The 161,935-nt window shown below is 63.5% G+C and carries 145 protein-coding genes and 1 pseudogene (1 of these 146 only partly in view); 64 read left to right on the top strand and 82 right to left on the bottom strand.

Annotated elements, in window-relative coordinates:
- Both ABMC89_RS15865 and ABMC89_RS15860 read right to left on the bottom strand, forming a co-directional pair.
- A partial coding sequence (locus ABMC89_RS15865) for a calcium-binding protein (RefSeq protein WP_439655671.1) occupies positions 1-1,276 on the bottom strand: 1,276 nt, incomplete at its 3' end.
- A gap of 591 nt (positions 1,277-1,867) precedes the next feature.
- Complete coding sequence (locus ABMC89_RS15860) at positions 1,868-2,380, bottom strand: hypothetical protein (protein WP_349569697.1); 513 nt, start codon at positions 2,378-2,380, stop codon at positions 1,868-1,870.
- A 277-nt stretch (positions 2,381-2,657) separates the two neighbouring features.
- On the opposite strand from ABMC89_RS15860, the gene ABMC89_RS15855 reads away from it, so the two are divergent.
- The 7 genes from ABMC89_RS15855 (at position 2,658) to ABMC89_RS15825 (ending at position 9,833) form a co-directional block, all read left to right on the top strand.
- Positions 2,658-3,665 (top strand): LysR substrate-binding domain-containing protein, encoded by a 1,008-nt coding sequence (locus tag ABMC89_RS15855; RefSeq protein ID WP_349569694.1) that lies wholly within the window; start codon positions 2,658-2,660, stop codon positions 3,663-3,665.
- Positions 3,666-3,777: 112 nt separating this feature from the next.
- A complete protein-coding gene (locus tag ABMC89_RS15850) occupies positions 3,778-5,298 on the top strand; it encodes an amidase (RefSeq protein ID WP_349569692.1) in 1,521 nt (506 codons plus the stop codon).
- A gap of 15 nt (positions 5,299-5,313) precedes the next feature.
- On the top strand, positions 5,314-6,597 hold the full coding sequence (locus ABMC89_RS15845; protein WP_349569690.1) for a TRAP transporter large permease: 1,284 nt from the start codon (positions 5,314-5,316) through the stop codon (positions 6,595-6,597).
- A 22-nt stretch (positions 6,598-6,619) separates the two neighbouring features.
- A complete protein-coding gene (locus ABMC89_RS15840) occupies positions 6,620-7,594 on the top strand; it encodes a TRAP transporter substrate-binding protein (protein ID WP_349569688.1) in 975 nt (324 codons plus the stop codon).
- 60 nt (positions 7,595-7,654) lie between these two features.
- Positions 7,655-8,188, top strand: coding sequence for a TRAP transporter small permease (locus ABMC89_RS15835; protein ID WP_349569686.1), 534 nt, complete (start codon positions 7,655-7,657; stop codon positions 8,186-8,188).
- A 35-nt stretch (positions 8,189-8,223) separates the two neighbouring features.
- Positions 8,224-8,568, top strand: coding sequence for a RidA family protein (locus ABMC89_RS15830; protein WP_349569683.1), 345 nt, complete (start codon positions 8,224-8,226; stop codon positions 8,566-8,568).
- A gap of 32 nt (positions 8,569-8,600) precedes the next feature.
- The gene (locus ABMC89_RS15825; RefSeq protein ID WP_349569681.1) at positions 8,601-9,833 is read left to right on the top strand and encodes an NAD(P)/FAD-dependent oxidoreductase; all 1,233 of its coding nucleotides are present in this window, start codon (positions 8,601-8,603) and stop codon (positions 9,831-9,833) included.
- A gap of 278 nt (positions 9,834-10,111) precedes the next feature.
- Here ABMC89_RS15825 and ABMC89_RS15820 read toward each other — a convergent pair whose 3' ends face one another.
- The 5 genes from ABMC89_RS15820 to ABMC89_RS15800 form a co-directional block, all read right to left on the bottom strand.
- Complete coding sequence (locus ABMC89_RS15820; RefSeq protein ID WP_349569678.1) at positions 10,112-11,842, bottom strand: sensor histidine kinase; 1,731 nt, start codon at positions 11,840-11,842, stop codon at positions 10,112-10,114.
- A 440-nt stretch (positions 11,843-12,282) separates the two neighbouring features.
- On the bottom strand, positions 12,283-12,894 hold the full coding sequence (locus ABMC89_RS15815) for an ABC-type transport auxiliary lipoprotein family protein (RefSeq protein ID WP_349569676.1): 612 nt from the start codon (positions 12,892-12,894) through the stop codon (positions 12,283-12,285).
- Between the two features lie 4 nt (positions 12,895-12,898).
- Entirely contained in the window at positions 12,899-14,614 is a 1,716-nt protein-coding gene (locus tag ABMC89_RS15810) for an MlaD family protein (protein WP_349569674.1), read from the bottom strand.
- Positions 14,614-15,402 (bottom strand): ABC transporter ATP-binding protein, encoded by a 789-nt coding sequence (locus ABMC89_RS15805; RefSeq protein ID WP_349569672.1) that lies wholly within the window; start codon positions 15,400-15,402, stop codon positions 14,614-14,616. The genes ABMC89_RS15810 and ABMC89_RS15805 overlap by 1 nt, the downstream gene beginning before the upstream one ends.
- Complete coding sequence (locus tag ABMC89_RS15800; protein ID WP_349569670.1) at positions 15,402-16,538, bottom strand: MlaE family ABC transporter permease; 1,137 nt, start codon at positions 16,536-16,538, stop codon at positions 15,402-15,404. The genes ABMC89_RS15805 and ABMC89_RS15800 overlap by 1 nt, the downstream gene beginning before the upstream one ends.
- 540 nt (positions 16,539-17,078) lie before the next feature.
- On the opposite strand from ABMC89_RS15800, the gene ABMC89_RS15795 reads away from it, so the two are divergent.
- The 6 genes from ABMC89_RS15795 to ABMC89_RS15770 all read left to right on the top strand — a co-directional run bounded on the left by ABMC89_RS15795 (position 17,079) and on the right by ABMC89_RS15770 (position 23,223).
- Entirely contained in the window at positions 17,079-17,543 is a 465-nt protein-coding gene (locus ABMC89_RS15795) for a BLUF domain-containing protein (RefSeq protein ID WP_349569668.1), read from the top strand.
- A 606-nt stretch (positions 17,544-18,149) separates the two neighbouring features.
- Complete coding sequence (locus ABMC89_RS15790; RefSeq protein ID WP_349569665.1) at positions 18,150-18,503, top strand: hypothetical protein; 354 nt, start codon at positions 18,150-18,152, stop codon at positions 18,501-18,503.
- Positions 18,493-19,320 carry a hypothetical protein gene (locus tag ABMC89_RS15785; protein ID WP_349569663.1) on the top strand — a complete coding sequence of 276 codons (828 nt, stop codon included), beginning with the start codon at positions 18,493-18,495 and terminating at the stop codon, positions 19,318-19,320. The genes ABMC89_RS15790 and ABMC89_RS15785 overlap by 11 nt, the downstream gene beginning before the upstream one ends.
- 71 nt (positions 19,321-19,391) lie before the next feature.
- Positions 19,392-20,573, top strand: coding sequence for an N-acetyltransferase DgcN family protein (locus tag ABMC89_RS15780; RefSeq protein WP_349569661.1), 1,182 nt, complete (start codon positions 19,392-19,394; stop codon positions 20,571-20,573).
- Positions 20,570-21,847, top strand: a complete 1,278-nt coding sequence (locus tag ABMC89_RS15775; RefSeq protein ID WP_349569658.1) for an alanine racemase — start codon at positions 20,570-20,572, stop codon at positions 21,845-21,847. Before ABMC89_RS15780 ends, ABMC89_RS15775 begins: the two co-directional genes overlap by 4 nt.
- Positions 21,848-22,305: 458 nt before the next feature.
- On the top strand, positions 22,306-23,223 hold the full coding sequence (locus tag ABMC89_RS15770; protein ID WP_349569656.1) for a hypothetical protein: 918 nt from the start codon (positions 22,306-22,308) through the stop codon (positions 23,221-23,223).
- 326 nt (positions 23,224-23,549) lie between these two features.
- Here ABMC89_RS15770 and ABMC89_RS15765 read toward each other — a convergent pair whose 3' ends face one another.
- From ABMC89_RS15765 to ABMC89_RS15740, 6 genes are all read right to left on the bottom strand, one after another.
- Positions 23,550-24,404, bottom strand: a complete 855-nt coding sequence (locus tag ABMC89_RS15765; RefSeq protein ID WP_349569653.1) for a fumarylacetoacetate hydrolase family protein — start codon at positions 24,402-24,404, stop codon at positions 23,550-23,552.
- 34 nt (positions 24,405-24,438) lie between these two features.
- A complete protein-coding gene (locus tag ABMC89_RS15760) occupies positions 24,439-25,953 on the bottom strand; it encodes a sugar ABC transporter ATP-binding protein (RefSeq protein WP_349569651.1) in 1,515 nt (504 codons plus the stop codon).
- Positions 25,950-26,951: an ABC transporter permease gene (locus ABMC89_RS15755; protein ID WP_349569649.1), complete on the bottom strand. Its 1,002-nt coding sequence runs from the start codon at positions 26,949-26,951 to the stop codon at positions 25,950-25,952. Before ABMC89_RS15755 ends, ABMC89_RS15760 begins: the two co-directional genes overlap by 4 nt.
- A 12-nt stretch (positions 26,952-26,963) precedes the next feature.
- The gene (locus ABMC89_RS15750; protein ID WP_349569647.1) at positions 26,964-27,938 is read right to left on the bottom strand and encodes an ABC transporter permease; all 975 of its coding nucleotides are present in this window, start codon (positions 27,936-27,938) and stop codon (positions 26,964-26,966) included.
- A 51-nt stretch (positions 27,939-27,989) separates the two neighbouring features.
- Complete coding sequence (locus ABMC89_RS15745; RefSeq protein ID WP_349569645.1) at positions 27,990-28,787, bottom strand: SDR family oxidoreductase; 798 nt, start codon at positions 28,785-28,787, stop codon at positions 27,990-27,992.
- A 76-nt stretch (positions 28,788-28,863) separates the two neighbouring features.
- On the bottom strand, positions 28,864-29,832 hold the full coding sequence (locus ABMC89_RS15740) for a sugar ABC transporter substrate-binding protein (protein WP_349569643.1): 969 nt from the start codon (positions 29,830-29,832) through the stop codon (positions 28,864-28,866).
- Between the two features lie 361 nt (positions 29,833-30,193).
- Here ABMC89_RS15740 and ABMC89_RS15735 point away from each other — a divergent pair, with 361 nt between their 5' ends.
- The 10 genes from ABMC89_RS15735 (at position 30,194) to ABMC89_RS15690 (ending at position 38,662) form a co-directional block, all read left to right on the top strand.
- Entirely contained in the window at positions 30,194-31,870 is a 1,677-nt protein-coding gene (locus tag ABMC89_RS15735) for an ABC transporter substrate-binding protein (protein ID WP_349569641.1), read from the top strand.
- A 23-nt stretch (positions 31,871-31,893) separates the two neighbouring features.
- On the top strand, positions 31,894-32,703 hold the full coding sequence (locus ABMC89_RS15730; RefSeq protein WP_349569639.1) for an SDR family NAD(P)-dependent oxidoreductase: 810 nt from the start codon (positions 31,894-31,896) through the stop codon (positions 32,701-32,703).
- Between the two features lie 60 nt (positions 32,704-32,763).
- Positions 32,764-34,074, top strand: coding sequence for a M24 family metallopeptidase (locus ABMC89_RS15725; protein ID WP_349569636.1), 1,311 nt, complete (start codon positions 32,764-32,766; stop codon positions 34,072-34,074).
- Position 34,075: 1 nt separating this feature from the next.
- Positions 34,076-34,840: an SDR family oxidoreductase gene (locus ABMC89_RS15720; protein ID WP_349569634.1), complete on the top strand. Its 765-nt coding sequence runs from the start codon at positions 34,076-34,078 to the stop codon at positions 34,838-34,840.
- A 10-nt stretch (positions 34,841-34,850) separates the two neighbouring features.
- Complete coding sequence (locus ABMC89_RS15715) at positions 34,851-35,594, top strand: SDR family oxidoreductase (RefSeq protein ID WP_349569632.1); 744 nt, start codon at positions 34,851-34,853, stop codon at positions 35,592-35,594.
- Positions 35,582-36,745, top strand: a complete 1,164-nt coding sequence (locus tag ABMC89_RS15710) for an alpha-hydroxy acid oxidase (RefSeq protein WP_349569630.1) — start codon at positions 35,582-35,584, stop codon at positions 36,743-36,745. The genes ABMC89_RS15715 and ABMC89_RS15710 overlap by 13 nt, the downstream gene beginning before the upstream one ends.
- Positions 36,746-36,959: 214 nt before the next feature.
- Positions 36,960-37,274, top strand: a complete 315-nt coding sequence (locus ABMC89_RS15705; protein WP_349569628.1) for a hypothetical protein — start codon at positions 36,960-36,962, stop codon at positions 37,272-37,274.
- A gap of 91 nt (positions 37,275-37,365) precedes the next feature.
- Positions 37,366-37,860 (top strand): DUF411 domain-containing protein, encoded by a 495-nt coding sequence (locus ABMC89_RS15700; protein WP_349569626.1) that lies wholly within the window; start codon positions 37,366-37,368, stop codon positions 37,858-37,860.
- Positions 37,857-38,321 (top strand): c-type cytochrome, encoded by a 465-nt coding sequence (locus tag ABMC89_RS15695; protein WP_349569623.1) that lies wholly within the window; start codon positions 37,857-37,859, stop codon positions 38,319-38,321. Before ABMC89_RS15700 ends, ABMC89_RS15695 begins: the two co-directional genes overlap by 4 nt.
- Positions 38,318-38,662 carry a copper resistance CopC family protein gene (locus ABMC89_RS15690; protein WP_349569621.1) on the top strand — a complete coding sequence of 115 codons (345 nt, stop codon included), beginning with the start codon at positions 38,318-38,320 and terminating at the stop codon, positions 38,660-38,662. Before ABMC89_RS15695 ends, ABMC89_RS15690 begins: the two co-directional genes overlap by 4 nt.
- 118 nt (positions 38,663-38,780) lie before the next feature.
- Here the strand turns inward: ABMC89_RS15690 and ABMC89_RS15685 are convergent, their stop codons facing one another.
- Positions 38,781-39,053 (bottom strand): metal-sensitive transcriptional regulator, encoded by a 273-nt coding sequence (locus ABMC89_RS15685; RefSeq protein WP_349569619.1) that lies wholly within the window; start codon positions 39,051-39,053, stop codon positions 38,781-38,783.
- A gap of 104 nt (positions 39,054-39,157) precedes the next feature.
- Here ABMC89_RS15685 and ABMC89_RS15680 point away from each other — a divergent pair, with 104 nt between their 5' ends.
- Both ABMC89_RS15680 and ABMC89_RS15675 read left to right on the top strand, forming a co-directional pair.
- Complete coding sequence (locus ABMC89_RS15680) at positions 39,158-39,685, top strand: DUF305 domain-containing protein (RefSeq protein WP_349569617.1); 528 nt, start codon at positions 39,158-39,160, stop codon at positions 39,683-39,685.
- A gap of 17 nt (positions 39,686-39,702) precedes the next feature.
- Positions 39,703-40,491 (top strand): MauE/DoxX family redox-associated membrane protein, encoded by a 789-nt coding sequence (locus ABMC89_RS15675; RefSeq protein ID WP_349569615.1) that lies wholly within the window; start codon positions 39,703-39,705, stop codon positions 40,489-40,491.
- Positions 40,492-40,690: 199 nt separating this feature from the next.
- On the opposite strand, the gene ABMC89_RS15670 is transcribed toward ABMC89_RS15675, so the two are convergent.
- On the bottom strand, positions 40,691-41,398 hold the full coding sequence (locus tag ABMC89_RS15670; RefSeq protein WP_349569612.1) for a GntR family transcriptional regulator: 708 nt from the start codon (positions 41,396-41,398) through the stop codon (positions 40,691-40,693).
- A gap of 95 nt (positions 41,399-41,493) precedes the next feature.
- Positions 41,494-41,964: an Lrp/AsnC family transcriptional regulator gene (locus tag ABMC89_RS15665; protein WP_349569610.1), complete on the bottom strand. Its 471-nt coding sequence runs from the start codon at positions 41,962-41,964 to the stop codon at positions 41,494-41,496.
- 111 nt (positions 41,965-42,075) lie between these two features.
- Here ABMC89_RS15665 and ABMC89_RS15660 point away from each other — a divergent pair, with 111 nt between their 5' ends.
- The 6 genes from ABMC89_RS15660 to ABMC89_RS15635 are packed head-to-tail and all read left to right on the top strand — an operon-like array spanning position 42,076 to position 49,460.
- Complete coding sequence (locus tag ABMC89_RS15660; protein WP_349569608.1) at positions 42,076-44,397, top strand: thiamine pyrophosphate-binding protein; 2,322 nt, start codon at positions 42,076-42,078, stop codon at positions 44,395-44,397.
- The gene (locus ABMC89_RS15655) at positions 44,394-45,629 is read left to right on the top strand and encodes a CaiB/BaiF CoA transferase family protein (RefSeq protein WP_349569606.1); all 1,236 of its coding nucleotides are present in this window, start codon (positions 44,394-44,396) and stop codon (positions 45,627-45,629) included. The genes ABMC89_RS15660 and ABMC89_RS15655 overlap by 4 nt, the downstream gene beginning before the upstream one ends.
- A complete protein-coding gene (locus tag ABMC89_RS15650) occupies positions 45,626-46,921 on the top strand; it encodes a TRAP transporter large permease (RefSeq protein ID WP_349569604.1) in 1,296 nt (431 codons plus the stop codon). The genes ABMC89_RS15655 and ABMC89_RS15650 overlap by 4 nt, the downstream gene beginning before the upstream one ends.
- Positions 46,922-46,949: 28 nt before the next feature.
- On the top strand, positions 46,950-47,972 hold the full coding sequence (locus tag ABMC89_RS15645) for a TRAP transporter substrate-binding protein (protein ID WP_349569601.1): 1,023 nt from the start codon (positions 46,950-46,952) through the stop codon (positions 47,970-47,972).
- A 60-nt stretch (positions 47,973-48,032) separates the two neighbouring features.
- Complete coding sequence (locus tag ABMC89_RS15640) at positions 48,033-48,551, top strand: TRAP transporter small permease (RefSeq protein ID WP_349569599.1); 519 nt, start codon at positions 48,033-48,035, stop codon at positions 48,549-48,551.
- A 3-nt stretch (positions 48,552-48,554) separates the two neighbouring features.
- Complete coding sequence (locus ABMC89_RS15635) at positions 48,555-49,460, top strand: hydroxymethylglutaryl-CoA lyase (RefSeq protein ID WP_349569597.1); 906 nt, start codon at positions 48,555-48,557, stop codon at positions 49,458-49,460.
- A gap of 164 nt (positions 49,461-49,624) precedes the next feature.
- On the opposite strand, the gene ABMC89_RS15630 is transcribed toward ABMC89_RS15635, so the two are convergent.
- Together ABMC89_RS15630 and ABMC89_RS15625 are read right to left on the bottom strand one after the other, a co-directional pair.
- Entirely contained in the window at positions 49,625-51,409 is a 1,785-nt protein-coding gene (locus ABMC89_RS15630; protein ID WP_349569595.1) for a TRAP transporter permease, read from the bottom strand.
- Between the two features lie 64 nt (positions 51,410-51,473).
- Entirely contained in the window at positions 51,474-52,433 is a 960-nt protein-coding gene (locus ABMC89_RS15625; RefSeq protein WP_439655670.1) for a TAXI family TRAP transporter solute-binding subunit, read from the bottom strand.
- A 413-nt stretch (positions 52,434-52,846) separates the two neighbouring features.
- Here ABMC89_RS15625 and ABMC89_RS15620 point away from each other — a divergent pair, with 413 nt between their 5' ends.
- On the top strand, positions 52,847-55,141 hold the full coding sequence (locus tag ABMC89_RS15620) for a cadherin-like domain-containing protein (RefSeq protein WP_349569591.1): 2,295 nt from the start codon (positions 52,847-52,849) through the stop codon (positions 55,139-55,141).
- Between the two features lie 139 nt (positions 55,142-55,280).
- Here ABMC89_RS15620 and ABMC89_RS15615 read toward each other — a convergent pair whose 3' ends face one another.
- The 5 genes and pseudogenes from ABMC89_RS15615 to ABMC89_RS15595 all read right to left on the bottom strand — a co-directional run bounded on the left by ABMC89_RS15615 (position 55,281) and on the right by ABMC89_RS15595 (position 63,357).
- Complete coding sequence (locus ABMC89_RS15615; protein ID WP_349569590.1) at positions 55,281-56,213, bottom strand: carbohydrate kinase family protein; 933 nt, start codon at positions 56,211-56,213, stop codon at positions 55,281-55,283.
- 104 nt (positions 56,214-56,317) lie between these two features.
- Positions 56,318-56,596: pseudogene (locus ABMC89_RS15610) on the bottom strand (ABC transporter permease subunit); the annotation flags it as partial.
- Positions 56,597-56,668: 72 nt separating this feature from the next.
- Positions 56,669-57,448: a transglutaminase-like domain-containing protein gene (locus tag ABMC89_RS15605; RefSeq protein ID WP_349569587.1), complete on the bottom strand. Its 780-nt coding sequence runs from the start codon at positions 57,446-57,448 to the stop codon at positions 56,669-56,671.
- A gap of 266 nt (positions 57,449-57,714) precedes the next feature.
- On the bottom strand, positions 57,715-61,428 hold the full coding sequence (locus ABMC89_RS15600; RefSeq protein WP_349569585.1) for a hypothetical protein: 3,714 nt from the start codon (positions 61,426-61,428) through the stop codon (positions 57,715-57,717).
- 438 nt (positions 61,429-61,866) lie between these two features.
- A complete protein-coding gene (locus tag ABMC89_RS15595) occupies positions 61,867-63,357 on the bottom strand; it encodes a fused MFS/spermidine synthase (RefSeq protein WP_349569582.1) in 1,491 nt (496 codons plus the stop codon).
- A gap of 268 nt (positions 63,358-63,625) precedes the next feature.
- Here ABMC89_RS15595 and ABMC89_RS15590 point away from each other — a divergent pair, with 268 nt between their 5' ends.
- Together ABMC89_RS15590 and ABMC89_RS15585 are read left to right on the top strand one after the other, a co-directional pair.
- Positions 63,626-65,407 carry a gamma-glutamyltransferase family protein gene (locus ABMC89_RS15590; RefSeq protein WP_349569579.1) on the top strand — a complete coding sequence of 594 codons (1,782 nt, stop codon included), beginning with the start codon at positions 63,626-63,628 and terminating at the stop codon, positions 65,405-65,407.
- A gap of 40 nt (positions 65,408-65,447) precedes the next feature.
- A complete protein-coding gene (locus tag ABMC89_RS15585; protein WP_349569577.1) occupies positions 65,448-66,371 on the top strand; it encodes an acetamidase/formamidase family protein in 924 nt (307 codons plus the stop codon).
- A gap of 4 nt (positions 66,372-66,375) precedes the next feature.
- On the opposite strand, the gene ABMC89_RS15580 is transcribed toward ABMC89_RS15585, so the two are convergent.
- The 3 genes from ABMC89_RS15580 to ABMC89_RS15570 all read right to left on the bottom strand — a co-directional run bounded on the left by ABMC89_RS15580 (position 66,376) and on the right by ABMC89_RS15570 (position 69,947).
- Positions 66,376-67,338, bottom strand: a complete 963-nt coding sequence (locus tag ABMC89_RS15580) for a Gfo/Idh/MocA family oxidoreductase (RefSeq protein ID WP_349569575.1) — start codon at positions 67,336-67,338, stop codon at positions 66,376-66,378.
- 126 nt (positions 67,339-67,464) lie between these two features.
- A complete protein-coding gene (locus tag ABMC89_RS15575) occupies positions 67,465-69,336 on the bottom strand; it encodes a CHASE2 domain-containing protein (RefSeq protein WP_349569573.1) in 1,872 nt (623 codons plus the stop codon).
- Complete coding sequence (locus tag ABMC89_RS15570; protein ID WP_349569570.1) at positions 69,333-69,947, bottom strand: FecR domain-containing protein; 615 nt, start codon at positions 69,945-69,947, stop codon at positions 69,333-69,335. The genes ABMC89_RS15575 and ABMC89_RS15570 overlap by 4 nt, the downstream gene beginning before the upstream one ends.
- 314 nt (positions 69,948-70,261) lie before the next feature.
- Between ABMC89_RS15570 and ABMC89_RS15565 the strand changes: the two genes are divergently transcribed.
- From ABMC89_RS15565 to ABMC89_RS15550, 4 genes are all read left to right on the top strand, one after another.
- Positions 70,262-71,272: a hypothetical protein gene (locus ABMC89_RS15565; protein ID WP_349569567.1), complete on the top strand. Its 1,011-nt coding sequence runs from the start codon at positions 70,262-70,264 to the stop codon at positions 71,270-71,272.
- Between the two features lie 72 nt (positions 71,273-71,344).
- Complete coding sequence (locus tag ABMC89_RS15560; RefSeq protein WP_349569565.1) at positions 71,345-71,986, top strand: NAD(P)-dependent oxidoreductase; 642 nt, start codon at positions 71,345-71,347, stop codon at positions 71,984-71,986.
- 73 nt (positions 71,987-72,059) lie between these two features.
- Complete coding sequence (locus tag ABMC89_RS15555) at positions 72,060-72,533, top strand: DUF427 domain-containing protein (RefSeq protein ID WP_349569563.1); 474 nt, start codon at positions 72,060-72,062, stop codon at positions 72,531-72,533.
- The gene (locus ABMC89_RS15550; protein ID WP_349569561.1) at positions 72,527-73,477 is read left to right on the top strand and encodes an NAD(P)/FAD-dependent oxidoreductase; all 951 of its coding nucleotides are present in this window, start codon (positions 72,527-72,529) and stop codon (positions 73,475-73,477) included. The genes ABMC89_RS15555 and ABMC89_RS15550 overlap by 7 nt, the downstream gene beginning before the upstream one ends.
- On the opposite strand, the gene ABMC89_RS15545 is transcribed toward ABMC89_RS15550, so the two are convergent.
- Complete coding sequence (locus ABMC89_RS15545) at positions 73,472-74,920, bottom strand: alpha/beta hydrolase (protein ID WP_349569558.1); 1,449 nt, start codon at positions 74,918-74,920, stop codon at positions 73,472-73,474. The genes ABMC89_RS15550 and ABMC89_RS15545 overlap by 6 nt on opposite strands.
- Before the next feature lie 178 nt (positions 74,921-75,098).
- On the opposite strand from ABMC89_RS15545, the gene ABMC89_RS15540 reads away from it, so the two are divergent.
- The gene (locus tag ABMC89_RS15540; protein WP_349569556.1) at positions 75,099-75,419 is read left to right on the top strand and encodes a hypothetical protein; all 321 of its coding nucleotides are present in this window, start codon (positions 75,099-75,101) and stop codon (positions 75,417-75,419) included.
- A gap of 63 nt (positions 75,420-75,482) precedes the next feature.
- On the opposite strand, the gene urtE is transcribed toward ABMC89_RS15540, so the two are convergent.
- From urtE to ABMC89_RS15480, 12 genes are all read right to left on the bottom strand, one after another.
- Complete coding sequence (urtE, locus tag ABMC89_RS15535) at positions 75,483-76,178, bottom strand: urea ABC transporter ATP-binding subunit UrtE (protein WP_349569554.1); 696 nt, start codon at positions 76,176-76,178, stop codon at positions 75,483-75,485.
- Positions 76,165-76,920: an urea ABC transporter ATP-binding protein UrtD gene (urtD, locus tag ABMC89_RS15530; protein WP_349569552.1), complete on the bottom strand. Its 756-nt coding sequence runs from the start codon at positions 76,918-76,920 to the stop codon at positions 76,165-76,167. Before urtD ends, urtE begins: the two co-directional genes overlap by 14 nt.
- Positions 76,917-78,101: an urea ABC transporter permease subunit UrtC gene (urtC, locus tag ABMC89_RS15525; RefSeq protein WP_349569550.1), complete on the bottom strand. Its 1,185-nt coding sequence runs from the start codon at positions 78,099-78,101 to the stop codon at positions 76,917-76,919. Before urtC ends, urtD begins: the two co-directional genes overlap by 4 nt.
- Positions 78,102-78,104: 3 nt before the next feature.
- Complete coding sequence (gene urtB, locus ABMC89_RS15520; RefSeq protein ID WP_349569547.1) at positions 78,105-80,033, bottom strand: urea ABC transporter permease subunit UrtB; 1,929 nt, start codon at positions 80,031-80,033, stop codon at positions 78,105-78,107.
- A gap of 74 nt (positions 80,034-80,107) precedes the next feature.
- The gene (gene urtA / locus ABMC89_RS15515) at positions 80,108-81,394 is read right to left on the bottom strand and encodes an urea ABC transporter substrate-binding protein (protein WP_349569545.1); all 1,287 of its coding nucleotides are present in this window, start codon (positions 81,392-81,394) and stop codon (positions 80,108-80,110) included.
- 335 nt (positions 81,395-81,729) lie between these two features.
- Positions 81,730-82,446: a GntR family transcriptional regulator gene (locus ABMC89_RS15510; RefSeq protein WP_349569543.1), complete on the bottom strand. Its 717-nt coding sequence runs from the start codon at positions 82,444-82,446 to the stop codon at positions 81,730-81,732.
- Positions 82,443-83,732 (bottom strand): TRAP transporter large permease, encoded by a 1,290-nt coding sequence (locus ABMC89_RS15505; protein WP_349569541.1) that lies wholly within the window; start codon positions 83,730-83,732, stop codon positions 82,443-82,445. The genes ABMC89_RS15510 and ABMC89_RS15505 overlap by 4 nt, the downstream gene beginning before the upstream one ends.
- Complete coding sequence (locus tag ABMC89_RS15500) at positions 83,725-84,246, bottom strand: TRAP transporter small permease subunit (RefSeq protein ID WP_349569539.1); 522 nt, start codon at positions 84,244-84,246, stop codon at positions 83,725-83,727. The genes ABMC89_RS15505 and ABMC89_RS15500 overlap by 8 nt, the downstream gene beginning before the upstream one ends.
- A 51-nt stretch (positions 84,247-84,297) precedes the next feature.
- Positions 84,298-85,284, bottom strand: a complete 987-nt coding sequence (locus ABMC89_RS15495; RefSeq protein WP_349569537.1) for a TRAP transporter substrate-binding protein — start codon at positions 85,282-85,284, stop codon at positions 84,298-84,300.
- 34 nt (positions 85,285-85,318) lie between these two features.
- Entirely contained in the window at positions 85,319-86,953 is a 1,635-nt protein-coding gene (locus ABMC89_RS15490; RefSeq protein WP_349569535.1) for a hydantoinase B/oxoprolinase family protein, read from the bottom strand.
- Complete coding sequence (locus tag ABMC89_RS15485; RefSeq protein WP_349569533.1) at positions 86,950-89,013, bottom strand: hydantoinase/oxoprolinase family protein; 2,064 nt, start codon at positions 89,011-89,013, stop codon at positions 86,950-86,952. Before ABMC89_RS15485 ends, ABMC89_RS15490 begins: the two co-directional genes overlap by 4 nt.
- 163 nt (positions 89,014-89,176) lie before the next feature.
- Positions 89,177-90,121: a LysR family transcriptional regulator gene (locus ABMC89_RS15480; protein ID WP_349569531.1), complete on the bottom strand. Its 945-nt coding sequence runs from the start codon at positions 90,119-90,121 to the stop codon at positions 89,177-89,179.
- Positions 90,122-90,216: 95 nt separating this feature from the next.
- On the opposite strand from ABMC89_RS15480, the gene ABMC89_RS15475 reads away from it, so the two are divergent.
- From ABMC89_RS15475 to ABMC89_RS15465, 3 genes are all read left to right on the top strand, one after another.
- Positions 90,217-91,104, top strand: a complete 888-nt coding sequence (locus tag ABMC89_RS15475; protein ID WP_349569529.1) for an alpha/beta hydrolase — start codon at positions 90,217-90,219, stop codon at positions 91,102-91,104.
- A gap of 65 nt (positions 91,105-91,169) precedes the next feature.
- The gene (locus ABMC89_RS15470; protein WP_349569527.1) at positions 91,170-92,123 is read left to right on the top strand and encodes a TAXI family TRAP transporter solute-binding subunit; all 954 of its coding nucleotides are present in this window, start codon (positions 91,170-91,172) and stop codon (positions 92,121-92,123) included.
- A gap of 74 nt (positions 92,124-92,197) precedes the next feature.
- Entirely contained in the window at positions 92,198-94,051 is a 1,854-nt protein-coding gene (locus ABMC89_RS15465; protein ID WP_349569525.1) for a TRAP transporter permease, read from the top strand.
- A 24-nt stretch (positions 94,052-94,075) separates the two neighbouring features.
- Here ABMC89_RS15465 and ABMC89_RS15460 read toward each other — a convergent pair whose 3' ends face one another.
- Positions 94,076-95,074, bottom strand: a complete 999-nt coding sequence (locus tag ABMC89_RS15460; protein ID WP_349569523.1) for an aldo/keto reductase — start codon at positions 95,072-95,074, stop codon at positions 94,076-94,078.
- A 131-nt stretch (positions 95,075-95,205) separates the two neighbouring features.
- The gene (locus ABMC89_RS15455) at positions 95,206-96,231 is read right to left on the bottom strand and encodes a LacI family DNA-binding transcriptional regulator (RefSeq protein ID WP_349569521.1); all 1,026 of its coding nucleotides are present in this window, start codon (positions 96,229-96,231) and stop codon (positions 95,206-95,208) included.
- A 138-nt stretch (positions 96,232-96,369) separates the two neighbouring features.
- Between ABMC89_RS15455 and ABMC89_RS15450 the strand changes: the two genes are divergently transcribed.
- The 11 genes from ABMC89_RS15450 (at position 96,370) to ABMC89_RS15400 (ending at position 105,414) form a co-directional block, all read left to right on the top strand.
- Positions 96,370-96,558: a hypothetical protein gene (locus tag ABMC89_RS15450; RefSeq protein WP_349569519.1), complete on the top strand. Its 189-nt coding sequence runs from the start codon at positions 96,370-96,372 to the stop codon at positions 96,556-96,558.
- A gap of 21 nt (positions 96,559-96,579) precedes the next feature.
- Complete coding sequence (locus ABMC89_RS15445; RefSeq protein ID WP_349569517.1) at positions 96,580-97,728, top strand: TRAP transporter substrate-binding protein; 1,149 nt, start codon at positions 96,580-96,582, stop codon at positions 97,726-97,728.
- A gap of 110 nt (positions 97,729-97,838) precedes the next feature.
- Positions 97,839-98,351, top strand: a complete 513-nt coding sequence (locus ABMC89_RS15440; RefSeq protein WP_349569515.1) for a TRAP transporter small permease — start codon at positions 97,839-97,841, stop codon at positions 98,349-98,351.
- A gap of 11 nt (positions 98,352-98,362) precedes the next feature.
- A complete protein-coding gene (locus ABMC89_RS15435) occupies positions 98,363-99,691 on the top strand; it encodes a TRAP transporter large permease (RefSeq protein ID WP_349569513.1) in 1,329 nt (442 codons plus the stop codon).
- Positions 99,692-99,701: 10 nt separating this feature from the next.
- On the top strand, positions 99,702-101,009 hold the full coding sequence (hisD, locus tag ABMC89_RS15430) for a histidinol dehydrogenase (protein WP_349569511.1): 1,308 nt from the start codon (positions 99,702-99,704) through the stop codon (positions 101,007-101,009).
- Positions 101,002-101,763 carry an SDR family NAD(P)-dependent oxidoreductase gene (locus ABMC89_RS15425; protein ID WP_349569509.1) on the top strand — a complete coding sequence of 254 codons (762 nt, stop codon included), beginning with the start codon at positions 101,002-101,004 and terminating at the stop codon, positions 101,761-101,763. Before hisD ends, ABMC89_RS15425 begins: the two co-directional genes overlap by 8 nt.
- Positions 101,760-102,740: an alcohol dehydrogenase catalytic domain-containing protein gene (locus tag ABMC89_RS15420; RefSeq protein WP_349569506.1), complete on the top strand. Its 981-nt coding sequence runs from the start codon at positions 101,760-101,762 to the stop codon at positions 102,738-102,740. Before ABMC89_RS15425 ends, ABMC89_RS15420 begins: the two co-directional genes overlap by 4 nt.
- A gap of 26 nt (positions 102,741-102,766) precedes the next feature.
- Entirely contained in the window at positions 102,767-103,177 is a 411-nt protein-coding gene (locus ABMC89_RS15415) for a universal stress protein (RefSeq protein ID WP_349569504.1), read from the top strand.
- Positions 103,178-103,228: 51 nt separating this feature from the next.
- The gene (locus tag ABMC89_RS15410) at positions 103,229-103,735 is read left to right on the top strand and encodes a sulfopyruvate decarboxylase subunit alpha (protein ID WP_349569501.1); all 507 of its coding nucleotides are present in this window, start codon (positions 103,229-103,231) and stop codon (positions 103,733-103,735) included.
- On the top strand, positions 103,732-104,286 hold the full coding sequence (comE, locus tag ABMC89_RS15405) for a sulfopyruvate decarboxylase subunit beta (RefSeq protein WP_349569499.1): 555 nt from the start codon (positions 103,732-103,734) through the stop codon (positions 104,284-104,286). Before ABMC89_RS15410 ends, comE begins: the two co-directional genes overlap by 4 nt.
- 3 nt (positions 104,287-104,289) lie before the next feature.
- Positions 104,290-105,414 carry an alpha-hydroxy acid oxidase gene (locus ABMC89_RS15400; protein ID WP_349569497.1) on the top strand — a complete coding sequence of 375 codons (1,125 nt, stop codon included), beginning with the start codon at positions 104,290-104,292 and terminating at the stop codon, positions 105,412-105,414.
- Here ABMC89_RS15400 and ABMC89_RS15395 read toward each other — a convergent pair.
- From ABMC89_RS15395 to ABMC89_RS15360, 8 genes are all read right to left on the bottom strand, one after another.
- Positions 105,411-106,040, bottom strand: coding sequence for a glutathione S-transferase family protein (locus ABMC89_RS15395; RefSeq protein WP_349569495.1), 630 nt, complete (start codon positions 106,038-106,040; stop codon positions 105,411-105,413). The two genes, ABMC89_RS15400 and ABMC89_RS15395, sit on opposite strands and share 4 nt — an antisense overlap.
- A gap of 128 nt (positions 106,041-106,168) precedes the next feature.
- Positions 106,169-106,915: a maleate cis-trans isomerase family protein gene (locus ABMC89_RS15390; RefSeq protein ID WP_349569493.1), complete on the bottom strand. Its 747-nt coding sequence runs from the start codon at positions 106,913-106,915 to the stop codon at positions 106,169-106,171.
- Positions 106,912-108,057, bottom strand: a complete 1,146-nt coding sequence (locus ABMC89_RS15385) for a M24 family metallopeptidase (protein WP_349569717.1) — start codon at positions 108,055-108,057, stop codon at positions 106,912-106,914. The genes ABMC89_RS15390 and ABMC89_RS15385 overlap by 4 nt, the downstream gene beginning before the upstream one ends.
- Complete coding sequence (locus tag ABMC89_RS15380) at positions 108,057-109,094, bottom strand: pyridoxal-phosphate dependent enzyme (protein WP_349569491.1); 1,038 nt, start codon at positions 109,092-109,094, stop codon at positions 108,057-108,059. The genes ABMC89_RS15385 and ABMC89_RS15380 overlap by 1 nt, the downstream gene beginning before the upstream one ends.
- A 131-nt stretch (positions 109,095-109,225) precedes the next feature.
- On the bottom strand, positions 109,226-109,804 hold the full coding sequence (locus tag ABMC89_RS15375; protein ID WP_349569489.1) for a hypothetical protein: 579 nt from the start codon (positions 109,802-109,804) through the stop codon (positions 109,226-109,228).
- The gene (locus ABMC89_RS15370; RefSeq protein ID WP_349569486.1) at positions 109,801-112,041 is read right to left on the bottom strand and encodes a xanthine dehydrogenase family protein molybdopterin-binding subunit; all 2,241 of its coding nucleotides are present in this window, start codon (positions 112,039-112,041) and stop codon (positions 109,801-109,803) included. The genes ABMC89_RS15375 and ABMC89_RS15370 overlap by 4 nt, the downstream gene beginning before the upstream one ends.
- 3 nt (positions 112,042-112,044) lie before the next feature.
- Positions 112,045-112,503, bottom strand: a complete 459-nt coding sequence (locus tag ABMC89_RS15365) for a (2Fe-2S)-binding protein (RefSeq protein ID WP_349569484.1) — start codon at positions 112,501-112,503, stop codon at positions 112,045-112,047.
- Between the two features lie 22 nt (positions 112,504-112,525).
- Complete coding sequence (locus ABMC89_RS15360) at positions 112,526-113,302, bottom strand: SDR family NAD(P)-dependent oxidoreductase (protein WP_349569482.1); 777 nt, start codon at positions 113,300-113,302, stop codon at positions 112,526-112,528.
- Positions 113,303-113,414: 112 nt separating this feature from the next.
- On the opposite strand from ABMC89_RS15360, the gene ABMC89_RS15355 reads away from it, so the two are divergent.
- On the top strand, positions 113,415-113,963 hold the full coding sequence (locus ABMC89_RS15355) for a TetR/AcrR family transcriptional regulator (RefSeq protein ID WP_349569480.1): 549 nt from the start codon (positions 113,415-113,417) through the stop codon (positions 113,961-113,963).
- A 77-nt stretch (positions 113,964-114,040) separates the two neighbouring features.
- Here the strand turns inward: ABMC89_RS15355 and ABMC89_RS15350 are convergent, their stop codons facing one another.
- The 22 genes from ABMC89_RS15350 to ABMC89_RS15245 form a co-directional block, all read right to left on the bottom strand.
- Positions 114,041-115,153 (bottom strand): S-(hydroxymethyl)glutathione dehydrogenase/class III alcohol dehydrogenase, encoded by a 1,113-nt coding sequence (locus ABMC89_RS15350; RefSeq protein ID WP_349569715.1) that lies wholly within the window; start codon positions 115,151-115,153, stop codon positions 114,041-114,043.
- A 103-nt stretch (positions 115,154-115,256) separates the two neighbouring features.
- Positions 115,257-115,655, bottom strand: coding sequence for a monovalent cation/H(+) antiporter subunit G (mnhG, locus tag ABMC89_RS15345; RefSeq protein WP_349569478.1), 399 nt, complete (start codon positions 115,653-115,655; stop codon positions 115,257-115,259).
- A complete protein-coding gene (locus ABMC89_RS15340; protein ID WP_349569476.1) occupies positions 115,652-115,939 on the bottom strand; it encodes a K+/H+ antiporter subunit F in 288 nt (95 codons plus the stop codon). The genes mnhG and ABMC89_RS15340 overlap by 4 nt, the downstream gene beginning before the upstream one ends.
- Positions 115,936-116,436: a Na+/H+ antiporter subunit E gene (locus tag ABMC89_RS15335; RefSeq protein ID WP_349569473.1), complete on the bottom strand. Its 501-nt coding sequence runs from the start codon at positions 116,434-116,436 to the stop codon at positions 115,936-115,938. The genes ABMC89_RS15340 and ABMC89_RS15335 overlap by 4 nt, the downstream gene beginning before the upstream one ends.
- Before the next feature lies 1 nt (position 116,437).
- Positions 116,438-118,042: a monovalent cation/H+ antiporter subunit D gene (locus tag ABMC89_RS15330; protein WP_349569471.1), complete on the bottom strand. Its 1,605-nt coding sequence runs from the start codon at positions 118,040-118,042 to the stop codon at positions 116,438-116,440.
- The gene (locus ABMC89_RS15325) at positions 118,039-118,404 is read right to left on the bottom strand and encodes a Na+/H+ antiporter subunit C (protein ID WP_349569469.1); all 366 of its coding nucleotides are present in this window, start codon (positions 118,402-118,404) and stop codon (positions 118,039-118,041) included. Before ABMC89_RS15325 ends, ABMC89_RS15330 begins: the two co-directional genes overlap by 4 nt.
- A gap of 1 nt (position 118,405) precedes the next feature.
- Entirely contained in the window at positions 118,406-121,273 is a 2,868-nt protein-coding gene (locus ABMC89_RS15320) for a monovalent cation/H+ antiporter subunit A (protein ID WP_349569467.1), read from the bottom strand.
- Between the two features lie 154 nt (positions 121,274-121,427).
- Entirely contained in the window at positions 121,428-122,171 is a 744-nt protein-coding gene (locus ABMC89_RS15315) for an SDR family oxidoreductase (protein WP_349569465.1), read from the bottom strand.
- 24 nt (positions 122,172-122,195) lie between these two features.
- Entirely contained in the window at positions 122,196-123,650 is a 1,455-nt protein-coding gene (locus tag ABMC89_RS15310; protein ID WP_349569463.1) for an aldehyde dehydrogenase family protein, read from the bottom strand.
- 58 nt (positions 123,651-123,708) lie between these two features.
- Positions 123,709-124,107 carry a RidA family protein gene (locus tag ABMC89_RS15305; protein ID WP_349569461.1) on the bottom strand — a complete coding sequence of 133 codons (399 nt, stop codon included), beginning with the start codon at positions 124,105-124,107 and terminating at the stop codon, positions 123,709-123,711.
- Positions 124,104-124,511 carry an acyl-CoA thioesterase gene (locus ABMC89_RS15300; RefSeq protein ID WP_349569459.1) on the bottom strand — a complete coding sequence of 136 codons (408 nt, stop codon included), beginning with the start codon at positions 124,509-124,511 and terminating at the stop codon, positions 124,104-124,106. The genes ABMC89_RS15305 and ABMC89_RS15300 overlap by 4 nt, the downstream gene beginning before the upstream one ends.
- 1 nt (position 124,512) lies before the next feature.
- Positions 124,513-125,202 carry an ABC transporter ATP-binding protein gene (locus tag ABMC89_RS15295; RefSeq protein WP_349569457.1) on the bottom strand — a complete coding sequence of 230 codons (690 nt, stop codon included), beginning with the start codon at positions 125,200-125,202 and terminating at the stop codon, positions 124,513-124,515.
- Complete coding sequence (locus tag ABMC89_RS15290) at positions 125,199-125,948, bottom strand: ABC transporter ATP-binding protein (protein ID WP_349569455.1); 750 nt, start codon at positions 125,946-125,948, stop codon at positions 125,199-125,201. Before ABMC89_RS15290 ends, ABMC89_RS15295 begins: the two co-directional genes overlap by 4 nt.
- Positions 125,941-126,924 carry a branched-chain amino acid ABC transporter permease gene (locus ABMC89_RS15285; protein ID WP_349569453.1) on the bottom strand — a complete coding sequence of 328 codons (984 nt, stop codon included), beginning with the start codon at positions 126,922-126,924 and terminating at the stop codon, positions 125,941-125,943. Before ABMC89_RS15285 ends, ABMC89_RS15290 begins: the two co-directional genes overlap by 8 nt.
- Positions 126,921-127,841, bottom strand: a complete 921-nt coding sequence (locus ABMC89_RS15280) for a branched-chain amino acid ABC transporter permease (protein WP_349569451.1) — start codon at positions 127,839-127,841, stop codon at positions 126,921-126,923. The genes ABMC89_RS15285 and ABMC89_RS15280 overlap by 4 nt, the downstream gene beginning before the upstream one ends.
- A 54-nt stretch (positions 127,842-127,895) precedes the next feature.
- Positions 127,896-129,044, bottom strand: a complete 1,149-nt coding sequence (locus ABMC89_RS15275) for an ABC transporter substrate-binding protein (protein ID WP_349569449.1) — start codon at positions 129,042-129,044, stop codon at positions 127,896-127,898.
- A gap of 42 nt (positions 129,045-129,086) precedes the next feature.
- On the bottom strand, positions 129,087-130,700 hold the full coding sequence (locus ABMC89_RS15270; RefSeq protein WP_349569447.1) for an AMP-binding protein: 1,614 nt from the start codon (positions 130,698-130,700) through the stop codon (positions 129,087-129,089).
- A gap of 3 nt (positions 130,701-130,703) precedes the next feature.
- Complete coding sequence (locus ABMC89_RS15265; RefSeq protein ID WP_349569445.1) at positions 130,704-131,855, bottom strand: acyl-CoA dehydrogenase family protein; 1,152 nt, start codon at positions 131,853-131,855, stop codon at positions 130,704-130,706.
- Between the two features lie 60 nt (positions 131,856-131,915).
- Entirely contained in the window at positions 131,916-132,716 is an 801-nt protein-coding gene (locus ABMC89_RS15260) for an enoyl-CoA hydratase family protein (RefSeq protein WP_349569443.1), read from the bottom strand.
- On the bottom strand, positions 132,716-133,189 hold the full coding sequence (locus ABMC89_RS15255) for a MarR family winged helix-turn-helix transcriptional regulator (RefSeq protein WP_349569441.1): 474 nt from the start codon (positions 133,187-133,189) through the stop codon (positions 132,716-132,718). Before ABMC89_RS15255 ends, ABMC89_RS15260 begins: the two co-directional genes overlap by 1 nt.
- The gene (locus tag ABMC89_RS15250) at positions 133,189-133,920 is read right to left on the bottom strand and encodes an SDR family NAD(P)-dependent oxidoreductase (protein ID WP_349569438.1); all 732 of its coding nucleotides are present in this window, start codon (positions 133,918-133,920) and stop codon (positions 133,189-133,191) included. The genes ABMC89_RS15255 and ABMC89_RS15250 overlap by 1 nt, the downstream gene beginning before the upstream one ends.
- Positions 133,917-136,211, bottom strand: coding sequence for a bifunctional salicylyl-CoA 5-hydroxylase/oxidoreductase (locus ABMC89_RS15245; protein WP_349569436.1), 2,295 nt, complete (start codon positions 136,209-136,211; stop codon positions 133,917-133,919). Before ABMC89_RS15245 ends, ABMC89_RS15250 begins: the two co-directional genes overlap by 4 nt.
- Before the next feature lie 354 nt (positions 136,212-136,565).
- Between ABMC89_RS15245 and ABMC89_RS15240 the strand changes: the two genes are divergently transcribed.
- Complete coding sequence (locus ABMC89_RS15240) at positions 136,566-137,480, top strand: glucokinase (RefSeq protein WP_349569434.1); 915 nt, start codon at positions 136,566-136,568, stop codon at positions 137,478-137,480.
- A gap of 21 nt (positions 137,481-137,501) precedes the next feature.
- Here the strand turns inward: ABMC89_RS15240 and ABMC89_RS15235 are convergent, their stop codons facing one another.
- From ABMC89_RS15235 to ABMC89_RS15215, 5 genes are read right to left on the bottom strand one after another with little or no spacing between them, the layout of a single operon-like run.
- Positions 137,502-139,178: an amidohydrolase gene (locus tag ABMC89_RS15235; RefSeq protein WP_349569432.1), complete on the bottom strand. Its 1,677-nt coding sequence runs from the start codon at positions 139,176-139,178 to the stop codon at positions 137,502-137,504.
- 57 nt (positions 139,179-139,235) lie between these two features.
- Positions 139,236-140,255: an ABC transporter substrate-binding protein gene (locus ABMC89_RS15230; protein WP_349569430.1), complete on the bottom strand. Its 1,020-nt coding sequence runs from the start codon at positions 140,253-140,255 to the stop codon at positions 139,236-139,238.
- A 43-nt stretch (positions 140,256-140,298) separates the two neighbouring features.
- The gene (locus ABMC89_RS15225) at positions 140,299-141,099 is read right to left on the bottom strand and encodes an ABC transporter permease (protein WP_349569428.1); all 801 of its coding nucleotides are present in this window, start codon (positions 141,097-141,099) and stop codon (positions 140,299-140,301) included.
- The gene (locus ABMC89_RS15220; protein WP_349569426.1) at positions 141,092-142,006 is read right to left on the bottom strand and encodes an ABC transporter permease; all 915 of its coding nucleotides are present in this window, start codon (positions 142,004-142,006) and stop codon (positions 141,092-141,094) included. The genes ABMC89_RS15225 and ABMC89_RS15220 overlap by 8 nt, the downstream gene beginning before the upstream one ends.
- Positions 142,007-142,010: 4 nt before the next feature.
- Complete coding sequence (locus ABMC89_RS15215) at positions 142,011-143,090, bottom strand: ABC transporter ATP-binding protein (protein ID WP_349569424.1); 1,080 nt, start codon at positions 143,088-143,090, stop codon at positions 142,011-142,013.
- Positions 143,091-143,238: 148 nt separating this feature from the next.
- Here ABMC89_RS15215 and ABMC89_RS15210 point away from each other — a divergent pair, with 148 nt between their 5' ends.
- Positions 143,239-144,030, top strand: coding sequence for a helix-turn-helix transcriptional regulator (locus ABMC89_RS15210; RefSeq protein WP_349569422.1), 792 nt, complete (start codon positions 143,239-143,241; stop codon positions 144,028-144,030).
- 20 nt (positions 144,031-144,050) lie between these two features.
- Positions 144,051-144,908 (top strand): N-carbamoylputrescine amidase, encoded by an 858-nt coding sequence (gene aguB, locus ABMC89_RS15205; RefSeq protein ID WP_349569420.1) that lies wholly within the window; start codon positions 144,051-144,053, stop codon positions 144,906-144,908.
- Here the strand turns inward: aguB and ABMC89_RS15200 are convergent.
- From ABMC89_RS15200 to ABMC89_RS15180, 5 genes are read right to left on the bottom strand one after another with little or no spacing between them, the layout of a single operon-like run.
- Positions 144,905-146,437: an indolepyruvate oxidoreductase subunit beta family protein gene (locus tag ABMC89_RS15200; protein ID WP_349569417.1), complete on the bottom strand. Its 1,533-nt coding sequence runs from the start codon at positions 146,435-146,437 to the stop codon at positions 144,905-144,907. The genes aguB and ABMC89_RS15200 overlap by 4 nt on opposite strands.
- Complete coding sequence (locus ABMC89_RS15195) at positions 146,434-148,638, bottom strand: thiamine pyrophosphate-dependent enzyme (RefSeq protein ID WP_349569415.1); 2,205 nt, start codon at positions 148,636-148,638, stop codon at positions 146,434-146,436. Before ABMC89_RS15195 ends, ABMC89_RS15200 begins: the two co-directional genes overlap by 4 nt.
- 15 nt (positions 148,639-148,653) lie before the next feature.
- Positions 148,654-149,136: a MarR family winged helix-turn-helix transcriptional regulator gene (locus ABMC89_RS15190; protein ID WP_349569413.1), complete on the bottom strand. Its 483-nt coding sequence runs from the start codon at positions 149,134-149,136 to the stop codon at positions 148,654-148,656.
- Positions 149,133-150,695 carry a phytoene desaturase family protein gene (locus ABMC89_RS15185; RefSeq protein ID WP_349569411.1) on the bottom strand — a complete coding sequence of 521 codons (1,563 nt, stop codon included), beginning with the start codon at positions 150,693-150,695 and terminating at the stop codon, positions 149,133-149,135. Before ABMC89_RS15185 ends, ABMC89_RS15190 begins: the two co-directional genes overlap by 4 nt.
- Before the next feature lie 5 nt (positions 150,696-150,700).
- Entirely contained in the window at positions 150,701-151,492 is a 792-nt protein-coding gene (locus tag ABMC89_RS15180; protein ID WP_349569409.1) for a cyclase family protein, read from the bottom strand.
- 111 nt (positions 151,493-151,603) lie between these two features.
- Here ABMC89_RS15180 and ABMC89_RS15175 point away from each other — a divergent pair, with 111 nt between their 5' ends.
- The 6 genes from ABMC89_RS15175 (at position 151,604) to ABMC89_RS15150 (ending at position 158,352) form a co-directional block, all read left to right on the top strand.
- Positions 151,604-153,172 carry a phytoene desaturase family protein gene (locus ABMC89_RS15175; protein ID WP_349569407.1) on the top strand — a complete coding sequence of 523 codons (1,569 nt, stop codon included), beginning with the start codon at positions 151,604-151,606 and terminating at the stop codon, positions 153,170-153,172.
- A 38-nt stretch (positions 153,173-153,210) separates the two neighbouring features.
- Entirely contained in the window at positions 153,211-154,737 is a 1,527-nt protein-coding gene (locus ABMC89_RS15170; protein ID WP_349569404.1) for an ABC transporter substrate-binding protein, read from the top strand.
- Between the two features lie 103 nt (positions 154,738-154,840).
- The gene (locus ABMC89_RS15165) at positions 154,841-155,851 is read left to right on the top strand and encodes an ABC transporter permease (protein ID WP_349569402.1); all 1,011 of its coding nucleotides are present in this window, start codon (positions 154,841-154,843) and stop codon (positions 155,849-155,851) included.
- Positions 155,844-156,695, top strand: coding sequence for an ABC transporter permease (locus tag ABMC89_RS15160; protein WP_349569400.1), 852 nt, complete (start codon positions 155,844-155,846; stop codon positions 156,693-156,695). Before ABMC89_RS15165 ends, ABMC89_RS15160 begins: the two co-directional genes overlap by 8 nt.
- Positions 156,692-157,561 carry an ABC transporter ATP-binding protein gene (locus ABMC89_RS15155; RefSeq protein WP_349569398.1) on the top strand — a complete coding sequence of 290 codons (870 nt, stop codon included), beginning with the start codon at positions 156,692-156,694 and terminating at the stop codon, positions 157,559-157,561. The genes ABMC89_RS15160 and ABMC89_RS15155 overlap by 4 nt, the downstream gene beginning before the upstream one ends.
- On the top strand, positions 157,558-158,352 hold the full coding sequence (locus ABMC89_RS15150; protein ID WP_349569396.1) for an ATP-binding cassette domain-containing protein: 795 nt from the start codon (positions 157,558-157,560) through the stop codon (positions 158,350-158,352). Before ABMC89_RS15155 ends, ABMC89_RS15150 begins: the two co-directional genes overlap by 4 nt.
- Here the strand turns inward: ABMC89_RS15150 and ABMC89_RS15145 are convergent.
- Positions 158,349-158,807: an Lrp/AsnC family transcriptional regulator gene (locus tag ABMC89_RS15145; RefSeq protein WP_349569394.1), complete on the bottom strand. Its 459-nt coding sequence runs from the start codon at positions 158,805-158,807 to the stop codon at positions 158,349-158,351. The genes ABMC89_RS15150 and ABMC89_RS15145 overlap by 4 nt on opposite strands.
- A 114-nt stretch (positions 158,808-158,921) precedes the next feature.
- Here ABMC89_RS15145 and ABMC89_RS15140 point away from each other — a divergent pair, with 114 nt between their 5' ends.
- Positions 158,922-161,935, top strand: the 5' portion of a protein-coding gene (locus ABMC89_RS15140; RefSeq protein ID WP_349569392.1) for an indolepyruvate ferredoxin oxidoreductase family protein. The gene runs 424 nt beyond the window's last position; 3,014 of the gene's 3,438 nt are visible here — the first part of the coding sequence; it begins with the start codon at positions 158,922-158,924; its stop codon lies off the right edge, out of view.

Below are 161,935 nucleotides of genomic sequence, written 5' to 3'. Positions count from 1 at the left end.
CCCCCCCGTCGATCGTATCCGACCCGCCTCCCGGCGTGATCCAGTTGTTGACCGAGGTGCCGATTATGAATTCGGTCGCGTCCGACCCCGAAATATTCACATCGGAGCCAGCAATAACCGGTGGTCCGACATCGGCCAGCAGATCGGATGCGCTTACGGTTCGATCGTTGAATGCAATGAATTCGACATCGTCACTGATGAGGTCGTTTCCCGCCTGTGACCTGAGAAGAAAGGCGCCATCGGACAAGACAACGGAGACGTTGAAATCGCCATCTTCGCCCAGGTAATTTCCGTCGATCACAGCGGTATCACTCCCCGCTCCGCCGTGGATTGTATCGTCGCCTGCGCCGCCGGTCAGCCTGTCGTCGCCGTCTTCACCAAAAAGCGCGTCATCTCCATCATTGCCTTCAAGGGTGTCTGCCCCTTCGTCGCCCCGCAAAACGTCATTCCCGCTTGCGCCGAGAAGACGATCGTCGCCGGCAGTACCCGTCAGGGACAGCGGTGTCGTGATGCCGGCATTGATCATGGCGCTTATCACGGCGTCATTCGGAGCAATTGCCGCCGGCTCGAAGCCGATGATGCTGGGACGTGAAAGATCGTCTCTCTTGTCGAGGATCAATGCGTCGATTTCCGCCGGATCGATTGTTCCGAAGTAGTTGTCACTCCCGGAGATCTGACTGAGCGAATACTCGACTTCAAGTGCCGGTATATCGCTCAGAAAGGTGTTGCCGGAAACGTCTACCGGATCGCCGTACGTCGTCCAGGCCACAATCGTTGCCGTACCCATCACAGCGCGCTCGGCGTTGATGAAGGCATTGTCCCTGATAGACACACTTCCTTCCGAGGTAGAGCCGATACTCAGGCCGCCGGAATTGATGAAAACATTCCCTTCGAAAAGGCTGTCTGCCTTGGGATACCACACATAGGTGGTATCCGCCCCGGAAATCAGGCTGTTGGTCAGGCTGAACGAGCCGTAATTTCCGGTTCGGAACGGCAAAAACACCCCGCCGGAGATTGTCGCTTGATCGATATCGATCCGCCCCGGCGTTCTGTAGTCTGTCCCGAAGGCGATGATCACATCATCGAAGGTGATTTTCGCATCCTGAGAACCCAAGGCTGTCAGCGTGCCGAACGCCGAGATGGAGTAGCCATTTCCCTCTATGGTGACACCCGGCTCGATCGTGAGCGTCACCCCCGGTGCAATCTGATTATCGTCCGAAAGAACGATCGTTTGTCCTGTTTCCCAGACGGTGTCTTCAGTAAGTATTCGCGCCATTAGCTATCTCATCACGTTTCAAAAATTCGGTTCGCAGGAAGGGCATCAGCAATGCAGGCACCCAATATTCTCCTCCGGGCAGTTTAGCCCGTCGTCAGTCTCGCGTCTATTATTGCGCAACGGATCGTTCACGGCATCGCCGCAGGGGCCGTTGAATAAAATTTCCTTCGTAATTTCAGCGCGATGCGTTCAGGCATGGGCATTCCTGCAATTTGAACTGGCGCAAGAATTTTCCGACTTTCAATTATAGCTTGAATCAATCTGGACGCCTGTCGGAGGCACAATTTCCAGAAATGGGAGGGCTGCCGCGTGGGGCAAGCGCAGCCTTAGGCAAGGCTTGAACGGTGCCGCGTTGGCCGCTGCGCAATCGAAAGCAACGGGGCGCGATCCGACAGCTTCGGCAGTTGGTGGCGGCAAAGCAGATGCCCCCATAGGGGCCGTTCATGCCAATCGCGCAAGGTCCGATACATCGGTCCTTCATGGAGGGCACAGGCGTATGGGTAATCTGTGAAGCACTGGCTTGAGCCAGCGTGTCCATGCCCCTTTTGGGCCTGCCCAAACAACGCAAGACGTTGCGCGCAACCGCGTTGGTCAGTCCAACTCTTCAAGTGTTACTGTGAAGACGCCATCGACCGGGATGCCGTCCGACAGGTCGATGTCGCGCCCATAGTTGTCTGACGTACCGAGCGTCCCGGTCACGCTACCGGTTAGGCTCATCAGTGTACCCTCCAGCGCGTGACTGTCCAGTTTCACGGCCAGCCCGCCATCCTCCTCGTCTTCATTGGCGAACAGCTTGAGAACCGCGTCCCCCCCCTCGTAGCGGGACAGCCGCATTTCCGCTTGGCTCGGCGTCCAGCCCGGAGCGTCGAAGCCCAAGGTCACGACCAGCGGATCCTCGCCATCCTCGTTGAAAGAACGGGCGTAAATGTTGATGGAGGGCCAGTTTGCGCTGCCGCTCCAGTCGCTTTGTGTTCCCCAAAGCGGAATGACCTCTTCTTCGCCTGCTATGGTGAGGACCAATTCGCCCGTACTCTCGGCGATCGTGGGCGTGGCCAAACCAACGGCAAGAACGGTGGCGGAAAGGGTGATGATCTTTGCAGACATAGTTCACTCCAACGCTTGTTTTCAGGTCCAAGCTTAGGACAATCGCATCCTTTGCATCAAGGCCCCCGGGCTTACCCCATCCAGAAGCAGCCCTGCCGGCACCGCCCACCGTCTGGAAACTGGCGTGAATCGAGCGCGGAAAGGAGATGGATGAGAGGGACAAACGCCCCCCCGATCAACGCAATCGCCAGACCCGGCAAGCCGAGGCTAAGGGCATTTTGGTGTTGCCCGGCCACACCGGTCGCGCGACACTGCCGCTGGCTGCACAGGTGCCGTGGTGCACACCGAAATTGCACGCCCTGCGTTTTGCTTTTGCCTCACGGTCGCGGACCGGACGCGTGCGAGGAGATACGATATCCACAGCGACCACTTCATAAAGCGGCTCAGCCTGCGCCACCTGCGGGTGATTGCTGGTCTTGCCGAGCACAAGCTTGTCGCCCGCGTGGCGCAAGCGCTGAACGTGACGCAGCCGGCGGTTTCCAAGCAGATCAACGAACTCGAACACATCGCGGGCGCGCCGATCGTGACCCGCGAGCGCAATCGCCTGTTCCTGACGCCGATAGGTGAGCGCCTTGCGGAACATGCCCGTATCGTGCTGGGCCAGATCGACCGCGCGGCCTTTGACCTTGATGCCATGGCCAGCGGAGCGTCGGGGCCGGTGCAGGTCGGGGTGGTGGCGTCGGTCGCGCCGATACTGTTGCCGGGCGCCATCAGCCTGTTCAAGCGCAGCGCCCCCCGGTCGAACGTTGTCATCAGCGAGGGGCATTTCGTCTCGCTGTTTCCGCTGCTCGAAGCCGGGCAAATTGACCTGCTGATCGCACGCATATGGCAGCCGGACACGCTGGAAGGTGTGGATCAGACCATGCTGTTCAGCGACCCTGTCGTGGTGGTCGGCGGCCCCGCGCATCCGCTGGCCAATGTCGAGAAGATGACATGGGCACAGGCGACCGACTGCCCGTGGATCCTGCCGCAGGCCAATTCGGTCGCCCGCCGGGCGATGGAGGCGATGTTCGCCGGTCATGGCCTCGCGCCGCCCGTCAATATCATCGCGTCTTCGGCGCTGTCGCTGAATATCGAGCTGCTCAAGCATACCGAGGCACTCGGGTTCTTTCCCGCCAGCCTCGCGCGGACCTTCGCGGCACGGGGGGATCTGGTGATCCTGCCGCTCGATACCGAAGGGCTCCTGTCGGAAGTGCGCTGTTTCTGGCGTAGCGACGGGGCCGACCAGAACAGCCCGGCAAGCCTGTTCCGCAAATGCCTGATCCAGGCCGCTTCGCAGAGATAAACCATTCCATTTGGTTAATGTTTTCTTCTTTAAATTCATTATCCCGCCGAAAAATCGTGCTGTAGGCTTACCCAAAGTTAAAGAAGAGGCGAGCCGCCGAGGCTCGGGGGAAATGACGCACAGCGATCCGACACAGATGTCCGCACGGCAGATCATGGCCGCCTTCGCCAGTGGCTCCCTGACGCCCAGCGCGTTTCTCGAAGCCTGTCTGGACCGCATTTCCGCGTTGAACCCCGCGCTCAATGCGCTGACCGCCTTCAATACCGAGCGCGCGGTTGTCGAGGCCGCGCAGGCCACGCGCCGCTGGCAGAACGGGGCGCCCCGCGGGATGCTCGACGGGCTGCCGATCGGGGTCAAGGATCTGCAGGACACCGCTGGTTTGCTGACAACCCATGGCAGCCCGCGCGCGCGGGGCAACACCCCGAAGGCCGACCTTCCGATGGTCGCACGGCTGCGCGCCGAAGGTGCCATCGTTCTGGCCAAGACGAACGTGCCCGAACTGGGCGCGGGCGGCAACACGCGCAACCCTGTCTGGGGGGCGACGGGAAACCCGTTCAACCCTGCGCTGGTGGCGGGCGGATCTTCGGGCGGGTCGGCGGCGGCTCTGGCGGCGGACCTGCTGCCGCTCTGCACGGGCTCGGATACCGGAGGGTCGCTGCGCCTTCCCGCCGCCCTGTGCGGGATCGTCGGCTATCGCCCGTCGGTCGATGTGATCGCACACCCCACACGCCCAGTGGGCTGGTCGGCCATTTCGGTTCTGGGGCCGATGGCGCGGGACGTGGACGACCTGATCCTCATGCTGCGCGCCTGTCACGGCTTCGATGCGGGCGATCCGCTGTCGTGCCCGTCGTCCCCTGCCCGCTTCGATGCCATTCCCGACGCCCCCCTGTCGTCGCTGCGGCTGGGCATCAGCGAGGATTTCGGCGGCGCGCCCGTCGATCCGGATATCCGCGCCACCTTCCGCGCGCGGGTCGCAGCGCTTGCCCCGCATCTCGGCGAATGCCGCGAGGTCGATCTGAACCTCGGAGAGATGGACCGTGCTTTCGACATCCTTCGGGCCGAGAGCTTTCTGGCCGGGTTCGGCGAGGCCGTCCGGACCGCACCCGAAGATTTTGGCCCGCATATCCACAGCAACGTGGAACTGGGCCGCACGATGACTCTGGCGGACCGCGCCTGGGCGCATATGGAGCAGACACGCATCCTGCGCCGTTTCAATGGGCGTATGGAGGGGCTGGATGCGATCCTTGTGCCCACCTCGCCCGTCTCGCCCTTCCCCTGGACCGACGCCTATCCGGCCAGCATCGACGGCACGGAAATGGACATCTACTACCGCTGGCTTGCGCTGACCTACCGCGGCTCGATGAGCGGCGGGCCGGTGATCTCGCTGCCGACAGGGCGCGACGGGGCCGGTTTGCCCTTCGGTCTGCAGATGATCGGACCGGTGCGCGGCGATGTCGGGCTTCTGGCGGCGGCGCGCAGTGTCGAGGCGTTTCTTGCCGGGGATCCGCAGACCGCTAGGCCACGCCCCGACACCGATGCCCTGCACCGAAGCACTGTCGACCTGCGCTCGATCGTGACCCATCCGCCGTTGACCACCTCGGCGGACGGTCCCGAGATCAAAACAGCCGTTTAAGAGGAAGCAGCAACCATGTGGCCCATCCCTGCCGTCTTCGTGCTGCTGCTGATCAGCGGAACCGCATTTGCCTACCTCATGGGGGCGGTGTCCGTGCTGTCCTTTGTCATGGCTGGCAAGGCGCAGTTCCTGTCGATCCTGCCGCAGCGCATCTTTGCACAGCTGGATGTCTTTGCCTTCATGGCGATGCCCCTGTTCATCCTGACGGCCGAGATCATGACCCGCGCCGGTGTGACCCGCAGCCTCATCGACTTCGCGCTGTCCGTGGTCGGGCGGTTCCGGGGCGGCCTGGGCCATGTGAACATCCTGACCAGCGTCTTCTTCGCCGGGATATCTGGCTCGGCCATTGCCGACAGCGCGGCGCTGTCGCGCACCTTCGTCCCCGAGATGGTCGAACGCGGCTACAGCCCCTATTACGCGGGGGCGATCACCGCGGCCTCGTCGATGATCGGGCCGATCATTCCGCCCTCGATCATCATGATCATCTATGGCGGTCTGACCGGCGCTTCCGTCGCGGCGCTGTTCGCCGCCGGCATCGTGCCGGGCATCCTGCTGGCGGTCTCGCTGATGGTCCTCAACGCGGTGCTGGCGCGCATCGGCAACCATCCCGGCGGCGTTGCAGCGGATGTGCCCGCCTTCTGGCCAAGCCTGCGCCGCGCGGCGCCCGCGCTGCTCTTGCCGGTGGTGATCCTCGGCTCGCTGGTGCTGGGGCTGGCCACGCCGACCGAAGGTTCCGCCATCGCGGTGCTCTTCGCCCTGATCGCCGGGCAGTTCTACACGGGCCTGTCATGGCGGATGCTGTTCGACGCGCTCGACGCGACCGCGCGCCTGACCGGGACGATTTTCATCATTCTCGCGGCGATTTCGGTGCTCGGCTTTCTTGCGGGCCAGATGGGCTGGTCGCAGATGCTGGCCGAATGGGTCGAATCGATCGGTCTGACCGGTACGCGCTACCTGTTCTTCCTCGTGGGCATCTTCCTGATCGCGGGCATGTTCATGGACACCCCCGTCGCCATGACGCTGCTGATCCCGCTGTTCGCGCCGCAGGCGCTCGCGCAGGGGATCGACCCGGTGCATCTGGGCATCGTGCTGTGCTTCAACCTGTGCGTGGGCCTGATCACGCCGCCGCTGGGCAAATGCCTTGTCGTCGTCGCCGCCCTGACCGAGCTGAACTACTGGCGTCTGGCCTATGCCGCGCTGCCCTTCGTGGTGGTGCAGATCCTGCTGCTTCTGGCGCTGGCCTACTGGCCGGAGCTGAGCCTGACCGTGCCGAGACTGGCCGGATTTTCCGTAAATTGATGAAACCCTGGGAGGAAACACGATGAACATAAAAGCCCTGGCCCTGTCGGCCCTGATGGCGACGGCCACAGCCGCCACCGCCGAAGTCAAGATCGCGCTGGACAGCGCCCCCGATCTGGAAACCTCCGGGTCCTACAATTGGGCCGCGACCTTTGGCGCGGAGCTCACCAAGGCCGGCTTCGAGGTCCGCGAAATGCCACGCGGTGCCGTCGGCAACGAGGCCGAGAAGTTCGATCAGGTCACGACAGGCCTGCTCGAGGTATCGCTGTCCGACGTGCGCTCGGTCGCGCAGGTCGAACCATTCGTCTACGGGCTGCGCCTGCCGTATCTATTCGACGATGCAGCCCACATGCAGCGCGCGCTGAGGGAAGGCGGCGTCATCGCCCGCCAGAACGAGGCGCTGGCCGCGCAGGACGCGATGCTGCTGGCCATCGCGCCGCTTGGCCCCTCCTCCGGCATCATCACCACCGACAAGGCGGTGCGCAGCCCGGAGGACATGGCGGACCTGCGGATGCGCGCGCTCGACGATGCGCAGATCGCCATGTACGAGGCGTGGGGCAGCTCGGGCACCATCGTGCCCTGGGGCGAAGTGCCTGCGGGCCTTCAGACCGGTGTGATCGACGGCTACCTGAACTCGCCCTTCGTGCCGATCATGTTCGGCCAGACCGATTTCGTGAAGAACTACGCGGATGCGGGTGTCATCATCCCCGCGCGCGCCGTTCTGGTGTCGAAGATGTGGTATGACGGCCTCAGCGACGAGGAACGCGCAGCCGTGGACGCGGCGGTCGAAACGGCCGATGCCGCTACGCAAGCGTGGCTGGACGGCGTGTCGGTCTCCTCGCTCGAAGCGCTCGAAGCCGCCGGCGTCACGGTCCAAAGGCTCGATGCGGACGAACGCGCGGCGTTTCGGGAAAAGTCGCAGGCGGTCTACGACTCCGATCTGATGCCCTCCGACGATGTCGCCGCATGGAAGACCCTCGCCGCCGACGCACGCTGATACCATTTCGCGCGTCCCGCACCGGGCGGGGCGCGCCTTTGCCGACAAACAGTATCCGCCATGCGTGCTTTCATCACCGGCCTCAGTGACCTTCTGCACCGTATCGCGCGCGGCGTGGCCGTGGCAGCCGTTGCGGGCATGTTCATCACCGTGATGATACAGGTCATCGCGCGCTACGGCTTTTCGTCACCGCCCGTCTGGACCGAGGACGTGGCCCGCTACATGATGGTCTGGACCGGCCTTCTGGGGGCAACCCTGTCGTTCAAGACGCGGTCGGACGCGGTGCTGATGGCGAGCGTGTTTCCCGCACGCCCGAACTGGATGGGCCTGATGGCCGAAGCCCTGCAAAGCGCCGCCGTACTGACGTTCGTCCTGCCGACGGTCTACTTCTGCTTCGTCGGTCTGCGCGGCGGCTTTGCGCGCGGCTATCTCGCGCGGCAGGCGGCGCTCACGATGGACACGCTCGGCATCGCGATGGTGTGGATCGCCGTGATCGTACCGATCGCGATGATCATCATCCTCGTGCATCTTGCCGCCCGCTGGGCCGAGGGCCCCGTGGCTCCGCGCACCGATGCGCAGACAAGCCTCGACTGAACTTACACGACACACTAGCCAAACCAAGGATACCCATGACCGCTGTTCCAATTCTCCCGTTTTCGAAGACGCGCCGCGTCGATGATCTGCTGTTTCTGTCCGGCGAACTGGGCTTCGCGCCCGACGGCACGATCCCCGACGGGATCGAGGCGCAGACCCGCAACTGTCTCGACCGGATCAAGACGACCCTCGCCGGCGAGGGCCTTGGCCTGTCCGATGTGGTGTCCTGCACCTGCTTCCTGACGGACAAAGCCGATTTCGCGGCATTCAACGCAGTCTATGCCGAGCATTTTGCCGATCCGCTTCCGGTGCGGACAACCGTGCTCAGCGGGTTGATGATCGAGGCGAGGGTCGAGATAACCGTCATCGCAAAGATCTGACAGGCGTTCTGCCAGAGCGAAGGAGACGTGGCATGGCCGAAATCTTGGTGATCGGGGCCGGAATGGTCGGTGTTTCGACGGCGCTTGCCTTGCAGGAACGTGGCCACGCGGTGACGCTGGCGGACCGCCGTGCGCCGGGACAAGAGACAAGCCATGGCAACGCCGGGGTGATCCAGGCCGAGGCCGCCGAGCCCTACCCCATGCCGCGGGCGCCGCTGGACCTGCTTCGCCATGCGCTGGGGCAGAGAAATGACGTCACATGGTCCCTGTCGGGGATTGCCTCCATGGCGCCCGCGCTCTGGCGTTACTGGCGCGCGTCGGCACCCGACCGCCACGCGCGGGTGGGCGCGGTCTATGCCCGCCTGACATCGCGCGCGACAGACGATCATGCCCCCCTCATCGCGGCCTCCGGATCGGAAAATCTCGTTGCACGGCAGGGGATTGCCCTTGTCTTCCGGAACGCCGCGAAATTCGATCAGGAGTGTCGCAACGCCGCCCATCTGGCCGGGGCATACGGCGTCCGGTCCCGCGTCTATAGCGGGTCGGAGTGGCGCCGCGAGGAACCGGCACTCCAGAGTGATCCTGCGGGCGCCATCCATTTTCCCGACAGCTGGAGCGTCTCTGATCCCGGTGCCCTGACACTGGCCTATGCCGCGCTTTTCGAGCAGCGCGGCGGGCGCATCGTGATTGCCGATGCCGAGACCCTGAAAAGAACGGCCAGCGGCTGGAGCATCGAAGGGCCGGAGGGTGTGATCAGCGGGGCCGCCGCCGTGCTTTGCCTTGGCCCCTGGACGGGGGTCGCCTTGCGGCGCTTCGGTCTGCGGATTCCGATGGTGCTCAAACGGGGGTATCACGCCCATTACGATGCCCCGCTTACCTTTCGGCGGCCCTTTCTGGACACTGACAATGGCGTGGTTCTGGCATCGATGCGCGCCGGCCTTCGGATGACCACCGGCGCGGCGCTCGTGCCACCGGACACACCCGCGAACCCGGCGCAGCTGGCCCGCGGCGAGAGGGGCGTCAGCGATCTTGTCACGCTTGGCCCGCGGATCACCGGATCGGAGTGGTTCGGCACCCGGCCCTGCCTGCCGGGGATGCTGCCCATGGTCGGGGCGGTTCCCGGCCAGTCCGGGCTCTGGGTGAATTTCGGCCACGGGCACCAAGGGTTCACGCTCGGCCCGACAACCGCAGCACTTCTGGCCGAGGCCATGGACGGAGCCGGCGACGCCCTGCACGCGGCGCTCGCACCTGCGGCGCAGGTTTGAAGGCGTCGTAACGACAAACCATCGTCCTTGCGCGGCGCGTGTGAAACCCTGCACAGGGCCGTTTATCGTGGAGTTCCGATCAGCCGAACGATCTGCCTGCGATGCACCGGACGGGCTACAGACATCCGCCGCGGGCGCGGGGCACAGTCAAAAATTATTAGAAATCACACTTCGCGCTTCGGCCCTGCGCCTCCTTGGCAGGAAATCCGAAACACGGGGTTCCATCACCCCCCTGCATCGCGCGCCAAGCGTCACGATGCAGGGATCTGCCCCCTCTATCAAGCGGCCTTATCCAGGACCGGCTCCGTCTCTCTCGGCAGCGAAAGGGTGAATGTACTGCCAATACCGACCTCACTGGTCACGCGGATGGTGCCACCTTCGAGGCGCGCCAGCTCTTTCGCCACGGACAGGCCCAGCCCGGTTCCCACGGCACTGCGGGAAAGCGTGAGATCGGCCTGATGGAACGCTTCGAATATCTTGTCGAGTTCTTCGGGCTCGATCCCCGGTCCGGTATCGCTCACGGCGATGTGAATCTTGTCTTCCGTTTCGGTGACGACGACAGAAACCTTCCCTTCATCCGTGAATTTGATCGCGTTGCCCATCAGGTTGATCAGGATCTGCCGTGTGCGCGTGACGTCGGCCAGCATGCGACAGCGCGGAATATGCATCTCGAGGCTCAAGTCCTTTTCATCCGTGAGCACTCTCATTTGCTCCACAACAGGTTCAAGAACCTCTTGGACCTCGCAAATTTCCGGATCGACCTCCAGGCGGCCGGTCTCCATCTTGGCGTAGTCCAGCAGCTGGTTGACGAGGAACAGCAGGTGTTCGCCTGACCGCTCGATCTTTTCCAATGTTGTGTCCGCGAGCTGCATTACCTCTTCGACACTTTTGCGGATAAGCCCTGCCTCGACATGCTCGTGCTGGAGGATATCGTCCAATCGTCGCGCCGCGGGCATCAGGCGAACGTTTTTCCCAAGTCGGGCGTAGCCAAGGATCACCGTCAACGGTGTCCTGAGTTCGTGACTGACAATGCTGATGAAGTTCATCTTGGCGCGATCTGCCGCGTCTGCTGCTTCTCGTGCTTGCTTCAGTGCTGCGACATCCAGACGGGCCTGCGCTTCGCTGGCTTGCAGTTGGCCCGAAACCCGCAGCAAACGCCGTATCATCCACAAAAGCATGCCCCCGGCTACAAGCCCCGCCGTCAGCAGCACCGGCAGCATGCTCATGAAAAGGTCCGTTCCGGGGCGCATGGGTTTCCAGACAAGCCAGGAGAGCACCTCGCCCTCCGGTCCGATCACCGGGGTGCTTGCAAGGTCTTCGGCCGGCCTTGATGTCTCGAATGCCGCATCCACGAGCTCGATCGGCAGCCCTATTTCCTGGGCGAGTTTCGCATCAACGTAACGCACGGCGACATGCACCGCTTCGGTGCCCGGCACCTGTGCAATTTCGCCGGAATCGGAAATGATCGGCACGGCACTGACGATGGCCACCTCTTCGCCGAACTGCAGGGGAAAGACGACCGCAACCTCGGCCAGTGCCTCGAAGGGGTTGTCTTCCCCGACGCTGACCTCGGCCATGATCTCGCGCAGTTGGGTGACCACGGGTGCGATGACCTCTGCGCGCTCCTGATAGGTCTCCGGGGGCCGAACCTCCCCCAGAACAGAGGCAAAGATAGGCGCGTTTGTCTGATCGAGAACGTAGTTTTCGTTGTGCCCGAAGTATTCCTGCATCCAGACACCGAGGTTTTCGTCCATCCATTTCTGGTTGCGCGCGACGGTATTCACGATTGCTTCATCCCAGACGGTAGCACTTCGCTGCTGTTGCGGAATGACAGCGATCGCCGCTGCCAAATGGCGTTCGGCAAAACGCTCCTCGCGGGCAAGAGACGTGTCGTCCGTCAAACTGATCGCGTTCTGGCCCACTATGAACAGGCTGATCAGACCCACGCCGAAAAGGATGATCAGAGAAGCAACAATCTGAAGCGAAAGGGTATTTCGACCGGTCGGCATATTTTCTATCGCCTCTACGTAACGTTTCTTGAGTTGTTTCGTTCGGGGACAAACCGCTACTGGATACCACTACGATCCGTGATCGGACACGGTGCCCCAGAGCTGAAAAATCAGGGAATTCTGGCGATTAAATGGCACTGATGACCGGATGTCGAGATTTGCAGCTTCGTCAGCATTGCCGCCACTTGTCTACATTTTGTAGCTCTATGGCCACGACTGGCCTGATATAGTCGCACGGAAGCATCGTTTGTTGCGGCCTTTGCAATCTGTGGTTGGTCTTTTTCCCCAAGGAATGCCTCAAAAAGAAGGCCGGAAAGTAGCCCTTCACGCGCTTCGCTGGACCCGCGATGCGGTCAGGCAACCAGATGAAGGAGGGCAATCGGGAAAGGCGCAGATCGCGCGCGTTGGGGGAAGTGGCCCGCACCGCAAAGATCGGCCTTTCAGCCCCCGGCGGACCATGTCGCCATCTGCGGCAAAAGCGTGTCGAGCATCGCCTGAAACGCCGCCACGATGGCGGCAGGTGAATCGTCGGTCGCGACGGCCTCGTCTTGAAAGGCCGCCGTCTTGATCACGCTTTGATCCCTGTCGCGCAGCAAGCTCAGACTGATATCGATCTTGGCCGTCACCGTCTCGCCGGTGATCTCGACCTGAAAGGCATCGATGCGCGACAGGAGCGCCAGATCGGGCACAGGCCCCGCCTGCGCCGGACCGACATATCCCATCCGGCCGGTTCCGGCGATCGAGCGGACCAGCAGCGACTGCACCAGCGCGGGCAATTCATCGGACCAGCGCGCCTCGGGCAGATAGGTCACCGCGGCTGCGCTTGGTTTTACCATGATCCTATCGGTTGCGACCGAAGCGGGGGCGTTGGGCAGCGCCACCACCAAGGTCTGGCCCGACCTGCGCCCCGCGCTCGAGCCTGCGGCAGGCGACAGATCGTAGGTGTCGAGGGGCCTCGCCGCCTCGTTGAGGGAGGAGAGCGCGCTGCACCCGCCTAGGCTGGCCGCGGCGCCCAGGATCACGGCGCGGCGGGAAAGGGTCGTGATGTTCATCGTGTCATCTCCGGTATTCGGGCACGCGGTCATCCAGAAGGAAACGTGCAGGATCTCTTTCAATGCGGCGCACCAGCGTTTCGAGCGAATTGACCAATGCGCGCGCTTCGGCGCTGAGCCGGCCAAGGTCGTTCAGGCCGTTTGAGGTAAAATCGCGGATGCCGGGTGCGGCGGCGGAAACCGTCGTCTGAACCTGCGCGACGACATCATCCGCGCGGCGGATCAATGCACGCAGATCGGTGGAAATCTGCGGCAGATCCTCCGATATCCGGCTGGCCGCACCGCCGATCTGGTCTGTGGCCACGCGAATATCGGCCAGCACCGGCCCCAGATCGGTCGAGATCACCTCATCGGCACTGTCGAAGGCCACTTCCGCCGACCGCAGGGCGCGGTCTGCCGCAACCACGGATCGGTCGATGCTGGTGAGCGTGCTGTTGGCGCGCTCGAACCACTCCGTCGCCGCGTTGACGGCGGTTCGTGTATCGTCGGTCAAGGGTGTCAGCCCCGCAGTGAAATCAGTGAGATCGCGCGCGGCATTATCCACGGCGACCGAGGCAGAAGAGACCGCGCTGCGGATATCCTCGACGACGGCAGGCACGTCCTGATTTACGACCGCCTCGATGGTGGAGATCGCGCTTTGCGCGCTGGCCAGAACCTCGCGCGCCTCCGCCACCAGAACCGTGCCATCGCCCGCGAACAGCGAACTGACGGTCTCGGACGCATCCGTTACGGAAGTGAAGGAGGTGCTGGCATCCGACAAGGTCTGCTCCAGCTCCTGCAAGCGGGCGTTCAGAAGCGCCGCCGTCCGGTCGAACCCGTCAAGCGTGGTCACAGAGCGCTCGGAGACATCGGCAACCGCCCGGTTCAGCGCATCCACCGTCTGGGATATCTGCGCGACGATCTGCGGCACCTGATCGCGCATGATCGCCTCGGCCTGAGCAAAAGCGGCGCCCGCGCTGCCGATGGCGGTATCCGTGGTGTCGATCGCCGCCTTGGCAGAATCCAACGCCCCCGTTGCCGAAGCCAGCGTATTGTCAACGTTGCTCAACGTCGTTCCCGCCGCCTCACCCAGCGTGTCGAGCCGTTCGCCGAAGCCGGCGATCTGTTCGGTCGCATCCGCCACGGTCTTGGTGATCTCGGAGAAATCGGCAAGCGCCCGGTCCAGCCCGCCGGAGGCATCGCTCAGGTTGGAAAGGATGTTCTTCACATAGGCCTGATTTTCCGGCCCCGCTATCTGCTGAAACTGTCTCATGAGGTCCGTTGCCTCGCTGAGAAGGTCGGGCGCATCCTCGACCAGCTGCCGCACGGTCGAGCGGCGTGACGGGATGATGGGCGGCATACCGTCTTCCGAGGTCAGTGGCGGCGCATCGGCGCTCTTGTTGCTCAGCGAGATATAGGCCACCCCCGTCACACCCGACGAGCTGAGCTGTGCGACGGTATTCTCGCGCACCGGCGTGGTCGCATAGACCTCGATCCCGACATAGACCTTGGTGGTGTCCGGATCGTAGATCCGCACCTCGATCACGCGGCCGACATTGATCCCGTTGAAAACCACGTCTCCCGATGAATCGAGCCCCGACACATCCTCGAAAAGGATCCCGTAATAGGCATATTGGCGATCCAGCTGCACGCTGGACAGCCACACGGCAAATACGAGGCTGCCGATGATGCCAAGCAGCGTGAAGGCGCCGATCAGGATGTAGTTTGCGCGGGTTTCCATTACGGCACCTTGTCATCTTGTTCTGTTTTCAGCGCCGCACGGGCACGGGGGCCATGGAAATACTCGTGGACCCAAGGGTGATCCACCTCCATCAGTTCGGCCATTGTCCCGACCGCGAGCACCTTTTTCTCGGCCAGCACGGCGATACGGTCGCAGATTGCGTGCAGAGAGTCCAAGTCATGCGTCACCAGAAACACGGTTAGCCCCAGCGTCGTCTGCAATTTCCGGATCAGCGTGTCGAAGGCGGCGGCGCCGATCGGGTCGAGCCCCGCCGTCGGCTCGTCCAGAAACACGATCTCGGGATCGAGGGCGATAGCGCGCGCGAACCCCGCCCGCTTGCGCATACCCCCCGACAGCTCGGACGGAAACTTGCTGTGCGCGACTTCTTCCAGCCCGACCATGCGTACCTTGATCCCCGCCAGCGTCTCGCGCAGCGCGTCGGGCAGGTCCAGCTGCTCGCGCATCGGGGCCTCGACATTCTGGCGCACGGTCAGGGACGAGAACAGCGCGCCGTCCTGAAACATCACACCCCAGCGGCGGCGCAACTGCTTGTATTGCTCGGGCGGCGTGCCCTGAACGCTCTGGCCGAATACCTCGATGCTGCCGCTGTCGGGCGTCAGCAGACCGACAATCTGCTGGAGCAGCACCGATTTCCCCGTCCCCGAGCCGCCGACGATTCCGATGATCTCGCCCCGGCGCACATCGAGGTCCAGACCTTCGTGGACCAGATGGCTGCCAAAGCCCTTGGTCAGGCCGCGTACTTTGATGATCGGGTCCGCGTCGGTCATCAGATTCCTATCAGCGCAAAAACAACCGAGAAAATGGCATCCGCCACGATCACCATGAAGATCGACAGCACAACCGATGTCGATGTCAGCCGACCCAGTGACTCGGCGTTGCCCCCCACCTTCAGCCCTTCATAGCAGCCTATGATGCCGATGATCATCGCAAAGAAGGGCGCCTTGATCATGCCCGCCAGAAAGTGCCAGACATCCGTGTTGCTGACCAGCCGTGCCTGAAAGACGGCAGGTGACACGCCCAGTTCGATCCACGACATAATGGCGCCACCCACCAGCCCCGACAGATCCGAGATCAAGCCGAGGACCGGCAACATCAGGATCAGCGCCAGCACCCGCGGCACCACGAGGATATCGATGGGATCGAGGCCGATGGTGCGCATCGCATCGACCTCCTCGCGCATCTTCATCGACCCGATCGCGGCCGTATAGGCCGACCCCGAGCGCCCCGCGACGATGATGGCGGTCAGCAGGATGCCCAGTTCACGCAGGACAGAAATAGCGATGAGATCGACAACAAAGACCTCGGCCCCGAACTGGCGAAGCTGCACCGAGCCCTGAAAGGCCAGCACCACGCCGATCAGGAAAGACATCAGCGCGACGATCGGAATGGCGTTCCATCCAACCTCCTGCATGTGATGCACGAGCGAGGTCAGGCGCAGGCGACGGGGATGGATCACCATGCTGCCCAGCGCCGCGATGACCTGCCCCAGAAAGCTGGTCAATTCGACGGCAATCTGCGCGCTGGCTGCCGTCTTGCGACCCAGCGCCTCGACCCGGTCCGCGAGCGACTTGCGTTTTGCCGGCCCGGTGTCGTCGGGCGGCATGTTCCGGCGGACCACCTCGATCAGCTGTTGCTGCATGTCGTCGGCACCGAGGATCGCAACATCGTCGGTATCGTCGGTCATGCGCCTTTGCGCATCGACAACATACCACGCGCCGGCGGTGTCCATTTGGCTGACCTCGGCGATATCGATCGCGTCGACCCGCTGGCCGTCGTGGTTCAGGGTCGCGACCGTGTCGATCAACAGACGCCCGGACAGGATCAGCCGCCCGTCTTCCAGCGTGGCGGTGGCGGCAACATCTGAGGACTGGTCGCGGGATCTATCCTCGCCTGTCTGAACCATTGCTTGCCTCCAACCCTCGTGGAAATCGCCGTCGCTTTGACCGGCTGCCGCCCTGCGCCTGACAGGGCCATCAGACGCCAGCCACCCGCCGGGACCAAGTTCGCAAAGAATGAACGAAGCCGCCAACCCAAGGTAATAGTCTTAATTCCACTCAAGCTTCGAGATGGTGACAGAAGCACGAATGACGGGAATGCGAAACCCCCGGTGCGGCATCCGTACCGGCCGCTTGGCTTGCCGCGCTCGCTCAGCGCGGATCCGGAAGGCTGCCGCGCTTTCGGTTTCTTTTCCTTGCGCGGCTATTTTGGGGCCTTCACGATTTAGATTGGGACATTCCTGCGAAAACCTGCTAGCTGTGGATAAAAGAGCGCCTTCAAGGTAGGGCCGAAAGTCTCCTGGATTGCCCGAGAGACACCGCACGATGATCTTGCGTGCGAAATACCCCCCCCCCTTCTTCCGAACCGTATCTGAGCCTCCGATGTCTGCAAGCAATGCCGCGCTGCCATCCGGTGCGCCCAAGACCCAACGAAAAGGAAATGACCTTTGGCCTATCAAATTGCATACGTCAGCGCGTCGGAAACGGCGCTGGTGGATGCGCTGCTCTCCGATATTCTGACCGTCTCGAAGCGAAACAATACCCGTGACGATATTACCGGGGTGCTGATGTATCATGACAGATTGTTCTTCCAGGTACTGGAAGGCGAGCGCACCCTCGTCCGGAATTGCTATGGGCGCATCCTGCGCGATCCGCGGCATTCAGGCATTTCGCTGATGTGGGAAGTCGAGGCTGAAACCCGCGCTTTTCCATCCTGGGCCATGGGCTACGCCGGACCGGACGAGGTTGGCCTGCACAGCGGCAATCAGCTCAACTCCCTTGCTGACCTGACAACCGGTGAGAGCAATACAGCCGAAGGTGGAAATCTGGCTTTGCTGCTCGCACGGGAAGTATTTCAAAGTTTCTCGCAGGGCAGCAGGAAGGGTCAGTCGGTTTCCACCGCAGCGACCTAGATCGACAAAGGCGCCCACGCGGGCAGCCTTTACGCCCGTGACCTTCGGGTGATCGGATATCGGCTGTCTTTACAGCTATTGGCCCGACCTCCGCTCCCAAACCGTACTCCCGACAGTGACCATGCCAAGATGCCGCTTGGCCCCGCACCGCCCCTATCGCTGGCCTAAGTCCAATCCGACCGACCCTGCGCTGCGCGTCGGGCTCGGCCCCGCTGCCTTTGCGATGCGGCACCGTCTTCAGAGCGCACTTCGATCCGCTGACGTTGTATTCCCGGCCCAAAGAGGTTAGGTAGGACTTAGACGAGTTGTCCTCTCCTTCCGCACAGGCGCACTGCCAGCCGAAGTGAACCACAACCTAATATCATGAAAATCAGGCGTCAGATTCCCTAGCACGGATCTGATTTTTGGGAAGGCTGCCGATGCCACCGCGCACGGCCCGAGTGTCCGCGCGGTGATCCAAGCCGTGATCGCGGCCCCAGACCTTCATGCAGTACGACCGAGATCGAACAGCCCCCGTCGCGCAACGCGACAGGGGTACGACCCTGACACAATACCTTGTCAGCGGAAAAACAGCGAGGCGGCGCTTTCTCCGTCAAAGGATCACAGATGACTTTTCCAGAATGGACGAAACCCTTCCTCTTCGGTGCAGCGGTTGGCGCGATTGCGATTTCTATCGTCGGCTTTTCGTGGGGCGGCTGGATCACCAGCGGGACCGCGCAAACCAGAGCCGCGGACATGGCGACCGAAGAGGTCACACTTGCGATGGTGCCGGTCTGCGTCGACGCTTCCGCGACCGATCCAAGACGCATGGGCAAGCTCGCTGTTCTTCAGGATCTTTCGGGCTATGAGCGCCGCAATGCGATGATGGATACAGGTTGGGCGACCCATCCGGGTACAGACAAGCCAGACCGCTTCCTCGCAGAGGCCTGCCTGGCGGAGCTTGATCTGGATGGATCATAATCCGGACGCAGCGCCGCACCTGCCCCGGAAACCCTGCGCGACATCCGTACTGGCAGCCCCCCGTAGATTTTGGGCCTTCGTCTTCGGGCCTGTCTTCGCGCTGCTTCTGCTCGGACTGCCTGCGGTCGGACAAACCATTCCGGAAAACGCCAGCGCCAACAGCTATGGCGAGGGATGGGACTGCGACGTCGGGTATCGGCTGGTCGGAGAAGACTGCGCGGCCGTCGTGATACCGGAAAATGCCTATCCGACAAAACGCTCCTATGGGTCTGGATGGGAATGTCTTCACGGGTTTCACAACGAAGGTGACACGGCCTGCGTCGCCGTGGTCGTCCCCGAAGGGGCATATCTGGAGCCCTCCGGCGAACGTTGGCAATGCAAGCGCGGATACTTCGAGACCGACGACAAATGCCGCGAACTGGTCGTTCCCGAAAACGCCTATCTGGTGGAGACGTCAAATGGCTCCGCCTGGGAGTGTGACCGCGGGTTCGAGGCGATCGGTGACATTTGCGAGGCCATTGCGGTTCCGGCCAACGGATACCTGAACGGATCCCGCTATGGCCGACCGTGGTCCTGCGAGCGTGGCTATGTCGAAAAAGGCAACCGGTGCGCGGCTGTAGACATCCCCGAGTTCGCATATTTCGACGATGCGACCTACGGCAAGGGATGGAAATGCCAGCGGGGCTACAGGTCCACCGAAACAGGCTGCGAAGAGATAGAGATCCCCGAGAATGCCCATCTCAACAGGTCCGGAAACCGTTGGGAGTGCAACAGGAACTTCCAGAAATCCAAAGGTCTGTGCGTTTTTCAGAAGTAAGCGATCGGCAGCGGCGCCTCGGCCGTGCCCCACGGCTGCGGCGACAGTCTCGCCAGCAAAAGGAAAAAACCATGACAACCGAATTTCAATCTCCAGATACCATCCGGCTTCCGCTCAAGGGGGCACAGGCCTCTCCCTCTGACAGTGCCTCTGTCACCCGGATCCCTGTGCAGCCTACAGCGGTCGTTTACTGCGAGGGCAACTTCGCCAAGATCGACGGGAAGACGGCCAACGGTCTCGTCCGTCATTCGGAGGCGTACCGGATCCTCTGTGTCATCGACAGCGATCATGCGGGGTGCGACAGCGGTCTGGTTCTGGATGCCGCGATGAACCACATACCCATCGTCAAGGACCTGGCTGAGGCCGTGGCGCATCAGAGCGCGTCACCGGAGACCCTGATCTACGGCATGGCCCCCTCGACCGGGCGGCTATCGCCCTCAGATCGCGGTGTCGTGCTGGATGCAATCGCACGCGGTATGAACATCGTCAGCGGCCTGCACGAATTCCTCAGCGACGACGCGGAAATTGCGGGCGCGGCCTCGGACAAAGGGGTCACGATCCGCGATATCCGGCGGCCCAAATCCAGCAAGGACATGCGCCTGTTCGATGGCCGCGTCGCAAAGGTCGCGGCGCTGCGTATCGCCATTCTCGGGACCGATTGCGCCATCGGGAAGCGGACGACCGCGACTGTCCTGGCCCGGGCGCTGAATGCACAGGGCATCAAGACCGTTCTGGTCGGCACCGGCCAGACGGGCCTGATGCAGGGCGCGAAATACGGTGTGGCGCTGGACGCCGTACCGCCGCAATTCTGCTGCGGCGAACTGGAAGGCGCGATTGTCGCCGCCGCCGAGGCAGAGCAGCCCGATGTGATCCTGATCGAGGGCCAAGGCGCGCTGAGCCATCCGGCTTTCTGCACATCGGCCTTTATCCTGCGCGGCAGCCAGCCGGACGCGGTCATCCTCCAGCACGCACCGAAACGCGCCCATCGCTGCGATTTCCCCGACATGCCAATGCCCACACCAGCCAGTGAGATCGCCTTGATCGAGGCGTTCGCCGACACCAAGGTCATCGGCGTCACGCTCAACCACGAGGGCATGTCCGACGCCGAGATCACAGACACGATTGCCGTCCAAACCCAAGAGCTGGGGCTGCCCGTGACCGACGCGCTCAGCCGCCCCGTGGCGCAGATGGGGGCGATGATCGTCGATGCCTATCCCGACCTTCAGCGGGGGACACCCCTGGCGGCGATATGACCAATCCGCGCATCGAAGTAGACTTGGGCAAAATCCGCCACAACAGCAGGACCGCCGTGGGGTTGCTGAAGGCGCGCGGCGTCCGGGTGAGTGCGGTGACAAAAGCCGTTCGCGGGCATCCCGCGATCGCGCGCGCCATGCTTGACGGCGGTGCCGCGGGCCTTGCCGACGCGCGTTTGAGCAACGTGAAGCGGCTGCGCCGGGCTGGGCTCGTCTGTCCGATCACCCTGATCCGCACCCCCATGCTAAGCCAGGTGGATGATGTCGTGCGCGTCTGCGAGGCCAGCTACAACACACAGGCCGCTCTGGTCGTGGCGCTCGCCGCTGCCGCAATCCGGCAAGACACGGTTCACGGCATCATCCTGATGGTCGAGATGGGTGACCACCGCGAAGGGATCATGCCCCAGGACCTCGCCGACATGGCGCAGCTGGTGGTCGACACACCCGGTGTGACGCTCAGGGGCATTGGTGCCAATTTCGCCTGCCTCGGCGGTATTGCCCCGACGCCTGCCAAAATGCAGGCCCTGTCAATTCTCGCGCAGGGTGTTGAAAAGCAGACCGGCCGCGCCCTGCAGACGGTCTCGGGCGGTAACTCCGCCAACCTGCCGCTGGCGGTCGGGAACCGCTCTTTCGGCAGGATCAACGATCTGCGGCTCGGCGAAGCGATCCTTCTGGGTGTCGACCCACTTTCCGGCGATCAGATCGCCGGCATGTTTACGGATGCCTTTACGCTGGTCGCCGAGGTTATCGAGACGGACGCCGAACCCGCCTGCCCGCCCGTCTCTTTCGCCGACCCGGTCCTGGCGGGAATACGGCTTCTTCCGAATACCTCCCCGATCACGCGGCTGGTTCTCGCGCTGGGGCATCAGGACACGGACGCGACCGGCCTTACGATGCCGGCCAGGAGTTCCTTTGTCGGCGCAACGAGTGACCATCTTGTGGTCGGCACGAAAGACAAGACCTATCGCGCAGGGTCGGAATTGCGCTTCCAGATGACCTATGCCGCCTTGATGCGCGCAATGGCCGCCCCGGATATCCAGATAGATTTACGCAATGACCGTCCCACGCCGGGTGTGCGTGAAACCCACGGTCAAGGCAAACGCCCGGCACTGGAACAGATCTGTTCCAGTGCCACCCCAGAAATTCCAATAAGGAGACTACCAATTGGCAAAGCTCACGAAAACAAGCCTGTTCAAAGCGCAGGGTGCCAAACCGGAAACGCCGCTCGACAAGACATCCCGCATCGTCAGGGGCATGGTCGAGGAAGAAGTTGAAAAACGGCAGATCAAGACCGACCGCCTGCGCACCGCGCGCCTGGAGAGAGAAGCGAATACGCCCAAGAAATCATCGAAGAAGTGATGGGGCGCGTTCAGCCACTGTGGATATTCGATGAAGCGGCAACAGCCAGCGAAACCGCCCCACCCGGTTTGAGAACGTCGATCGGAAAGGTCGCGCGCCTTCGCGCCCCTTGTGTCATCGCACCGGCCCGGCCCTGACCGAGAGGGCCCTCCCGCGCTAACTCCAGCATCCACCTTGCCATGATTTTGTCGATTTTTTGTCAAGAATTAGACTGTTTCCACTTCGGCTACAGACAAGTTCGGCCTAAAGTGATAGAGCTGTTAACGGTTTGGCGCGCTTGGGGACACACGGGGGCACGCCTCTCGCCGCGTTTTTACAGATTTTTCGCGCCTAAATTTTGCCGTAATCCAGAATTTCTACAAGGAGATATCTCATGGAGAATGAGACCAAGGTTTTCAACTATGTCGTCGAAGGATTGTCCTACACGGTAACGGTCTACGAACAAGACGGTGCATTCTTCGCCGACATTCACGTGAACGAAGGGCAAATGGACGTCAACGCCGTCTACTATGCCGATGACGACATGACCGGCACCAGTGAATCGCTTTCGGGCCCGCTTAACATGAACGGGGGCGGCACCACCTTTGAGGGCGAAAAAATCCAGTGGGACACGGCAGACCAGATCAGCGAACCGGGTCTGGGGCCCGAAGGCGAAGACAAGGAAAGCTTCCTGACCGAGGGCGATACACTCACCCTGGAGCTGTCCATCGACAGCCTTGACGACATCGACTACTTCGGCATCCGCGCGACATCCACGTCCACCGAAGAAGGCTCGATCAAGGCGGTATCGGGCGACCCGGAGGAGCCTGAAGACCCGGAGGATCCCGAAGATCCGATCTATGACAAGGTTTTCTTTGTCTATGATTTCAACGAGTCCGGCGCGCCCATCGCAGGGTTCAACATTCTCGCCGAAGAGCCCGAGGACAACGTACACAACATCCCCAGTCTTCCCGAAGGCACCGAGCCGACCTTCGCGAATTTTCTCGCCTACTTCGAGGAAATTGGCGGTGACGTGGCCGAGACGGAAAGCGTGATCTTCTACGAACTCGACGAAAATGATGTGCCGCAAGAGGAGTTCCGCATCGAGGCGCCCGCGGACGGCTTCCTGGACAGTGAGGAACTGATGGAAGCCTATGACCTCGCACTGGAAGAATACGAGGCAGGTGCGACTGATCCCGAGGCCGACGCCGCCGATCTGATTGCCGCTCTCAGCCTTGAGACCGACGTCGACGCCAGCACCTACGAGGACGATCCGGCAGACGACACTGTCGATACCTTCGAGGCCGCCTGAGGCGTCCAATCGAAGCTTGCAGCGCTGCGTAATTGCGTCCGCTGGGCCGTAAGCGCGGCCCGGCAGACGTGACGGTGTGCACGACAAAGCCGAAGCAAGGCGGGATGCACCGATCCGAGACTGCCAACCGGCGCGCGCGGGCAGCGCTTGACGCCCGCGCGCCGCTGCCGGACACCCTCAAATTAAGGTCGCGGTGCCAACGGGGCGCCAGCCTCATTGCTCGCGCCCCGCGGCCTGCCCGGCCGATCATCGTCCTGAAAATCGACCCCCACGATCGCATCTGCCCGGTCTCAAGGCAGCGGCGGGGCGTTGGGTGTGCTGCCCGATCAGCTTGGCAGGACCTTCGATCTTTGCTCACCCAAGCCCGAAATGCCCAGCGTCACAACTTCGCCGCCACGCAGGAATTGCGGAGGTTTCTGGCCCATACCCACACCCGGCGGTGTCCCGGTCGAGATCACGTCGCCGGACTGAAGGGACATGAACTGGCTGCAATAGGACACGAGATGGGGAATCTTGAAAATCAGCGTTGCGGTTGACCCGCTCTGCATGCGCTTGCCATCGACGTCGAGCCAGAGGTCCAGATTGTCCATGTCCTCGATCTCGTCCAGGGTCACCAGCCACGGACCTGTCGGACCGAAGGTATCGCACCCTTTTCCCTTGTCCCATGTGCCGGCGCGATTGAGTTGAAAATCACGCTCGGACACATCGTTGATGAGGCAGAGCCCCGCCACATGGTTCATCGCGTTCGCTTCGTCGATGTAGGCACCCGGTTCGCCGATCACCACGCCAAGTTCGACCTCCCAATCGGTCTTCACCGATCCGCGCGGGACTTGAATGTCGTCATTCGGCCCGACCACGGCAGAGGTCCACTTGTTGAAGATGATCGGCTCTTCTGGGATCGGCATGCCCGCCTCTTCGGCGTGGTCTGCATAGTTCAGGCCGATGCAGACATATTTCCCGATCTCGCCGACACAGGCGCCAAGCCGCAGGTCGTTCTGGGGCGTGCCCTCGACCAAGGGCAATGTGTCTGGGTCAAGAGCCCGCAGCGCGTCCAGACCTGCGGGGCGCAGTGCGTCCCCCGCAATATCCGGCACAACGGCGGAGAGATCACGCACGCGGCCCTGTGCATCCAGAAGTCCGGGTTTTTCGGCACCGGGCGCGCCATAGCGAAGTAGTTTCATGTCTTTTGCTCTTTTTGCCGTAAGGATGGTTTGGTTAAGCGACCTTGTCGGTCGCGGTGATACCCGAAATGGCCTGGACCAGGCTTTCCTCGGTGACCTCTTCGGAGGTGAACGTCCGCATGACACGGCCCGAGAACATCGCGACGATCCGGTCACTGACGTGCAGGACTTCAGGCATTTCCGAACTGACCACGATGACGGCGTAGCCCTGCGCGGCCAGTTCGCGGATCAGGTTGTGGATCTCGGATTTCGATCCGACGTCGATGCCGCGGGTCGGCTCGTCCACGATCAGCACCTTGGGGTGCATCGACAGCCATTTGCCAATGACGATCTTCTGCTGGTTGCCGCCCGACAGGTTGCCGACCGTCTGTTTCCAGCCCGGTGTGCGGATATCGAGCTTGTCCTTGTACTTGTCGAAGATCTCGGTCTCGGCGCCGGGGGCGACAAACGGACCGGAGGACAGGTTACCCACCTGCGGAAGGGTCATGTTGTCCCGGCAATTCATTCCCAGAACCAGCCCCTGCCCCTTGCGGTCCTCCGGCACCAGCGAAATACCTTTGCTGATCGCATCCGCCGGGGATGTGATGCGGACCTCCTGCCCGTCGAGCAGGATCGTCCCCGCGTCAGGGTCGCGCAGCCCGAAGAGTGTCTCAACGATCTCGGTGCGCCCTGCGCCGACCAGACCGTAAAAGCCCAGAACCTCGCCGCGGCGCACGTCGAAACTGACGTCCTTGAAGAGATGACCGCAGGACAGGCCACGCACCTCGAGCGCGACATCGCCCATTTCGTGATGGATTTCGTTGCGCGACAGATCCAGTGCACGGCCGATCATCAATTGCGTGACTTCCTCCTCGGTGGTGTCGCGGGTCTCAAGTGTCCCGCGATAGGAGCCGTCCCGCAAAACGCTGATCCGGTCGGTGATCTTGAATATCTCCTCCATCCGGTGAGAGATGTAGATGATCCCGACGCCCTGGCTTTGCAGATCGGAAATGACGTCGAACAGCACGACCTTTTCCGCATCGGTCAGCGACGCTGTCGGCTCGTCAAAAATCACGGCCTTCGCATCCACGGTCAGGGCGCGGGCGATCTCGACCATCTGCTGGTTGGCGATCGACAGGTCGCCGACGATGGTTCTGGCGTTGAACCCCACCTTCAGCTTTGCAAGGATCGCATCGGTACGCTCATAGAGCGTGGACCAGTCGACGCGGCCGAAGGAGCGGCGCGGCAGTTCCCCCAGATAGATGTTTTCGGCGACTGTCAGTTCCTCGGCAAGGCTGAGTTCCTGATGGATGAAAACGATCCCCTTGGATTTCGCCTGCAAAGGCGATGTCATCACCGTGGGCACTTCGCCGATGATGATCTGCCCTTCGTCGGGTTGATGGATGCCCCCCAGCACTTTCATCAGCGTTGATTTTCCGGCGCCGTTCTCGCCCATCAGGGCGTGGACCTCACCCGGCATCACCGACAATGAAACGCCGTCAAGCGCGCGGACACCGGGAAATGTCTTGACGATACCTTCAAGACGCAAGGCGGGTGTTTTGTCGGTCATATCTTCAACTCCTCTTTCCCCTTGGTGTTCAACTGACGGTCAAGAAACAGCACCGCGATCAGGATCAAACCAATCACCAGATTGACGGTGGATGTGTCCGCGCCGATGTGGCCCAAACCCTTGCGCAGCAACTGAATGGCAAGGACACCACCCAAGGTCGAGATGATGGACCCGGAACCCCCGGTCAGCTTGGTGCCCCCGAGAACAACGGCGGTGATGACCCACAACTCATAGAGTTGGCCATCGTTGGGGTTGACCGAACCGGATTCGGAGTAGAACACAACTGCCGACAGGGCCGCCAGAAAGCCGATGATCATGAAATTGATCAGCATATGTGGCCCGACCTTGATGCCCGCGTTCACCGCCGCCTCGCGGTTGTCGCCAATGGCATAGGCGTTGCGCCCGTGTACCGTGCGCGTCATCACGTACCAGATGATCAGGGTGACGACGGCGAGGAACCAGGTCGCCGTATGGAACCCCAGGAACTGCGCCTCGGCAAAATCCACCAGCGTCCAGTTCAGGCTCGATGTCGGATTTTCGCCGTTGTACATGAACACCAGACCGCGAAAGCCCAGCATCGAGCCCAGCGTGACGATGAAAGCATCGACACCGGTCTTCCAGACGATCAGCCCGTTGATCGCGCCCAGCAGAACCCCCGTCAGCAGCGCGAGCGCCCATGCCACAGGGATCACCCAGTCGCCCAGTCCCGCGAAGACGCTCCACGACAGGCTGTCCAGCAGGACCACCGCGGACAAGGCGAAGATCGCCCCGACACTCAGGTCGATGTTGCCGTTCACCATGATGATCGTCATGCCCATGGCGATGATTCCGATGGGGGCCGACTGTTTGAGCAGCAACAGCATGTTGTCGACATCCATGAAGGCCTTGTCGGACAGCGACAGGAATTCGCCCGCCACGCTGAAGAAAATCAGCTCCAGCACGATGAAACCCCAGATCGCGCCGTTCTTTAGAAAATAGGAGACTTTTCCAGCTTCCATTAATCCGCTCCCTTACGCGATCCTAGACCACAGCTTGCCACGCTTGGCCGCGATATCGAGCCAGACAGCAAGGATGATGATGACCCATGTCACAACGAACTGGACATAGAATTGCAGGCCGACCAGCAGCAGACCGTTCTGGATAAACCCGAGGATCAACACGCCGATGACGGTTTTGAAAATCGTACCGGAGCCGCCGAGCAGGGACGCACCCCCCAGGATCACCGCGGCAAGAACATCAAGCTCGAGCCCCTGCCCGACGGTATTCTGGGATCCCATTGACCGGCTGGCCTGGATCAACCCGGCGACCGCGACGCAAAAGGCAGACATGACGTAGCACAGGAAAACGACGCGGGCGCGTTTGATGCCCGAGAACGTGGCCGCAGTCCCGTTGCCCCCGACGGCGTATACCTTCCGTCCGAAGGGGGTCTTTGCAAGAACGATACCCAAAAGGGCCGCGAGACCCACGAAGATGAGGATCGGCACCGGAATGCCCAGCGCGGACCCCTGTCCGAAAACGCCGAACCAGGTGCCTTCCTTGTCGATGATATCCATGTTCTGGCCGCCCGAATAGGTCAGCGTCAGGCCGTGAATGGCCGAGAGCATCCCCAAGGTGACGATCAGCGAATTCAGTTTGAGATACCCGACGAGGAACCCGATGAAGGCCCCAAGACACAACGTCATGGCGAACATCGCCGGGATCGCCAGCAGCGGGCCAATCTTGTCGTGCAGATCCAGCACGACAATCGTCGAGAACGACATCATTGATCCGACCGACAGATCCAGATTGCCGCTTATCACAACGAAGGTCACGCCAAGCGCCATGACCCCCAAGATTGCCGAGGACCGGATCACACCCATCACGTTGTCGGGGCTCAGAAACCGTTCGTTCGCAATCGTGAAACCGATGATGAATACCGCAAAGGCGATCAGGATGCCCTGCCGCGCCAACATCGGGCCGATATCCGCTTTTGTCATGCTAGCCATATTTCCCCTCCCTCGAGCCAAAGGCCCGGGCCCTTCTTTCCGGGCCTTACGTCAGACCAAGGTCATCCCACCGTCGATCATGACGATCTGTCCGGTCATGTAATCGCTGTCCTTCGACGCCAGATAGGTCGTCGTGCCCGTGATATCGTCCGGTTTGGCCACGCGCCCCCGCAGGATCTCGGACGAGAACTCCTCCATCGCCTGACCCGGCCGCTCGGCGGCGCCGATCTTCATCAGGTCTTGATCGACCTGCTCCCACATTTCGGTGGCGACCACGCCGGGCGCGAACCCCGTCACCGTGATGTTGTGTTTCGCCAGATCGCGCGCGCCCGACTGCGTCAGAGCGACGACAGCGAATTTGCTGGCGCAGTAGGGAGCGACATTATCGAACCCCTGGCGGCTGGCGACCGAAGCGGTGTTGATGATCTTGCCGCCCGTCCCCTGAGAGATCATCTGGCGGGCCGCCTCCTGCATCCCGATCATACAACCAAGACCGTTCACCCCCATGATGAAATTCCAATTGTCTTCGGTAACATCAAGAAAGTTCATCGGGCGGTTCACGCCAGCATTGTTGAATTTCACATCCAGCTTGCCAAACAGCTCGACCGTATGGGCGATCATCGCCTGCACGGACGCGCGGTCCGCAACGTCGACCTGCGCGTGGGCGACCTTGCCGCCCCCCTGCATCGCCCTGTCGGCATTCAGCTCGGCGACCTTTGCCACCTTTTCGCCGTTGATATCCGCAAAGCAAACGTCCGCACCTTCATCCAGCAGCGTCTCTGCGATGGCCCGGCCAATGCCCTGTGCGGCCCCGGTCACGATACAGGATCTTCCTGTCACACGTCCCATGACGCCCTCCCCCTTAACAATCGGTTTTCGTGGAAATGTAGCGGGGTGCCGAAGCGCCCCACAACCCGGGAGGGTATCAGAACACAGGTTTCGTAAACTCTGACATGTTTTCCTGTGTGATCTTCGGCGTGTCGAAATAGTTCAGGAACGGCAGTTCCTTACCGCTGATCAGATCGATCGCGGACTGAAGGGCTGCTTCGGCATCGTCCACTGGCGACTGGTAGATCGAGCCCCAGTATTCGCCACGCTCCATGGCCTCATAGCCGACCGAAAAGTTGGTGGCGCCCACGAATACGATGCCTTCGGCGCGATCCGCAGCCAGTGCGGCGTTCAGCGCGCCAACGCCCATGTTGTCGTCACCCGCATAGACGCCATCGATGTCATCGTATTTGACAAGGAAGGCTTCCATGACCTGCTGCGACTTTTCGCGGTTCCAGTCGCCGGGCTGTGTTTCGACAAGTGTCACGTTGGGGCAGACTTCGGGCAGACGGTCGTCGAACCCCTTCTGACGCTCGATCGCTGTGGTATAGCCGGGCTGACCCGAAATCTGGACCACGCGCGCTTCATCCTCGATGCCCAGCGCCTTGAAACGGTCACACATGATCTCGGCGGAGCGTGATCCTTGCGTAATGTTGTCGGGGCCGGAGAATGTTGCAACGAAATCGAAACCGGCTTCGGCAATGTTGGAATTGGTCACGACAACCGGAATACCCGCCGAATGCGCCTTGCGCACCGCAGGGATGACCGCCTCGCCGTTCGTCGGCCAGATGATGATGGCGTCGACTTCCTGCTGGATCAGGTCTTCCATCTGGGCGATCTGGCGGGCGACATCGCCACCGGCGTCCAGAACGACCACTTCGACGTTCTCGTTCGCTTCGGCTGCCGCGATGAAGGCCTGCTCATATGTGGTCTGGTAGCTGTCGACGCCCACGTTGTTTTGCGTGATGCCGATGCGCATCGGGCTGTGACCGTCCGCAAAGGCAGCGCCGGCAACCCCGAGAGCTGTCGTTGCGGCAGTTGCGGTCAGAATTGTGCGTAGTTTCATTTTGGTCTCCTCCAAGACATTATTTTCAAGACTTTGAAATCTGGTCCCCGCTCTCCCGACGGGGAATCACCAGCCGGGCAACCGGAGTGATCTCAAACATCTTGCAGGCACCGCGCAGACCTGCCCTCCCAAATGATATCCGCTTCGGATTTCATAATATCCATATTGAACATTTTTGCGATATATTCGGAGGCCAGTCCCGCAGCAAGATGAGGTGTATCTCGTGAAGATCCAAAAATCATCCGAATTGAATGATGAACGTGGCAAGCGTCACGCCAGAAAGAAGGCCGCGACCGAGGGTATGAATGTGATGAGGGGGGAGAATTTGAATCAGCTTGTGCCGCCTCAGGCAAAGGCTGACATGCTTTGCGTCCTGACCTTCATGGAAAACCTCGGTGATGAGCTTGAGAACGTTGCGGAATTCTTCGCCCTAACCCCCAACCTGCGGATTTCGATGCATCTGATCCGTGGCCACCTCGAAGGGCGGCTCGTCACGATGACATCGCTGATCGGCGCCAGCCGTGCGCCCTATGCGACGGCCAATCGCCGCATCAAGGACATGCAGAAGGAAGGTCTGATCGACCAGCGCCCACGCACCGCGACGGGCAAAAGCTTTTCGTTGCACCCCAGCGTTACCCTTCTGGATCAATGGACCCAGCTGACAAACCGCGTTCATCGCCTTGCCACCGCGCAGTTCGAGGGCGCCGTTTCGGCGGAAACATCCGACTACTACTTCGGCGGGTCGTACCTGAACGCGAAAAGCATCCCGCCCATGAAGGTCCTTGCCGAGCCGCTGAAGCTGGCGGGCGGCTTGCGCGTGCTGGTGCACGGGGATCCGACCTTCATGGTCATGGACAACCTCAAGCGGCAATTCGAACAGACTGTCGGCACACAGATCCACCAGCGCGCCTTCTCGATCGACCGCCTGCGCGAGGAAACCATGCGCAATGCCGCCCGCAAATCCAGCAGCTACGACATCATCGCCGTCGATCTGCCCTGGGTCGGCGGATTCGCGGAGCAGGATATCCTGATGCCGCTCGACGAGATCATGGATATCTCCCGCATCGATCCGGGAGATTTCCACACGGCGGGCTGGCAGGCGGCGCATTGGGGCGGTCGTGCCTACGGCATTCCCGCACAAACGACGCCGGAGCTCTTGTTCTACCGCAAGGACCTGTTCGCGCAAGCGGGGCTCGAGCCGCCCGCGACCACGCAGGAGCTGCTGGCCGCCGCCAAGGCATTGCACGATCCTCAGCGCGGTCTTTACGGCATCGCATGGAATGCAGCGCGCGGGACCGCGTTGGGGCATACCGTGCTCATGACAATGGCGGATTTCGGCCAACCCATCCTTGATCTGAAGCCGATCGCGGGCGGCTTCGAAACCGAAAGCCTTGCGAAACGCGCCTATCGGGTCACCATCGACACGCCGGCAGGCTTGCAGGTGGCAGAGTTCCTCAAGGAGCTGTTGAATTATTCGCCCCCCGGCATCCATTCGATGTCCTGGTACGAACGCATCCGGCCCTACGCCGCAGGAAAGGTAGCGATGGCTTTCGGCTATACGCTGCTTGCCCCCTACTTCGAACTGGACGAGGGGTCGCCCGCCAAGGATCAGACCGGATATCTGCCGCATCCCGCCGGCCCCGACGGGGCGCCGATCGCGCCCATCGGCGGATACGTTCTCGGCATTCCCGCCAATCTGCCGAAAGACCGGGTTCCGGCGGCGGTCGAAGCCTTGCTGGTATTTACCTCGCCGCCTGCCCAGAAGCTTTTTGTCCAGAATGGCAGTCGGACGAACCCGCGGTATTCGGTGGGCGCAGATCCCGATGTCCAGCGCTTGTCGCCGATCTTCGAAGCGGTCGATGCGATGTCGGCGCGGGACGAATTGCAGTACTGGCCGCGCCCCCCGATCCCCGAGATCGACGAGATCATCCAGATCTGCGGCGAGGAATTTCACGACATGCTGCGCGGCGTCATCAGCCCGCAGGACGCATTGCGACGCGCGCAGGAGCGCGCCGAAGCAACCTTAGCAAGACAATAAACACGTATCAGGAGGAGACACCCATGGACCCCAACCGCCTCAAAGGTAAAAACATTCTCATCACCGGTGCCGCGCGCGGCATGGGCGAGGCCAACGCACGTTCCTTTGCCGAACAGGGGGCCAACGTCTGTCTCGGGGATCTTGACCTCGACACCGCGCAAAAGGTCGTGGACGACATCAACGCCGCGGGCAATGGCCGCGCAATTGCCGTCAAAATGGATGTCACCAAACGGGAAGACAATGCCGCCGCCGTCGCCGCGACGGTCGAGGCATTCGGCAGCATCAACGTCGGCGTCTTCAACGCCGGTCTGAACAAACCCCGTTTCTTCATGGATATCGACGAAGACAACTGGGACATGATCATGAACGTCAACACCAAGGCGATGTGGCTGGGCATGCAGGAAACCGCGCGCCAGATGATCGAACAGGGCCCGATGGAGGGTCATCCCTACAAGCTGATCAACGTGGGCTCCATCGCCTCGCGCAAGCCTTTGGTGGACGTCACCGTTTACTGCACGTCGAAATACGGCTGTCTGGCCCTTACCCACTGCGGCGCGATTGGTCTGGCCGAGCATGGCATCACCGTGAACGGCTATGCCCCCGGCGTGGTTGTCACCCCGCTTTGGGAGCAGCTCGACAAGGATCTGGTCGATATCGGCTTCAAGGACCGCGAAGGCCAGGCCTATGACGACATCGTGCGCGACGAGCTTCAGATCAAGCGCGTGTCCTACCCCAAGGATATCGTCGGCACCGCGTCGTTCCTGTGCAGCGACGACAGCGACTACATGACCGGCCAGATGATCCACGTCGATGGCGGCTGGTGCATCCAGTAACGCACCGCAAGCATCCACCTCACCATTCAAACGGGGCCAAGCACCCCGAAGGAGACTCCCATGTCAGAACGTCCGGGCAATGCCCTCATGCCAAACCTGCTCACCCCGCAGGACCTTGAACCCAACTGGGAATGGCGCGAAAAGCTGCCGGCCCATGGCCACATGTCCGTGGATTTCGAACGCCGCATCGACCACGACCGCCTGCGTCGCTACCGCCTTGCACGCACGCGCCAGTCCCTGAAAAACTCGAACGCGGGCACACTGCTGTTGTTCGACGTGAATAACATCCGCTACGTTTCGGCCACCAAGATCGGCGAATGGGAACGCGACAAGATGTGCCGTTTCTGCCTGCTGACAGGTGACGACAGCCCCTACGTCTGGGATTTCGGCTCTGCCGCCGAACACCACAAGCGGCACTCCGACTGGCTGGAGCCGAGCCATTGCCTTGCCGGCGTGGTCGGCATGCGCGGCACCATCCCACCCGAATTCGGGTTGATGCAGAAATATGCCAAGCAGATCGCCGGGTTGATCCGCGATGCGGGCATGGCCGATATGCCTGTGGGTGTGGATTATGCCGAAACGGCTATGTTCCACGCGCTCAAGGAAGAGGGCCTGAACGTGGTCGACGGTCAGCAGATCATGCTGGCAGCGCGCGAGATCAAGAATACCGATGAAATCCAACTGTTGACGCAGGCCGCGGCCATGGTCGATGGCGTCTACCACATGATCTACGAAGAGCTGAAACCGGGCGTGCGCGAGAACGACATCGTCGCCCTGTCCAACAAGATGCTCTACGAGATGGGGTCGGACGACGTGGAGGCGATCAACGCCATTTCCGGCGAACGCTGCAACCCGCATCCGCACAACTTCACCGACCGCTTGATCCGCCCCGGCGATCAGGCCTTCTTTGATATCCTGCAATCCTACCAGGGCTATCGCACCTGTTATTACCGGACGTTCAACGTCGGGCGTGCGACACCGTCGCAGAACGATGCCTATGTTAAGGCGCGGGAATGGATCGACGCCTCCATCGCGATGATCAAACCGGGTGTCTCAACCGACAAGGTCGCTGAGGTCTGGCCAACGGCAGAATCGCTTGGCTTTGCGAGCGAAGATCAGGCATTCGGGCTGCAGTTCGGCCACGGTCTGGGTCTGGCGCTGCACGAACGGCCGATCATCAGCCGCGCTGTGTCGATGGATCACCCGATGGAGATCAAGACCGGCATGGTGTTCGCGCTGGAAACCTATTGCCCCGCCACCGACGGCTACTCCGCCGCCCGGATCGAGGAAGAGGTCGTGGTGACGGAAACCGGCTGCGAGGTCATCAGCCTCTTCCCGGCGGAAGAACTGCCCATCGCGAACCGGTACTGACATGGGTAACCCGTTTGACCTGACCGGTCGCAAGGCATTGGTCACCGGAGGTGCCACCGGCATCGGCGAGGGCATAGCCCTTGCCCTTGCCGCCGCCGGGGCCGATGTGGCGCTGACCTATCGCAGCCATGAACCCGACGATACCCTCGCCAGGATCAAGGCGCTGGGTGTCAAGGGCGCCGCCGTGAAAGCCGACTTTTCCAATATGGATCAGGCAGGGGCCGAGGACGTGGTCCGTTTTGCCAGCGATGCCTTGGGCGGTCTGGACATTCTGGTGAACAATGCCGGGATCATCCACCGCGAAGACAGCACCGACATGCCGCTGGAGGACTGGCGCCGCGTGCTGTCGGTGAACCTTGATTCCGTTTGGCTGCTGTCTCAGGCGGCGGGCAAGCGCATGGTGGCCCAAGGCGCGGGCAAGGTCATCATCGTGTCCTCTGTGCTGGCGTCCCAAGGGGGGCTGCGTGTGCCAGCCTACGCCTCCAGCAAACATGCGGTCGTGGGCCTGACCAAGGCGCTTTGCAATGAATGGGCACCGCATGGTGTCAACGTCAACAGCATCGCGCCGGGCTACACCGCCACGGATAACACACAGGCGCTGCGCGACGATCCGGACCGCTCGAAGGCGCTGCTGGAACGCATACCGGCAGGCCGCTTTGCCGAGCCTTCGGAAATCGGCGGAGCGGCGGTTTTTCTGGCGTCTGACGCCGCCAATTATTGCCACGGAAGCGTGGTCACCGTCGATGGCGGCTGGCTCGCCCGTTAGGAGAAAGACTATGGAACAATCACTTAAGGGCAAAACCGCCCTGATCACCGCGGCGGGTGCCGGTATCGGACGCGCCAGCGCCGAAGCGCTGGCCGCGCGTGGCGCGAAAGTCATCGCCACCGATCTGAACGGCGATCTGGTCGCCGAACTGGCGGACGCATCGCCCAACATCACCGGCCACGCGCTTGACGTGCTGGATGCCGCTGCCGTTGAGGCGCTTGTCGCCTCCGTGGCGCCTGTGGACATCCTGCTCAACTGTGCGGGCTGGGTCCATGACGGCACAATTCTTGATTGCGACGAAGACGTCTGGGACCGTGCCTTTGATCTGAACGCCAAGGCGATGTACCGGATCACCAAGGCGGTCCTGCCCGGAATGCTGGAAAAAGGCGCGGGGTCGATCATCAACATCGCCTCCATCGTTTCCAGCGAAAAAGGCGCGCCGCGCCGGTTTGCCTATGGCGCGTCCAAGGCGGCGATCATCGGCATGACCAAATCCATCGCCGCTGATTTCGTCAAGGACGGCATCCGGTGCAACGCGATCTGCCCCGGCACGGTGCAAAGCCCGTCCCTGAACGACCGCCTGACCGCGACCGGCGATTTCGACAAGGCCCTTGCCGCCTTCAAGGAACGCCAGCCCATGGGGCGGCTCGGTCAACCCGAGGAAATCGCCGAAATGGTCTGTTATCTGGCCGGAGACCTGTCCGCCTTTACCACCGGACAGGCCTTTGCCGTCGATGGCGGGTGGTCGATCTGATGGGATTGGACCGCGCCGCCTCGATCGAAGACCTCAGGCTGAAGGCCAAAAGCAGGATCCCGCGTTTTGCTTTCGATCTGGTCGACGGCGGTGCGGAAAACGAACGCAACCTGCGCCGCAACTCCGAAGCCTTCGAAGAGGTGGAAATGACCCCGCGCTACATGGTCGACGTCTCCGACATCGACACGCGCGCGAGCGTGTTCGGGCAGACCTTCGATGTGCCCTTTGGCATGGCTCCGATCGGCATGCTCAACGCTTTCTGGCCCGGGGCTGATCTGACGCTGGCGCGCCTGTGCAAGGCGCAGAACATCCCCTACACGGCCAGCTCGGCCGCTTCCACCACGCTCGAAAAACTGGCCGAAGCCGCAGACGGCAACGGCTGGTTCCAGCTTTATGTGTCCAGCGATCCGGATGTCACCGAAAGCTTGATCTCCCGCGCGGAAGCCGCTGGCTATACAACCTTGATCGTCACCGCCGATGTGCCTGCGGCGGGCAAGCGCGACCGCGACATCCGCAACCAGCTTGCTGTGCCCTTCCGGTTCACGCCCGAGGTCGTCCTGCAGTGCGCGATGAACCCGCGCTGGGCGCTGACAAGCCTGAAACACGGCAGCCCGAACGTGGCCAATTACGCCGACCTTCTGCAAAGTGCCACGTCCTACGCCGATGTTCAAAAGACGCTCATCACCGCGGGGTTCACCTGGGAAGACCTCAAACGCTTGCGAAACCGCTGGAAGGGCAAGCTTCTGGTCAAAGGGATCTTGCACGAAAAAGACGCCGTGGCCTGCGCGGAACTGGGCTGCGACGGGATCGTGGTCTCTAACCACGGGGGGCGTCAGGTGGCCTTCGGGCCGCCGACGATCGAGGCACTGCCCGCCATTGCAAAGGCAGTCGCCGGGCGCATGACGATCATCCTCGATAGCGGCATCCGGCGCGGCGCTGACGTGCTGCGCGCAAAGGCACTCGGGGCGGATTTCACCTTTGCGGGCCGCGCGCTCGCCTATGGCGTCGGCGCTGGCAGTGACGCAGGCGCCAAACGCGCCTTCGATATCTTGCAGCTGGAACTGGTACGGGCGCTGGGCCAGCTTGGCATCCCGTCCTACGCCGAGGTCGGCCCGTCAGAGCTTAGCGCATCCAACAGGACGGGCAGCTAGGGACGAAGGTTTCGGCGAAAGGCGGACCGGCATCGCAAGCGAGCCGCCTTGGTCGGCCGGACCGGCGGCCCCGCGGTCATGACGCGGCGGGATCACCACGGCGAACATCCCCCGATGCGCGCCCCGGAAAGCTGCGGGCGCATTCCCGCCCGCGACATGATGTACCGCAGGTCGCGGCTTGCCAATATCGGCATACCCCATGTACCTATGCGTCATGGTTTTCATTCGGCTTCTTCTTGTTGCGATGGTTGCCCTCTCCGCTTCGGTCTTGGGGGCGGCGGACGCGGGCCATATGGCGGGCTTCGCGCACGGTCACGCAGCGATGGAGGAAGCGACGGATGGCCAGCCTGCGTGCTGTGCGGAAACCACCGAACGCAGCCCGACCTGCCACGGCTTTCCCGCACTGCCTCCCGGAGTGGAACAGGATGTGGTTGCACCCGCAGCCTGCGAAAACACGTTCTTCGGCACAAAGCTGCTGCTGACGGGAATAGAGCCGTCGGGCCCTCTGGACCCGCCGCGCGCTCTGTGATGCCTTCCGCGCCCGCTGTGGCGCGATCTGTTCAATGCAATCACACCAGAACGGGCTATGCCCGTACCCATCTCTGTTGAGAGGACCACTAATGAAACCGATCAAGACACTACTCGCCGTCGTCCCTGCTGCCGCTCTTTCGCTTGGCCTTGCCTCCTTCGGCGCGGCCGGAATGGTCCATGCGGAAAGCCATTCCGACATGGCCGATCACGGGACCATGCATGTAACCAAAAGCCCGACCTGCGGCTGCTGTGGTGCATGGGTCGCGCTCGCCCGCGAGGAAGGTTACGACATCGAGGTCACCGAAACCCGCGATGTGACCAGTGTGAAGCTCGACAACGACGTGCCCGGCACGATGTGGGCCTGCCACACCGCGACGATCGACGGCTACGTGATCGAAGGTCACGTGCCCTTCGCGGCCCTGTCCAAGCTGCTCGAGGAACGCCCCGAGATTTCCGGTATCGCGGTGCCGGGGATGCCCGGCGGCTCGCCCGGGATGGGGAACGACCCAACCGCGCGGTATGACGTGATGGCCTTCGGCGGCGAGGCCGGTGAGGGCAAGGTCTTTTATCAGGCCGGGCTGTGAACCGGCCTCTGGCCCTTGGACTGGGTGCGGCGGTTCTGGCTGGAGCCGTCGCACTCGCCGTCAGTTGGGGCAGCGGTGCGCCTGCCGGAACCACTCTCATGGCCTCCGATCCTGATGTCGTAGCCCGCGGAGAGCAGATCTATGCCGAGAATTGCGCAGCCTGTCACGGCAAGAACCTCGAAGGTCAGCCCGACTGGCGGATCCCCGGGCCCGACGGGCGGCTCCCCGCGCCACCGCACGATGAAACCGGGCACACGTGGCACCACGACGGGGAGACGCTGTTCCGTCTGACCAAATACGGCGCCGGTGCCGTGATCGGGGATCCCGATTACGCCTCCAACATGCCGATCTACGAGGGTGTCCTCACGGACGAGGAGATCATAGCCGTGCTGAGCTATATCAAATCGACGTGGCCGCAGGAGATCCGGCAACGCCACGACGAAATGGAGAACAGATCATGAAGCCTACCCTTCTGGCCCTCGCGTCCGTGCTGGCGACGGCGACCGCCGCGCTGGCCCACTCCAAAGCCGAAGGCACGACACCTGCCGATGGTGCAACCGTCGAAAGCATCGAGGCCATCGAACTGCGTTTCGACGATCCGATGCGGGTGACCGCCATTGCCCTTGCCGGGCCTGACGGCGATCTGGAAATCACCCGTGAAACCGGCCTCGATCCTGTAACGGAGTTCCGGGCCATGCCGCCGGAAAACATGCCCGCCGGGGCCTACACGGTCGACTGGCGCGGCCTGTCGCCGGACGGCCACCCGATGCAGGGCAGCTTCGGCTTCACGGTCTCGGACTGACCTCCGGGCGGCCCGGTTTTCGCAAAGGCCGGGCCGCTCTGGCGATGATCGCGCAAGCAGCCGCCGACGCGGTGGTGCCTGTCCCATGGACGGCCCCCGGCAGTCGGAACGAAAGACGCTAGCGTGACGCCTTTTGCAAAAGCCCGATCAGCTCGTCGAACTTGGCGCGCTGTTCCTCCTTATCACCGCTCGCAATGGCCGATTGCACGCAATGGGCGGCGTGATTTTCCAGCACGAGTCTTTCGACGCCGAGCAGAGCGGAACGGATCGCGGCCGTTTGCGCGAGAATGTCCATGCAGTACCGGTCATTCTCGACCATTTTCGCGACACCCCTCACCTGCCCTTCAAGGCGCGCGAGGCGGTCCATCGTCTTTTCCTTGATCGCTTTCATGGGTTTTTGCTCCTTTTACGGAACTATAGGGCTGACATTCATGTTGTATACCCCATATGGGTATATTGAGGAGACAGAAAATGTCGGATCGGGACAGCACCACAATGGCTTCACACGACGGGGATCACGATAGCGAACAGAACCATGGCAACAGCTACGGTCGGTTTTTCGCGATGATCGGTACGTCGACGGTTGTGATGTACGGCTTGATGTATCTCAACACCTACGCGCTCGATCACATCTTCTTCTCGCAGACCCGCATGTGGATGGCCCTCTACATGGGCGGTGTGATGGCGATCATCATGCTCGCCTTCATGCTTGGCATGTATTCGAACAGGAAAACCAATATCGCAATTTTCGTCGGCGCGGCGATTGCCTTTGCCGGCGGGCTCTACCTCGTTCGGTCGCAGGACACGGTCAGCGACATTGCCTGGATGAAGGCGATGATCCCGCACCATTCCATCGCGATCCTGACCAGCGAGCGGGCGAATATTTCCGACCCCCGCGTGCGCGCCTTGGCCGACGCGATCATCGAGGCCCAGCGCAGTGAGATCGAGGAAATGAAACTCTACATCGAAGATATCGAAGCCAACGGGGACGCCCCCGCCGGCACCCCACGCGCCGAACCCTGATACCAAGGAGAGACACCATGCCGAAAGACACCCGCGACGTTGCAGATGTGACGAGCGATCCCGCCACAGCCGCAACAGGAAAGACTGCCGTCCTATACCGGATGGCGTTGCCGAACCATCTGTGCCCATCGGGTCAAAAGGCCCGCTGGCTGCTAAAATCGAAGGGCTACGACATCGATGACCGGCTGTTCCGCGAACGCGCTGAAGTCGATGCCTTCAAGGAGGAATACGACGTTCCGACCACGCCCCAGATCTGGATCGAGGGGCAGCGTGTCGGCGGCTACGACGCCCTGCGCCAGAAGCTGACCGATTACGATCCCAAAGCAAAAACCTATACGCCGGTGATCTTTCTCTTCGCTGTGGCCGCAGCGACGGCATTGGCTTTGTCCATCGGATTTCTCGGGACGATCTCGTGGCAAACGCTCGGCTGGTTTATCTCGGTATCCATGATCCTTCTGGGGATGCAGAAACTCCGCGACATCGAAGGCTTTACGACGATGTTCCTCAACTACGATCTGCTGGCCCGCAAATGGGTGCCCTATGCCTATATTTACCCATGGGTCGAGACGGGCGCCGGTGTCCTGATGACCGGCATGCTGTTGACGTGGCTCGCCGCCCCTGCCGCGCTTTTCATCGCCACAGTCGGCGCGATCAGCGTGTTCAAGGCGGTCTACATCGACAAGCGCGAGCTGAAATGCGCCTGTGTCGGCGGCAATTCGAACGTGCCACTGGGCTTTGTAAGCCTCACCGAGAACCTGATGATGATGGGCATGGCAATCGTCATGCTGGTGATGATTTTCGCCTAAGTCTGAGGGATTTACACCAAGCGTCGCCGCCCACCGTGCACCGGCGGGCGGCGACCGGCAATGTTGCTGCGCGAGCAGCCGCGCAGTCGGCTCACAACCCAGCCATGCCACAGTAGTAGCGGGTCGCCTTCGGCTGATGCATCGGTTGACGGCTTAAGGGCCGGACCGCCCGCTTCGACCGGAACTTACCCTACCCTTCTCAGACAGACGCCTCGCGCAATCGTTGCGACGTGATCCGGTGGGCACGGGCGATATGGTCTTCCATCTCCGAGACGGCGGATTCCACGTCATCGCGCATCATCGCGTCAACGATGCGTTCGTGTTCTTCCCAGGATGTCCGTGCCGCGACGCCCTTCTGGATCACGACTCCGATCGAGCGGCGTATGTGCTGCCAGTGCATCTGCATGGTCGACAGGATGATCTGATTGCCGGTCCAGCCATAGATCATCTCGTGAAAAGCCGCATCCGCCCGCAGTTTGCGCGTCGCATCGCCGGTCTCTACCGCTTCCCAGCCCTGTTTCAGCACATCCTGCGCCTGGCTCGCCGCTGTCGCGGGCCTGCGCTCCATCGCGAGGCGGATTGCAAAGGGCTCCATCCCCGTCCGGAATTCATAAATTGAGGTAAACTGCGCGCCGGTGATGTGCGACACGACTACCCCCCGGCGACCCGTATCTTCAACGAACCCATTGGCCTTGAGGACCGAAATCGCGCTGTTTACGGGCTGTCGCGACACCTGCAACCGCGCGGCGATCTCGTCCTGGTTCAACCGCTCGCCCGGCAACAGCTCTCCCGTGCAGATCGCTTCGAGCAGGATATCGTGCGTCTGCTCGGTGAGCGATTTCGGTTGTTTGACCATCTGCATCGGCGTCTCCCGGTCCTCAGGACCATGCGCGACACACAATGCCATCGGGATCGGTCCTGTCCACGTATCTCCTATGCGAAATACGAAGAAAATCGGTCCGGGCGTGGGTCAGGGCCTGCGAAATACGCACAACGCCCCGATCACGGGGTGCGCGATCCAGCGGATTTCACACGGCGCAGCGGAATCGAGCTTTCAATCTCGGACACGCCTTTCACCTTGGTCAGCCTGCCGACGAGGAACTGCTCGAACTCGGCCATGGTGCGGGTGACCACACGCATCAGGTAGTCGCGACTGCCGGTCATCAGCCAGCAATCGACGACTTCGGGGAAGCCTTTGATGGCGGCTTCGAAAGTCGAAAGGGCGTCGTCGATCTGCCGGTCGAGCTTGACCGAAACGAAAACGGACACTTCAAATCCAAGTGCGACTTCGTTGATTGTTGCAGCGTAGCCGGTGATGACCCCGATCTCTTCCAGTTTGCGGAGCCTGCGGGCCACCGGAGTCGCGCTGAGGCCGACCGCGTCGCCCAGCGACTGCGCTGAAATGCGTCCGTCAGACGCAATCTTTCGAAGGATTCGCCTGTCTATCTCGTTAAGTTTGGAGGAATCCTTCATCTTTTTGATGATAATGTAGATAACCCTGCAAAACAATACGGGCGAAACAGTAAAAAAGCGCGAACACCTCCGTTAAAATTTCGTATACGGAATGCGAAACAGGAGGAAGCGATGCCCGACCCGCATCTGAGAACCATCGAGCAGAGACTGCTTTGGTTGTCGCATTGGATGATCCATCACGCCAATCACATCCGGCCAAAGGTCGATGGCATCAAGATCGGCGGGCATCAGGCGTCCTCGGCGTCCATGGTTTCGATCATGACCGCGCTTTATTTTTCGGCGCTGCGCCCGCAGGACCGCGTGGCCGTCAAACCCCATGCGTCGCCCGTCTTTCACGCGATGCACTACCTGATGGGCAACATCAGCCGCGAGAAGCTTGAGGGCTTTCGCGCCTTCGGCGGCGCACAGTCCTACCCGTCACGGACAAAGGACGTGGACGATGTGGATTTTTCCACCGGGTCCGTCGGGCTTGGTGTTGCGGTCACATCCTTTGCGTCGATGATTCAGGACTACATCGCGGCGAAATCGTGGGGGCACGACATCCCCAAAGGCCGCATGGTGGCGTTGGTCGGGGATGCCGAACTGGACGAGGGCAATGTCTACGAGTGCCTTCAGGAAGGCTGGAAGAACGATCTGCGCAATGTCTGGTGGATCGTGGATTACAACCGCCAGTCGCTGGACGGGATCGTGCACGAAGGGCTGTTTCAGCGGATCGAGAAGAGCTTCGATGCCTTCGGCTGGGACGTGGTCAAGGTCAAGTACGGCAAGCTCCAGCGTGCGGCCTTTGCGGAACCGGGCGGTGATGCGCTGCGCGACTGGATCGACCGGTGCCCCAACTCCGACTATGCGGCGCTGACCTTTCAGGGCGGTGCGATCTGGCGCAAGCGGCTGATGGACGACCTCGGCGATCAGGGACCTGTCACCGCGCTGATCGACCTGCGTTCCGACGATGAACTGGCGGATCTCATGGAGAACCTCGGCGGCAACTGCGTCGAGACCATGGCCGAGACCTTTGCCGCCATCGACCACGATCGCCCGGTCTGCTTTCTGGCCTACACCATCAAGGGCTGGGGCACGCCGATTGCGGGCCACAAGGACAACCACGGCGGGCTGATGACATCCGCGCAGATGGCCGAATGGCAGGCCCATATGGGCGTGCCGGAAGGACAGGAGTGGGATCGCTTCGCCACCGTCAAGGATGTTGCCGCGCTGAAGGAATATCTTGCCGAGGTGTCCTTCTTCTCCCGCGGTGCGCGGCGGTACGACGATGACGCACTGCCGGTGCCCGCCATCGCCGCCCCTGCCGACCGCGAGATTTCGACCCAGATGGCCTTCGGCAAGATCCTCGATGCGCTGGCAAAATCGCGTGATCCGCTGGCCGAGCGTATCGTCACCACATCGCCCGATGTCACCGGCACCACCAGCCTTGGCCCGTGGGTGAACCGCCGCAAGCTCTTTGCCCGCGATGCCCGCAAGGACGTGTTCCGCAGCCTCCAGATCCCCTCGACCGCGAAATGGGAATTCTCCCCCGACGGTCAGCATATCGAACTGGGCATCGCGGAGATGAACCTGTGCCTGCTGCTGGCGGCCGCCGGCCTGTCCACCCAGCTTTTCGGCAAGCGTCTGATGCCCGTTGGCACGGTCTATGATCCCTTCGTGGCCCGCGCGCTGGATGCGTTGAACTACGCCTGCTACCAGGACGCGCGTTTCATGCTGGTGGGGACACCTTCGGGTGTCACGCTGGCACCCGAAGGTGGTGCGCACCAGTCCATCGGCACACCGCTGATCGGCATCAGCCAACCGGGTCTTACCAGTTTCGAACCGGCCTATGCGGACGAGCTTGCGGTCATCATGGCCTGGGCCTTTGATCACATGCAGCAGGACAAGGGGGGCTCGGTCTACCTTCGGCTGACCACGAATCCGCTGGAACAGCCGGGCGCACGGGGCGGAGACAGCTTTGCCAGTGACGTGACCGAAGGCGCCTATTGGCTGCGCCGTCCCGGGCCGAATTGCGAAACCGTGATTGCCTATCAGGGCGCTGTCGCCCCCGAGGTTATTGCCGCAGCAGGAAAAGTGGGCAGCGCCAGACGGGACGTGGGCGTGCTGGCGGTGACATCTGCCGACAGGCTCCATGCCGGTTGGTCCGCCGCACAGCGCGACCGGATGCAGGGCGCGGACGGCGCGATCAGCCATATCGAACAGCTGCTGAGGGATCTGCCGCCCCACTGCACGCTCGTCACCGTGATCGACGGCCATCCCGCGACGCTGTCGTGGCTGGGCGGCGTGGCCGGGCACCGGGTGCTGGCGCTGGGCGTGGACGCCTTCGGCCAGACCGGCACGATCGGCGATCTGTATCACCATTTCGGCATCGATTCTGACGGTATCGCCGCACGGATCGAGGCACTGACCCCGGGGAGGAGGTTCTGCGCATGACCCAGACCGAAGCCAGAGGGCCGCTCAAGGGCCTTCGCGTCATTGAACTCGGCCAGCTGATCGCCGGTCCGTTCTGTGGCCAGCTGATGGCCGATTTCGGTGCCGAGGTGATCAAGGTTGAGCCGCCTGAAACCGGTGACGCCATGCGCCAGTGGGGACGCCCCGGCGAGGATGGCAAGCCGGTCTGGTGGCATGTCATCGCCCGCGGCAAGCGGTCGATCACGCTGGACCTGCGGCAGGAGGAAGGCCAGCAGGTGCTGCGGGATCTGGCCGCGACCGCGGATGTGCTGATCGAAAACTTCCGCCCCGGCACGATGGAACGCTGGGGCCTCGGCTATGACAGCCTGAGTGCGCTGAACCCGCGGCTGATCATGGTGCGCGTATCCGGCTTCGGTCAGGACGGCCCCTACGCCACACGCGCCGGTTTCGCCTCGGTCTGCGAGGCGATGGGGGGCCTGCGCGCGATCTCGGGTTATCCCGACCGCCCGCCGGTGCGGGTGGGCCTGTCGCTGGGTGACACGATGGCCGGGATCAACGCCGCCATGGGCGTGCTTCTGGCGCTGCAGCACCGCCACGCCAGCGGGCGCGGACAGGTGGTGGACAGCTCGATCTTCGAAAGCGTGCTGCATCTGACCGAATCGATGGTCGCCGAATTCGATGCTGGCGGGCATATCCGCACGCGCAACGGATCCTCGCTGCCCGGCATTGCGCCCTCGAACGCCTATCCGGCGGCGGATGGTCGCGATGTCATCATCGGCGCCAACCAGAACAGCGTCTATCGCCGCCTGTGCGAGGCGATGGGCCAGCCCGAACTGGCCGACCACCCCGATTACGCCGACCACCGCGCACGCGGCCGCAACGCCGAGGCGCTGGATGCGTTGATCTCGGACTGGACCCGCAAACATACGGCTGACGAGATCGTGGAGCGGATGAATGACGCGGGCGTGCCGGTGGGCCTTGCCTATACCGCCCGCGACATGATGGACGACGCGCATTTCAAGGCCCGCGAGGCGATCCTGCGGGTGGCCGACGGCAAGGGCGGCAGCCTTGCCATGCAGAACGTCTTTCCCCGCCTCTCTGCCAGCCCCGGCGGTGTGCGCGGCCTTGGCCCCGCACTGGGCCAAGATACCCAGACAGTCCTTTCGGACACGCTTGGATACGACCACGACCGCGTCGCGGCGCTGGCAAAGTCAGGTGTCATCGGCACCGAAGTCGAAAGTTCCACCACATGATAGAACCGCTCCTTGTTGTGATCGCGCTCATCGGCCTTATCGGCTTTGGTGCCCCGATCTTCCTCGCCCTTGGCGCTGCCGGCCTGCTCGGCCTCTGGATGGCGCGCGGCTCGCTGGCCTTCTTCTTTGCGCCGACGTCCTTTTTCGGCCAGCTCAACTCTTTCGAGTTGATCGCCCTGCCCCTGTTCATCCTTATGGGGAACTTCCTTGGCGCCACGCCGGTGGGCAAGAATCTCTTTCACGCCGCCTCTCTGTGGCTTTCCTGGCTCCGCGGTGGGCTTGCGATTTCGACAGTGGGGGCTTCCGCGATCTTCGGCGCGGTATCGGGCGTGTCGGTCGCGGGCGTCGCCGCTGTCGGTTCCATCGCGGTGCCGCAGATGCTGGACCGGGGCTATTCCCGCGGGCTGGCCGCGGGCTCTGTCGCGTCCTCGGGGGCGCTCGCGATGCTGATACCGCCCTCGGTGCCCTTCATCATCTACGGCGCGGTATCGGGCGTGTCGGTCGGCGCGCTCTTTATCGGTGGCATCCTGCCGGGGATCGCGCTGGCGCTGGCGCTGTCGATCTATATCTACATTCGCGTCCTGATCCGTCCCGAGGACGCGCCACAGGCAACCGGCCCGATGGCGCCCTTGGGCGAAAGGGTGCGGGCGCTTGGCGGCATCTGGCACGCGCTGGTGCTGGTCGCAATCGTTCTGGGGGCGATCTATACCGGTCTGGCCACCCCGTCCGAAGCGGCCGCCTTCGGCGCTTTTGGCGCTTTCTTCATCGCCGGGGCGATTTTCCGCGTTCTCGACTGGAAGACCCTGACCGGCATCCTTGCCGCATCGGTAAAGGTGTCGGGCGCGATCCTGTTGATCATCGGCTGCGCCAAGATCTTTGGCGACTATCTCAACCTCGTGCGTGTCCCCGAAACCGTCAGCACAGCGCTCACCGCGACAAACCTGCCGGCCTGGGCGATCCTGGTGATCATCATGCTGGCGCTGGTGCTTCTGGGCATGCTGGTTGACGCGGTCTCGCTCATCGTGGTGACGACGCCGATCCTTCTGCCGCTCATCGTCCAGCTGGGCTATGACCCGCTGTGGTTCGGTATCATTCTCGTGATGAACCTCGAGATCGCCGTTGTCACACCGCCGGTTGGTCTGAACCTCTACGCGCTGCGCGGGGTCTGTCCGATGTTGTCAGTCGAAGAAATCATCCGTTCCGTCGTGCCCTTCGTCTTCGTGCAGTTCGCGATGCTGATGATCTTCGTTCTCTCCCCGGCGCTCAGCCTCTGGCTGCCCGGCCTTCTCTAATACCGTCATTCGATAGGAGGATAACAGAATGACCATGAACCGCCGCACTTTCCTGCAAACAACTGCCGCCGCAGGCTCCCTGATGAGCCTCGGCGCCCCGGCCTTTGCCAAAACCACGCTGACCGGGGTCAGCTACCTGCCGCCGAGCTACAAGGCCCTGTCCTTCGGCTCTGCCGGTTTCGTCGAGCGCCTGTCGCAGAGCGACGCCGTTGCCGTCGACTATTACGACAGTGCCAAGCTGCTGAAGGCAGACGAACAGCTGCCCGCGCTGAACTCGGGCGCCATCGACTTCATGTTCCACACCACCAGCTACATCACCCGCTCGGTGCCGATCCTGGGGATCACAGGTCTGCCCAGCGTGGTCGAGGCGCTCCATGACAATCCCGACCGGCTTGCCAAAGGCAGCCCTCTGTACGAGCTGATCAACGAGGAGATGCAGAAAGAAGGGCTCTACATGCATTCCTTGATGGGCAACATTCTCGAGCCCGAATACATGTGGTCCACCAAAGCCGCACCGATCCAGTCCGTCGCCGACCTGTCGGGCAAGAAAGTGCGCGTCGTCAGCTTCGAGGCCACGCAGGTCATCGAGGATTTCGGCGCCGCTGCCGTGCGGATCCCGTCGTCGGAGCTGTATCTGGCGCTTCAGCGCGGCACGGTCGATGCCGCCGTCGCCAATATCTCCACCGTCGTCGGCCGTTCCTTGCAGGAGCAACTGGGCTTCGTGCACAAACTGCCGCTGACCGCCTACGGCATCGGCCTCTTCACCACCACGAAGCGTTGGGAGACAATGAGCTCCGACGCGCAGGCCGCCTTCACCGAGGCAGCCGACTGGCTGGACGCCAATGGCGCGAAAGAGGCCAATGATGTGATCTATCCCAACGAATTCTGGCCCATGATGGAAGCCGCCGGGATCGAGGTGATCGAGCCGACCGAAGAGGACCTCGCCCAATTGGCCGAAGCCTCCAAGGCCGTCGACGCCGCCTGGATGGAAGAGGTGGGTGCCGAAGTCGGTGAGCGTGCCATCGCGCTCGCCCTCGGCCAGACATCTTAACCAAATGCGCCGCCCCGCCCCGGAATTGCCCGGGCGGGGCCCAACAGCAAGGATCATGCCATGAGAAAGCTATTCGACCGCATCGCCCGGGCCCTGCAACTGTCAGGCCAGTTCGTGCTGGCCTTCATGGTGCTGACAATCTGTTATGACGCGATCATGCGGTATGTCTTTACCGCGCCGACCTCGTGGTCACTTGAAATCAATACCTTTCTGATCATCTACGTCGCCGCCATCACCGCGGCGGATGTACAGCGGACCGACAGCCATATCCGGATCACCTTTTTCGCGGACAAGATGGCCAGGGGCGCCCAGCGCGTGCTGCGGGTGCTGATCGGTCTGATCGGCGTCGCGTTTTGCGGGATCATGGCCTGGCGTGGCGGCCTTATGACCTATCAGGCGTGGGATTTCGGCGAGCGTGTCTCCTCCAGTTTCGGCACGCCGATGGTGGTGCCCTACGCGCTGCTGCCGCTGGGCTTTGGAATGCTGGCGATCCAGTTCCTGTTCAACGCGCTCGATGCGGCCTTCTGGCCGGATCAGGACGACGACAACGCACCATCCGAGAATTTGCAGGAAATCTGACCCATGGCCGACCGGCATCCCGTAATCTGCGAAGTCGCCCCGCGCGACGGCTTTCAATCCATCGCCGCCCCGCTGCCGACGCAGGACAAGATCGCCATCATCCGTGATCTGGCCGCGGCAGGATGTCAGCGGATCGAGATCGGAAGTTTCGTCAGCCCCAAGGCGATCCCGCAAATGGCCGATATGCGCGATATCACGGCGGCGGTGCGCGATCTGCCCGCACGGCTTTCCGCGCTGGTGCCCAATCCGCGGGGCGCCGAAGATGCGCTGGCGGCGGGCATTACCGAGCTGGTCTATGTCTTTTCCGCCTCCGAGGCGCATAACCAAAACAATGTCCGCCAATCCGTCGCGCAGTCGATCGAGGGTCTAGCACGGATCGTCGAGGTGATGCCCGGCGGGACGGACCTGCGCGTGGATCTCGCCACTGCATTCGATTGCCCCTTTGACGGGACGGTCGCCCTGGAGGCTGTCACGGACGCCGTCCGCGCGATCTGCGCCATCGCGCCCCGCGCCGGGATCGCGCTTTGCGACACCACGGGCCGCGCCAATCCGTTCACGGTCGCAGAAAGGTTCGGGACCGTCATGGCCCTGCCCGAGAGCCGCGAGAATTCCTGGGCCTTCCACGGGCACGACACCTTCGGACAGGGGGTTGCCAATGCGCTTGCCGCGTGGCGCGCGGGCGTCAGCGTTTTCGATACAGCTGCGGCGGGGCTTGGGGGTTGTCCCTTCGCGCCCGGCGCCACTGGCAACACGGCGACCGAAGACGTCGTTTTCGCGTTCAACGAAGGCGGGCTCGACACCGGCATCGACCTTGCCACGCTTCTGACCGTCGCCGACCGTATCGCCGCACTGCCGGGGGCCGCGACCGGCAGCCACTTGCGGCAGGTCCCGCGCCATCGCGCGGCCTGACCTTCATGTCAGCGATTTTCACCCAAGCCGGGTGATGGGTTCTACCGCCTGAACAGGGCGCGGTTTCGCCCCCCCTGTCCCCGCCACGGCGCTACGAACCATTGCCCACCGTAACGGGGTGCGACGCGCCCGCGTGCCCTTCCGGACCGTTGCGGCGGAAGACGTCAGATGTAGATGCCCGAAAAGATCACGGCCAGCCCGGCACCGACCAGCAGGGCGGTCTTGCCACTTTTGCGGGCACCGATCAGCCCGTAGGAGACGAGCGCCAGCCCGGCGGCGATCCGCAGCATCGCGATGATCGCGGACAGGGGACTGTCGACCAGCCGGATGATGTCGGGGTTTGCGATCATCCCCAAGGGGATCAGATAGAGCCCCACCCCCAGCGCCATCGCCGTCAGCGCGACCTTCAGCCAGTTTTCCCCGATCATCCCCGCAGCGATGAAAACCGCGCCGCAGACCGGCGGCGTGATCGTCGACAGCAGGGCGAACCAGAAAACGAACAGATGCGCCTGCAAGGGCTCCAGCCCCAGCTGTATCAGCGCCGGACCCGCGACCGACACGCAGATGACATAGGCCGCCGTCGTCGGCACCTCCATCCCCAGAAGCAGACAGGCGAGCGCGGTCAGAAGCAGTGACGGCCAGAGCAGGCCACCGGACCCTTCGAGGATAAGCGAGGTGATCTTGACGCCGAGGCCCGTGATCGCAAGCACACCGATGATGATCGAGGCACACAGGATGATGGCCGCGATCATCGACACCTGTCTTGCGGCATTCATCAGCGCACTCTGGAACCGCTCGGCGATCTGTGAAGGCCGCAGTTCGAAGTCCATGTTGAAGAACAAAAGCACCGCCCCCGCAAGGATCGCAAGCGCCGCTGCATATTGCGGGGTGAACCCGGCCCCGAACATCGCCCAGAGCAGGACCGAGAAGGGCACAAGGAAAAACAGCGAGGTGATAACGACGTCGCGCCCCTTGGGGCGGTCTGCTTCGTCAACGCCCCTGAGGTCGAAACGGGTGGCATAGGCGTTGATGCCGACCCAGACGGCAAAGAAGTAGAGAAGCGCGGGCAGGATCGCCGCCGCCATGATCGACGTGTAGGGCACGCCGGTCAGCTCGACCATAACGAAAGCACCCGCGCCCATCAGGGGCGGCATAATTTGCCCGCCAGAGGATGCGACCGCCTCGACAGCGGCAGCAAGGCGTTTGGGATAGCCCAGTTTGGTCATGGCAGGCAGGGTGACGGCGCCGGTAGACGCGACATTGGCCGAAGCGGACCCCGAGATCGAACCGAAGAGCGCCGAGGAGATCACGGATACCTTCGCACCCCCGCCCTTCAGTCGTCCTGCCGCCGCGCCGGCCACGTTCATGAACCCCTGCCCCGCCTCGCCCGCGTTCAGCACCGCGCCGAAGATCACGAAAATCGCCACCACGGCCACGGACACCCCGGTGAGTGACCCGAAGATACCGCCTTCGGCAATGGTGAGCGTTCCGAGGAAACTGGCGATCGGAGTTCCTGAATGGCCGAACTGGCCGGGAATGTATTGACCGAAAAGACCGTAAAGCAGCGCTGCGGCAGCGACCAGCGGCAGCGGCCAGCCGATGGCACGGCGGGCGGCCTCGAGCGTCACCACCAGAAGGGTGACCGCCATGGCAATCTGCATGTCGCCTTCTAGGAAGCCGTATTGATCGCCCAGCCGGTCGTGGTTGATCGCGATCCATACTGTCGCGCAGATGCCCAGCGCGGCCAGTACCGTGCCGCTTATCGTTCCCCAGCGGCTTTCGTTGCCCAGCATCAGCACGAACGGCAGGATGAAAGCCATATGCAGCGGACGGCTGACCAGATTGGGAACCAGGCCGGAGAAGATCAGCGCAAGGTGATAGGCCACGAGCGCCGCGGCCAGTATCAACCAGAAAGCTGCGGCAAGGCGACCGGTGCGAAGATCAGGCATGGGAACTCTCTGGATCAGGAGGAGCAGGCCGGACGCAAGATCCGGCCTGCACTGGGGCGGAGCGTTACTTCTGGTCTTCGCTCAGTTCAATGCCCGCTTCTTCGTAGTAGCGCACCGCACCGGGATGGATCTTGCCGTTGATATTGCCCAGCATGGCCGGATCGACACCGTTCCACCAAGGGGATGTATCGCCCAGCTTGGCCTTGTTTTCCCAGTAGGTCTTGGTCAGCGCGTAGGCCGTGTCGTCGTCCATCTTGGTGGTCGTGTATGCCACCACGGGCAGCGAGGTCGTGGTGATATCGGCCTGCTGACCGGCATAGGTGTTGGCGGGAATGACGATTTCCGTGCGCTTGGTCTCGGCGACCTGCTCTTGCGTCATGGACAGGATCGTGACGGAAGCGGAAGCCGCCGCCTCTATCACGTTGGGCGCGGGGTAAGAGCCTGCCGTGACGAAACCGTCGATCTGCCCGTTCTTGAGCGCTGCGACAGCGTTGGACAGTTCCGCATCCGCGATCTCGACGCTATCGGCCACACCGAAGAGTTCGAGGTATTTCTCGCCCTCTGTCGCGCCGAAGGAGCCCTTGCCGAGCAGGATCGTCTTGCCCGCCAGACCCGCGATATCGGTGACACCGCTATCGGCGGACATGACGAAATGCATGGTCAGCGACGGAATGGGAAAAAGCGCGCGAATATCGTCAAAGGCCGGATCGCCCTTCCCTTCGAACATGGCCTTCCCCCCTTGCGCCAGACCGACGAGCGCCGGTGGCGTGGTGAAGACGTAGTCGCCACCACGGGCGCGCACTTCCATCACGTTCTGAACGGAGCCCTGGCTTTCTTCCACGGTGACCGAGATGTCGCCGCCGGTGCCGGCCTTCATCGCCTCGGCCAGTTCCACGCCCATCTGGTAATAGGACGATCCAGTCTTGGCCGACTTGTACGTCACCCGCGTCTCGGCCGATGCGGCCGTTATCGTGGCGGTCGTCAGGGCAATCGCCGCAACGGCTGTCTTCAGTATCATGTTCATTACTCTTCCCTCCCAGAAATAGTCTGCTGATGTGCGAACCCTGAATTTTTTGTTCGGGTTCCGCAAGGTTCGTATTGGCGCCCGCCGGAGGATCTGGCGAAATGGCGGCCCGTGTCACCCTTGTCGCGCCTTTGGCGCCACCCGGTCGCAGACGGCCCGCCCGAAGGCCTGAAACCCGGCCCCTTCAGACGAGAAATTTTGCAACGGAGTCAATTCCTTCCCTCGGGTTTGGCCCCGGCCGGATAGGTTTTTCTACTTTTCAACGAGAAAACATGCTAAAAAACTCCCGTCAAAGGCGAGTCGGCGGTACGGTCTGCTGTTATTTTACGTCCGCCTGGTAATTTTTATTTTTCTTAGTTTTCATATATTTAAGCGCCTTTTGGCGAAGAAATTTCATTTGGGAGGAACGCACGATGACACGCTCCGTGCAATTTTCCGTCATTCAGGACGGTATGAAGATCGATTTTACAGTAGTCGAAAAAGACGTAAATGACGACGAGATCATGGATCTGGTCTGGACCGCCACGATCGACGAAAGCTATGGGCTCACAGGTGATCTGAGGGCGATCATGTGGGACGTCAACGATGGTCGCGAAACCAAGTGGAGTGCGCTTGACGACAAAGTAGCCCCTCCGGTTCTGGGGAGCGATGTCACCGATTGGCAGTTCGACGCCAACGCCGTCGACAACTTCGGCAACGGGGCCAACCTGCACGGTGAAATCACCTCCAGGAACAGGGATTTCGATGCGGGCGTCGAGATCGGGACGCAGGGGATCGCCACGGATGATATCCAATCCACGACATGGACCGTTCTGGGCGATACCAGCATCGGCAGCCTCAGCCTTGACGACATCGGCAACCAGCGCATCGGTGTGCGCGTCACCAGCGTAGGCGAACCGGGCGGCAACCGCGATGGATCGCTCAAGATCGAGGGGCGGATCCCGCTGGCACCGGACGGCAAGGACGATCTGTTCAGCGAAGAGGAAGACACCTGCATCGCCGGCAACGTGCTGGCCGATAATGGTCTGGGCGCCGATACGGACGGTGACGGAGATCCGCTGACCGTGACCGAAGTGATCGTCGATGGCACCGCCTATGCACTGGATACGCCCATCGACACCGGCAACGGCATCCTCACGGTCGGCGCCAACGGTGATTTCACCTTCGTACCCGCAACCAGTTGGACCGGCACGCAGACATTCGATTACACCGTGACGGACGGCAATGGCGGATTTGACTGTCCGACCGTGACGATCAACGTCAACGAGGTCGCCGGTATCACTGTCGATCTGGAGGATGGTCTGGCAATCGACACGGACGCGCTGACACTGTCGGCGGCAGACGGCGCAATCGTCGAGGTTACCCGCGGCCCGGACAATACTCTGACGTTCGATCTGAACGTTTTCGTCCCGGACCTGCCCGAGAAAGCCGATATCGTGCTGGCCCAGGATCTTTCGGGATCGTTCAATGATGATATCAGCACGCTGAAGAACGGCAATTTCATGCAGGATCTGGCATTTGCGCTGACTGCGGGGGGAATTGACGATCTCGCACTGGGGATCACCAGCTATGTCGACTATCCCATCAGTCCCTTCGGCATTCCCAGTGATTTTATCTATAATGTCGATCAGGATCTGACGACCGATTTTGCTGCTGCGGATGCCGCTCTGGACACGCTGTCTATAAGAAACGGCAACGACTTGCCCGAAGCGCAACTTGTTTCCCTGCAGCAGGTGGGTCTGGGCAACGGGTTAACCTTTCGCGCGGAGTCGCAACGGTTTGTGGTTCTGACCACCGATGCGGCGTTCCATCAGGCGGGCAACTACGCCGCCGGAGGCCCGAACGACAATGACACCGATCTATCCGATGGCACAGGGGCTGGCGGGCTGGAGGATTATCCCGCCATCGCGCAGGTCGCTGCGGCGCTGGCGTCAAACGGGTTGATCCCGATCTTCGCGGTCACCGCCGGTCAGATCGGCACGTACCAAGCGCTGCTCGATAATCTGGGTGTTGGCGGTTCGGTTGTTCAGCTGGCAGGGAACAGTTCAAACCTTGCTGCCGCCATCCTCACGGGTCTGTCCGAGGTGACCACCGATGTCGATCTTGCCATCACGTCGGATGACTATGGGTTCATCCAATCGGTTGTGCCGGCCGGGCTGGGCTTTGACGATGTGGCCGGAGAGGCGACCGTAACCTTCGAGTTGGAGATTGGTACACCGGCGGACTATGCCGACGATGAGGTCACGCTGACCGTGCCGGGCTTCGGTGAGGTGACGCTGGACTTCTCGTTCGGGGTTGAAACCGTCGACGGCAGCGCCGGACGCGACACGCTGTCGGGCAACAACAACGCAAACGAGATCTACGGCTACGAACGGGCCGATGTGCTGGACGGTGAAGGTGGCGACGATGTTCTGGTCGGGGGCACCGGAAACGACACTCTCACCGGCGGATCGGGGGCGGATGTCTTTGTGTTCGAGGATGCGGACAAGTTCCGCGGCACGGACACGGTTCTCGACTATGTGGACGGCGTCGACATGCTGCAGCTTTCCGGTTTCGGAGCGGTTGGCTTCGGCGATCTGGTGATTGCCAACGATACCGGTGGCAATGCGACCATCAGCGTCATGGACGGCAAGGCGGACGAGATCATCGCGGTTCTGAACGGCGTTGATGCGTCGGCACTGGATATGGGCGATTTCATCTTCGCCTGACGCCAAAGGCGCGGGCCGGCTTTCGATCGGCCCGCGCCGAAAGCACACCTGTTTGGCAGTGCACTTTGCGACAGTCTCAATAAATGGCTGTTATTGTTTCGGATAAAGAAACAATTGTTGCACCACTGGCAATATCGCCTCAGGTCCTGAGCTCGCTTGCCCAAGGAGAATTCGCACCGGCGCGCGATACCGTCAAAGACGCGACCCTCGCGCCATATTCCATCGCGCGCACCAGCGCATCTGGCGACAGCTGCGCGACCTTGGGCTTGGTCAGCTTGCCGGTGGCGGACAGGTTGGCCAGAAGCCCTGCGTTGAACGTGTCGCCTGCGCCGACGGTATCCACGACCTCTGTCCGCACGGCGGGAACGAAGACTTCCCTACCGTTTTCGAGATAGCCTGTCGCGCCCTCGGCCCCGCGGGTCACGATGACCGCAGCCGCCCCCTTCTCGAGCAGCGCGGCAGCCTTGCCCGCCAAGGCCCCCTGCCCCGGGATCAGCCAGTTCAGGTCCTCGTCCGAGACCTTGATGATGTCAGCATGGCCCATCATGCCGTCAAGGCGGCTGCGGTAGCTGGATACATCCGTGATGAACTGCGCACGGATATTGGGATCGATCATGATCGCGCGCTGCGGCGCTTGGGTTTTCAACAGCGCCGCATAGGCGCTTGCGCAGGGCCCGTGGGCCAGGCTGATGCCGCCGAAATAGAGCGCGGATATCTCACTTTTCAGTTCCGGCAGGTCGTCCGGGGCCAGCATCCGGCCTGCGGACAATTCGTCAAAGAAGGAATAGGTCGCGTGGCCGTCTTTCAGCTGCACGAAGGCCAAGGTGGTCGGACGGTCGGAGCGGACGACATGCGAGGTGTCCACGTGGCTCGCCTTCAACGCCTCGGCAAGCTGCTGGCCGAACATATCCGTGGACAGGCCCGTCAGCATCCCCGCTTTGGCGCCCAGCCGTCCCAATGCGATCGCGGTGTTGAATACCGCCCCGCCGACATGCGGAACAAATCCTTCGCCGCCCGTGAGCACGGGTGCGGTGATCATGTCGATCAGGGCTTCGCCGCAGCACAAAATCATGGTGTCACTCGGTCCTCGGTGGGGGCTGTTGCGCGCATCGTTATCCGCGCAGGGGGTGGCCCGGCAACAGGGTTTGGGCGATCGGATCATCCGTGCGCCGCGCCGGTGGGGTTTACGCCGCGTCCGGCACGGCCCGCGAAGGCGCAGATCAGACCCGCAATGGCATGGACCGAGATGGTCGTCTTGCGCACGTCCACGCCGGAAAGTTCGGCCGCGTCGGGGTCATCCCCGACCGCATAGAAATGCCGCCCCCAAGCCGTTGGTATGAGCGCATAGGCAAGCACCACCACCAGCACCAGCAGGAAAACGACGCCGAGCGTGAACACCGCGCCACCGATGCTGAACTTGGTCCCCAGCAACTGGAGCACGGGTGCTTGGGCCGCGCCCGCAACGCGGCGTCCGGCTTGCCATCCTGCGGGATAGCGCGCCGCTTCTTAGTAAAACGTGCAGCCGCCCTAACCGTCCAGAACCACCTGCACCGATTGGGATTGCAGCGTGATCTGGCCGAAACTTGTCAGGAAAGATACCTCGGCCGCATCCATCCCCACACCGATACGCGCGATCTGGTCAGCGGTTGCCATTCCCGTCGCATCGACAAGATGCCATGTCCCGTCCAGATACACCTCCGCGACCGCGTGGAAATCCTGCGGCGAAACATAGGGCGCGTAGACACTGGCAAAGCGCGCAGGAATGGCCGATGCCCGCGCCATGCAGATCATCACATGCGCGTAGTCGCGACAGACCCCTTGCCGCTGCACGAAAGTATCCAGCGCCGTGGTCTGGGCGTTGCTTGATCCCGGGACGTAGCTGAACCGCTCGAAGATCCACTGTCGCATGCGGGCGATCCGTTCGCCGCCGCTGCTGTTTCCGAATTCGGCCTCGACGAAATTCTGCAACTCGTCGGAGGGGCAATAGCGCGACGGCATCAGGTAGCGCACGGCATCACCGGGCAGCAGGTGCGGCGCAACCGCGGGCAGCTGTGTGAGGTCAAGCGCGGGCCGGTCGATCCGGACATGGGCGGTGTAGTCGCATCTGAAATCGCTATCGAGCCGCAGGAGCGTCCGCGTCCCCAAGCCCTCTTCGGCCGACACCGTGGCGCGGTGCAGCGCATCGTTGATGAGGGTCCGCTCGTGCAGGACACGCTGGTCGGCGTAGCTTGGAACCTCGATCTGCACGATGAGGTCGGTCGCGGAGCGGAGCGCATAGTGCAGGTGTACGCCGATCTTGAGATCCATGGAGAGACTGTCCTCGGGAGGGGTGGCGGAAATCCCTGCGCGATAGCGGGGATGGCGTGTCCGGTGTCGATACAGACTAACGGAACAGAATGCCCTTCGCCATGGGGCACGTGACTTGAGGCGAAAGCGTCCCCTGCGCGGAAGCGCGTCGCGCGTCCGGGCCGAAAGGCGGATGACCGTTGGCTGATATGGCCGTTCAGGCCGACCGGCCCGCCGCACGCCCTTGCGGGGCGCGGCGGGGGCGGTGCGGCAGGATCCGCAAAGGCTCAGACGATATCGAGATCCCAGATCCGCACATCCCCGTCGGTAAAGCGGAAATACTCGACCTCAGTGAAGATATCGAAACCCTCGGGGCCGTTCATGCGCACCTCTTTCGAGGCAGTGCGGAACATCGCGTATTCCGCCCGCGCGCCGTCAAAGAGCGCGTAATCCGACCCTGCGCCGCCGTCGATCGTATCGTTTCCCGCGCCCCCCTTGAGCAGGTCGATCCCGCCGTCCCCGTACAGGAAATCGTCTCCGGCCAAACCGATCAGCGTATTGCGACCGCCATCCCCGCTGAGCCGGTCGTCAAAGGCGCTGCCGGCAAGGTTCTCGATCGAGGTATAGAGATCCAGCCGCGCGTCCCCCGACTGCCCGTAGCCCAGCCGCAAGGAAGCCGCGACGCCGCCGCCGGAGGCGACGTAGGACACCAGATCGTCACCGGACCCGCCGTCGTAGCGCTCGCGTCCGCCGGTTGAGGCAAAAAACGTGTCTCGCCCGCCCAGACCCCGGAAATCGTTTTCGCCCGCATCGCCAAAGAAGGTATCGGCGAAGATCGATCCGGTCAGACGCTCGACGCCGTCGAAGCGATCACCCGCAGCCAGCCCCGACAATCCGCCAAGCGCCAGCGACACCGCCACCCCCGCCGTCGCGTCGACGTAAGAGACCATGTCGCGGCCGTCGCCGCCTTCGTAGGTGTCGGCCCCGCCGGATCCCACGAACCAGTCGTAATCGCCAAGACCGCGCAGGCGGTTGTCGCCCGCATCACCGATGATGTAATCGCCAAAGATCGACCCGGTCAGGTTCTCGATATCCGTGAGGGTGCTGACGGCGTCACCGGCGGTCACACGCCCTGCGCCAATATCGGCCACGATAGCATGATCGGCGCCTGCGAAAGACACCATGTCGGTGCCCGCGCCGCCGTCGACCGCATTCGCACCGCTGTCGGCACTCAGCCAGTCGTTGCCCGCGCCACCCGTCAGCGTGTCGTCGCCCGCACCGCCGATCAGCAGATCGCCGGTGTCGCTGCCGGTCAGGCTGTCGTTGCCAAGCCCACCGTCCACCCGGGAGCCTTCGGGTGCCGCGGTGAAGATATCGTCAAGATAGCTCAGCCCGTACAACCATTCGGGATTGGCCGTAAATTCGGGATTGCGCATCAGGTAGATGTCGTAGGCGCCGTTCACGTCCAGCGGATCAAGAAGGCCGCTCCGGCTGGCGAAAGCAATGTATTCGCCCGACCGCGACAGCGTGGAATAGCCGCTGTCGTTAAGCCCGGTCAACACCGCGCCATCCGGATCGCGGACAACAATGTCATAACTGCCATCCACACCGGGCAGCCCGAGCCAAACCGCAAAGCTGTCGCCGGGGTTGAAAGCCGAACCATTGAAGGTCATGTAGCGCCCGTCGCCCGAGAGGGTCGGATAATATAAAGATCCGTCCGCAATCCCGCCGAACCGGCTTGAGAAAACGGCCGCTTCACTCTCGTCCGCAATCGCGCGGCGGACCACTGATGATCCGCTATACCAGGTGTATGTTGTGTAGCCGAGAAAGCCGCTTTGCGACAGGTCCGGATGGTGCGCGTATATCTGCAAGATCTTCCCTGTCCCGCTCACCATATCATAGAGCCAGACATTGGGCCAGTTTTCAGGATTCACCAAGTCCGGCCCTAAGTCTGGTATGTGCTTGGCGACGAACGCAACCAGCTTCCCGTCGGCGGCAACATCGGCTTGGCTTGCGCCCTCGTAGCCCGTTTCGGTACTGGCGCCACGAGATATCCACGTCAGTGCACCAGTCTCGCGGTCGAGCGCATAGACATCATCCAGCCCGTTAGTATCGCCGAGCGCGGAATGGTCTGCGTTGCTGGTGAACGCCATGATCCGGCCGTCATCCGACAGGCTTGCACCGGTCAGCTTCACGCCTTCGCCTTCGGGCGCAACGAAGCCGTCGAGGGCAAGCTTGACCGGCGTCCCGTCGGATCGGTCCAGCAGCCAAAGATCGACGGTATCGCCATCGGTCGGCACACGCTGTTCGAAAACGATGTACCTGCCATCACCGCTGATCCGCGCGTGGGATGAATCTCCTTCGACCGATCCGGTCAGAAGGGTCAGACTGTCCTCGATCCGGTCGTGCACGTAGATCTGGCGCGGTACCCACGCCGTCTCGAACGGCAGATCGGGATTGACACTATCGAAGACCGTGAACCGCCCGTCCTGACTGAGTTCGGGTTCACCCGGCCGAACATAGGGGACGACGACATCCAGTTGTGTCGAAAGCCGCTGGTAGGGGGTGGCCGGGCCCGGCAGGCTGTCGGGGAGGTTTGTCGCGAAGGTCTCGCTACCATAGAATACGGTGACGTTCCCGTTTGCCCCCACCAGCACATCATCATAACCGTCCGCGTTCAGATCGACTGCCTCGAAAGCGCCCGAAGGCGTTTCCAGAACAAACCGCAGATCGGCGGCAGGCGCGTCGGTTGCCGCGCGCCAGCCCTCTTCGGTTCCCAGCCGAACGCCAAGAACAGATGCAGACAGATTCCAGATCAGATCGGTGCTGCCATCGCCGTTTACATCCGCGATTTTTGCTGCGCTCCGAAACTCGGGAACAATCCCTGATCGAGGCAATTCGAAACCGTCCTGCGGCGCCAGATCGGCGAGGTCCAGACGGCCGGGGGTGCCGGCCTCGCCTGCCACAACGAGCGACGCGATCCCGTCGGCACCGCCCCACAGGACGCCGTGGCTGGTCCTGTCGACAAAATGGAAATCGACAAAACCGTCGCCGTCGAGATCGCCGATCTCGGTCAGCGCAAAATCACCCACACTGCGCGGCACAACTTCGATCACGTCTGCCGCTCCAAGTGTGGCGGGATCAAACTCGGGCGGTGCATCCGCCTTGCCCAGTATGATCCTGAAACCGTCGGCAGTGGCGATCCCCACATCGTCGAACCCGTCGCCGTTCACATCCCCGACATAGCCTGCTTCGTTCACATCTGCCGAATTCTGGCGCAGCGCGATCAGCCCGCCATCCAGCACGGTCTCGCTGGTGATCGCCTGTGTGAACACCCCCTCGGGATCGCCGAAGCCCGTATAGCCCGTACTGCCCAGAATGATTTTGATCCCGTATTCAACCGGAGCCCTGCGAGAGCTGATGCTGATCAGATCCTCAAGCCCGTCGCCGTTGAAATCGCCGCCGCCCTGCACTGTACCGCCAAAGATCAGCGACAGCCCCTGATCCGGCGTCAGCCGTGCCACATCGATCTGTTCACCCGCATCCCCTGCCAAGACCCCCGACCCGCCAAAGATGACGTAGCTGAAGTCCTCGCCCCCCAGCAATGTGTCGGCAATCCCGTCACCGTTGAAATCCCCGCCAGAGGCGAGCGTTGAGCCCAGATGTACCGAAAGGTTCTTGGGCGGCAAGAGATTGATGATCTCGTCCGGTATTGGCGTATCGGGGGACACCACAGCGCGGTCAATTCCGTATTCGACAGCGTTTGCCGCCCGCTTCTCGCCCCCGTAAATCACGCTTACACGCCCTGGCTGAGTGTAAAAGCCGTATTCCGGCGCACTAATGGCAATATCTTCGAAGCCATCTTCGTCGACATCTCCCAATCGCTGCATCGCGAAACCAAGGGAATAGTTGATAGGCTGTTCGCCGGGGATGGCTAAATCTCCGCCCAGAAGGGTGAACCCGTCATCGGCGCTCAGGAATTTTGAAAAGATATCGGTCATGAAATAATTTGCTTCTTGCAGGGAGGGGACGCGGAAATTTGAATTTAAACGGACGGCAATTGTAACATTAAAGAACTATTATCCCAAAACCGGGAAAGGCTGGCAGCCGGTCCGGCACTCTTTGCGGCACGGGCACTCGACAGTGCGAAGTTCTTCTGCGGCGGCCCAGCACGCTTGAGAGACAGATTTACTGAACAGGTTAGCAATATTGGGGGAAACGGTCTAGAAAATATCCCGTTCCCCCTGGTTTGCGGCATTCAGCAAGATCGGTTGCGCCAGATCCCCTCGTGCGGGGAACTGCGCGAAAACAGGTCGCAGATCCGGGCGCCAAGTTCTTGCTGCAGTAGCATCGCGGCGTCCTGCCGACATACGCGCCCTTTCGTCCCCACCTGTCAAAACGACCCAGCGCAAGACCAGAAAGGATGCTCTACTGCCGGTCTAGCGGTGACCGACCCAACCGCGATCATCGGTAAAGGCGCGCGCATCGGCGATGTCGGTCGGGCCGTATTCCTCCGGCGCATCGGCAAGGGGCGCAAGGGGCGCGCGGGAAGCCGCGAAGAGGATGTTGGTGCGCCCGCGTGTGTTGATCTCGCCCTGCACGGCCTCGACATGCGGATAAAGCGCAGCAAGGATCGCCTGAACGCCCCGCGCCAGCGGCCCGTCGGGCCGGTCGATCAGGTTCACATAGACAGGGCCATTCACGATCTCGCGCAGTCGGGCGAATGTCTCAAAGGTGACCAGATGCGCAGGCACCGATCCGGAGGAGAACGCATCCATCACGGCGGCGTCGAAACGCTGCTGCGTTTCGTTCAGATACACCCGCCCGTCCGCATGGACGATGCCAAGCCGCCCATCCCTGGCTCCTGAGGCCCCGGCATCGTAGCCGGTTCGTGCGATCATCCGCGCGGCAGCCGGTAGGTGAAGCCGCACCACGTCGGTCACCAGCGGGTCGATCTCGACCGCGATGGCCTGCGCCTCGGGACGTGTCTCCAGCAGTTTTGTCGGCAGCGTATACCCGCCGCCGCCGACGAACAGCACCGATGCCTCGCGTCCCAGATCACGGTCCATCCGTGCCCAGAGCCATTCGGTATAGCTCAGCACCAGCCCTACGCCGTCGTCTTCGACACCGGATGACGTCGCATGCTCTGCCGCTTGCAGGGTCCCGTCCGAGACGAGGTTTATCTCGCCCCCCCGTTGCGCCACATGCAGGCACGACAGACCGGATTCGTACTGGCAGGCCGGTGATCCGGCGAGACCGGCAAAGGCCACGAAACCCGCCGCCGCAACCGTCACCGCGGGGTTTGAAGGCTGGCCGCCCCGCAGGAACGGCAGGCACAGCAGCGCAACGGCCCCGCATGCGGCGAATGTTGCCGTCGAGCCGATCAGCGGCAGGGTCACGAAGCCCGCGAGGATCGCGCCGAAGATCGCCCCGACCGATCCCGCCGCCAGCACGAACCCGAGCGACGACCCCTCCCGCCCCGGACGCGCCTCTATGGCGAGCTTGGCAAGCAGGGGGGACGGCAGGGTCACGCAGACGGACGCGGGAAAGAACACGATGAACACGCTGAACATCATGCCATCGGTCCCGCGCGCGCCCATCCCGTGAACCACGCCAAGCAGCGTTGGCGATACCGCCATCAGCACCGCCGTCGCGACCAGCGCGTTGCGCACGTTTCGCAGCGCGGTGTCGCGCGGGCGCTCCGCGATGATACCGCCAAGGGCGCTGCCCAGTGAAAACCCGCCCAGAACCGTGGCGATCACGGTTGTCCATGTCAGCAGCGATGTGCCGAAAAACGGCGCAAGCACACGGCCCGCGGCAATCTCGTAGGTCAGCCCCACGGCGGACAGAACGAGGATGAGTGTGATGGTGACTGAGAAACGGATGGCGACCTCCCTTGGTTCTTGCGCGGCTGACGGGGCCCTGCGCACGCCGGTTGTCCGGATGATCTAGCAGGGTTTTGCATGAAATCATGCCTTTGCGCAGGCGCGGGCCGAAAGATCTATCCCAACCCCGCCCGCGATGGCCCTGCGCGGCGCGAAACCGGGATCCGACGTCGCGCATCGCGGTCAATCTTCACGCCCCCCTTGGATTAGCCACCGCAGTGGCACTAAGGTACGCCTGACCGGCGACACCACCGGTCCGCCATGCCAGCGGCCCGGCGGACCAGACCCATGCGCGCATCACTCAGGAGACAGAATGTCCGATTTCACCACCCGTCCCGAGATCAGGGGCACCTTCGGGGTCGCCACATCGACCCACTGGATCGCCTCTGCCGTGGGGATGAGCATTCTTGAACGCGGCGGCAACGCCTTTGATGCAGCCGTTGCGACCGCGCTGACGCTTCAGGTGGTCGAGCCGCATCTCAACGGGCCTGCGGGCGACATGCCCGCGATTTTCTATTCGGCCAAAACCGGCAAGGTCGAGGTGCTCTGCGCACAGGGCGTCGCACCCGAAGCGGCAACCGTCGAGCACTACAAGGATCAGGGCCTCTCCCTCATCCCGGGGTCGGGGTTGCTGGCCACGGTCGTGCCGGGTGCGTTCGACGGCTGGATGCTGATGCTGCGCGACCACGGAACAATGGGGCTGCGCGATGTCATGCAGCCCGCGATCGACTATGCACGCGACGGTCACCCGATCCTTCCGCGTGTCGCCCACACGATTGCCGGTCTGGCGGAGTTCTTTGCCGCCGAATGGCCGACCTCTGCCGCCGTCTGGACTCCGGGCGGCCGCGCCCCTGCCCCCAACACGCTGTTCAGGAACCCCGAACTGGCCGACACATACGACCGCCTTGCGGACAGCGCGGGCGACAGCCGCGAAGCGCAGATTGATGCCGCCCGCGCCGCATGGCGCGAGGGATTCGTGGCCGACGCCATCTTTGACTACCTGCGCGACGCGCGGGTGATGGATGTCTCGGACGCAAAGCATTCCGCCGTTCTTGCGCCGTCGGACATGGCCGATTGGCGCGCGACATACGAGGCGCCGCAGAGCTATGACTACCACGGCTGGACCGTTCACAAGACGCAGGCGTGGTCGCAGGGACCGGTGATGTTGCAGGCGCTCGCGATCCTCAAGGGGATCGATCTGGGTGCGATGGATCCCAACGGGGCCGAGTTCGTCCACACGGTGATCGAGGCGATGAAGCTGGCCTATGCGGACCGCGAAGCCTTCTACGGCGATCCGGATTTCAGCGATACCCCGATGGATGTGCTGCTGAGCGATGCCTATAACGACGACCGCCGCAAGCTGATCGGCAAAGAGGCCTCACACGAACAGCGCCCGGGCCGGATCCCGGGGTACGAGGCGCTGGCCGATGCCTATGTCGAACGCGCGGGCCGGGATTTCGGCGTGGGCGCCGTCGCGGCGCAGGAACCCACGATGTCGCATCTTACCGAAAAGCGTGGCGATACCGTGCATCTGGACGTGATCGACCGCTGGGGCAATATGGTCTCGGCCACGCCATCGGGCGGCTGGCTGCAAAGCTCTCCGGTCATTCCCGGCCTCGGCTTTCCGCTGAACTCGCGGGCGCAGATGTACTGGCTCGAGCATGGCTTGACCACCTCGCTGGTCCCCAAGAGCCGCCCGCGCACGACCCTCACCCCCAGCCTTGCGGAAAAGGACGGCGTGCAGGTCGTATTCGGCACACCGGGGGGCGACCAGCAGGACCAATGGCAGCTGATCTGGTTCCTGCGGTTCGTTCACTTCGGTCTGGGCCTTCAGGAAGGCATCGACGCGCCGCTGTTCCATTCGATGCATTTCCAGGGCTCGTTCTTCCCGCGCGAGGTGAAACCCGGCGAGATGATGCTGGAGCCGGCGTTTGGCGATGACGTGATCGCCGATCTGCGCGCGCGCGGTCACATCGTCACGGTGGCGGAGCCCTGGACCGTTGGCCGCCTGACGGCCGCACTGCGCGAAAAGGACGGCATGCTGCGCGCCGCAGCGACCCCGCGCCTCATGCAGGCCTACGCCATCGGCCGCTGAGAGCCGCAACACCCTGCACCCCACCCCAAGGAGAGCCTGAATGATTATCGACGCCGGACCGGATACCTGCCACTGGGGCTATTTCGACGCCACACGCGCGCCCGTGGCGACCATCGCCAGCGGCGCGGAAGTGACGATCAATTCCGTCTCGGGGGGCCCCGATGTGCTTCCCGGCGACGGCTTTCACGTGCCGCCCGAACTGCTGGAACTGCACGCGGCGGGGCTGCCCGGCATGCCCGGTCACATCCTCACCGGACCTGTCGCTGTCGAAGGCGCCGCAGCCGGTGACGTGCTGCAGATAGACATCCTTGACGTGAAGCTGCGGCAAGACTGGGGCTTTACCTACGCCAAACCGCTGGCGGGCACGCTGCCGCTGGATTTCACCGAGCGCCACGACATGACCATCGCGCTGGATGCCGATGCCAACGAGGCGACGCTGCCCTGGGGGCTGAAACTGCCGCTTGCGCCGTTCTTCGGGGGGATGGCCGTGGCCCCGCCGCCCGCGTGGGGCCGGATTTCCACGATCGAACCGCGCGCCCATGGCGGCAACCTCGACAACAAGGAACTGGTGGCAGGCACGACGCTCTACCTGCCGGTCTTTAACGAGGGCGCGTTGTTTTCCTGCGGCGACGGTCATGGCGCGCAGGGGGACGGAGAGGTCTGCGTGACCGCGATCGAGACAGCGCTTCAGGGCCGTTTCCGCCTGACAGTGCGCAAGGATCTGGACCTGACCTATCCCGAGGCCGAAACGCCCACCCATCTGATCACCATGGGGATGCACGCCGATCTGGATGTCTGCGTGGAAATCGCCCTGCGGCGGATGATCGGCCTTGTCTCGGAGCGCGCGGGCATCACCCGTGCCGAAGCCTATATGCTGTGTTCACTGGCGGGCGACCTGCGGGTCACCCAGACCGTAAACCGCGAGAAAGGCATTCACATGATGATGGATAAATCCCTGCTCTAACCGCCTAGCCCTTGCCCGCGAGCATCCCCTCGACCAGACGCTGCACGCGCAGCGCTTCGGCGGGGGTGGCCAACCTGTGCGGCTGGCCCGCCATGCAGAGCACCAGATCATCGAGCTGCGCCCCGAGACTGGCCGCCCGCGGGTCCGCCGGCTCTGCGCCGAGGGGGGTGAACTCACCACCCGAGGAGGTCGAAAGCTTGTAGAATTCGGAAATCCGGCGGCTGGCGTCAGAGCCTTTGATGGTCACCTGCTGAAGGTCAGGCTGCGCACCGCCGACGCTGGCCATGACGGTCACCGGACGGCCGTCCGATGTCTCGAGCCTTGCCAGCATGTGGGTTTCGCATAGCGCGGGATCATCGGGATAGGACGGGCGGGCCCAGACCAGTGACAGCGGGCCCAGAACCCGCTCGGAGAAGAACAGGAAATGCGAGATGACTTCGCGCGTCATCCCCCCTTCGGCGCGAAAGCGCAGCCAGTCCGCCCCCTTCTGCCACGCGCGCGGCCACGCGGGATAGGTCACGACGATATCCGCGCCCAGCACCTCGCCCAGTGCACCCTGCCCAGCGGCCTGTGTCACCTCGGCCAGCGCATCCCCCGCCGCCTGGGTGAAGTTGACCGCCGCCGGCACGCCGGATGCTTCAAGCCGGGCGACGAGGTCTTCGCTTTTGGCGATATCGACGCCCAGCGGCTTTTCGAGAAACACCGCCTTGCCGGCAGCGGCCGCTTCGAGGGCGTAGGCCTTGCGCGGTGCGGGCGGGCAGGCAAGATAGACCAGATCGCACGCGGCAATGGCGCTGCTGGCATCGTCGGCCACGACGGCACCGGGCGCAAGATCCAGCGCCGCCGCGCAGGCGGCAGGATCGGGATCCCAGACCACATCGGGTGCAAAGCCCTCGTGCCGCAGCATATGTTCGAGCATCCGCTGCCCCATGATCCCCAAACCGATGATCGCCGTCTTCGTCGCCATGAATCGCCCCCTCTGCATCCCCGGCACGCACCGGTTGGCGCACCCTAGAGCGGCCCTCGCCCGAGGTCCACGCAAGGGCGCGGAAAATCTGATCGGGCGGGCGGAGATCGACCGCAACTGCCCGATCTAGGTCAACCCGACATCCGGCGCACCGGCATCGCCCGTTTGCGGGACCTCGCCGATCCAGATGGTCTGGGTCGCGGCGCGTCCGCGCAGCGCCTGATCGGCGAGCGGTGTCAGCCCCGCCGCCTCGGCCCAGATCCGCGCCGTGTCTTCGCTTGCGATCAGATCCTCCGACAAGGCCAGCGACGCGCCGTGGGTCTTGGCGAATTCCTGCAACCTGCTGGCCGTGTTCACCACATCGCCGCTGACCGATACGATCCGGTGCCGCGCGCCGCCCAGAACGCTGAACTGCACCATTCCGGCGTGGCCACCGGCGCGCATGTTGATACCGTCCCATCCGGTCGGCGCGAAAAGGGTCGCAACAAATTCCAGCGCCCGCGTTGCATCCCCCGCAGCGGGTTCGGGCAGCCCGAAAACAACCAGTACACCGTCCCCCGAAAAATCCAGAATGGTGCCGCCCAGTGGCTCTGCGGCCGCTTCGACCCTTTCGTGAAAGGCGCGCAGGAACCCGGCAGTGGCAGCGGGGCCGATACGCTCTGCCCGGGTGGTAAAGCCTGCCACGTCGACGAAAAGAACCACCGCCCGCTGGGGCGCGCGCCGGCCCAGGGGATCGGCGTCTGATGCCATGACTTCGACCAGACGGGGCGACTGGTATCGCGCCAGATTGGCGGCCCGTCGGCGCGTCTCGAGAAAGCGGCGGGTGCTGCCAGTGGCCAGCCCCAGCAGCAACGCGGCCAGTACCGTCGTCGCATCGAGCCACCAGCCCGCTGCGAACGCCACCTGCAACACCGCGCAGAGCGTCGCTGTCAGCGCCGTTGCCGCCGCCAGCGCGTGCCACCGGTGGGCGATCCCCCCGGCCCATAGCCCCGCCATCGCCGCGCAAACGGCCAGCACGCCCCCCAGCACGAGGGCAACGGGATCGCGGCGCAGCACACGGCCCTCCAGCAGATTGGCGGCAAGCGTGGCATGGGCCTCCACCCCCGGCAGGGTGGCGTCGAAACTGGTGGCGTGACGGTCCCCGAACCCCGTGGCGGTCGCACCGATAAACACGATCCGGCCCTGCAGATCCGCCTGCGACAGGTCCGCAGCCGAGTAGGTCTCGACCGTGCCTTCGGGACCGTAGAAATCAAGCGGCAGCGCGTCTTGTACATCGAGCTTTGCGGGCGGCCATGGCCCCTCCAGCCGTCCGCCCGCGAAACCGGCAGAGACGATCAGGTCAGGGGGCGTTCGCCCGGCGGAGACTGCGGCGATTGCAAGGCCCGGCACGGTCATCTCGCCGGCCTGCGTGCGCAGGGTCAGCGCCGGACGCATTCGGCGCAGCATGCCGTCCCGCTCGTGGTGGACTGTGACATGGCCCAGCGCCGCATTGCCCAGAAGGCCCGCCGTCGGGCCAAGCGCGGGCAGAGGTGCAAGCGCACGCGGCCCCACCACAAGGGCGAAACCGCCCGTATCCGAAAGCGGCGGCGGCGGCGTGGTGGCACTCGCCTCGGCAACCCCCAGAACTGTCGCGCCGGACGCCAGCGCATCGGCCAGCACCGCGTCGTCATCGCGCGGGCCGGCCAGCAGCAGGTCCAGCGCGACCACGGCGGCCCCGGCCTCAAAAGCCTGCGCGACAGTTGCGGCAATGTCTGTCCGGCTGGGCGGAAAGGCCTGCAACGCCGATACGGCGGCATCGTCGAAGGCGATGATGGCAACGCCGGTCGGCTGCGGCAACGGGCCACGCAACGCAAACCGCAGGTCCAGCAGCCGACCCTCGACCGCCGTACCGACCTGCCCGCGGCTGCCCGGATGCCAGAGCGCGAGGATCACAGCCCCCAGCAGCACCAGCAGCAAGCTGCGCGCCCGGTAGAGCCCAGCCGGGCCGCGGGCTGTCACCAGTCAGGCCCCAGCAGATCACCGAAAAGCGCGATCCGCCCCTGACCCCATTGCACAACCGGCCCGACCGCTCCGGTGGCTGACACGTCCACCCCGTCGCCCGCACCCAGCTGGACCCTGCCGTTATCGCCAAATACGAAAACCGCACCGGCGCGCGCGAACACCGCGCTGGCCCCGTCGGTGACGCGCATCGCCCATTCGGTCGAGCGCACGGCGGCCACAGCCGAAGGCGTGCGGATCTGAACCGTGCCGTCCGGCTGTGAGCTGTCATAGAAAAAACCCGCAATGCCCTGCACAAGGCGCATGCCGAAAGTCTGCGGCGCCTCCTTTGCGAAACGCGCAACGGCGATCTGCGACGACGGGCCGACAAGGACGCGCAGGTCTTCGTTGCACTGCAGTGTCGCGCGCGCACCCGCGCCGGTGCGCAGCGTTGCATTGCTGCCCAGCGCCAGCCCGACCTCGGCCGCCCTGCGCCCCGCCCCCGGTGCGGAAACCATCGCCGACCCCTCGACGGCCACGATCACGCAGATACCACGCCCCCCGGTTTGCCCGAAGACGGACGATGCAGGCAGGCAGAACAGTGCAAGGCAGAGGAGCAACGGGCGGAACATGGTATTTCCTTCCTGAAGGTTGCGGCCTCGAAACGGTGACGCAGTTCGGCGAACGAGTCAAAAGAATGTGTGAATCGGTGCAGACCGGGCGGATAGCGGTGCTGCTCTGGAACGCTTCTCGCCCGCGCGTGCCGGAATCACCGGTACTGCCACCGGATGGCGACCACCGGATCGCACAAAACCATAGTGTCATCTTTCGCGCGCCGCGGTCGCGCTCTGCGACCTAATGCCACTTACGCAGCCCCGCGTCGCGTCACATCTATGATGCAGACGCAGCATTTGTGCCGCCGATGCAAGCTTGGGAAGGAGCGGAAATGGGAAAGCTGAAGCTTTTGGGAGCGACACTCGCGATCTGTGTGGCGGGCACCGGGGCTTCTGCCCACGTCAACTGGTTTGTCGACGGTCAGGCGGAGCCGCTCGCGAATATCCCGTTTACCGATCCGGTATTCCTGGTCTGGATCTGCATTGCCTTCGGGATGGTGCTGACGTCTGTCTGGCTCGACGGGATCCTGCCAACCCTGCGCGTGGCAGACACGAAATTGCGCCACGACTTCATGGAGATCCTCAGGGTCTTCACCGGCATGAGCTTTCTTCTGACCGCCTACGAGGGATCGCTGGTGGCCCCGCACAAGGTCGCCTTCGGGCCGTTCGGGCTGGGGCTTTTGTTCATGCAGGCCATCATCGGCCTGATGCTGATCGCCAACCGCTGGATCAAGGTCGCGGCCCTTCTGATGCTGGTACTGCAGGTCGGTGTGGCGCTGAAATTCGGCATCCTTCCGGCGCTCGAATACGCGATCATCGTCGGCATCGCTTTCTTCCTTCTGTTCAACTCGATCGAGGACGAAAGCCGCCGCGACTGGCTCAAACCCTATTCCGTCGACGCCCTGCGGATCTGGACAGGAATTTCGCTGCTGGTTCTTGCCATCGGGGAAAAACTGGCGCCCTCTGCGCTCGGGCAGGTTTTCGTCGCCCAGTACCAGTGGAATTTCATGGAGGCGTTGGGCTTTGGCTTCTTTGACGACAGGGTGTTCGTGCTGTCGGCGGGCATGGTCGAGGCCGTGCTTGGTATCGTGCTGATCCTTGGCACAACCGTGCGGCTTGCGGTGCTGGCGCTGTCGGTGATGATGGCGATTTCAAACATCGTGTTCATCGTACAGGGCAATAACGAAGCGGCACTCGTCGAATTCATCGGCCATATGCCGATCATCGGCGCGGCGCTCGTGCTTTTGCTGCTTGGCTATGGTCAAAGGCTGAAGATCACGAATGCCATTCCGTCGCTGCAACGCGCGACCGCGGCGCAAGGCGCCGCACCGCGCGTGCCCTGAGCACGCGCGGCGGATCGCGCAACCGTCAGGAGTGCTGGCAACACTTTTCACATTCCGGAAGGACAATTTGTAATGACCGAACCAATTCTCATCATGGGTGCCACATCGGGCATCGGCGCGCTGGCTGTCGAAAACGCGGTCCGTCGCGGCCTGCCCGTTCGGGCCTTCGCGCGCAGTGCGGACAGCCTCGAGACAACCGATCTGGTCAGCCCTTTCGCGGGCGATGCACGATCTGCGCAGGATGTGGCAGAGGCGCTCGCGGGCGTGCGGGCAGTGATCTACGCGCTTGGCATCAAGGAACGGCTCTCCATGCTCTGGGAGGAGGAAACGCTGTTTTCGAACAGCACCAGAGTGCTGCTCGACGCCATGCGAGACACGGACACCAGACGGCTGGTCGCGGTCACGGGGTTCGGCGCGGGACGGTCACAAAGCGCGATGAGCACAATCGAGCGGATCGGCCACCGCGCGATCCTCGGCAGGCCCTATGCCGACAAGGACAGGCAGGAAAAGCTTATCATGCAAAGCGATACGGACTGGACCATCGTGCGTCCGGTGATCCTGACGAACGGGCAAAACTCGCAGGGGCCGAAGGTGCTGCGCGATCCGAGAACATGGCGCAACGGGCTGGTCCCGCGGCGCGATGTTGCAAAGTATCTGGTCGACGCCGTCGAGGACGGCCGCGACATCGGCGCGGATGTGGTCCTGACCCGCTGACAGCTACGGCGGCCAGCCGCGATCAAACGGGGCGCGCGCTTTCCATTTCCGTAGCGAAGGTTATGTCAGGCCCATGTCACAGCTGCCCGTCGAAAATGTTCAGGATTATCCGCGCCCGCCCGCCCTGCAACGGGTGCCCCACCGCCTGCGTGTCTTGTTGGGCGGTGAAACGGTTGCAGATACGGTTCGTGCCCTGCGCGTTCTGGAAACGCATCACGCGCCCACCTATTATTTCCCGCCGGAGGATATCATGGCCGACCTCGTCCGCCTCAAGGGCAACAGTGTTTGCGAATGGAAAGGATCGGCAACCTATTTCGATGTGCGCACCGAATTCGCCACAGCCCCCCGCGCGGCATGGTCCTACCACGATCCGCGCAGCGCGTTCGCGCCTCTGGCCGAGTATGTGTCATTCTACGCAGGACTTATGGAGACATGTTTCGTCGCCGACGAGCGTGTCATTCCGCAGCCGGGCGATTTCTATGGCGGTTGGGTGACGGGTAATCTGCAAGGCACGGTCAAGGGTGCGAGGGGCACGGAACAATGGTAGAAACAGCGCCAAGGATCGCGGTCGTCGGGGCCGGTATGGCGGGCCTGACCTGCGCGCGCGACCTCGCCCGGCGCGGCGCGCGGGTTGTCGTCTTTGACAAGGGGCGCGGGCTGGGCGGTCGCATGGCCACGCGGCGCGCCGAGGGCGGGTTCCAGTTCGATCACGGGGCGCAGTATCTCACCGCGCGGGGCGACGGCTTTGCCTCCCTGCTCGCGCGGGCCGAAACCGACGGTGCGCTTGCCCGCTGGCCGAAGGATGTGGACAAGCCGGCCTATGTCGGCGTTCCCGGCATGACGGGGTTTGCGAAATACCTCTCTACCGGCATCGATATTCACCGCGCCACGCGGATCGAGAGCATCAGGCGCAGCGACGGTCGCTGGCTGCTGGAGCGCGAAGGTGAAAGCGACAGCTTCGACCGCGTCGTCCTTGCCCTGCCCGCCCCGCAGATCACCGAGATGTTGCCTGACCTGACCGAGCTTCACGCGCCACTGGCGGCTGTCGGCATGGCGCCCTGCCTCACGCTGATGGTGGGGTTGGACGGCGCGGTCGGGATGCCGTTCGGACACCGCCGGGCACCGGATGCCGCGATCTCGTGGATCGCCTGCGACAGCGACAAGCCCGCAAGGCCCGATGCGACCTGTATTGTCGCGCAGGCCAGCGCCGACTGGAGTGTTCGACACCTCGAACTCGAAAAAGACGCCTTTGCGCAGAAGATGCTACCGATGCTTGCCGATGCCATCGGCGCGGAAGTCTTGCGTGATCCGGCCTATGTGTCGGGCCACCGGTGGCGATATGCTTTCGTTTCCGGCCCGCTGGGGCAGCCATTCGTCACAGACCGGTCGGGAACGCTTTTTGCCGGGGGCGACTGGTGCCTCGGCGCGAAAGCCGAACATGCGTGGGAAAGCGGGAAAGCGATGGCAGAGGCTGTTTACGCGGGGCTATGAGACGCCCTGAAACAGCGGCGTCGATGCCGCGATAGCCCATGCAAGGATCACCCCCGCCCCCAGCCCCGCAGCCACCGGGCCGCTGCGCTTGGCGAGCCACATCGCCATGGTCCCGTAGACAAGCCAGTAAAGCGCGAGAACCGGCAGCACGGTGAAGACCAGCCCGAACTGCGCCGGAGAGGCCATCATCGCAACCGCCAGCGCCACCACGAAGGGTATCCGCAAGGCGATCCGGGCCAACAGGCCGCGCCCCGCAACCAGTGCACGGTCCGCGACCGCGAAAACAACACAGGCGGGCAAGAGCAGGACCGCAAGCAACAGGCGCGGTCCGGTCGGCACGAATGCCGCCCCGTAGCGATCGAGCGCGAGCGCGAAGGCCCCGATGCCCCATGTGACCAGCACGAGCGCACCCATCAGCTCCCTGCGCGCCAACCGCGGCACGCGGCGCAGGACCGACAGGACCAGCACCCCCCAGACTCCCAGCGCAAGGGCGAGGCCCCCGAAGCCCGCAAGACCGGCAAGCGGCAGCGCGGTCATCGCGGCGACTGCCGCCGCAACGGCAGGCACAGATGCCGCCAGCGCCGCACGGCGCAGCGATTGCGGTGACGCAACGGAGACGCACGCCGGTGCGATTTGCGACACGGGCCTGAACAAGACGACAAGTGCAGCCAGCAGCGCCAGCAGCCACGGACCCGTCCGCACCGGTGTGGTCTCTTGACCCAGCCACGCGGCAATCTCCGACAGGCTGCTGCGCGACCAAAGCACGCCGACATGGCCCACCCACGGGGCGCTGACCGCGCGGCGGGCCGTTTCACCTGTCGTGATTGTCGTGCCTTCCTCGGCGGGGCCCAGCTGCGCGACGGCGTCGAGCGCGACATCGCGCAGCCTGCTCTCGAAGGCGCCCGATACGATCAACAGACGTGCGGGATGCGCTGGCGTCACCGCTTCGGAATACATTGAGATCGCCACAACCGAACCGGTATCGCCGATCCGTTCGGCCGCCCGCACGACAACATCCGTCGCCATCGAGTGGCCTACGAAAGAGACCTCCCCGATCCCCGTTCGCTGCTGCGCGGCGCGGGCGACCCGCACGGTCTGCTGGACCAGATCCTCGGTCGTGCTGGTCAGGGTACCTATCGCGGGCGACAGTGGCGCAGGATGGCGTCCGTGGCCGATGAAATCGAAGGCAACGACCGTATGGCCCGCCCGCGCCAGCGTCAGCGATATGGCCTCCATCATCTGCCGTGATCCGGCAAAGCCGTGTGCGACGATCACCAGCGATCCCGAAGGCGCCTCGCCCCGGTAGAGTGTCGCGGGCGTGCCGCCCAGACGCAGGTTGTCCATCACCACAGGCCACCGCGCGCTTTCCAGCGCGTAGACGGACCAAAGAGCCACCACGAGGGCGAGTGGCGCAAGCAGACGGGAGGGGCGCAGGACTGGCATAGCGGACAAGATGGTTCTGATTGGCAAGGCGGCGACCCCTTTTTTCCAGATCACGGACAGCTAGGTCTATGGCAACGGAGCAGGCCCGCCCCGACGACGGGGTCCGGCGCGCCAGCTTGCACGAAGGAGGCCACAGGATGGCGAAGCACCCGCGCGATACAATCCCGGCGTGGCCCCGATGAGGGTCGCAGGGAAGTTTCTGCTTGCCAGTGCCGCGTTGCACATCCTTGGCGCCTTTCTGTCGGGGTGGAGCGACGTGGGCATTTTCCTGCTCTTTCCCGCCCTGCTTTACACCGCGTTCTATGTGGGGCTGCGGCGGGGTCTTGGGTGGGTCGCGTGGATCGCGCTGCTGTGCATGCTGGGCGGCATGGGCGGAACTCTTCTGGAACTGCTCGGAGTGTCGAGCGTGCCGGACTGGATCCTTTGGGGCATTCTCGCCGCGGACTTCGGCGCGGCGGTTTTCCTCGTCCGCGCGATTTCCGCCGGCCGCGCGTCCTGAGCTGACGACAACCCTGCGCCGCAGCGCGCCCCGCTGTCCGGTCGTGCCCCCAATGGCGCGGGTCTAAAGCGCCAGCGCGTCCAGCAGCGCGGCACGTTCCGCTTGCGCCTTGGGGATGGATTTCGTGATTTTCCCGCGCTGCATGATGTGGAAGTGATCGGCGTTCTGGTAGGCGAATTCGAAGTTCTGTTCGACCAGAACGATGGCCATATCCCCACGGCTGCGCAGCACGTCGATGGTGCGACCGATCATCTGGATGATATTGGGCTGGATGCCTTCCGTCGGCTCGTCCAGAAGCAGCACCTTGGGACGCGCAATCAACGCGCGGGCAATCGACAGCTGTTGCTGTTGCCCGCCGGACAGATCGCCACCACGGCGGGTTTTCATTTCGGCCAGCACCGGGAAGAGCTCAAAGATATCGTCGGGGATCCGGCGCTCGGATTTCGGCAGGCAGGCAAAGCCGGTTTCCAGATTTTCCTGCACCGTCATGACGGCGAATATCTCGCGTCCCTGCGGGACATAGCAGACACCGGCCTTGGCCGCGCGCGCCGCCTGACCCGGAGCAAGCGGGACACCGTCCAGCATCACCGAGCCTGCCGAAAACGGATGCCGCCCCGCAATCGCCTTGAGCAGGCTGGTCTTGCCCACCCCGTTCGTGCCGGTCACGCAGGTTACCTGTCCCACCGGCGCCGAGAGGGTGATATCGTGCAGGATCTGCGATTGCCCGTATTTGAGGTTCAGTCCTTCAATCTCCAGCATCGGTGCGCCCCAGATATACGTCGATCACTGTCTTGTTCCGCGTCACGTGGTCGAGCGATCCTTCGGCCAGAACCGATCCTTCGTGCAGCACGGTCACCCGGCATTCCAGCCGGCGCACGAATTCCATGTCGTGTTCGACCACGATCACCGCGCGGGTTTCGGCGGCCTTCTTCAGGATGTCGGTCGTGTGTTCCCGTTCTTGCGCGGTCATCCCCGCCGCGGGTTCGTCCACCAGCAGCAAACGCGGGCTCTGGGCCAGCAGCATCCCGATTTCCAGCCATTGTTTCTGACCGTGGCTCAGCTCTCCGGCCGGGCGGGCGAGATGTGCTGTCAGGTTGATGTCATCCGCGATCTTTTCAAGCCGCGCGGCCCCCGCGTCCGATTTGCGGTAGAACAGGACCGAAAATGGACCGCGCGGGTTCTTCAGCGCCATGGCGAGGTTTTCGCGCACGCTCTGACCCTCGAAAACGGTGGGTTTCTGGAACTTGCGCCCGATGCCCAGCGTCGCGATATCGCTTTCGGACATGCCGACAAGGGACCGGTTGTCCTCTCCGAACAGGATACTGCCTTCGTCGGGTCGGGTCTTGCCGGTGATGATGTCCATGAACGTCGTCTTGCCCGCGCCGTTGGGTCCGATCACCGCGCGCAGCTCGGGCTCTCCGATCTGGAGCGACAGGTTCTTGATCGCCTGAAACCCGTCGAAGGACTTGCAGACACCTGACATTTCCAGAAGCGACTTCATGACTTGCGCACCAGTTTGTCGAAAAGACCGCCGATGCCGTTCGGCGCATAGAGCGTGACCAGAACGAAGGTCAGCCCCAGAAGCACGAGCCACCAGTCGACCCACTGGATCGTGTAGACGCCAAGATCAATGTCAGGCGCACCGCCGCCGGTGAACCAGCTTGACAGCAGCGACACCATCGCCGCGCCGATCACCGCACCGTAAAGGCGGCCGCGCCCCCCGATGGCCACCCAGACGGCCAGATAGATCGACGCGATGGGCGCGATTTCGGCGGGATTGATGATGCCCGCCTGCGGATAATAGAGCGCGCCGGCGAGCCCCGCGACGATGGCGGTGAGCGTGAAAACGAAAAGCTTGTAGCTTTCCACATGGTATCCCAGAAACCGGACGCGGGATTCATCCTCGCGGATGGCCTGAATGATATTGCCCAGCTTGCTGTCCGTGACCCACGCAAACAAAAGATAGCCGAGCCCGAGCGCCACCGCCGAGGCAAGAAAGAACAGGATCGACACGATATCCTGCCCGCTATCGGCGAAACCGGGAATATTTTGCAGGCCGGACAGGCCGTTGTTCCCGCGCAGGCCACTGTCGTTCTGAAACAGATACAGCGACAGAGCGAGGGTCATCGCCTGTGTCAGGATCGACAGGTATACGCCGGTGACACGGCTGCGGAACGCCAGCCAGCCGAACACCAGCGCCAGCAAACCGGGCACCAGAACGGTAAACGCCAGCTGGATATAGAGGTTGTCCGCAAAGGCCCAGATCAGCGGAAATTCCGACGACCCCACGACCCCGAAGATCTGGCTGCCGATGGCGTCGGACACTTCCTGCGGGGTCGGCGGGATCACCAGTCCTGACAGGCTTTCGGTCACGATGATCTCCGTGCGCGCGTACATCAGCCACATGCCGATCGCGTATCCGCCGATCCCGAAAAAGGCGAAGTGGCCAAGGCTGAGAATGCCGCAATAGCCCCAGACCACGTCCATCGCGATGGCCACCAGACACAGGCACAGCGTCTTGCCCAATGTCTTGACGAAAGAGGTCGATACCAACCCGGTTCCCGCCGCTTCGGACAGGATCGTGACGATGGCCGTAAACAGCCCCAGAGCGGCCAGAAAATACAGCACCGACGGGTTGCGCGCGATGAAGGATTTGCGCGGAGTGGTTGAAGGTCGGGTCATGGATCAATCCGCCGCTGCGCGGCCTTTGGGGGCGACGATCCCCTTGGGCCGGAATTGGATGAACAGGATGATAAAAAGGATCATGTAGGTCTGCGCCGCCAGCGTGTTCGAAGGGTTCAGCCACTCGATCCCCTTCTGAAGGAACCCGATCAGCCCCGCCCCCGCGAGCGTGCCGAAGATCGAGCCGACACCGCCCACGACAACCGTCATGAAGCTTTGCACGATATAGCCCGCGCCCATTTCCGAGGTCACCTGCGCGTAAAGGCCGATGGCCACGCCCGCCACACCCGCGATCCCCGATCCCAGACCGAAGGTCATCATGTTGATGCGGTCGGGATTGATGCCCATGGAGGCGGCCATGCCACGGTTTTGCGTAACGGCGCGCACCTCAAGCCCCAGACGCGTGCGTTTGAGGATGAACAACAGAATGAACAGGAAGATCAGCGCTAGCACGAAAATTGCGATGCGGATATAGCTGATCTGGATCACGTCCGAGATCACCAGCGCCCCGCCCAGCCAATCGGGCGACGTGAGCGGACGGGCCTGCGTGCCGAAGATGTTCTTGGCGATCTGTTGCAGGGCAATCGAGATGCCGAAGGTCGCCAGCAGCGTTTCGAGTGGCCGGTGGTAGAGGTGCCGGATCAGGAGCCGCTCCAGCGCCACGCCCGCGCCGAAGGTCACGGCAAAGGCCAGCGGCAAGGCCACGATCAGCGACACCGTATAATCGGGAATGACCAGCTGGACGACATAGCCGGTGTAGGCGCCCATCATGATGAACTCGCCATGCGCCATATTAATCACGCCCATCTGGCCGAAGGTGATCGCAAGGCCGATGGCCGCGAGAAAATAGATCGACGCGAGCGACAGCCCATCGAGGGTGAGATCAAGCTTCTGCGCCCATCCCACGCGGGTTTCGACCGCGTCCAGCGTTTCGCGCGCCGCCGCTGTTACAGCCGCGTTATCCTCGGTGTAGGCCAGATAGAACACATGATCGGCGAGGGCCGCGTCGATGTCCGCCTGCGTCACGAAAGCCGGGGCACGCCCGTCTTCGACCAACGCGGCGTAGGCCTGCATGCGGGCGGCATCGGTGCCCAACTGGGCCACCGGAAAACCTGCCACGCGGCCTTCGACGACATTCTGTTCCAGCGCGGCGCGGATCGCGGCGGGGGTGACAACGGGGGGCGCCATGCCCGCGTCCACCAGTTCGCCGTAGTAGGACTGCGGCGCGGTCGCGGGGTCGATGATCTGCGCGATGTTCCCATCCGGTTCGCCCTTGGTGACACCCGCCTCGGTGGCGAGGATCTGGCTCAGGACAGCGCGCGCCTCAAGCGACGTGTCGGAGGACAGTGTTTCGATCGCCGCGATGCGGGTATCGGGCGTCTCCCCGAAACGGGCCGTGAGGAAAACCGCCAGCTGCTCCTTGCGGGCGCGGATCGACGGATCCGTTTCGCCCTCGATAGAGGCCAGAAGCGGTTCAAGCTGTTCTGCATCGCCGCGCCGCGCGATGCTTTCCAGCGCGGACAGCCTGCGGTCTGGATCAGGATCGCTGAGCTGGAACTGCACCAACGCCGTGCCGACCACCCGCCGTACACCGCCGTTGGGGCGGATTTGCGTGTAGCCACCGGCGGGCGCTTCGGTCTCGGCGCCGGTATCTACATCCCGCAAGATCAGCGTGTCGCCGTCTTCCGCCGCGATGAAGAAACTGCCCGTTTCGTTATCTTGCCAGACGTTGCGTTCCGACCACTGTTCGAGAAACGCGGGCACCTGCGGCAAGCCCGAGCTTACCAGATCATCGAGTGCGACACCGACGGAATTGCGCGAGGGATTGGCAATCTCGTCCGCGTGGGTCTGCAAGATCGACTGAAGGTCTTGCGCCTGCACTGCACTGACGGACAGCAGCAACCAGACCAGGCCGATGAGGACACGGAGCATTTATTCGACCTATCAAGAGAGGGAACGTCGGAAAGCTGTCCGGGGGGCGAGAGCACCCCCCGGACCCGGGATGCTTAGTAGTTCGAGGTCAGCTGCACGCAGGTCTTGGTTTCGGTGTTGTACATACCGCACCCGAGATCTTTCCAGTCCGACGTCAGCACGGCGGATTCCGGCAGGAAGTCCGTCCAGGCATCGCCCGGCACTTCGGAGGTCTGGCTGATGATATCGAACTGGCCATCGGCGCGGATCTCGCCGATCAGAACCGGCTTGGCCAGATGATGGTTGGGCAGCATGACCGCCGTTCCCCCGGTCAGGTTCGGAAATTCCTGCCCGTACATCGCGTCGCGCACGGCATCGACATCGGTCGTGCCCGCAGCCTCGACCGCGTTCACCCACATGTTGAACCCGATATAGTGGGCCTCCATCGGGTCGTTGGTCACACGGTCTTCACCGGCAAAAGCCTTCCAGGCCGCGACCCATTCGTCGTTGAGCTCGCTTTCCGCTGACTGGAAGTAGTTCCAGGCCGCCAGATGCCCGACAAGGTTGGAGGTATCCAGACCGGAGAGCTCTTCCTCGCCCACCGAAAAGGCGACCACGGGAATATCATCCGCCGAAATCCCCGCCGACGCGAGTTCCTTATAAAAGCCGATGTTGGCATCGCCGTTGATCGTCGAAATCACGCCCACCTGGCTGCCGTCGGCACCCAGTTCGACCACATCCGAAACGATGGTCGACCAGTCGGAATGTCCGAAGGGGGTATAGTTGACGAAGATATCCTCCTCCGCGATGCCCTTGTCCATCAGGTACTGCTGAAGGATGTTGTTGGTCGTGCGCGGATAGACATAGTCCGTCCCGAGCAGCGCGAATTTCTCGACGCCCAGCTCTTCGAGGAAATAATCGGTCGCGGGGATCGCCTGCTGGTTGGGTGCCGCACCGGTGTAGAAGACGTTCTTGGAGCTTTCCTCGCCTTCGTATTGGACCGGGTAGAACATCAGCCCGTTAAGCTCTTCGAGAACCGGCAGGGCGGATTTGCGCGACACGGATGTCCACGAGCCAAAGATCACGTCGACCTCGGACACGGTCAGAAGCTCGCGCGCCTTTTCGGCAAAGAGCGGCCAGTCGGAAGCGGGATCGACGATGACAGCCTCGATCTGGCAGCCAAGCAGACCGCCCTTTTCGTTTTGCTGCTGGATCAGCAGTTCCATCGTGTCTTTCAGCGTCGTCTCGGAAATCGCCATGGTTCCTGAAAGCGAGTGCAGGACACCTACCTTGATCGGGTCGGCACATTCGGCGGTGGCAGCGGAGCCTGCGAACAAAAGCGCAGCGGTCGCGGATAATGTAGATTTGGTGGAAAGTTTCATTAAGGCATCCCCATAATGCGTGCGGAAAGCCGGCGCTGCCTTGACGATGAACCGCCAAGCGCCAATCTTGTCCACACAGCGTTTGCTGTAGCTGCGGACGGGGTGGATCCTGCAAGATTGTCCCGTTCGCGGCGCTTCTGGTCGAAGCAGTTGTACGGTCAATCGTGTCGGCCAGCCGGACAAGTCTCTTGCCGGAGGAATGGAGGGGGTCTGTGCAATCCTGCACAGTTTCTGTGCAGCGTCTCGGATCGGGCCCCTATATTTAGGCACAATTCGAATGGGTTTCTCTGCAATTGCTGCCCGGACGGGATTTCGCCCACCCCGCTAGGGCTGCGCTAGTCGATCCTCACGTCGGTCTGCAACTGGAACCTGTCGGGATCGAATGTGGCGACGGAAATCTCCATCAGCGTGCCCTCGCGGTCATAGATCTGCGCCACGATCCGCAAGGCCGGCGCGCCTGCCTCCAGCCCGATGACCTCGGCCTCGGGCGCGGGGCAACGCACCGCCTGCGCCGATTGGCTGACCCGCCCCACATCAAGGCCAAAGCGCTCCTCGATGATGCGAAAGACCGACGGCTCGCTGTCCTTAAGCACATGTTCGATCCCGGCAAAGCGTGCGGGCACGTAGATTTGCGTGCAGTTGAACGGCGTGGCCTCGCCCGGCAGCGTGCGCGTGCCGCTGATTTGCAGCCAATGTCCCGTCTCGCTGTGATAGCCTTCCAGATACACGACCTCTTCGGTGGGAACCGTGGCCGTTCCCGTCAGGACCAGATCCGTGTCGCGCCCGAGGCTCAGCAATTCGTGCAGACCCGTCGTGCGCATGTTGAACTGCGATTTGGGCCGGTCCGCGATGATCGTCGTTCCCGCGCGCTTTTTGCGTTCAAGCACGCCGAGACGCTCCAGTTCGCCAAACGCCTGCCGGAGCGTCGACCGGCTGACCCCCAGTTCGGCGGCGTAATCCGCTTCCGGCGGCAGCTTCTGGCCCACCCGCAACGCGCCCTTCTGTATCTTCGTCAGGATATCTTCGGACAGTTGTTGATGCAGCGGCGTCATTGCAGGGTCCTCGGCAGCCAGAGCGCGAGATCGGGAAATACCGCGAGCAGCAGGGCAAAGCCAAGCAGAATGCCGAAGAACGGCAAGGCCGCGCGGGCGATGGTGCCGATGCTTTCGCCGGTCTGGGACTGGATCACGAAGAGGTTGAAGCCAATGGGCGGGGTGATCTGGCTGATCTCGACGGCGACCACAACGAAGATGCCGAACCAGATCGGATCGAACCCCGCCGCCGTGATCAGCGGCAGGGTGATCGGCAAGGTCATCACGATGATCGAGGTGCCGTCCAGAAACATCCCCAGCAGCGCGTAGAACACCAGCAGCACCACGATCAGCGCCATCGGCGACAGGCCGAAACCCGCGATCTGCCCGGCAATCGCCTTGGGGATGCCCAGAAAGCCGAAGGCGGAATTCAACAGCGCGGCGCCAACGATGATCAGCCCGATCATCGCCGATGTACGCACCGCGCGACGCCCTGCGGACACCATGGCGCGCCAGCTGAACCGCCCCATCAACACAGAGATGATGACGGCACCCAGCACCCCCAGCGCGGCAAGTTCGCTGACACTGGCAAACCCCAGATAGAGTGCCCCCATGATCGTGCCGATCAGGGCCGCGATGGGGCCGATATCGCGCACCCCGCGCATCAGGTCGCGGGCGGTGGCGCGGTCGGCGGGGGGCTGGGTGCCCGTGACCACCTGATGACCGGCAATATAGAGCATGTAGCAGGCGGCGAGTGTAAGACCGGGAATGACGCCCGCGATAAACAGCTCCAGAATGGATTGCTCTGCCACCACACCGTAGATGATCATGATGATCGACGGCGGGATCAGAAACCCCAGCGTCCCCGCACCGGCCAGCGATCCCATCGCCAGCCGACGGTCGTAGCCGCGTGCCTGCAGCTCCGGCAGGCTGACGTTGCCGACGATGGCAGTTGTCGCCGCCGACGATCCAGACACCGCCGCGAAGAGGGTGGAGCCCACGACATTGACGTGCAGCAGACCGCCGGGCAGCCGACCGACCCACGGCGCCAGCCCCGAGAACAGAGACCGGCCCAGACCCGCGCTGACCAGAACCTCGCTCATCAGGATAAACAGCGGCAGCGACAACAGCGGTGACGGGATCAGCGATCCCCAGATCACCCCGCTGCTGAAGATGTCCATCGGGATATTGGGCTTGAAGATCGACAGCAGCAGATAGCCCGTCGCGAAAAGCGACAGGCCGATCCAGACGGAACCGGCCAGCAGGGCCACGAACAACAGGCTGGCGACAAGACCGATCTCAAACATCCAGCTGCTCCGCGTCGGCGCCGCGCCATTCATGGGTCCGCCCCGTGGCCCGCCGGATCATCCGCGCCAGAAGGTCGAGCCACAGCTGCGCAAACCCCCAAAGCACCAGTGCCTGCGGAATCCAGAGCGGCGTCTTCGAGACCGAAGTGGCCAGTGTGTTACGCTCGAAGGAGGTGGCGGTTTTGGTCCACATCGCGTGGACAATGGCCGCGACGATCACAAGCGCCACAAGGTTGGCCAGCAGATCGACCGCCCGTGTCAGCGGCGCGGGCAGTTTTTCGGTGACAAGCGTGATGCGCACATGCACCGCAGTGCGGATCGCCGGCCCCGCCGCCAGCGCAAAGACCGCAGCCATGGCATATTGGCTGTACTCCCATGTGAACGAGAAACTGCTGGCCTGCGCGCGGGCGACGACTTCGGTCAGCATCAGGACGCAATAGCCGAAGATCAGCGCCACGGCGGCGGTTTCAGCAAGGCGGGAAAGCCGGTCTATGAGGGTCAGAAAACGGGTCATGGGAACCGCGGCGGGCAAGACGGGCACATGGCCCGCCCTGCCCCTGCCCGCTTACTTGCCCGCTTTTTCCGCGTAGGCTTCGACGACGGCCTGCGCTTCGGGAACGTTCACGAAGAAATCCGCCCACATCGCCTTGCCCGCTTCGGCCATCTTCGCTGTCAGCGTCTCATCGGCGGTCGAGATCGTCATGCCGTTTTCAACCAGAACGGCCGTCTGCGTTTCGTCTTCGGCGGCGGAAGCGGCCCAGAAATCAGCCTCCATATCATCCGCAAGCGCTTCGATGACCGCACGTTCCTCTTCGGTCAGCGCGTTCCACGCGTCGAGGTTCACGGTCACCGCATCGGGCGACATGGACCAGTTGAGCGGATTGAAATGGTCGGTGAACTGGTAGAGCTTGGAATTCGCGCCCGTCGAGGTCGATGTGGCCGCCCCGTCGACCGTGCCGGCGGCGACCGCCGTTGCCAGTTCCTCGAACGGCAGCTCAACAGGGGCCGCGCCCATTTTTTCGAGGAAGGTAAAGGAGGTCGCGTTGAAGGCGCGGATACGCTGGCCGGCCATGTCATCGGCGCTGACAATGGCATTCTTGGTGTAGACGCCCGGCGACGGCCACGGCACATAGTAAAGGACCTTCTGGTTGCGACGCTCGAAAATCTCGTCGTAGGTCGGACCGGCCACCTCCAGCCAGATCTTCATCTCGTCCTGCCCCTGAATGAGGTAGGGCAGCGTGTCGACGCCCAGAAAAGGCTCCTCGCCCGCTTGCAGGAACAGCAGCATGTCCGCCATCTGGACGATGCCGGTTTCGACCGCTGTGAGCTTTTCGGTGATCTTCACACCGGTCTCGCCGGACAGGTGCACGGTGATATCGACCGATCCTTCGGTTGCGTCGCGCACCGCGTCGGCAAAGGCGATCGCGCTTTCGGCGTGGAAATTGTTTGCGCCCCATGCGGTCGTCATGTCCCATTTGGTTTCGGCAAAGGCCGCCGGAGCGGTCAGCGCCAGTGCGGCGGTCGCACCGAGAATACGTGTGATGATTGTCATTGGTTGTTCCTCCTGTTGGGGGGTGATCGTCTTGTCATTTCTTCTTGTAGAGTGTTCGGGCGGCATCCTCGGACACCAGCCCATCGGTCAAATCCCGTTGCAGGGCATTTGCGTCCCGCGCGGCGGGGGATCCAAATCCGCCACCACCGGGGGTTTGCAGGATAACGTATTCCCCTGCCGGAATCCTGTACATGCCCTTGTCGGTCACGCGTGTCCCGTCGCTGAGCGACACCTTGCCGTTAGCACCGCGCTGACCGCCCATGCGGCCTTCGGGGCCGGTTGTCAGCCGCTCGAAGGCGGCGGCGGACATGAACATGTCCTCGCCCAGCCGCGACCCGATTTCGATGCGCTGGCCCAGACCGCCGCGAAACTTGCCCGCGCCGCCGCTGTCGGTGATGAATTCCTTGCTGTGGTAGATCACCGGCGCTGCGACCTCTGCCGCCTCGACAGGTACCGATCCCACGCCCGAGGGAAATGCCGTGGTCGACAGACCGTCGGTTGCGGGCCGCGCGCCCATTCCGCCCAGTGCCACGTTCAGCGACGAGAACGCGGTCTTGCCCGCGCCCGACAAGGACAGCGTCCAGAGCGCTCCGGCGCTTTCGGCAAGCACCTCGCCCGGCAGGGCCTGCTCAAGACAGCCCAGCATCAGGTCGGGCAAAGCCTGACCGATGACGTGGCGCGCCGATACCGGGCTGGGGCGTTGCGCGCTGACCACCAGTCCCGGATCGGCGGTGATGGTGATCGCTTCGAGAGAGGCCTGATTGTTTGGGATCTCCGGCGTCAGCAGGGCACGAATGCCGAAAGACGCATAGGCCGCGCTGTAATTCAGCGGGCAGTTGATCCCGCGATCCACCGCCGGCGAAGACCCCGAAAGATCGACGGCGATTGTGCCGTCCGCCACGGTCATCCGCGCCTTCAGCTCGATCGGCGCGTCGTAGCCGTCAAGAAACATGGTGTTCTCATAGACCCCTTCCGGCGCACGCCTGAGCGCCTTGCGCGTCCCCCTGGCCGAGCTTGAAAAGATGAAATCGGCGGCCGAGACGAGATCGCGCAGATCGTATTCCGCCATCAGGTCGAGCAGCCGCGCCACGCCGGTGTCGTTGCACGACAACAGCGACAGGATATCCCCGCGCGCCTCGTGCGGAACGCGCGAATTGGCGGTCACGATGGACAGCAGATCCTCGTTCAACTGGCGCCCGCGACGCAGATGCAGCACCGGAAAGGTTACCCCTTCCTCGAAGACCGAACCGGCCTCTGCCGACCAGCCGCGCCCGCCGATGTCGACGATATGACTGGTCGAAGCGAGAAAGCCCACGATCCGCCCGTCCTGAAACGCGGGCGTGACGACGACAAAGTCAAAGACATGGCCCGCCCCCATCCACGGGTCGTTCGTCACCAGCGCGTCGCCGGGTTTCAGGCTGTGCGCGGGTACATGCGCCAGCATCGCGCGCACGGACGCGGCCATTGTGTTCACATGCCCCGGCGTGCCGGTCACGGCCTGCGCCAGCATGTCGCCGCGTGCGTCGAACACCCCTGCCGACAGATCGCCCGCCTCGCGGACAATGGCACCGAAAGCCGCCCGCATCAGCGCGTTGGCCTGTTCCTCACAGACCGAGATGAGCCTGTTCCAGAGAACGTTCTGCGCGACGATATCCAGCCCACCGGTCATGGCTGCGACCTCTCGAGCATCAGATGGCCTTCGCGGCTGGCGCGAACCGTCCAGCCCGGGCGGACAAGCGTCGTCGTCTGGTCCTCGGTCACCACCATGGGGCCGGTCGCGGCATCGGCGCCCAGCGCGGTGCGCCCGGCCACGCGGTAGGCAATGCGCACGCCTTCGGCAAGGTCATAGACAGTGCGGTCCGCCTGCACCTCTTGCGTCTGCGCGGGGGCCCATGCGGAGGTGGCGGCCTCGCGCCTCTCGCGGGCGGTGACGCTGACGGACACGAGCTCCACCGGGATGTCTTTCAGGGTGAACCCGACAAGCGCGTTGTAGCGGTCGATGAATTCCGCCTCCAGCGCAGGCAGGTCGAGCGTAGCGCCCTCTTCGGCACTTTGTTCAATGACGATGTCCATGCCCTGCCCCTGATAGCGCATCTCGACCTTCACGAAGGCCGTTACCCTGTCTTCCGGCACCGCTTCGGCCACGATGGCGCGCACGTGGGAAAGCTGTTCGGCAATGCGACCGGATAATGCGGCCACATCGACATTGGCCAGCACCTCCATCACCGAAATGGCGCTTTCGAAAGCAACCGGCGAGCGCAGGAAGCCCACCGCAGACCCGACACCCGCATTCTGCGGCACGATGATCCGGCGGATGCCGAGCTTCTCGGCGATGCGCGCGGCGTGCAGCGCGCCGCCGCCGCCGGTCACCAGCAGATCGAAGGCCGCGATATCGTGACCCAGCTCGATCCCATGGACCCGCGCCGCATTGGCCATCGTTTCGTCCGCAAGCTCGACGATGCCCGCCGCGGCGGTGTCCACATCGCCGAGGCCCATCGGCACCTGAACATGGGTTTCGATCGCCGCCGGCGCGTTTTCGGGTGCCAGAGAAATCATGCCGCCCGCAAATCCGGCGGGGTCTATGTTGCCAACCGTCAGGTGGGCGTCGGTGATCGTCGCATCGGTGCCGCCGCGTCCGTAGGCCGCCGGTCCGGGATCGGATCCCGCACTGCGCGGCCCGACCCTGAGCCGCCCCAGCGTATCGACGCCCGCGATGGATCCGCCGCCCGCGCCGATTTCGACCAGCTCGACCGTGGGCACCCGCACGGGCAGTCCGCTGCCCTTGGTGTCACGCCACGCGCGGGCGACTTCGAACCGGCGGGTGGTTTGGGGATGGCCGTCGCGGATAAAGCAGATCTTCGCAGTCGTGCCACCGATATCGAGCGACAGGGTGCGCTGCGATCCGACCTCACGCGCCACATGGGCTGCCAGCGCCACGCCGCCCGCAGGACCGCTTTCCACCAGCCGTATCGGGAACCGCATCGCCTGATCAAGCGTGGTCAGACCGCCGCCCGACAGCATCATCAGGAATGATCCGTCAAAACCACGCGAGTGCAGTTCGTCCTGCAAGGCACCAAGATACTTCGACATCAGCGGACGCACATAGGCGTTCGCGCAGACGGTCGAGAACCGCTCATATTCGCGGATTTCACAGGCGACATCGGCGCTCTGACAGATGGTGACCCCCTCGCCCAGCGCGTTGCGGAGGCGTTCGGCCACGTAAACCTCGTGCGCGGGATTGCGGTAGGAATGCAGGAACCCGATCGCAACGGCCTCTACCCCCGCCGCTGCGATGCGCGCGGCCAGCGCGTCGATCTCGGCGTCGTCTGGCGCGCGCAATACCGATCCGTCCGCCAGTATCCTTTCGTGAAGCCCCAGCCGCAGTGGCCGCTCCACCAGCGAAACCGGCATTTCGATGTTCAGATCATACTGTTCGAACCGCTTTTCGTAGCGCATGTCCAGCACATCACGGAAACCGGCGGTGGTGACGAAGGCGGTTTTGGCCCCGCGTCGTTCGATCAGCGCATTGGTGGCGAGCGTCGTGCCGTGGATCACCGCCGCGATGTCGGCGTAGCCCCGCCCGAGGCCGGCGAGCAGCCGGTCCACACCCTCCAGCGCGCCACGGTCGGGCGCCTCCGGCGTGGTCAGGACCTTGACGGTTTCCAGACCGGTCTGCGTTTCGGCCACGACATCCGTAAAGGTGCCGCCGATATCGATTGAAATCCTCATCGCCCAAATTAGTACGAACTTATTTATTCAAGTCAACATATTTGACTCCGCACAGCTCGAGCGCCTTGATGAAACCACGCCATGTAGAAGTGGCGACGCCCGGGCGGGGCGTCTTGAGCCTGCCAGTGGCTTTGAGGTGTTGGCTCCAGATCAGGCGCGGGCGTCACGCAGACGGCGGGTGCACCGCGCCTTCGGCACCGGCGATCACCGCGCGGGCCTGCTTTTCGAAGGCCGAGAGCAACAGGCGGGTGGCGGGCAGAAGGCTGCGCTGGCTGCGGCGCGCCAGCAGGATATCCCGCCGCCAGTGTGCCTGCCGCAGCGGGATCGGCAGGATCAGCCCATTGCGTTCCTCGAGCGAGAAGATGACCCGTGACATCATGGTCAGATAATCGTCCTGCGATACGATCGTTTTCAGCGTGTGGACCGAGTTGGTCGCGACATGGGGTGTGGGCGGCTCCAGCCCCTGACTGCGGAACATGTTGTTGAACCCGATCCAGATCGCATTGCCCTTGCGCGGCAGGATCCAGCGGTAGGCGGCAAGATCCGCAAAACTCAGCGCGGGATGCGAAAACACGGGATGGTCGGGGCGCGCGGCGACGCAGACTTCCTCGCTTCCGATAGGCGTTGTGACGACACCGTCCTGAATGTCGGACTGGACCTGCCCGATCACCGCGAAATCGACGCGGCCATTGGCCACCGCGTCGAGCATCTGGTTGCCCGCCCCTTCGACGATCTGGACCTGCACATCCGGCGCGACCTCGAACACGTCGCACAGCGCCTGCCGCAACAGGCTGGAAATCGCACTGGGCACAATACCCACCCGCACGAACCCCGTGGCGGTCCCGTTCAACATGCGGATCTCTTCGGTGAGGCGGGCCGTCTCGAATTCCATCAGTTCGGCGTGCTGCAAGACCAGACGCCCGAACTCGGTCAGCGCCATCCCGCCGGGATGCCTGTCGAACAGCCGCGCCTGCAAGGTCGCCTCCAGCCGTTTGAGCGAGCGGCTGAGCGCGGGTTGCGTCATGCCGACGGCCTGCGCGGCGGCGTTGATCGTCCCGGATCGGGCGATGGCAAGAAAGGCGCGAAGTTCACGGTGATTTAGCTGCATTACAAATTGTTATACCAGCGCCACCGATTTGCAATGGCCGAAAGCCCCCTCGGTGGTGTCTGCTGGGCGAGGAAACAGGAGACGTTCAACAGAATATGAGATCCGAACCGGCACCCGAAAAGGTTTACCTCGACTATACGCAGGCCGAGCTTGACCGTGCCTATACCCAAACGGAATGGGCGGATAACATCGGCCCGATCCTCAAGGGCTGGGACACGCGCGGGGCGCACAGCCGGACGGCACGCTACCGCTACGCCGAACATGCCTACGGCAAATCCGCCGACGAGCGGATCGATCTCTTCGACGCGCCGGGGCCATCCGTGCATTTCCATGTCCACGGCGGGGCGTGGCAGCGGCAGTCAAAGGAAGCTTGCAGTTTCATCGCGCCGGCCATGCACGCCATCGACATGCCCCTTGCGGTGCCCGAATTCGGACGGCTGCCGGAGACGCGGATGCCCGATGTCTTCGGCCAGATCGCGCGGGCGCTGGTCTGGACCTACCGCACGTTGGTGGAAAACGGCACGGCGCGTGACATCGTGGTATCGGGCCATTCATCCGGGGCGCATATGGCGGCGCTGCTGGCGTCGCATGACTTCGGAGACGCGCTGCCCCCGGATGCCCTGCGCGCCGTTCTGTGCATCAGCGGATCCTACGACCTTCATCCCGTGATGCTCAGCGCGCGGCGAAGCTATATCGACCTTGACGCGCAGGAGGTACGGGATCTCAGCCCCATTCGAAGGATTGCCGAAACCCGCGTGCCGGTGCACCTTTTCTATGGCTCGGAGGAGTCGCCGGAATTTCGCCGCCAGTCGGAAGCCTACGGCGCAGCGCTGGCGCATGCGGGCAAGCTGACCGTCTGCCGGCAAGTCGCCGGGCGCAACCATTTCGAGATCGCCGATGACCTTGGCACACCCGACAGCACGGTCGGCGCATACGCCTGCAAGCTGCTGACCGAACCGCACAGGCGCGACCCCGACCGCTGAAACGGAGAAGAAGAGAACGGAAGACCGCAACCACAGGACACCTCAGGAAAAAGGAAGACCACGATATGAAACATCTGATCGCCGCCGCCGCACTGGCGCTGACCTCGACCACCGCCATCGCGCAGGACGGGCCTGTCGCCATCGGCACCCTGCCGCAGGGATCGCTGGGATACTCCATCGCCGCAGGCATCGCACAGGTCGCCACCGAGAATACCCAGACCGAAGTCCGCGCGGTCGGTCAGGGCGGATCGTCCGTCTATATCCCCGCGCTGAACCAGGGAGCGATTGATTTCGCTACATCCAACGCGTTCGAAGCGGTCTTTGCGACGCAGGGCAGCGGCAATTTCGAAGGCTCCGCCAATCCCGAAGTCAGGGTCGCCGCGATGTTGCAGCCCTTCGAGGTGGGGATCATGGTGGCCGCCGACAGTGACATCAACTCTCTCGAGGATCTCAGGGGCCAACCGTTTCCCGTAGGCTACGTGCGCCAGCGGCTGGTGGGCGTGATGCAGGAAGCGGTGCTGGAAGCGGCGGGCGTCGCCCCCGATGATCTGGACGGCGTGCCTGTACCCAATTTCGTTGAAGGCGCCAAGCTGCTGGCGCAGGGCTCTGTGGCGGGCGTTATGCTTGCCCCCGGATCGGGCGTCGTCAAGCAGACCATGAGCCAGCGGCCCGTGCGTTTCATCACCGTGATCGAGGGCGAAGAAGCGGCCGCTGCCGTCGCGGCCAGCCTGCCGGGATCCTACGTCGGGCGGGTCGAACCGTCGGACCGGCTGCCCGAGATCACCGAACCTGTCGACCTGATCGGCTATCAGTATACGCTGCTGACCCACGCGGGTGCCGACGAGGATATGGTCTATGAGCTGGTAAAGGCCCTGCACGCCAACAAGGAGGCGCTGATCGAGACGCACGGGTCCTTCCGCCGCTTCGATCCGGCGGCCATGAGCACTCAGGTCGAGGGGGCGACATTCCACCCCGGTGCCATCCGTTTCTACCGCGAGGCCGGCATCTGGTCCGAATAACGCCTCTTCGCCTCCCCCGCCCCGACGCGCATCGCGTCGCGTGGCGGGGGCGCTAATCCCGAATGGAGTTTCGCGTGACCAGCACCCAGACCCAGCAAACGCCCACCTCCGACCGAGAGCAGGCCCGATCCGGCGCGGGTCTGCGCGGTTCCCTGTCGCGCGCTCTGGGGCTGATCCTGATTGTCCTTGCGGGCGCGTGGGCGCTGGGTCTGCACCGCGAACTCAGGCTCGCCGTCTATACCGAACAGTTTCTGGCAGCGGTTCTGGCCTGCGCTGCCGCGCATGTCTTCCTCGCCCGGCCCTGGGGGCGGTTCGGCCGTTTCGGGGATGCGGTCGATTTCGGCCTCGCGGCAGTGGCCATCGTGGGTGGTGCATGGCTGGCATGGGCCTATCCGGACCTGTCGCTGGCTGCGGCGATCAACCCCTCCACCGCCCTGCCTGTCGCGCTGGCGCTGCTGGCGACGGTGATGCTGGCGCTGGTGCGGGCGGCAGGCTGGCCGATCACCATCGTCGTGCTTGCATTCGGGGCCTACGGGCTGTGGGGCGCCGCGTTGCCGGGACGGTTTCAGGCGTTGCCGGTCGCCCCGGAACGGCTGGCCGCGCAGCTGGCGCTTGATACGGGCGGGATGCTGGGCACGCCCTTGAAAATCGCCGCGACAATCGTGGTGATTTTTGTGGCTTTCGGCCGCCTGCTCGAGCATCTGGGCGGCGCGAAATTCTTTACCGATCTCGCAACCGCGTCGATGGGTGGGTTTCGCGGCGGATCGGCAAAGATTGCACTGGTGGCTTCGGCGCTCTTCGGGTCGATCTCGGGCAGTGCGGTGTCGAATGTGGCGACGACGGGCGTGATCTCGATCCCGCTGATGCGCCGGGCAGGGTTCAAGCCCAGCGCCGCGGGCGGGATAGAGGCGATGGCCTCGACCGGCGGCCAGCTGACCCCGCCGGTGATGGGGGCCGCCGCGTTCCTGATGGCTGAATTCCTTGATATCTCCTACGGCGACGTGGTGATGGCCGCCCTGCTGCCCGCGCTGCTGTTCTATTTCGCGCTGTTCCTTCAGGTCGATCTGGTCGCCGGTCGCGACGGCATCCGCGGCGTGGAAAGATCGAACCGCCCCGACGCCGGTCCGGTGTTGCGCGCCGGATGGGCCTATGCGCTGCCGTTTGTCGCGCTGATCTGGGGGCTTTTCGCGCTGAACTGGCAACCCGATACTGCCGGTCTGGCTGCCTGCGGCGTCCTGCTGCTGGTCGCAGTTTTCATACGCCCTGCCCGCGCGGGGCTCTGGCCGAACCGCTTGGCCGGTGCTCTGGCGGGCGCAGGCGATGCCTTGGCACAGATCCTTGTGATCACCGCAGCCGCGGGCATCGTGATCGGTGTTCTGAATGAAACCGGCCTCGGCTTCGGGCTGACCACATACCTTGTCGGCTTTGCATCGGATCAGGTGCTGTTGCTGCTGGTCCTTGCCGCCGCGATCTCGATCGTGCTGGGCATGGGAATGCCCACGGTTGCGGTCTATGTCCTGCTGGCCGCTCTGGTTGCGCCCGCAATCGTTCGGCTGGGCGTCGATCCGACAGGCGCGCATCTCTTCGTGCTCTATTTCGGAATGCTCAGCATGGTGACGCCGCCCGTCGCCATCGCCGCCTTCGCGGCAGCATCGCTGGCAGGATCCGGTCCGATTGCAACGGCGCTGGCGGCGATGCGTTTCGGCTGGCCCGCTTTCGTATTGCCCTTTGCCTTCGCCTATAACCCCGCGCTGATCCTCAAGGGAAGCGCGGGGGCAATCGCGGTTGCCGTCGTCTTCGCGGTGCTTGCGATCCTCTTGATCACCTCCGCGATGACCGGATGGTTCATGCGGCCCCTGCGCCTGTGGGAACGCGCCCTCGGTGTGGTGGCGGGCGCAGCACTGCTGCTCTGGCCGATCTTTCTCTAGACGCAGCGCCGCCGCGCAATCTGCCTAGCAATAGCGCTCGGGCCCGATCCACTGGGCCTCGGAGTATCTGTCCCCATGCGCCCAGCCGACCGGCAGGACCGCTTCGATGCGCGCGAGGTCCGCTTCCGTGAGCGTCAGCCCGGCACCGTCCGCACATTCGCGAAAATGCGTGACAGACCGCGAGCCCGGTATCGGGATCACGTGATCGCCGCGCGACAAAAGCCACGCAATCGACAGCGCCGCGGCAGAGGTGCCCATCTCCGCCGCCAAGGCCCGGAACCCATCCGTAATCGCGAGGTTTTCTGCCAGATTAGGCTCCATGAAGCGCGGGTTCTGCGCAAGGAACGGCAGATCGGGGATGCGCCCGGGCGGGATCGGATTGTCGGTCAGCAGCGACCGGCCCACCGGCGAAAAGGCAATCATCGCAACGCCAAGCTCCGCGCAGGTCTGGACCAGCCCCAGATCGGGAAAGCGGGTGGACAGCGAATATTCGGACTGGACCGCCGCGACCGGATAGGCGGTCATCGCGCGGCGCAGGGTGCTGGGGGCGATTTCGGACAGACCGATGGCACGGGTCTTGCCCTTTTCGACCAGACGGCCGAGGTTCGCCGCCGTTTCCTCCGGTGTCAGGCGCGGATCGCGGCGGTGGGCGTAAAAGAGATCGACGCAATCCACCCCGAGCCGTTTCAGCGACGCATCGAGTTCCGCCTCCAGATGCTCTGCGGTGTTGTCGAAAAACCTGTTGCCGTCGGCGTCGCGGGTGATCGTGGCCTTGGTCGCGATGACGAATTCGTCGCGCGCGCCGGGGTGCGCGGCAAGATAGCTGCCGATGGCCTTCTCGGATTTGCCCATCCCGTAGACATTCGCGGTGTCCAGATGCGTCACCCCGAGGTCGCGGCAGGCATCGAGGATCGCGTGGCTTTCTTCGGTGTTTGTTGGCCCGTACATGTCGGAGAACGACATCGCGCCATATCCGACCGCCCCGACTTCGGGCCCGTCACGTCCAAGTCGACGTTTGTGCATCTGTCGCCTCTTCCTGCCTGTCGCTGCTATCTATCGTGCGCCGATGATAGCAATGGATGCGGCGCAGGTAAAACCGGCAACTGGCGCGGGCCTTTCAGAAATGCGCTGCTCCGCAAGGGGTTGGAACAGCCCTAGGCCGAAGGGGGCGGGCCGAGCGAGTCGCGCATGCGCAGGGAGCTTTCGAGCGCGCGGGACACGCCCACGCTCTTTCCCTCGACCATCGCGATCAGTTCTTCCGCGGCGATCCGGCCCATTTCGCGGTGGGGCACGTGAACCGTCGTCAGCTTGGGGCGGGCGATGCGCGCGATCTCGATATCGTCGAAGCCGGTGATCGACACATCCTGCGGCACGCGCAGCCCCATTTCATGCGCGCGCTGCAACGCCCCCACCGCCAGAACATCGTTGCCACACATGACAACGCTGGGGCGCGGTGTTTCCTGCATCAACCGCGCAAAGGCCTCTGCCCCGCTTTCAATCTCGTAGGGGGTTTCGATCCGGTGCAGATCGTCAGGGTCCAGCCCCGCCGCTCTCAGCGCATCGGTTATGCCCAGCAGACGCCCCGCCGCGCGATCGTTTCCCGCAATGACCCCCGAGATCATCGCGATGTGGCGGTGCCCCAGCTCCAGCACTTTTGCTGCCAGCGCATACATCGACGCGCGGTTGTCGAACCCGATGGCGGGTTGGGGTTTCTCCGCAGACAGCGCCCAAGACACCAGCGTCGGAACGCCGCGCCGCTCCAGATAGGAGTAGATATCTGCGCCGCGCTCGTATCCGATCAGCAGCAGACCGTCCGCGCCACGCGCCACCAGCGCCTTGATCTGCTCGGCCTCCACGTCGGGGCGGTAGGACGAGCTGCTCACCAGCAGCGTATAGCCCCTGTCGTGAAGCGCTTCCTGAAAGGCCTGCAGACCGCGGGCGAAAATCGCGTTGTCCATCGTCGGGATGATCGCACCGATGGTAAACGTGCGTTTTGCCGCCATCACGCGGGCGCCGAAGTTGGGGGTATATCCCAGATCCTCGACCGCGTTCATCACCTTCTCGCGGGACTTTTGCGAGACGCTGTCGGTGCTGTTGAGGCACCGCGAAACCGTCGCGGTAGAGACGCCTGCGGCGCGTGCCACATCTTCGAGCGTGGGTATCTGGCGTGGCGAAGACATTCCGTTTCGGCCCCGATTGCAATAATTCCAATACTTTAATTCGGAAATTTCAAAAGTGCATGGGGAAAATCAGTGTCCTTGCGCGAATCAAATGTAAGCGCTTACAGTTGACGTAGGATCAGCTATGGAAAGCGCCGCATGTTTCTTGCCGCATCGATCATTGTATTCGTCATCTACTTTTCGAATGTGGCCCTTGGCGCATTTGCGGGGGCCGCATTCCTTGGGGATGTGGGTGAGATGCTGGTCCTTCTCGCCGCGTCGATCTTGTTCGTCGTGGCGATACTGAAAAAAGAGGCCGACCGAAAAAACAAGAAAGGCGGCCGTTAGATCCAAACGGGAGGAAAACGGATGGACAAGGATCGCAAGGAACTTGCGTCGGCGGAGCGCCGGAATTTTCTGAAACTGACGGCCACAGGCGGTTTCACCGCGGCGATGGTTGCGGGCGCGTCCGGCGTTCTGTGGTCGTCCGAAGCCGCAGCACAGACCGCGAATGAAGAACGCGACCGCGAGAAAGCGGCAGAGCATGTCATGACGGTGGCAACGGCCTATGTGCTGGGGGCCTCGCGCAGCTACCCGATCATGCAGCTGGACCTGAAGGAAAACATCCAGAACGCCACCAACGGCAAGGTATATGTGAAACTCGCCCCCGGCGGGCAACTGGGCTCCGGCGGCAATCTGGTGCAAAAAGTCCAGGGCGGCACGATCCAGGCCGCGCAGCATTCGCTGTCGAACTTCGCGCCCTTCGCCTCCACCGTGGACCTGATCAACATGCCGTATCTTTGCGGCTCGAACCAGCGGTTCACCAACCTCGTGAACTCGGAGTTCTGGAACACAGAAGTGCACCCGAAAGTCGAGGCCGCAGGGTTCAAGGCGCTGTTCTACGTCAACATCGATCCGCGCGTCGTCGCGGTCCGCAAGGGCGGCGCCGGCGCCGTCCTCAGCCCCTCGGACCTCAGCGGTGTGAAATTCCGCGTGCCGGGCTCCAAGATGCTCCAGCAGTATTACCGGATGGTCGGCGCCAACCCGACGCCGGTCGCATGGGGCGAGACTCCTTCAGCGATCAAACAGGGGGTTGCGGATGCACTCGATCCGTCCGTCGGCGCGCTCTATGTGTTCGGCTTCAAGGACATCCTGAGCCACGTCACCTTCACGCAGGCGGTTCCGGACAGTCAGGTCTATTCGTGCAACCTCGAATGGTTCAACTCGATGCCAGCCGACGTACAAGAGGGCATCATGTGGGGGTCCGAGATGACAGCCCACCAGAACCTAGCCAAGGTCCCCTCGGCCCGCGCCTACGCCATGGCCGAATTGTCCAAGGCGGGGGTCGAATTCCACACCCTGAGCGACGACCAGCTTGCCGAATGGCAGGATGCGGGCGGCTACCAGCGCCCCGAATGGGACGAGTTCAAGACAGAGCTTGCCGGTTCGATGGACGCCTTCGCCAAGATGGAAGAAGCCGCAGGAACCCAAGGCAAGTATTTCGTTCACGACGCCTGATGCGTCTGCGGGGGACGCGGCACACCTGCGGCGTCCCCTCCCCGGACGACATGCTTTCGTGCATCGCTTTGAGGCGCTGCATCCGCTGATCTCATTGGGTGGAAGGAAATATGGATCTATTGCGCCGCATCGACCAGAACGCCGAACGCTGGCTGCTTCTGACATTCTACGTGATGCTCGTCATCACCATGGCGATCGAAGTGATCCGCCGCGAGCTTTTCTCCTATTCCTCGATCTGGGGGGAAGAGATCGTGCGCTATTCGTTCATCTACCTTGCGTGGATCGGGGCCGCCGCCGCCATCCGCGAACGCGCGCATATCCGCATCGACGTGATCATGCATTACCTGCCTCCCCGGCCCAAGGCGCTGCTGTATATCTTCGGGGATCTGGTGATGTTCTTCGTCGCTGTCATCGCGCTCTACTGGTCGTATGAGGCGGTTCATGTCTCGGCCAAGTTCGGGTCGGTCACGGACGGGCTGCGGATTTCCAAAGTCTGGTTCCTGATGGCTGTGCCCGCGGGCTTTACCCTTATCATCTGGCGCTTGTTGCAATCCTTGTTGCGCGACCTCCACGCCCTTCGGACGGGAAAACCCGTGTACGAAGGCGACACGCTGTTCGATTGAGGAGCTGACGGATGCTTTGGAACCAACTCAATCAGACAGTCGAGCTGGGCTGGGATTTCTATCTGCCGGTGATCATGTTCGTGGCGCTGATCGCACTTGCCGTGCCGGTCTGGGCCGCCATCGGGGTCGGCGCGATCACCATGCTCTACATGTCGGGCGATCTGCCGCTGTCGCTGGTGGGCGAAAGCCTGTTCTCGGGCATCGACGCCTTCGCACTGACGGCTGTGCCGCTTTTCATCCTGACCGGTGACGTTCTGGTGCGCACCGGGCTCAGCCGCAAGTTTCTGGACGTGGCCGAGGCATTGACCTGTTTTACCAAGGGCGGCTTCGGATCGGCCACGGTGCTGGTCTGCGGCATGTTCGCGGCGATCTCGGGGTCGGACGCGGCAGGGGCGGCCGCCGTGGGGCGCATGACCATCGCGCGGCTGGTGGAATCGGGTTATCCACGGCCCTACGCCTGCGCGCTTGTGGCGGCGGGGGCCTGTACCGGCATCCTGATCCCGCCGTCGATCGCCTATATCATCATCGGTCTGGTGTTGGGCATCTCCGCCTCGACCCTGTTTCTGGCGGCCCTTATTCCCGGCCTTGCCATCCTGCTGGCGATCCTGATCACCAACCTGATCGTCAACCGCATCTACGCCTACGAGGGCGGCGGGCAGATGACGTTTGGCGAATGGGCGGCGAACCTCGGCAAGTCTCTGAAATCGGGGTGGTACGCCTTTATCGTGCCCGGCATCATCTTCTACGGGATCTTCTCGGGCCGTCTGACCCCGACCGAGGCCGGCGCCACGGCTGTCGTCGTGACCATCGCCATGGGCTTTATCCTGCGCACCCTGTCACTGGCCGATTTTCCCGCGATGCTGCTGAGCTCGGCCAAGGTGAACGGGGTGATCCTGCCGATCATCGCCTTTTCTGCCCCGCTGGCCGAGGCGCTGGCGATCATGGGTGTGCCGCAGGGCTTCGTGACCTCGGTCACCGGCCTTACGGACGAACCGTGGCTGCTGATCCTGCTGATGATCGGCATTTTGATCGCGGCGGGCTGCGTGATGGAAACCACGCCCAACATCGTGATCCTTGCCCCGATCCTGAAACCGCTCGCCGACAACATCGGCATGAACGAGATCCAGTTCTGCATCATGATGATCACCGCACTGGGGGTCGGGTTCATCACGCCGCCCCTCGGCCTCAACCTCTTCGTGGTCTCGGGGATCACCGGAGAGTCCATCCTGAAGATCGCAGCCCGCGCCGTGCCGTTCGTCTTGTGCATGTTCGTCGTCGTGCTGCTGATTGCCTACGTTCCCGCAGTGTCGACCACGCTGCTCCCGGATATCTACAAATAGGGTTCACACCATGACACGCGACTACCTGAAAAAAGCGACCCTCACGGCGAAATCGGATGCCACGGAGGTGCATCAGACCGTCAAGACCATCCTCGCCGATATCGAAGCAGGCGGCGACGCCAAGGCGCGCGAATACGCCGAGAAATTCGACCGCTACACCGGTAACATCGTGATGACGCAGGAGGAGATCGACGCGGCCATCGCGCAGGTCCCCGAAAAGCTGAAGGCCGATATCCGCTTTGCCCATGAAAACGTGAAACGCTTTGCTGAACTGCAAAAAGGCACGACAACGAATGTGGAAATGGAGATCACGCCGGGCTTTTTCGCGGGCCAGAAAGTCATCCCTGTGGATGCGGCTGGGTGCTATGTACCCGGCGGGCGCTACAGCCACATCGCCAGCGCGATCATGACGGTCACGACTGCAAAGGTTGCGGGGTGTAAACACATCACCGCCTGTTCGCCGCCCCGCCCCGATGTCGGCGTGGCACCGGCGATCGTCTATGCCGCGCATATCTGTGGCGCGGACAAGATCCTTGCCATGGGTGGGGTACAGGGCGTTGCCGCGATGACATTCGGTCTTTTCGGTCTGCCCAAGGCGAATATCCTCGTCGGTCCCGGCAACCAGTTCGTCGCCGAAGCCAAGCGTATCCTCTTTGGCCGCGTGGGCATCGACATGATCGCGGGGCCCACCGACAGCCTGATCCTCGCCGACAAGACGGCGGACGCCCATATCGTCGCAACCGATCTGGTCAGCCAGGCAGAGCATGGATACAACTCTCCGGTCTGGCTGGTGACCGATGACCGTGCGCTCGCGGAAAAGGTGATGGATCTGGTGCCAGACCTGATCGCGGACCTGCCCGATCTGAACCGCGAGAACGCCTTTGCCGCGTGGCGCGACTATGCCGAAGTGATCCTATGCGCCGACCGCGATGACATGGCCGCCTGTTCGGACGCATACGCACCCGAGCATCTGACCGTGCAGGCCGAGGACCTCGATTGGTGGCTCGAACGCCTGACCTGCTACGGCTCTCTCTTTCTGGGGGAGGAAACAACCGTCTCTTACGGCGACAAGGCCACGGGCACCAACCACGTGCTGCCAACCTCGGGCGCGGCAAGCTATACCGGCGGCCTGAGTGTCCACAAATACATGAAGATCGTCACATGGCAGCGTACCAGCCGCGAAGCCTCGAAAGCGGTTGCCGAAGCCACCGCGCGGATCAGCCGCCTCGAAGGAATGGAGGGCCACGCCCGCGCTGCCGACGTGAGGCTGGCGAAATACTTCCCCGACGAGACATTCGACCTGACCGCCGATGGCTGACCCACGCGCCCTGTTCGATCTGTCGGGAAAGGTGGCCTGCGTCACCGGCGCCAGTTCCGGGCTGGGGCGGCGCGCGGCGCTGGTTCTGGCGGGCGCGGGTGCGCGCGTGGTGGGCGTTGCCCGCAGGCGCGACGCGCTCGACAGCCTTGTCGCAGAGATCCGCCCGAACGGTGCTGCGGTTGATGCGGACGTGGCGGACCGCGGTGCGCTCGGATCGCTGGTCGAACGCGTCTCGGCCCCCTTTGGCCCGCCCGATATCGTGGTCCATGCCGCAGGTGTGAACACCCGCGAGGCAGCCGATGATGTCACCGCCGAAGGCTGGGACAGGACACTCACGCTCAACCTGTCGGCCCCGTTTTTCCTGTCGCAGGCACTGGTGCCGGCGATGAAGGCCAAGGGCTGGGGGCGCATCGTCAATTTCGCATCGCTCCAGACCACGCGCGCCTTTCCGGGTGGCATCGCCTACGGGGCGAGCAAGGGCGGGATTGCCCAGCTGACCCGCGCCATGGCCGAAGCGTGGTCGCCCGCCGGGATCACGGCAAATGCCATCGGCCCCGGTTTCTTCCCGACAGAATTGACTGTTGCTGTCTTCGACGATCCCGACCGCGCGGACCGCAACGCCGCGCAGACCTGCATCGGGCGCAACGGCACGCTTGCCGATATCGACGGGCCGGTGCTGTTTCTATGCTCGGACGCCTCTTCTTATGTCACCGGTCAGGTGCTGATGGTCGACGGGGGGTTCACCGCGAAATGAAGGCGCTGGTTTATGATGGCATCGAGGATCTGGGCTATCGCGAGGTCGATGCCCCCGTCCCCGCGCAGGGTGAACATCTGGTCAGGATCGAGGCCGTGGGCATCTGCGGATCGGACATGCACGCCTATCTTGGCCATGATGCACGGCGCCCCGCGCCCCTGATCCTCGGGCACGAGGCCGCCGGGACCGTCGAAGGCGGGCCGCGCGACGGCGCACGCGTCACGATCAACCCGCTTGTCACCTGCGGCACCTGCCCCGCCTGCGCCTCGGGCCGGGAGAACCTCTGCCCGTCCCGCCAGATCATCTCGATGCCCCCGCGCGAGGGTGCGTTCGCGCAATACGTCTCCATGCCGGAGGTAAACCTCGTGGCGGTTCCGGAGAGTGTCCCGCTGGCCATGGCCGCGCTGGCCGAGCCGCTGGCGGTCAGCTGGCACGCCGCCAAGCTGGGCCTTGCCGCGCTGCATCCCACGATGGAGCGGCGCGCGCTGGTGCTGGGCGGTGGTGCGATCGGTCTGGCCGCCGCACTTGCCCTGCGGGCCATGGGCGTCCCGGACATCACGGTGGCCGAACCCAATGATGCGCGGCGCGCGTTCCTGACGGATTGTTGTGGCGAACGGACCGTCGTGACACCCCAAGGCAGCTATCCGCTGATCCTAGATGCAGTGGGCTTTCAGGCAACGCGGGTCACCGCATCGGCCCTGGCCGAGCCCGGTGGCGTGATCGTCCACGTGGGTCTGGGCGAGGATATGGGAGGCCTCGATATCCGGCGCCTGACGCTTCAGGAGATCACTTTTGTGGGAACCTACACCTACACCGCGCAGGATTTTCGTGATACCGCAGGGGCGATCTTCGACGGCCGCCTCGGACCGCTCGACTGGACCGAGCCGCGCCCGCTGTCGCAGGGGCAAGAGGCATTCCGCGACCTGCGGCAGGGGCGTGTCGCATCCCCCAAGATCATACTGGACCCTTGGGCCTGACACCGCAAAAACAGGAGAGATACCGGATGTATAAAAAGATACTTGTTCCGATGGCGCTCGATCACGGGGTGTCTCCGTTCACGCTGGAGATCGCGCAGCGGCTGGTGGACGACGGCGGCGAGGTGATCGCGCTGCATGTCTACGAGGCCCCGCAGGGATCGGTGACCGCCTATCTCGATCCCGAAGCGGTCAAGGAAGCATTTGCCGCCGCCAAGAACCAGCTGGAGGCGAAGACCAAAGGGATGGACGGTGTCGTGACCGATATCGTCCGCGGCCACACCTACCGCAGCATCATCGACTATTCCGATGCGAACAACATCGACTGTATCGTCATCGGCTCGCATAAACCGGGGTTCAGCGACTACCTGCTGGGCTCTACCGCCGCGCGGGTGGTGCGCCACGCGCCCTGCGCGGTTCACGTCCACCGCACCTCCTGACACCAACCCGCGGCGCGTTCGCGCGCGCCCCTACCGAAAGGCACCAACCGCATGAACATCGACAAGAAGATCACGGAGGATCTTGTTGCCAACGATGTCTCTTTCGTCACCACCGTCCCCTGCAAACAGCTGGCCGGTGTGATCGAGGAGATCGACGCGCACGAGAAGATTTTCCATATCCCCTCCAACAAGGAGGACGAGGGAATGGGCCTGTGCGCGGGCGCGTGGATGGGCGGCAAACGTCCCGCCATCATCATGCAGAACACCGCCATCGGCGTGACGATCAACACGCTGGCGACATTGATCCAGTACTACCGGATGCCCCTGCCGATGCTGATTTCCTATCGCGGGGAATTGCGCGAACCGGTGGCCTGTCAGGTCGAGATGGCGGTCCACACCAAGGCCCTGCTGGCGCAGATGAACATCCCCACCTACCACTTCCACCGCCAGTCGGATGTCGAGGAGTTCGACATGATCCTGAAATACACCTTCATGTGCAACAAACCCGTGGCGATCCTGACCGACGCCAATTTCTGGGGAGGCTATGGCGACCAATGATCCGTTCCGAAATCCTGAAAGAAATCGCCCCGATCCTGCGTGACCAGCTTGTCGTCTGCAACATCGGTATCCCCAGCCAGGAATTGCACGCCATCGACGACCAGCCGACGAATTTCTACATGCTGGGAACGATGGGCCTGTCGTCCTCCATCGGGCTTGGGCTGGCCCTTGCGCAACCCAAGACGGTAATCGCCATCGACGGGGACGGGTCTGTCCTGACCAACCTCGGCACACTGCCCACCATCGGCAACAACGCCCCCGGGAACTACATCCTGATGATCATCGACAACGGCTCTTACGGGTCGACCGGGGATCAGCCGACCTATACCGGCAAGAAAACCGATCTGGCGGGCATGGCACGCGCGGCGGGCTGCGATAACGTGGTCGAGGTGCAGGACAAGGACACCGGCGCGGCCCTGCAGGCGGCCATCGACGGTGGCAAGGCCACGGTAATGGTCGTGAAATGCGACAGCGGCAACGCCAAGATGCCGGTCATCACCATGGACCCCGTGGTCATCAAGGACCGCTTCATGAAAGCGGTGGCAGAGTAGCGGATGGGAGCCGCCGCGCAGATCCACTCGGCAGCGGATGCGCGGCGGCTCGCACGGCGGCGGTTGCCGTGGATGATCTTTGACTACATCGACGGTGCCGCCGGAAGCGAGGGCGGCGCGCGGCGCAACCGCGCAGCCCTCGACGCGATTACCCTACGCCCCCGTATCCTCCGGGACGTCAGCAGTCGCAGCCTTGCCAGCCGTGTTTTGGCACAGCCGACCGAACGCCCTTTCGGGATCGCCCCGATGGGCATGTGCAATCTCAGCGCACCGGGCGCGGATCTGATGCTGGCCCGGCTGGCGGCGGATCACTGCGTGCCGCATTGCGTCTCCACCGTGGCCTCGACACCGATGGAGCGGATCATCGAAGTGGCCGAGGGCCACGCGTGGTTCCAGCTTTATTTCAGCGGCGACGGCAGCGGTACGTTCAAACTGGTCGACCGCGCGCGGGCAGCCGGATACGAGACGCTGATCCTGACAGTCGATGTGCCCGAGGTCGGCCGCCGCCCGCGCGAATTGCGCCACGGCTTCAAGATGCCGTTCCGCATCGGTCCGCGCCAGTTCGTGGATTTCGCCCTGCACCCGCGCTGGTCCATCGCGGCGCTGCTGGCGGGCAAACCGCAGATGGCGAATTTCCGGATGCGGGGCTATGCCTTCGATCGCACCGAAAGCCGCGCACGCGCCACCTGGGAGACGCTGGCGCGATTGCGTGACGCATGGCCCGGCAAGCTGGTCGTGAAAGGTGTGCTGGACGCGCTGGACGCGCTGGCGCTGCGCGACGCGGGCGTTGACGCGGTGCAAGTCTCCAGCCACGGCGCGCGCCAGCTAGAAAGCGCACCTGCCCCCATCGACGTGCTGCCGGAGATCCGCCGCGCGGTCGGCCCCGGATTTCCCCTGTTTTACGACAGCGGCCTGCGGTCGGGCGAGGATGTGCTGAAAGCGTTCCACGCGGGCGCGGATTTCGTGTTTTTCGGACGGATCCTGCAATTCGCGATCGCGGCAGGGGGTGACGCGGGCCTCCGGCAGCTTTGGTCGGTGCTGTCCGAAGAGTTGTCCATCGCCATGGCGCAGACCGGGTTGCGCGATCTTGAACCGCTCGGGACCGGGCGCGAAAACGCGGCGAGCTAGGCCCGCGCGCTGTCCCGTTCGCCGACACGCGCGAACCAGTCGGCAACTGCCTTTTTGTCGGACGGAACGGACATCTTGATCACCCGCGCGAACGACAGGCCGACAAAGGCGGTAATATCCGCCAGCGTGAACCGGTCACCGCAGATGAACTCACGGTCCGCCAACCGCCCGTCCAAAAGGTCGAGAAAGCGCAGCGCGCGGGCATGTCCGCGCTCGGCAAGCTCGGGGATCTGGGCGTAGTTGTCGGGGCCGGGAATGGCGCGGTCTTTCATCGCCGGATGGCTGTTGCGGAACGCCTCGCCCACGGGCAGCAGCCCGTGCAGCTCTGCGATGGCGTTCCACATCAGGACCTCGGCCCGCTCTTCGGGGGTCTGCCCCATCAGCGGCTTGTCTGGAAACATCTCTTCGAGGTAGTGCGCGATCGCGACGTTTTCGGTGATCAGCGTGCCCCCGTCAGTCACCAGCGCGGGCACCGTGCCGAATGGATTGACCTCTAGAAACGCATCGCTCAACTGCTCGCCCTTGGCGATCTCGACTTCGCGGATCTCTATCTCCGCGCCTTTCTCTGCGAGAAACATGCGCGCGCGGCGCGGGTTCGGGGCTGTCTTGCAACTGTAGAGGATCATCTGGACGTCCTGTTGGCTGGATCTGCGGAAACCGGCACTGGCCGAATGGACTGCCATGTTCGCGCAAATGCGCCGGAATGGCGAGGGTGGATGCAGAACGCCCGGCAATCGCTGCGCGCGACCGTGTTTCAGGTGACGGTCTGCCCGCCCCCGCCCGTACGCCCCAGAGTTCCGGGCACGCGGGATCGCGCGCACATGTGCCATGCGAGAACCTGATTGCTCGACAGGCACGGCAGGCCGGTCCGCGCCTCGATCCGGTCGATCACCGGGAGGGTCCGCAGGTTCGTGCACGACAGGAACAGCGCATCGACCCCGCCCGAGCCCACCAGATCGACCGCCGCCGACTCGATCGAGGTTTCGCTGATGCGCACCACGTTGCGTTCGACCGGTTCTTCGAAACTGCCGAAAAGCGGCGTCTCGATCCCGCCCGCAGCAAGGGCTGCGCGCAACTTGTCCGATACCGGCGCGATGTAGGGCGACAGCAGCGCAAGCCGCCGCACCCCCAAGGCAGCACATGCCGCCCGCAAGGCGGTCAACGGATCGGTCACGCGCGCAGTCGCCACACCGGCGCGCACCATGGAGGCGACCGCCTGCGCACCGATTTCACCGGTGGCCGAGGTGCAAGCATACCCTACGGCAGCGTATTGTTCGGCCTGCGGCAAAAGCTGCGCGGCAGCGGTCAACGCTCCCTTCATCTTTCTCAGAGTTTCGGGTGTGACCTCGTCACCGGAAGGAACGCGGCTGACGTAAAAGGGCTGTTCGGCGGGCAGCATGCGGCGCATGTCCATTTCCACGGTTTCATCCACCTGCAGCACCAGCAGACCCAGAGGCGCAGCACCCGATGACGGTGCCGCGTCATAGCGGTAGCGGCTCACAGGCGCACGATCCCGGACCCCGCGCGCGGTGACAGATAGCGCGGCGCCCCTTCGGTGATGGCGATGACTTCTTCGTGCACCATCGTGCGGCCCGCGCCTAGGGCCACGCCCGGCTCGAGCGTGATGACCATGCCGGGCTCCAGCGGTGTATGATCCTGCGGGATCAGCGACAGACCCTCGGTAAGTTGCATGCCCACACCATGCCCCAACCTGCCCGCGTCCGACCCGCCTTGCCCGCCCGTCACCACCGCGTCGAGCGCGTGGTAAAGCTCGGCCGCCGTGGTTCCCGGACGCGCGATGGCAGCGGCTGCATCCGTGGCGTCGATCAGACGCGCGTGCGCCGCTTCGACCGCGCGTGAGGGCGGGCCCACGCTGAAGTTGCGGTCGAAGTCGCTGAAATATCCGTCCCAGACCAACCCGGTATCGAGCATCAGGACATCACCCAGCGCCAGCGGTGCGTCCCGCGCGGGAGAGATCACATCGGCATAGCCGCCCGCATCCGATGCCCCGGCGAGATAGGGAACCCAATCGGCCCCTTCAGACAGGCACAGCCCCTGAAAATCGCGGAAGACTTTCGACAGCGGCACGCCCGCCGCAGCGATCTGCGGGACCCGCGCAAAGGCCCGTCCGGCAATCGCACAGGCCTGCGCGATCTTGTCGATCTCGGCGGCGGATTTGACGGCTCTCAGCCCTGCGACGAGCCCGTGCTCGGGGCCGACCGGTCCGTGCAACCGCGCCTGCAGCGACGCCCAGCTTGCCAGCGGCATCCTCAGGTGGCTTTCCAACCCCATGGGCGTTCCGATCCGGCCCTTGCCAGCGATTTCGTTCAGGGTGTCGGCAAGAAGGCTCACGCCATCGTCGGCGGGTTCGGGCGCGGGCCATGTGCGGATATCGTCGATCCACGTCTGCGCCATGAGGGCGGCACCAATGGCGGGGATCACGGCCACGGGTTTTCCCTGCGCGGGCACGATCAGGAACCACGGCCGCGTCGGGCTTTCCCAGAACCGCGTGAGAAAACCGGTGAAGTAGCGGATGTCGGCTTCGAGCGTCAGCAGGATCGCGGACAGACCGGCGCGGGCCATGGCAGTCTGTGCGCGCGCAAGCCTGCCCTCGTATTCGGCGACATCGAAGCCGCGTTGCATCATGCGGGGCCTTCGCTCAGCACACACAGAACGCGCGACCCGGCATCGATGCCGAGCGCCGCGCGCTGCTCCGGCGACAGCGCCAGCAGCGCGGCGATGCCCGCAGCCCCCGACGGGCTGCTTTGCAAACCGGTCACCATGCACATGCCCGCCCCCGCCTCGCCCTCGGCCTCGGACACCAGCGCGAATGCATCCGCGTCTTCGGCCAGACCCTTGAGCGCGATCAGTGACGGCATCTTGCAATCGAGCCGCCCCATGGAGGACACGGGGCCCTCGCTCTCGACCGCCCTGCCGGCGTCGATCGAGCCGTATAGCGCGGGGGCGGCGTCGGGTTCGACCACGATGATGCGCGGGCCATCTCCCCATGCCTGACGCGCCATCCGCGCGCAGGCACAGGCCAGCCCGCCTACACCGGCCTGCAGGAAGATATGCGTCGGCGCGTCCGGCAGTTGCGCGATGGCCTCGGCCATCAGGACGGTATAGCCTTCCATCAGGCGATGCGGGCGTTCGGTATAGCCGTGCCACGATCCGTCCGACAGCAACGCCCAGCCGTTATCGCGCGCGGCGTCCTCCGCGGCTTTCAGGCTCTCCTCGTAGGTGTCACCGGCGCGGCGGACCTCGGCCCCCTGCGCCGACAGCCGGCTTTCGAACCCTTCGGGGACGGTCTGCGCGATATAGACAACAGAGGATGCGCCAAAGGCCGCGGCGCCTGCGGCGACCGACAGACCGTGATTGCCCGCACTCGCCGTCACATAGGTCCGCCCGCCTGCGTCGCCGCGTTCCTTGTCCACCGCGATGACATAGGCCGCCCCGAGAGCCTTGAAGCTGCCCAATCCCATCCGGCCGCGTTCGTCCTTGATCCAGACGTCTTGAACGCCGGCTTCTGTCGCGATCGCGGCAGAGGTGACCAGCGGCGTTTCGGCGTAGACCGGACAGCGCCGGACCAGCGACAGCGCCGCCTGCGCATCGCCGGAGGGCAGCGGGATTTCATCGAGGCCGGTCAGAGGCGCGGGGCGGGTGATATGCAGGATTTCCATGCCCAAGGAGCGCCTTTGTCGCCGCGCCCGTCAAGACGTTAAGCGGCACATCGCAGGCCGATCACGCCAATGCGCGTGATCTGTGGGCATCGGGCCTTGCCGCCCCTGCGCAGCATGCCACCGGCTGCGGGTCATCCGGGGTCGCAGGGCATGCCCGCAGCACCCCATGCGCGAATGTCCGCGGCAAGCGCCTGCGCGCTGCCCGGAGCCGGTTCGCGCCCGCCGCCCGGCGCAAAACCCCAGTTCACGAAAGCGCTTTCCAGCACATGTTGGGCCAGACCCTCGATGTCGAACCCGTCGTTTCGTTCGGGGTCGCGCAGTTGGGCGCAGACCTCTTCACTGGTCTTGCCGCGCCACGCCAGTTCGACCGGCGGCAATCGCCACGCGTCGTCAATTTGCGGAGCGGCATGGGGCGTATCGTTCGGACCGGCTGCGCTGATGTGGCAGGTGCGGCACGGGATCGTCTCCGCGCCGATCCTGCTGTCACCGGCGACGATGTTCATCGCGTGAAGGCGCCCTTCGCCGTAGCCCAGCGCCTCCCATCCCGGTCTGCCGCTGTCGCCCACGTGGCAGTTCGTGCAGCGCGGATGCGAGACGGTCGCATATATCCGCGACCACGCCGCAATGCCATCGGCGCGCGCCGGGCTGTCGCCGCCCTGTGCGACCGCGCCGACCGGCAGCAGGCACAGCGCGAAAACCATCCCTCTCATGCGAAGGTCACCTCGTGAAAGAAGGGCATCTGGCGCAACCGCTTTCCGGTTGCCGCGAAAATCGCGTTGGCCAGCGCCGGTGCGGCCGGGGGCACGGGCGGCTCGCCCACTCCGCGCACGGTGTCGTTGTTTTCGAGGCCGCGCACCTCGATCACCGGGCACTGGTGCAGGCGCATGCCCTCGGCCATGTGGAAATTATCCTGCTCTGCCCGACCATCGCTATAGGTGATTTCCGAGTTCATCGCGTGCCCCAGCCCCCAGATGACACCACCGGCGACCACATTTTCGAAGTTGACCGGATCAACGACCTGCCCGACCTCGGCTGCGATCCAGACCCGTTCGATCCGGATACCATCCGGTGTATCCCGCACTTCTACCACTTCCGCCGTCGGCACTCCGAAAGAGGTCACAAGTGCGACGCCGCGCCCGACCCCCTGCGACAAGGCTTCGCCCCAGTTCGACATCTCGGCCACCGCTTCGAGAACCGCGCGCGCATCCGGATCGTTCGCAAGGCGCAGCCGTTCGGCCATCGGATCGGCCCCTGCGGCATGGATCAGCTCGTCCAGAAACCCTTCGGCGAAGAAACCTGCGGTAGAGGCACCGACAGAGCGCCACGACGATGTGGGCGCAAGTTCCGGCACCGCGTAGGCGCGCACGCGCAGGTTCGGCACGGCGTAGCGCATGTTCCACGCCCCCGCCGGGATCTGCGTATCCGGCCCCGGAACGGGCGCCCCCAGCCGTTTCGATTGCGACCGTGCCGCCGATACCGTCGCGATATCGAGATCAAGCGCGGTGACCTGCCCGTTCGCATGGGCACCACGGCCCCGCGCTATTCCGATCTGGCGATTGTAGTCCTGCGCGAAATCCTCCTCGCGGCTGAAGGTCAGCTTGATCGGGGTTCCCGGCATCTTCGCGGCCACGTCGACGGCCACATCCACATTGTCGAACTCCAGCCGGTGGCCAAAGCTGCCACCCGCATACTGGTTGTGCAGATGGATCTGGTCCGGCTCCATGCCCAGCCTCGCCGCGACACGCTGCTGCGCGAAACGCGGCAACTGGTGCGACACCCACAGATCGACGCGGTCGCTTTCGACAAGGGCGACCGCGCTCAGCGGTTCAAGCGGTTGGTGCGCCACATAGGGTGCCTTGTACTCGGCTTCGAGGGTTCCTTCGCCTGCCAGCGCGGCCTCCACGTCGCCGTCGTTGCGCCATTCCTTGTCGAGCCTGTCCTCGGTGAAAGACGCGGCGACAGCGGCCCAGTGATCGGCCTGTTCTGCCGGAAACGGTGCGTCTGCCCAGTCGTATTCGATTTCGTCAAGCGCGCGGAAAGCACGCCAGGTGTTGTCTGCCACCACCGCGACACCGTAGGGCAGGCCGATGATCCGCTCGACCCCGCGCATGCCTTCGGCGGCACTTGCGTCAAAGCCCGAGAGGGCCGCGCCCTTGCGCGGGTTCATCCGGACCGAGGCGAATTTCATTCCCTCGATCGCCACGTCGATGCCGTAGATCTGGGTGCCGGTGGATTTCGCAACGATATCGAGCCGCTGCATGTCTTTGCCGATCAGACGCCACTGTGACGGATCGCGCAGCGTAACATCGTCTACCGGTTCAAGGGTGGCGGCCGTGGCAGCCAGCGCCGTGTAGGCCATCCGCGTTCCGTCCGGCAGAACCACTGCCCCCCGGTCGGTGCGCAGCGCATCCGTGGGTATGCCGGTTTCCTCCGACGCGGCGCGCTTGAGCGTTTCGCGCGCCACGGCACCGGCGCGGCGCAGCTTGTCAAAGCTGTCCGGCACCGACGACGAGCCGCCGGTCACCTGCGCACCGAGCACTTTCATCACCGCGCCCATCGTGTCGCGCATCACATTGGGCAGCAGCCCGTCATCGTTGGACCGGAAGGGGACCGCTTCGGCGGCAAGGGCGGTATTGTAATAGGCGGCCGAGGGTCGCCCCATCGTGGTCGTGACCTGATCCAGATCCACGTCCAGCTCCTCGGCGATCAGCGTTGCCTGCATCGAGGCCGCCCCCTGCCCCAGATCGACGTGCGGCGTCACAAGCGTGATGCCTTCGGCGTTGATCTTGACCCACGGGTTGAACACGGCCTCCCCCGCGCCGGCATCCTGCGCCAGCGGGTTCGCGGGGTCGCGCATGACCATATAGGCCCCGAATGCGACGCCACCGGCGATGGCGGCGGAGCCGATCAGGAACGTCCGGCGGGCGATTGTTCTGGCGCGACCCATGGCTCAGGCCTCCTGCAATTTGGTTGCGGCGGTCCTGATCGCGGCGCGGATGCGCGGATAGGTGCCGCACCGGCAGAGATTGCCGCTCATCGCGGCGTCGATCTGATCATCGGTGGGATCGGCGTTGAGGTCCAGAAAGGACGCCGCCTGCATGATCTGGCCCGACTGGCAATAGCCGCATTGCGCGACCTGATGTTCGATCCACGCCTCCTGCACCGCGTGCAGCGCATCGGGGGTGCCCAGACCCTCGATGGTGGTGATCTCGCCGTCGACATCCGCGGCGGCCAGCTGGCACGAGCGCACCGCGATCCCGTCGATATGGACCGTGCAGGCACCGCACTGCGCGATCCCGCAGCCGTATTTGACACCGGTGATCCCCAGCCCGTCGCGCAGGACCCACAGAAGGGGCATATCGTCTTCGACGTCGATGTCGTGGTCGGTTCCGTTGACAGTGAATTTCATTTCGCACCCTTCCGGTCGAAGTTCATTTCTTCTGCATCTTGTGGACCATTTTCAGCACCTGTCTGCGCGGGACAAGAGGAATGATCCAGTTCACCACGATCCCGAGAAGGGTTTCGTTCACGCTCACCAGTGTGCCGCGGCGCATGGCGTCGTAGCCGTGCTTGGCCACCGATTTCGGCGTTGCGCCGCCGCCCTTGACCAGCCCGGTGCCGTGCAGGTCGGCGCGGTCGGCAAAGCCTGTCTCGACATAGCCGGGCGCAAGGACCGTGACGGTGACGCCCTTTGCGCGCAATTCCTGATCGACCGCTTGCGAATAGCTTTGAACGAATGCTTTCGTCGCGAAATACACGGCCTGCAACGGGCCCGGCATGAAGCCCGCGGTCGAGCCCACGTTGAGGATTTTCCCGCCCCCGCGCTGCGCCATCCGCTGGCCGAAATGGTGGGTCAGCGTGACCAGAGCCTTGACGTTGAGATCGATCATCGCCCGCTCCTCATCGAGATCACGGTCGATGTGGCGGCCCTGCCCGCCAAAGCCTGCGTTGTTGATCAGAATGTCGACTTCGAGACCCGCGGCCTCGATCCGCGCGACCAGATCGTCGGCACCGCCTTCGGCGCCGAGGTCGAGGGCGAAGACATGGGTGGCGATCCCGTGGGCGTCGCGCAGCTCCTGCGCCAGCGCGTCAAGCTTGTCCGCGCTGCGCGCGGTCAGGATGACATCGCCCCCCCGCCTTGCGTGGTAGCGGGCGAATTCCGTCCCGATGCCCGACGAGGCGCCGGTGATAAGTGCGGTATTGGGCATTGAGACTTCCCCTCTTGGTGAGATCAACAAGTGTTGACCCAGAAATACGCCCCCGGCGCCCGCAGTGTCAACGATTGTTGACATCTTTTTCGCCTGCGGGTCATAAGAGCCTATGACCAAACCGCTGACCACCCGCGACAAACTGCTGACCGAGGCGCGCCGCCTTCTGTGGGCGCGCGGTTATTCCGCCGTGTCGCTGCGCCAGATCACCACCGCCGCCGGTGTGGATGTGGCCCTCGTCTCGCGGTATTTCGGCAGCAAGCAGGGATTGTTCGAGGCCACGCTCGACGGTGCGTTCGACGTGCCGGAGGTCGCCGACGAGAGCGAACTGCTGGAGATGGTCGTGCATATGTTTGTCAGTGCGCCGCGCGGCGGCGAGATGCCGTCGATGCTGCAACTGATGCTGATGAATGCGCATGATCCCGAAGTCGGAGACCGCGTGCGCGCCGCGCAGATCGCGGGAATGCAGGACAAGTTGACGGCAACACTGGGCGGGGACGCGCGGCGCGCGGCGCTGTTCATGTCCGCCGTGCTGGGGATGAGCGTTGCCGAGAAATCGCTGCACCTGCCCGGCATACCGCCCCATGACACCCCTGAGTACGAGGCGCAGTTGCGGCATCTGCTGTCCTGCGCGCTGGCCTGGCGGCCTGCGGCACGCTGACGACGGCTCATCGGGCGGCGGCGCGCCCTCTTCGCAAGGGCGCGCTCCTCAAGCCGTTCCGGCTTTCCTCGCGGGGATCAGAACTCGACGACGGCGCGGATCGATTTGCCTTCGTGCATCAGATCGAAGCCGTGGTTGATCTCGTCCAATGTGAGTTTGTGGGTGATCATCGGATCGATCTCGATCTTGCCGTCCATGTACCAGTCGACGATCCTGGGCACATCCGTGCGGCCCTTGGCACCGCCAAAGGCCGTGCCGCGCCAGACGCGCCCGGTGACCAGTTGGAAGGGACGTGTGGAAATCTCGGCCCCCGCCGGGGCGACGCCGATGATGATCGATTCACCCCAGCCCTTGTGGGCGCATTCCAGCGCGTCGCGCATGACCTTGGTATTGCCCGTCGCGTCAAAGGAATAATCCGCACCGCCCTTGGTCAGTTCGACCAGATGCGACACGATATCACCGTCGATTTTCGTGGGGTTGACGAAATCGGTCATGCCGAAATGCCTGCCCATCTCTTCCTTGTCGTCGTTCAGATCCACACCGACAATCTGGTCCGCGCCGGCCAGCTTGAGGCCCTGAATGACGTTCAGGCCGATACCCCCCAGCCCGAAGACCACACAGCGCGCGCCGATCTCGACCTTGGCGGTATTGATCACCGCGCCGATCCCTGTGGTCACGCCGCAGCCGATGTAGCAGATCTTGTCGAAGGGCGCGTCCTTGCGCACCTTGGCCAGCGCGATTTCCGGCACCACGGTGTGGTTGGCGAAGGTCGAGCAGCCCATGTAGTGGTGGATCGGCGTCCCGTCGAGCATGGAAAACCGGGTGGTCCCATCGGGCAGAAGCCCTTTACCCTGCGTGACACGGATCTTCTGGCACAGGTTGGTCTTGCCGCTGAGGCAATATTCGCATTCGCGGCATTCGGGCGTGTAGAGCGGGATCACATGATCGCCGGGCTCAAGCGTTGTCACCCCTTCGCCGACTTCCAGCACAATGCCTGCGCCTTCGTGGCCGAGGATCGCGGGAAAGATGCCTTCGGGGTCATCGCCGGAGCGGGTGAATTCGTCCGTGTGGCACAGGCCGGTCGCCTTGATCTCGACCAGCACTTCGCCCTTCTTCGGGCCTTCGAGGTTCACTTCCATGATCTCAAGGGGTTTGCCGGCTTCAACGGCGACGGCGGCGCGGGTCTTCATCATGAGAAATTCTCCTGTTGCGTTTCCGTCGCAGAAGGACCCAAACCCTCCGCCAATGTCAAGCAGCCGGGCGCTGCCAAAGGGACGCAGCCCCCCCGGAGGATCAGCGCGTGTCCGGCTGGGCTGGCACTTCGGTGGCTTCATCGCCTTCGGGCACATCGTAGGTCGCCCAAAGCTCTCCTTCGGGCAGGTCCGGCGGGCCGTCGCAATTGCGCCGGTGCATGTTCACTTTTGCGATGAAATTGGCCGAAATCGGCGCGGTCACGAAGAGAAACGCCATGATGAGCACTTCGTGCACCGCCCCGTCGCCAAAGACGAAACTGTGGATGATCGACGCAAGCAGCAAGGATCCGATGCCGACGGTGCCCACCTTTGTCGGGGCGTGAAGGCGCGTCATGCCATCGTTGAATTTCAACAGGCCAATCGCGCCCACCAAGGTAAAGATGGCCCCGATAACCAGCCAGAAGGTTACCGCCCAGATTCCGATCAACTCCCAGTTCATTCGATGATATCCCCCCTGAGCACGAAGCGCGCGTAGGCGACTGTCGAGACGAAGCCAAGCATCGCGATGATCAAAGACGCCTCGAAATAGATACGCGTCCCCTGCGACAATCCCAGCAGAACGATCAGGCCGATGGCGTTCACCACCATCGTGTCCAGCGCGAGAATACGGTCCCCCACATCCGGTCCGATCACGACACGGATCATCGCCATGATCTGGCTGAGGCCCACGACGATAAACGCGCCCATGACCGCGTAGTTCATGACATCCAGCGCAAGGTTCATTGGAAAATCTCCTTCAGCCGCGCCTCGTAGCGGGATTTGATCTTGTCACGCTCCGCGTCGGGATCGTCGGTGTGCAGAACATGGACCAGCAGATAGTGACCGCTTTCCGACAGATCGGCGGAAACCGTACCGGGTGTCAGCGTGATCGTCCCGGCAAGGATGGTGATCGCCTCTGGCTGGCGCAGCTCCAGCGGCACGATGATCCACGCGGGCGTCAGACGTGCGTTCGGCACGGTCAGAACGATCCACGCGACCTGCACGTTGGCAACGAGGATATCCCAAAGCACGACGAACCCGTAGCGCAGAAAGGCGAAGGTGCTTATGCCGCGCGGGCGTTCGGGCCAGAACGCGGCGGTCAGGCGCGGAATGATCGTTCCGAGGATCAGGCCAAAGACCATCATCCCCGCCGACAGGCTGTTTTGCAGCAACACCCAGACAATCGCGAGAAGAAGCGTCAGCAGCGGGTGCGGAAAGAGCCAGTGAAAGAGCCTGAACATCTCAGTGGTCTCCCTTCTTCTCGGTCTGGTCCGCCGGTGCCGCCGCATCGCCACCGTAGCCCTGCCCGGTTGCCTTGCCTGCATCGCTCAGTTTGCCGGCGGTGCCCAGAACCGTTTCGATATAGGGCGCTGGGGCAAAGAGCCGTGCCGCGGTGGCGCTGGTGTAGGTGAAGATCCACCCCGCAAAGACCGTGTGCAGGATGATCGCCGCCAGCAGACCGCCGACCGCCACGAAGGCAAGCCCGGACGGAATCGCCGCGTCCTCGGCGGGCACGGGTGCGGCGCCTGCCTTGGCCTTCCAGAACACGACAGAGCCCGCGCGGGCAAACCCCACGACCGTCAGCAGGCTCGCGACCAGAACGACCGCCCAGATCCAGACATCGGGCCCCTCGCCGTATCCGGCGCTCAGCACCATCAGCTTGCCCAGAAACCCCGAAAGCGGCGGCAAACCGGCCATCGCGATGGCCGCGACCATGAACATTGCCGAAATCAACGGTGCGCCGGCAACGGGGGCCTCCAGCTTGAGGCGCAGGGATTTGCGGTTCTGACGCACCAGATCGACGATCAGGAACAGCGCCGCCGCGGTCAGGGTCGAATGGACGATATAGTATAGCGCGGTTGCGATGCTGCGTTCCGTGAAGAGACCGACAGCGACCATGACCATCCCCATGGAGCCGATAACCGAAAACGCCACCAACCGGTCAAGCTTGCGCGCTGCCAGCACGCCGATGGCCCCGACCGCCATGGTCAGAAGGGCAAAGGGCAAGAGCCATGTGCCGTGCAGACCCGAGGTCACCTCGAGATCGACGGGAAACACCAGCGTATAGGTGCGGATGATCGCGTAGGCACCCACCTTTGTCATGATCGCGAACAGCGCGGCCACGGGCCCGGGTGCCTCGGAATAACTGGAGGGAAGCCAGAAGTGCAGCGGCACGATGGCCGCCTTGATCGCGAAAACGAGGATCAGCAACACAGCCGCGATGCGGATCCCGACTGTTTCCTCTGCGCCGATCAGCGCGGCGCGCTCAGCCAGATCCGCCATGTTGAGCGTTCCCGTCTCGGCATAGAGCGCGCCAAGCGCGAAGAGAAACAGCGTGGATCCGAGCAGATTGAACAGAACGTATTGCACCCCCGCCCGAAGCCGCTTGTTGCCGCCGCCGTGGATCATCAGACCGTAGGAGGCGATCAGCAGCACTTCGAAAAAGACGAAGAGGTTGAACAGGTCACCGGTCAGAAAGGCGCCCGCGATGCCCATCAGCTGGAACTGGAACAGCGCGTGGAAATGCCGCCCGCGCTGGTCCCAGCGTGACCCGATCGCGTAGAGCAGGACGAACAACGCCAGCACCGCCATCAGAAGGACCATCATGGTCGACAGGCTGTCGCCGACCAGAACGATCCCGAAGGGCGCGGCCCAGTCGCCGAGCTGGTACAGCAGGATATCGCCATCCGCCGTCTGCACGAAAAGGCCCAGTGCCACCGCGATCATCGCGACCACGCCCGCGACGGATACGGTGCGCTGGATGCCGATGTGATACCGCGCGGCGAGAATGATGAACGGGGCCAGCAGTGCCGGCATCACCACGGGGGCGATCAACCAGTGGGTCATGCCGCGTCCTCCTCTGCCTTGCGCTTGTCGCGCGCTTCTTTCGCCGGCAGGTCATCCACGTGATCGTCGCTGGAGCCGAGGTAGGCCCCCAGCGCGATCATCACGATCACCGCCGTCATCCCGAAGGAGATCACGATCGCGGTCAGCACCAGCGCTTGCGGCAAGGGATCGGTGTAGGTTTGCGCATCCGTCAGGATCGGTGGCGCGCCAATGGTCAGGCGCCCCGAGGCAAACAAAAAGACGTTCACGGCATAGGTCAGCAGCGATACACCGAGGATCACCGGGAAGGTGCGCAGGCGCATCACCAGATAGAGACCGGCAGCCGTCAGAATGCCAATGGCAGAGGCGACGAGAAATTCCATATCAGGCTCCCTGACCTTCGGGTGAACCCGTTTGGGACCGCTGCGGGTTGATGTCCATCGCGTGCTCGCTCTCTTTGACGTGCGCGCGCCGTGCCAGACGCGAGAACCCGTCGAGCGAAAGCATCACCGCACCTACCACGGCAAGGAACACGCCAAGATCGAAAAGCGCTGCCGTTGCCAGCTCGAATTTCTCGAAAGGCGGAATGCGCACATAGGTAAAGTCGGAGGTCAGGAACGGCTTGCCCACGAACCACGACCCGATCCCGGTCAGCCCCGCGACCAGAACGCCCGCGCCGATCACACCGTGGTGCGGATAGCGCTGTCGCGCGGTCGCCCAGTTATAGCCCGAGGCCATGTACTGCATCACCAGACCGATCGACGCGACGAGGCCCGCGATGAACCCGCCACCGGGTTCGTTGTGGCCGCGCAGGAAGATATAGAAGGCCACCATCATGATGACCGGCATCAGGACGCGCGTCAGCACCACCATCATGGTGGGGTGCATGTCGCCCGCAAGCGGCTTGTCCGGTTTGCGGTTCAGCAGCTTGGCACGCACCGGCCCGTTCAACAGCGCCTCTGTCAGCGCGTAGATCAGCACGGCGGCGATGCCCAGCACGATGATCTCTCCGAAAGTATCGAAGCCACGGAAATCGACGAGGATCACGTTGACCACATTGGTGCCGCCACCGCCCTTGTAGCTGTTGGCAAGGTGGAATTCCGAAATCGACGGGGCGACGGTGTCGCGCAGCAGGAAATGATAGCTCATCGCGAAGGCGGCGAGACCGCCGACCACACCCACACCCACGTCACGAACACGCCGCAACAGGCTGCTTTCCACCGGCGTCTCGTTGGGCAGGAAATTCAGCGCGAGCAGCAGCAGGATCGTTGTCACGACCTCGACCGTGATCTGCGTCATAGCAAGATCCGGCGCCGAGAAGAACACGAACCCGATCGATACCATGAGACCGACGATGCCGATCAGCACCAGCGCCAGCAGACGGTTGCGGTGCAGGAACACCATGCCCAGCGTGGCGGCCAGCAGCATCAGCCAGCCCGCGATCTCGATCCCGCCTGCGGGTTGCAACTGGCGGGTCGGCGCGCTCAGCGTTCCGGTGGTCCATGCGTAGTATCCCGCGATCACGACTGTCGTCGCCATCACCGCCGCATAGCGCGAGAACGCGCCATTGTGCAGAGGATGGGTCAGCACCTTGGCCACGCGCACGAAGAAGACGATGACCGCGTCGAAGATCGTCTTGGCCTCGGGGCGCGGTGCGGCATCCCATAGACGCAGCAGCGGGTTGAACAGCGCCAGCAGGATCAGCCCCCCGACAACCGCCGCGATGGACATGTAAAGGGCGGGCACAAGCCCGTGCCAGATCTTGATCGACGCGTAAGGCATCTCGGCGGCACCGCCGAGCACGGCATAGGTGATCCCCTTGACCGCGGGCGCGACCAGAAACGGCGCCACGCCGATCACCACCACCAGCACCACAAGCAAGGCAGGAGGCCCCCACATGCCGAAAGGCGGGTCATGCGGTTTGGATGGATAATCGTCGCGCTTGGGTCCGAGGAAGGTATGACCGATCAACCGGAAACAGTAGGCCGCGGAGAAGAGCGAGCCGATCACCGCCAGCGCAGGCACCAGCCACGGGGTGTCGAACAGCACTGTGTGGGTCGCTTCCTCCAGCATCATTTCCTTGGACAGGAACCCGTTCAGCAGCGGGATGCCCGCCATGGACAAGGCCGCCAGCGTGGCGATGACGAAAGTGATCGGCATCAGGGTGCGCAACCCGCCGAGCCGCCGGATGTCGCGGGTATGCGCCTCGTGGTCTATGATACCGGCGGACATGAACAATGCCGCCTTGAAAGTCGCGTGGTTCATGATGTGGAACACCGCCGCCATCGCACCGAAGGCGGTCCCCGTCCCGAGCAGCATGGTGATCAGGCCCAGATGGCTGACCGTCGAGAAGGCCAGAAGCGCCTTCAGGTCGTGTTTGAAAATCGCGATCAGCGCGCCCAGCACCATGGTGATCAGACCTGCCGTGGTGACGATGACGAACCATTCGGGCGTGCCGGACAGGACCGGCCACATCCGCGCCATCAGGAAAATCCCCGCCTTCACCATCGTGGCGGAATGCAGATAGGCGCTGACCGGTGTGGGGGCCGCCATGGCGTGCGGCAGCCAGAAGTGGAACGGGAACTGCGCCGATTTCGTGAAGCAGCCCAGCAGGATCAGGATAAGCGCAGGCAGATACAGGGGATCGGCCTGGATCATCTCGCGGTTCTGGAGGATGACGCTCAGGTCATAGCTGCCGACAATCTGGCCAAGGATCAGCATACCGGCGATCATCGCCAACCCGCCCATCCCGGTCACGGTCAGCGCCATGCGCGCGCCCTGCCGCCCTTCGGGCAGATGTTTCCAATACCCGATCAGCAGGAAGGACGACAGCGAGGTGAGTTCCCAGAACACCAGCAAAAGCAGGATGTTGTCGGACATCACGATCCCCACCATCGCGCCCTGGAACAACAGAAGGTAGGTAAAGAATTCGCCCATGTTGTCCTCGCGCGCGAGGTAGAAGCGCCCGTAGGTGATGATCAGCATCCCGATCCCGAGGATCAGCGTGGCGAAGAAAAAGCCGAGCGCGTCGAGCATCAGCGTGAAATTGATGCCGAGCGCGGGGATCCAGTCGGCGCGGAACATCACCGTATCGCCCGCCATCACGGCGGGCAGATTGGTCATCAACCCGATGAATGCCGCAAGGGACACGGTGAACGTGACCCCTGCGCAGGCCGCACGGCCTGCCTGATTCATGATACCGGGCAACAGCGCACCCAGAAACGGCAAGGCAACGATCAGAAGTAGGGACACGTGATCTCCATGCAGTCATGCCCGCGGTTGGTCCGGGACGATTTTCGTTGCGCCTTAGTCGAAAAAAAAGGCGTTGATGTCAAATCCAGTCGATGCATCATAGATTAACTGCGCCCAGATGCCACATCCCCTGCGCAGATCGCCGCAATAACGGTCAGATGCAGCGGCCCCCGTCCACCTCCATCAACACACCTGTCACCATGCTCGCCTCGTCGGAGCACAGGAAAGACGCGGCGTTGCCCATATCCTCGGCGGTGGAAAAACGCCCCAGCGGAATCGTCGACAGGAATTTCGCACGCATTTCGGGCGTGTCCTCTCCCATGAAGGATTTCAGCAGCGGTGTTTCGCCCGCGACGGGGTTCAACGCGTTCACGCGGATGCCCTTGGGCGCCAGCTCTACTGCCATGGTCTTGGTTGCGACATTCACCCATCCCTTGGACGCGTTGTACCAGTTCAGGTTGGGTCGCGGGGACAGACCCGCCGTGGAAGACACGTTGAGGATCGCACCGCGACCGGCCGATTTCATCATCGGCACGATCACCCGCGCCCCCAGATAGATGGATTTGCAGTTCACCGCGAAGACGCGGTCGAAATCATCCTCGGTCACCTCTTCCATCGGCATGGGCAGATGCGTGGTGCCCGCATTGTTCACAAGGATGTCAATGCGCCCCCACGCGTCCATCGCGCAATCGGCCATGGCGCGCACACTGTCGGCATCGGCCACGTTCGTCGTGGTGGCAATGGCACCGCCCAGTTCATCCGCAAGCGCCCGCGCGCGGTCGCCGTTAAGGTCCGCGATCAACACTTTCGCCCCCTCTGACGCGAATTTGCGTGCGATGCCTTCACCGAACCCCTGCGCACCACCGGTGACAATGGCGGTCTTATCCTTCAGTCTCATCTGGTCGTCCCTCCCTTGGATACATCAGCCGTGGCGCGCCGCGACCGTTTTGAGCGTGGTAAAGCCGTAGAGCGCCTCGAATCCCTTTTCGCGGCCGTGCCCCGAAAGGCCGGTGCCGCCGAAAGGCAGCTCAACCCCGCCGCCGGCGCCGTAGTTGTTCAGGAACACCTGCCCCGAGCGCAGCTTGCGCGCCAGACGCATCTGCCGTGCGCCGTCGCGGCTCCAGACAGCGGCGACGAGGCCGTAGTCGGTGCCGTTGGCGATGGCGAGCGCCTCTTCCTCGTCCTCGAAGGGGATGATCACCTGCACGGGGCCAAAGATTTCGTCCTGCGCCAGCGTGTGGCCCGGCCGCACGCCGTCAAACAGCGTCGGCGCGACATAGGCACCGCCCGCGGGCGCATCGGAAACCACCGTGCCCTGCGCCAGCAGGGTCAGGTCAGACCCCTTGGCGATGAACCCCTCGACGATCTCTTTCTGGCGGGCCGACACCAGCGGGCCGACCTCGAGATCGTGCATCGCGGGCCCTGCGCGCAGCGCCGAATAGCGGTCTGCCATCAGCGCCGCGACCTGCGCATAGACGCCCCGTTGCACCAGTATCCGCGACGAGGCCGAGCAGGTCTGTCCGGCATTCTGGATGCCCGCGTTCACCAGAAACGGCAGCGCCGACGCAATATCTGCATCGTCGAAGACGATCTGCGGGGATTTGCCGCCCAGTTCCAGCGTGACGGGCACAACATGCTGCGCCGCCGCCTGCTGGATCTTGCGCCCCGTCCCGACAGAGCCGGTAAAGGAGATGTGGTTGACCCCGCCATGGCCGGCCAATGCCGCCCCCGCTTCGGCCCCCAGCCCCGGCACGATGTTCAGCGCCCCCGCCGGAAGCCCCGCACGGGTGGCCAGTTCGCCGAAGGCGAGCGCCGTCAGACATGCCTCTTCGGCAGGTTTGAGAACACAGGCGTTGCCCGTGGCCAGCGCGGCCCCCACCGAGCGCCCGATGATCTGCATGGGATAATTCCACGGCACGATGTGGCCAGTGACGCCGTGCGGTTCGCGCAGGGTATAGACGGTGTAGCCGTCGAGGTAGGGGATCGTGGTGCCGTGCAGCTTGTCCACGGCACCGGCGTAGAACTCCATATAGCGCGCAAGCGCGATCACGTCGGCGCGCGCCTGCGTGAGCGGCTTGCCGACATCCTGCGCCTCAAGACCGGCAAGGTGGTCGGTATGCTCCAGTATCATCTCGCCCAGCCGATACAGAACGCGGCCGCGTTCCACCGCCGTTGCGCGGCCCCATTCACCGTCGAACGCGGCCCGCGCGGCGGCGACTGCGCGGTCGATGTCGGACGCGCCGCCGCGCGCGATGTCGCACAGGGTATTCCCATCGGACGGATCGAGCAGCGGCAGTGTCTCGCCACTGTCGCAGGCGGCCCATCTGCCGCCGATCAGGCAATGGGACGGATCAATATCGAACGGTCTGACTGGCATGGCTTACCCCCTGTGGCCGATCCCGACTTTGGCGGTCCGGACAGCGGAGGGCAAGGGCTCAGCGTTCGATCTTGGCCGTTGCCTCGATCTCGAGCAGGGCCTCGTCCTCGACCAGTTCGGACACGACCAGCATCGACATCGCCGGAAAGCTCCGCCCGATCACCGAGCGGTAGACCTTTCCGATCTCGCTCTGGTGGGCAAGGTAGGTTTTTTTGGAGGTCACGAACCACGTCAGGCGTACGATGTCGGCAGGCGTGCCACCCGCTGCCTCGACCACCGCCACGATGTTCTTGAGCGCCTGTTCCATCTGCCCGATGAAATCGTGGCATTCGAACTTCTGCTCGGCGGTCCATCCGATCTGCCCGCCCACATAGAGCGTCCCGTCCCCGGTCAGGATACCGTTTGCGTAGCCCTTGGCGGGTGCCCAGCCTTCGGGCTGGATGATCTGGTGGCTCATAGCGTGACCTCGCTGAATTGCTTGAGAGGAGTAGATATTGCGTCGGGCCAGTCGGCGGCCCGCCCGTTCGATCCGACATAGACAAGGGTCGAATTTGACGTGAAACGCGCTTCGTCCGCGCACAGCGCCCTGATCTCGAGCGTGAAGCTCTTGGCGGTAAAGCGCACCGGAGACAGGTTCAGCACCAGACGGTCGCCGTGAAAGCTGGGCTTGTGAAACTTGACCGAGATATCTGCCGTCGGCACGCCGCCCTCGCGCAAGAGCACCTCGAACGGAACGCCGATCACATCGTCGAAGAACCCCTCGACGCAGTCGTTTATCATCTCGAAATAGCGCGGGTAGAACACGATGCCCGCCGGATCGCAGTGTTTGAACAGAACCTTCTGCGGATACTCATACGGCATATCAGACCCCCAGATACTTTGTGGTCACCGCCTCGTCGAGCGCGCCCATCTGCCCGGTCCAGACATCCTGCCCGCGTTCAAGAATGACGGCACGGTCGGCGATCTGGGACAGCTCGCGGATGGATTTGTCGACCACGAGGATCGACATGCCCGTCTGCGCCTTCAGCTTTGCAATAGCATCCCAGATTTCCTGGCGCACCAGCGGGGCCAGTCCTTCTGTCGCCTCGTCGAGGATCAGCAGACGCGGGTTTGTCATCAACGCGCGGCCGATCGCCAGCATCTGCTGTTCACCGCCCGACAGCGACGCGGCAAGCTGGTCGCGGCGTTCCTCCAGACGCGGGAAGAGCGTTGCCACCCGCGCCGCGTCCCAGTGGCCAGCGCGCGCCGCGGCGTGCAGGTTCTGCGTGACGGTCAGGTTGGTGAAACAGCGCCGCCCTTCGGGCACCAGCCCCAGCCCGAGGCGCGCGGCACGGTGCGCGGGCAGGCGCGACAGATCCTGTTCGGCGAAATGGATAGCGCCCGAAGTGGCCGGCAACAGGCGGCAGATGGTCTTGATCGTCGTGCTCTTGCCCATGCCGTTCCGGCCCATCAGCGCCAGCACTTCGCCCTCGCCAATGTCCAGTGACACGCCGAACAGGGCCTGCGACGCGCCATAGGACGCTGTCACCTGTGCGAGTGACAACAGGCTCATGCCTCTTCTCCCAGATAGGCTGCGCGCACCGCGGCGTCCTTGCGGATTTCTTCCACGGTACCGGTCGCGATGATCTCGCCGTAGACCAGCACGCTGATCCTGTCGGCCAGCGCAAAGACCGCGTCCATGTCATGTTCGACCAGCAGGATCGGCGCCTCGGCGCGCAGCCCGTCCAGAAAGGTGGTCATCGTCTTTGATCCGGACGTGCCCAGACCCGCCATCGGCTCGTCCATCACGAAGGCTTTTGGCTTCAGCGTCAGCGCCACAGCGACCTCCAGCTGGCGGCGCTCTCCGTGCGACAGCTCGGACGTGCGTGTCGCGGCCTTGTCGGCAAGGCCCACACGGGTCAGCGCATGTTCCGCAGTGGCGCGCAGGTCGGCGCGCCCCAGCGCGCTGCGCCAGAACCGGAACGGGCTGCCCCCCGCCCCCAGCGCGCCCAGAGTGACGTTCTGGAGCACGGTATCTTCCATCGCCAGTTCCGAAATCTGGAAGGTGCGCCCCAGACCTCCGCGCGCCCGCTCCGCCACGCCGAGACCCGTGATGTCCCGGCCCATCAGTTCAACGCGGCCCCTGTCGGGCCTCAGGCTGCCGGCAATCTGTTTGATCAGCGTGGATTTGCCCGCGCCGTTCGGGCCGATCAGCGCGTGGATTTCCCCCGGTAGAAGGTCGATCGAGATATCCTTGCTCGCTTCCAGCGCGCCGAAGCTCTTGGAGATACCGAAGGTGGACAGGACCGGATCAGCCATGCGCTTTCTCCCGTCCGGCGACAGCGCCGATCAGACCGCCGCGCGCGAAGAGCACGATCAGCAGCAACAAAAGGCCAAGGTAGATGTGCCAGTAGTCGGACAGCCCGCCAAGGATATGTTCGAGCGCCACAAACACCACCGCGCCCACCACCGGCCCGAAGAGGCGCGCGGTGCCCCCGATGATGATGAACACGATGATCTCGCCGGACAGCTGCCAGCTGAACATCGTCGGGCTGACGAACCGGTTCAGATCGGCAAAGAGCGCCCCCGCCAGCCCGGTAATCATGCCCGAGATCACAAAGGCCACCAGCCGCAACCGGTAGGGGGTCATGCCCACGGTCTCCACCCGCGCCGCGCTCTGGCGTGCGGCATTCAGCGCAAGACCAAAGGGCGAGCGGGCCAGCCGCGCGTTGAAGAGCAGCGCCAGCGCGAGGATCACGAAACAGATGCCGTAGAACTGGATCGGATCCAGCGTGTTCAGACCCGGAAAGCCGTTGCGCACATAGATCGATAACCCGTCCTCGCCGCCGTAGGCGGGCCAGCTGATCGCGAAATAGTAGAACATCTGCCCGAAGGCGAGCGTGATCATGATGAAATAGACGCCTGTGGTGCGCAGCGACAGCGCCCCGATGCCCAGCGCCACGATGCCCGAGGCAATCACAGCCGTGATCCAGATCACCGGCATGGATTTCGTCCCGTTCAGCACGAAAGGATCGGTCAGGATCGGATCGTAAGCCTGCGCGTGACTGGCCAGAATGCCCATCGCGTAGCCGCCGATCCCGAAAAACGTGGCGTGCCCGAGGCTGACCAGCCCACCCAGACCCAGCGCGATGTTCAGCCCCACACCGGCCAGTGCCAGGATTGCGGCCTTGGTGGCGAGGGTGATCATGAAGGGTTCATCCGACATCCACGCCCAGAGCGGGAACAGAACCAGCAGCGCAAGCATCACCGCGTTGAAAAGCGTTTCGCGGGTCATGCGCGTGCTCCGAACAGGCCGGTGGGTTTCCAGATCAGCACACAGGCCATCAGGATATAGATCAGCATCGACGCCAGCGCCGATCCGACCGATGTGGCCGAAGAGGCATCCATGAACACACCGAACATCTGCGGCAGCAGCACTCCGCCCAGCGTGTCGGTCAGCCCCACGAGGATCGCGCCGACCAGCGCCCCCTTGATCGATCCGATCCCGCCGATGACGATCACCACGAAGGCAAGGATAAGCACCGGCTCGCCCATGCCCACCTGCACCGACTGGATGGCCCCCACCAGCGCGCCCGCCAGCCCCGCAAGGGCCGCGCCGAGGGCAAAGACGATGGTGTAGAGCTGCGAGATATCGACGCCGAGTGCTGCAATCATCTCGCGGTCATTCTCGCCCGCCTGTATCTGGATGCCCAGCCGCGTCTTCGCGATCAGCGCCCAGAGGCCGACCGCGATGGACAGCCCGATGGCGATCAGTGTCAGACGGTAGAGCGGATACTGGATGCCTCCCGGCAGCATGACCGGACCCGACAGCGCATCGGGGATGTTGAGATAGAGCGGGAAGGACCCGAAAATCCAGCGTGTCCCCTCCGAGAAGATCAGGATCAGCGCAAAGGTCGCCAGCACCTGATCGAGGTGATCGCGGTGATAGAGCCGCCGGATCACCAGCATTTCGATCAACGCTCCCGCAGCGGCGGCAGCAGCAAGCGCCGCGATCAGCGCCAGAAGGAACGAGCCGGTAAAGCCCGCCACGGCCGCCGCCGCAAAGGCGCCGACCATGTAAAGCGATCCATGCGCAAGGTTGATCAGCCCCATCACGCCAAAGACCAGCGTCAGGCCAGCCGCCATCACGAACAGCATGACACCGAGTTGCAGGCCGTTCAGGACCTGTTCGGCGAGAAGGATGAGCGACATATCCGGATCCAGTGCGCAGGGGTGTCGGGGCGGCAGCGCGCCGCCCCGAGCGGCTTACATCTTGCAGTCGGCCGCGTAGGCGTCCTGATGATCCTCGAGCGCGGTGCCGATGATCTTGTTGGTGTAGACGTCACCTTCCTTGATCACTTCGCGCACGTATATGTCCTGGATCGGATGGTTGTTGTTGCCGAATTCGAAATCCCCGCGGGTGCTTTCGAAATCCGCTTCCTTCAGCGCGGAGCGGAAGGCATCGGCATCACTCACGTCGGCCTTTTCCATCGCGCTCAGCAGCAGGTTGGCGGTATCGAATCCCTGGCTCGCGTAAAGCGAGGGAAGACGCCCGTATTCAGCCTGGAACGTGTCCACGAAAGCCACGTTGGCCGCATTGTCGAGGTCCTTGCCCCACTGAGAGGTATTGACCACCCCCAGCGCCGCGTCCCCGACCGCTTGCAGAATACCCTGATCGAAGCTGAAGGCGGGGCCTACAACCGGAATATCAAGGCCGCTGTCGGCGTATTGTTTGAGGAAGGAAATGCCCATGCCCCCGGGCAGGAAGAAGAACACGCTGTCGGCGCCCGACGCGCGGATCTGCGCGATCTCGGACGCATAGTCGGTCTGGCCGAGGCTGGTGAAAATCTCGCCCGCGAGCGCGCCTTCGTACTGGCGTTTGTAGCCGGTCAGCGCGTCCTGTCCGGCGGGATAGTTCGGTGCCAGAATGAAGGAATTGGCATAGCCCGCCGAATTGGCATAGGCGCCAGCCGCTTCGTGCAGGTTGTCGTTCTGCCATGCCACGTTGAAGTAGTTGGGGTTGCAGCCCTGCCCGGCCAGCGCCGATGGACCGGCATTGGGCGACAGGTAGAATTTGCCCTGTGCGACCGCCGAAGGGATGACGGCCATGGCGAGGTTCGACCAGATGATACCGGTCATCACGTCGACCTTCTCCGACTGGATCATCTTGTCGGCCAGCTGCACCGCGATGTCGGGCTTGCGCTGGTCGTCCTCGATGATGACCTCGAGGTTCTCGTTCCCCGCCTGTTTCACCGCCAGCATGAACCCGTCGCGCACATCGATGCCGAGGCCCGCACCACCGCCCGAAAGCGTGGTGATCATGCCGACCTTTACCTTGCCGCCGTGGGCGTCCGCATGGGCGCCTCCGGCCAGTGCCGCGACCGACGCGGCCAACGCGAGTGTCTTGAGTTTCATTTGGTCTCTCCTTGTTGATTGGGGCGTCTCTTGACGGACGCCTCAGGTGCGGGGTTTCAGCAGGAAGCGCTGAATCTTCCCCGTTTGAGTTTTCGGCAAGCTATCGCAAAACACAATGCTGCGCGGGTATTTATAGGGGGCGATGGTGTTCTTGACGTGATCCTGAAGCGCCTTTGCAAGGGCGTCGTCCGGCGTGGCGCCGGTGACCACATGGGCCTGCACGATCATGCCGCGCGCATCGTCGGGCACACCGATCACGGCGCATTCGGTGACATCCGGATGGCTGAGCAGCGCCGCTTCAACCTCGGGACCCGCGATGTTGTAGCCGGAACTGACGATCATGTCGTCGTTGCGCGCGGCGAAATGCAGATAGCCGTCGTCGTCCATCCAGAAGGCATCGCCGGTCACGTTCCAGCCGTCGGTCACATAGTCGGCCTGCCGCGCGTCATTGAGATACCGGCAGCCGGTGGGTCCGCGCACGGCCAGACGTCCGACCTCCCCACGCGGCAGTTCCCCGCCATCCTCGCCGATGATCTTCGCCTCATAGCCGGTGACCGGCTTTCCGGTACAGGCGGGTTTGTGATCGTCGAAACGGTTGGAGATGAAGATATGCAGCATCTCGGTCGCACCGATCCCGTCGAGCATCGGTTTGCCGGTCTTGGCCTTCCACTCCTCGTAGACAGGCGCAGGCAGCGTTTCGCCCGCGCTGACAGCGGCGCGCAGCGACGAGAGGTCCGCGCCTTCCTCCATCGCCTGCAACATCGCGCGATACGCCGTGGGCGCGGTGAAGCAGACCGTCGCACGGTATTTCTGGATAATCTCGATCATCTGCGGCGGCGCCGCGTTTTCCAGCAGGGTCGCGGCAGCGCCGAACCGCAGCGGGAAAACCGCCAGTCCGCCCAGCCCGAAGGTGAAGGCCAGCGGGGGTGAGCCCACGAACACATCCTCAGGCCTGACGCCCAGAACCTCTTTCGCATAGCCGTCCGCGATGATCAGCAGATCGCGGTGGAAATGCATCGTCGCCTTCGGGCTGCCCGTGGTGCCCGAGGTGAACCCCAGCAGCGCCACGTCGTCGCGGCCCGTCTCGACAGCATCGAACTGCACGGGCTTTTCCAGCGCCAGACGGTCAAGTTCGGCATCGTGGTTCGACGTGCCGTCGAAGCCCACCACCGACTTCAGGAATTTCGACGTCTTGGCGCAGGCCACCAGCTCGTCCATAAGCCGCGTGTCGCACAGGGCATGGGTGATCTCGGCCTTGTCGACGATCGCGCCCAGCTCTCCCGCGCGCAGCATCGGCATGGTGTTGACCACGACCGCGCCCGCCTTGGTTGCGGCCAGCCAGCAGGCAACCATCGCCGGGTTGTTCGCCGACCGGATCAGAACGCGGTTGCCGGGCTTGATCCCGAGGTCGACCACCATCGCGTGGGCCAGCCGGTTGGTCCAGTCGCTGAGCTCCTTGTAGGTCCGCCGCCGCCCGTTCCCGATCAGCGCCGTGCGGTCGCCGTGGCCGCGCGCGACCATCGCATCGGTCAACTCGACCCCGACATTCAGCCTTTCGGGATAGTCGAACCGCTCCAGCCTGAACTCGGGCCACTGATCCGCTGGCGGCAGGTTGTCGCGTGCGAACGTATCGGTATGTGCGGTTGGCCCAAGCATATCCTATCCTTTCAAAGCACCGAGTGTCTGGCGCGCGATGATCACCCGCTGCACGTCAGACGCGCCCTCGTAGATGCGCAGGGCGCGGATCTCGCGGTAAAGGCTTTCAACCATCATCCCCACGCGCACACCGTCACCGCCGTGCAGCTGCACGGCCTTGTCGATGGTCGCCTGCGCACGGTCGGTCGCGAACAGCTTGGCCATCGCGGCCTCGCGGGTCACCCGCGGCGCTCCGCTGTCCTTGGTCCATGCCGCGCGGTAGATCAGCAAGGCGCTGGCATCCACGTCAACGGCCATATCTGCGATATGGCCCTGTACCATCTGCAGATCCGACAGCGGCGCACCCTGCACATGGCGGGTCGACACACGCTCGACCGCCTCGTCCAGCGCCCGCCGTCCGAACCCCAGCGCCGCCGCGGCCACCGTGGACCGGAAAACATCGAGAACGGACATAGCGATGCGGAACCCCGCACCGGGATCACCCAGCATCGCACTGGCCGGAATACGGCAATCGCTGAACTCAAGCGTCGCCAGCGGGTGGGGCGCCATGACCTCAAGCCGCTCGGCAATGGCCAGACCCAGCGTGTCGGCCGGCACGATGAAGGCCGAGAGCCCCTTCGATCCGGCCCCCTCCCCGGTCCGGGCAAAGACAGTATAGACGTCCGCGATGCCCCCGTTCGAAATCCATGTCTTCGCGCCGTTCAGGACATAGTCGTCCCCGTCCAGCTCGGCGGTCATCGTCGAATTTGCCACGTCCGAGCCCGACTGCGGCTCGGTCAGCGCAAAGGCGGCAATCGCCTCCCCGGCGCGCGTTCTGGTCAGCCATTCTTGCTTCTGCGCGTCGGTGCCGAACAGGGATATCGCACCGGTGCCCAGACCCTGCATCGCGAAGCAGAAATCAGCCAGCCCGTCGTGGCGCGCCAGAGTTTCGCGGATCAGACACAGGCTGCGCACGTCAAGCTGGCCGTCCATCGCGCCCGAATGCTGAAGCCATCCGCCCTGCCCCAGCGCCTTCACGATGGCGCGGCACGCCGCATCCGTATCGGAGTGATCGATCCCTGCAAGATGCTTCTGCGCCCAGGCATCAAGCCCGCTCGCCAGCGTGCGATGCCGGTCCTCGAAGAATGGCCAGTCCAGAAACGTCCGGTCAGACATGAAACGCATCCCTTCGCTTCTCTATTTTGCCAATAAACTCAATCCCGAGGTCCGCCACGCTCAATCCCCCTCGAAGATGGGCGTTTGCTTGGAAACGAACGCCTTGTAGGCGCGTTCGAAATCGCCGGTCTGCATGCAGATCGCCTGCGCCTGCGCCTCTGCCTCGATCGCCTGTTCGATCGACATGGACCATTCCTGCTGCAACATGGTCTTGGTCATCATGTGGCCAAAATTCGGGCCCGCAGCGATACGGCTTGCCATGTCGGTTGCCGCGGATTGCAGATCATCCGCAGGGACCACGCGGTTGTGAAAGCCCCAGGCGCTGCCTTCGTCGGCGCTCATCGCACGGCCCGTGTACAAAAGCTCCGCCGCGCGGCCCTGCCCGATGATCCGCGGCAGGATGGCGCAGGCCCCCATATCGCAGCCAGCGAGGCCGACGCGGGTAAAGAGAAACGCCACCTTGGCCTCCGGCGTGGCGATCCGCAGGTCGGAGGCCATGGCGATGATCGCGCCCGCTCCCACACAGATGCCGTCAATGGCCGCGATGATCGGCTTGCCGCAGTTCACCATTGCCTTGACCAGATCACCGGTCATCCGGGTGAAGTTGAGCAATTCCTTCATGTTCATCTTGGTCAGCGGTCCGATGATGTCGTGCACATCCCCGCCCGAGCTGAAGTTGCCGCCGTTGGAGCCGAAGACAACCGCCTTGACCTCGTCGTCGTAGACAAGATCACGGAACCAGTCGCGCAACTCGGCGTAGCTGTCGAAAGTCAGCGGGTTCTTGCGTTCGGGCCGGTCCAGCGCGACATGCGCGATGCCGTCCACGATCTCCAGCTTGAAGTGTTTCACATCGGTTCGCATCAGGTATCCTCCATCAATTCATGTGCCAGACTGTCGAGGCGCTGCGCGAAGGCGACGGCCTCGGACTGGTCTATCGTGTCGAGCATCGCGTCGAGCCATGCTTCATGTGCAGTGGCCTGTCGGGCGAATTCGCCCTGCCCTTTTGGCGTCAGGCGCACCAGTGACGCGCGGCGATCCCCCGGCACCGCAACCCGCACGACGAAGCCGTCATCGACAAGCCGGTCGACGATGCCCGTGACATTGCCGTTGGACACCCGCAAAACGCCGGAAAGCTTGCTCATCTTCATCCCGTCCGCGTGCCGCGACAGCGCTGCCATCACGTCAAAGCGCGGCAGGGTGGTGCCGAATTCGGTGCGCAGCCGGTCGCGCAGCTCCGCCTCGATGTGCCGCGTGGTTTTCAACAACCGCAGCCACAGGCGCAGCCGGTCCTTGGAGGCGGGTTCCGCCGCGATCTGGCTGACTTCGGGCGTCATCAGATCTCGCCCCCCGACAGGCTGAGCGCGTGACCGTTGACCGAACGCGCGGCCGGTGTCGTCAGCCACAGCGCGGTGCCTGCGACCTCATCCACCTCGACCAGACGCTTCTGCGGGTTGTTCTTCGTCAGCTGTTTCAGGGCCGCCTGCGCATCCATCCCGGTCTTGTCGGTGATGTTCGCGATCGAGCGTTCCGTCATCGGGGTGTCGAGGAAGCCCGGACAGATCGCGTTGACGGTGATACCTGCGGGCGCGAGTTCGAGCGCCAGCGCGCGGGTAAGTCCCAGAACCCCGTGCTTTGCCGCGCAATACCCCGCGACATAGGGGTATCCCTTGAGGCTTGCGGTTGAGGCCACGGCGATCATCTGGCCCCCGCCCGCTTCCTTCATATCGGGCAAGGCCGCCTGCCAGCAGTTGAAGACGCCGGCAAGGTTCACGTCGAGCATCGCGTGCAGGCTATCGGCGGTCATCTTGGCGAAAGGTACGCTGTCGGCGGCCCCCGCGTTCGCGATCACGCAGGTGATCGGGCCGCGCGCCACCCGGGCCTCTTCGTACGCTGCGCGTACTGCATCGGCATCGGTGACATCGCAGATTTGATACGCAAGACCCTGCTCTGACAGGGGTTTCTCGCGGCGCCCCATGATCGTTACCTGCCAGCCCGCCTCCGCGAAAGCATGTGCCGTCGCGGCCCCCACGCCCGAGCCGCCACCGGTGACAACGACATGGCTCATACCTGTTCTGCCATTTCGGCTTCGCGGTCGGCCAGACGCCAGGCCTGATCGCGGCCTGCCTCGTAGGGCAGCGGCCATTTTTCCTGACGGTCGCCGATGGCGGCACCCGCGTGCAGCGTCCAGTAGGGATCGGCCAAATGCGGACGGGCAAGGCACACCAGATCAGCACGACCGGCCATGAGGATCGAGTTCACGTGATCGGCCTCGTAGATATTGCCAACCGCCATGGTGGCGATCCCCGCCTCGTTGCGGATACGGTCCGAGAATGGCGTCTGGAACATCCGGCCATAGACCGGCTTGGCCTGCGTCGAGGTCTGCCCCGCCGAGACGTCGATGATATCGGCACCGGCCTGTTCGAAAGCCTTGGCGATCTTCACCGCCTCTTCCGGCGTCACGCCGTCGTCACCCGCCCAATCGTTTGCCGAAATCCGCACCGCCATCGGTTTGGCCGCAGGCCACACATCGCGCATCGCGTGGAAGACCTCGAGCGGATAGCGCAGGCGGTTTTCCAGACTGCCGCCGTATTCATCCTCGCGCTGGTTCGACAGGGGCGAGATGAAGGACGATATCAGATACCCGTGCGCCGCGTGCAATTCGATCATGTCGAAACCCGCACGGTCGGCCATCTCTGCCGCCGCCACGAATTCGGCCTTGACCGCATCCATATCGGCGCGGTCCATCGCGCGCGGCACCGCGTTCTCGTCGGACCACGCGATGGCGGAGGCCGACATCAGAGGCCAGTTGCCCTCTTTCAAGGGCTTGTCCATGCCTTCCCAGCCGATCCGCGTCGATCCCTTGCGGCCCGCGTGGCCGATCTGGCAGCAGGTCATCGCCTCGGTTTCGGTGTGGATGAAATTGTTCAACCTCGCCCAGGCCGCCTCGTGCTCGGGCGCGTAAAGCCCCGGACAACCGGGCGTGATACGCCCTTCGGGCGAGACGCAGGTCATCTCGGTATAGATCAGGCCGGCGCCGCCTTTCGCGCGTTCGCCGTAGTGGATCAGGTGCCAGTCTGTCGGGCAACCGTTGACGGCCTTGTACTGGGCCATGGGCGACAGCACGATCCGGTTTTTCAGACGCATGTCACGCAGCTTGAACGGCGCGAACATCGGCGCGCGGGGCGCTTCGTTGCTCTGCTCGCCCGCCTGCTGCTGGAACCAGTCCTCTGCCGATTTCAGCCAGTTGGCGTCACGCTCGCGCAGATTTTCGTGGCTGATCCGCTGCGACCGTGTCAGGAGCGAATAGTTCAGCTGCACCGGATCGAGATGCAGATACCGCTCCACATCCTCGAACCACTCGACCGAATTGCGCGCGGCGGATTGCAGGCGCAATACCTCCAGACGCCGCTCGTTCTGATATTTGTCGAAAGCGGCCTCGATGCTGTCTTCCTCGGTCAGGTAGTCGGCGAGGGCAATGGCGGACTCAAGTGCCAGCTTCGTCCCCGATCCGATCGAGAAATGCGCGGTGGCAGAGGCATCGCCCAGAAGCACCACGTTCTTGTGGCTCCAGTTCTCGCACAAGACGCGGGGGAACCGGATCCATGCGGAGCCGCGGATGTGGTTCGCGTTTGTCATCAGCGCATGCCCGTCGAGGTGATCCTTGAAGATCTCCTCGCAGACCGCAATGCTTTCCTGCTGGGTCATCTTGTCGAAGCCGAAGGCATCGAAAGTGTCCTGCCCGCATTCGACGATGAATGTCGCCGTGTCGTCGTCGAACTGGTAGGCGTGCGCCCAGACCCACCCCTTGTCGGTTTCCTCGAAGATGAAGGTAAAGGCATCGTCGAATTTCTGGTGTGTGCCAAGCCAGACAAACTGGCACTTGCGGGTGTCGATATCGGGCTGGAAGGTTTCGGCGAATTCCATCCGCGTCTTGGAGTTCAGGCCATCACAGGCAACCACGACATCGAAGTCGTCCATGTAGCGCGAGGCGGATTCGACCTCTGTCTCGAATCGTAGATCGACGCCGAGTTCCTTCGCACGGTCATAGAGCACCAGCAGCAACCTCTTGCGTCCGATCCCGCAGAATCCGTGACCGGTCGACAGCATCTTCTGCCCCTGATGGAGCACGGCGATATCGTCCCAATAGGCGAAATGATCGCGAATGGTCTTGGCGCTGACGGGGTCGTTGGTTTCCAGATTGGCGAGGGTTTCGTCCGACAGGACCACACCCCAGCCAAAGGTATCGTCTGGGCGGTTGCGCTCGAAAACGACAACATCGGCGTCGGGCTGACGCAGCTTCATGGAAATCGCAAAATACAGGCCGGCAGGACCGCCGCCAAGGCAGGCAATACGCATCTGATGCTCCCCTAATGCTCAGGCTCGCCATTACGCTAGGGTGAGTCGGCTTACGCTTCAAGGATAAATATTTTATACCTAAAATATAATGGAGCACGCGGCACGATCTTGCCCGAAACCGTGCAAGGTTCTGGCAGTCCGCACAGATATATCGCAGATGGCGCGCAGCGGCAGCACCCGCAAACCTTTGCTGCGCATTGACGCAGGCGCGTGGCGGCGGCATACAAATGTCAGCGCTACCATGGCCGGGCCCCTCAGCGGGCCCCGCGGCCCGCGTCCGAACGAAGAGAATTCAGGGCAGCTTTTTATGGCCGATCATCGCGCCGGACCGAAACAAACATCCCGGATACAGACATGACCTTGCGTTTGGTGGCAGACATCGGCGGGACGAACACGCGCATCGCGCTGAGCGATGACGGGGCGTTGCGCGCCGGCACGCAGCGCAGCTTTGCCAATGACGATGCCGACAGCTTCGACAGCCTGTTGCAGAGCTATCTGGCAGCTACCGGCGCGCAGCCGCGTGAGATCGCGGTCGCCGTTGCCGGACCGGTGCGTGGCGACGCGGCGCGGCTGACCAACCGCCCCTGGGACTTCGACACCCGGTCGCTGGAGCGTCTCAGCGGGGCGGAGCGTGCGGTGCTGCTCAACGATCTTTCCGCGCTTGGCCATGCGGTGCCGACGCTGCCACGCGAGCACCTGCGCCTGATCCGCAACGGAAGCGGCCAACCGGGCGGGCAGCCGCAGCGGTTGGTCGTGGGACTTGGCACCGGTTTCAACGTAAGCCCGGTGGCCGAGACTTCCCACGGTGTCATTTGTCCGGCGGCCGAGGCGGGACACATCAGCATGCCCGGCCGCGTGACAGAGGTGCTTGCCGCATCCGGCATGGACGCAGCGCAGTACCCGACCGTTGAGACCCTGTTTTCGGGTCGAGGGTTTGCCGGTTTCTGCGCCCGGCGTCTGGGCGTTGCCGTCCCTGACGGGCGCAGGGTGATCGACGCCTACGCCCGTGATGCTGACGCAAGGACCGTGGTGGATGACTACAGCGCCTTGCTGGGCTGGCTGATGCGCGATCTGACCCTGTCCTACATGGCGCTGTCGGGCATCTATATTGCCGGTGGCGTGGGCCGCGCTGTCACAGTCTGCGCGCCCGAGGCTTGCGCGGATGTGCTGCATCTGCCCTGCCCGATCCGCAAGGAGGTCACGCCGCCCCTGTGGAGCATCGAGGAAGACAGCGCGGCACTGCACGGCTGCGCACGCTACCCTTTCTAGTTCCGCCCCGGCATGCGCCCGTCACGCGCTGAACGTCACCCGCCCGTTGCAGATCGTGGTGACGGCCTGCGCCGCGACGATGTCATCGGGCGGCAACTGCGTCAGGTCATGGCTCATCACCACGACATCGGCCATCATGCCCGGCGCGAGCGTGCCCTTGCGGTCCTCCCGGAACTCCGCCCACGCGTTGTCGCGGGTATAGCTTGCCAGAGTGTCCATCAGGCTCTGGGTCTGATCGCGCCACAGCGGCCCCAGATCAAGCGGCGCGATGGCCGCGCGGATATTCGGCATCACGTCGACGGGAATAACCGGCCAATCGGTGGAAAAGATCACCCGCGCACCGGTATCGCGAATATCCTGCCACGCGTAGGCGCCCGCTATCTGGTGGTCGTGGAGGCACTTGCCCACGCCATCTGACGGAAAGATATGACCGATGGGAGCGTGGCCGGGCTGGATCGACGCCACGATCCCCAGCTCGGCCAGACGCGGAATGTCGTCGGGGTGCATGACCTCGAGGTGTTCGATCCGGTGGCGGCTGTCGCGCGCGCCGTTCGCGTCACGCGCGGCCTCGTAGGCATCGATGGTCCGGCGGACGCCCGCATCCCCGATGGCATGGACAGCGATCTGGAAGCCCAGCCTGTCGGCCTCGATGCAGGCGGCGACAAAATGCTCCTGGGTGAAGACCTCGTCGCCCGTGTTGCCGCCCTCGCCCAGCGTGCCGGGATAGGGATCGAGCATGAGCGCGGTGCCGCTTTCGATCACGCCGTCGATGAACATCTTCACATGCGCACAGCGCACCATGTCACCGGTATACTCCGACCGCATCTTCGGCGCCTCTTCGGTCAGGCGGCTGACCGGATCGGTCCCTTTGAGGTGAAACGGAACCTCGCAGCGGCACAGCAGACGGCCCTCGGCCTCAAGCTCGGTCAGCAGTTCAAGCTGGTAACGGTTGCCGTCCATCAGATGCAGGGATGTGATGCCCTGCGCCGCGCAATGGGCGAGGCCGGCGGCGATGGTGTCCTTGTCCATCTGCCGCGCGGCGGCATCAGGGGCGGGATCGGGATCCTTGCCCGTGGTCAGGCCAAGCATCTCGCGCCCGCCGTTGCGGGTCATCTTCAGGATCGGGCTGTAGGCGCCGGGCTCCAGCAGTTCGCCCGAGGCGAGGCCGTCATCGCCCATCACGATCTCGGAACCCGCGTCGACGGTGCCGCCTTGCAAAAGACCCGCAGCCTCAAGCGCCATGGTGTTGGCCCAGACCGTGTGGTGGTCGGGTGCGAACATGGCAAGCTTGCGGTCGGACAGGATGGAATCCAGATCGTGGCGCGTGGGCGTCTTGCCGGTGCCAAGGATCATGTAATCGGCCATGACGCAGAAAATCATGTCGTCGTCTGGGTTTTCCGCCGCAAAGGGGCGGATCGCGTCTTTCATCGCCTCGATGCCGGTGACGCCATAGAGGCTGAGCGCAGTCAGCTCGGAAGAGCCCCCGAAAAGATGGACGTGGCTGTCGATGAACCCCGGCAGCACGGTGCCACCAGCCGCATCCACCACCGTGGTTGCCTCACCGGCGAGCGGGCGGATATCGGCATCACTGCCAACCGCGATGATCTTGCCGTCAGCGATCGCCAATGCGGTCGCGCCGTCATGGGCGGGATCGAACGGGATCAGTGCGCCGTTCACGACTACGATGTCGGGGGTCATTTCAGCCTCGTCAAAAGAGAAAAGCCCCGCCCCCGGAAGGGGCGAGGCGGGATCGGATCACTTCTGGAGTTCGGTCCAGATCGCGGTGTAGAGCTTCTGTGCCTCTGGCGGGCATGTCTTTGCGACATAGGCGGCGGCCTTCAGCTCTTCGGGAACGACGACTTCGGGCGCGCTTTTCATGTCTTCGGGCATGAACTCTTCCGAGCCTGCGATGCCGTTCGCGTAGCGTGCGAACTCCGACAGCATCGCGGCATTTTCAGGGTCCATGATGAAGTTCAGGAAGGTTTTGGCCTCTTCGACGTTCTGCGCATCGGCAAGGATCGCTGCGTTGTCCATCCAGACGGGATAGCCTTCCTGCGGATAGCCGAACGCGATGTCCTCGTTCTGGTTGCGCGCGCGGAAGGACGCGCCGTTCCAGTTCACACCGGCGGCAACGTCGCCCTTGGCGAATTTCTCGATCATGCCGTAATCCATCGAGATCCACTTCGGCTTGGCCGCCTGAAGCGTATCGCGCACCTTCATCAGCACGTCCTTGTCCGCGGTGCACTGTTCGCCGCCGACATAGTGGATCGCCATGCCCATCACGTCGTTCATTTCGGGCACCACGTTGATCTTGCCGACCAGTTCCTCCGGCGGATCGAAGATCACGGCGGCGGTGTTGATATCACCGTCGTACACGGAGGTATTCACGGTCACGCCCACGGTGCCCCACTGCCACGGCACGGTGTAGTTGCGGCCCGGATCGAATTCCACATCGACCCACTGGGGATCCATGTTCTTGAAGTTCTCCATCTCGTTCGGCTTGCTTTCCATCAGCAGCCCTTCTTCGATGAAGATCGGCACATAGGTGCCCGACGGCACGACGATGTCGAAGCCGTGGCCGCCGGCCTTGATCTTGGCCAGCGCAGTGTCGTTGCTGTCGTAATCCGTGATCGTGACCTTGATACCGGTCTCTTTCTCGAACTTTTCGATCATTTCGGGGGATGTGTAGTTGCCCCAGTTATAGAGGTTCAGCTCGCCTTCGGCGAAGGCGGGGCTCGCCAGTGCGAGCGTGATGGCCGTGAGTGTCTTTTTCATCTGGTGGTTCTCCTTGTTGGCTTTTGGGTCGGCCCTTGAGGCTCTAGTTCTTGACTTTGCTCAGGATGGTAAAGGCGATCACCATCGTGACCGAGATCGCCAGCAGCACGGTCGAGATCGCGTTGATCTCGGGCGTGACCGCACGGCGCAGCTGGCCGAGCATGTAGGTAGGCAGCGTATCCTGTCCTGCGGATTTTACAAACTCCGTGATCACAACGTCATCTAGACTGATGACGAAGGCCAGCATCGCACCAGCCAGAATGCCCGGCCAGAGCTGCGGCAGGGTGATGCGGCGAAACACCTGCCACGGAGTCGCATAAAGATCGGCGGCAGCCTGTTCGAGGCTCATGTCCATGCCCTGAAGCCGCGCGCGGATGGGCAGGTAGGCGAAAGGAATGCAAAAGGCCGAATGCGCGATGATCAGATAGGCAAGGCCCGTGTAGCCGGTCGCGACCTTGATCATCGCAAAGAAGATCAGCAGCGCGACGGCGGTGACGATCTCGGGCACCATCAACGGCTGGTTGATCATCGCGAAAACCATGCTCTGGCCCTTGAACTTGGGGGTGCGGGTCGTGGCCAATGCGGCCATCACGGCCGCCACCGTAGAGATGCCGGCAGCCCAGACCGCGATGATCAGGCTGCGCACGGTGGCCTCCTGTACCTGCTCGTTCTCCCACGCCGATTGATACCAGCGCCACGAGAACCCCTCCCAGATCGCGATGGAGGAGCCCTGGTTGAAGGAATAGATGACCAGCAGGATGATCGGCAGGTACAGCAGCACGAAACAGGTGAGCGCGATGGCGGTGAAACCGGTCTGCCGCTGGATGCTGAAGGATTTAGCCATGACGCACCTCTTCGTTTCCGGCGGCGCGGACATATGCCAGAAGGGCAATCATCACGATCGCCAGCAGCGTGATCGACAGCGCAGCGCCCAGCGGCCAGTTGCGCCCCTGCCCGAATTGCAACTCGATCAGGTTGCCCAGCATCAACTGGTTACCGCCGCCCATGACCCGCGGTGTCACATAGGCCCCCAGCGACGGCACGAAGACGAGGATGGAGCCCGCGATGACACCGGGTTTCACCAGCGGAAAGATCACCCGGCGCAGCACCTGAAACCGTGTCGCATAAAGATCGTACCCCGCCTCGACGAGGCTGAAATCAAGCCGCTCCATCGAGGCATAGAGCGGCAGCACCATCAGCGGCAGGTAGACATAGGTCATGCCGACGAGGATCGAAAACTCGGTATAGAGCATCTGGATCGGGGCATCTATCAGCCCCGACCACATCAGTACGGTGTTCACCGTGCCCTCGTTGCGGATCAGCTCGAGGATCGCGAAGGTGCGGATCAGAAGGTTGGTCCAGAACGGAATGATGATCAGGAGCATCCACAGATCGCGCTGTTTCTTGGGGCGCGTCGCGATGAAATAGGCTGTGGGGAACCCGAAAAACAGGCACAGGACCGTGGTCATCAGCGACAGCTTGATCGACCGCCAGAAGATGCTCAGATGCGCGTCCGCAAAGCTGAGCGTGTCGTCGAAGATATCGCGCTGCAAGATCACGTTGAACCACGCATCGCCCGACGGTGCCCAGATCACCCCGCCGTAGTCGCCCGGGGTCAGGAACGAATAGATCAGCGTGATCAGCAATGGCCCGGAGGCGGCGAAAACAAGGATCGCCAGGGCCGGGGCCAGCAACAGCCAGCGCCGGCGTGCGGCGGCTTCCTGCGCGGTCAGGGGGGCGGATCCCGCCATGGCGTCAGTCCCTCAACACTTGGGCGACACCGGGCGGGAAGGCCACCGCGACGCGGTCGCCCTTGGCCATCTGCGCGCCGCTGTCGGGCTGGTTCTGGCGCCGCACGACAAAGGCCGTACCGTCATCCAGTGCGACGTGAAAATGGGTGTCCGTCCCGAAATAGACGATTTCGCCCAGCGTACCGTCCAACAGCCCCTCGCCCGCCTTCGCGAGGCTGGCGTGTTCGGGCCGCACGGCCAGCGTGACCTTGCCCTGCATCGCCTCGCCCGCGGGCAGACGGGCCGAAACGGTCTGTCCCGATCCCAGCCGCGCCTCGGCCATGTCGCCCGTCGGCTGGCCGATCTCGGCGGGCAGGAAATTCGTATCGCCGATAAAATCCGCCACGAAACGTTCGGCCGGATGGTCGTAGATGTCACGCGGCCCGCCGATCTGCCGGATCGATCCGGCCTCCATCACCGCGATCCGGTCGGACATCGTCAGTGCCTCTTCCTGATCGTGGGTGACGAAGATGAAGGTGATGCCCGTTTCGGTTTGCAGCCGCTTCAGCTCCAGCTGCATATCCTTGCGCAGCTTGAAATCCAGCGCCGACAGCGGCTCGTCCAGCAGCAGAACCTTGGGTTTGGGAGCAAGCGCGCGCGCCAGCGCCACGCGCTGTTGCTGTCCGCCCGAAATCTGGCCGGTCTGGCGGTCGGCCATCTGGGTCATCTTCACCAGCGCCATCATCTCGTCGACGGTCTGCGTGATCTCGGCCTTGGGCTTGCCCAGCATCTCGAGCCCGAAAGCGATGTTCTGCGCCACGGTCAGATGCGGAAACAAGGCGTAGCTTTGAAAGACCGTGTTCACCGGTCTTTTGTAGGGCGGCAGACCGGCCAGATCCTTGCCATGCATGGTCAGCGTGCCCGATGTCGGAGTCTCGAACCCCGCGATCAGACGCAAAAGCGTGGTCTTCCCGCAGCCCGACGGCCCCAAAAGCGTGAAAAATTCATTTTCCCGAATGTCGATACTGGCATCCCCGAGCGCCACGACAGGTGGTTTGCCGGGATAGACCTTGCGTAGATTTTGAGCGCTGATCGCGACTGACACATGGACCCCCAGACTTTTTCCAGTGCCCTCAGCCAAGCGTGTCCGGCAATGAGATGCAACATTTGGTCTATGATCACAGAGGGATTATTGACTATAAATAACCCGCTTGGGTTATTTTTTAGCAATTTTCCGCGCCAGAAGGGGTATCATGACCGTCAGCCTGCGCCCTCGCGACGTTGAGCGGCTGCGACTCGCCATGGCGCATGTCGGCAGCGATTCCTTTTGCAAGCATCTGCGCAACGTGCTGCGCGCGCGCTTGCGGTTCGATACCTTCCTCGTGATGCGGATGACCCCCCAGACGCGGCCCGATCTGCTGGCCGCACAGCTGCCGCCGACCATGCCGAGCAGCGCGTTGACGCAGTATCTTGACGGCGCTTTCCACCTCGATCCCTTCTATCTGAAAACCGACATTCCGGCGCAGGGCGGCCTGTACCGGCTGAGCGAGATTGCACCCGACCGCTTCTTTTCGAGCGAGTATTTCATCCAATACTACAGCGATACGCAGTTGATCGACGAAATCGGCCTGCTTGCGCCTTTGGGCGATGGCAACCGCGCGCATGTCTCGATCAGCCGTCTGGCGCGCACGGGACGATTTCGGGCCAAGGAACTTGCCTGCGTGCGCACGTTCGGGCCGCTTCTGATCGAGCTGCTGTTTCAGCATATGGCAGCACTTTTCGACACCAAAATGCATCCGGAGGCCGAAACCCCCACCCTGCCCGACATCATCCGCGCCGAGATCGCGGCGCGTGACCGTGTCGATCTGACCCGCCGCGAAGCACAGATCGCGGCACTTGTGATGCGGGGCCATTCGAACGCCTCATCGGCGCTCAAGCTGGGGATCTCGCGCGAAACCGCGAAGGTGCACCGCCGAAATCTTTACCGCAAACTGCAGCTTTCCTCGCAGGGTGAACTCTTTGCCCGGCTCAAGGACCTGCTTTGATCCGCACGAAAGGAAACGCCATGTCGAAACTTACACTCGCCGTCACGCAGATGGCCTGTTCGTGGAACCGCGACGAGACCGTCCCCAAAGCCACGACGCTGGTCCGGCAGGCGGCGGCGCAGGGCGCGCAGGTGATCCTGTTGCAGGAGCTCTTCGAGACGCCCTATTTCTGCTCCGAACAGTCGCCTGAGCATTTCGATCTGGCAGTCCCATTCGAAGAGGCGCCGCTGATCCGTCATTTCGCGGCGCTCGCAAAAGAGCTGGGGGTGGTTCTGCCGATCAGCTTCTTCGAACGCACGGCGCAGCAATTTTTCAACTCGGTTGCGATGATAGATGCCGACGGCAGCGTTCTGGGGCGTTACCGCAAGACCCATATCCCTGACGGTCCGGGCTATCAGGAGAAATACTATTTCACGCCGGGCGATACGGGGTTCAGGGTGTGGGAAACGGCCGCGGGCCGGATCGGCGTCGGCATCTGCTGGGACCAGTGGTTTCCCGAAGCCGCCCGTGCAATGGCGCTCTTGGGCGCCGAGGTGATCCTTTATCCGACCGCCATCGGGTCAGAGCCGCAAGCGCCCGACGTGCACTCGAAACGGCACTGGCAACGGACGATGCAGGGACATGCGGCGGCGAACATGGTGCCTGTCGCCGCCAGCAACCGGGTCGGCGTGGAAAACGTCGGGGCGGAGCTGACGTTCTATGGCGGCAGCTTCATCACCGATGGCACCGGCGCGGTGCTGACCGAGATGGAGGATGCGGAAGGCATTTCCGTTGCAACGCTGGATCTGGAGGCCGCGCGGCGCGACCGGCGCGCGTGGGGCCTGTTCCGCGACCGGCGGCCGGACACCTATGCGCAAATTTGCGGGCCGGTCGACTAGACAAAGCTGCGCACGGTCTGGATCGCGCCCTCCAGCGCCTTGCCTTCGGGATCCTGCAAGGCCGCTTCGCGCAGGCGCGCCATCCAGTCGGCGGCATCCTCGCGGCCCTTCAGCAGATCCGCAGCGCCCATGACAGTGGCGAATTTGCTGAGCCCGCGTGCGTGCGTGTCAGAGTATCCTTTGACCAGCCTGCGGTTCTTCAGCATCTCGATGCCCAGCGCGTAATCCGACCGTGCGGCATCCAGACTGCGTGACAGCCAGCTTTCCAGATGGGCGCATTCCACCGCGTGGCGCCGCGTTTTCAGCCTGTAGCCACGCAGGCCGCCCAGAAAATGCAGCATGATGAACGACCGCAGGGTATGCGTGCGCAGGCGGCGGCCCCTGTTGAACAGCCGGTTCACCAGCGCCATCCGCTTCTCGTTCGCCTCCCAGCGCGCGCCCATCCTGGCGGGCAGCAGGCTCACCACTTCTTCGGCGCGGGGATGGAAGAATTCGGTCAGTTCGACCAGCTTGTCGTCGCCCGCCATCATCTCGGACCGGATGCGCGCAAAGCGCGGCGCGCGGGTCTTGATATCGGCCACGCGAATGATGTCGTCATAGGCCATGGCGTTGGCGATATACTTTGCGGCCACGGCGCTCAGCGCGTGGTCACGGTCGGCGCTGTCCTGCGCGATCACGGTGTCGAGCCTGTCGAGATACGCGGCCCCGTAGGCGCAGTCCTGAAAATCGACCACTTTCGTCAGCCCCGCCAGCGCCATCTGCTGTACCGGCTTCGGCAGCGCTTGCGCGCGCGCTGTCAGCTTTTCCCACGCCTGCATCTGTGCTTTCGGTCCGCTGAGCTGCCGCGCGCCCTGCACGGGTGCCGCGAGCGCGGGCGCGACGCCGCGCTTGGCCGCATCGAACCCCGCGGCGAAGGCTTTCAGGGAAGGCTCCACCCCCTTGCCCGCCGCGCGAATGGCCTCCTCGAAGGCCTCGCGCGCGAAAGGCAGCGCGTCCGATCCCGCCAAGGCCCCGAACAGGCTCGCGGAAATCACCGACCCCTGTTCGACGGCGAGCCGGTCCATATCCGCAAGGATAAGCTGGCGCGCGGCGATCTCGGCTGCGGCACGCACCTCTTCGGCATTGGCGATACCGTCACCGGGGACGGTTTTTTCGGATACCGCGAGGGCGCGGTGGGTGGACCCGATCAGCACCGTGCGGTCGGGAGTGACGAAACCGCGCATCACCGCGCGGCCCACTTCCATCATCTCGGCGGCGATCAGGACGTCCACGTCCCCGCCCGCGGGCGCAAGCGCAAAAACCGGCTGGCGGTCGCTCGCCGGTGTCATCTCGATATAATAGATCGTCGCACCCGTGCGCTGCGCGACACCGGCCACGGATGTGGCCTGACAGGCGTATCCCTGCGCGCGCGCCAGCCCTTCGATCCACGAAGTCAGGACTCCGCCGCCCTGCCCGCCCACGGCCATGACCGCGATCTTGATGATCTCGCCCACGGCAGCGTCGGGCGATTTCGGAGCCAGCATGTTCATGTCATCGCCCCCATCGGCGGCTGCGGTGTGGCACGCGCACCCTCCTGCGTCGCCACGGCCTCGCCACTGAGCCGCAGGCGTTTTCCGTCGCGCCGCGACTGGAGCCACGAGATGACCTTCGATCTGACCCCTGCGCGCCAAGCCTCGAACCCTTTCGGATTGTGAACGACATCGGCGCGGTAGAACGACGGGCACAGCACGGCGGCATCCGCCACCTCGCCGCAGTTGCCGCATCCGACGCAAGTCTGGTCGATTTGGGCGATGGGGTCGTCGCGCAGCGGATCATCAAGCTTTTTCAGTGACAAAGACGGGCAGCCCGACAGGCGGATGCAGGCGTGATCGCCGGTGCAGACATCCTCGTCGATGCCAAAGCGCGGCACGTCCACACGCCGCCCGTCCTTGATGGCCTTGGCGCGGATGGGTTTCTCGCGGCGCTGCTTGTTCAACATGCATTCCGAGGAGGCCACGATCACTTTCGGTCCCTTGAAATCGGTCGTCAGCGCCTCGCGCAGGGTATCGCGCACCTTGGCGACATCGTAGGTCCGGTCGATCTGCCGGATCCATTCGACGCCCACACCCTTCAGCGCCTTGGTAATGGGATTGTTGGTGGATTTCGTATCGTTGCTGGCCCGCGACGACATGATGTCCTGTCCGCCGGTGGCCGCGGAATAATAGTTGTCGACGATCATCACCACATTGTCGGACTTGTTGAAGACCATGTTGCCGATGCTGCTGCTCAGGCCGTTGTGCCAGAACCCGCCGTCCCCGAGGATCGAGATCGCGCGCCTCTCGCCGCCGCCGTCGAAAGCGGCGTTCGCAGCGGGCCCAAGGCCGTAGCCCATGGTGGCGCCGCCCATCTCGAACGGTGGCAGCGAACCGAAAAGGTGGCATCCGATGTCGGCGGTGATCTGGTGCTTGCCCAATTCCTGTTCGACCAGTTTCATCCCCGCAAAGATCGGACGTTCGGGACAGCCCGTGCAAAACCCCGGTGGGCGGATGGGCACAGTCTTGGACAGGTCGGGAATTTCCGGCGCCTCGACATTGGGTGCGCGGACCTGATCGGGCAGCATCTCGGGGGCGGCCTGTTTCAGGAACGCGGTCAACCCGTCGAGCATGACCTGACCGGTGTATTCCCCCGCCATCGGAAGAACGTCCTTGCCGTAGAGCTTCAGCGACGCGCCCGACCTGTAGAGGAACGAGCCGAGTTGCTGTTCGATATGTTCGGGCTGGCCTTCCTCGACCACCAGCACGTGATCCTTGCCCGCGCAGAAGCGGTCGAATTCGTCGCGGACAATCGGATAGGTCACGTTCAGGCAGTAGATCGGCACTTCGGTATTGCCGAAGATATCCGCCAGCCCCAGACGTTGCAGCGCGCGGATGACACCGTTGTACATGCCCCCCTGCACCACGATGCCAAGACGCGCGTCCTCGGGGCCGAACACCTCGTTCAGGCCATTGTCCTGGATGTATTTTTCTGCGGCCGGCCAGCGGTTGTTTATCTTGTCCTGCTCGTGGATATAGCTCATCGGCGGCAGCACGACGCGGTTGAAATCCGACTGCGGGTTGGCGATCGCGTCCTTCATCGTCAGCGCGGGGGCGACGTTGTCGCGGCAGGCAAAGCTGCCGGTCACGTGGCACGACCGGATGCGCACCATCAGCATCACCGGCGTGTTGGATGCCTCGGACAACTCGAAACCGTCTTTGACCGCCTTGACGATGCTGGGCAGGTTCGGACGCGGGTCCAACAACCAGAACTGCGATTTCATCGCAAAGCCGTGGCTGCGTTCCTGCATGATGGAACTGCCCTCGCCGTAGTCTTCGCCCACGATGATCAGCGCGCCGCCGTTGACGCCGGACGAACACAGGTTCGCCAGCGCGTCGGAGGCCACGTTCACCCCCACCGGTCCCTTGAAGGTCACGGCCCCCCGGATCGGGTAGTGGACCGATGCGGCCAGCATCGCCGCAGCGGCGGCCTCGGATGCGTTTGCCTCGAACCGGACGCCCAGTTCGCCCATCAGATCCTCGGCATCGGCCAGAACATCCATCAGGTGGCTGATCGGCGCGCCCTGATAGCCCCCCACATAACCCACACCGTTTTCCAACAGCGCCTTGGTGATGGCGAGGATCCCTTCACCGGTGAATACATCGCCCTCGCCCTTACGCAGGTGTTCGACCTCAGCCTTGAAAGACCGTTCCGCCATGGGAAACCTCCGTTCTCAAAAATCGTGAACGCGCACGTTGCGCAGTATCTTTTGCAGTGTGGCGATAAACGCCTGCCGCTCGGCGTCTTCGACGCCCTTGAACATCTCGCCGTAGGCGGTGGCCATCAGCGGCCACATCCGGTCATAGGCCTGCCGGCCCTCCTCGGTCAGGAACACGCGGGTCGCGCGGCTGTCGGTCGTGTCTGTCTCGCGCCGGATCAGGCCGCTTTTCTCGAGCGCGTCCAGCGCCCGGCTGAGCGTTGACGGCTGTACCACCGCATAGACCGCAAGATCGCGGATCAGCGGGCCGTCGATGACCGACAGTACCGCCAGCGACCGCATCTGCGGCGTGGTCAGGCCCAGCGCTGTCATCTCTTCCTGGAGGGCAGCGTTGTAGCGGCCCATGATGCGGTTCATCAAATAGGGCGGGAAATTCTCCAGCCCCATTTCGCCAAGGCGCGGATCGCGGGCCTGCGGGATGGGCCGTGCGTCATTCACGCGCCCAGCCCCCGCGCCACGTTCAAGCCCGACCCGCCGCCCAGCCCCGGACCGGGATGTGTCGAGGCCCCGATGTGATAGAGGTTCTTGACCGGTGTCGCGTTATTGACCTGCCCCGCGTAGGGGCGGAAAACAAAGAACTGGTCCAGCGCGCAGGCCCCGCCGTAGGGATCGCCCCCCACCAGATTGACGTTCATCGCTTCCAGATCAGCGGGGGAATAGGCGCGGCGCGCCAGCTTGATCGCGTCCCAGTTGCGGATGTGGGCCGCAAGAATGCCCTCGATCCGGTCTGCATAGGCGTCGCGCATCGCCTCGGTCCACTCCGGCACCGTGTCGATCTGGCCCGCCGCGTCCCCCTTGATGGTGACGGGCGCGTCCGGGATTTGCAGCCACAGGATCCCCTTGCCCTCGGGGCATCGCGACGGATCCAGCCGGTGTGGCTGTCCCACGCAGATGGTGGGGGTTGCGGGCAGCATGCCGCGCTCCGCCTCGTTGCAGGATTTCGAGACGGCATCGATGCCGTCGGTCAGATGGATCAGTGCCACGTCTTCCAGCCCCTCACCGATCCAGTCGGGATCGCCGTCGATGGCGTAATGAAGCTGGAAGTTTCCGCGTCCGTGGCGGAATTTCTTGCGCTGCTGCGGCGGCGCCGCCTCTTGCAAGAGAGTGTCGTAGAGCTGCCCGGGTGCCGTGCTTGCGATCACGTTTCTGGCGTCGATGACCTCACCCTTGGCGGTCTGCACACCCCGCGCCTTTCCACCGCGCACGATGATCTTGGCGGCTTCGGTTCCGGTGCGGATTTCGCCCCCGTTCGCCTCGATCAGTTTGCGGAAGGCTTCCGCCGCCATGCCCGAGCCGCCCTTGACGATCGGTGCGCCCGCCGCCTCCAGCGCGAAGGCGATGACACGCGACATCTGCCCGCCGTAGCTCGCCTCAGGTGTCAGACCCACGTGCAGGACCCACGGCGCCCAGAGCGCCTGAACCGCCGCACTGTCATAGCGCGTCTCGAGCCAGCCCCGCGAAGGCTCAAGCGCTTCGCCGAACCATTCCTTCAACGGCACGATCCCGCGTTTCCACGCCTGCTTGGCCAGCAGGGCCGCCGTCTGGCGCGACCATAGGGGCTGGCCCAGAAGCGCAAACAGGAAATCGGCGTCGGCCTCGACCTTGCCGACATCCTGACGGTGCTGATCCCCGTCGCCGGGCGCGCAGGCGTTGAAGGCCGCGACATTCGCCTCGCGGTCCATGTGCAGAACTGTCGCCTCGCCCGAGGGACGCAGGGCGGCGGTGGGTGTGGCGGTGTGGCAGAACTCCAGACCGTGCTTTGCCAGATCCTCGCCCAGCGCCTCATGCGCCGGTCCGGTCAGGAACAGAACGAAGGTCGCGGCCATGACATCGTGATGAAATCCGGGCCGCGTCACCGCATCCGAGGTGAACATGCATCCGCCGATCCGGTCCTCGCGTTCGATCACGAGCACGCTGTCGCCCTTGCGCGACAGCATCGCCGCCGCGACAAGGGCGTTGATGCCCGACCCGATGATCAGGTGATCGACCGCCGCCACGCCGCTCAGCCTTTTGGCACCAGCGCGAGTGCGCGGATCGGAGAGCCGGTGCCGTTCTTGATCTTCAACGGGGCGGCAATCAGGATCGCGCCTTTCGCGGGCAGCTTGTCGAGGTTGGCAAGGCTTGCCAGACCGAAACAGTTGTCGCGGTGCAGAAGGTTGTGCGCCGGATAGGGAGGCTCCATCCCGCCGGCCTGACCTGCGTCGGTGCCGATGCACTGGGTGCCCCAGCCGACGATCTTCTTGCTCAGCAGATACTCGATGCAGTCGGGTGTCGGCCCGGGCGAATGTGGCCCGGTGTCGTCCGCGTTGAGGAATTTCGCTTCGTCATCCGCACGGCTGTCCCAGTCGGTGCGCATCACGACCCATTCGCCGGCACCGATCTCGCCGTGCTCTTTCTCCCAGGCTTTCACGCCATCGGCGGTCAGCAGGAAGTCCTCGTTCTCGGCGCTTTCCTTGGAACAGTCGATGACGTTGACCGGCGCGACAAGCCGCTGGACATCCAGACTGTCGGTATAGCCGTCATCGTAATCCTTGCCGGTGATCCAGTGGTGGGGCGCATCGAAATGCGTGCCGGAATGTTCGCCCAGAACCATCCAGTTCCACGCGAAGAAAGGGCCGTCATTGTCGTATTCCGAGATCTTGTGGATCTCGACCTTCGGCGTGTTCTTCGCAAAATCCGGCGGCAACTGCAGGATCGGCGTATCCGGTCCCAAGACGCCCGAACAATCCACCACTTCCACTCCGCCAGAGGCAAGCATCGCCCCCAACTGGCCTACGACTTCCGATGCGCTCATTTTCTGATCTCCCTGAGGCTTGGGCGCGTTATTCGCGCTCCGGTTGCTGATTCAATGCTAGACAGGATTATATGCATTTGCAATTATCTTCTTAACAGAATGCGGGAAGATATGACGAAAGACCTCGATGCAATCCTGATCGGCAGCGGTCACAACAGCCTTGCCTGCGCGTGCCACATGGCAGCGCGGGGATGGAAGGTCGCCGTTTTTGAACGCAACAGCGTGCCGGGGGGCGCCGTGCGGTCCGGCGAATATACCTTGCCCGGTTTCCGGCACGATTGGGCCGCGATGAACCTCTCGCTTTTTGCCGGATCGGCCTTTCATACTGATCACGCAGCAGAATTATCGCGCCATGGCCTTGCTTTCGCGCCCACTGGCAATCCGTTCGCATCGCTGTTTCCCGACGGGCGCTGGATGGGTGTGTCGAACGATGCGGCGCTGACCACCGCGCGGGTACGCGGATTTTCAGACCATGACGCAGCCGCATGGCAGCGGCTGACAGCGGATTTCCCGAAAGAAGCCGACGCGATTCTGGGGGTTCTGGGCAGCCCGATGAATTTACGTGCACTTGCATCTTTAGGCTGGAAGACGTGGCGGGCACGCGGCGCGGGGGGCACCGCCGATCTGGGGCGTTTCCTGACCATGTCTCCCCGCGACTGGCTGGACCAGACCTTCGAGAGCCCGCACATCAAAGCGACGCTTGCCGCATGGGGGATGCATCTGGATTTCGCCCCGGACGTTGCGGGCGGGGCGGTGTTTCCCTACCTCGAGGCGATGGCCGGCCAGGCCTTCGGGATGGTGCTGGGACAAGGCGGGGCCGACACCGCCACCCGCGCGATGATCGCCATGATCGAGGCGCGCGGCGGCAAGGTAATCTGCGACGCGGATGTCACGGCGATCAACCACCACGGTGGCAAGGCCTCGGGCATCACGCTGGCCGATGGCACCACGTTCGAGGCCGACAAGGCCGTTATTGCCAACGTGTCGCCTTCGGCGCTACTGCGGCTAACGGGTGGCAGCGGCGATGCCCGCCACGACCGCGCGATGCAGGAATTCCAGCATGCGCCGGGCACCATGATGATCCATCTGGCGATGGACGCTTTGCCCGCGTGGCGCGCGGCGGAACTGAAAAGGTTTGCCTATGTCCATCTCGCGCCGTCGCTGGAGCAGATGTCACGCACCCACGCACAGGCCCGCGCGGGCCTGCTGCCGGACGAGCCGGTGATCGTCGTGGGCCAGCCCACTGTCGTCGATCCCTCGCGCGCGCCTGCGGGCAAGCATGTGCTGTGGCTTCAGGTGCGCATGGCGTCGGGGCAGATCAAAGGCGATGCGGCGGGCACGATCGACGCGTCCGACTGGACCGGGGCCGCAGAGCCGTTTGCCAATCGCGCGCTCGATATTCTGGAAAGCTACGCACCGGGCACACGATCGCGCATTCTGGGCCAGCGGATCGTTTCGCCGCAGGAGCTTGAGGCCGACAACCCCAATCTGGTCGGCGGAGATCAGGTCTGCGGCAGCCACCACCTGCACCAACATTTCCACAACCGCCCCGCCCGCGGCTACGCGGACGGGACGACACCGATCAAGAAACTCTACCACACCGGTGCGGCCGTCTGGCCCGGCGGTGGGACCGGCGCGGGGCCGGGAACTTTCCTCGCCAAGAAACTCGTCGGCAAATGACGAGACAACCCAACGGGATCCACAACAGGGAGACATCCATGAAACTGTCCAGAAGAAGCCTGCTGAAGACCTCGGCAGCCGCCGCGGCCTTTACCACCGTGGGCCTGCCCAGCTTTGCGCAGGACATCGACGAACTCGTCATCGCCTATAACGTAAACCTGCCCTCCTGGGATCCGACGGTCGGCCCCTCGGCGGTGAACCCGACGATCCAGGGGTTCTACCAGTCGGTGTTCGATCTGTTTATCCCGCAGAACACCGACCTCAGCTTCGGCTCCGGGATCATCACCGACTACGGCTGGTCCGACGACAACAAGAGCATCTGGATGGATGTCCGTGAGGGCGTCACATGGCACAACGGCGATCCGCTGACCGCCGAGGACGTGGCGTGGTCGCTGACCCGCGCGGGCAATCCCGATACCGGCAATCCGATCCAGTTCATCTGGGGCAAGGTCACCAACGTGAAGGCCGAGGGCAATCGCGTGACAGCCGACATGCCCGAATACGAGCCCACGTTTTTCAAATGGATGTCTTTCCTCACCGGCTACGTGCTGCCGAAAGCCTATTACGAGGAAGTCGGCCCGGAAGGGTTCGAGGCCGCCCCCGTCGGGTCCGGCCCCTACAAGGTGGAGCGGTTCGAGCGCAACGCCTTCGTCCGGCTGACAGCGCACGAGGATTACTGGGGCGGCGCGCCCGAATTCAAAACCGTGACGATCAAGTTCGTGACCGATTCCGCCAGCCGTGTGGCCGAGGTGGAAAGCGGCAACAGCCACGTCACACTGGAAATCCCCTACGAGGAATTCGACCGCCTGAAGGCAAAGGACGGGCTGGTCGGCACGGCGGCGCCGGTGTCGGACATCGGGATGATCTTCCTCAACGACATCGAGGTGATGACCGATCCCAACGTGCGCAAGGCAGCGGCCCATGCCATCGACAAATCGCTGATCATCGACCGGCTTCTGTCGGGCTACGGCGTGCCGATCGACACGTTGCAAACGCCGGACTACATCGCCTACGACGAGACGATCAAAGTGCCCTACGATCCCGAAAAGGCCAAGGCGCTGCTGGCAGAGTCGGGCTACGGCCCCGACAACCCGGTGAAATTCACGATCCAGACCACCCGCGGTTTCAAGCCGAAGGACTACGAGATGGTACAGGCCATTGTCGGCCTGTGGCGCCGTGTCGGCATCGAGGCCGAGATCGAGGTTTACGAGATCGCCAAACACTACGAGCTGCGTGCAGCGGACCAGCTGGCACCGGCGGCGTTCTACAACTGGGGCAACTCGGTCGGGGATCCCACCACATCGACGGGCTTTGCCATGTTCGGCCCCTCGCCGCATTCGGTCTGGGACGGCGAGGATACGTTCAACGCGATCCTGCCGCTCTGGGGCGAGGCGGACGAGGAAAAACGCATCGCGGGCTGGAAAGAGGTCGACCGCCGTATCGCGGAGAACGCCGAGGTCATTCCGCTGCTGCAATACGTCCAGCCAATCGTACACGTCGCCGGCGTGAATGTGGTGCCGCATGCCTCGGGCGCGTTGCTGCCCCACCTGATGACACGCAGCTGACCGGGCGCACCAGAACCGAAAAGGGGGCGGCGCAACAGCGCCGTCCCGACGCGCCAGGCCGCGGCAGAACCGCCCTGCAAAGAGATAAAGAAATCAAACCCAGATGACTCTCCTCAGAGCGATCCTCATTCGGTTGCTGACCACGGCAATCACACTGTTCGGCGTGGCCGTAATCGTGTTCGTGGTGATCCGTGTGGTGCCCGGCAACCCTATCGCGATGATGTTGCCACCCGGTGCGACCGATGCCGATATCGCACGGCTGAACGCGCAATACGGGTTCGACAAATCCATCGTCGAGCAGTTCTTCATCTGGCTGGGCGGTGTTGTACAGGGGGATTTCGGCACATCGATCTCGCTGCGCCAGCCCGTTGACCAACTGGTGCTGGGACGCCTGCCGGCAACGCTCGAGCTGTCCATCGTGGCGCTCCTGATGGCCGTCGCACTGGGTGGCGCGCTCGCGCTTGTCGGAACGCGCTGGCGGGACAGCCGCACCGAAGGGGCCGTGGACGTGGGCGCGGGCATTGCGCTCTCGGTTCCGGATTTCCTCTGGGGACTTGTGCTGATCCTGCTCTTCGGGGTGCTGTGGCCGGTGTTCCATATTTCGGGGCGCATCTCGCCCGCGCTCGACATTGATTTCACCACCAACTTCTTCCTGTTCGAGGCCCTGTTGCGTCTGCGGCTGGACGTGGTGGCTGACCTCTTGGGGCATATGTTCATGCCCGCGCTCGCGCTGGCGATTCCGCTGGCCGCGATCATCGCGCAGTTGCTCAAGCAATCGCTGAAGGAAACGATGAACCTCGATTACGTCACGCTGGCGCGCACGAAAGGCTACGGCGAACGGACGGTCATCACCCGCGAAGCGCTGCCCAACGCGCTCTTGCCGACGCTGACGCTGGTCGGGGTGCAGTTCACCTTCCTGATCGGGGGCACGGTGATTATCGAACGCCTGTTCAGCTACGAGGGGCTGGGCAACATGGCCATCGACGCGGTGATCAACCGCGACCTGCCGCTGATCCAGGGGATCGTGATCCTCTTCGCGCTGATCTTTACCTTGGTCAATCTGTTCGTCGACATGCTCTATGTCGTGCTCAATCCACGGCTGCGCCATGCGTGATGCGCGCGGGGATGTAAGACGCCCGATCGGGCTGCGCCTCTGGCTGTCGGGGGGATGGATCGCGGTGCTTGTCATCTGTGCGGTTTTCGCGCCGCTGATCGCGCCGAAGGATCCGCTGATGCAGGACCTGTTTCTGGGCCGTATGCCGCCCGCGTGGAAGGCCGGCGCCGAACCGGGGTATCTTCTGGGCACAGACAGCCTTGGCCGGGATGTGTTGTCACGGATCATCCACGCCAGCCGCATCGCGCTGGTGGTGGCGCTGGTTGCGGGTCTTTTCACCTGCCTGATCGGCGGCACGCTGGGGCTGATCGCGGGATACTATCGCGGCTGGCCGGACCGGATCATCAGCCGCTTCATCGACATCTGGATGGCCTTTCCGCCGGTCCTGTTCGCCATTCTGCTGATCGCGGTTCTGGGGCCGGGGCTGTTGTCGATCATCCTCGCTATCGTGATCATCGACTGGACCCGCTTCGCCCGCGTCATCCGCGCCGAAGCCATGAGCCAGAGCGCGATGGATTACGTCGCCTCGGCGCAGGTCGCGGGGCGCACCCGCTTCGGCACGATGCTGACCGAGATCCTGCCGAACGTGCTGCCCACGATGATCGCCCTGCTGACGCTGGAAATGGGCATCGCCGTCATCGTCGAGGCAATCCTGAGCTTTGTGAACCTCAGCATCTCGACCGACAGCCCGACGTGGGGCGGCATGATTTCCGAAGGCCGCACATCGGTGCATCAGGCGTGGTGGGTGCTGGTTTTCCCGCTGGTCACCTTGTTTCTCACGGTGCTCAGCTTCTCGCAACTGGGCGAAGGGTTGAAAAACCGTTTCGATCCGGTGCTGCGATGACGGCCTATCTGGAGATCCGCGACCTGAGCGTCCGGCTGAGGACCGGTGCGACCATCCTGCGCAATGTGTCGTTGCGGGTGGCAGCGGGGCAGGTCCACGGTCTGGTCGGCGAAAGCGGGGCGGGCAAGTCGATGATCGGCAAGGCGGTGCTGGGCACCCTGCCCCCGGCCATGCAGGTGACAGGCGGGGAAATCTGGCTCGACGGGACCGACCTGTTGAAACTGTCCGCACAGGCGCGGCGCAAACGGATCGGCGCGACGGCGGCGCTGATCCCGCAGGACCCGCTGACCGCGCTCAACCCCAGCAAGCGGATCGGGCCGCAGATCACCCGCCGGCTGGTGGATATTCTGGGGTGGCGCAAACCGGACGCGCAGGCGCGCGCGCTGGAGCTTCTGGCCGAAGTCCACATTCCCGATCCGCCCCGTGTGATGCGCAGCTATCCGCATGAGCTATCCGGTGGCATGCGCCAGCGCATCCTCATCGCCTCGGCCTTTGCGGCAGAGCCGAAGCTGATCATCGCGGACGAGCCGACGACAGCGCTGGACGTAACGGTGCAAAAGCAGATCCTGAAGCTGATTTCCGACATGCAGACGCGCCACGGCACGGCGCTGCTGTTTGTCACCCATGATCTCGGGGTGGTGTCCAAAGTCTGCGACAGCCTCAGCGTGCTTTATGCGGGCAAGGTGGTCGAAGACGCGGTGATGCAAAGGTTCTTCATGCGGCCCGTTCACGCCTATTCCCGCGCCCTACTGGCCGCGACACCCACCTACACCGACCCCACCGGCAGCCTGCAACCGGTCCCGCAGGAGGTGATCGCCGCCGTGGAGCAGGAAATCGACGAACACGACCGGAGGGCGGGCAGATGATGTATCAGATAGACGATCTGTACCTGTCGCTGCCCGACATGACGCGCAAACCGCTTCTGGGTGCGACGCCGCGCATCGAGATCCTCAAGGGGCTGAGCTTTGACGTGCCGAAGGGATCGGTGCTGGGCATCGTGGGTGGCTCGGGCTCGGGCAAATCCACGCTGGGCCGCGCGATGCTGCGCCTGCTTGAACCGACGGGCGGCCGGATCATCTTTGACGGCACCGATATCACGCATCAGACCGAAGATCAGCTGCGCGGCACACGCCGGCGTTTCCAGATGATCTTTCAGGATCCGATGTCATCGCTGAACCCACGTCGCAGGGTCGCCGGTATCATTGCGGGCCCTCTGAAACTGCACGGGCTCGACGGGATTGACGCACGGGTGAACGAGGCCCTCGACATGGTCGGGTTGCCGCGCCATTTCGCGCGCCGCTTCCCGCATGAGCTGTCGGGCGGACAGCGCCAGCGCGTGGGCATCGCCCGCGCCATCGCCCTGCGGCCCGATTTCATTCTGGCCGACGAAATCGTGTCGGGCCTCGATGTCTCCTCTCAGGCGCAGGTTCTCAATCTGCTGGGCGATCTGGTGAAGGAACTGGGCCTGACACTGGCCTTCATCAGCCATGACCTGTCGGTCATCCGGCGCCTGTGCGACCGTGTGCTGGTGCTGTACCAGGGCGAGATTGTCGAGGAAGGTCTGACAGCGGATCTGTTCGATGCGCCGCAGGCGGCCTACACGCGCGAACTGCTGGCGGCGATCCCGCTGCCAGATCCGCACCAGCCCTGGCGCTAGAACACGCTACCGCTCTTGATCCGTTTCAGAACGACGTTGGTCTGTGCACTGCGCACCGAGGTGTTGCTGAACAGGACGTCTTCGAGAAAGCGGTTGTAGGCGGCGATGTCGGCACAGCGCACGTGCATATGGTAATCCGCCGCACCGGTCGTGGCGAAACACGCGACCACCTCGGCCCGCGCGCGCAGGGCGTCCGACAGCCGCTTGACCCCGCCACTGTCATGCCGGTCGAGATGCAGATGCACGATCGCTTCGAAGGCCAGCCCCATCCGCGCGTGATCGAGCGCGACAGTATAGCGCTCGATCACACCGCTTTGTTCTAGCGCACGCACCCGACGCCAGCAGGACGAGGCGGACAGGCCGGTGCGTTCGGCGAGCTCTGCCTTGCTGAGACTGCTGTCGGCCAGCAGAAGCCGGAGTATCGCATGGTCGGTCCAGTCGAGAAATTCATCCATAATTGGCCTTTTTCTGAACGAAATTACCGGATCACTGCGCGTTTGCAATTCTTTTGGTCACCTATTTCAGCCACACCCTGCTATCCTGAGTGGAAATCACAGGAGTTTCGCGCAATGAATGTACCCGCAGGTTCCCTTTCCCCCTACCGGCTGGACGACCGTTACACCCTGACGGAGGGGCGGATATTCCTGACCGGAACACAGGCTCTGGTGCGGATCATGCTGGATCAGGCGCGGCGCGACCGGGAGGCGGGGTGGAACACCGGCGGCTTCGTGTCCGGATATCGCGGCTCCCCGCTCGGCGCGCTGGACGGAGAGCTTTGGCGGATGAACAAGCGTCTTGCCGAGGACCGGATCAAGTTCCTGCCCGCGATCAACGAGGATCTGGGCGCAACGGCGGTTCTCGGAGCGCAGCAGGCCACGCTCGATCCCGACTGCGAGGTCGAGGGCGTATTTTCCATGTGGTACGGCAAGGGACCGGGCGTGGACAGGTCGGGCGATGCGCTCAAGCACGGCAACGCCTACGGGTCCTCCGCGCGGGGCGGCGTTCTGGTAGTGGCGGGCGACGATCACGGCTGTGTCAGCTCGTCGATGCCGCACCAGTCGGACGTGGCGTTCATGGCGTGGTTCATGCCCACGCTCAATCCCGCCTCGGTCTCGGAATACCTTGAATACGGTGAATACGGATTTGCCCTGTCGCGCTTTACCGGCACATGGGTGGGGTTCAAGGCGATTTCGGAAACGGTCGAATCCGGCCAGTCGGTGCCCCTGCGCGCGGACCGGCAGTTTGTGCATCCCGAATTCACCGCACCGCCGGGCGGGCTGCACATCCGCTCCACCGACCTGCCCTCCGCCGAGATCGAGACGCGGATGGCGGCCAAGCTGGAGGCTGTCGAGGCCTTCGTCGAGGCAAATCCGCTGGACCGCGCGATATACGGTGTGAAAGACGCGCGCTTTGGCTTCGTGACCACCGGCAAGGGGCATCTGGACCTGATGGAAGCGCTGCGCCTGCTGGGTGTGGACAAGGCGACCTGCAACCGGCTGGGCATCGACATCTACAAGGTCGGGATGGTCTGGCCGCTGGCGCGCCGCGCCGCGCTGGAGTTCGTGCGCGGCAAGCGCGAGATCCTCGTGATCGAGGAAAAGCGCGGCATCATCGAAAGCCAGTTGAAGGAGCATTTCTACGACTGGCCCGGATCGAAACCCGAACGGATGGTCGGAAAGCACGACGAAAACCTTGACCCGCTCGTTCCCTTCACCGGCGAGCTGAGCCCCCGCAAGCTGGTGCCGATCATTGCCGCGCGTCTGGACGGGGTGTTTCCCGAGCTGGATCTGGCGGCGCGTGCGGATGAAATCCTGCGGACCGAAGCCGTGCCGCTGATGGTGCCCGGTGCCACGCGCACGCCCTACTTCTGCTCGGGCTGTCCGCACAACACCTCCACAAAGCTACCGGACGGGAGCAAGGCCGCGTCGGGCATTGGCTGTCACGTCATGGCGAGCTGGATGGGGCGCAACACCGTGGGATTTGCGCAGATGGGCGGCGAAGGCGTGCCCTGGGCGGCGGCATCCATGTGGAACGGGCACAAACACCAGTTCCAGAATATCGGCGAGGGGACGTGGTATCACTCCGGCTCACTCGCGGTGCGGCAGGCGGTGGCCGCGGGCGCGAACATCACGTTCAAGGTGCTCTATAACGATGCGGTCGCCATGACCGGCGGGCAGCCGGTGGACGGCCCGATCAGCGTGACTGCCATCGCACAGGCCAGCCGCGCCGAGGGAATAGAGCGGATCGCCATCGTCTCGGACGATATCGGCAAATTCAACCGCTCCGATTTCCCGTCGGGGACCAGTTTCCACGACCGCGCCGATCTGGACCCGCTCCAGCGCGCGCTGCGCGACGTGCCCGGCGTCAGCGTCATGATCTACGAACAGACCTGCGCCACCGAAAAGCGGCGGCGGCGCAAACGCGGCACGCTGGAGGATCCGAAACGGTTTGCGGTGATCAATCCGGCCGTCTGTGAAGGCTGCGGCGATTGTTCGGTCGAAAGCAACTGCCTGAGCGTCGAGCCTGTCGAGACGGAATTCGGCACGAAACGGAAGATCAACCAGTCCAGCTGCAAAAAGGATTTCTCCTGCCTCAACGGCTTTTGTCCCAGCTTCGTGACGGTCGAAGGCGCGGAGCGGCGCAAGAAGACCGCCCTCGACGTGGACTGGAGCGCGCGGGCCGCTGCCCTGCCCCGCCCGCAGCTTGCCGATCTGGGCGAACCGCACGATCTGCTGGTGGGTGGTGTCGGCGGTACGGGCGTCGTGACCGTGGGTGCCATCATCTCGATGGCCGCGCATCTGGACGGGCGCGGGGCAAGCGTGCTCGACTTTACGGGCTTCGCACAGAAATTCGGGACGGTTCTGGGCTATGTGCGGATCGCGGCAACGCCGGACAGCCTCAACCAGGTCCGCATTGACGATGCCAGCGCCGATGCGGTGATCGGCTGCGATGCCGTGGTGTGTTCCTCGCCCAAGGCATCGGTCCATTTCCGCCCCGGCACCCGCGTCGTGCTGAACGAAGCGGAAATGCCCACCGGCGATCTGGTCCTGAACCGTGACGCGCGCCTGCGCATTCCCGAGCGGGTGCAGACCGTTTCGCAGGCCGTGGGCGCGGAAAATGTCGCGGCGTTCGATTCAAACCGTCTGGCCGAGGATCTGCTGGGTGATCCGGTGTTCGGCAACATGATCCTGCTGGGCTACGCGTGGCAGGCCGGCTTCGTGCCCGTGACGCTGGAGGCGATGGCCGAAGCGATCCGGCTGAACGGTGTCGCCCTCGATCTGAACCGCGCGGCGTTCGACATCGGGCGCCTGAAATGCGGCGATGCTCACGCAATCGAAGATATGCTGGCACCACCCGCAGCGACCCTGCCGCAAACCGCCGCGCAGTTGATCGACCACCGCGCTGCCTGTCTGACCGACTATCAGGATGCCGCCTATGCCGCGAGTTTTCGCGAGACTCTCGATGGTTTTGCCAAGGCGCTGCCCGCCGACAACCGCGAAGCGTGGCTGACCCTTGCCGCCAGATCGCTGTTCAAGCTGATGGCCTACAAGGATGAATACGAGGTCGCGCGCCTGCATTGCGA

This window comes from Sulfitobacter sp. HNIBRBA3233 (assembly GCF_040149665.1).
Taxonomy (GTDB): Bacteria; Pseudomonadota; Alphaproteobacteria; order Rhodobacterales; family Rhodobacteraceae; genus Sulfitobacter; species Sulfitobacter marinivivus.
The sequence above is the reverse complement of the archived record's forward strand: the minus strand, read 5'-3'. Positions and strand labels throughout refer to the sequence as shown.

What these genes read in the sequence shown, in the direction of transcription:
- ABMC89_RS15860 (WP_349569697.1), bottom strand. Translation starts at nt 2,380, where the DNA reads ATGTCTGCAAAGATCATCACCCTTTCCGCCACCGTTCTTGCCGTTGGT.
- ABMC89_RS15850 (WP_349569692.1), top strand. Translation starts at nt 3,778, where the DNA reads ATGACGCACAGCGATCCGACACAGATGTCCGCACGGCAGATCATGGCC.
- ABMC89_RS15845 (WP_349569690.1), top strand. Translation starts at nt 5,314, where the DNA reads ATGTGGCCCATCCCTGCCGTCTTCGTGCTGCTGCTGATCAGCGGAACC.
- ABMC89_RS15840 (WP_349569688.1), top strand. Translation starts at nt 6,620, where the DNA reads ATGAACATAAAAGCCCTGGCCCTGTCGGCCCTGATGGCGACGGCCACA.
- ABMC89_RS15835 (WP_349569686.1), top strand. Translation starts at nt 7,655, where the DNA reads ATGCGTGCTTTCATCACCGGCCTCAGTGACCTTCTGCACCGTATCGCG.
- ABMC89_RS15830 (WP_349569683.1), top strand. Translation starts at nt 8,224, where the DNA reads ATGACCGCTGTTCCAATTCTCCCGTTTTCGAAGACGCGCCGCGTCGAT.
- ABMC89_RS15825 (WP_349569681.1), top strand. Translation starts at nt 8,601, where the DNA reads ATGGCCGAAATCTTGGTGATCGGGGCCGGAATGGTCGGTGTTTCGACG.
- ABMC89_RS15820 (WP_349569678.1), bottom strand. Translation starts at nt 11,842, where the DNA reads ATGCCGACCGGTCGAAATACCCTTTCGCTTCAGATTGTTGCTTCTCTG.
- ABMC89_RS15815 (WP_349569676.1), bottom strand. Translation starts at nt 12,894, where the DNA reads ATGAACATCACGACCCTTTCCCGCCGCGCCGTGATCCTGGGCGCCGCG.
- ABMC89_RS15810 (WP_349569674.1), bottom strand. Translation starts at nt 14,614, where the DNA reads ATGGAAACCCGCGCAAACTACATCCTGATCGGCGCCTTCACGCTGCTT.
- ABMC89_RS15805 (WP_349569672.1), bottom strand. Translation starts at nt 15,402, where the DNA reads ATGACCGACGCGGACCCGATCATCAAAGTACGCGGCCTGACCAAGGGC.
- ABMC89_RS15800 (WP_349569670.1), bottom strand. Translation starts at nt 16,538, where the DNA reads ATGGTTCAGACAGGCGAGGATAGATCCCGCGACCAGTCCTCAGATGTT.
- ABMC89_RS15790 (WP_349569665.1), top strand. Translation starts at nt 18,150, where the DNA reads ATGACTTTTCCAGAATGGACGAAACCCTTCCTCTTCGGTGCAGCGGTT.
- ABMC89_RS15785 (WP_349569663.1), top strand. Translation starts at nt 18,493, where the DNA reads ATGGATCATAATCCGGACGCAGCGCCGCACCTGCCCCGGAAACCCTGC.
- ABMC89_RS15780 (WP_349569661.1), top strand. Translation starts at nt 19,392, where the DNA reads ATGACAACCGAATTTCAATCTCCAGATACCATCCGGCTTCCGCTCAAG.
- ABMC89_RS15775 (WP_349569658.1), top strand. Translation starts at nt 20,570, where the DNA reads ATGACCAATCCGCGCATCGAAGTAGACTTGGGCAAAATCCGCCACAAC.
- ABMC89_RS15770 (WP_349569656.1), top strand. Translation starts at nt 22,306, where the DNA reads ATGGAGAATGAGACCAAGGTTTTCAACTATGTCGTCGAAGGATTGTCC.
- ABMC89_RS15765 (WP_349569653.1), bottom strand. Translation starts at nt 24,404, where the DNA reads ATGAAACTACTTCGCTATGGCGCGCCCGGTGCCGAAAAACCCGGACTT.
- ABMC89_RS15760 (WP_349569651.1), bottom strand. Translation starts at nt 25,953, where the DNA reads ATGACCGACAAAACACCCGCCTTGCGTCTTGAAGGTATCGTCAAGACA.
- ABMC89_RS15755 (WP_349569649.1), bottom strand. Translation starts at nt 26,951, where the DNA reads ATGGAAGCTGGAAAAGTCTCCTATTTTCTAAAGAACGGCGCGATCTGG.
- ABMC89_RS15750 (WP_349569647.1), bottom strand. Translation starts at nt 27,938, where the DNA reads ATGGCTAGCATGACAAAAGCGGATATCGGCCCGATGTTGGCGCGGCAG.
- ABMC89_RS15745 (WP_349569645.1), bottom strand. Translation starts at nt 28,787, where the DNA reads ATGGGACGTGTGACAGGAAGATCCTGTATCGTGACCGGGGCCGCACAG.
- ABMC89_RS15740 (WP_349569643.1), bottom strand. Translation starts at nt 29,832, where the DNA reads ATGAAACTACGCACAATTCTGACCGCAACTGCCGCAACGACAGCTCTC.
- ABMC89_RS15735 (WP_349569641.1), top strand. Translation starts at nt 30,194, where the DNA reads ATGCTTTGCGTCCTGACCTTCATGGAAAACCTCGGTGATGAGCTTGAG.
- ABMC89_RS15730 (WP_349569639.1), top strand. Translation starts at nt 31,894, where the DNA reads ATGGACCCCAACCGCCTCAAAGGTAAAAACATTCTCATCACCGGTGCC.
- ABMC89_RS15725 (WP_349569636.1), top strand. Translation starts at nt 32,764, where the DNA reads ATGTCAGAACGTCCGGGCAATGCCCTCATGCCAAACCTGCTCACCCCG.
- ABMC89_RS15720 (WP_349569634.1), top strand. Translation starts at nt 34,076, where the DNA reads ATGGGTAACCCGTTTGACCTGACCGGTCGCAAGGCATTGGTCACCGGA.
- ABMC89_RS15715 (WP_349569632.1), top strand. Translation starts at nt 34,851, where the DNA reads ATGGAACAATCACTTAAGGGCAAAACCGCCCTGATCACCGCGGCGGGT.
- ABMC89_RS15705 (WP_349569628.1), top strand. Translation starts at nt 36,960, where the DNA reads ATGGTTTTCATTCGGCTTCTTCTTGTTGCGATGGTTGCCCTCTCCGCT.
- ABMC89_RS15700 (WP_349569626.1), top strand. Translation starts at nt 37,366, where the DNA reads ATGAAACCGATCAAGACACTACTCGCCGTCGTCCCTGCTGCCGCTCTT.
- ABMC89_RS15690 (WP_349569621.1), top strand. Translation starts at nt 38,318, where the DNA reads ATGAAGCCTACCCTTCTGGCCCTCGCGTCCGTGCTGGCGACGGCGACC.
- ABMC89_RS15685 (WP_349569619.1), bottom strand. Translation starts at nt 39,053, where the DNA reads ATGAAAGCGATCAAGGAAAAGACGATGGACCGCCTCGCGCGCCTTGAA.
- ABMC89_RS15680 (WP_349569617.1), top strand. Translation starts at nt 39,158, where the DNA reads ATGGCTTCACACGACGGGGATCACGATAGCGAACAGAACCATGGCAAC.
- ABMC89_RS15675 (WP_349569615.1), top strand. Translation starts at nt 39,703, where the DNA reads ATGCCGAAAGACACCCGCGACGTTGCAGATGTGACGAGCGATCCCGCC.
- ABMC89_RS15670 (WP_349569612.1), bottom strand. Translation starts at nt 41,398, where the DNA reads ATGGCATTGTGTGTCGCGCATGGTCCTGAGGACCGGGAGACGCCGATG.
- ABMC89_RS15665 (WP_349569610.1), bottom strand. Translation starts at nt 41,964, where the DNA reads ATGAAGGATTCCTCCAAACTTAACGAGATAGACAGGCGAATCCTTCGA.
- ABMC89_RS15660 (WP_349569608.1), top strand. Translation starts at nt 42,076, where the DNA reads ATGCCCGACCCGCATCTGAGAACCATCGAGCAGAGACTGCTTTGGTTG.
- ABMC89_RS15655 (WP_349569606.1), top strand. Translation starts at nt 44,394, where the DNA reads ATGACCCAGACCGAAGCCAGAGGGCCGCTCAAGGGCCTTCGCGTCATT.
- ABMC89_RS15650 (WP_349569604.1), top strand. Translation starts at nt 45,626, where the DNA reads ATGATAGAACCGCTCCTTGTTGTGATCGCGCTCATCGGCCTTATCGGC.
- ABMC89_RS15645 (WP_349569601.1), top strand. Translation starts at nt 46,950, where the DNA reads ATGACCATGAACCGCCGCACTTTCCTGCAAACAACTGCCGCCGCAGGC.
- ABMC89_RS15640 (WP_349569599.1), top strand. Translation starts at nt 48,033, where the DNA reads ATGAGAAAGCTATTCGACCGCATCGCCCGGGCCCTGCAACTGTCAGGC.
- ABMC89_RS15635 (WP_349569597.1), top strand. Translation starts at nt 48,555, where the DNA reads ATGGCCGACCGGCATCCCGTAATCTGCGAAGTCGCCCCGCGCGACGGC.
- ABMC89_RS15630 (WP_349569595.1), bottom strand. Translation starts at nt 51,409, where the DNA reads ATGCCTGATCTTCGCACCGGTCGCCTTGCCGCAGCTTTCTGGTTGATA.
- ABMC89_RS15625 (WP_439655670.1), bottom strand. Translation starts at nt 52,433, where the DNA reads ATGAACATGATACTGAAGACAGCCGTTGCGGCGATTGCCCTGACGACC.
- ABMC89_RS15620 (WP_349569591.1), top strand. Translation starts at nt 52,847, where the DNA reads ATGACACGCTCCGTGCAATTTTCCGTCATTCAGGACGGTATGAAGATC.
- ABMC89_RS15615 (WP_349569590.1), bottom strand. Translation starts at nt 56,213, where the DNA reads ATGATTTTGTGCTGCGGCGAAGCCCTGATCGACATGATCACCGCACCC.
- ABMC89_RS15605 (WP_349569587.1), bottom strand. Translation starts at nt 57,448, where the DNA reads ATGGATCTCAAGATCGGCGTACACCTGCACTATGCGCTCCGCTCCGCG.
- ABMC89_RS15600 (WP_349569585.1), bottom strand. Translation starts at nt 61,428, where the DNA reads ATGACCGATATCTTTTCAAAATTCCTGAGCGCCGATGACGGGTTCACC.
- ABMC89_RS15590 (WP_349569579.1), top strand. Translation starts at nt 63,626, where the DNA reads ATGTCCGATTTCACCACCCGTCCCGAGATCAGGGGCACCTTCGGGGTC.
- ABMC89_RS15585 (WP_349569577.1), top strand. Translation starts at nt 65,448, where the DNA reads ATGATTATCGACGCCGGACCGGATACCTGCCACTGGGGCTATTTCGAC.
- ABMC89_RS15580 (WP_349569575.1), bottom strand. Translation starts at nt 67,338, where the DNA reads ATGGCGACGAAGACGGCGATCATCGGTTTGGGGATCATGGGGCAGCGG.
- ABMC89_RS15570 (WP_349569570.1), bottom strand. Translation starts at nt 69,947, where the DNA reads ATGTTCCGCCCGTTGCTCCTCTGCCTTGCACTGTTCTGCCTGCCTGCA.
- ABMC89_RS15565 (WP_349569567.1), top strand. Translation starts at nt 70,262, where the DNA reads ATGGGAAAGCTGAAGCTTTTGGGAGCGACACTCGCGATCTGTGTGGCG.
- ABMC89_RS15560 (WP_349569565.1), top strand. Translation starts at nt 71,345, where the DNA reads ATGACCGAACCAATTCTCATCATGGGTGCCACATCGGGCATCGGCGCG.
- ABMC89_RS15555 (WP_349569563.1), top strand. Translation starts at nt 72,060, where the DNA reads ATGTCACAGCTGCCCGTCGAAAATGTTCAGGATTATCCGCGCCCGCCC.
- ABMC89_RS15550 (WP_349569561.1), top strand. Translation starts at nt 72,527, where the DNA reads ATGGTAGAAACAGCGCCAAGGATCGCGGTCGTCGGGGCCGGTATGGCG.
- ABMC89_RS15545 (WP_349569558.1), bottom strand. Translation starts at nt 74,920, where the DNA reads ATGCCAGTCCTGCGCCCCTCCCGTCTGCTTGCGCCACTCGCCCTCGTG.
- ABMC89_RS15540 (WP_349569556.1), top strand. Translation starts at nt 75,099, where the DNA reads ATGAGGGTCGCAGGGAAGTTTCTGCTTGCCAGTGCCGCGTTGCACATC.
- urtE (WP_349569554.1), bottom strand. Translation starts at nt 76,178, where the DNA reads ATGCTGGAGATTGAAGGACTGAACCTCAAATACGGGCAATCGCAGATC.
- urtD (WP_349569552.1), bottom strand. Translation starts at nt 76,920, where the DNA reads ATGAAGTCGCTTCTGGAAATGTCAGGTGTCTGCAAGTCCTTCGACGGG.
- urtC (WP_349569550.1), bottom strand. Translation starts at nt 78,101, where the DNA reads ATGACCCGACCTTCAACCACTCCGCGCAAATCCTTCATCGCGCGCAAC.
- urtB (WP_349569547.1), bottom strand. Translation starts at nt 80,033, where the DNA reads ATGCTCCGTGTCCTCATCGGCCTGGTCTGGTTGCTGCTGTCCGTCAGT.
- urtA (WP_349569545.1), bottom strand. Translation starts at nt 81,394, where the DNA reads ATGAAACTTTCCACCAAATCTACATTATCCGCGACCGCTGCGCTTTTG.
- ABMC89_RS15510 (WP_349569543.1), bottom strand. Translation starts at nt 82,446, where the DNA reads ATGACGCCGCTGCATCAACAACTGTCCGAAGATATCCTGACGAAGATA.
- ABMC89_RS15505 (WP_349569541.1), bottom strand. Translation starts at nt 83,732, where the DNA reads ATGTTTGAGATCGGTCTTGTCGCCAGCCTGTTGTTCGTGGCCCTGCTG.
- ABMC89_RS15500 (WP_349569539.1), bottom strand. Translation starts at nt 84,246, where the DNA reads ATGACCCGTTTTCTGACCCTCATAGACCGGCTTTCCCGCCTTGCTGAA.
- ABMC89_RS15495 (WP_349569537.1), bottom strand. Translation starts at nt 85,284, where the DNA reads ATGACAATCATCACACGTATTCTCGGTGCGACCGCCGCACTGGCGCTG.
- ABMC89_RS15490 (WP_349569535.1), bottom strand. Translation starts at nt 86,953, where the DNA reads ATGACCGGTGGGCTGGATATCGTCGCGCAGAACGTTCTCTGGAACAGG.
- ABMC89_RS15485 (WP_349569533.1), bottom strand. Translation starts at nt 89,013, where the DNA reads ATGAGGATTTCAATCGATATCGGCGGCACCTTTACGGATGTCGTGGCC.
- ABMC89_RS15480 (WP_349569531.1), bottom strand. Translation starts at nt 90,121, where the DNA reads ATGCAGCTAAATCACCGTGAACTTCGCGCCTTTCTTGCCATCGCCCGA.
- ABMC89_RS15475 (WP_349569529.1), top strand. Translation starts at nt 90,217, where the DNA reads ATGAGATCCGAACCGGCACCCGAAAAGGTTTACCTCGACTATACGCAG.
- ABMC89_RS15470 (WP_349569527.1), top strand. Translation starts at nt 91,170, where the DNA reads ATGAAACATCTGATCGCCGCCGCCGCACTGGCGCTGACCTCGACCACC.
- ABMC89_RS15460 (WP_349569523.1), bottom strand. Translation starts at nt 95,074, where the DNA reads ATGCACAAACGTCGACTTGGACGTGACGGGCCCGAAGTCGGGGCGGTC.
- ABMC89_RS15455 (WP_349569521.1), bottom strand. Translation starts at nt 96,231, where the DNA reads ATGTCTTCGCCACGCCAGATACCCACGCTCGAAGATGTGGCACGCGCC.
- ABMC89_RS15450 (WP_349569519.1), top strand. Translation starts at nt 96,370, where the DNA reads ATGTTTCTTGCCGCATCGATCATTGTATTCGTCATCTACTTTTCGAAT.
- ABMC89_RS15445 (WP_349569517.1), top strand. Translation starts at nt 96,580, where the DNA reads ATGGACAAGGATCGCAAGGAACTTGCGTCGGCGGAGCGCCGGAATTTT.
- ABMC89_RS15440 (WP_349569515.1), top strand. Translation starts at nt 97,839, where the DNA reads ATGGATCTATTGCGCCGCATCGACCAGAACGCCGAACGCTGGCTGCTT.
- ABMC89_RS15435 (WP_349569513.1), top strand. Translation starts at nt 98,363, where the DNA reads ATGCTTTGGAACCAACTCAATCAGACAGTCGAGCTGGGCTGGGATTTC.
- hisD (WP_349569511.1), top strand. Translation starts at nt 99,702, where the DNA reads ATGACACGCGACTACCTGAAAAAAGCGACCCTCACGGCGAAATCGGAT.
- ABMC89_RS15425 (WP_349569509.1), top strand. Translation starts at nt 101,002, where the DNA reads ATGGCTGACCCACGCGCCCTGTTCGATCTGTCGGGAAAGGTGGCCTGC.
- ABMC89_RS15420 (WP_349569506.1), top strand. Translation starts at nt 101,760, where the DNA reads ATGAAGGCGCTGGTTTATGATGGCATCGAGGATCTGGGCTATCGCGAG.
- ABMC89_RS15415 (WP_349569504.1), top strand. Translation starts at nt 102,767, where the DNA reads ATGTATAAAAAGATACTTGTTCCGATGGCGCTCGATCACGGGGTGTCT.
- ABMC89_RS15410 (WP_349569501.1), top strand. Translation starts at nt 103,229, where the DNA reads ATGAACATCGACAAGAAGATCACGGAGGATCTTGTTGCCAACGATGTC.
- comE (WP_349569499.1), top strand. Translation starts at nt 103,732, where the DNA reads ATGATCCGTTCCGAAATCCTGAAAGAAATCGCCCCGATCCTGCGTGAC.
- ABMC89_RS15400 (WP_349569497.1), top strand. Translation starts at nt 104,290, where the DNA reads ATGGGAGCCGCCGCGCAGATCCACTCGGCAGCGGATGCGCGGCGGCTC.
- ABMC89_RS15395 (WP_349569495.1), bottom strand. Translation starts at nt 106,040, where the DNA reads ATGATCCTCTACAGTTGCAAGACAGCCCCGAACCCGCGCCGCGCGCGC.
- ABMC89_RS15385 (WP_349569717.1), bottom strand. Translation starts at nt 108,057, where the DNA reads ATGCAACGCGGCTTCGATGTCGCCGAATACGAGGGCAGGCTTGCGCGC.
- ABMC89_RS15380 (WP_349569491.1), bottom strand. Translation starts at nt 109,094, where the DNA reads ATGGAAATCCTGCATATCACCCGCCCCGCGCCTCTGACCGGCCTCGAT.
- ABMC89_RS15375 (WP_349569489.1), bottom strand. Translation starts at nt 109,804, where the DNA reads ATGAGAGGGATGGTTTTCGCGCTGTGCCTGCTGCCGGTCGGCGCGGTC.
- ABMC89_RS15370 (WP_349569486.1), bottom strand. Translation starts at nt 112,041, where the DNA reads ATGGGTCGCGCCAGAACAATCGCCCGCCGGACGTTCCTGATCGGCTCC.
- ABMC89_RS15365 (WP_349569484.1), bottom strand. Translation starts at nt 112,503, where the DNA reads ATGAAATTCACTGTCAACGGAACCGACCACGACATCGACGTCGAAGAC.
- ABMC89_RS15360 (WP_349569482.1), bottom strand. Translation starts at nt 113,302, where the DNA reads ATGCCCAATACCGCACTTATCACCGGCGCCTCGTCGGGCATCGGGACG.
- ABMC89_RS15355 (WP_349569480.1), top strand. Translation starts at nt 113,415, where the DNA reads ATGACCAAACCGCTGACCACCCGCGACAAACTGCTGACCGAGGCGCGC.
- ABMC89_RS15350 (WP_349569715.1), bottom strand. Translation starts at nt 115,153, where the DNA reads ATGAAGACCCGCGCCGCCGTCGCCGTTGAAGCCGGCAAACCCCTTGAG.
- mnhG (WP_349569478.1), bottom strand. Translation starts at nt 115,655, where the DNA reads ATGAACTGGGAGTTGATCGGAATCTGGGCGGTAACCTTCTGGCTGGTT.
- ABMC89_RS15340 (WP_349569476.1), bottom strand. Translation starts at nt 115,939, where the DNA reads ATGAACCTTGCGCTGGATGTCATGAACTACGCGGTCATGGGCGCGTTT.
- ABMC89_RS15335 (WP_349569473.1), bottom strand. Translation starts at nt 116,436, where the DNA reads ATGTTCAGGCTCTTTCACTGGCTCTTTCCGCACCCGCTGCTGACGCTT.
- ABMC89_RS15330 (WP_349569471.1), bottom strand. Translation starts at nt 118,042, where the DNA reads ATGACCCACTGGTTGATCGCCCCCGTGGTGATGCCGGCACTGCTGGCC.
- ABMC89_RS15325 (WP_349569469.1), bottom strand. Translation starts at nt 118,404, where the DNA reads ATGGAATTTCTCGTCGCCTCTGCCATTGGCATTCTGACGGCTGCCGGT.
- ABMC89_RS15315 (WP_349569465.1), bottom strand. Translation starts at nt 122,171, where the DNA reads ATGAGACTGAAGGATAAGACCGCCATTGTCACCGGTGGTGCGCAGGGG.
- ABMC89_RS15310 (WP_349569463.1), bottom strand. Translation starts at nt 123,650, where the DNA reads ATGCCAGTCAGACCGTTCGATATTGATCCGTCCCATTGCCTGATCGGC.
- ABMC89_RS15305 (WP_349569461.1), bottom strand. Translation starts at nt 124,107, where the DNA reads ATGAGCCACCAGATCATCCAGCCCGAAGGCTGGGCACCCGCCAAGGGC.
- ABMC89_RS15300 (WP_349569459.1), bottom strand. Translation starts at nt 124,511, where the DNA reads ATGCCGTATGAGTATCCGCAGAAGGTTCTGTTCAAACACTGCGATCCG.
- ABMC89_RS15295 (WP_349569457.1), bottom strand. Translation starts at nt 125,202, where the DNA reads ATGAGCCTGTTGTCACTCGCACAGGTGACAGCGTCCTATGGCGCGTCG.
- ABMC89_RS15290 (WP_349569455.1), bottom strand. Translation starts at nt 125,948, where the DNA reads ATGGCTGATCCGGTCCTGTCCACCTTCGGTATCTCCAAGAGCTTCGGC.
- ABMC89_RS15285 (WP_349569453.1), bottom strand. Translation starts at nt 126,924, where the DNA reads ATGACCCGCGAAACGCTTTTCAACGCGGTGATGCTTGCGCTGCTGGTT.
- ABMC89_RS15280 (WP_349569451.1), bottom strand. Translation starts at nt 127,841, where the DNA reads ATGTCGCTCATCCTTCTCGCCGAACAGGTCCTGAACGGCCTGCAACTC.
- ABMC89_RS15275 (WP_349569449.1), bottom strand. Translation starts at nt 129,044, where the DNA reads ATGAAACTCAAGACACTCGCGTTGGCCGCGTCGGTCGCGGCACTGGCC.
- ABMC89_RS15270 (WP_349569447.1), bottom strand. Translation starts at nt 130,700, where the DNA reads ATGCTTGGGCCAACCGCACATACCGATACGTTCGCACGCGACAACCTG.
- ABMC89_RS15265 (WP_349569445.1), bottom strand. Translation starts at nt 131,855, where the DNA reads ATGTCTGACCGGACGTTTCTGGACTGGCCATTCTTCGAGGACCGGCAT.
- ABMC89_RS15260 (WP_349569443.1), bottom strand. Translation starts at nt 132,716, where the DNA reads ATGCGAACCGATGTGAAACACTTCAAGCTGGAGATCGTGGACGGCATC.
- ABMC89_RS15255 (WP_349569441.1), bottom strand. Translation starts at nt 133,189, where the DNA reads ATGACGCCCGAAGTCAGCCAGATCGCGGCGGAACCCGCCTCCAAGGAC.
- ABMC89_RS15250 (WP_349569438.1), bottom strand. Translation starts at nt 133,920, where the DNA reads ATGAGCCATGTCGTTGTCACCGGTGGCGGCTCGGGCGTGGGGGCCGCG.
- ABMC89_RS15245 (WP_349569436.1), bottom strand. Translation starts at nt 136,211, where the DNA reads ATGCGTATTGCCTGCCTTGGCGGCGGTCCTGCCGGCCTGTATTTTGCG.
- ABMC89_RS15240 (WP_349569434.1), top strand. Translation starts at nt 136,566, where the DNA reads ATGACCTTGCGTTTGGTGGCAGACATCGGCGGGACGAACACGCGCATC.
- ABMC89_RS15235 (WP_349569432.1), bottom strand. Translation starts at nt 139,178, where the DNA reads ATGACCCCCGACATCGTAGTCGTGAACGGCGCACTGATCCCGTTCGAT.
- ABMC89_RS15230 (WP_349569430.1), bottom strand. Translation starts at nt 140,255, where the DNA reads ATGAAAAAGACACTCACGGCCATCACGCTCGCACTGGCGAGCCCCGCC.
- ABMC89_RS15225 (WP_349569428.1), bottom strand. Translation starts at nt 141,099, where the DNA reads ATGGCTAAATCCTTCAGCATCCAGCGGCAGACCGGTTTCACCGCCATC.
- ABMC89_RS15220 (WP_349569426.1), bottom strand. Translation starts at nt 142,006, where the DNA reads ATGGCGGGATCCGCCCCCCTGACCGCGCAGGAAGCCGCCGCACGCCGG.
- ABMC89_RS15210 (WP_349569422.1), top strand. Translation starts at nt 143,239, where the DNA reads ATGACCGTCAGCCTGCGCCCTCGCGACGTTGAGCGGCTGCGACTCGCC.
- aguB (WP_349569420.1), top strand. Translation starts at nt 144,051, where the DNA reads ATGTCGAAACTTACACTCGCCGTCACGCAGATGGCCTGTTCGTGGAAC.
- ABMC89_RS15200 (WP_349569417.1), bottom strand. Translation starts at nt 146,437, where the DNA reads ATGAACATGCTGGCTCCGAAATCGCCCGACGCTGCCGTGGGCGAGATC.
- ABMC89_RS15195 (WP_349569415.1), bottom strand. Translation starts at nt 148,638, where the DNA reads ATGGCGGAACGGTCTTTCAAGGCTGAGGTCGAACACCTGCGTAAGGGC.
- ABMC89_RS15180 (WP_349569409.1), bottom strand. Translation starts at nt 151,492, where the DNA reads ATGAGCGCATCGGAAGTCGTAGGCCAGTTGGGGGCGATGCTTGCCTCT.
- ABMC89_RS15175 (WP_349569407.1), top strand. Translation starts at nt 151,604, where the DNA reads ATGACGAAAGACCTCGATGCAATCCTGATCGGCAGCGGTCACAACAGC.
- ABMC89_RS15170 (WP_349569404.1), top strand. Translation starts at nt 153,211, where the DNA reads ATGAAACTGTCCAGAAGAAGCCTGCTGAAGACCTCGGCAGCCGCCGCG.
- ABMC89_RS15165 (WP_349569402.1), top strand. Translation starts at nt 154,841, where the DNA reads ATGACTCTCCTCAGAGCGATCCTCATTCGGTTGCTGACCACGGCAATC.
- ABMC89_RS15160 (WP_349569400.1), top strand. Translation starts at nt 155,844, where the DNA reads ATGCGTGATGCGCGCGGGGATGTAAGACGCCCGATCGGGCTGCGCCTC.
- ABMC89_RS15155 (WP_349569398.1), top strand. Translation starts at nt 156,692, where the DNA reads ATGACGGCCTATCTGGAGATCCGCGACCTGAGCGTCCGGCTGAGGACC.
- ABMC89_RS15150 (WP_349569396.1), top strand. Translation starts at nt 157,558, where the DNA reads ATGATGTATCAGATAGACGATCTGTACCTGTCGCTGCCCGACATGACG.
- ABMC89_RS15145 (WP_349569394.1), bottom strand. Translation starts at nt 158,807, where the DNA reads ATGGATGAATTTCTCGACTGGACCGACCATGCGATACTCCGGCTTCTG.